This is a genomic window from Ruegeria sp. K7 (assembly GCF_056531785.1).
In genome coordinates, this window is record NZ_JBQFMJ010000004.1 from 55,162 (window position 1) to 275,347 (window position 220,186).

Sequence of the window (220,186 nt, forward strand, 5' to 3'; positions counted from 1 at the left end):
CGATCTCGATCTCGCAACCCAGATGGCCCAGCGTTTTCTTGATCAGTGCACCGTATTCCACTGGCAGTGGTGGTGCGTCATTCGAGCGGGTGTACGGAATACCGAGGCCACCGCCCAGATCGAGGCGACGAATATCGTGCCCTTCAGACCGCAGCTTTTCTGTCAGCTCCGCCACCTTGGTATATGCCAGCTCGAACGGCTCAAGCTCAGTCAGTTGCGAGCCGATATGAACGTCGATGCCGATCACCTCCAGCCCGGGTAGACTGGCAGCATGGGCGTAGACTTCGGAAGCGCGCGCAATCGGGATGCCGAACTTGTTCTCGGACTTGCCGGTCGCGATCTTGGCGTGGGTCTTGGCGTCTACGTCGGGGTTCACCCGCACTGTGATCGGCGCCACAACGTCCAGCTCCTGCGCGACGGCATTGATCACCTCCATCTCGGGCTCGGATTCCACGTTGAACTGGCGGATGCCACCGGTCAGTGCGGTGCGAATTTCATCCGCCGTCTTGCCAACGCCCGAAAACACGATCCTGTCGCCCGGCACACCGGCTGCCTTGGCGCGCATGTATTCCCCGCCCGAGACCACGTCCATTCCCGCACCGGCTTGCGCCAGCGTTTTCAGAATCGCCTGATTGCTGGCCGCCTTCATCGCGTAGCAGACAAGGTGATCGGTGCCCTCAAGCGCGTCATCGAACAACTGAAAGTGCCGCAGCAATGTCGCGGTGGAATAGACGTAGAACGGCGTTCCGACCGCGGCTGCAATCTCGGAAATAGGGACATCCTCGGCGTAGAGCGCGCCGTCGCGGTAGAGAAAGTGATCCATGACTGCGCGCTTAGACCAAAAAGGGCATTCGGAGCAAATGATTCCGGCGGAACCCTTATTTTGTCGTCGAAATTCCCACGCGGCCATACCCCGAGATGGAAATGCCCGAACCTCTGGGTTCCGACGCCGGTTCAGAGCGCGGTTTGTAGTTTGGGTCGCAAGCTGCAAGGGCGGCCAGCGAAAGGATCAGAAGAAAGGTTTTCATCAAGAGTTTTTCGTTCTTTCGTTCGGCCGGTCAGACACCAAAGAACACACCGACGGGTCCGCGCCAGAATCCGACGCCTGCGCCGACGTGAACGCCATTTGATCCGACACCGACACTGGCGCTCATGGTTGGGGTGGTCGGCTCGCCGTCCGCGCCGCACCCGGCCAGAGCAACTCCGACCGCGATCAGCATGAGGATGCGCATGACTTGTTTCACACCAGTCCCTTCCATCGCTCGGCCTGGGCGCGGACCTGATCCGGTGCCGTGCCGCCATAGGACTGACGTGAGTTTACCGAATTTTCGACGGTTAGGACAGAATAGACATCATTCGTGATATCGGCATGGACAGACTGCATATCCTCAAGGGTCAGATCGGGCAGGTCGCAGGCCTTGGCTTCGGCCATGGCCACCAGCGCGCCGGTGACGTGGTGGGCGTCGCGGAACGGCAGGCCCAGAACGCGCACCAGCCAGTCAGCCAGGTCGGTAGCGGTCGAAAAACCTGATCCGGCGGCGGCGGCAAGGCTGTCGCGGTTGGCGGTCATGTCTTTGACCATGCCTTCCATCGCCGCCAGCGCCAGCATCCAGTTGTCGGCGGCGTCAAAGACCTGTTCCTTGTCTTCCTGCATGTCCTTGGAATAGGCCAGCGGCAGGCCCTTCATCACCATCATCAGCGCGGTATTGGCGCCATAGATGCGCCCCACCTTGGCGCGGATCAGTTCCGCCGCATCCGGGTTCTTCTTTTGCGGCATGATCGACGATCCGGTCGAGAACCGGTCGGACAGCGTCACAAACCGGAACTGGGCCGAGGACCAGATCACCAGTTCCTCGGCGAAGCGCGACAGATGCACGGCACAGATCGAGGCGGTCGAAAGGAATTCCAGCGCGAAGTCGCGGTCGCTGACCGCATCCAGCGAGTTCGCCGCGGGGCGGTCAAAACCGAGCGCCTCGGCCGTCATGTGCCGGTCGATCGGGAAAGAAGTGCCCGCAAGCGCGGCGGCACCCAGCGGCGATTCGTTCATCCGGGCGCGGGCGTCGCGCACGCGGGACAGATCACGGCCAAACATCTCGACATAGGCCATCATGTGGTGACCCCACGTCACTGGCTGCGCGGTTTGCAGATGGGTAAAGCCCGGCATGACCCAGTCCGCCCCGGCCTCGGCCTGCGCCAAAAGCGCGCGGATCAGGGCCAGCAACCCGGTTTCCGCCGCGTCCAGCTGATCGCGGACCCAGAGTTTGAAATCGGTTGCCACCTGATCGTTACGGCTGCGGCCCGTGTGCAAACGGCCTGCGGGCTCTCCGATTACTTCCTTCAGGCGCGCTTCAACATTCATGTGGATGTCTTCCAGCGCGGTCGAGAACTGAAATTCTCCGTTCTGGATTTCTGACAAAACGGTGAGCAGCCCTTCCCGAATGGCCTGCGCGTCACTATCAGTTATAACGCCCGTGGCAGCCAGCATGGCGGCATGGGCGCGCGAGCCTGCGATGTCCTGGGCTGCCATCCGCTGATCGAACCCGATCGAGGCGTTGATCGCCTCCATGATCGCGTCTGGTCCGGCGGCAAAGCGGCCGCCCCACATCTGGTTCGAGGATTGATCGGTCATGTTGGAAAACCCGGAGTTGATATGCGCCTGTTACGTCTGATCCCCCTTTATATGGCCCTTGCGCTGGGTGCAAATGCGGCTTTGGCTAGTGATGCCGAAACTCTGGCGCCGCTGCGTGACGGCAGCCTGAAACGGCTGATCCTGCATAAAGAACCCAAACCGGCCAAGACCATCGAGTTCCAGTTGGAAGACGACGGCGGGGTCGGCACACTTGAAGATTACGCCGGCAAATATGTGCTGGTGAATTTCTGGGCCACCTGGTGTGCGCCCTGTCGCAAGGAAATGCCCCAGATTGCAGAGTTGCAGGAAGAATTCGGCGGCGACAAATTTCAGGTTCTCACCCTGGCCACCGGTCGAAACACCCCGGCTGGGATCAAGAAGTTCTTCGACGAGAACGGAATCGTCAACCTTCCGCGCCATCAGGACCCCAGCCAGGCCGCCGCGCGTGAATTCGGCGTCATCGCTTTGCCAATCACCGTCATCCTGAACCCCGAGGGGCAGGAAATCGCGCGTCTGATCGGGGATGCGGAATGGAATTCGGACAGCGCCAAGGCGATCATCGCGGCGCTGGTCGGCACAGAGGGTGAAAGCTGAAAAAGACCATCGGTACAATCCGGTAATGTAGGCCCGTCCATTTCAATCTCGTGATATACTGTCCCCGCCCCTCCTGTTGGGCGGGGCAGTTTGCGTTTTGGGAATGGAGGTGACGATGAGACCTGTGGTTTTGCTGATTGGACGCTTGCCGAATGTGATCGGGGATGTCGCGCAGCAACTGGATCACCTGCCGATTCAATGGCTGGGTGCACATGATCCTGATGAGGTGCGGCGGCAACTGGACGCCGAACCCCGGATCGCATGCGCCATCATGGGTGCGGGGCTGGATGACAAGGTACGGGGTGAAATGGTGGGCATTATCGCCTCCCGCCGTCCGGATATCTGCATTCACCTGAAAGACCGCACGTCTGGTCCCGAAGGTCTAGTTCCGTTCGTCCGGCGCGTGGTGCAGCATGAAATCCTGGAAAGTCTGGAAAAAGGCTGACGCGACGCCACCTTTGACAGTCCGTTATCCGCCTTGCAACTTGTCGGCGGGAGGACGGAATGCCGCTTGAAATCCTGCTGGTTCTGGTGGTCGGCGGTATCGCCGGAATTACCCTGTTGCTGCATGCGACGGGCAAGTCCCGTTTGCGCCTTCTGACACCGGACACGGCGCGGTCGGAATGGCTGCGACATGCCCCGGAGGACTACATCATTGATGTCATGATTGCCCATGACGGCCATGCGGCGCTGATCCGCACGGACGCTGGCAAGGGGCTGTTGTGGTCGTTCGGTGCGGATACCGTGGCGCGGCATTTGCTTGATTTCGACTGGATGGACCATCCCAAAGGCATCGAGGTTCAGTTTCATGATTTCAGCACCCCACGCGTAATCCTCAGCCTTGATGGCAGCGAACGCCAGCACTGGCGTCTGATGATGGACCCTTCATGACCGACCAAGTGAGCTTTCCCGACGCCGTGCAATGGGCCGTCCCGTTCTTCATCGCCGCCATTCTGGCCGAGTTTCTGTGGATCGCCATCAGGGGCCGCGGTGGGCGGTATGAGACGCGCGACGCAGTAACCTCGCTGGTCATGGGCGCGGGCAACATCGCCTCGGGCTTTATGCTGGGCTTCATCGCATACGCCTTTTTCATGTGGCTGTGGCGGATCACGCCGCTGGACCTTGGCACCTCGATCCCGGTGATAATCCTGTGCTTCTTGCTGGATGACCTGCGCTATTACTGGGTGCACCGGTTCGGCCACCGCATCCGCTGGGTCTGGGCCAGCCATGTGAACCATCACAGTTCGCAGCATTACAACCTGACCACGGCGCTGCGGCAGACCTGGACCTATACATTCACCTTCATGATGGTGGTGCGCGCGCCGCTGATCCTGCTGGGGTTTCACCCCGCGATGGTGCTTTTCGTCGGCGGGCTGAATCTTATCTATCAGTTCTGGATTCACACCGAAGCCATCAGCAAAATGCCGCGTTGGTTCGAGGCAGTGATGAACACGCCCAGCCATCACCGCGCGCATCATGGCCGCAATGCGCGTTACCTGGATTGCAACTATGCTGGTGTGTTCATCATCTGGGACAAGATGTTCGGTACTTTTGTACCGGAACAGGATGATGACCGTGTCGACTATGGGCTGGTGCATAATATCGGCACGTTCAACCCGCTGCGCGTGGCCTTTCACGAATGGGTCGGCATCTGGCGCGACGCGACGCAGCCCGGGCTGACATGGCGGCAGCGCCTGGCCTATTGCTTTGCGCCGCCGGGCTACAGCCATGACGGAAGCCGGAAGAATTCTGAGCAGATCAAGGCCAGCCATCTGGCCCGACATCCCGAAGATCGCGGAACGCCCGGATTTGAACATCTCGAGGAATTTTTGCCCGCAAAACAGGCGGAACAATCCTGAGCGCAACGACTATCTTACGCAGAATACTTGAAATTATTGGCCCCGGCTTCATATTAGAACGATGTTTTGATTTAGCGTGCCCGGAGGCCATTATGTCTCGTACAACGACCCTTTATACTGTTTTTGGCCTGACCGGCCTTGTCCTTGCCATGCTGACAGCCATTGGCGGAGGACCTTCGGTATTCCTGGGTTTGGGCTTTGCAATGATGACGCTGGGCCTTCTTGGGGCCCTGATCGGCGCAGCAACCACATTGCGCCAGACCAGCCGATCGGCCAAATGATCCCCGGCACATAGCAGCTTTTACGCTTCTGTCTCGATTAACGTCAGATTCACTTCTTTGCTCTGATATGGGCGCGGACCCCTATTGATCTTACGCAAGGATTGGGCGTGCCCATGCGGGACAGGAAACTGGCTGATCTGCCGGAAGGCGCGGACAATCCGCTGAACGCGGCGGTGGCTTCGCGCGATTTGTCGACGGTGCAAATGGCGACAGAGGCGGTGAAACACAAGCAATGCAAGCTGGCCTTTCAGCCGGTCATGCAGGCCAATGCCCCCCACCGTGTGGCGTTCTACGAAGGGTTCATCCGGGTGCTGGACGAAACCGGGCGGGTCATTCCCGCGCGCGAGTTCATGCCCGAGGTTGAAAACACGCCAATCGGGCGCGAGCTGGACTGTGTCGCGCTTGAAATGGGTTTGCGCACCCTGACGCGCAATCCGGGGATCCGTCTGTCGGTCAACATGTCGGCCCGCTCGATCGGTTACGCCCGCTGGTCGCGTATTCTTGAGCGGTTCATGAAAAATGACCCCGCTCTGGGTGAACGGCTGATCCTTGAAATCTCGGAAAGTTCGGCGATGCAGGTACCGGAACTGGTGGTCGATTTCATGGATCGTCTGCAGGCCCGCGGCATCGCCTTTGCGCTGGACGATTTTGGCGCCAGCAACTTCAGCTTTCGCCACTTTCGCGAGTTTCTGTTCGACGCGGCCAAGATCGACGGACAATTCGTGCGTGGTGTCAGCACGAACCCCGACAATCAGGCGCTGGTCAGAGCCCTGATCGCGGTTGCCCGCGAATTCGAGATCCTCGTGACTGCCGAATCGGTCGAAACCAAGCAGGATGCCGAGTTTCTGGTGGCCAGCGGTGTCGATTGCCTGCAGGGCTTTCTGTTCGGCGCGCCCTCGGTCAAACCGCCATGGAAAGCGGAAAAGACACAGGAGACAGGGACTTAACACCTGCCGCAACACACTTCAGCCTACGACCTGCCGCCCTGAGACAAGCTGCCCGTTGCTGCGCGTGCAGCATTGCGATATCCAAATGGTGCTGGAGCGGGGATCACGGGGCGCTCTTGATTGCAGGGGGATCCTCTACGATCTGCGCCGTCACATTTCCCACAGGACCATGACGGTAAAGGATTAATCGAATGACCAACGTAGTAATCGCATCCGCCGCACGTACCGGTGTCGGCAGCTTTGGCGGCTCGTTTGCCAACACCCCCGCCCACGATCTTGGGGCCGCTGTGCTTGAGGCCGTTGTCGAACGCGCGGGAATCGACAAAAGCGAGGTTAGCGAAACCATCATGGGCCAGGTTTTGACCGCCGCTCAGGGCCAGAACCCCGCGCGCCAGGCGCACATCAATGCCGGCCTGCCGCAGGAAAGCGCGGCCTGGGGCATCAACCAGGTCTGTGGCTCGGGCCTGCGTGCCGTTGCTCTGGGCGCACAGCACATCCAGCTGGGCGATGCCGAAATCGTCGCCGCCGGCGGCCAGGAAAACATGACCCTATCGCCCCATGCCGCCGCCCTGCGCGCCGGTCACAAGATGGGCGACATGAAATACATCGACACGATGATCCGCGATGGTCTGTGGGATGCCTTCAACGGTTATCACATGGGTCAGACCGCTGAAAACGTCGCCGAGAAGTGGCAGATCAGCCGCGACATGCAGGACGAATTCGCCGTTGCCTCGCAGAACAAGGCCGAAGCCGCGCAGAAGGCCGGCAAGTTCGCCGACGAGATCACGCCGTTCACCATCAAGACCCGCAAGGGCGACATCGTGATGGACAGCGACGAATACATCCGTCACGGCGCGACCATGGAAGCCATGGCCAAGCTGCGCCCTGCCTTCACCAAGGACGGTTCTGTCACCGCGGCAAACGCCTCGGGCCTGAACGACGGCGCGGCCGCAACCCTGCTGATGTCTGCTGAAAACGCCGAAAAGCGCGGGATCGAGCCGCTGGCCCGTATCGCATCCTACGCCACTGCCGGTCTGGACCCGTCGATCATGGGCGTGGGCCCGATCTACGCGTCGCGCAAGGCGCTGGAGAAAGCCGGCTGGTCGGTGGACGATCTGGATCTGGTCGAGGCGAACGAAGCCTTTGCCGCGCAGGCCTGCGCCGTGAACAAGGACATGGGCTGGGACCCGTCGATCGTGAACGTGAACGGCGGCGCGATTGCCATCGGCCACCCGATCGGTGCCTCGGGCTGCCGCGTTCTGAACACGCTGCTGTTCGAAATGAAGCGCCGCGACGCGAAGAAGGGTCTGGCGACCCTGTGCATCGGCGGCGGCATGGGTGTCGCCCTGTGCGTGGAGCGCGACTAAGTGCGTTGAGAACCAAATAGAAAAGGGCGTCCCACGGACGCCCTTTTTTGTTACAATCAAGCCTTACACCGTAGCTGCGACAATTTCGCTGAGCAGAAAAGCAAAGACCTGAACGAAACGATATTGCGCACCAATCTCTCTCAGAGTAACAGAATTACCAAGCCGACTAAATTTGGAGGATTCCTAAATGGCACGTACAGCACTCGTAACCGGCGGCTCCCGCGGCATCGGCGCAGCAATTTCCAAGGCGCTCAAGGCCGAAGGGTACAACGTTGCAGCCACCTATGCGGGGAATGACGAAGCCGCCGCGAAATTCACCGAGGAAACCGGTATCGCCACCTATAAGTGGAACGTCGCCGACTATGACGAGTCCAAGGCGGGTATCGAAAAGGTCGAGGCCGAAGTTGGCCCCATCGACATCGTTGTGGCAAATGCCGGTATCACCAAAGACGCCCCTTTCCACAAGATGACGCCCGAGCAGTGGCATCAGGTGATCGACACCAACCTGACCGGCGTGTTCAACACCGTACACCCGGTCTGGCCCGGCATGCGCGAGCGTAAGTTTGGCCGCGTGATCGTCATCAGCTCGATCAATGGACAGAAGGGCCAGTTCGCGCAGGTGAACTATGCCGCAACCAAAGCGGGCGATCTGGGCATTGTGAAATCGCTGGCGCAGGAAGGTGCACGTGCGGGCATCACCGCAAACGCGATCTGCCCCGGCTATATCGCTACGGAGATGGTCATGGCGGTTCCGGAAAAAGTCCGCGAATCGATCATCGGTCAGATCCCGGCCGGCCGGTTGGGTGAGCCCGAGGAAATCGCGCGCTGCGTGGCGTTCCTGGCATCGGACGATTCCCAGTTCATCAACGGCTCGACCATCTCGGCCAACGGTGCGCAGTTCTTCGTCTGATCAAGAGCGATTGCAATTTTGAACGGGCCGGTCCAAATGGGCCGGCCCTGTCAATTTCAGATTCCCGAAGAGGCTGCCCCATGACCAGAATGCGCGCAACGGCGATTGGTTTTATTGCTGTGCTGCTGTGGTCCCTGCTGGCCCTGTTCACTGTCGGCTCGACACCGACACCACCGTTGCTGCTGAACGCCGTCTGCTTTTCAATCGGCGGCACCCTGGGCCTGATCTGGACCTGGGCCACCGGCGGATTGCAACAACTTGGGCGCGTACCCTGGACAACTTATCTGTTCGGAACGCTGGGTCTGTTCGGCTATCACGCCCTATATTTCTCGGCACTGAGGATGGCCCCCGCGGCCGAGGCGGGTCTGATCGCCTATCTCTGGCCTTTGCTGATCGTTCTGCTGTCGGGGCTGTTGCCCGGCGAGCGGTTGCGCATCGGGCATCTGATTGGTGCCTGCTTCGGTTTCGCGGGCGCGGCGCTGATCATTGCCGGTGGCGGCAGCACCGGGTTTCAGGTGCAACACCTGCCCGGATATGCGCTGGCACTGATGTGCGCGTTGACCTGGTCGGGCTATTCCGTTCTGTCCCGGCGTCTGGGCGATACCCCCACCAGTTCGGTTGCCGTTTTCTGCATCGCCGCGGCAACTGCCTCGGGCGCGCTGCATCTTGCGGTGGAAGAAACGGTCTGGCCCTCGACCGCATTCGGCTGGGCATCGATCCTTGCCCTGGGTCTGGGACCGGTCGGGCTGGCGTTTTATGTTTGGGATATCGGGGTCAAGCGGGGCGACATTCAGATACTGGGCACCGCGTCCTATGCGGCACCGTTGCTGTCTACGCTTGCGCTGGTTCTGGCCGGGATCGCCGCCCCGTCCTGGGGTCTGGCGGTCGCGGCGCTGTTGATCACCGGCGGGGCCACAATTGCGGCGCGGGCCAGTCTGAAGTCCTAGTTCGCCCTGCCCTGAACTTGCATCGCCAATAACCTTTCGCGCCTTTGGTGCTTTCGGGACATTGGCGATACAGAGTGATTCAGGTCAGGTGCTGGACGCTTTAATTGGACAGGCGTTCGATCTCTTCTTTCAGCTTGAGCTTCTGCTTTTTGAGCTGCGCAATATGGAGATCATCAATTCCTGGCGAGCGTTGGGCTTTTTCCACTTCGAGACCGAGACTTTCGTGTTTTTTCTTCAGTTCCGTCAGATGTGCGCTCACGCTCATGGCGATCCTCCTTAGTTGGATGTCTGAGTATTACATGGGAAGTTGACCACATCGTTTCCAGCCTGTCACGCCGCAGACGCACAGAATCTGTCACAAATCCGACAAATTCGGCCGGTCACCGCCTATCAATCCGAAAATCCGGGCAGCGCGGCCCCGTTCCGCAGCACCGAAGTGACCTCGGGCGTGTAGCTCTCACCGTCCCTCTCGTGCCGTGCGCCTGCGTGCAGGATCAGCGGGGAATGGAGCTGGAAGGCGGCGCGCCCCTCTTTCCTTGCGCGCAGAATGACCAGTTCAGCGTTTCGGGTCGCGCGCGGCGTCAGCGGCAGGACTTCGACTGAACCCAGTCTGCCGGCACAGGCCGACAACATGTCCGGCAGGCGTTCGGCCTTTTGGATCATGTGCAGATAGCCGCGCGGGGCCAGTCGCCTGGCGGCCACGCCGATCCAGTCCGACAGCGGTGTCTGCTCGCCCAGCGCCACCTGCCGCCCTGAATCCTGCGCCGGGCTGTGTGCGCCGGGGCGGTAATAGGGCGGGTTGGCGATAATGTGATCGAACTGTCTTTGCCTCAGATCATTGGGCAGATCGGTCAGGTTTGCCTGTATCACTTCCAGCGGCACATCGTCCTCTGCGGCGTTGCGCCGCGCCAGATCGGCATATGCAGGTTGCAGCTCAACACCTGTCAGATGCAGGCCCGGCACGCGGGCGGCAAGGCACAAGATGGCGGCGCCTGCCCCGCAGCCAAGCTCCAGCACGGTTTGGCCTGCCGTGGCCGGAACCGAGGCCGCCAGCAGAACCGGGTCAACACCTGCGCGATAGCCGGACAAAGGCTGCCACAGCCGCACGCGTCCGCCGAGGAACTCGTTGCAGATCAGCTCGCTGTCGGAGAACCCGCTCATCGGCCCAAGGGGATGTCGTTGTCACGCATTACCCGTTCGGCGCGGATCAGGTCGTCGGCGCGCACCATCAGGCGGCGGGGGAAAATTCCTATGCCGCCTTCGAGGATGCTCATATTTACGTCCATCTGAAAGCAGTCTATATCCTCGCCTTCAAGGAGAGCGGATGCAAAGGCCAGGATTGTCGGATCGGTGCTGCGCAATAGTTCTTCCATGGGGATGGATGTAAGGGCAAGGAGCGGCGGAAGTCGAGCCTTGTATCAGGAGTGTGATGAACGTCAGCACAATCTCGAAACCACATGAACGGCTGGCCGACATTCTGGCCGGTGAAATGGATGCGGTAAACCATCTGATCCGCACGCGCATGGCGTCGGAACACGCCCCTCGTATCCCCGAAGTGACCGCTCATCTGGTTGAGGCGGGCGGCAAGCGTCTGCGCCCCATGCTGACTCTGGCCGCAGCCCGTCTGTTTGGCTATTCAGGCGACCACCATGTGCGTCTGGCCGCGACGGTCGAATTCATTCATACCGCCACGCTTCTGCATGACGACGTTGTGGACGAAAGCGCCCAGCGGCGCGGGCGGCCCACGGCAAACCTGCTGTGGGACAACAAATCCAGTGTTCTGGTTGGCGATTACCTGTTTTCCCGCAGTTTCCAGCTGATGGTGGAAACCGGGTCGTTGCGCGTTCTGGACATTCTGGCCAACGCTTCTGCCACGATTGCCGAGGGTGAAGTGTTGCAGATGACGGCAGCCACCGACCTGGGCACCCACGAGGGCATTTATCTGCAGGTGGTGCGCGGAAAGACGGCCGCGCTGTTTTCGGCTGCAACCGAGGTAGGCGGCGTGATTGCCGGTGCATCGGAAGAGCAGGTGAAAGCGCTGTTCGACTATGGCGACGCGCTTGGCATCGCCTTTCAGATCGCCGATGACCTGCTGGACTATCAGGGCGACAGCAAGGCAACCGGCAAGAATGTCGGCGATGATTTCCGCGAGCGCAAACTGACCCTGCCGGTGATCAAGGCCGTGGCGCAGGCCACGGCAGACGAACACGCCTTCTGGGAACGCACGATTGGCAAGGGCCGCCAGCAGGATGGCGATCTGGATCACGCGCTAAGCCTGATGAACAAATACGGCACGCTGGAGGCCACCCGTTCGGATGCCATCGGCTGGGCCGCCAAGGCCAAAACCGCGCTGGAGGTGCTGCCCGATCACGAGATCCGGTCGCTGCTGCGCGATCTGGCCGACTACGTGGTCGCGCGCCTCAATTAAGCTGCGTTGCGCGGCACCACCAGTCGGAATGGGCCGCGCCGATTTCATAGGCCGCGAAATGCGCGGCCTTCATGGACGGGTAAAGCCCGAAACAGGTCGAGCCCGAGCCGGACATCCGCGACAAAAGAACACCGCGAGAGGCGTCGAGCTCATCCAGAACCCGCCCGATCTGAGGCGCAATGCCCATGGCCGGTGCCTGCAGATCGTTGCGCTGGCCTTTCAGCCACGCGGCGCAGTCTTCCGCCGTTTCAAATTCAGGGATATCCTCGGGCATAGCCGGGTTGTGGCGCGTTTCCATCGCCTTGAAAACGGAACCGGTCGGAACCCCGATGCAAGGGTTGACCAGAACCGCATAAAGCTGTGGCAGGGAAACAGGCTTGATCTGTTCGCCTATGCCCCGCATTCGCGCGGCTTTCGCCATCAAACAGACCGGGATATCAGCACCCAGTGACACCGGGTTCGGCAGCTTTCCGTTGCCCGATCCCGCGAGCACACGCAATGTCGCGGCCGCATCCGAAGACCCGCCGCCGATACCGCCCCCATGGGGCAACGACTTGTTCAGGGTAATTCGGCCTGTCCAGCCAACTGAATCCGCCGCCTGCCAAACCAGATTACGCTGATCGGATGGTACACCCCGGGCATGTTCACCGGTGACGTCCATTGACAGGTCCGGGCCGGGCTCGAACGTCAGGTGATCACCGATATCTGCGAACACGACCAGAGAATCCAGCAGGTGATAGCCATCTTCGCGCTGGCCAGTCACATGCAGGGTCAGGTTGATCTTGGCGGGGGCAAATGCCTCAGCCTTCATTGGCAACTTGAAGCGGCTCTGCACCTTCTTCCGCCAGAACCGCGTCCAGCCCGATCTCGAGTTTTCGCCGGATACGATCGGGATCGGCCTCACCATCGGTGTCGTCGGGGTCGATGAAAGACAGGGCGCGTTTCCACTGGAACTCGGCCTCGCGGTCGCGCCCAACGGCCCAATAGACGTCGCCCAGATGATCATTGACCACCGGGTCGACCGGCATCAGTTCGATGGCGCGTTCCATATGCTCAACGGCTTCTTCATAGCGGCCGAGCCGGAACAGAACCCAGCCGAGGCTGTCCACGATGTAACCGCTGTCCGGGCGCGTGGCGACGGCGCGTTCGATCATTTCAAGCGCCTCGTCCAGCTTTTCGCGACGTTCGACCAACGAGTAGCCGAGGTAATTCAGCACTTGCGGCTGATCCGGGTTCAGTTCAAGCGCGCGGCGAAAATCCGCCTCGGCCTGATCCCAGTTCTTGAGACGCTCATGCGAAATTCCGCGAGCATAATGCAGAAACCAACTGCCGCCCGCCCCGGTTTCGGTCAGCTCAATCGCCCGGTCGTAGGACGGCACGGCGGCGGCATAGTTTTCGTCCCGACGCAACAAATCGGCCAGTGCCACATGAACGGACGGCAGGTTAGGGCGTTGTGCCGCAAGGTTCTGCAAAACTTCCGCTGCAGCGTCTTTCTTGCCTGCACGCCCCAGAACCTCGGCCCGGCCCAGTTCGGCAACGTGAAAATCGGCGCTGTCGGAAGGCACTGTCCGATAGGCCTCCACTGCAAGATCAAACTGTTCCAGATCGTCCAGCAGCTCTGCCCCCAGCAAAATCGCATCGACGTGATCGGGGCGCAGAAAGGTCGCCACACGTGTGTAAAGCAGGACATAGTTCTGTGCCGCTTCGCCATTCAGTGCTGCGCCAACCGAAAAGAAAACCTCGGCCATGCCGTCCCGAGCTGATCCGATATGTGTGAAAGGCAGGGTTTCGCCGTCGGTCAGGCGGGTCTCGTAGCCTTCGATGGTCGGGTCGCTGCCGATGGAAAACACTTCGTCCAGAAATGCCAGCGCGTCGGCATTGCGGTCCAGTTGCGACAGGACCTCGGCCCGGGCAAGTGCAGCGCGGCGGCTGAAGCGGGCAATGGTTCCGTTGTTTTCGGCAAAAATTGCCTCAGCCCCTTCGAAATCGCCCACGGACGCAAGGGCCATTGCCTTGTGATACAGCGAAAACTCCCTCAGACCGTCCTGCGTGGAAACCTTGTCAAACTGCTCCATCGCTTTGGTCATGGCGCCCTGCGCCATGTTGGTCCAGGCAATCATTAGCCCGTCAACCAGCGGCCCGACACCTTGCGTTTCAGGATCAAGGGCCAGAAACGCGTCATATTTTTCGTCTGCCACCAAAGCCGCCGACAGCACCATGCGCGCGGCCTGGCTTGGCAAGTCGTTGTCCACGATTTTCTGCGCGACGGGCAGGGCTCGCTGAATCTCGCCCAGCGCGAGACGGGCCACGACCACGCTTTCCAGCAGGTGCAGGTTTTCCGGATCAAAGCGAAGGGCCTGCGAATAATATTTCTCGGCCGCCGTATAGTCGCTTTCATAGATCGCCTGACGACCCGCAAGATACGCCCCGGCGCCGGTATCGGCCAAGACCGGAACGGCAATAGGGGAAGAAAGCATTGCAGCCAATGCCACGCGTCGAACCAGGGAAATCACCAGAATTCTGCCTCGCTATCGTTATCTGAACGATAAGCTAGGGCTTTGGCCCCTGAGAGGCAATGGCAGAGCCTTCACGACGCCGCCATTGCCCGGGTTTTCGCTTACATGTTTGGATAGTTCGGCCCGTCGCCGCCCTGCGGTGTGGTCCAGGTGATATTTTGGCTGGGATCCTTGATGTCGCAGGTCTTGCAGTGGACGCAGTTCTGGAAGTTGATCACGAATCGCGGACCGTTTTCATCCTCGACCATCTCGTAGACGCCCGCCGGGCAGTAGCGCTGCGCCGGTTCGTCGAACCTGGGCAGGTTGACCTTGACTGGAATCTCGGGGTCGGCCAGGCGCAGGTGGCAGGGCTGGCTTTCCTCGTGATTGGTGGCCGCGAAGGAAACGTTGGTCAAACGATCGAACGACAGCGTTCCGTCAGGTTTGGGATAGTCGATCGGCTTGTGCTTGCTGGCATCTTCGGTCGATTCCGCGTCGTTCTTGCCATGACCCAGAGTACCCAGCAACGAGAAGCCCAGCGTGTTGGTCCACATGTCCATGCCGCCCAGCACCAGCGAAGCAGTCAGGCCGTATTTCGACCACAGCGGCTTGACGTTGCGCACCTTCTTGAGGTCGCTGCCGATTGCGCCTTCGCGCACGTCGGCCTCGTAGGCGGTCAGTTCGTCGCCCGAGCGGTCGGCCTTGATGGCGTCATAAGCAGCCTCGGCTGCGGCCTTGCCCGACAGCATCGCGTTGTGGTTGCCCTTGATGCGCGGCACGTTGACCATGCCCGCAGAACAGCCCAACAGCGCCACGCCGGGTGCGACCAGTTTCGGCATCGACTGAAGGCCGCCTTCGGTGATCGCGCGGGCGCCGTAGGCCACGCGCTTGCCGCCTTTCAGCAGTTCGGCGACCATCGGGTGATGCTTGAAGCGCTGGAATTCCATGTAAGGATACAGGTGCGGGTTCTTGTAGTTCAGGTGCACCACGAAACCGACATAGACCTGATTGTTTTCAAGATGATAGATGAACGACCCGCCGCCCGCATTGCTGCCCAGCGGCCAGCCCATGGTGTGCGTGACCGAGCCTTCCTTGTGCTTGGCCGGGTCGATCTCCCAGATCTCTTTCATGCCGACGCCGTATTTCTGCGGTTCTTTACCGGCCGACAGGTCGTACTTGGCGATGACTTCCTTGGACAGTGAACCGCGGACACCTTCGGACAGGAAGACGTATTTGCCGTGCAGTTCCATGCCGGGTTCCGTGTTCGGACCGTAGGAACCATCCGCTTCCAGACCAAATACACCGGCCACCACGCCTTTGACTTCGCCATTGTCGCCATAAACCAGTTCGGAACAGGCCATGCCCGGGAAGATTTCGACGCCCAGTTCCTCGGCCTGTTCCGCCATCCAGCGACAGACATTGCCCATCGACACGATGTAGTTGCCGTGGTTGTTCATCAGCGGCGGCATCGGGAAGTTCGGGATGCGGATCTTGCCCGCCTCACCCAGCATATAGAAGTTGTCTTCGTGCACAGGCACGTTCAGCGGCGCGCCCTTTTCCTTCCAGTCCGGGATCAGCGCATCCAGACCGCACGGATCCAGTACCGCACCCGACAGGATATGCGCGCCCACTTCCGAGCCCTTTTCCAGAACAACGACGTTCAGGTCGGCATCCAGCTGTTTCAGACGAATGGCCGCCGACAGGCCCGCGGGGCCTGCGCCCACGATCACCACATCGTATTCCATCGCTTCGCGTTCAATCTCGGCCATCGCGGGCTCCTTAGCTAACTTTCCGAATTGGCGCTTTCACTGCGTGGTGTGCGCAATTTTGTTTCACGGCTGATTACCCGGTCGGCAAGACCTTGGTCAATCGAAACACGGCGTAAAACAGCAGCAATACGGCAGTTCAGCCGTCTGGTGTATCACCCATGAGATACCTGGGACCGCTACCATTGGATTTTGCCCGGTCATCGGGGTTGTAAAGGGCGCATTTCGGCAGGCTGAGGCAGCCGCACCCGATGCAGCCATCCAGATTGTCGCGCAATCGTGTCAGGGTATCGATTCGCTGATCCAGCCGGGCGCGCAGGGTGGTGCTGATCTGCTTCCAATCCTGCGGTGTGGGGGTGCGGTTTCCGGGCAGGCCCGATAACACCTCTCGGATCTCCGGCAGGGTCAGGCCAAATTGCTGGGCGATCATGACAAAACTCAGCCGCCGGATATCGGCACGCTGGTACCGCCGCTGTCCGCCCGCATTGCGCCAGGGCGCGATCAGCCCCTGCGCCTCGTAATACCGGATGGCTGAAACAGCCAGTCCGGTGCGCCGGGCCAGTGCGCCAATTGCCAGCCCTTCGGATGCAGCCATCGGAACCTCAAAAATCTCTTGACCTAAAGTTAGGTTTAGAAATTACGGTGAGTCGTGACAAGCCTGAATTCGCAAAGGAGATCCCATGATGGCGACGCTTGAACACACCAATTTCACTGTCAGCGACCCAAAGGCGTCGGCAGACTGGATGGAGAAGGTCTTTGGCTGGAAAACCCGGTGGGAAGGTCCGGCAATCGCTGGTGGCTATACGGTCCACGTGGGCAGCGCACACACCTATCTTGCGCTCTATGCGCCGGGCAAACCCATGCGCTCGGGCGAGAGCAGTTATGACTATGTCGGCGGGCTGAACCATGTCGGCGTGCTGGTCGAGGATATCGATGCCACTGAAAGCAAGGTGCGCAAAGCGGGATTCAAGCCGCACAATCATGCGGATTACGAACCCGGCAGGCGGTTCTATTTCGAGGATGACAACGGCATCGAATTCGAGGTGGTGCAGTATGATTGAGTTGCTGTGGCTGGGAACCGAAGCGCATCACTGGCGCAGGGGCGACCTTCTGGGGCATCGCCGCAGGCATGCCTTGCCCCATCCCGACGGCGCGAGTTCGCGAATAAAGCACCGGAACCACTGAGCCCCCTTGCATTTCACGCTGCATTTGGGTCAGGTATCTGACGACCCATCATTCGCCCCGACGCTTTGAGCGGCGGGGCGACTCAATTTATGCGTGGACGAAGACAAAATGGAAAAAATTCCCATGACGCCCGCGGGCAATGCCGCGCTTGAGGCGGAATTGAAGAACCTGAAGTCCGTCGAACGCCCGGCGATCATCGAGGCCATTGCGACGGCGCGGGAACTGGGCGACCTGAAGGAAAACGCCGAGTATCATTCGGCCCGTGAAAAACAGGGTTTTATCGAAGGGCGCATCAAAGAGCTGGAAGGCATCCTGTCGCTGGCTGACGTAATTGATCCGGCCAAACTGTCGGGCGCGATCAAGTTCGGCGCCAAGGTCAGGCTGGTCGATGAAGACACCGACGAAGAAAAGACCTGGAAAATCGTGGGTGAATATGAGGCCAATATCGAAAAAGGCCTGCTGAACATCAAATCCCCCCTTGCCCGCGCCCTGATTGGCAAGGAAGAGGGGGACAGTGTCGAAGTCCGTACCCCCGGCGGTGTGCGGTCTTATGAAATTCTGAGTATCGAGTACGCCTGATCGGAGCGTTGATCATGTCGGGGTCCAATCCTGACCGCGAAACCAAGCAACCGACATCTCTGGGCATCTACGATCGCCCCGGAGCGCCGTCGGTGAGCGGCATCGAGATCGCGGGTGTTGTTCTCAGCCTGATCTGGCTGGTTGTTTCGGTGGTTTTTCTGGTGCTGCCCGGCCGGGTCGAAACCAGCAGTTTCATCGTCACGCTGCTTGCAGTGTTCATGCCCGTGGCCATGATCTGGGTGGCGGCCATGGCCATGCGCGCCAGCCGCGTCATGCGCGAGGAAAGTGCCCGACTGCAGACAGCAATCGACGCGATCCGAAACGCCTATGTCACGCAGCAGCAGCGCGCCGCCAGTACGTATGAGCCCGCCGTCAGCAAGAAGCTGGATGAAATCGCGCAGACGGCGAAGAAGACGGAAAGCGCATTGGCTACGTTTTCTTCCAAGCGCCGCGAACCTGTGCGAAGGGCCGCACCATCACCGGGAGACCAGACCTCACTTGCGCTGGGCACGCCAGCGGAAGACATCGCGCGCCCTCTGCCGACCGGTATCTTTATCCGTGCCCTGAACTTTCCCGAAACACAGGACGATGCCGAAGGGTTCGACGCCCTGAGGCTGGCGCTGAAGGACAGAAAGACCGCACAACTGGTGCAGGCCTCGCAGGATGTACTGACCCTTCTCAGCCAGGAGGGGATCTATATGGACGACCTGCGTCCCGACATGGCCCGACCTGAAATCTGGCGCCAGTTCGCGCAGGGCGCACGCGGCCGTGCAGTGGCCGCTCTGGGCGGCATTCGGGACCGGTCCTCGCTGGCCTTGACGGCGGCGCGAATGAAGCAGGACCCGATTTTCCGCGACGCCGCGCACCATTTTCTGCGGCGGTTCGACAACATGATCGTGGAATTCGAGCCCATCGCCAGCGATGCTGAACTGACCGCGCTAGGTGAAACCCGAACCGCCCGCGCGTTCATGCTGCTGGGACGGGTTGCGGGTACCTTCGACTGACAGGCGCCGCTACAGCCCGAAACTGCCATAGGGAATGAACCGGACAGGGTCGCCGGGCCGGATATGGCGCGCGCCGTCTTCGATCTCGACCAGTCCCTCGGCCCAGCTGAGGCCGCTGATCCGGCCCGAACCTTCTGACGCGAATACTTCAGCACGACCGTCCCGGACCCGTGCACGCAGATATTCGCGGCGACCAGGTTTCTTGCGTTTTTCAAAGTCGGCGGGCAGGTCAAACGCTTGCGGTTCCTGCCAGCCTTCGCCGGCCATCAGCCCCAGGGCGGGGCGCGCAAAGATCAGCGTGCAGACCAGTGCCGCCACCGGATTGCCCGGCAAGCCGAAGACCGGAGTGCCCTTCCACATCCCCAGCGCCAGCGGACGGCCCGGTTTCAGCGCAATACGCCATTCATGCATCGCCCCGGCCTGCCGCAGCAGAGCGGAGACATGATCTTCGTCGCCCGCGGATGCGCCACCACTGGTCAGAATCACATCGGCCCGCTCGGACGCCTCGTCCAGCCGCGTCGCCAACGCGTCACGATCATCGGCCACACGGCCCAGATCAACCGCAGCGAATCCCATCCGGGCTGCCAGAGACAGCAACATCGGGCGGTTGGCATCGAATATCTGCCCGGGTCCGGCGGGCTCTCCGGCTTCGATCAGTTCGTCACCGGTGGACAGAACCGCCACGCGCAGGGTCTTGCGCACCGGAACCTCGGCAATTCCCACTGCTGACAGCAGCGCCAGATCCGGGGGTGTCAGGCGGCGACCTGCGGCCAAAGCCAGATCTCCGGCGGCCACATCCTCGCCTGCCTTTCGGGTATTCGCGCCCTTTTTTAGAGGGCCGTGAAAGGCAATGTGGCCGTCCTGAACGGTCACATCCTCTTCCAGAATGACGGTATCCACACCCGCAGGCAGAGCCGCCCCGGTCAGAACCCGAAGGGCCTGACCGGGGGGAACCGTGCCTTCAAACGGTATACCCGCCGCCGCGCGCCCTTGGATCAGGGGCAGAACCTGTGCGCCTTCTGCAAAAGGCCCTGCAAACCCATAGCCATCTACCGCCGTATTGGGTTGCGGCGGATTGGAGCGTTTCGCGATCTGATCCGCCGCCAGAATACGACCTGTCGCCTGACCCAGTGGCACGGTCTCAGCCCCCTTCACTACCGAAAGCCGGTCCTGCAGCAAGGCCAATGCCTCATCCACCGGGGTCCAGTCCACGCCTGCGGGCAGGGCAAAGCAGTCGTTTTGCAATGGCGGTGGTGTGATATTCGGTTTGTCCTGTGGCACGCCCAAAATCCATCCTTCTTCGGCGGCGCTGACGGTCAGCTGCCGGGTCAGTTCCGCCTCTGGCATCTGCGCCAGAGACATCGTGACCTGTTCGACCTGCCAGGCATCCCTGATCCGGTCATCGGGTTCCCTGCCCAGCGTCAATGAAGGCCAGATTTCGACAAAGGCGACCGGTTTGTCCAGCACTTCGAACGGCCAGACGGCCACCTGCCCGGCAAATCGGCGGCGCAGGCGGGACAGAACCGGCAGTCCGGTCATCACCTGCCCGCCAACCGCGCCGGATCCACCCATCTGCCAGCAGGTGAAGCTGCCCTTGGCCAGAATTTCCACCTGTCGACGATCCGGGAAGGGATTGTGATAGTCCGTTTTGGTCTTTGGCAGGCCCGGGATTTCCCGAGCCAGACCGTTGAACCAGAATGGCCCCTTGCCGCCGAAATCCCGATTGATCCGGCCGGCAAGGTCGAAACGGCTATTGGCCCTTGGCGCGTCTTCGATCCGGTGCTCGAACCAGTCCCACAAGACCAGCGGATCGCCCGAGCCGGTCAGCGCGCGGGCAAACCCCCGGGGATAGCCAAACGGGAAGTCGAACCCCAGACACAGACGACGGCCTGCGGTCAGTTCCGTTTCGATCAGCCCTTTCAGCCAGTCTTCCGCTACATGCCGGTTGCGCAGGTATTCCCCTTCGCCAGGGGCCCCATCGCGTACCACGCACCCCCAGATCGCATCCTTGCGGGGCGTTGGCCCGGTGTCATTTCCACCAGACCAATCGACCATCGCAAAGGTGTCGAATGTGGTCACAAACCAACCTCTTGCAGGATGAACGCAGCAATGCGCGCAGTGTCGTTTAGGTCAAAGACCGGGCGATCCAGATCCAGTGGCGTGTCGCTGGCCACCGCCCGGATCGTTTCATCCTTTAAAGCGATCAGCGGGTTGCCGGGTTCGGCCCGAAATGCCTCGACCTTGGGGTGGCTTTCACGTTTGTATCCTTCGATCAGGACCAGATCGACCGGTGATAGCCGGGCCAGCAGCGAGTCCAGAGACGGCTCGGGCGCGCCGCGCAGTTCCTGCATCAGGGCGACACGCTGCCCGGACGCCAGCAGAACCTCGGAGGCGCCGGCATCACGGTGACGGTGGCTGTCGGTGCCCGGCTGATCGACGTCAAAGGCATGATGCGCGTGTTTGACGGTTGAAACCGTGAACCCCCGTCCGGTGATCTCGGCCACCAGTCGCTCCATCAACCCGGTCTTGCCCGCGTTTTTCCAGCCGGTGACGCCGTAGACCCTCATGCCTGCTCCAGCAAGGTCTGCGCCCTTTCGAGGTCTTCGGGCGTGTTCACGTTGAAGAACGGATCGAAAGGGTCTACCGGAAACAACGCCTCGCGACCGTCATGTTTATCGGTCCACAAGACGACCTTGCGCAGCCCGTCCTGCAACGCGGCCCGCAGATCGTCGCGCAATGCGACTGGCCACAACCCGAATGTCGGGTGCCGGTTGACCCGCTTTCCACCGCCGGATTTCAGAGCTTCGTCACCCGTGCGCGGGGTCGTCGCCAATACAAGCGGATGCGCCTGTCCTTCAGCCGCCTGCATCAGCCGCGCCACCAGATCGCGGGGAAAGAACGGCGTGTCGGCAGCAGCGGTGACGATGCTATTGGCGCCCTGCTCCGCGGCCCAGTCGAGACCGGCCAGAACACCGGCCAGCGGACCGGCAAAACCTTCGATTGTGTCCGGCAGCACAGGCAGGTTCAGGGCACTGAACCGGGACGGATCGCCATTGGCGTTCAGCGCCAGACCATCGACCTGCGGCGCCAGCCTGTCAATTACCCGGGTCAGCAGGCTTTGCCCGCCCAGTTGCAGCAGGCCCTTGTCGCCTCCGCCCATCCGGGTGGCCAGACCGCCTGCAAGGATCACGCCCTTTGGTTTGGTCATCCTGCGCTTTTCCTGCGATGTTTTTTGTCCTCAACCGCCACGGACGAGGGGTCGATATCCCGAACAAGACGATCCTCGCCGGACAGGCATACGAACCGCTGGCCGCGCATCCGACCGATCAGGGTCAACCCGACCTCACGTGCAATTTCAACGCCCCATGCCGTGAATCCCGATCGCGAAGCCAGAACCGGAATGCCCATCATCGCGGTCTTGATCACCATCTCGGACGTCAGGCGGCCCGTGGTGTAGAGGATCTTGTCACCAGCCTCCTCCCTGGTCGAAAGCATCCAGCCAGCGATCTTGTCGACGGCGTTGTGGCGACCCACATCTTCCATATAGACCAGCGGGCGGTTTTCCCGGCACAGGACGGTGCCGTGAATCGCCCCGGCCTGAAGATACAGCGACGGGGTACGGTTGATCCGGGCCGCAAGTTCATAAAGCCATGAGGTGCGGACAGAAACCTGCGGCAGGCAGACATCCTCAAGCCCGTCCATCATGTCGCCAAAGACGGTACCGACCGCGCAACCGCTTGTGCGGGTCTTTTTCTTCAGCTTGTCCTCGTACGAGGTCTGGCGCGCTGTGCGAACAACCACGGTTTCCAGATCGTCGTCATAATCGACGCCGGTGATCTCATCATCCGCCAGCAGCATCCCCTGATTGCGCAGAAAACCCAGCGCCAGATATTCGGGGTAGTCGCCGATGGTCATCGCCGTCACGATCTCCTGCGCATTGAGGAAAACCGTCAGCGGGCGTTCCTCGACCACCGAGATCTGGCTGACCTCGCCGTTCTGGTCCACGCCTTCCACTGCGCGGGTCAGGCGCGCCGCGCCGGGATCGGGCGCGATGATGTAGTCCGACAGGTCCGTGTTCGTGGCCAATTGCAACCCTTTCCCAAGACCGCTAGTTGTGCTGGCGACACCATAGGATCTAGCCATGGCAGACACCACATCCAAGTCTTACTTCTGGAAGGGTTTTCGGGACGGCACGCCGTTTATCTTCGTGGCCATCCCCTTTGGCACGCTGTTTGGGGTTTTCGCGACCGAGGCCGGGCTGGATATCGTTCAGACCATCGCGTTTTCCGCAACGGTGTTTGCAGGTGCCGCGCAGTTCACCGCCCTGCAGTTGTTGCAGGACAACACGCCTACGGCGATTGTGTTGATCTCGGCGCTTGCGGTGAACCTGCGGGTGGCGATGTATTCCGCCTCGCTGACACCTTATCTGGGGGCCGCCCCGTTGTGGCAAAGGGCCATTGCGGCCTACCTGACGGTCGATCAATCCTATGCCTGCGGGATCGTCCAGTTTGAAAAAGAGCCGAAGATGACCGTGTCACAAAGGATGGCCTATTTCTTTGGCTCGGTCACACCGATCACCCCGCTTTGGATATTCGCCACCTATCTCGGGGCGGTGTTGGGCGCGCAAATCCCGGAAAGCTGGGCGCTGGATTTCGCCCTGCCGATCACGTTTCTGGCCATGATCGGGCCAATGATGCGGACGCTTGCGCATGTGATTGCGGCGCTCGTGGCGATCATTGTCGCCCTGCTGGCCGTTTCGGTGCCATTCAATCTGGGCCTGCTGATCGCTGGCGCGGCGGGCATGATGGCGGGCGCGCAGGCCGAACTGATGCTGGAACGCAGGCTGGAGCGGAAAGAGACATGACCCAGATTGACCCGACAACCATGTGGATCATCATCGTCGGGCTGGCCGTCGGCAGCTTTGCCCTGCGTTTTACCTTTATCGGTCTTGTCGGAGACCGCCCCATGCCGCCGTGGCTGCTGCGTCATCTGCGGTACACGGCGGTGGCGATCATTCCGGCGCTGATCGCACCACTAGTTGTCTGGCCCGCCGCAACCGAAGGTCAGCCGGACCTGCCCCGCATGGCTGCCGCCGTGGTGGCGCTGTCGGTCGGTTTGGTCACCAAGAACGTTCTGGCGGCAATCTTTTCGGGCGCCGCCACGCTGTACGGGTTGCTCTACCTACTGGGTTGAGGTCGCGTCCAGTTGATTGAGGCGCGCGTTGTTCGCAGCCAGACCCTTTTGCAGGTCCGCGTCGTCGTATTCACGGTATTCTTCTGTCACCACGCCCGGAATCTGGGCGAACTGTTCCGACAGTTTGACCGGGTAGAATGTGACGTCGATCTGTTCGAACCCCGGCACTTGCCTCAGGATACTGGCCGTCGAATGGGCGCAATACGCGCTGGCCACCGGGCCGGACTGCTTGGCCAGTTGATAGGCGATCTCGGCCTGTTGCGGCGTGACCTCGATGGTCTGGATGCGCGCAAAATGCGTCTCGCGCGCGTGCGAGCTGCGATAGGCGCGTTCTACGGCGGGCGTGATGCCGTAAAGGACATCATCCTTGTTCGGAACCACATCCGCGCGGAACGATCCCGCAGGGTCAAAGATCACCCGCTCGCTGGCGCTGATCATCAGCGACGTATGCGCGCCCGATCCGGTCCGGGTGTTGATCATCGTATAAAGCGTCAGCGTCGACGGGCCGGGGTCACGGTAGGACCGTGCAGCGACCTCGGCCAGGTCTGCCTGCGGACGATTCGATCCGGTGCAGCCAGCCACGGTCACTGCCAGCAGGCAGGCGACAATTATTCTGAGCACGGTTCGCCCCGTTCAGATCAAGACGCGAAAACCGCCAGGAACAATCCCAGGAAAGCAATGGCCACACAGCACCAGACTGTGGCTTTGACGAACCCTTCGAAGGTTTTGGTTTGAACTGTGATGTCCATCTCGCCGTGCTTGTGTTCGGCCATGTCGGAAGACTCCTGAATTCGCGTGTTTGGGCTTTGGATAAAGGAAAACGAAAGCGCTGTCACCACGTCATTCGCGCGCAGGTGACTGTGACCCGAATACCGAACAGCCCGGAAAACCAAAGCCCCATCGCCATGGCAGGCCGGAACAGGGGCCGCCACCAAATCGCACCGCCATATACATGGCATCCGCGGTGACCGAATGGGCGGTTCGGACCTGTTCGGGTGTCACCCCGTAACGATCCGCGTATTCTTCGGCATGCGCATCGCCGTGTTGTTCGACACAGGCGTGCAGTGCATCGTCCGCCGACAGGCGGGCGTCATAGCTGTCTTCGGCCCGCGTTGCGCCGCCGGCGTTGTGATAGGCGCTGTCATGGGTAACGCAGCAATATTCCCACGGAGGGTTGTTTTCATAGCGTGCGGCGAAGCTTGGGATGATGTCAGCCACCAATCGCCAGCTGGCCGACAGCCCGCCCGAGCAGCCATCGGTTTCAAATGGCGTCACTTCGGCCCCGGCCGATTGTGTCATCAGGGCCTGATGGCCGGGCATCTCGATGCCGCGCATCAGATCTTGCGCGGCGGTGGATGTGCCAAGGGCGATCAGGATAAGCGCCGTTTTAAGGGCTCGCATCACGCATCGCCTCTGTGTCCACGGTCATCCCGAACTCGGTGGCCAACCACAGCAGCAAACGTTCCGCCGGACCCATCTCGGCTCGGACGCGCAGAACCTCTCGGGCCATGGCAGGCCGGTCGGTGATCAGACCATCGACGCCCATCGACGCCAAAGCCGACATCTGCAACGGATCGTTCACCGTCCACACATACAAATCCTTGCCGGCAGCATGGACAGACCGGACCAGCCCGGGTGTCGCCATCGCCGCGTTCACCGCCAGAAAATCGCCATCCAACCCCGACAGATTGCCGACTGCGGTCGCAGCCAGTACACCGGCGCGCCAGTCCGGGCGCAGGGCCTTCATCTTCTGCACCGCCGGATATTTCAAGGACATTGTGGCGATATCGTCCTGCATCCCCATTTCTTCGACAGTTGTGGCAACCCGGTTTTCCAGATCGACGTCATGGCCGTAATATTTCAGTTCGATGATCACCTTCGACCGGCCTTTTGCGGCTTCCAGCACCTCACGCAGGGTCGGCGTGCGTTCCGAGGCGTATTCGGGTCCGAACCAACTGCCGATATCGATGTCCGCGACGTCGTCCATTGTGGCATCCCAGACCTTGAGGTTGACGCCCGCCAGTTTCATGAAATCGCTGTCATGGGCGACGATGACCTCACCATCGGCCGTTTCCTGCACGTCGATCTCAACCCAGTCCGCGCCATCCTCGATGGCCTTAAGAACGGCCGCCATGGTGTTTTCGGGCCGCAAGGCCGCGGCCCCGCGGTGGCCGATGACATCCGCGTGGTCGGGGGCCTGCACCTGTTCAAGCAGCCGCTGCCCGAACCAGCCACCGGCCAGCACTGCAAGGACGGCAGCCCCCAAAACACCAAATAGCGGCAACCTCAAGTTGCCCGGTTCGGGGTGGGGGATGTCTGACGTTTTTGCCTCGAAGAAACCGTCCAGTAGCACCGCCAAAGCGCCCAGCGCGACGGCCGCCAGAACAAGACCGGCCAGCGACCAGAGCGCGGCGATGACCAGTGTGTAGGTCAGTGCCAGTTGCAGACGACCACCCGGTTGCAGGGGTACGAGATCGAACAGAAACCCGGCCACAGCCGCAATTCCGGCTGCGATCACGATGCGTATGCCCAGCCACTGCGCCAGTTCGATCTTTAGGCGTCCGCGTTTGCCCTCCATCCGCCCGGTGCTGGTTTCAAACGCTTCTGCCGGATTGCAGCTTTCAAACAGAACCAGATGCAGCGACAGGGCCCAGGCCGACAGCCTTCGGATCAAAACCCAGGCCAATGCCAGAACGATTAACCCGATCAGAACGACCGCCACCCAGAACGAGGGTGGCTGGAAGGTCAGGTAATAGTTGATGTCGTATTCCGTCAGTGTCCACCACGCGACAACGGCGGCAATGGCTGCAAAGGGCAGAACCAGCAGCAACACGCGCATGACAAACCGGACCGCAAAGCCGAACAAAGCGGGCAGTCGGGACAGGATCAGTTGGATGGCGGAGCTGCCGGCGCGCCAGGGATCGGCCTCGCCCATGCGCAGAGAACCCGCCATGACGGAGAAGACAAACACTTCGGCCAGCAGAAACAGGCTGAGCGCAAGGATCGCCGCGATAAAGCCCACCGGGGACAGGATGAACCCGGCAATGGCCTGATCGGTCAGGGCACTTTGATTGGACAGGGACACCGCCAGTTGCACGGCTATCGCCACGCCCGGCGCAATCAGCGCCACCAGCAAAAGTCGCACCGCAACATAGATCGGTACGAACACCCGACGGCGCGCCCAAGCCCCCCGCCAGGCCTCTGTAACGGTTGAGAAATGTGTCACGCGGCGCTCTCCTGAATGATACGCTCATTCAAGGCTGCGATTGCGTGAATTGCAAGCGGGACTGTCAGCTTTCTTCCAGATCCGCAGCCAGCCGAAAACCGATGCGGTTGGCAGGCTTGTCCTCGACCGATTTGGGCAGCGCGCGCAGCATCACGTTCAACTGGCTGACATGCTGTACCAGTTGGGTGCGCGCACCGGTGGCGTCCGAGCCGAAAAAGGTGATCACGTCAGGGTCGAAATAACCCATCCCCTCGATCCGCATCACCCCGGCATCGCCGCCGGTGAAGCCCATGGCAACCTCCTGATCGCCGTCCAGCGTCTTTTCAAAATTCTGGATATACAGGATCAGGCGTTCATAGGCCCACTGGGCCGGGCTTTTGGTTTCGACCGGCTTTTTCAGGCGGCCGGGAAGATCCTTGTTGCCCGATTGCGCACTGGAGTTGGCGTGGACCTCGTAACAGCGTGGCAATGCGGCGGATTCTGCGGCCTCGGCCGAGGTTTCGATCTGATCCTGCATGGCTTACCCTTTGCGCTGAAACTCCCACGCCCCGTCCGCGCGGCGCGACCGGGTTACAGCATCAATGTGGTAGAGATGGTTCAGATGTGCAACCGCCTCGACCAGCGCGAGACCGTATTCACCATCGCCAATCGGACGCTTGAACAGGGGGGCAAAGCACTCGGCGGCAGATTTGGGCCGGTCCAGATGATCCAGCAGCCGCCGGAGCGCGCCGTGATGATTGTCGACCAGTTGCCGCATGCGAACCGGCAATCCGGTGAAGGGCAGCTTGTGGCCGGCCAGCACCAGATGATCGGGACGCGCCAGCGCCGACAGCCGCTCGCAGGCTTCCAGCCACTCGGCCACCGGATCCGCCATGGGTTCGGTGACATAGACACCCAGATTGGGGCTGATCGAGCTGATGATCTGATCGCCGGACAGGACAAGATTGTCATCGCGGCTCCAGAACGTGGCGTGTTCGGGCGCGTGGCCATTGCCCATGTGAACGTCCCAGTCACGCCCGCCCATGCGGATCACGTCGCCCTGTTTGATCCGGCTATAGCCCAACGGCATCGGAAAAACGGTGTCGGCAAAGTTGAAGGGCCGGTCCGACATGCGCTTTGCCAGAATTTCATGCGCCATGCCCGCGCTGCGGTAGTAGTCCAACGTTTCCTGCGGCCAGGTTTCCTGCACGTCCAGTGTCAGCATCCGCGAAAACAGCCATGCGGTGCGGCTGGCCACCAGTTCAGCGCCGTGTTCGGTCTGGAACCACCCTGCATTGCCAACATGGTCGGGGTGATGATGCGTAACGACAACACGGGTCACCGGCTTGCCTGCCAGTGGCCCGTCCATCAGAGTTTGCCAGATGCCACGCGACTTTCTGGACGAAATACCGGTGTCGATCACCGTCCAGCCGTCGCCATCATCCAGCGCATAGACATTGACATGATCCAGCGCCATGGGCAGCGGCAGGCGCAGCCAAAGGACGCCTTCGGCAATCTCCATCGCCTCACCGGGGGCCGGAGGGTCCGGCCAGGGGTAGTGTGTCGTCAATCGTTGCTCACCATCCTTCATGCCAGCAACTCATCCGGGTTGAGCGCAAAGATATCGTCCGCCCCGTTTTGCGCCTGTGCCAGCAGGCCCGCATATTCGGGCAACAAAGCGTTGATGTAGAACCGTGCCAGCTTGAACCGCGGCCCATCGGGTTCCGCCAGCGCCGCCGCCAGATGGTAATGCGCGCCCAGAACCCGCGCAAAAGCTTGCAGATATGGGACGGCCCCGGCAAAGCGGTTGTTCATTTCCGACTGGGAAACCAGCCATTCGGTGGCCTCTCGCAGACTTTCGGTGGCTTCCCAGACCGGGCCGGCCAGTTCCGGCATGGTGGCCCGCGCCTGTTCTGCGTGATCTTCGATTTCATCCAGCAGCCGTGCCGCAACCTCACCGCCGTCCATCATTTTGCGGGCGACCAGATCCATCGCCTGAATACCATTGGTGCCTTCGTAAATCGCGGTCACGCGGACGTCGCGGTAATACTGGGCCGCTCCGGTTTCCTCGATAAAACCCATGCCGCCGTGAACCTGCACGCCGGTTTCGGCGACACGCATGCCGGTCTGGGTGCCAAAAGCCTTGCCAATCGGCGTCAGCAGCGCAGCGCGGGCCGACCAGTTCGCATCGCCGGTCGCGTTGGCCATGTCGATGGCCACTGCATTGGCCAGCAGGATGGCCCGTGCCGCGAACACATCCGCGCGCATTTCCATCAGCATGCGGCGCACATCGGCATGGTCGATGATCGCACCCGAGGGCGTCTTGCCCTGCCTGCGCTCAAGCGCGTAGGCCAGCGCATGCTGATAGGCGCCTTCCGCAACGCCGACGCCCTGCCCGCCAACACCCAGACGGGCATTGTTCATCATCGTAAACATCGCGGCCATGCCGCCATGTTCCTTGCCAACCAGCCAGCCCCTGGCCCCGTCATATTGCATGACGCAGGTCGGTGAGCCGTGCAGGCCCATCTTGTGCTCAAGCGACACAACCTTCAGATCGTTCGCCACGCCTGGATTGCCGTTCTCATCCGGGATGAACTTGGGCACCAGAAACAGGGAAATTCCCTTGGTCCCGGGAACGCCGTCCGGCAGGCGCGCCAGCACCAGGTGGCAGACGTTTTCCGCGAAATCGTTGTCGCCCCACGAGATGAAGATCTTCTGACCCGTCACCGCGTAGGTGCCATCCCCGTTCGGTTCCGCCTTTGAGGCCAGGGCACCCACGTCCGACCCGGCCTGCGCCTCGGTCAGGTTCATCGTGCCGGACCATTCGCCCGACATCAGTTTGGGCAGGTAAAGCTCTTTCAGCTCGGCACTGGCGTGATACTCCAGCGCCTCGATCTGGCCCTGGCTCATCAGCGGGGCCAGTTGCAGCGAAAGGCAGGCCGCGCTCATCATCTCGTTCACTGCGCTGGTCAAGGTCATCGGCAGGCCCATGCCGCCATATTCAGGATCGCCGCTTATCCCGATCCAGCCCCCTTCGGAAATCGCCTTCCAGCCATCGGCATACCCCGGAGAAGAGCGCAGAACCCCGTTTTCCAGCCGCGCCGGTTCCAGATCACCGGGGCGTTGCAGCGGGGCCATCACCTCTTCGCACATCCTGCCTGCTTCGGTCAGAATGGCGCTGACCACATCCGTACTGGCCTCTGAAAACATCTTGGTGGCTGCGATCTGGTCGAAGCCGATCACATTGCGGAACAGGAATTCATAATCTGGGACTGGGGCGCGATACGTCATGGCTTCCCTCGGGGCTGTCAGTTCGGTTTGCGCAGGCGGGCTTGGAATCATCCGCGCACGGCACTATGCATCTGGGCTCGAAGGCATTACCTACTCTTCCCCATGTTACAAGCAATCAAAACGCGGCGTCACCAGTCATGATCCCCCACGGCACACTCGACCTGAGCGCAGATCCGGCCGGCATTTCGCGTGCGGCGGATCTGCTGCGGCAGGGTCTTCTGGTCGCGTTTGCGACCGAGACGGTCTATGGCCTGGGCGGTGATGCCCGTAATGGCGAAGCGGTCGCCGGGATTTATGAAGCAAAGGGGCGGCCCAGCTTCAATCCGCTGATCGCGCATGTCGCATCCGTTCAGGCGGCGCAGCGGTTCGTCCGCTGGTCCGATCAGGCCGAGCAACTGGCCGCCGCGTTCTGGCCCGGGCCTTTGACGCTGGTCCTGCCGCTGCGCGACGGGCATGGCATTTCATCGCTGGTCACAGCCGGGCTGGACACGCTGGCCGTCCGGGTGCCTGCGCATCCCAGCGCACGGGCATTGCTGGCCGAATTCGATGGTCCGGTGGCCGCACCATCCGCCAACCCGTCAGGACAGATCAGCCCGACCACCGCCGAGCATGTGCGCGCCGGCTTGGGTGGGCGTATCGCAGCCATTCTGGATGACGGCCCCTGCGGTGTCGGGCTGGAATCGACCATCGTCGGCCTGGCCGGAGAACCGGCGCTGCTGCGTCCGGGGGGCGTGGCGCTGGAACAGATCGAGGAGGTTCTGAACACACGACTGCATCATCACCAGCCCGGGGACCTTTTGACGGCGCCGGGACAATTACAGTCTCATTATGCTCCGGACGCGCCGGTTCGGCTGAATGCGCTGTCCCGACAGGGCGATGAAGTCCTGCTGGGTTTTGGGCCGGTCGACTGCGATTTGAACTTGTCGGCTGATGGTGTTCTGACCGAAGCCGCGGCCAACCTGTTTTCTGCCCTTCATGCGCTGAACACAACAGGTCTCCCGATTGCGGTCTCGCCGATCCCCGACCATGGCCTTGGGGCGGCAATCAACGACCGGCTGCGCCGCGCGGCGGCCCCGCGCGACAGCTGATCAGGCGCGTCCTGCGCTGGCCGACAAGGTCAGGGGATCAACACCCAGGGTTGCCAGCGCGGCCTCCCACTTGTCGTCATCAGCGACGTCGAACACCAGTTTCGAGGTTGCATCGGTCGTCAGCCAGCCATTCATGGCAATCTCGTCCTCAAGCTGGCCCGGGCCCCATCCGGAGTATCCCAGCGTCAGCATCGAGTTCAAAGGCCCCCGCCCCGAAGCCAGATCTTCCAGCACGTCCAGCGTGGCCGTCATGCTGAAATCGGTCGAAATCTGCATCGAGTGGAGGTTAGCTTCGTAATCAGCGCTGTGCAGGACGAAGCCGCGCGACATCTCGACCGGACCGCCGAAATGGACCAGACGCTCACCTATGACGGGAATGTTGCAGGCAATATTGAGCTGCCCCAGCAATGTCTTGATGCGCAGGTCCGACGGTTTGTTGACAATCAGCCCCATGGCGCCGTCTTCACCATGGCTGCAGATATAGACAACCGAGTGGTCAAAGCGCGGATCGCCCATTCCCGGCATCGCAATCAACAGTTTTCCGGTAAGATCCATAAGCCGCCGTTTCTGACTGAGTCCTGTCTCAACAATGAACCCGTGGGACTACAATTGGCAAGGGATCGTCCGACATTTAGCGGTATTTCACCCCAGTGACCGGAACGTGACTTGGATTCGCGCGCCAGAGCGCGCATTTATGTAGTATGCGATCACTTCTCAGACCCGCCGCAGTTGCGCTGACCGCCTGTTTTGCCCTTGCCTCGCCTGCCCTGTCGCAGAGCGTGGGCAAACCTGTGCAACTGGATATTCTGGATGGCGGGCGCACTGCCAACGGTACCTATCTGGGTGCGTTGCGCCTGACCCTGAAAGACGGGTGGAAAACTTACTGGCGCGCGCCGGGCGATGCGGGCATCCCGCCACAGTTCGACTGGAAAGGGTCGCGCAACGTTGGCGACATTTCGATCACCTGGCCTGCGCCGGATGTTTTTGACCAGAACGGGTTGCGCTCGATCGGGTATCAGGATCAGCTGGTCCTTCCGGTCGAGATCACGCCAAAGAACCCTGCCAAACCAGTACGTCTGCGCGGTGAGATGGATCTGGGCGTGTGCAAGGATGTCTGCATCCCCGAGCGGCTGGGTTTCGATCATACCCTGGACAAGAACGCAGGACGCAACCCGGCCATTGCCGCCGCATTGGCACAACGCCCCTATTCCGCCAACGAGGCCCGTGTGGCCAGCGCCAAGTGCCACCTGTCGCCCACAAAAGACGGCATGCAAATCGAGGCCCGCATCACCATGCCGTCGGCCGGAGGGACCGAAGTCGCCGTGATCGAGCCGGGCAATCCGGCGTTGTGGGCCGCACATCCCGAAACCCGCCGGCAGGGCGACACGCTGATCGCCCGGACCGAGGTGGTCAATGCATCGGGCAGCCCCTTTGCGCTGGACCGGTCAGCCGTCAGGATCACCGTGCTGGGCAGCAGCCACGCGGTTGACATTCAGGGATGCAGCGCGGGCTGATCCGGTGATGCAATACCCAAAAATCGGCGCTCTGGCCGTTGTTGTCCATCAGGATCAGGTGTTGCTTGTAAAGCGCTCCAAGCAACCGGATGCCGGACTTTGGGGATTTCCCGGCGGTCGTGTCGAATGGGGCGAGACCGTGATGCAGGCCGCGCAGCGTGAATTGCACGAGGAAACATCGGTGATGGCTGAACCTCTGCAGTATCTGGACAATCTGGATCTGCTGCGTCGTGATCCTAACGGGCAGGTTCTGTCGCATTACCTGCTGGTCGGCGTAGCTTGCCGATATCAGGCCGGCGATCCGGTTGCCGGCGATGACGCGATGGACGCGCGCTGGTTTCCCATCGATCAGATCACGCGCAGCGAATTGAATATGAGCGCACGTGTCGCCGACCTGCTGGAGACCGCATTGGACGGGGTCAGGCCCCGATCCGGCTTCTGAGCCGCGCGTAAATCAGACCGGAAAGCGCGACGCTCAGCACCAGGATCAGCGCCGCACCAGCAGCGAACACACCCAGTCCCATACGCAGAACCGCAGAACCATCCTCGCCGGGGTAAAAGTCGGCCAGAGCGGTCAGCGGCGTGCCCGCGACAGCGGGCCACACCATCGTCACCGCAAACCAGGCCAGCAATGCCAGACCGGTTATGACAATCATCCCTTGCACCACTCGGTCCGGCGCGCGCAGGGCGCGACGCATTGAGGTCATCGGACGTGTCACGTCATTCAGAATGGCCAGCAGCGCAGGTACAAGCAACAGAACCAGAAGCATTCCGAACCCAAGACCGTAGACCAGCGTGATCACTGTGGGCTTGAGGAACTGCGCCTGCTGCGAGCCTTCGTACAGCAGCGGAGTGAGACCCAGAACCGTGGTCAAAGTGGTCAGCATCACCGGCCGCAACCTGTCGGCTGTGCCTTCGACAATGGACGGAATCAACCCCCTGTCCTGTTGATAGGCGTCGATGGTCGTCACCAGCACGATGGAGTCGTTGATGATTATCCCTGTCATCCCCAGCAGGCCCACGACCGTGAACATGCTAAGCGGTACAGCCCAGATGTAGTGGCCCCAGATGGCGCCCACGAGGCCGAACGGAATGATCGCCATGACCAACAACGGCCGTGTCCAGCTTGCAAAGACCCAGGCCAGAACCAGATAGATGCCCGTCAGGCACAGGATCAGGCCGGTGCGCGCCTGCGACAGAAAATCGTCCTCCTGCTCACTCAGCCCCGACATGCGCCATTCGACCTGTCGCTCAGAGGCGATTTTGGGCAGGATTTCCTGACTGAGTGCGCGTTCAATTTCAGCGGCGCGATCGGGGTCATCTTCGGAGATGTCGCCATTTACCGAGACCACCCGCAAGCCATTCTCGCGCCGGATCGTGGAAAAGCCTGACTTTCGCTGGACCGAAACGATATCGGCCAGCGGTACGTATATCCCCTCGGGCGACCGCATCAGTGTGCGTTCCAGAAAATCGGCCGTCAGTTCGCTTTCGGGCAGTTCAACCCGTATTTCGGCGCTGCGCGGGCCGTCGGGGAAAGTTGCGGCCTCGATCCCGTTCAGGCGGCTGCGCAGAACCCGTCCCAGCGTTTCAATCCGGAATCCCAGGGCCTGACCCTGTGCTGTGAGTTCCAGAATGAAGTCTTCCTTGTCATAGGCCAGATCGTCCTGCAGCGCGGAAACCTCGGGGTATTTCGACAGTTCGGTCTGCAAATCCTCGGACGCCGATTTGAGCGTGTCGATCTCAGCCCCATAAAACTGGACATCGATCGCATCGCCGCCCGGGCCGGACCGCCAGCCACGAAACGTGACAAGCTCGACCTTGGGGTGGCGCGGAACATATTCCTGCAATTCGCCGACAAACTCGAAACTGGAATAGGGGCGCTGATCGGCATCGATCAGTTCGATGGAAATACCCCCCAGCAGCGACCCGTCCTTGCCGTCTGCCGCCGCAAGCCCATAGCCCGGCGTGTCGCCGATCTGGGCCAGCGCATATTCGATGGGATTGCGCCCATGGCGCTCCGCATAGATCTGACCCATCTCTTCGGCGGCCTGCTGCAACATGCGCATCATTTCCAGCGTGTCATCCCGCGTCGCCCCTTCGCGCATGATGAAGCTGCCTGTGACCGAACCACGCTCGGGCGCGTTGAAAAAGCGCCAGTTCACATCTCCACGGATAAACAGAGCGACCTGACTGGCCAGAATCACCACCATCACCGCGACAACCACATAGCGGGCCCAGACCACCCAGGCGATCAGTGGTCGGAACAGGTGGTCGCGCACCCAGCGAAAACCCTTGTTCACCACCCGGTTGGGCAGGTCATACCAGTGTTCCTTGGCCGAGTGTTTTATGGCATGGGCCATATGGTTCGGCAGGATCAGGAAACACTCGATCAGTGAGGCGATCAGGACGGCAATCACGGTAAACGGGACATCGCGGATCAACACCCCGAAGCGCCCGCCAACCAGGGTCAGGCCAAAAAAGGCGATAACCGTCGTGACTGTTGCAGCAAAAACCGGCATCGCCATGCGCCGGGCGGCCCGTTCTGCTGCAACCATCGGTGCCTCGCCCAATCGACGTGCACGGAAATCGGCATGTTCACCGACCACGATGGCGTCATCGACCACAATACCCAGTGTGATGATCAGGCCGAACAGTGAAACCATGTTGATGGACAGCCCGCCGATATACATGAACGCGATCGCGGCGGACATGGCGACGGGAATACCGGCTGCAACCCAGAACGCAATACGCGCATTGAGAAAGAGAAACAGCAGGCAGACCACAAGACCCAGGCCGAGCAGACCATTGTCGACAAGAATGTTCAGCCTGTCGGTGATGGCCTGCGCCCGGGTCCGGATCAGTTCGATCGTGACACCATCGGGCAGACTGGCTTGCATCTCGGCGACGACATCCTCGACCCGATGCTGGATGTCGATCGCATCCCCAAGATTCGAGCGATCGACGCGGATCGACATGGCCGGGTCGTCATCGACGAAATAGCTGCGATGCCGGGTGACGCCTTCGACGAAAATCCGCGCCACATCGCCGACCACCAGCTTCGCGCCGTCCTCGAACGTGCGCAGCGCAATGCCTTCGATTTCTTCGGGCGTACGTTTTTCTGTGCCGGCTTTGATGCGTGCATTTGCCCCAGTTACCAGCCCCGCAGGGCTTGCATTGACCTCGGCCGCAATGGCCGAGGCGATTTCGGACAGGGTGATGTCATTGGCAATCAGCTGCGCGGTCGGCACCTCGACCACCACACGCGGCGCGGCAATGCCGCGGATCGATGTGCGGGTCACACCGGCTGCGAACAGGCGGCTGATCAGCTCATCGGTGAAGTTCGCAAGCTGTTCGGTCCCGACCGGTCCGGTCAGTACAACGTCCGTGACGCGGTCCCGCCAGGCGCCGCGCCGGATAATGGGCTCGTCAGCGTCGTCCGGCAGATCGGTCACAGCGTCAACGGCGGTGCGCACCTCCTCGACGGCCCTGGCCATGTCCCAGTCCGGTTCGAACTCCATCCGGATGCGCGAATGTCCGGGATGCGAACTGGATTCGGTGCTGGTCACGCCCTCGACAGCCAGCAGGGCAGGTTCCAGAACCCTGACGATGGCACTGTCCATATCCTCGGGGCCGGCCTGATCCCAATTGACGGTGACGTCCACCCGTTCCAGCACCACATCGGGAAAGAACTGCGCCCGCATGTTCGGAATCGCGGCGGCGCCCAGAACCAACATCACCAGCAGCAAAAGATTGGCCACGGTCCGGTGCCGGATGAAGTAGCTCAGGATACCGCCTGCCGCACCGGGGATTTCGCGCATCATGACGCTTATCCCCCTGTCGGGCTTTCAAGACGGCGCACCAGCGATGCAGGCACTTTCGCCTCGCTCAACTGGCCCAGCACGCGGGCCTTGGCGTCCTGCGACATGCCTGCACTGGCTTCGACCTGCGCTACAAGCTGCGCGCGTTGTTCATCCGACAACTCGACCATATCCGTGTCCGGCTGCGCCCGGGCTTCGGCCCGCAAGGGACGAACACGTACGCCCGCGCCCAGCAACGGGGTGCGTCCGATCACCACCTCGCGCCCTTCCAGCCCCTGCCCGCGCAGCAGCACCTCATCGCCCTGTCGGCGGATCAATTGCACAGGCAGCGCCTCAAGCCGGTCGCCATCACCCAGCACCAGTACGGTGCCAAACGCATCAAGAGCCGTCGACGGCATGCGAACAACATTCTCGACGGGTTGTTCCTCGACCGAGACCGTTACGAAGTCACCGGGTTTGAAACCAAACGCATCATTCAGGCGGGCATAGATCAACCGGCCCGTCTGCCCTTCCCCCGCCGATCCGCTGTCGCGGCTGATCCGGCCAAGGGCGACCAGGTCGGTGCCGGTCACTTCCAGCGACACGGAAACGGGGGCTTTGATCAGCTCGCCCCGCGCGTCCAGCAGGCGCACATACTGTGCGGTCGACACCCGAAACGCCACTTCCAGCGCGTCCGGATCGACCAGTTCGGCCAGTTTTTCATTGGCCGTCACCAATCGGCCCTCGACCAGTGTGACATCGGTCAGCGTGCCGCCAAACCGGGCGCGAATCGTCATGTCGTCCAGATCCCGCTCGGCCGCTTCCAAGGCGATCCGCGCGCGGGCCAGCAACGTGGTGGCCTGATCGACACGGGATTCGGCCTGCGCCAGTGCGATCCGCCGGGCCAGAACCGATTGCTGAGCCGACGCTGCGGCCAGTTCAGCCTCTTCCACGCTGGCGGCGGCACCAACGCCACGGCTTTGCAGATCCTTCTGGCGCTGCAGGGCGCGTCCGCGCAACTCGGCCTGAGCTTCGGCCGAGTTCAACTCGTCCTGCGCCAGCAGCAGCGACCGTTCGGCATCGCGCTCTTCGAACTGGGCATCCAGCAGATCGGACTTGGCACGGTCCAGCGCCGATTGCGCATCGGCGGGGTCCAGTTCAACCAGCACCTCGCCAGCGGACACAACGCCGCCATCTTCAAATTCCTCGGCCAGGGACACAACCCGCCCACCCAGAGCCGCGCGCAACTCAAGCCTGCGGCGGCTTTGCACTTCGCCAAACGCATCCAGATAGGGGATTACCGTTTCCACCAGCGCGGGCTTGACGCTGACCGCAAATACCCTCTCCTGCGCTGGCGGGCGGGTTTCGTCCCGGGTCAGCACATCCTGCAGCGCATTTGCAATCATCTGTGCAGCCACAAACAACAGGGCCAGCGTCATGGACGCCAGAAAGACACCGACAAGGCTTTGCCTCAGAAATCGCATCAATCATTCACCCAAGTTGCAACAGGCTGCCATACGCGAAATGTAGCTGGACCGGAAAATAAGCCAAGCCACAAGGCGGTTATAAGGACTTGAACGTATGACCAGTCTACTTCCGTCGCAGATGTTCGTCCAATCGGGGCATTATTTCCACAAAATTGCAGGGGCGATGCCGATAATCGAACTGTTTTTCCAAAATCCCGTCCCAGGCGTCCTTGCACGCGCCGGGACTACCGGGGAGGGCAAACAGATAGGTCCCGCCCGCCACGCCGCCTGTTGCGCGCGACTGAACAGCCGAAGTGCCGATCTTTTCCATCGAGATGATGGTGAAGACGGTTCCAAACGCCTCGATTTCCTTTTCATAGACGTCGCGATGCGCCTCGACCGTGACATCGCGCCCCGTCAGGCCGGTCCCCCCGGTCGACAGGACAACGTCAATATTGGGCTCGGCGATCCAGGCGCGCAGCTGATCTGCGATCTGGCTGCGCTCATCCGGCAGGATTTTGCGGTCGGCAAGGGTGTGGCCGGCCCGTTCAATCCGGTCGACCAGGGTCTGGCCTGAACGGTCTTCCTCGATCGAGCGCGTATCTGACACGGTCAGAACGGCGATACGAACCGGGATGAACTCCATGGTTTCATCAATGCGTGACATTTGGCGTCAGGCCCTTTCCATGATGGCAAGCCGGATCGCCAGAGCGGTGAAGATGCCGCCACTGACCCAGCCCAGAATTCTGGACGCGCGGGGGCTGTTGATCAGCATTTGACCCGCGCCCCCGGCAAACACGCCCACCAGCCCGTTGATAACGAACCCGCCGATGGAAATAATCGCCCCGAAGATCAGGAATTGCAGCAGAACGGACCCCGAGGCGGGGTTTACGAATTGCGGAATAAAGGCAAGGACAAACAGAATGACCTTCGGGTTGGTCAGGTTAACCAAAAACCCGTCGCGAAAGGCATAGCGTGTTGGTTTTGCCGGACCTTCGGCCGAAATCGCGCCGTGCCGTATCGCACCCCATGCCAGATACAGCAGATAGGCGACACCCAGCCAGCGGATCGCGTCGAACACCCACGGAACAGCGGCAACAACCGCGCCCAATCCCAGCCCGGCCAGCGAAACATGGATCATCGAACCCATCGAAATTCCGGCGCTGGCGGCAATCGCGGGTTTTGTGCCGGATCGCAGCCCCTGCCCGAAACAGAACATCATATCCGCACCCGGGGTCAGGTTCAGTGCGATGGCCGCGGGCACAAAGGCCAGCAGCGTCACGGTCTCGATCATGCGCGGACCTCGAACCAGTTGACTTGCGGACCGAGATTGGCGACCTGCGACCGGCCGATCGAACCGCGATACCCCCAGCTGTCATGGATATGGCCACCAAGCACCAACGCGGGCTGAATCCGTTCTATTGCATTCCGGATGGCCGTTGACCCGACAGAAAGCCCCTGAGATGTCTTATCGCCGTACCCTTTCGGCGGTGAATGCGCGATCAGGATGTCTGTCCCGACGCATCGTGCCAGCATTTCGGTCGCATCGCCTTCGGTCATGTCACAGGACCAGTCGCCAAAAGGCGTAACCGGCACGCCGTAGCCCAGACCGAACAGCCGCAGCCCGTCGACGGTCATCCCGGACCCGTGCAGCACATGCACCCCGTCGGGGACGGCATCTGCCAGCTCCTCCGCGCTTTCGGCATTGCCCGGCACCAGAACCATCGGTGCCGCGATACCGGACAGCATGGCCATCGCTTCGTCCAGACCCTGACGCATGTTGCAGTAATCCCCGGCCCCGATCACCAGATCGGCCTCTGCACTGGCCGCAACCAGATCGGCGGCGCGGTTGCGCGCCATATGCAGGTCCGAGAACGCCAGTATTTTCATCGCTTCGCCTCCAGCCACGCCCTGAGTTCCAGCAGATCGGCCCAGGCCTGCCGCTTCATCTGCGGCTGCCGCAGCAGATAGGCGGGGTGAAACATTGGTATGACCGGCAGATCCAGCGCCTGTTCCCAATTCCCGCGCAGCCGCGTGATGCCGCGTTTTCCCAGCACGGCCTGACAGCTGATATTGCCCATCACCACAAGAACCTCAGGGTTTGCCAATGCGATATGACGCTGCAGAAACGGGTTCATCATGCCGATTTCCTCGGGCTTCGGATCACGGTTCTGCGGCGGGCGCCATGGCAGGACGTTCGTGATATAGACATTCTCGGCCCGGTTCAGATCAATGGCAGCCAGCATCCGGTCCAGCAATTGCCCGGCGCGACCCACGAACGGCTTGCCTTCGCGATCCTCATCCCGGCCCGGGGCCTCGCCTATGATCATCACCCGCGCGCCGGGGGTGCCATCCGCAAACACCAGCTGCCGTGCGCCCCGCTTCAGGTCGCACAGATCGAACGCATCCATCGTTGCGCGCAATTCCGGCAGCGACCCTGCCCCGCGCGCGGCCTTTTCGGCAGCCGCAATTGGGTCCGCCTGTCGCGGCTTTTCTTGCGACGAATGTTCAACAACCTGTGTCCGGGCCTTCGGCGCGGTATCCGGCAAGGCATAGCGGTCAACCGGCGCGTCACCGATAGCGTCGGTGACGCCCAGTTCAACCTGCCATTCCAGCAGGGCGCGCGCGGTATGATGGTCCATTGCCGATTCCATGCCTCATAATCTAACCAGCTTTGGCCCGAGGGAAAGCGAATAGACCTTGCCATGGCACCCGGTCGCACCGACGATGGCCATGCACATGCTGATTGCTCTGAGATATCTCCTGCTCCTGCTGCTGTTCAACGTCTTTGGCAGCGGACCGGCCATGGCGACCTTTCACGACAAGCACGGGCAGTGCCGCGCAGGGCAGTTCCAATGCGGCAGCACCTGCTGCAGCGGAGGACAGCGGTGCAGCTTTGACGGCCACTGCATCCGCGCAGGCGGAACCTATTGCGGCGGGGGCCGGTCTTGCGGGCCATTTGAACGCTGCGTGGCAGGCGGCACCCGCTGTGCGCCTGCAGGGGCAAACAAATGCACGTCGCGCCTGGATTGTCCAAGCAACAGTTTCTGCAACGGGCGCGGAGAATGCGAACGGATCACGCCTGAGTTCAACCCCGGGCTGCCAAGCGCCTGCGACGACGGAAATGTCTGCTCTGCGGGATCGTCCTGTCTGCCGGCTGGCGGTTGCTCCCGTCCGGGCTGGTTTTTGTGCGAAAAAACCGGATCGCAGTGCCGTCCCGGTTTCAAATGCTCCAGAAATCAAGGCTGTGTGCCGGTCCGGGCCATCGATTGCGGTTATGGCAAATGGTGCAAACCCGGCGAGCAGTGCCTGCCGAAAGGCGGGTGCGAGAAACTGCCCGAGAGCACTGATCCTTAGGTTGCCTTGCGCTGCGTGGCTTCTTATAAGCGGCCCGATTGTCAGACAGGAGCCCGCCCATGCGTTTCGCCCATCGTCACCTTCTTGGCATCGAGCATCTGTCGCAATCCGATATCACCGCCATTCTGGATCTGGCCGAGAAATACGTCGATATGAATCGCCAGTCGTCGAAACACTCGGATGTGCTGGCGGGGCTGACCCAGATCAACATGTTCTTCGAGAACTCGACCCGCACGCAGGCAAGCTTCGAGATTGCGGGCAAGCGGCTGGGCGCGGATGTGATGAACATGGCGATGCAGGCCAGTTCGATCAAAAAGGGCGAGACGCTGATTGATACAGCTATGACACTGAACGCGATGCATCCCGATCTGCTGGTGGTGCGGCACCCGCATTCCGGCGCGGTCGATCTGCTGGCGCAGAAGGTGAACTGCGCCGTGCTGAACGCGGGCGACGGGCGGCACGAGCACCCGACGCAGGCGCTGCTGGACGCGCTGACCATTCGGCGCGCCAAGGGCCGGCTACACCGTCTGAACATCGCCATTTGCGGAGACGTGGCCCATTCCCGTGTGGCCCGCTCGAATCTGATCCTGCTGGGCAAGATGGAGAACCGCATCCGCCTGATCGGCCCGCCGACGCTGGTGCCTGCGCAATTCGCCGAGTTCGGAGCTGAAATCTACGACGACATGAACGACGGCCTGAAAGATGTCGACGTGGTCATGATGCTGCGCCTTCAGAAAGAGCGGATGGATGGCGGGTTTATCCCCTCGGAAAGGGAATACTACCATCGCTATGGTCTGGACGCCGCCAAGCTGGCACTGGCAAAACCCGACGCGATCGTCATGCACCCCGGCCCGATGAACCGCGGGGTCGAGATCGACGGCACACTGGCCGATGACATCAACCGGTCCGTCATTCAGGAACAGGTCGAGATGGGCGTCGCAGTGCGGATGGCCGCGATGGAACTGCTGGCCCGCAACCTGCGCGAGGCCGCATGAGCGATCTGACTGTCGCCCCCCACGAACGCGGCGTGCTCCGCCTGTTTGCGCTGGATATGCGCCCGGAAGAGGCTAAGTTCCTGCGCGAACCGGGCGCTGCCGATCAGGTCTTGGGCGTGACGGGGCTGGATACGGATCAGATCGACGTTTTTCCGGTCTCGGACCTCGAAGACCTCGGGCTTTGCGGCTATCTGAACGAGGGCTGCGGCGTCTCTGCCGACCAACTGGACCGCGCCGCGTTGGACGCCATCGAAGGCTGGGTGATGGTCGTGCGCAGTGCCGCCTTTGACGACCGCCCGGTAACACTGACGCCGGACCCGAGGCTGCACCTGACCGGTCTTTATACCGAAGAGGCCACCAACTGGACCGGTGGCCCGATTGAAACCGAAAGCGCCAAACCGTTCTCGGCGCCGCAGACCGCCCCTGTTGATAACAAACCGCGCCGTATGGGGTCGGCCATTCTGGCTCTGGTGATCTTTCTGGTTATCGGAGGTGCTCTGTGGCTGATCCTGTAAGTTTCGCACCGGACAAAGGCGCCTATATCCGCACCAACGCCTGGCTCGCTGCCGGGGCCATGGCGTGTGCGATGCTGGTTCTCTGGCTGACCGGCAACCCCTACGTCTGGACCGGCGCACCCGCCGGGCTTGCCGCCATCGGTATCCGCGCCTGGTATCTGGCCTCCGAAGAACTGGTTGCCACATGGCAGATGACGGATACCACCCTGACCGGCCCCGGCCCCCGCAATGTGCCACTGAACCAGATCGATGCGGTCAACATCCTAGGCAGCTTCGTCCAGATCTTCACCAAAAGTGGTGACAAACATCTGATCAAATACCAGGCAGACCCTGCCGCCACCAAAGCCGCAATCGAAAGGGCCATTTCATGAGCACCGTTCTCTTCTCAAACGCCCGCCTGATCGACCCCGAGGCCGGAACCGATGCAACCGGGTGGCTGCAGGTCGCCGAGGGCCGGATTGTGGCGCGCGGAGAGGGGCAGGCACCGGTTTGCGACTCCCAAATCATCGACTGCGGCAGCCAATGTCTGGCACCGGGTATCGTCGATATCGGCGTAAAGGTCTGCGAACCGGGTGAGCGTCACAAGGAAAGCTATAAATCCGCGGGTCTGGCCGCCGCAGCCGGTGGCGTGACCACCATGGTCACTCGGCCCGACACCAGCCCCGCCATCGACACGCCGGAAACGTTGGAATTCGTCACCCGCCGGGCACAGGCCGATACACCGGTTAACGTGCTGCCGATGGCCGCCCTGACCAAGGGCCGCGAGGGCCGCGAAATGACCGAGATCGGTTTCCTGCAAGACGCAGGAGCCGTTGCGTTCACCGATTGCGATCACGTTATCGCCAATACCAAAGTGTTCTCTCGCGCGTTGACCTACGCGAAATCCTGCGGCGCACTGGTCATCGCGCATCCGCAGGAACCAGGCTTGAGCGCCGGGGCCGCCGCGACCAGCGGCAAGTTCGCTGCCCTGCGCGGCCTGCCCGCCGTATCGCCAATGGCCGAGCGGATGGGGCTGGACCGCGACATCGCCCTGCTGGAAATGACCGGTGCAAAATACCACGCCGACCAGATCACCACCGCCCGCGCCCTACCCGCGCTGGAACGCGCCAAGCGCAATGGGCTGGACGTCACTGCGGGCACTTCGATCCATCATCTGACGCTGAACGAACTGGACGTGGCCGACTACCGTACCTTCTTCAAGGTCAAACCCCCGCTGCGGTCCGAAGACGACCGGCTGGCGGTGATCGAGGCGCTGCGCACCGGGTTGATCGACACGATCAGCTCGATGCACACGCCGCAGGACGAAGAAAGCAAGCGTCTGCCGTTTGAAGAAGCCGCCTCGGGCGCGGTGGCGCTGGAAACACTGCTGCCCGCCGCGCTGCGCCTTTATCATGCCGAGCAGCTGGACCTGCCGACGCTGTTTCGCGCCATGGCCCTGAACCCGGCGAAACGGTTGGGCCTGGAGTGCGGTCGCCTGTCCGAAGGCGCACCGGCCGATCTGGTGCTGTTCGATCCCGATGTCCCCTTTGTGCTGGACCGGTTCGCCCTGAAGTCCAAGTCGCAGAACACACCGTTTGACGGCCAGCGGATGCAGGGTAAGGTCACTGCGACTTTTGTCGCTGGCAAAGAAGTTTACCGGAGAACCTGATGCCCCTGATCGACAGCACCATGACCCAACTGATCCTGTGGGCCGTGATCGGTTACCTTATGGGGTCCGTTCCCTTCGGCATGATCATCGCCAGGGTCATGGGGCTGGGCAACTTGCGCAGTATCGGGTCCGGCAATATCGGCGCCACCAATGTTCTGCGCACCGGCAACAAGGCCGCCGCCGCGCTGACCCTGATTTTCGATGCGGCCAAAGGGGCGGTGGCTGTTCTGCTGGCACGTTCACTGGCCGGAGAAGACGCAGCCCAGATTGCCGCCCTGACCGCTTTTCTGGGACATTGCTTTCCGGTCTGGCTGGGCTTCAAGGGCGGCAAGGGTGTCGCGACCTTTCTGGGCCTGTGGCTGGCACTGGACTGGCGGGTCGGGGTTGCCTGCTGTCTGAGCTGGCTTGTGGCGGCGGCGATCTGGAGGATCTCCTCGGTTGGCGCGCTTGCGGCGGCGGCCCTGCTGACGGTCTGGATCGTTGTTCTGACGGATGGCGCGAGTTTCATTCTGGGGATAATCCTGACCCTGCTGGTCTATTGGCGGCACAGTGCCAACGTCGCGCGTATCAAGGCCGGGACCGAGCCGAAAATCGGCAAATCGTGACCCCGCCAGACGAATTTCTGAACGCATTCTTTGCCCTGCCCATAGGCACTTTCACCGGGACAAGCCGCGACGGGCGTTATGTCGTGTACCGCCAGACCGTGGCGAAAGGTAAGTCGCACAAGCTGGTGGCGCATCAGCTGGGCGGCACAGATTACATCAGCCTGAACCTGTATCAGACCAAGAACAGCGGTGCGCTGCTCCGGCCCTGCGAGATGTCTGCAGCCAAGGTGATCGCGTTCACGATGGCGCTGGTGCCCGATCCGCAACCGGTCGGCTGAAACCTTCGTTCCCGCACATCACCTATTCATAACCGCACAATCACAATTGATTGCTTTGAACGTGAACAGCCCGCTTCCCAACTGGGATGTTGTGACGGCCAATTACCGACCGCACAGGACAAAATCACGAGGGAAACCAAGGTGCAATTCCAACGCCATCTGGTGACCCGGTTCACGAAAGGTGAAGCAATGAACAAGATCAAATCCCTTATCGGCGGCGTCGCGCTGTCTGTTGCAATTGCAAGCTCGGCCATGGCGGCGGGTGTTGAACTGAACGCAAGTTCGACCGGCCTCGCCCTGCAGGGCTACGACCCGGTGGCCTATTTCACCGCAGGTGAAGCGACCAAAGGCGACTACCGCATCACCGCACTGCACAACGAAGCGCTGTACCGCTTCTCCTCGGAAGAAAACAAAGCCGCATTCGAAGAGAACCCAGAGGCTTACCTGCCGGCATATGGCGGCTACTGCGCCTTCGGCACGGCCATGGGCTTCAAGTTCGACGGTGATCCGAACTACTGGAAAATCGTTGACAACAAGCTGTACCTGAACCTGTCGGCGGACATCCAGGAACGCTGGGAAGGCGACATCCCGGGCTTCAACGAAAAAGCGGACGCGAACTGGGAAACCATCGCTCATAAAACCCCTGCTGAATTGCAGCAGCAGTAATTTTCTGATCCTTTCAGAACAAACGGCGGCGGAGATTTCCGCCGCCATTTGCGTTCAGGGTTCAAGAACCGTGCTGCCGGTCGTCTGGCGCGCCTCCAGCGCCCGATGCGCATCGGCGACTTGTGACAGGGCAAAGCGCTGATCGATGTGCAGCCTGACTTCCCGGCCTTCGACCTTGCCGAACAGACGCCGGGCCATGGCCTGGCATACCGAATGATCCGCGATGTGGGTGAACAAGGTCGGGCGGGTGATCTTCAGCGAGCCTTTGCGGCCGAGTATGCCGATATCCACCGGCGGCACCGGTCCGGACGCATTGCCGAACGAGATCATCATGCCCAATGGTTTCAGGCAATCCAGAGAACCTTCGAACGTATCCGCGCCGATTGAATCCATGACCGCGTCCACCCCCTTGCCGTGGGTGATCTCGGCCACGCGTTCGGCAAAATTTTCGGTCCGGTAATTGATGCATTCGGCGGCCCCGTTGAACCTGGCCAACTGGCATTTTTCATCCGTGCCCGCCGTGCCGATCAGGGTGATGCCCTCGGACTTGGCCCACTGGCACGCGATCAGTCCCACCCCGCCGGCAGCGGCGTGAAACAACACCGTGTCGCCGCGTTTCAGGGGCGTCGTCCGGTGAAACAGATATTCGACCGTCATCCCTTTCAGCATCATAGCAGCGGCGGCATCGAACGGAATGCTATCGGGCAGCGGGCAGACCTGCGCCGCCGGCATTACGCGTGCCTCGCAATAGGCACCTGGGGGAGCCGCGGCGTAGGCGGCACGCTGACCGGGTTGAAGGTGGCTCACACCCTCGCCGACGGCCTCAACGACCCCTGCGGCCTCCATGCCAAGGGCGTGCGGAAGTTCCAGCGGATAAAGGCCGGTCCGCTGATAGACATCGATGAAATTCAACCCACAGGCGTGATGCCGAATGCGAATCTCTCCCGGACCGGGATCGCCCACGGGCCTGTCTTCGATTCGCAGAACCTCGGGGCCGCCGGTTTCATGAATGACCACGGTACGTGCTGTTTGCTGCATGCTCACCTCCTTGCGCCTGTAACCAAGCTAACATGACTGAGGCACAGGGCAATTGACCTGTCTCAGAATTATGGCGGCGCAAAAGAAGATACTGTGCTATAGTGATTTCACACGTTGTCGGCTGATCCGGCCACGACCCCCTGCGCCGGACATGATCCGAGACGCAACCTCGTTAGGGGAGGGGATGAGTATGGCAAAAACAATCGGTAATCCAATCAGCTGGGCCGCCAGAAACATCAGTGCGTCCGGCGATCATATATCGGAAAGCGTATCGCGGATCGGAAGCGCCGACACCAAGCACCTGCCGGTGGTTCAAACGCTGACACTTCAGGACCTGCGTTCCTGCCTGAAAGCCGGATATCAGGACTTTCTGGAAACGCGCGCCGACGCGATCTTCGTGGTGCTGATCTACCCGATTGCCGGGCTTCTGATGGTCGGCTTCGGGCTGAACATGAACATGGTGCCACTGCTGGCGCCCCTGATCGCGGGCTTTGCCCTGATCGGCCCGGTCGCAGCCGTGGGTCTGTACGAAATCAGCCGCAAGCGCGAACAGGGCGAAGTGGTTCAATGGCTGGACGCGTTCGGTGTTTTCCGGTCGCCGTCCTTCGGTGCCATATTGGCGCTTGGCTTCTACCTGGTCATGTTGCTGCTGATCTGGCTGATGGCCGCACAAGCTATCTATGCACAGACGCTGGGGCCGGAACCGCCCGCCTCTCTGAGTGTGTTTGCAACGCAGGTGTTCACAACCGGCGCAGGCTGGACCATGATCGTTGTCGGAACCGCCGTCGGTTTCCTGTTTGCGCTTGTCGCCCTGGCGATCAGTGTTGTCAGCTTTCCGCTTCTCCTGGACAATCAGGTCGGGCTGCCGGTGGCTGTGGTAACATCCTTCCGCGTGACGCGCCAAAACCCGGGTGTGGTGTTGACCTGGGGCTTCATCGTCGCGGCCCTTCTTATTCTGGGGGCCATCCCGATGCTGCTGGGCCTGATCGTGGTGATGCCCGTTCTTGGCCATTCGACCTGGCACCTGTATCGTCGGGCCATCGCCTGACGCGGTCGCGCGCGGGGCACCCCCGCGCGCTGTTCCCTTAGCCTGCGACGTTCAGAACGATCTTGCCGATATGGCCCGAGCTTTCCATGCGCGCATGCGCTGCCGCCGCTTCGGCCAAGGCAAACTCGCTGTCCATCACAGGTGAGATCTTTCCGGCATCCAGAAGCGGCCAGACCGCCTCGCGCAAGTCCTGCGCGATCTTTGCCTTGGCCAGATCGCTTTGCGGGCGCAGGGTGCTTCCGGTCAGGGTCAGGCGTTTCACCATCATCATGGCAAAGTTCAACTCGACCTTCGGACCCTGCAGGAACGCGATCTGCACCAGACGTCCATCCTCGGCCAACGCCTTGACGTTGCGCGGGATGTAATCGCCGCCCACCATATCGAGGATCAGATTCGCCCCGCCTTCGACCCGCATCGCCGCCACGAAATCTTCGTCCCGGTAGTTGATCGCCTTTTCTGCTCCCAGCCGGACACAGGCTTCGCATTTCTCGGCAGATCCGGCTGTTGCAAAGACCCGTGCGCCAAAGGCATTGGCCAGCTGGATCGCCGTTGTGCCAATTCCGCTGGATCCGCCATGGACCAAAAACCGCTCACCTGCTTTCAGCCCGCCGCGCATGAAGACGTTGGACCAGACGGTGAAGAAGGTTTCGGGCAGGCATGCGGCTTCTTTCATGCCCATACCATTTGGCACAGGCAGACAATGGGCGGCGGGCGTGGCGACATATTCGGCGTAACCACCGCCTGGCAGAAGCGCGCAGACCTGATCGCCGAGTGACAGCCCTTCAACCCCTGATCCGATGGAAACCACTTCGCCGGAAGCTTCCAGGCCCGGCAGATCACTGGCGCCCGGAGGGGGATCATATGCACCTGCGCGCTGCAGCGCGTCGGGGCGGTTCACCCCGGCATAGGCGACCTTCAGGATTACCTGACCATTGGCCGGTTTCGGAATCGGGCGTTCGGTCAATCGCAGAACATCCGGGCCGCCAGGCTCGGATATTTCTACGGCGCGCATCGTCTGGGTCATGGGCAAATCTCCTTTGCCCAATGCCTAGCAGGCAATTTCTGGAAGGCCCAGACGCTTACTCGCGCGGATTCAGCATCCCGGGCAGATCGGTCCGCATTTTCATCGGCGGCTTCACCTGCCCGGCCAGCCAGTTCGGAACCGCAAGGAACGGCTTGAACAGTGGATTGTTGTTCACCTGTGCCTTGAGCTTCTCGAACTGCATGACATTGTCGATGCGCCGGTCCAGAAACTCCCACGTCTTCTGATGCGCGGGGGACTCATCACCCAGCCAGAACAGCAGGGTCGAAGAATACACCCCCGACAGGGTGGCGCGTTTGGTGTACCAGTTCACATCATCGGAAGTGTCGCCAAGCGTATCCCAGATCAGGTCGCAGGTCTGCCACAGGGCCTTGGCCCCGTCTGCCGCATGAATGGGCAGCGCAAAAAGGGTCATACCCTTGCGGACCAACTCTTTATCCTCGACGGCCTGCAACCGAAAGCGCACAGCGGCAGCGACCCGATCGCGGAATTTCAGATCACCCAGATCTTCGGATTTCAGACGTTCGACCATGACTGCATCGCCGCGTGCGTGGAAAGCCAGCGCCAGATCGACCGCGCCACGCGGACAGATCGCACGTGCCAGACCTTCATCCATGTCACAGTCCGCAACAGCCGCGCGAAAGCCCACCTCGGACCAGCCGTCAAACGGAACGTGGGTCAGCATCGCGTCCAAAAGCTGTTGCTTTGCATCTTCATAAGTGGTGGTCATAGCGGTTCTCCGGTTCTCAGAGCCAGTACTAGACAAGATATAACGGCTTTGCTATACGGCCAACTCCTGCAATTTCCTTGCAACTCTATCTAGAAAGGTGGTGACAACCACATGCAGGTTAGTGTTCGCGACAATAACGTCGATCAGGCGCTTCGGGCCCTGAAGAAAAAGCTGCAGCGCGAAGGCGTGTTCCGTGAAATGAAGCTGAAGCAACATTTCGAGAAACCGTCCGAGAAAAAAGCGCGCGAGAAAGCTGAAGCGATCCGCCGTGCCCGTAAACTGGCACGTAAGAAAGCACAGCGCGAAGGTTTGCTCTAAGCACCTTGCTCGTCCAGCTTTGGATGACACTATTTGACGACCCCCGAGGCCCTGCCCGGGGGTTTGTCGTTTTCAGGGGGCATCGCCCGTTTGCCGGTTACATTCCGCCGACCCGTGGGACAGACCGCGCGGCAAGCTGCCATTTTCCCATCAGCAGCATTTTGCCCGGCATTTTGCAGCGCAGCGAATCTTGTCCGGAAAGCGCTACGTCGCCGTAAACCACCGATCTTTCGACAGTCTCTATCGCTGTCGCGCCTTGCACCTCTAAGTGGCGTTGTCCGCAAGGACTCAACCATAAACGGAGGCAAAAATGTCGACTGCAAACACGTTCGAACGCGAAATGCTGGCGCTGATCAATCAGGAGCGCACATCCCGCGGGCTGAACCAGCTGAAACTTGAAACCCAGTTGAACGACTCGTCGGAAAACCACAGCAGCTGGATGCTGAACACGGATACCTTCAGCCACACCGGATCAGGCGGATCGAGCGCGACTCAGCGGATGGAAAATGCCGGGTTCGACCTGGAAGGCAGTTGGCGCACCGGCGAAAACATCGCCTGGCAATCCGAACGGGGCGCCCCCAGCATCAGCGACGATGTTGCCCAGCTACATCAGGGTCTGATGAACAGCCCGGGCCACCGCGCCAATATCCTGAACCCTGAATTCGAGTATATCGGTATTGGCATTGAAACCGGGGACATGCAGGGATTTGACGCGGTCATGGTCACCCAGAACTTTGCCGCAACCGATGCCGCTGTTCTGCCGGACACCGGAGAACCCTCGGCACCCGCCACGCCGGTCACACCGGTCGAGGAAACACCCGCCCCGGAGGAAACAGATACCGAGACGACGGGAACAGATGTAACTGAGCCCGAGGAGCCGGATGGCGAAACGACCGACACAGAGGTGACGGAAACGGAAAATCCGGAGACCGAAACAACCGACACCGAAGATACCGAAACGGAAGAGCCGGGGACTGAAACAACGGACACGGACGAAACCGAGACCGAAGAACCGGAGACCGAAACAACTGACGCGGATGATAGCGAGACGGAAAATCCGGAAACCGAAACGCCAGATACCGAAGTGATCGATTCAGGCGAACCGGAGTCCGATTGTTTTGACGTACAGGCCTTTCTGGATGAGATCGCTTCATTCCTGGAAAACCTGCAGGCCCAGTTCGATCAGTTTGATTGGGATGGCATCGAAACCGCAGGCGACGAAACCGGTGACATGGATGACTTCGATCTTGTGACGGGCGAAGACAGCGAACAGATGGAAGACCCTGCTGATACCGGCACAGTCGCCGACGATGGTTGCGACTTCGTGATGTTCAATATCTTCAACGTGGACTGCATGATGGACGCCGCCTGATCCGGCGTTCCGGTGCGAGGCTGGACAACCAGCCTCGCACAACTTCATCAATAGATCTTTGGAACGTAAAGCTCATCCGGCAGGATGCGCCGTTCGTATTCGGGATTATATCGGCGGTCGGGCAGATTGACCTTGTCCTGCGGCACGTCCTCGTAGGGGATTTTGGTCAAAAGGTGCTCGATACAGTTCAGACGTTCGCGCTTTTTGTCATTGCCTTCCACAATGTACCAAGGTGCCTCGGGGATATTGGTGCGGAAGAACATGTCCTCCTTGGCCTTGGTGTACGCCTCCCAGCGGATGCGGGATTCCAGATCCATGGGTGACAGTTTCCACTGTTTCATCGGGTCGTGAATCCGCATGAGGAATCGCAGTTGCTGTTCTTCATCGGTGATCGAGAACCAATATTTTAGAAGAATGATCCCCGACCGCACCAGCATCCGTTCAAATTCGGGAACGTCCTGAAAGAACTGCTCGACCTGGTTTTCATTGGCGAAGCCCATGACGCGTTCGACACCGGCCCGGTTGTACCACGAGCGGTCGAAGAACACGATTTCGCCCGCCGCAGGCAGATGCGGAACGTATCGCTGAAAATACCATTGGCTCTGCTCCCGGCGGCTGGGCGCGGGCAAGGCCACAACTCGGGCGACGCGCGGGTTCAGGCGTTGAGTTATGCGTTTGATCACCCCCCCTTTGCCGGCGCTGTCACGGCCTTCGAACAGAATGCAGACCTTGGCGCCGGTGTGAACCACCCAATCCTGCACCTTGATCAGCTCGGCCTGCAGCCGCAGCAGGTTCTGAAAATAAACCTTGCGGTCCAGCATGTCGGGATGCTGGTCCTTGTAGATCTTGCGGACCTCCATCGAAAGCATTGGTTCGCTGAACTCGATTTCGAAATCTTCGTCCAGCGTGTCTTCCAGTTCCGCCTCAAGCCAATCTTTGGGGGTACTGTTGTTTTCGTAGGTCAAGGTCTGCTCCTTATCGTTCGTCGGGTCTGGACCGTACCGGGCAAGTGTAACTGCCGGATGTCACCGAAAATGCGGTGGAATCGCCAAATCCCCGGGCAAGTGGCGCTGACCTGACAGGTGCAGACCACGAAAACGGGGCCGTTGTGCGGTCTTTGTCCTGAATGTGGACCCATGGTGCCGGGGATACAAGCGTTAGAATTGACGCAATGCCAACAGGTTGAAACCAACAGGCCAGAGCGATATTGCCATTTCCCGCAATCAGGCGGCAACAATGCCGACATCGAATGCATGAGGCTTTTGTGGACCACTTTGTTTCTCTGTTGCCCGTGATCTGGCCATGGACGATCCTGATAACCGCTCAGGTAAGCACCTTGGCCGGGCACCTGCGGCTGGGTCTTGCGTTGCTTTCGGTTTTCGCGGTCGCCGCGCTGCTGACCGGGCTTCTGGCGCCGCTGGCAACCGGACTTGCCGTGTCGGGCTTGATAGGGGCCTGGATTCTGCATCGACTTCAGGGCCGGTGGGTCCTGATCGGGCATCTGGCGTTGATTGTCTGGTGCATCGCACTTGGCGCACATCTGCTGCCCGGATTTCGTAATCTTCTGGTCCTGGATCAGGTTCGCGCGGGTCCAGACAGCGCGCTGTTCTCAATGCACCTGAATCTGGACAAACCGCTGGTGTTCTTCGCGGTCGTGCTTGCTTGCCCTGCGATGTTGAGCCGAAAATCTCCGGTACGCTGGGTGCCCCTTGCGCTTGGTGTCGTAACTTTGCCGCTGCTCTTTGCAACAGGACTACTGACTGGGGCCGTGCATCTGGAAGTCGGCCTGCCTGAATGGTGGCTGACCTTTGCCCTTTCCAACCTGTTCCTGACCTGCCTCGCGGAAGAGGCCTTCTTTCGCGGCTATCTGCAAACGGTCCTTGTGTCCCGGTTCGGCCCTCCCGCCGGAATTGCGGTCGCAAGCCTTCTGTTTGGCGTGGCCCATGCGGGCGGTGGCGTCCCTCTGGTCCTGTTCGCATCGCTGCTTGGGCTGGGCTGCGGTCTGGGTTATTTCGCGACGGGACGAATTTGGGTTCCTGTTGTGATGCATTTCGCCTTCAACGCCCTGCATCTGGCCCTGTTCACCTATCCCGGCCCGGCCTGAAGATCACACGGGCAATGCGGTGGTCTTGAACACGGTCCGCAGCGCAAAGGAACTTTGCATCTGTGCCACGCCGGGCAAACGTGACAGGTATTGCCGGTGGATACGGGCAAAGTCCTCGGTGTTTTCCGCGACGACCTTCAGGATGTAATCCGCAGTACCCGCCATAAGATGGCATTCCAGAACATCCGGTATCCGCGATACTGCCTTCTCGAACGCATCCAGAACCTCTTCGGCCTGACCCTGTAACGTGATCTCGACAAACACGGTTGTCGGAACGTTCATCTTGCGCGCATCCAGCAGCGCCACGTAGTTGCGGATATAGCCTTCGACCTCGAGCCGCTGTACACGTCTGTGGCAGGCGGAGGGCGACAGATTCACCTGCTCTGAAAGCTCAGCATTCGACATTCTGCCATTGCGCTGCAGGGCGGCCAGAATCTTTCGATCAGTCGAATCTATGCTCATTCACGCAAATCCTTTGCAAGATTCTGACAGTATATCGAAGAATCCACCGAAACAAACTTAGTTTCCGGGCAAAGTTTCACAGAAATTGCGGCTGTGAGTGCCCATAATTTAGGCAGTTTATGGATGGAGAGCCCAAAATGAAAATCGGTTGCCCAAAGGAAATCAAACCTCAGGAATTCCGTGTCGGTATGACGCCCAACGCCGCACAGGAAGCTGTCGCGCGCGGCCATGAGGTCATCATCGAAACCGGAGCCGGCCTGGGATCCGGCTTTGACAATGACGCCTATACCGCTGCCGGTGCCAGCATCGTCGACACCGCGGCCGAGGTCTTCGCGACGGCGGACATGATCGTGAAAGTCAAGGAACCGCAGGCGGTCGAGCGCAAGATGCTGCGCGAAGGCCAGCTGCTGTTCACCTACCTTCACCTGGCCCCCGATCCGGATCAGACCCGCGACCTGCTGGACTCCGGCTGCACCGCCATTGCCTATGAAACCGTGACCGACGCCAATGGCGGCCTGCCGTTGCTGGCCCCGATGTCCGAAGTCGCTGGCCGTCTGGCCCCTCAGGTCGGCTCGTGGACGCTGCAAAAGGCCAATGGTGGCCGTGGAGTTCTGATGGGCGGTGTTCCCGGTGTTGGCCCGGCAAAGGTCGTCGTGATCGGCGGTGGTGTTGTTGGTACCCACGCTGCCAAGATCGCAGCCGGCATGGGCGCGGACGTCACCGTTCTGGACCGTTCGCTGCCACGTCTGCGGTATCTGGACGACGTCTATGGCGGCACGTTCAAGAACCAGTACTCGACCGCTGGCGCAACGGCCGAACTGATCCAGACTGCAGACATGGTGATCGGCGCCGTTCTGATCCCCGGTGCAGAAGCCCCCAAGCTGGTCTCGCGCGCGCAATTGTCCACAATGAAGCCGGGTGCGGTGCTGGTGGACGTGGCCATCGACCAGGGCGGCTGCTTTGAAACCTCGAAAGCCACCACCCATGCGGAACCGATCTACGAGGTCGATGGCATCATGCACTATTGCGTGGCCAACATGCCGGGCGCTGTTGCGCGTACCTCGACCATTGCATTGGGCAACGCGACCATGCCGTTCATGCTGGCACTTGCGGACAAGGGTTGGAAACAGGCCTGTCAGGATGACCCGCACCTGCTGAACGGTCTGAACGTTCACGCCGGGCAGCTGACCTATTTCGCGGTCGGCAAAGCATTGGGCATCGATGTCGTCTCTCCCAACGTTATTGTTAAATCCTAAGCCCTCCCGCCGTTGAAAGCGCCCGCTGATGCGGGTGCTTTACAGCCTTAGGCATAGCGCCGCGCCTTCGGGCGCGGCGCTGTCGTCTCCAGCACCCGCGTAACCGCAAAAAAAGCGCCGCGCGTTTTAGCGCGGCGCCGGGCCCAACAGGAGAAGGGCATTTCCAATGCCCGCCCGACGGGCGGGAGCCATCAGCCCTGTTTCTGAATCTCCACTGAATGCGGATAGGGGATCGATACGCCTTTGGCGTCAAAGGCTTCCTTGATCGTCTTGGTGAGTTCGAACCTGACGTCCCAGTAATCCGCCGCCGCACACCACAGGCGTGCCGTCAGATCGACCGAGCTGTCACCCAGGTTGGTCACACGCACCCATGGCTCCGGATCGCTGTGAATACGTTCATCCGCCTTGGCCACATCCAGAATAATATTCATCGCCTCATCTGCGCTGTCGCCATAGTCAATGCCAAACACCAGGTCGACGCGGCGCGTATCATGTGCCGAGTAGTTGGTGATGATCGATCCCCAGGACTGGCCATTCGGAACGATGATCTGCACGTTGTCCGGCGTCACCAGTTCCGTCGTGAACAGATTGAGGTCTTTTACGGTCCCCGCCGTCCCGCCGATATCGACATACTGGCCCAGCTTGTAGGGGCGGAACACGACCAGCATGACACCTGCCGCCAGATCGCTCAGCGTTCCCTGCAGGGCCAGGCCGATAGCCAGCGATGCGGCACCCAGAATGGCCACGATACTGGTCGCCTGGATCCCGAAAATCCCGAGTACGGCGACGACAACCATCGCGAGAATGACCCATTTGATGATGCTGGCGGCAAAGTTGCCCAATGTTGGATCGATCTGAGGTGTTCTGTTGATCCGGCGACGGACCATTCCGCTGATTGCGCCCGCTGCGATCCAACCCAAAATCAGGACAATCAGCGCCTTGCCTGCATTTAGCGCAACCGGCAGATAGCCGTTTGTCATTTCTACAATCTGGTCCATTTCCATTCCCGATCACTCCCTAAGCCGCAGTTTTCGTTATTACTAAAACAGATACCTATGCATCTGCGCAGATCCCAAACAATTGATGCAGCAGCAGTCACTTTTTCAGCACGCCGCGAGCCTCCTTACGTTTATCCGGTTCGCTCTGGCCTGCCCGCGCTTCTTCGGTCTGTTCTTTCCGCCTTTTTCGCGCGTTTCTTCGCACGATTCACCAGTTTTTTCAGCAGGGGCAAACCCCAAGTGTTGAGATTTCGTATAGGATGATTGCGCCATTCTCACAAACGCGCGATCATTTTCATGGGAAAGGCAGCGTGTTTTTCCCCAGTGATGCCAGTGGTTGGGATCCGATCCGTCACGCCGAAGGCACCAGTCGGCAGCAATCAGACCGGACCGGGGCCGTTCGCAAGGACGCCTGCATTCAGACGGTAAATCCGAGGAAAATGACCTGCGTTCGGTCCGCAGATCACTTCGGCAGCGCGCCGGTCAACACATAGCGCAGGACGCCGACAACCTGTTCCGGTGTTTCGGTCACGGCCAGTGCGGCAGCGTCCACCTCTTTCAACGCGTGCTGATGATCTGGCCCGTGCATCACGATCAGAGACTTACCCAAAGCCGCCGCATAACCGGCATCAAAGGCAGCGTTCCATTGCTTGTATTTGTCGCCAAACCGAACCACGACCACATCCGCATCGGCGATCCCCTTGCGCGTTCTGATTGCGTTGACCATCGCGCCCTTGTGGTCATGCCAGTATTTGTCCGGCTCGGCGCCCAGAATAACAACGCCGCAATCGTCACTGGCCGCATGATCCGTCACCGGGCTGTTGAACGCGATGCTCAGCCCCTTGGCACCTTCGATGATCTGTTCACGCCAGTCCGTATGGATTTCCCCGGACAGATAAACGTTCAGCATGGCTTTCTCCTCTCCAGACAACAAAGGGGCGCAACCGCCCCTTTATCTTTTTGAAAATACTCCCGCCGGGGGCGGACTCCATCAGCCCCGCAGCGTACCGCCCGTGGCCTTGGCGACCTTTTCAACGATCTTGGCGCTGACGGCTTCGATGTCTTTTTCCTTCAGTGTCTTGTCCGTCGGCTGAAGTCGCACGGTAATGGCCAGGGACTTTTTGCCTTCACCCACACTTCCACCGATAAACTCGTCGAACACACGCACATCCTCAATCAGCGCCTTGTCGGCACCTGCTGCAGCATTGACCAGTGTCAGGGCCTCGACCGCGGCATCGACAACAAAGGCAAAATCGCGCTCGACAGCCTGTAGGTCACGCAGTTCCAGCGCCGCGCGGGTGGCGCCGGATTTTCGGGGCAAAGGCACCTCGTCCGGCCAGATCGTGAAGGCCATTGCCGGGCCCTTGATATCCATCGCCTGCAGGACGCGCGGGTGCAGTTCGCCAAATACACCCAGCACCTTCTTCGGGCCCAGACAAATCCTACCGTGACGACCCGGATGCCACCAGGTGTCACCGTCACGCAGAACCTGAACCTTGGCAGGTGCGCCGATCGCGGCCAGAACGGCTTCGGCATCCGCCTTGGCGTCGAACACGTCGACCGGGCGCGACGCGCCATGCACATCCTTGGGGCCATTTCGACCGACCAGCAGGCCGGTAATTTGGGTCTTCTGATCGCCGGGTTCGCCATCATGAAAAACCGGACCGACCTCGAACAAAGCCACGTCCGCGTACCCACGCGCCTGATTGCGGGCCGCAGCCTGCAGCAGCCCCGGCAAAAGGTCCGGGCGCATATGGCTCATCTCGGACGAGATCGGATTTTCCAGCTTCGTCGCATCATCGCCCCCGCCAAACAGCGCGGCCGAGGCCTGATCGATAAACGTGTAGCTGACGCATTCGTTGTACCCAAGCGCCGCACAGGTGCGTCGCGCCATCGACTGCCGCCGCTGCGCCGGGGTCATCACCGGCTTCGGAATGCCGTCTGTGACCCGCGGCAATGGCTTTCCCTGCAGCTTGGTCAGGGACGCAATCCGCGCGACTTCTTCAACCAGATCGGCCTCACCCATGACATCGGGGCGCCAGCTGGGAACATGAGCCATCTCGCCTTCCAAACGAAAGCCCAGTCGGGTCAGGGTCTGGCGCTGCTCGCTTTCGGGGATGTCCATGCCGACCAGGGACCGAACCCGCGCCGCGTCCAGCTTGTAGGCGCGCGCGTGGTTCGGCGCCTTGCCTGCCTCGACCACGTTCGAAACTTCACCGCCACAGATATCAAGGATCATCTGCGTCGCATGCTCAAGCCCTTCACGGGTGTATTCCGGATCGACGCCACGTTCAAAACGGTAACGGGCATCGGAATTGATCCTGAGCGCCCGGCCCGTCAAGGCAATCTGAACATGATCCCAGAACGCGCTTTCGAGGAAAACGTTAACGGTCTCTTCGGTGCAGCCGGTTTCCTGCCCGCCCATGATGCCCGCAATCGATTCCGGGCCCTTGTCATCCGAAATCACCATCATGCCGGGCTGAATCGTGTATTCCTTCTCGTCCAGTGCCACCAGCTTTTCGCCGCCTTTGGCGCGGTGAACGCGCAGGTTGCCCTGCACCTTGTCCGCGTCGAAAACGTGCAGAGGGCGGTTGTGGTCAAAAGTCATGTAGTTGGTGATGTCCACCAAGGCAGAAATCGGGCGCAGACCGATTGCCTTCAGCTGATCCTGCAACCATTGAGGGCTGGGACCGTTCTTGACACCCCGGATCAAACGACCGGTGAAATGCGGACAGCCGTCCAACGTGTCCTCGTCAATCGTCACCTTGATCGGGCTTTCGTAGTCTCCCGGGACCGGCACGTAGTCACGTTGTTTCAGGGTGCCAATGCCACGCGCGGCCAGATCGCGGGCAATCCCTTCGACGCCCAGCGCGTCCGGACGGTTCGGAGTGATCGCAATCTCGATCATCGGATCGACTTTCGAGGGGTCATTCTCAGCCAGCCAATCGACGAACCTGTCGCCGACTTCGCCTGAAGGCAGTTCGATGATGCCGTCATGTTCATCCGACAACTCAAGCTCGCGTTCAGACGCCATCATGCCGAAGCTTTCGACGCCACGGATCTTGCCCACGCTGATCGTCAGGTCCAGACCGGGGATATACATGCCGGGTTTGCAAACAACGACCGTGATACCCTCACGCGCATTCGGGGCACCGCAGATGATCTGCAACTCACCCTCATCTGTTTCGACCTTGCAGACGCGCAGCTTGTCCGCGTCAGGGTGTTTCTCGGCATGTTTCACATAGCCGAGCCTAAAGTCCTTCAGCCGGTCCGCCGGGTTCACGATCTCTTCGACCTCAAGCCCGAGATCGGTCAGCGCCTCGGCGATCTCATCAACCGAAGCGTCAGTGTCGAGGTGGTCTTTCAGCCAGGACAGAGTGAATTTCATTGCACGGGGCCTTTTTGGCAAACATCCAGTCGGCAAAGGCAATGGCAAAGATTGCGCCGGGGTGCAAGCGCCGCGCGTCACGGATAGGCTGGGGTGCGGCCCAAAAGCTCATCCAGTTGCCAGCCGATCCAGCCATGAGGGATGAAATGTCCGCCAGGATGGGTGTCCAGCACCACCTTTCCCCGCGCGCAATCGGTCCATTCCACCCGGCTGAGCGTCAGGAAAGGCTCGACACTCCAGTCGCCGCGTGGGGTTGCGGTTGCACAGCCGAATTTTTCCCGCCACAGCGCCACCGGATAGGTCGTATCGCCGCCCGGACCAAAGGGGAAGCTCATTACTGTGTCATCGGTCCCGTGAACATGGCGCGCCTGGCGCGGGGCTTCTGGGCAATCCTCGGTCTGCGGGATACTGCCCGCCACGGCCAACAAAGCGGTCACGTCATTGCCGGACTGGCAGACAAAGCGCCACGCCATCGCGCCGCCATAGGAATAGCCCGAGACATAGATACGTTCGGGATCAATGGGATACCGACTGGCGACATCCTCAAGCACTCGATTGGCGAAAGCCACGTCGCCAGTGTCCGGTGTCCAGAAATCCCAGCTTTTGCCCAGGCCGTTCGGCGCGACCAACAACACGCCCCGCAGCTTCGTGGCCCCGGCGATACGCTCGTGGTTCACCACAACCGTCCCCTGCCGCGCCCAGCCGTGAAAATGCAGCAACACCGGCAGAGGCGTCACCCCGTCCCAGCCATCGGGTTCCAGCACATGATACGAGCGGTCGCCGACCTGACAGGCGGTATCCCCGTGGCAGGTATCCACGGCGGCGGCCGGGGTGGCGGTCAGCAGAAGCAGGCATAGCAGTCGATAGATCATAGGCCGGAGCCTAGTCAGACTCACGGCACTGTCACGTAACATATTGGTGTAGGCCAGGCTCCAGCCCGGCACCCGGGGCATGGTGGGCTGAAGCCCGCCCGACATCCAACCAAACCACCAAGCCGCGCCATCGCCAGACCGCGGGATGGCGATCCTCGGGTTGTGTTGGGCACTTTATGGCAGCCAAACCCGTGTGACGTTCAAACGGAACGCTGGCGGAGACAAATCGCCAGCCCGTCCGGGCGGTCTGGCGATGGCGCGGCGGCCTATCGGCCTTTGCTCCGCGCCGCTATTTCGACTGCTTTTTCGCGAATTCATTAATGAGCTTCTTGGCCATGGCTTTTTGATCTTCCACCTCTTTCAGAGGATTCACTTTCTTTAAAAATCCGTTACGGGTCGCCAAAAGAGCCACCCACACTCCCGGAGATACAGCGATAACCGCAACCAACAAAACCCAAGCAAAGGACGATCCGAACAAGCGTTCTACTGAAAACTGAAGAAAGCCTAACGCTACAACTAGCCCGACCAGCCATAGAAATGGAACCTTGGCTACTCTACGGCGCCACCAATCATAATAGCTCGCCAGATATACACCCAGCGGATACACTTACCGGCTCAAACCACCATGCAGGTTCGGCATATCCAGCGCTGCGAAACCGTAATGGCGCAGCCAGCGCAGGTCGCTATCAAAGAAGGCTCGCAAATCCGGAATGCCGTATTTCAGCATCGCCAGACGGTCGATCCCGATGCCAAAAGCGAAACCCTGATAGACCTCGGGGTCGATGCCACCAGCGGCGATCACCTTGGGGTGGACCATGCCGGAGCCCAAGATCTCCATCCAGTCGTCGCCTTCGCCGATCTTCAGCTGGCCGTTATCCCAGGAACAGCGGATATCGACCTCGGCCGATGGCTCGGTGAAGGGGAAGTGCGAGGCGCGGAAGCGCAGTTCGACGTCGTCGACTTCGAAGAAGGCTTTTACGAATTCTTCCAGAACCCATTTCAGGTTCGCCATCGAGATGTCCTTGTCGATGGCGAGCCCCTCGACCTGATGGAACATCGGCGTGTGGGTCTGGTCATAATCGGCGCGGTACACGCCGCCCGGGCAGATCACACGGATCGGCGCGCCCTGTAGCTCCATCGAACGTATTTGCACCGGCGAGGTATGAGTACGCAGCACATGCGGCGGGCGGTTGTCGCCTGCGGCGCGGTGCATGTAGAACGTATCCATCTCGGCCCGCGCGGGGTGGTGGCCGGGGATGTTCAGCGCGTCAAAGTTATGCCAGTCGGTCTCGATCCGCGGCCCTTCGGCCACCGAGAAACCCAGTTCGGCAAAAATAGCAGTCAGTTCCTCGGTCGCCTGGCTGACCGGGTGGATCGAGCCCTGACGGCGCGCGCGGGTCGGCAGCGTAACGTCCAGCCATTCGGTGCGCAGACGCTCATCCAGCGCGGCGTCGGCCAGAGCGGCTTTTTTGGCGGATAGCGCCGAGTTGATCTCATCCTTCAGGGCGTTCAGCGCCGGGCCTGCAACCTGGCGTTCCTCGGGTGTCATTTTGCCCAGCTCGCGCATCTTCAGCGCGACTTCGCCCTTTTTGCCCACGGCGGCCAGGCGGATCGCTTCGAGTGCGTTCTCGTCGCCCGCGTCTGCGATCTGACCCAGATATTTTGCCTTAAGATCGTCCATGACGCTTCCTGACTTTGGCCCCTGAATGCTGTTGCGGACCTGCTATCACAGCAGCCCGCGAAAGCAAGAGGGCGCGCACATTCAGGCGAAACGAAGCAGCGCTGTGGTTCTGTCCTGCCGCACCGGGCGCGCTGCAAGGCCATATGCCTCGGGGTGATTGCGCAGCTGGGGAAACAACGCCAGCAACTCGTCCTGAGTGTCCGTTCCCAACCCCGCAAGCCCCTCCTGCCCCGGAAAAAAGCTCTCGGAGATCAAGCCAGAGGTGGTGACAAGCTGATGGCGGTCAAACAGCAGGTGGATGTACCTGACAATGTCGCAAGGGTCTTGTGTCACGGTGGTGCCGTTGACCAGAGATATCGCGGGAACCAGTACCTCATCTTCGCCAAACAGCAATTCGGCCTGCCAACCGGTGATCAGGATACGATGCTGGGGAGAGACCAGAATATCGGCCTCGGCCCCAAGTGTACCTGAGTGGATCCGGATCGGCGCAAAGCGGCCACGACCTGAGACCGTGCGCCCGCCAACCCAGCGAACCGGCAGCGGCCCGGCGTCGATTGTGTGCACCAGATCACCCAGCCGCAGATTTTCGACAGCGCGACGTCCGTCGGGCGTCTCCACCATCGTGTCCGCCGTGAAACAGGCCGCACCACTGTCGCCGGGGGCCACTGACCCGTAGGTCAGGGTATCCGGATCGGGCTGATTGAATTGCAACGTTGTCGTGGTCTGGTTCGGCCCGACCAGAACCGGCAGGTTGACCGAAGTCTGCCCCGCCGCAAGCCCGTTTTGCGCCACGATGTTCGTTGTGCCGCCACCGATATCGTAAAAATCGATGACCTGACCGGTGTTCGTATTGGTCAGTGCATAGGCTTCGTAGTTGGTCGGCCCGCCCCCGTTGGGGTCTGTCAAAAGGATCGGGAAGTCATCCGCCGATATGACAAAAACAAGCTCGTTGTTGTCGGCATCGACCGACATCTGAACTGAGGGATGATCCAGCGGAATTTCGATCCCGACCTGCCCGTTTGCCTGATAGAACGAGACCGTGAAATCTGCTGGAATCTCATCCGGGCGCAGTGCGACTTCAAGAAATTCGTTTACACCCGAGGTTGCGGCGTAGGCGTTGGAATAATGAAGTTCGCTGATACGGGCCATGGATCACTCGCGCGACGGAATGCGTGCTAGTATCTGACGGCCCGCAAGAAGTGCAAGACATTAGGCCCGTTTTGGCAAATCATGCCTTAACGCGCCCGATGGTCTCAGTAGCTGTATTCAGGATAGATCCGGGTCAGATCGCCGTTCCAGTCTCCATAGAAGTGATCCAGCAACTCGTCTGCCGGAATCTTACCGGTCTCGATACTGTCCTTCAGCGCATTCAGGAAATGGGTCTCATCGGGGACCAGACCTCCGGCGCCGGGGCGCGCACGGGATTTCAGGCCGGCCTCGGAAATGGCCACCACTTCGCGTGCCAGATCATGCATGCTGATGTTGCCAACCCGCGCCTGCAGCCCGTCTTTGGCGGCCTCAACCCGCAGCGCCTCGCGGGTTTCCGCGTCCCAGCCTTTGACCAGATCCCACGCCGCATCCAGCGCGCCCTGATCGTAGGTCAGCCCGACCCAGAAGGCAGGCAGCGCGCACAGGCGGCGCCACGGGCCGCCATCGGCACCGCGCATTTCCATGAACTTCTTGATCCGCGCTTCGGGGAAGGCGGTGGTCAGGTGGTCGGCCCAGTCGGACAGGGTCGGGGTTTCCCCCGGCAGCGCCGGAAGTTTGCCCTGCAGGAAATCACGGAAGGACATGCCCAGCGCGTTGATATACTGTCCGTCGCGGTAGACGAAATACATCGGCACATCGAGCGCATACTGAACGTAACGCTCGAACCCGAATCCGTCCTCGAACACGAAGGGCAACATCCCGGTGCGGGCATCGTCCAGATGTCGCCAGATGTGGCTGCGCCAGCTTTTCTGTCCGTTGACCTTGCCTTCGAAGAACGGAGAGTTTGCAAACAGCGCCGTTGCCACCGGCTGCAACGCCAGTGCCACGCGCAGTTTCTGAACCATGTCGGCCTCGGAGCCGAAGTCGATATTGACCTGTACCGTGCATGTGCGCCGCATCATGGCGCGGCCCATGGTGCCGACTTCTTCCATATAGTCGTTCATCAGCCGATAACGGCCCTTGGGCATCAGCGGCATCTGGTCATGGGTCCAGATCGGAGCCGCCCCCAAACCAATGAAACCGACACCAATCGCGTCGGCGATATCCTTCACCTCGCGCAGGTGAGTGTTCACCTCGTCACAGGTTTCGTGGATGGTCTCCAGCGGGGCACCCGACAATTCCAGCGCGCCGCCCGGTTCAAGGCTGACATTCGCGCCGTCCTTTTCCAGACCGATCAGATGCCCGGCTTCACGTACCTCGCTCCAGCCGTGACGGTCGCGCAAGCCTTCAAGCACCGCAACGATGGACCGGGTGCCTTCAAACGGCAGCGGTTTCAGCGTGTCCTTGCAATACCCGAACTTCTCATGCTCGGTACCGATACGCCAATCGGCCTTGGGCTTGCAGCCCGATTCCAGATATTCGGCCAGTTGCTCGTGGCGTTCGATCGGCCCGCCGCCGGACTGGGGAATTGACATGAACCGCGCTCCGCTCCTGAAGTGTCTGTTGCTGGGTCAGTCGTGGTCGCAAACGCGGCCAGTGTCAATGCAGGCGCATATGCGACGGGCGCGAGGGCGTGCGTTCCCAGATTACCACCGGATGCGGCGATCCGCCGTTGAGTTCCGACAACATCCGTTCGGTTTTCAGCCCCGGCAGGGCCGAGAACACATCAAACAGCGCCTCGGCGCCTTCGGCGTTCACAGGAATGTGAAGTGCGGGCTGTCCCGGCTGGTCCAGCACCCAATGCGCCGGGTCCGAGGTCGGGTCCAGCGCCAGCCTCTCGATTTCGCGCGCCGCGACAATGCCGCCATCCAGAGGCCCGAGATAGGCGATCTGCCCCTCATCTATTGTCACGACACCGGGACCACCCGCACCCATGCGGAATCGCACCCGCTGCACCCCGATCACCGCCAGCGCCACCGCCACGGCGACCAGAATCCATCCCATCCAGCCCAGCAGCCCGCCGGGCCCGCTAATCCAACTCAGGCCTACCAGAAAAACGGCGACGGCCACCAGCACTTCGCGCCAGCGCCACAGAGCCAGTTTCGCTTCCGGGCGGATGAAACTCATGCGGCGGCCTCCTTTTCCGTCTTGAACAGGTTCACCGAGAACTGACCTGTCCGAACAAATCCTACTTCGATATAGGCCCGCGCCGCAAAATCTGAAGCGGCAAAAAGTACGGCACGTGACACACCGGTTGCGCACGTCTCGGCCAGATGCAGCGCGACGGCGGTTCGGGCATAGCCGCGGCGGCGCAGTTCGGGCGGCGTATAAACCCCGCCGATCTGAACCACTTCAGGCAAAACGGCGTTGAAACCGGTCATGCAGACAGGTTGGTTGTTCAACAACAACGCCCGGTGGCTGTCCCGGCTCAGATACCCGTCAATGTCGCGCTCGGCTTGATGTTGCGCCTGATCCGAGTCCTTTCCCAAGGATTCCAGATGGTAGCTGTGCCGCCAGTGAACGGCTAGCGCCCGGTCAATTGCCGACAAGGGGACAAGGCGCGCTCCCGGCAGGTCTGGAATAATCAGCTGTTCCAGTTCCAGCGAAAAGGCAGGCTCATCCCGGCTGAGGATAGCGGGTCTGTTTTGCCAGCCAGCCAGTTGCAAAATGCGCCGGGCTTGGGCGGCCTCACCGATCACACCGATGACCGGGCGGCTTTTCAACATCTTTAGTACCGCTTCAAGCTCGGCATCGGTGCAATCCCGGCACTGCGGCAACAGCATTCCTTCGTTCGTGATGGCCAGAACGGCGCGCGGCGGCTCGCCCAGCATCCAGACCTTTAGGGACCGGGGTTCCGATCCGTTCAGTCCGAAGTCCCGCAAGTTGGCCAGCGGAAACATTGAAGATTGCAGGTGACGGCGCAGGAATTCCTCGATCGCGGGCAGGTCGGCGGCTTGCGCCAAACACCAGGTCACGACCAATCCCCCAGCGCCTGCTGCCACATGGTCAGGGCCGCCACAGTCGCGGTATCCGCGCGCAGAATGCGCGGGCCCAGACTGACCACATGCGCATAAGGCAATGCGGTCAGGCGGTTGCGCTCACGCTCGGAAAACCCGCCTTCGGGACCGATCAGAATGGCCCACGGCCCGCCCTTTTCCTGTTCGGCCAGACGCAGAGCCGAGCCTACTTCCGCCTCGTTGCAGAACATCAGTTGCCGCCCATCGGGCCAAGCATCCAGCACACGGTCCAGGCGCTGCAGCTCACAAACTTCGGGTAAGAAGGTTCCGCCGCACTGTTCGGCGGCCTCAACCGCATGGGCCTGCAAACGGTCCTGCCGGATGCGTTCGGAATTGGTGAATTCGGTCTGCACCGGCATGATCCGAGCGGCACCCATTTCCGCCGCCTTTTCAACGATGAAGTCGGTGCGTGCCTTTTTAATCGGCGCGAACAGAAACCAAAGGTCGGGCGGCATCTGCAACGGTCTGGTCTGTTCGACACAGGCCAGCGTGCCGCCGCGTTTGCCTGCCTCGGCCACCTCGGCCAGCCACTCTCCGTCCCGGCTGTTGAACAAGGCAACGTGTGCCCCGACAGCCAGACGCATGACGCCGAACAGGTAGTGTGCCTGCTCGCGCGTCAATTCAACGGATTGCCCCCGACCCAGAGGGTGCTCTACATACAGTCTGATTTTTGCACTCATGAGACCTTACATATGCAAGGCAATGTCCCAACACCAGATGGTCAGGTCGCCGATGCCGTCAGCGGCAACTGGGTCGACACCCATGCGCCCGCTTTTGCGCGGCCCTACCTGCGCCTCAGCCGCGCGGACCGGCCCATCGGCACGTGGCTGCTGCTGATTCCCTGCTGGTGGGGCCTTGCGCTGGCAATTCTCAGCGACGGAAACCCACGCTGGGAGGATCTGTGGATCGCGATCGGCTGCGCCATCGGAGCCTTTCTTATGCGTGGTGCAGGCTGTACCTGGAACGATATCACCGACCGCGAATTTGACGGGCAGGTGGAGCGCACACGGTCCCGGCCGATCCCGTCCGGACAGGTTAGCGTTCGGCAGGCGGTTGTCTGGATGGGCCTGCAATGCCTGCTGGCGCTGGGGATTCTTCTGACTTTCAATCAGGCGGCCATCGCCATGGGCGTTCTGTCCCTGTTGCCCGTGACCATCTACCCTTACGCAAAGCGGTTCACTTGGTGGCCTCAGGTCTTTCTGGGCCTGGCCTTCAATTGGGGGGCGCTGCTGGCCTGGGCCGCCCATAGCGGCACAGTAGGCTGGCCCGCAGTTACCCTGTACCTGTCGGGCATCGCCTGGACGCTGTTTTACGATACCATCTATGCCCATCAGGATGCCGAGGATGACGAACTGATCGGCATCAAATCCACCGCGCGGCTGTTCGGGACAGATACGGTGAAATGGCTCAAGTATTTTCTGGTCGCAACCGTCGCGCTTATGGGACTTGCCATCATCGATGGTGCGGCCCAGCAGGCGTCCATCATGGCACTGGTCGTTGCCCTGACCGGGCCATGGGCGATGGGCTGGCACATGGCCTGGCAATTGCGCGGGCTGGATATCGAAGACAACGCCAAACTGTTGCAACTGTTCCGGGCCAACCGCGACACCGGCTTGATTCCGCTGATCTTCCTCTGCGTCGCGCTTCTGCTCTGATTGCACCCCAGGCCACGCCTCTGTAAGAGTCCCGACCAATCGCCCGAGGAGTCCCGAAACCGCACATGCGTTTGCCTTTTTCCATCGCTGTTGTCCTGATCTTTCTCGTGTCGGGCGGTTTGTCGCTGCTGGCGGCCAGTTATGCCGTGACAAAGGTCGAAGAAGCTTCGGAATTTGCCGTGCGCCGGGCGCTGGATCTCAAGGGGCACGACTGGGCCGAAGTGCATTCAGACGGGCTGCGCGTGGTTCTGACCGGCACCGCTTCGGACGAGGCAACGCGTTTCAACGCGCTGACCGCTGCCGGAACCGAAGTCGATACATCGCGTGTCATCGATGAGATGGAAGTTGCGCCCACCACAACGTTGGCGGCACCGCGGTTTTCGACCGAAATCCTGCGCAACGACAGTGGCATCTCGGTCATCGGTCTGATCCCGGCCAGCGTGGATCGTGACGCCATGATCAGACAGTTGGAAAAACTGGTTCCAAACACCCCCGTGTCAGATCTGCTGGAAACGGCTGACTATCCCAAGCCGAAGGGCTGGGACGACGCATTTACTTACGCGCTAAGCGCGCTGGCGAAGCTGCCAAGGGCCAAGATCTCGGCCAGCCCCGGGCTGGTGCGGATCACGGCCATCACCGACAGCCAGAAGGAAAAAGAGATGCTGGAGCGCGACCTGACGCGCGCTGCACCGCCAAGCCTTCGGATCGGCCTGTCGATTTCAGCACCGCGCCCGGTGATCACACCTTTTACGTTGCGCTACCTGATCACCGAAGAAGGGGGGCGTTTCGACGCCTGTTCGGCGCAGGATGACGAGGCCCGTCAGACAATCGTGGCCGCCGCGCAAGCAGCAGGATTGTCCGGTCCTTACCATTGCACCATCGGGCTGGGTGTCCCCTCGCCTCGCTGGGCCCGCGCTGCCGAGCTCAGCATCGGGGCGCTGGCCGATATCGGGCAGGGTTCGGTGACCATGTCCGATGCCGACATCACGCTGATCGCGGCGCAAGGCGCGGACCCCGCCACATTCGACCGGGTCGTGGGTGAATTGGAAAACGCATTGCCGGAAGTGTTTGCCCTGCACGCCGTTTTGCCCGAACCAGATACACAAGACCAGGCCGGCCCGCCCGAGTTTTCCGCAACCCGCAGCCCGGAAGGCCTGGTGCAACTGCGTGGGCGTGTCGGGGATGAAACCTTGCGGGACATGGTCGACAGCTTTGCCCGCGCGGCCTTCGGCTCGGAACAGGTGCACGTGGCAACCCGCATTGTTCCCGATCTGCCCGCCGACTGGCCGCTGCGGGTGCTGGCCGGGCTTGAGGCGTTGTCGGAACTGCACAATGGTGTTCTGACCGTCACGCCCGAGGTGGTGGAACTGTCCGGTGTCAGCCATGAGGAAGATGCAAAGGCCCGCATAGCCGGGCATCTGTCAGACAAACTGGGCGAAGCGCAAGATTTCACCCTGTCGATCACCTATCAGGAACCGCCCGAACCCGAAGATGCCCTGCCCGATCCGGAACTTTGCGAGTCCCAGATTGCCGAGATTCAGGCGGCAGGCAAGATCGCGTTCGAACCCGGCTCGGCCACCGTTGCCACCGAATCGCGGGATACGCTGAACCAGATCGCAGAGATCCTGCGGGAATGTGGCCCCATCCGGCTTGAAATTCAGGGCCACACGGACAGCCAGGGCCGCGAAGAGATGAACCAGCAGCTGAGCCAGTCCCGCGCCCAGTCCGTTCTGAGTGAGCTGCGCGCGCGCCGGATACCAACGGCAAGCTACTCGGCCGTCGGCTATGGTGAAACGCAACCCATCGCGGACAATGACAGCGAAGAAGGCCGGGAAGAAAACCGCCGCATCGAGTTTCGCCTGATCCGACCCGAACCGCTTGCGGACAGGGAAACCGGGCTTGATGCGCTGGAAGCCACGCCATCCGAGCCTGAAGAACCGGAAAACAGCGCATCTGATACGGATGCAGGGGATCAGTAAAGTGAACAGAACCGAATTCATCATCGCCACTGCCGTCATCCTGTTTGCGGCATTCTGCATGGGCTGGTTCGCCAACTGGCTGGCCCATCGTCTGTCCCGCGTCCGCCAAAGCGACGTCGCTGATCTGGACCGTATGAGCCAGGAGTTGCATGAAGCCGAAGAAACCCGCGATCAGGCGATTACCTACCTGCAACAACGCGAGGCCGAACTGTCCAACCAGCTGACCCAGACCGAAGCCGAACTTGCCGCCGCGATGGACGGCCTGCGCGCGGCGCGGCAAGAGGCGGAAGAACTGCGCGGGCGGATAAACAACGCCGACTGAACCTTGGCGTCGACTGCACAACCTGAGCTTGCCTCAGGACAACAGTAAACAAGATCGGCGTGTTTTGGCCGGTCTGTTTCTTTCGCCTTCAATATTGGCGACAAATTCAATACTACGAATTGGTGTGTTTTTGCCTACACACATCACTGTCCACTATCCAGAAAATTGGAGTGTACTATGAATTTCCAAGATACTTTGAAAACCGCCACAGTGCTTTGCGCATTTTCCGCAACCTCAGCCCTGGCTTCCGGCGATGTCATCCCCTCGGAAAACGATACGTTTTCAAATTGGGGGGAAGAATCCGGATGGACCATATTTGTAGATGATACGCGCGGGTCCTGCCTGATCGAGCGCATGGACGAAAACCAGAACGTCGTTCAAATGGGCCTGACCAAAGACCATGAGATGGGCTATCTGGGGGTTTTCACGAAGAATGACATCGGCCTGAAAGGTAAGAAGGAAAAGATCTTCCTGTCACTGGACGGCAACGTTTATGAGGCCGAAGCGCACAAGAAAACCAAGCACCTGGCCGATGGATATACCGGCGGGTACATCCTGGCGAACAACTCTCAGTTCGTTGACGACGTCATCAACAAAAACGAAATGATCGTGTTCCCGGAAAAGGAATTCGCATTCACCGTCAACCTGGATGGCACAAAGAAAGCCATTGAGGCAGCACGGACCTGCAACGCGGAACAATCCGGCTGATCTGCCCTGACACGCGCCGGCATCCGCCCGACGGGTGCCGGTTCGCGTATTACCAGCGGGTCAACGCGTCTTCGTCTTCATCTTTCGCGGCCACCCACTCCGCCCCGCCCGAGGTGATCTCTCTCTTCCAGAAGGGTGCGCGGGATTTCAGATAGTCCATCAAGTACTCTGCCGCCTCGAATGCATCCTTGCGATGCCGCGCAGCCGTGGCAACCATCATGATCCGGTCCCCCGGGGCCAGCCGCCCGTGGCGGTGGATTACCAGAACATCCCCCAAAGACCAGCGTTCCTGAGCCTCTTCGGCGATCCTGGTCAGCGCGCGCTCGGTCATGCCCGGGTAATGCTCGATCTCCATCACATCCAGATCACCTGTGGCCAGATCGCGCACGATACCGGTAAAGGTCACGATGGCGCCGTTGGCTGCATCCCCTGACGCAAAAGCGTTGGCTTCGGCGCCAAGGTCAAACGCTTCTTCCTGAACGGCAATACGCATCGCGTCAGCCGCCGGTCATGGGCGGAAAGAACGCCACTTCACGCACACCGGCCAGCGAGGCGTCAAAGTCCGAAAGTTCCTGATCCAGCGCTACCCGCAATGCGGACAGGTCCGCAAAGGCTGCGGCATAGCGGTCTTCTCGCGCGCTCAGCTCGGCCACAAGTTCGGATACCGTTGCGGCCTCGGTCTCGACCCTTTCTTTCGGCAGGCCGATGCGTTCGCGCACCCATGCGAAATACAGCACATCCATCACTCAGCTCTCCTTCAGATGCGGCATGGCTTTACGTAGGTAGTCGTAGCCCGTGATCAATGTCAGAGTGGCCGCGATCCACAACAGCCAAAGCCCGATCCGCCCGGACCAGAACATCCCCTCAAGATGCCAGCGCAGGCCGTTCAGGTCCTCGATCTCACCCAGCAGGACCCGATCGAGAGTTTCGGCATCCATGCCAAAGGACCCCATCACAAAATGGTGCTCGAATATCCCTTGCGAAAACAGGATGGCAATCGCCACCATCTGCGCAGTGGTTTTCCATTTGGCCAGCTTCGTGACTTTCAGCGTCCCGGCCACGTCACCCAGATATTCACGCAAGCCCGAGACGAAAACCTCGCGAAACAGGATGACGGTCGCGGGCAGTACCAGCCAGGGCGTCCAGTGCTCGGCGGAATAGCCGACCAGAATCATCAGGGCGATCACAACCATCGCCTTGTCGGCAATCGGGTCCAGCATGGCCCCGATCTTGGTTTCCTGTTTCCACGCACGCGCCAGATATCCATCGAACCAGTCGGTGATGGCGGCCGTCAGAAACAGGATCAAAGCGAACCAGTCCGCCCAGGGGCGGGTGAAATACAGAAACATCACGGCCAGACCGGGTGCCGCCAACAGGCGCAGGACGGTCAGGATATTGGGCAGGTTCCACTTCATGGATCGACACTACATCGCCGCTTCGGGACAGAAAAGACGGCCATGCAAAAAACTGACCCGATCACAGGCGGTTGCGGCACTGGTGGTCAAAGGGTCGCAAGCCGGACATCTCAACCAGATACAGCTTGGCGCGCGCGCGCTTTGCCGTCAGATTGGCGTGCGGACCGGTTGGGGAACGACAGCAGCATGACACCGCATATTCAAAGGGACCCCCGGTCAAACCTGATCGGCAGTTTATGGATGATCTCGGCAATGGCGCTGTTTGCGCTCGAGGACGCGCTGCTGAAAAGCGCCTCGGCCGCGTTGCCGATCTGGCAGGTCCTGATTCTGTTCGGCGCGGGCGGTGCGCTTGTGTTTGGAATTGCCGCCTTGCTGCGTGGCACGCGGCTGTTTCAGCCTGACGTGCTATCGCGCCCGATGAAGGTGCGCGTGGTCTTCGAAATCCTTGGGCGTTTGTTCTACGTGCTGGCCATTGCGCTGACACCGCTGTCTTCGGCCACGGTAATTCTGCAGGCCACGCCCCTTGTCGTGGTCGCCGGAGCGGCCCTGTTCTTTGGTGAAACCGTCGGCTGGCGGCGGTGGAGCGCAATCCTGATCGGGCTGATCGGCGTCGTGATCATCATCCAGCCGACCGGGGACAGTTTCTCGGCCCTCTCCATCCTCGCCGTGTTGGGAATGCTGGGCTTTGCCGGACGCGATCTGGCCAGCCGTGCCGCACGCGCGTCGCTGGGAACCGAAGTGCTGGGGTTCTATGGCTTTCTTTGCATCGTCGTGGCCGGTTTGGCCTATCGGTTCTGGGAAAATGTGCCGATGGCCGCTGTGACCCTGCACACGAGCCTGCACCTGGTTGGTGCCACACTGATGGGCACAATCGCCTATGCGTCGCTGATGAAGGCGATGCGCACGGGCGAGGTCTCGGCGGTCACGCCCTTCCGCTATTCCCGGTTGTTGTTCGGTATCGGACTGGGGGTCGTCATATTTGGCGAGCAATTGGACCGGACCATGTGGACCGGCAGCGCGCTGATCGTTGCCTCGGGGCTGTACATCCTGTGGCGTGGGCGGAAGGTCTAGCCCTTGTCGTGGAAGTAATCGTAAACTTTCTGGGCCAGCCCGGCTGAGATCCCCTCGACCGCCTTCAAGTCCGCCAGATTGGCTCGGCTGACGGCCTTGGCACTGCCGAAGTGCGCCAGCAACGCCCTTTTGCGCGCGGCACCCACCCCCGGGATTTCGTCCAGAGGTGTCGCGCCCACCGCTTTGGCCCGTTTCGCGCGATGTGTTCCAATGGCAAACCGATGCGCCTCGTCCCTTAGGCGCTGAATGAAATACAGCACCGGGTCGTTGCGTTTCAGCGCAAAGGGGAGCTGACCGATCCGGTGAAATTCTTCTTTGCCGTGATCGCGATCAACGCCTTTGGCGACACCGACCATCGGGATGTCTTCGACACCATGTTCGACCATAATTTCATGCACGGCACTCACCTGACCGGCACCGCCATCAATCAACAGCAAATCGGGCCAAAGCCCCTTGTCCCGGTCTGGGTCCTCCTTTTGCAGACGGGTGAACCGACGGGTCAGAACCTCTTTCATCATGCCGAAATCGTCACCCGGTGTCAGATCGTCGCCCCGGATGTTGAACTTACGATAGGCGTTTTTCATGAACCCTTCCGGGCCCGCAACAATCATGCCGCCCACAGCGTTGGTGCCCTGAATGTGGCTGTTGTCGTAAACCTCGATCCGGTTCGGCTGACTGTCCAGATCAAACGCCTCGGCCACGCCGCGCAACAGCTTGGCCTGCGTTGCGCTTTCCGACATGCGCCGGGCCAGAGATTCACGTGCATTGCGCAAGGCCCCAGCCACCAGTTCCTGCTTTTCACCGCGCTGGGGCACAAGGATTTCGACCCTTCGGCCAGCCTTCTCAGACAGTGCCTCCTGCATCAGATCGGCGTTTTCGATCCCGTCTGACAGGATCAATTGCCGGGGCGGTTCCTTGTTGTCGTAAAACTGACCCAGAAAAGCTTCCATGACCTCGGCCGCCAAGACGTCTGGCCCCACGCGCGGATAAAAATCCTTGTTGCCCCAATTCTGGTTGGCGCGGATGAAAAACACCTGAACGCAGGCCTGCCCGCTGTCCATGTAAAGACCGATGATATCTGCCTCGGCCACCCCGCGCGGATTGATGCCCTGCGAGGTCTGCACCTGCGTCAGCGCCCGGATGCGATCACGCAGACCGGCGGCGCGTTCGAACTCCATCGCCTCGGAGGCGACCATCATCTGTTCGGCCAATTCTTCCTGCACCCGAGTGGACCGCCCGGACAGGAACCGTTCCGCATCCTTGACGCTTGCGCCATAGTCAGCCTCGGAGATCAGGCCGACGCACGGTCCGGAACAGCGCTTGATCTGATAAAGCAGACAAGGTCGTGTGCGGCTGTCGAACATGGAATCCGAGCAGTTGCGCAGCAGGAACGCCTTTTGCAGCTGGTTCAGGGTCCGGTTTACCGCACCCGCACTGGCAAATGGGCCGAAATAGGCCCCCTTTTCCTTTTTCGCCCCGCGATGTTTCTTGATCTGCGGAAAAGAATGATCCTTTGCGACAAGAATATTCGGAAAGCTTTTGTCATCGCGCAGCAGCACGTTGTATTTCGGCTTGAGCTGCTTGATCAGGTTCTGTTCCAGCAGCAGCGCTTCGGTCTCGGTCCGGGTGGTCAGGAACATCATCGACGACGTCGCAGCAATCATCCGCTCGATCCGCCCCGAATGCCCCGGACGCGCATAGTTCGACACTCGCGCCCTGAGGTTCCGCGCCTTTCCCACATAAAGAACGCGGCTGTCGCTATCCAGCATGCGATAAACACCGGGTGAGCTGTCCAACGTTTTCACGTAACGCTGAATGCAGGCATAGCCGGTGGGCTGCGTGTCTGATGAAGGGTCGTCCTGGGTGGTCATTGGCCTGAGATATGATTCTCTGACCATGGCTGCAATCTTGTCGACCTCAGATCAAGAGTAAACAAGTCCACGGTTTTTGTGGATAACTGTGCAGATAACTTTTGTATCGCCTCGTTTTTCCCTTGTTTCATTGCCTATTTCCCTGTTTGCCTAATAATTAGGCGATCATATAACCACATGTTATTTATAGAGATTTTTTCTCACACGTGACAAGTGTATGAAAAAAAAGACATTTTTGTAACGTGCCGGTAACACAAATGAGAGCGGTGCAAAACTTACAGCAAAATTGCCTATTCCAGTCCCAGCACGTCAGGCGTCCGCCAGCCAAGGTGCTGGCCGCCGTCGACGCAAAGCAACTGCCCGGTTACGGCATGGGCATCCAGAAAATACCCCAGCGCCGCGGTGATATCGGAGGGGTTCGCGCCGCGTTCCAGAACAGTATTGGCGCGTTGCGCTTTGAAGTGCCCTTCGCTTTGCCGGTGGCCCTGCATGGTCGGACCCGGCCCGATCGCATTGACGCGGATCGCGGGCGTCAGCGCCTGCGCCGCGGTGCGTGTCAGCGCCCAAAGACCCATCTTGGCAATGGTGTAGGACATGAATTCCGGCGTCAGCTTGCGCACCCGCATGTCGACCATGTTGACGATCAGACCGGTGGCAACGGGCTCGCCCGCGTCGTCCGTTTCAGGCTCCAGGCCCTGCGCAGCCATTGCCTGCGTCAGCACAAACGGCGCGCGCAGATTGCTGTCGAGATGGCGGTCCCAGCTTTGCCGAGTGGCCGTCCGGATATTGTCGTACTCGAAGACCGAAGCATTGTTGACCAGACAGGTGATCGGCCCGCCCAGCGCCTCGACCGCGCGAGGCAGCAGCGCCTGAACCTGGGCTTCGTCCAGCAGGTCGGCCTGTAGTGCAACGGATTTGCGCCCCTTCGCCTGAACCTCGGCCACGGTCTCCTCTGCCGGGGCCCGCGAACTGGCGTAGTGAACCGCGACGTCATATCCCCGCCGCGCAAGAAAAAGCGCCATGGCCCGGCCAAGACGAATGCCTGAACCGGTAACTAGAGCTCGGGTCATGGATCACCTTTCTTCGTCAGATCACGCCAGCAGGATGATGACATAAATCACGTAAAGGATGGACAGGACAAAACCCCAGGTCCGTGTGATGTCTTGCTTGAGGAAAACAAAAGGGATCAGCAGAAGCGATGCGCCCAGCATGACCCACAGATCAAAATGCAGGAATTCGGGATCAACCGGAATCGGTCCGACCAGCGTCGCAATCCCCACAATCGCCAGCAGATTGAACATGTTCGAACCGATGACGTTCCCCAGCGCCACATCCGCCTGCCGGCGCAGTGCCGCCATGACCGTTGTCGCCAACTCGGGCAAAGATGTTCCGACGGCCACCAGCGTCAGTCCGATCACGGTTTCACTGACACCGTAATGCCGCGCAATTACTGTTGCGTTCTCGACCAGCAAATGCGCACCCATCGGCAGGCCGACCAGACCCAGAACCAAAAAGATCGACACTTTCCAATAGGGCATTTCGGGATCGGCTTCTTCCAATCCTTCCAGCTCCTCATCGTCGGCGCAGGCTTCGCCACAGGCCTTGCGATGGGCGCGGGCTTCCCGGAACGCGTGCCACAGCATCAGGGCCAACGCAGCCAGCAATATGAGGCCACTGATCACGGTGAACGTGCCGCAGAAGGCCAGCCCAATGAACAGAACCGAGGCCAGCAACATGAAAACATAGTTCTTGCGGCTGTCGCATTCACTGGTGTGAAGCGTGGCAAGCAGCGCGGGAAGGCCCAGCACCAACAGGATATTCGCCGTGTTCGACCCGACGACGTTCCCGAGTGCGATACCGGGCGCGTTTTCCAGTATGGCACTGATGGAGATCAGCAGTTCCGGTGCCGATGTGCCAAAGGCAACAATCGTAAGGCTGACAATCAAAGCAGGCACGCCCAGACGCAGACTCAGGTTCACCGCCCCCCGAACCAGCGCGTCACCGGCCAGCAAAAGGATCAGCAATCCGAGGCCGGATAGCAGCCATGCCGTCATGACCGCCCTCCTTTTTCGCAGGCGCAGGGGCCTTTACCGATCCTGAACCGCCCGCAGCGGGGACATCTTGAGGACTGCAGCCGCTTCTGCCCCGGAAAGCGCAGCTTTCCGAACATCGCCAATACACCCATGGCGATCAGAAAAAGAGTGACGGCCTTGATGATCACGTTACAAACCGAAGCGCGCGTAAGCCGCCCGCTCCTCCAGCCCGGCAATGGCATCCTGCGCCACGGCGGCCCCAAAGCGGGACCAGATCGGTTTTCGGACGCCATAGCGGCGGAATTTCACCTTATCGCCAAACCGCTCCTGCATCTTCGGTTTTAGATGGGCAATACCATCGATCAACCCCAGCTCCTGCGCGCGTTTGGCCAGCCAGATTTCGCCACTGAAAAGGTCCGCCGCGTCATCCAGCTTGTCACCGCGTCGTGTGACGACATGGGTGATGAAGTTATCGTGGATATCACCCAGCAACCCCTGCAGTCGTGCCACATCCTCTTTCTTTTCCGGCGCGAAAGGATCCAGCATGGATTTCGACTGACCCGCTGTGTGTACGCGCCGTTCGAGCCCCTGGCGTTTCAGGAACACATGCGCACCAAAGCCCGAAGAAATCACGCCAATCGAACCCAGCACGGAACTGTCATCGGCAAAGATCTCATCCGCAGACGCCGCCAGCCAGTAGCCGCCCGAGGCCGCGACATCCTCGACAAAGGCGAAAACAGGGATTTTAAGCTCCTCCGCCAGCCGCCGGATACGTGCGCCGATCAAGGAACTTTGCACCGGGGAACCGCCGGGCGAGTTGATCTCAAGCGCGACGGCAGCAGGCTTGCCCTTGCGAAATGCCTTTTCCAGAATCGGGGCCAACGTGGTGTCGTTCAGCGACCCACGACCGGCCATCCCAATCGCGCCGGACAAACGCACAACGGCCACAAGCGGCTGCTTTTTGACAAACGGAAGGCTGAGTTTCATGGATGCCGATGTAGAGTGCTGCCTGACGGTAAACAAGAGACGGACGCGGCCATAAACGCGACGTGAACCAAATAAACACATCCGATGGGCAAAAATGCAACGCCCTAGCTGCGAATGCGCCAGCCGGTTTTGAAGATCCAGCCGATGATGCCCAGACAGATCCCGGTAAAGGCCAGAATGGCTAGCAGGCTAAACACGATGGGCACATCCGCAAGCCCGTAGAAGGACCACCGGAACCCCGAAATCAGATAGACGACCGGATTGAACAGGGTGATTGTCTGCCACACCGGCGGCAGCATCGAGATCGAGTAGAATGTCCCGCCCAAAAAGATCAATGGCGTGACCACAAGTTGCGGCACCAGCGACATCTGCTCGAAATTGCTGGCCCAGATACCAATGATGAAGCCCAGCAACGAAAAACTGAGGCAAGTCAGCACCAGAAAGGCCATCATCGCCAATGGGTGTTCAATCCTGAGATCCACAAAGAAGGTAGCGGTAATCAAAATCACCACGCCCACGAACAACGCTTTTGTCGCTGCCGCGCCGACGTAACCGATCACGATTTCGATGAAATTGACTGGGGCCGACAGCAGCTCGTAGATCGTACCCAGGAATTTCGGGAAATAGATGCCAAAAGATGCGTTCGAGATCGAAAGCATCACCACCGACAGCATGATCAGCCCCGGCACGATGAAGGCGCCATACGATACGCCCTCAACCTCCTGAATGCGGCTGCCGATGGCCGTGCCGAAGACCACGAAATACAAAGAGGTCGACAACACCGGCGACAGAAAGCTTTGCGCCAGAGTGCGGAAAAAGCGCTGCATCTCGAACCGATAGATGGCGGCAATGGCAGACCAGTTCATGCGGGTTCTCCCGACACCAGATTGACGAAAATTTCCTCAAGGCTCGACTGCCGGGTCTGCACGTCACGCAACACCAGACCGGCCTGTGCAACATCGTTCAGCAACGTGGTGATACCCGTCCTGTCGGCATGCGTGTCGTAGTTGTAGACCAAGGTATCCCCGCTTCCGTTCAGAACCAGATTGTGCGCGGCCAGACTGTCTGGGATGGTCGGGATCGGCTCGGTCAGCATGACCTCGATCTGCTTTTTCCCCATCTGCGCCATCAGGGTGTCCTTTTCCTGCACCAGCAACAGCTCACCCTTGTCGATGACACCTACGCGGTCGGCGATGGCCTCGGCCTCTTCGATGTAATGGGTGGTCAGGATGATGGTGACACCGGCCCGCTTCAACTCGGCCACGATCTCCCACATGTCCTTGCGCAATTCGACATCAACACCGGCGGTGGGTTCATCCAGAAACAGCACGCGTGGCTCATGAGCCAGCGCCTTGGCAATCAGCACCCGCCGCTTCATGCCGCCCGACAATTCCCGGATGGCGTTTCTGCGCTTTTCCCACAGCGAGAGCTTGCGCAGAATCTTCTCAAGCCGGGCGTTGTCTCGGCCCAGCCCGAACAGACCCCGCGAAAATCGCACCGTGTTCCAGACCTTCTCGAACGGTTCCAGCGCAATCTCCTGCGGCACCAGACCGATCATCCTGCGGGCGGCGCGAAACTCTGTCTGAATATCGTGACCACCCACCGTGACAGACCCGGAACTGGGCGTGGTTATCCCGCAAATCGTTGAAATCAGAGTTGTCTTTCCGGCCCCGTTTGGCCCCAGCAGTGCCAGTATTTCACCTTGCTCGATATCCAGAGACACGCCCTTCAGTGCCTCAAAGCCATCCGCATACGATTTGCGCAGATCCCTGATGGACAGAATGGTGGTCATACATATTCCCTGTGGTGGCAGCGACCCATCCGTGCCGCGCCGTTACCGAACAGACCATTTACAAACGGATCAGTCCCGGCCCGTCAAGCGCCCTAGCCACCCTTTGCCGCTTTCACCATCCCCGTCTTTCGCTGTTTCTTCTGCCGGGCCTTCGAAATGCGCTTGCAGGTTTACGAAGAACTGATCTGCCATTTTCTTGGCAAACCCGTCGATCAGACGGCTGCCCAGTTGCGCAAGTTTGCCACCGACACTGGCATCGACGTCATAGCTCAGAACTGTGCCGCCCTCGGCGTTTGGCTGAAATGTCACCGTGGCGCGGCCTTTGGCGAAACCCGCCGCGCCACCCTTTCCCTCACCGGCAATGGTCAACCGCTCGGCCTCGACCATGTCCGACATTGTAATGACGCCTTTGAACGTCGCCTTTACCGGGCCAACCTTCTGCACAACCGTGGCCTCGTAACCGTTCTGCGGATTGCCCGAAACCTCTTGCGCGCCACTGACACAGGCTTTCAGAACCTCCGGGTCAAGCAACGCGGCGTACAACTCTGCCGGCGATGCCTTGATTTCACGGGTATCACTCATCTGCATGGTCGCGGACCCTTTGTCGTTTCTCTGACGGTTCTCACAGACCTAGCGCTGAATAGTGGTGGCAGGCAAGCACGCCGGATTCGAAACGCGCCCGCCCGGCTACTCCGACCTTGCATTTTTTCGGCCTTCCCGGAATTTTGCGCGACAACGGAGGACAGTCATGCTGCACGGAATACGCGTCATCGAAATCGAAGCGCTTGGCCCTGGCCCTTTCGCGGCCATGCTGCTGGCGGACCTTGGGGCGGACGTCATTACCATTCACCGCAAGGGTGGGGCTGTGACACCCGGAATGCCGGAACGTTCGCTGCTAGATCGTGGAAAGCGCTCTATCGATCTGGACCTCAAAAATCCCGATGACCTTGAAACGGCCAAACGCCTGATCGCCTCGGCCGATGCGCTGATCGAAGGATTTCGCCCAGGTGTCATGGAAAAACTGGGCCTCAGCCCGCAGATCTGCCAGGCCCGGAACCCCAGGCTGGTTTACGGCCGCATGACCGGATGGGGTCAGGACAGCCCGCTGTCGGGCGACGCTGGCCACGATCTGAACTATATCGCCCTCTCGGGCGCGCTCTGGTACGGCTCTGCTCCGGATCACCCGCCGCAAACACCGGCAACGCTGGTCGGCGATATTGGCGGCGGGGCGATGTATCTGGTCGCCGGTGTTCTGGCCGGACTGATCAATGCGCAACGAACCGGACGAGGCACCGTTGTCGATGCGGCGATCTACGACGGATCCGCCCATATGATGAACCTGCTGATGAGCCTAAGCCAGACCGGCAACCTGTCAGACACCCGCGGTCAAAGCCTGCTGGACGGTCCGCATTGGAGCCGCACCTATCGCTGCGCCGATGGTGGCTTTGTCTCGGTTCAATGCCTCGAACCGAAATTCTACGCTATTTTCCTGAGCGTTTTGAATCTGTCCGGGGATCCGGCTTTCAAGGAACAATTCAAGCCACAGCTCTGGCCCGACCAGACGCGGCGGCTGAGCGCCATATTTGCCGACAAACCCCGCGATCACTGGGCAGACCTGTTCAATGGCACCGACGCCTGCGTTGCCCCGGTCCTCAGCCCGCAAGAGGCACAGAACCACGAGATGAACCTCGCCCGCCAAACCTGGCAGGAGGTTGACGGAACCCTACAGGCTGCTGCGGCGCCGCGGTTTTCAAACGCCAATTGGCAACCCGGCCCCAGCCCTGCTCGCGGTGAGCACACTGGGGAAATCCTGGCCGAACTCGACAACCTGCGCTGATCCGCCCCTTCATCTGGCCGGAAATATCCCGGGGGATGAATTGGCCGAAGGCCAAGAAGGGGGCAGGCCCCCTTGGCCGTCGTTACCGACCGCGCACCGTGTCGATCATCAGTTGCACGTTGTCCGGGATTGCGTCCGGCGTGATCCCATGCCCAAGATTGAAAATGTGCGGCCCATTCGAGAAGGCCTCGACAATCCGCCGCGTCTCATCGACCAGCGCCTGCCCACCTGTCACCATATGCGACGACGCCAGATTTCCCTGAACGCATCCATCGGCCTGCACATATTCTGCTGCCCATTCGGGCGACACGGAATTATCCAACGCGACACAATCCACACCGGTGGCCTTGGCAAAACCGACATAACCGTCCCCTGCCTCACGCGGAAAACCGATGATAGGGATGCCCGGGTGACGTTTCTTGATGGCCTTCGTGATAACCCGACAGGGCTCAAGGGCGTATTTGCGGAACGCTTCACCCTTCAGCGACCCGGCCCAGCTATCGAAAATCTTGACCACCTCGGCCCCGGCTTCGATCTGGGCGGAGAGGTATTCGATCGTGGCCAGAGTGATCCGATCCAGCAGCACTTCGAACAAGGCAGTGTCACCTTCACGCAGCGCATGGGCTGGGCCCTGATCCGGTGTCCCGCGCCCGGCAATCATGTAAGTTGCCACGGTCCAGGGCGCGCCAGCAAATCCGATCAGCGTGGTTTCGGAGGGCAGTTCCCGCGCCAGAATCCGAACCGTTTCGTAGACCGGAGACAGGGTTTTGTGGATGTCCTCTACCGGCTTCAGAGCGTCAAAATCGGACTGCCGCGTGATGGTCGACAGGCGCGGCCCTTCACCCGTGACGAACCACAGGTCGGCACCCAGCGCCTGTGGCACCAGCAGGATATCGGCAAACAGAATGGCTGCGTCGAACCCGTAGCGGCGGATCGGCTGCAAAGTGACCTCGGCGGCCAGTTCGGGGTTGTAGCACAAGGACAGGAAATCCCCTGCCTGCGCCCGTGTCGCGCGATACTCCGGCAGATACCGCCCTGCCTGACGCATCATCCAGATCGGCGGCACGTCCTGTACCTCGCCCGACAGCGCCCGCAGCAGTTTCTTTGTCTCGGCCATATTTGTCCCCAATCGTCCGGTTTGCCGCAACGGGTCTGCCTTCGGCGGCAATTTGTCAAGCTCTGCCCCCATTGTCAGGGCAATGTGACGCGACTAAAGCTGTGCGCATGACATTGACTCTGCCGACCCCCGCATCGCCGCTGAAGATTGGAACCCGTGGCTCGCCACTGGCGCTGGCGCAGGCCTACGAAACCCGTCAAAGACTGCGCGATGCGTTTGATCTACCCGAAGAGGCGTTCGAGATCGTGGTCATCAAGACCACCGGCGACAATCGCGCCATGATCGACGCGGACCGCCCGCTGAAGGAGATCGGCAACAAGGGCCTGTTCACCAAGGAAATCGAAGAGGCGATGCTGCGCAGCGATATCGACATCGCCGTGCATTCGACCAAGGATATGCCGGTCGAACAGCCCGCGGGACTGGTACTGGACACGTTCCTGCCGCGCGAGGATGTTCGCGACGCTTTCATCTCGCCGGACCTGAGTTCCATCCATGACCTGCCCGATGGCGCCGTGGTCGGCACGTCGTCGCTGCGCCGCAAGGCGCAATTGCTGAACCGGCGGCCTGACCTGAAGGTTGTCGAGTTCCGGGGCAACGTTCAGACCCGGCTGAAAAAGCTGGGCGACGGGGTGGCGGACTGCACCTTTCTGGCCATGGCCGGACTGCGCCGACTGCAGATGGACGACGTCCCCGCCACGGCCATTGCGCCCGAGGACATGCTGCCCGCCATCGCGCAGGGCACCATCAGCATCGAACGCCGGGCGTCCGACACCCGTTCGGCTGAAATGCTCGAAGCCATCCACCATGCCGAGACAGGACAGCGCATGTCGGCGGAACGCACGCTGCTGGCGGCGCTTGACGGTTCCTGCGAGACACCGATCGCCAGCCTGGCCGAAATTCTGAATGGGCAACTTCGGCTGCGCGGAGAAGTCCTGCGCCCAGACGGGTCAGAATCAATCGCCGAGGATGTGACCGGAGATGTTGCAGACGGTGCGGAAATGGGTCGCCAGATGGCAGCGAGACTGCTGCAACAGGCCGGACCGGGCTTCTTCGACTGGAAAAAATGAAAAAAGTTTTAACAATGTGAACTGCTTCACTGTGAGCCTCGAAGTTTATCGGCATTACAGTGACATACCGATCAGCAAGGCGGGTCAGTTTCGAAAGTATCGAAAGATTTTCTGGTTGCTGGTGTTTTAAGTGGTTTTCGAGGGGGCGAAACCGATCCCCGAACTCTGATCGGTAAGGGCCGCTGTCATAGCCTGACAGCGGCCCATTTTGTTTTACGATCCTCACCAGCTAATACGATCAGAAAAAGTCAGCTCAACGACTGGCAGTCTGACAGAGTGAACGACTTCGAAATCGCGCCGGGCAACCTGCGGTATTCGGTGAAGCCCATTGCACCATAGTAGGACAACCCCCCAACATTGGTTTCCCCAATGGTGGCATCTATCGCAGGCAAGCCGACTTCCTGCGCAGCCCGCAAAGTGGATCTGAACAAGGCCCGTCCGATTCCCTGCCGGGCCGATGACGGGTTGATATGCGTGCCAATAATGCCCCACCCCTCAGCGACCTTGTACGGATTGCCTGCAGTTGCAAGCTTCAAAGACTGGAACCCCAATACTGTTCCCCGGGGGTCGATGGCGACCGAACACCGGATCTGCTGAGGGTGGCAAAGATAATGCGACAGCGCAAAGGCCGCATCCGATGGTTTGCTGCGTTCTCCGGCAAGAACAAGGGCCTTCAGAACGACGGCCAACCCCTCGGCATCGTCCGCAACGGCGGGGCGAATGGAATAGCTGCTCAATCTATGCCTGCAAGTTTTCCGTCATACACCGTGTGCATGCCGCTCTTCCAATTCACGGGCAAATTCGCTCAGGCGAATCTGAAACTGTCGGCGGAACCGCGATTGTCCCAGCTTCAGGGACTGAAGCAACAGGCGGGCCGGTAGCGACTTCGCAGCAAGCGACATTTCGACACTCAGCCGGGTTTTGCGTTGGGACAGGGCAAGAAAGTCAACCGATGTCACCCCTTTCATACCCTTGCTGGACATCTCAAAGCACATGCGGGACGGGGTATCGCAATCGGTCATCTGTATTTCGACCCGACGCGGTTTTCCCCGCAGATTGAAATCCGTCAGCCAAGTGGCACCAGTGGTTATCGGCGCCCGTTCGTTCAGTCGTCGTACTTCGACACCCCGGCGCATGGCCATCCGCTCGAACCGCTCAAAATCCGCGACCATGTCGAAAACCGCGTCAATCGGGGCCTCGATATCTTCGCGCGCTGAAAACTGCATGTCCGCCCTCGGTGCCTTTGCCTTCGTTCAGTGTCTCGTCAGTCCAGAGTGTCTGCAAGCCAGTTTTGCAGCAGGAAATGCGCAATGGCGCCTTTTCGGGCCGGCAACAAGACCGGATGCTCTCCGGAAAAAGCGCGCATCATTTCCGATTTGCTGACCCACATCGCGTCTTCGATCTCGACCGGATCAATCCTGAGTTCGCGGGACAGGGCCTCACCCGCACAGCCGAACATCAACGAGGCCGGAAACGGCCACGGCTGGCTGGCCAGATAGTGAACGGCACCAACTGGCACGCCTGCCTCTTCCATTACTTCGCGCCGCACGGCGGCTTCCAGCGTTTCACCCGGTTCGACAAATCCCGCAAGCAGCGAGTACATGCCTTCGGGCCAACCCGGAGACCGGCCCATCAGGACCGAGTTTCCATGGGTAATCAGCATGATCACCACAGGGTCGGTACGCGGAAAATGCTGCCCGCCACAGGTGGGGCAGCTGCGCTGCCACCCCGCCTGTGCAATTTTACTGGTAGCCCCGCAACGCGCACAGAACCGGTGCGTTTCATGCCAGCCAATAACGGCCTTGGCCGCTGCTGCAAGCTCGGCATCGCGGGCGCTCAGCCGCGTCATGATCCGGCGCAATTCGGCAAACACGTACCCGTCCGGCAGGTCCGGATGCTGCTGCTCGGACCGGTCTACAAAAGCACCGATATCCGACAAATCCTGCCCATCCGCCGACCAGTCCGATATATCCGCCGCAAAAATCGGTGCATCGTCTTCACGAAGGCCCAGAAATACCGGGGCTTCCACAACCCCTCCGGGACCTTCACGCATCAGGCTATGTGCCATCGCAACCAATCCAAGCCGGTCCAGACCTTCGCCCTGCACCAATATCTTGCCACGCCAGACCAGCAGGCATTCGGCGCGTGGATCAGTTTTCATCAGTTCCAGCCTGTCCGAATCTCCCCGGAGATGCGCTGCGCGATCCAGGCCCGAGCCGCCAAATGTCACTGTTTCCGCGTTTTTCATTGAATATCCTCAGGGTGTTGCGCACAGGGCTGCCACGACTGCCGAGTTGTTGCAATGCCAATTCATGAACACCGGGACGTGGCAATGCCGCTGAATGGTCCCACCGGCGCCAAGTTATTTGCACTTACTCATTCTTTTGGTGAACATGGCTTAGATTGAATTGCCCAAAGTAGAAAATTGTACCCGACCACCGTTTCATCTCAGAGCCAACAAATTTCAGCCGGTCGCATTCGGATTTTGGCCACGACCGATCTGCATATGAATCTGGCAGGGTTCGACTATCACGCGGATGAACCGGATCCGGCGCGGGGCTTCACCCGAACGGCCAGTCTGATCCGCGTTGCCAGAGAAGAAGCGCAGAAGGACGGAGCACTGGTTTTCCTGTTCGACAACGGAGATGCCCTTCAGGGAACGCCATTTGGTGATTGGGCGGCAGAGCAGACTGATGACAACCACGTGTTGATGCAGGCCTTCCGGGAACTTGGCTATGACGCAATCGGACTGGGCAACCATGATTTCGACTTTGGCCTGCAAACGCTGAATCGCGTTCTGGACGGCGCACCGTGCCCGGTGATTTGCAGCAATGCCCGGCAATTGACCACCGGGGCCAAATGGAATGACCGCGCTATACTAAAACGCTCTCTTCTGGTTGACGGCGTCGAAACGCCGTTTCGTCTGGGTCTTTTGTCGATCCTGCCGCCGCAGACGGCGCAATGGAATGCGCACCGGGTTCAGGATGTGGTGGTGTTCGAAGATATTCTGGAGGCCGCGCAAAAGACGGTCGAGGCCCTGCGCACGGACGGCAGCGATGTGATTATCGCCCTGGCGCATTCGGGCCTTGAACCTTCGGAACCCGCGCGCGGATTGGAGAACGCCGTCATACCGCTGGCCGCGATCGACGGGATCGACGCCATTGTTGCAGGCCATACGCATCTCACACTTCCCGGCAAGGATCACGAAGGGCTAGATCATACGGACGCAACCCGGGGGCATGTGCATGGCAAACCGGTTGTCATGCCTGGCGTCGCCGGGACGCATCTTGGCATCATCGACCTGCATGTGCAGAAAACCTCTGCCGGGCGATGGACGGTTGTCGGGCAGCAGGTCAAGCTTCCGCCTGTTCTCTCCCGGCACGGGAACGAAGCGGTTTCCGAAGACCCCGGAATGCAGCATCTGTTCAGTTACGGCCACGAAGAAACCCGTGCACTGGCCTCAAGACCCGTGGGCCACACCGGTCAAAGCCTGCACAGCTATTTCAGCTTTTGCGCACCAGATCGGGGCCTCGCGCTGGTCGCCAGCGCCCAGGCAGCGGCATTGAACCTCCATCTGGACGAAGACCTACGGGGGCTTCCACTGTTGTCCGCTGTTTCGCCCTGCAAGTTCGGAGGCCGCGCGGGACCGCGTTCCTACACGGATGTACCGCCCGGAAAGGTTCGGTTACGCAATGTTTCGGATCTTCATTCTTTCCCGAATGACCTGCGCGCCGTGCTTGTCACCGGCGATATGGTCCGTGACTGGCTTGAAATGTCGGCGGGCATTTTCAATCAGGTGGATGAAGGAACTGTCCGCACTCTGACCGATGAAACACGGGCCGGGCATAACTTCGATGTGCTGTTCGGCCTGACCTATCGGATCGATCTTTCCCAGCCGGCGCGTTTTGATTCTCACGGAATGCTGGTCAATCCCGCTGCAAACCGTGTCCGCGAGATTTGCTGCGGTGGAATCCCTGTTGAACCCACCCAGAAATTCGTTGTGGCCCTGAACAGTTACCGGGCCAGCGGCGGCGGACACTTCCCAGTTGCGCATCAGGCCCGGCAGATCGATCTGCCGACCTTACCCATCAGGGACGTCCTGCGCGACTATCTTTCGGGGGGATTACCGGGCGACCCGATGCAATCTGCGCCCTTCCCCTTCAGCCTTGTCCGGCTTCCCGGCCACGCTTCGATTCTGAAAACCGGGCCGGGAGCAAGGGAGCATCTTTCTGAACTGGACGCATACGATCCGCATGTGCTGGGGCATGACCCGGAAGGCTTTCTACGGATCAGACTGTCACTCTGACGGGTTGTCTTCCTGGCGCAACTTCCCTATATCGACGATTGAGAGGTTGGCGCGGGCGAGCGCCTCGCCAACCTGGTCAGGTCCGGAAGGAAGCAGCCACAACGAGCCCCGCTTGGGTCGATGTCCAACCTCTCACTTCATCCCGCAATCGTCACATCTTTCCGGTCGGAACGGACTTGCTGCTCCGCAGACTCGATCAACCTCGGCCAGACCGCTTTGTTTTTGCGCGTAAAAACACCAATGTGGCCCATGGATTTCAGCCCGAAGTCCTTTGGTTCAAGCACATGACGGTTGGCGTCCGGGCCGTATAGTTCGGCCAGCCTCCAGACCGCATTTTCAGGCACCATCTGGTCGTCCGAAATCGCAAACAGGTCAACCGGACCACCGGCCCGCGGCCAGGTCGCTGCGGGCAGGCTTTGGCCAATTTCAGGCTGATAGCTGTTCGGCGAGGTGCACCATTTTCGCCATTGCCAGTAGACCTTTGACGGCAGGTCCGAACCAAACCCAATGGCCTTGCCGGGCAGATACCCCAGCACATGAACCGCAAAAGGCGCATGCCCGTACCAGAAGATTCCGGCCAGCCCCCGGTAGGGCCAGGGATGATCCGACAACGTAACCAGGCCGGAACACACACAAATCATCCGGTCGATCTGATCCACATCCGATTGCAATGGCCCAAGCATACCCCCCAGCGAATGACCAATGGTCCACTGCCGCGCACTTGGGAATCGCCGTCGCATCTCGGCCCGGGCCGCGGGAATATCGATCAGCGCCCAATCGGACATGGTGACACGCGAATCCTTCAGACGCCCCGATAACGATTTTCCGAAATCGCGGTAATCATAGGTCAGACAGGCAATGCCCTGCTCTTCCGCCAGCCACCGGGCAAAATGCTGATAATAGTCCTGGGGAACGCCGGTCGCGCTGTTCAGAACAACTACGATATCAGGCGCTGCAACAGGCAGGTACAGGCGACCCGACAGCATAGCCGTCCCGGAGGGAAATCGTATGTCTTCGGTCAAGACCTGTTCCTGTATGTCCAACATATCATGCTCCGCTCTCAACTGAACAGTTCAGTTCACCTATCTGTCAGGCCAGTCGCCCGCTCAAGTCAACCCGGTGCAAACATGACCAAACGTCCGCTTTCCCGACCACGCATCGGACCAAATGCCTCGGCCCGCGCAATGCGCTTGACTCGGGGGCCCGGCAACCGCTAGCGATGAGGAGATGGTTTCCGCGCCCTTTAAGGGGCCGGGATGAAAAGGGAACACGGTGCGGTTCTGTCTGGCATTGCCGGAAGGAACCAAGGCCGAGACTGCCCCCGCAACTGTAAGCGGTGAGCAATGCCGAAACACCACTGGCCGAAAGGCTGGGAAGGTCGGCAAAGCGATGACCCGCAAGTCAGGAGACCTGCCATCGATACTGAAACCGAAACTCGGGCGGGGTGTCCGGGCAGGTCCTGATGGCATAGCCCCGTCACACCTGATCCTTGCCCCGCGCCGCGCGCGGAGGGCGCATTATGATCTGGAAGACAAGGACACACGAATTTTCTGCCACTGTGTGCCAGCGCACCGGCAAACCCTGTCCGGCACTGGCGCAAATGGCGCGGGCTCTGACGCGCGCCGTGGCAAGCGCCGGCCCGGCCGCAACCCCGCAATTCGCCATTGAAGGCAGCAGCGAGCTTGCCCATTGCCCCGAAGGGTGCATGGCCCGGTTCCACGCGCGGCCAGACAAAATCCGGGTGTTTTGCGGAACGAATGAGGAAACTCCGGGCGACAGGTTGGAGGATTATGCAGACATGATGTTCTGCGCAGAGTTCCGTGCGCTGCCGTCCGCAATTCTGTCGGACCCGCCCTGCGCCATGCTTGAAGCTTCGGCCCTGGCAGGTCGCCAAGTGGCGGCCCAGGCCGGACATTTGTCGGCCTAAGCTACGGGTCCGCGCTGGCCGGAATCAATTGCGTGGCCCATGCCAGTTGTGCATCTGTTTCAACCGCACAGGGCCGCACCGCCCTCAACCGTTTCAGGGCTGCACCCGGTTGCTCGCCGCATTCGACCATCAGGCGCAACACCACCATTCCGGACCGGCCACAGCCGCCCCGGCAATGCACCAGAATGCGCCCGCCCCCTGACAGGGCATGGCGGACGGCCGCGCTTACATCGGGCCAGCGCGCGGTCACGGCGTCGGGGGGTGCACCGAAATCTTCGACCGGCAGATGGACCCAGCGGCAGGCGCGCGCCTGAATGTCGGTTCCGAAGTCACGCGCGCCGTCCTGCAGCATCTCGACTTCGGTCGTCATTGAAATGACAAGACCGGGCTTCCAGTCGGAAATCGCATTCAGGTCCTGGGCATATTTACCCCCACGCCCCGGCATTGATGTCAGGGCCAGAGTACCTCCTCCGACCTGCAGCGCATGAATAATCATCTGAGACATGCAACGCGCCCTCCTTAATCGTTACGCACAAGAATCCGGTCAAAAATGCTTTCGCCTTCATTTTTACGCGCATCCCGAAGCATTCCCAAATGAATTTCGCGAACCGGCTGTGGACGCAGGCGGCGGCGCACTCTACGCTGCACTTCTGATACGAATCCGACAGAGCAGAAATGACCGACACGCCAAGCCCCGCTTATCAGGTTCTTGCCCGCAAATACCGCCCGGAAACCTTTGCCGACCTGGTTGGTCAGGATGCCATGGTGCGCACCCTGAAAAACGCGTTCGAGGCAGACCGGATCGCGCAGGCCTTCATCATGACCGGCATCCGCGGCACCGGCAAAACGACAACGGCGCGGATCATCGCCAAGGGCATGAACTGCATCGGCCCCGATGGCGACGGCAAACCGACGACCGAACCCTGCGGCCAATGCGAACATTGCGTGGCGATCATGGAAGGCCGCCATGTCGACGTGATGGAGATGGACGCCGCCAGCCGCACCGGCGTGAACGATATTCGCGAAATCATAGACAGCGTCCGCTATCGTGCTGCCAGCGCGCGCTACAAGATCTATATCATCGACGAGGTTCACATGCTCTCGACCAGCGCGTTCAACGCGCTGCTCAAGACACTTGAGGAACCGCCCGAGCATGTGAAGTTCATCTTCGCGACTACCGAAATCCGCAAGGTTCCGGTGACGGTCCTGTCGCGCTGCCAACGCTTCGACCTGCGCCGGATCGAACCCGAGGACATGATCGGGCTTCTGAACAAGATCGCTGCCGCCGAGGGCGCCCAGATCGCAGAGGACGCACTGGCGCTGATCACCCGGGCGGCCGAGGGTTCGGCGCGTGATGCAACTTCGCTGCTGGATCAGGCGATCTCGCACGGGGCGGGTGAAACCAGTGCCGATCAGGTCCGGGCGATGTTGGGTCTGGCGGATCGGGGCCGCGTCCTGGACCTGATGGACATGATCCTACGGGGCGACGCGGCGGGGGCTCTGACAGAGCTAAGCGCTCAGTACGCCGAGGGCGCCGATCCGCTTGCCGTGCTGCGCGACCTGGCCGAAATCACCCATTGGGTGTCCGTGGTCAAAATCACGCCAGACGCCGCCGAGGACCCGACCGTTTCGCCCGACGAACGCGCACGCGGTCAGCAAATGGCCGAAGCCCTGCCGATGCGTGTCCTGACCCGCATGTGGCAAATGCTGCTGAAAGCGCTCGAAGAGGTCTCAGCTGCGCCAAACGCCATGATGGCAGCGGAAATGGCCGTCATTCGGTTGACCCATGTGGCCGACCTGCCAAGCCCGGAAGAACTGATCAAACGTTTGCAGGACGCACCTCCACCCACGCCGAACGGAGGCCCCGGTGGCGGCATGGCCGTACCCTCGCACGCCCCGGTACAACCTCAGGCATCGGCAAGGTCTTCCTACGTTTCCGCACCGAATGGCCCTGCCGGCGCGCCGACTGCGGCCCTGGCACAGGACGTCCAAACCGCTCTGGCGCGCTATCCGACCTTCGAACATGTGGTCGAACTGATCCGGACAAACCGAGACGTAAAGCTGCTGGTCGAGGTCGAAAACGGTGTGCGGCTGATGTCCTACTCACCGGGCCGGATCGAATTTACGCCGACCGATCATGCCCCGACAGACCTTGCCCAACGGCTGGGTTCGGCGCTGCAGCGATGGACAGGCAATCGGTGGGCCGTATCCATCGTGGCAGACGGCGAAGCCGCCACGATCGCCGAAATCCGCGACGCGGCCGACCTCGCTCTAAGGGCCCAGGCCGAGCAACACCCGCTGGTTCAGGCGGTACTCATGCAGTTTCCCAAGGCGCGCATCAAACGGATCGAAACCCCGGAACAGCGCGCCGCCAAGGTCGAAACCGAGGCTCTGCCCGAGGTCGAAGACGAATGGGACCCGTTCGAAGAGGACTGAACATCTGCCTGGAATACAGGAGGATGCCCATGCCCCTTGTGTCACGCATTCACCCTTCGTATTCAGGCGTCAAATCGATTTACAGGAGAAACCCGATGCTCAAAGGTTTAGGCGGTCTGGGCGATATGGCCAAGATGATGAAATCCGCGCAGGACCTGCAGACCAAAATGACCGAAATGCAGGAAGAACTGAACAACCTCATGGTTGTCGGCGAATCCGGCGCCGGTCTGGTCAAGGCCACTGCCACCGCCAAGGGCGAACTCAAAGGTCTGGACATCGACCCGTCGATCTTCAACGGAGACGACAAGGAAGTGGTCGAGGACCTGATCCTGGCCGCCATCAAGGACGCGCAGACCAAGGCCGCCGAGCGCTCTCAGGCGGAAATGGCCAAGCTGACTGAAAGCATGGGGCTGCCGGCAGACATCAAACTGCCGTTCTGATCTTCATCTTTTCCAAAATACTCCCGCCGGAGGCTCCCTCCGGTGCCAAACAGGACAGGCCGTGAGTTCGAACAGCGACATCGACAACCTGATCGACCTGATGGCCAAGCTGCCGGGCCTTGGCCCGCGCTCGGCCCGTCGCGCGGTTCTGCACCTGATCCGAAAACGCGCCCTGCTGCTGACACCGCTGTCGGACGCAATGCAGCAGGTCGCCGCCACCGCCCGCGAATGCCTGAATTGCGGCAATGTCTGTACCGCTGACATCTGTGACATCTGCGACAGCGAGGCCCGCGCCACCGGAGAGCTTTGTGTCGTCGAGGATGTCGCTGATCTTTGGGCGATGGAACGTGCCGGTGTCTTCAAAGGCCGCTATCACGTTCTGGGCGGTACACTTTCGGCCTTGGACGGTGTCGGCCCGGACGAGTTGCGCATTCCCCGCCTCAAAGACCGCGTGACGGCCGAGGGCATCACTGAGATCATCCTTGCCTTGAACGCCACAGTCGACGGACAGACCACCGCCCACTACATTGCCGACCAGTTGGAGGGACAGGTCCGCCTGACCTCACTTGCGCAGGGTGTGCCAATTGGGGGTGAGCTGGATTATTTGGACGACGGGACGATCACGGCGGCGCTGAGGGCGCGGAAAGAACTGTAAGGTCACAGAACCTGCCCCGAGAACATTTTTGAATCATCCTTTGATTTTCCAGAGTAGTGCGTAACTTATGAGCAGATATCCCGATCTATTCGTACTGCGACACGGCGAAACCGAGTGGAATACTCTTGGGAAATTTCAAGGCCGCAAGGACTCTCCGCTGACCGAAACGGGCAAGGCGCAGGCGCGCACTCAAAACCAAATTCTGAGCGGCATTCCGAACACACCGTCTCGGGTCGTCGTCAGCCCGCAGGAGCGCGCGCAGCACACGGCTCGGCTCGCGATTGCACCCCATCTGCAACAGGAAACTGACCACCGCCTGCAGGAAATCGCATTTGGCCAATGGGAAGGTGTAACCAAGAACGTCATCAGGTCGCAGATCGACTACGCTTACGAAAGCTATTTGTGGTTTTTTCGCAGCCCTGGCGGTGAGAGCTTTGAGGAGATATCGGCGAGAGTTAGATCCTTTCTGGATGAGCAAGAGGAGCCCTCAATCATTGTGACCCACGGTGTAACTTCTTTGGTGCTAAGGGGGATCTGGCTGGGCCTGGATCAGGAAGGCCTGCTTAAGCTGCCTCGCACACAAGGGTGTGTCTTCCATCTTTCCAACGGTACGGAAACGATACTTCTGTAGAGGCGGCCGCATTATTATCCGACACGTGCCTGCTGCACGCTTTCGGATCACAGCCTTTGGTTATGCGCAAAACTGCGCTAAGGATATCCAAACACTACCATTTTAGCTGGAGCATTCCTCGATGACCCGCCTTCTCGCCTTCACCTTTGCAGCCTTCACCGCAATCTCCGCTATGGCACAACAACTTGTCGACAAAGGCTTTGTCGAGGGCTGGAACATCATGATGGACCCCGCACTTGGCAACGGGTGCCTGATCCAGACGATCTATCAGGATCTGTCGGTCGTGCGGCTGGGCTATGACGCGTTGGGCGATCGCGGATACTTCACCGTTTATAACAAGGCATGGGGCGATATCGAACCGGGGAAAAACTATCCGATCCGGTTCGATCTGGACGGCAAGAGCTTTGACGCCACCGCCATCGGGTTCAGGCAGGATCGCGTGCCAGGGGGGACGGTGTTTTTCACCGACCGCAACTTTGTAAACGCGATTGCGCAGAACAGAACCATGACTGTCTACAACCCGGCAGGTGAGCGTGTGATGGCAATCGACCTCAAAGGCACGGCCAAGGCGCTGGAGTATGCGCGGGACTGCCAGAACAAGAAGCTCTAACGAATCGGATCGAACAAGGCGTCCTTGGCGGTGCAATCGCGGATCACATCCCGTCCGCAGGGCACCGGTTTCAGGTCGCGCGACAGACACAGGCGGACCTCTTCGATGTAACCCTGTTTGCAGGTCACGGTGATCATATCGCGTTTAAGACCGGGGTTTGCTTTCACAAACGCGTCCTCAACGACCGAGGCGGGCAGTTTCACCGACGCATCCAGTTTACGAAACACCGGTGGGCGTTCAACGCGCTCATAGGCTTGGCGGGACAATGCGAAATAGTCAGTCGCGCTGAGGCCCGTACAGGTGCCGTGCTTTTTCCACTGATGCCACGCCAGACCGGAACTGCCCTGAATGTCTTCCATTTCCCGGGTCATGCGGCGCGTTGGCGGTGACTCTGGCGTGCGGCAGTAGGCTGGCCAACCCTGATGGTATTGCGGCCAGAGACCATGCAAAATCCAGCCGTGATCATGCCGCGCATCGCATTGGTCCGATCCGCGCGCATCGCCTTCGCGGGCGCACCAGTTGGGCGACCAGCTGAGCGCCAGTACGTAATAGTCGAACTCACCCGCCTTTTCGCCATCGGCCAGCGCCGCCATTGAACCGAACACCCACAAAACCAGCCCCGCAATTCCTTGGCGCATTCGCCTCTTCCCTTCTTGCCTTCCCGCGACTATATACGGGCCAAGTTCCCCGACAACGGAAACCTGCCCCAACACCAAGGGGCCGCCGAATTCCGGCGACGGGAAAGATGTATTTATAGGAGATGGGCTGATGGCAAAACCGCTTATGGCCAAGGCAACAGCCGTATGGCTGGTGGACAACACCACGATCAGCTTCAAGCAGATCGCTGATTTCGTAGGAATGCACGAGCTTGAAGTGCAGGGCATCGCGGATGGCGATGTTGCTGCTGGCGTCAAAGGGTTCGACCCCATCGCCAACAACCAGCTTACCCAGGAAGAAATCGACTCGGCGCAGAACAATCCGCTGCACAAGCTGAAGCTCAAGTTCAATCCCGCCGCCTCGGGCGAGGAAAAGCGCCGTGGTCCGCGCTATACCCCGCTGTCGAAGCGTCAGGACCGCCCGAACTCGATCCTGTGGCTGGTCAAATTCCACCCAGAACTCAGCGATGGTCAGATCGCCAAGCTGGTCGGCACCACCAAGCCGACCATCCAGTCGATCCGCGAGCGTACCCACTGGAACATCGCCAACATGCAGCCGATCGACCCGGTTGCGCTGGGCCTGTGCAAACAGTCCGAGCTGGACGCGATCGTTCAGAAGGCCGCCGCCAAGAAAGCCGCCGAAGGCGGCGTCATGAGCGACGACGAACGCCGCAGGCTGGTGTCGACCGAGCAGTCTCTGGAAATGGACGCCGCGCCCAAGATCCCGACTGCCATCGAGGGTCTCGAGACCTTCTCGCTGTCCGATGACAGCGATGACAAGGAAGAGAACGAACCGATCGTGGACGCCGACAGCTTCTTCAACCTGCCCAAGGGTGGTGGCGAGGAAGAGGATGAAGACGATCTTCGCCCATAATTGACGTGTGACCCCGGCCCGACTGGCCGGGGTTTTGCTTTTTTGGAAGAACCATGCTGAACGTACTGTCAGCCATTTTTGGCCCGCATCGCGCTGTATCCATCTATGCTTTTGTCCAGACGAAGGGTCTGGCCATCGCCGGTGTGCTGGCCCTCATCGCCGTAACGGCAGGTTTGCTGATCCTGAATGACGACGGCGTGCACGAACACGACTCGTTTTTTGTCGCCGATGTTCTGTCCGCTTCGCCGATCAATGGCGATCTGAAGAACGGCGTCGTGGCGTCGGTGCGCCTGCCGGATGGTTCAGCGGCATCGATAACGTCGACCGAAGCTCCGATTGCACAATCAGTTGGCACCAGCGCTTGCGTCGAAAAGCGGGTTTATGTGGAAAGCGGCGAGGCGCGGTACCGGTTCAAATTACCACGATATTGCGAGGCTGGCTGAGCCGCCACGATCTAATTGAAACCGCCCGGCCTGAACGCCGGGCGGTTTTTCATTTTCAGATCATCTCGAACAGTATTCCGGCGATGATTGCACCGCTGATCCCCAGACCCAGATAGGTAGCAAAGACACGGGGTTTGACCAGCGACCAGACCGCGGCCATTGCCGGGATCGAGCTGACTGCGCCTGCGACCATGAAGGACATGGCGGCACCCGCGCTCATCCCCTGCTCGGTCAGGCCGGCCAGTAGCGGCGGTGCGACGTAGGAATTCAGATAGGCAGGCATGCCAACCAGCGCCGCGATCACGATCGGCAGGACACCGTCACCACCGACAACCCGGGCGATCATGTCAGCCGGTACATAGCTAACCAGAAGCGCCTCGAGCACATAGGCCAGCGCCAGCCATTTGAGCAGGAACACACCATTGTGCACAAACTCGGACCGGAAGCGCACGCGGCGATCCGGGTCCTGCCAGAAACGCCAGACCGGTTTGTCGTCCTTCTTCGGGCCGCAGCCGCAGCAACCGGCGGGTTTGTATTCACGCAGAGGCTGCGAGAAGGCGCCGTTGCGCATCAGGGCGCGCACCACGAACCCGCCGAACAGCCCTAGCGCCACTGCCGCAACGGCTTTGCCTACGGCAAACGGCCACCCCAGTGCCGCGGCCGTGATCAACAGCGTTGGCGGATCGATCAGGGGTGAGCTGAGCCAGAAGGCCATAACGGCCGACAAAGGCGCGCCCAGGGCCAGAAGTCCGGCGATAAACGGGATGACCTCGCACGAGCAGAACGGAGCCAGGCCACCAAACAAGGCGGCCAGAAAGATCATTCGTGTCTCGCGCCCCTCGAAGGCCCGTGCCACCATGACCTCGGCCCCTGTTGCCTTGAGATAGGACAGCAGCAACACGGCAAACAGGATGTATTGACCGGTATGGGCCAGCGCCTTGCCGGCAAACGTTACCACCTCGGTCCAGTTTCCGGAATCCAGAACAGCGACGGTTGCAAGAAGCGCCACGATCACTGCCCAGGGCGTTTTAATCAGATCGGCGACGGATCTGGCCGGTACCTTCGGATTTTGTGTCAGTTCAGCCATCGTTCGCGGCCTTTCCCACTTCGTCCATGCAGCACTCACTCAGAATGAACTGGGCAAGATCCCGAAGCTCATCGAAACAGGCGCGGTTAATCGTGGTGCGCCCGATCTTTTCCTGTTCCACGACACCACCAGCGGCAAGGAACCGCAGATGATGGGCCAACGTCGATGGCGCAATGCCCGTGCGACTTTGGATTTCGCCCACGGTCAGGCCCGCCTGCCCGGCGCGGACCAGGGTCTTAAGAACTTTCAGCCGGGCCTCGGACCCCATGGCTGAAAACCCTGCAGCAGCGGTTTCCCACATTTTCATCACCTCTATTAAACTAATTTTCTAGTTATTTAGGTTTATGGTTTCATCGTGTCAACAGATTTTTGCCAAATCGTGCCACAAGATGTTAAGTCCAGATTGCCCCGCGATTAAGTCCACTCTATAAGGCCCTATGGGGATATCGGTCGACACATTCTTTCTTGAGCTGAACGGACAGGGCACGCTGCAGGCGCAAATCCAGCAGATGATTGCCGAAGGCATCTTGTCAGGGCGGTTCCACGTTGGCGAAAAACTGCCCTCGTCCCGCAAACTTGCCGCGCATCTGGGCGTCAGCCGGATCACGGTGACTCTGGCCTACACCGAGCTTCTGGCAAATGACTACCTGACTGCAAAAGGGCGGTCCGGGTATTACGTCTCAAACAACGCACCGGTGCCGCCAAAATACACTCCGGTTCAGCGTGGGGCTGAAAATGTTGACTGGAATACCGCGCTGGCGCGCCGGTTCTCCGAAGGCGATGTCCTTCCCAAGCCCAGCGACTGGCGCGATTACCGGTATCCTTTCATCTACGGCCAGGCAGACCGAACCCTGTTCGATCACGCAAACTGGCGTCTGTGCGCCGTGCGGGCGCTGGGTCACAAGGATTTTGCCTCGCTGACCGGCGACTATGTGGATCAGGATGATCCCCTTCTGATCGAGTTTATTGCCCGTCATACCTTGCCGCGCCGGGGAATCGCGGCGCGCCCAGAAGAGATTCTGATCACGCTGGGCGCCCAGAACGCGCTTTGGCTGGCCTCGCGTATACTGCTGAACAAAACACGCAAGGCGGCGATCGAGGACCCCTGCTATTACGCCCTCCGCGAACTGTTGAGCCACTCCGAGTGTCAGCTCACACCGCTGAAGGTCGACCGGGACGGCCTTTCGCCGGACATCATCCCCGACGATACGGACGTCATCTTCACCACGCCAAGTCACCAAAGCCCGACCACCGCGACCATGCCGGTGTCTCGAAGGGGCGAACTGCTGAACAGGGCGCGCCAACTGAACGCGATGATCGTCGAAGACGATTACGAATTCGAGATGTCCTTTCTGGGCGCGCCCTCACCCGCTTTGAAATCCATGGACCGGGACGGGCGCGTAATCTACGTCGGCAGCTTCTCGAAATCTTTGTTTCCCGGTTTGCGCCTGGGCTACATGGTCGGGTCCGAGCCCTTCATTCGCGAAGCCCGCGCCCTGAGATCGCTGGTTCTGCGCCACCCACCCGGCCACATCCAGCGCACGGCCGCCTATTTCTTGTCGCTCGGGCACTATGACGCGCAGATCCGACGCATGTCGAACGCGCTTTCCCAAAGGCGGGACGCCCTTGAGAAAGCCGTAGAACAATACGGCCTGACGGTTGCCGGTCGCGGTATGTTGGGCGGATCATCGATATGGATGTCGGCACCCGACCATGTGGATGCGACACAGCTTGCGCGCAACCTGCAAAGCCAAAGCGTACATATCGAACCGGGCGAGCCATTCTTTTCCGGACCGGACCGCCCGCAGAACTTTTACCGCCTCGGATATTCGTCAATCACTTCGGATCGCATATCCCCGGGTATCAAGCTGATTGCCGACGCAATCCGCGCGTATTAAGACGACTGGCTTTCAAACAGAATCCCCCTGTATCTCCAACGCCCCAAGGACGCCAACGGTGCGACAGGGTACCGGCGGTACCTATTTTTGGCGAGTGATCCGGCCCGACTCTGGACATATTCCGCCGCGCGTTCTGGCCCTAACGCAGCTGCCACCCTTGCGCCAAAACCATATGCAAAGGCAAGGCAAGGTGCCTGGCCCGTTCCACCTTTGCTTGGAGAGCGCACACATGAAAATGACCACGGAAGAGGCCTTTGTTAAGGTCCTGCAAATGCACGGAATCGAACACGCGTTCGGGATCATCGGGTCGGCTATGATGCCGATCTCCGACATTTTTGGAAAAGCTGGCATCACTTTCTGGGATTGCGCACACGAAGGCTCGGGCGGCATGATGGCCGACGGCTACACCCGCGCCACCGGCAAGATGTCGATGATGATCGCGCAGAACGGCCCCGGCATCACCAACTTTGTCACCGCCGTCAAAACCGCCTACTGGAACCACACCCCGCTGCTGCTGGTCACCCCGCAGGCCGCGAACAAGACCATGGGTCAGGGCGGCTTCCAGGAAATGGAACAGATGCGCATGTTCGCGGACTGCGTCTGCTATCAGGAAGAAGTGCGCGACCCCTCGCGGATGGCCGAAGTTCTGAGCCGCGTGATCACCAAGGCCAAGCGCGCCTCGGCACCGGCACAGATCAACGTACCGCGCGACTTCTTCACCCAGGTTGTTGATATCGACCTGCCTGCCGTCGTCGAATTTGAACTTCCCTCGGGCGGCTCATCCGCCGTCACCGAAGCCGCCGCGCTGCTGTCGGAAGCCAAGAACCCGGTCATCCTGAACGGCGCCGGTACTGTTCTGTCCAAGGGCGGAATCGAGGCATCCAAGGCGTTGGCCGAGCGTCTGGACGCGCCGGTTTGCGTTGGATACCAGCACAACGACGCTTTCCCCGGCTCCCATCCGCTGTTTGCCGGCCCGCTGGGCTACAACGGTTCGAAAGCGGGTATGGAGCTGATCAAGGAAGCCGACGTTGTTCTTTGCCTTGGCACCCGTCTGAACCCGTTCTCGACCCTGCCCGGCTATGGAATGGAGTACTGGCCCACAAACGCCAAGATCATCCAGGTTGACATCAACCCCGACCGTATTGGCCTGACCAAGAAGGTCTCGGTTGGCATCGTGGGCGATGCGGCCACCGTTGCAACCAATATTCTGGCGCAGCTTTCGGACACAGCAGGCGACGAAGGACGCGACGCGCGCAAGGCGAAAATCGCGGAAACCAAGTCGCGCTGGGCGCAGGAACTGACCTCGATGGATCACGAGCAGGACGATCCGGGCACCACCTGGAACGAACGCGCCCGTGCTGCCAAGCCCGACTGGATGAGCCCGCGCATGGCGTGGCGCGCCATTCAGGCCGCACTGCCGAAAGAGGCGATCATCTCGTCCGACATCGGCAACAACTGCGCCATCGGCAACGCCTACCCGTCGTTTGAGGCAGGCCGCAAATACCTGGCCCCCGGCCTGTTCGGCCCCTGCGGCTATGGCCTGCCATCGGTGATTGGCGCCAAAATCGGCTGCCCGGACACTCCGGTCGTTGGCTTCTCGGGCGACGGTGCCTTCGGCATTGCCGTGACCGAACTGACCGCCATCGGTCGTGACGAATGGCCCGCCGTGACCCAGATCGTCTTCCGCAACTACCAGTGGGGTGCGGAAAAGCGGAACTCGACCCTGTGGTTCGACGACAACTTCGTCGGCACCGAACTGGACACCAAGGTCTCCTACGCCGGAATCGCGCAGGCCTGTGGTCTGAAAGGCGTCGTTGCCCGTACCCAGGACGAGCTGACCGCAGCACTGAACCAGGCGATCGAAGATCAGAAGAACGGCATCACCACCCTGATCGAAGCCTTGATCAACCAGGAACTGGGCGAACCGTTCCGCCGTGACGCGATGAAGAAACCCGTCGCCGTTGCCGGTGTGTCCGCGGACGACATGCGCGAACAGATCGTGTAATTGCAGGACGGAGCCGGAGCGCATGACCCTGACACCCATCGAGCTGTTGCGTCAGCGCGCCCCGGCAACCCGACCTGTAATTTCCTTATGCGAAGGCAGTGATCCCCGCATTGTTGCGGGGGCGCTTGCCGCCCATGCGGCTGAACTGGCCGATGTCATTCTGGTCGGCGTACACGCCGACATCGAGGCCACTCTGAAAGACCTGGGCGCGTCCGAATCAGATGGTGTGACTATACACGACCCTGCAACTTCGGATCTGACCGAAGAGTTTGCCCAAACCTATTTCGAACTGCGCCAGCACAAGGGCGTGGATCAGGCCAAAGCCCGAAAAGCCGCCGAATCTCCTCTGGTTTATGCCGCCATGCTGGTTCGCAGCGGGCGCGCCACCGGAACGGTCGGCGGCGCCGTCCATACCACCGGTGATATCGTGCGGACGGCCATTCAGGTGATCGGCATGGCGCCGGACGCGGGAATGGTGTCCTCATTCTTCCTGATGTACCCGCCAGAAAACGCAATGCCGGGCGCACGGGCGATGCTGTATTCCGATTGCGGCCTTGTGATCGACCCCAGCGCTTCAGAGCTGAGTAGGATCGCACTCGCATCATCCAACTCCGCACGGGCATTGCTGTGTGTTGATCCCAAAATCGCCATGCTCAGCTTTTCAACCAAGGGCAGTGCGAAACACGCCGCTGTGGACAAGGTCATCGAAGCCACCGAAACCCTGCGGCAGACGGCACCAGATCTTGAGGTCGACGGCGAATTACAGTTCGATGCGGCCTTCGTACCATCAGTCGGAGATCGCAAATCCCCCGGATCGTCTGTGGCCGGTCAGGCCAACGTCATGATCTTCCCCAATCTCGACGCGGGCAATATCAGCTACAAGATCACTCAGCGCCTTGGCGGGTATTCTGCCATCGGCCCGGTTTTGCAGGGGCTGGCCCAACCGGCCAATGACCTGTCACGCGGCTGCAGCGCCGAGGATGTGACCCAGATGATCGCCGTGACCGCTCTGCAGGCCAACAGAACATAGAACTTATATTTGCGCCGTTCACAGAACGGTGTTCTCAATTCGGAATGAAAGTGACAAGTTCATCCCGACACAACCGACAGGACCCGCCAATGACGCATCAGCAGCCGATCCTAGACACTTCTCCCAAGGTCTCGGACGAGATCAGGCGGACCACCTGCTATATGTGCGCCTGCCGTTGCGGCATCAATGTGCACATGAAAGACGGCAAGGTCGCCTATATCGAAGGCAACCGCGATCACCCGGTGAACAAGGGCGTTCTGTGCGCCAAGGGCAGTGCCGGGATCATGCAAGTCAACGCGCCGTCACGGCTGCGCGCACCGTTGAAACGGGTTGGGCCGCGCGGCTCTGGCGAATTCGAAGAAATCAGCTGGGACGAAGCGCTGGACATCGCCGTCGGCTGGCTGAAGCCCCTGCGCGAAGACAACCCCGAGAAGCTGGCCTTTTTCACAGGCCGCGACCAGTCTCAATCCTTCACCAGCTTCTGGGCGCAGAATTTCGGCACCTGTAACTATGCAGCCCATGGCGGGTTCTGCTCGGTCAACATGGCGGCTGGCGGCATCTACACGATGGGCGGCGCATTCTGGGAATTCGGACAGCCCGACTGGGATCACACCAAGCTGTTCATGCTGTTCGGCGTGGCCGAAGACCATGACAGCAACCCGATCAAGATGGGCATCGGCAAAATCAAGGCGCGCGGCGCGCGGGTGATCGGCGTGAACCCGATCCGGTCGGGCTATAACGCTGTTGCTGACGACTGGGTTGGCATCACACCCGGCACAGACGGATTGTTCATCCTGTCGATGATCCATGTGCTCATGAAGGCCGGCAAGATTGATCTGGACTATCTCAGCCGCTACACCAACGCGCCTGTGCTGGTAAACGCCTCGGACGGGCCGGAACAGGGCCTGTTCCTGCGCGATTCAGACGGCAAACCGCTGGTCATTGATCGTGCAACCGGCGAACTGACCGCCTTTGACAAACCCGGCGTGCGCCCAGACCTGTCGGCCACCTACGAAAAAGACGGCGTCACCCACCGCCCGGTCTTCCACCTGATGGCCGAGAAATACCTCAGCGAGGAATACGCCCCCGAAGCCATCGCCGAAAAGTGCGGCATCCCCGCCAAGCGCATCCGCGCCATTGCAGCGGAACTCGCCCGCGTCGCCTTTGACGAGGCCTTCCAGATCGATCAGGAATGGACCGATTTCCGGGGCGAGAAACATGACAAGATGATCGGCCGCCCCGTCGCCATGCACTCGATGCGCGGCGTCTCGGCCCATGCCAACGGATTCCAGACCTGCCGGGCGCTGCATGTGCTGCAGATCATTCTGGGCACGGTCGAGGTGCCCGGCGGCTTCCGGTTCAAACCGCCCTACCCCAAACCGGTCGAGGCACACCCGACGCCACACTGCAAGGTCACACCGAACTCACCGCTGGACGGCCCGCATCTGGGCTTTGTACGCGGTCCGGATGATCTGGCGCTGAAGGCCGACGGCAGCGCAGCGCGGATCGACAAGGCGTTCACCTGGGAAAACCCGATGTCCAGCCATGGTCTGATGCATATGGTGATCTCGAACGCACATGCCGGCGATCCCTACAAGATCGACACGCTGTTCATGTACATGGCCAACATGTCCTGGAACTCGACCATGAACACCAAGGGTGTCATGGACATGCTGACGGACAAGAATGAAAACGGCGAATATGTGATCCCGCATATCATCTATTCCGACGCCTATTCCTCGGAAATGGTCGCCTATGCCGACCTTATCCTGCCCGACACCACCTATCTGGAGCGGCACGATTGCATTTCGCTGCTTGACCGCCCGATCTGCGAGGCGGACGGCGCCGCAGACGCCATCCGCTGGCCGGTGATCGAGCCTGACAGGGATGTGCGCGGGTTCCAGACGGTTCTGATCCAGCTTGCCAACAAGCTGGGCCTGCCCGGCTTTACGAACGAAGTCGGCGCCGCCAAGTACACCGATTACGCCGACTATATGGTCAACCATCAGCGCAAGCCGGGCATTGGCCCACTGGCCGGCTTCCGCGGCGAGAACGGCGATCAGGCCGGGCGCGGCGAGGTGAACCCGGATCAGTTGGACCGTTACATTGAAAACGGCGGGTTCTACGTCGAACATGTGCCGGATGAGGCGCTGTACTACAAACCCTGGAACAGCGCCTATCAGAACTGGGCCGTCAACCTGGGCCTCTATGACAGTCCACAACCATACCTGTTCCAGCTCTACTCCGAGCCGATGCGAAAATTCCAACTGGCAGCCGAAGGGCATGGCGAGCGCCAACCGCCCGATCATCTACGCCAGCGCATCAAGGACACGATGGATCCTTTGCCGATCTGGTACGAAACCGATCAGACCGGGAACGAGGGGTTCACCGTCAACGCCCTGACCCAGCGGCCCATGGCAATGTATCACAGCTGGGGCACCCAGAATGCGTGGCTGCGCCAGTTGCACGGACGCAACCCGCTCTATGTGCCGACCAAACTGATGCGAGAACACAACCTGTCGGACGGCGACTGGGCCAAAGTCACGTCTCCGCATGGTGAAATCACCGTGCCAGTGATGGAAATGGCGGCGCTGAACGACAATACTGTCTGGACCTGGAACGCCATTGGCAAACGCAAAGGCGCGTGGGCCCTGCAGGAGGACGCCCCCGAGGCCACCAAGGGATTCCTTCTGAACCATCTGATCCACGAGCTTTTGCCCCCGAAAGGTGACGGGCTGCGTTGGGCAAACTCCGATCCAATCACCGGGCAGGCCGCATGGTTCGATCTGAAAGTCAAAATCGAAAAAGCAGCCGCGCTGCAGGAAATGAAGGAAAGCCAGCCGGCCTTCCCACCGATCAAATCACCTGTCGGAACCGGTCCGACCGATCTGGCATGGAAGGTGGGCAAATGACCGAGGTCCAAACTTCATCTGGCCAGAAATATCCCGGGGGTGAATTGAGCCGGAGGCTCAAGAGGGGGCTGGCCCCCTCCCCGGCAGCGGAGATCCAATGACATGACCCAACTCCCTCAGTCAACCGAGCGCAAGATGGGTCTGGTGATCGACCTGGACACCTGTGTCGGCTGCCACGCCTGCGTGATTTCCTGCAAAGGCTGGAACACCGAAAACTATGGCGCGCCTTTGTCGGATCAGGATGCCTATGGCGGCAACCCGTCGGGGACTTTCCTGAACCGCGTGCATTCCTACGAGGTGCAGCCTGCCGAAGGGCACGCCCAGCTGATCCACTTCCCCAAATCCTGCCTGCACTGCGAAGACGCGCCTTGTGTCACCGTCTGCCCGACCGGAGCCAGCTACAAACGGGTCGAGGATGGAATCGTACTGGTCAATGAAAGCGACTGCATCGGTTGCGGCCTGTGTGCATGGTCCTGCCCTTACGGCGCCCGCGAACTGGATCAGGCCGAAGGGGTGATGAAAAAATGCACTCTCTGCGTCGACCGGATTTACAACGACAACCTGCCCGAGGTGGATCGCATCCCGTCATGTGTGCGTACCTGCCCCGCCGGGGCCCGGCATTTCGGCGATCTGGGCGACCCGAATAGCGATGTATCAAAACTGGTCGCCGAACGGGATGGCATGGATCTGATGCCGGAAATGGGCACCAAGCCCGTCAACAAATACCTGCCGCCGCGCCCGAAGGACACCGTCGAAGAACAGATCGACATCCTGGCACCGCTTCTGGCACCCGTCGCCGAAGAACCTAAGGGCTTTCTGGGCTGGCTCGACAAAACCCTGGAGAAGCTCTGATGCATCCGGCACCTTCCGTTATCATCTTCACCACGCTGTCCGGCCTTGGTTTTGGCCTGCTGTTCTTTCTTGGCCTTGGCAGCCCGGACGTCACCGGCTGGGTGGCTTTTGTTTTCTACGCTATCGCTTATGGTCTGGCCGTTGGCGGCCTGATGGCGTCGACCTTCCATCTGGGCCACCCCGAACGCGCGCTCAAAGCCTTTTCGCAGTGGCGATCAAGCTGGCTGTCGCGTGAGGGCTGGTGCGCGGTCATCGCATTGGTTCTTATGGGCCTCTATGCCTTTGGCGCGGTCTTTCTGGGCCAGAGCTGGAGCGTTCTGGGCGCATTGGGGGCGCTGTTTTCACTGGCGACCGTGTTTACCACCTCGATGATCTATACCCAGCTGAAAACCATTCCACGCTGGAACATGAAACTGACCCCGCTCATGTTTATTACCTTCAGCCTGGCCGGCGGCGCCTTGCTGTCCGGACAGACGGGACTGGCCCGTCCCCTGCTGATGATTGCCGGGTTGGTTCAGATTCTGTACTGGGTGCGAGGCGACAAAGCCCTTGCGGCTTCGGGAACGGATCTGGGCACCGCAACCGGGCTTGGGTCGAGGGGGACCGTCCGGGCATTTGAACCGCCGCATACCGGGACAAACTACCTGTTGCGCGAATTCGTGCATGTGGTCGGACGCAAACACGCCGAAAAGCTGCGGATCATTTCGTTCACGCTGGCCTTCCTTGTCCCCGTTGTGTTGCTGGTATTGCCGTTCAGCCATTTCTTTGTGCTGTTGGCCGTGCTGTCGCACCTGGCTGGCGTTGCCGTATCACGCTGGCTGTTCTTCGCTCAGGCAGAGCATGTGGTCGGACTGTATTACGGCAAGCGCTGAAGCGAGGGGGTCAGCCCCTCCTGAACCATAGGCTCAGTCCACCACCGGGGGAATTTCGAACAAAAGAAGTCCGGATACCGAAAAGAAACAGGGCGGCTTCACCCGGTGAATGCCGCCCTTTTTTCGTGTCGAGCGCGTTCAGAGAAGTCCGGCGTGGGCCATTGCCGCGTCGATGGCAGATTTTGTGCTGCTGTCCAGCCCGGTCAGGGGCGAGCGCACGTCTTCACTGCAACGGTTCAGTTTGCTGAGCGCGTATTTGGCGCCGACAAGGCCGGGTTCGATGAAGATCGCTTCGTGCAGGGGCATCAGACGGTCCTGATAGGCCAGCGCCTTGGCGTAATCACCTGCAAGGGTCGCCTGCTGGAATTCGGCGCACAGGCGCGGTGCCACGTTTGCCGTCACCGAGATGCATCCGACCCCGCCATGCGCGTTGAAGCCCAAAGCGGTCGCATCTTCCCCGGACAGTTGGCAGAAGTCGGTACCGCAGCTTGCCCGCTGCTGGCTGACCCGCGCCAGATCGCCGGTTGCATCCTTCACCCCGACAATGCGCGGCAGCTGTGCCAGTTCGCCCATTGTCGCCGGTGTCATGTCGATCACCGAGCGGCCCGGGATGTTGTAAATGACAATCGGAATACCCGCGCAATCATGCAACGCCCTGAAATGGGCAATCAGACCCTTTTGGGTCGGCTTGTTGTAATACGGCGTGACAACCAGAGCCGCAGCCGCGCCGACCTTCTCGGCGAACTGTACGAACCGGATCGCTTCGACGGTGTTGTTGGATCCGGCACCCGCGATGACCGGTACGCGGCCGGCAGCGGCCTTGACGACCTCTTCCACCACCACTTCGTGTTCTTCATGGCTGAGCGTTGGGCTTTCGCCCGTGGTTCCCACCGGCACCAGCCCGGTCGAACCTTCCTGGATCTGCCATTCCACCAGATGTTTGAGCGTGTCCAGGTCCAACTCACCGTTTCGGAACGGGGTGACGAGTGCTGGCATCGAGCCTTTGAACATGGAACGCTCCTTAGCGTACAGTTTGCTGTGAACGCGCCACCCTTTATCACAATCTTCGGTTTGTGAGTTGATCCCGGCGGCGCAAGGTTTATCCTGAATGGCTGTATCCTTGGTTGGTTGGGAAATGCAAGGGATGACACGTTTTCTGGCGGTATTGATCACCGTGATTCTTTGTTCGACGGCTCAGGCGCGCGCGGATGCCGCTGCGGACCTGCGCGCCGCGCTGAACGAGATGCGCAAAGGCGACTGGAACGAGGCCCTGCGCGTCGCAGGAACGCGCGGGTCGGTGTCTCGTGACATCATCGTCTGGCACTGGTTGCGCAGCGGCTTTGGCAGTTCGGGCGATGTACTTGTGTTTCTCGACCGCCGGTCGGACTGGCCCGGACTGGGGTGGCTGCGCCGCAAAAGCGAACCTTCGTTCACCGGGGTCGACCCGGACCGGGTTTTGAAGTTCTACGACGGCTCACCGCCGCAAACCGCCGAGGGTGCCTTGAATTTCGCGGTTGCCCTAATGGCCAAGGGTCGCAGGGGCGATGCCGAGGCGGATATCGTGATGGCCTGGCGCACGATGCCCATGGGGTCGGGTTTGCAGAAGGACTATCTGGAAAACTTCGACAAATTGCTGAAACCGCATCACGCGGCCCGGCTGGACCGTATGCTCTGGGACGGGCATCTGGTCAGCGCTGATCAGATGTTGCCGCTGGTCAGTGCGGATGAACGGAAATTGGCCGAAGCCAGAATCGCGCTGCAAAAACGTCAGCCCGGTGTGGATGCCAAGATTTCGGCAGTGCCGGACTCGCTGGCGTCGTCAGCCGGGTTGGCCTTCGACCGATTCGTATGGCGGGACCGCAAGGAACTTGACGACAGCGCCATCGATTTGATGCTGGAACGCTCGACCAGCCCACAGGCGTTGGGCGAGCCGGACAAATGGGCCGAAGGTCGGCGCAGGCTGGCGCGGCTGGAGATGCGCAACGGAAATATCGCACGCGCTTATGACGTTGCGGCCAACCATCACATGACACCCGAAATGGGCTATGGTTACGCTGATCTGGAATGGCTCGCCGGGTTCCTCGCGCTGCGCAAACTGAACGATCCGGACACGGCCGTGCGCCATTTCCAGAATTTCTCGGCCGCAGTTCAGTCGCCAATTTCCAAAGGGCGCGGCGGCTATTGGCTGGGCCGGGCTCATGCGGCGCAGGGCGATGCGGACAAGGCCTATGACGCCTACGCAATCGGCGCGGATTACCAGACTTCCTTCTATGGCCTGCTGGCTGCCGAGCGCATCGGGCGCCCGTTTGACAGCGAGCTTGCCAACCCGCGCCGTGCACCGCATTGGAAACAGGCCGGGTTTGCGAATTCCAGTGTATTGGAAGCTGGGCTTCTGCTGCTGCGAGCCGGCGAAGATAATCTGACAGAACAGTTTCTGACCCATCTGGTGGAAGGTCTCGATCCGGTTGAGGCCGGTCAACTGGGTGATCTGGTGCTGGAACTCAAGGAGCCACATCTGGCAGTCATGATCGCCAAGCGCGCCGCCAGAACAGGATCGGTTCTGCCTGCGGCCTACTACCCTGTCCATCCGGTGGCCGATATGGGCCTGCCCATGGCGAAAGAAATGACCCTGGCCATTGCCCGCAGGGAAAGCGAGTTTGACCCGGTCGTGGTCAGCGGAGCCGGCGCACGTGGTTTGATGCAGGTCATGCCAGCCACCGCCAAGCTGGTCGCGCAGGAGATGGGTATCCTCAGCGGCCATCAGACCGGACGCCTCACATCGGACTGGCAATACAACGCCAAGTTGGGGGCGAACTACCTGTCCGGGCTGGCCGCCGAGTTCAAAGGCAACGTGGTCATGATGGCGGCCGGGTACAACGCGGGACCCAAGCGTCCGATTTCGTGGATGGAACGCTTTGGCGATCCCCGCGCCGGAGAGGTCGACGTCATCGACTGGATCGAAACCATCCCGTTCAGCGAAACGCGCAACTATGTCATGCGCGTCGCGGAAAGCATGCCCGTCTATCGCGCGCGTCTGGGCAAGCCGGCCCTGCCCATTCCGTTTTCGCAGGAACTTACCGGCTCAACCCTGGCGTCTTTCGCGCCATAGGGTGAACAGACCTGCCGCCACGACAAGCGCCGCGCCCACGACAACAGCTGGGCGCAGCGTTTCGCCAAATATCGAAATGCCCAACAGTGCGCTCCAGACCAGATGGAAATAGGCAAAGGGCTGAACTGCGCTGGCTTCCGCCATTTCATAGCATTTGATCAGCAACCAATGCCCTGTCACGCCGCTGACGCACAATAGTGCCATCCACAACCAGTCCGCCTGGGCCATCGGTTCCCAGAACCACATGCCAACCAGCGTCATGGCCACCGCCCCGACGACACCCGTCCAGAAAAAGCTGGTGGCCGTGCTGTCGCGACGGGCAACGTATCGGGTCAGCAATCCATAGACCGCAAACATCAGGGCCGAAATCAAAGGAATGACCGCCCAGGGGTTGAAGACGCCAACACCCGGTTCGAGAATGATCAGGACCCCGATGCAACCGACCCCGATCGCGGACCAGCGCCGCCAGCCCACCTTTTCACCCAGAACCGGCCCGCTGAGCGCGGCCACTAACAGGGGATAACAGATGAAAACGGCCATGCTGTCGATCAGACCCAGAACCGTGAACCCGAAAACGGCCACACAGATCTCGGCCGCCAGCAACACACCCCGGATGACCTGAAGCCCAAGCTGGCTGGTTTGTGTTGCCGCCTTCAGCCCGCCGGGTGCACGGGCCGCGATGGTGATGACAAATGCCGCGAAGAACCAATACCGGATCATCACGACCATGTAGGTGTTGTAGGTTCCGGCCAGATGACGCGAAATCCCGTCCTGCAACGCAAAGACGATTGTGGCCGCGACCATCAGGGCGATCCCGGCCCGCACGTTGTTCTGCTGACTCATTCTTTGATCGCCCGTGTCATGTGCCGTTTGCGCCCGTATCCGGGCGAACGCGTGACTGAAAACCCGGCCTCGGTCAACGCACGCCGCACGAAACCGGCGGCGGTATATGTCGCGACTGTTCCGCCAGCCACAGTGTGACCGGCGACCTGCTTTAACAGGTCCGCCTGCCACAACTCCGGGTTCTTGGCCGGGGAAAACCCATCCAGAAACCAGGCGTCCGCAATGTCCGACCAAGCGGGCAGGGTTTCACGCGCGTCGCCTTCGATCACTTTCAGGTGCAGCGTGCCAAGATCGCATTCGCCACCTTGCCAATGCGCCAGAAACCGGCTGCTCCAGGGTTGAAGCTCTGGGAAACATGCCAGTGCGCGTGCCATGTCTGCAGGATCCATCGGAAAGGCTTCGAAACTGGTGAAGGTCAGTGGTGTTGTCTGACCGGATGCCTCCCACGCGGACCAGACCGTCAGCATGTTCAGGCCGGTTCCGAATCCAAGCTCGGCGATTCGAAAACCCGGCGCGAAGCGACCGGGCAGATCGTTGCCCGCCAGAAACACATGCCGTGTCTCTTCCAGCCCGTTCTGGAGCGAGTAATATGGATCGTCGAACCGGTCCGAAATCGGGATCTGCTCGTCCGTCCAGGTCAGTTCGGCGCGCTGGTCTGCCATCGGGGAATCCTGTAGCTAGGCGGCGCGACACTGAACAAGGAAAAGGGGATTGGCAATGGTCGATGTGACAGTGCGTGGCGCGGGTATTTTCGGCCTGTCCATTGCCTGGACCTGCGCGCGGCGCGGCGCAAAGGTGCAGGTAGTCGATCCTTTTGGTCCCGGCTCGGGCTCCAGCGGTGGTCTGGTCGGCGCACTGGCGCCTCATGTGCCGGAAAACTGGAATGCCAAAAAGGCATTTCAGTTCGACAGCCTGATCATGGCCCAAGCGTTCTGGAACCAGGTCGAAGCGACAGGTGGCGTGTCACCCGGTTATGCGCGTCTGGGTCGCCTGCAGCCCATCGCTGACCAGCGCAATCTGGATCTTGCGCATCAGCGCGCTAAAACGGCCATCGAACTGTGGCAGGGACAGGCAGAATGGCGCGTTGTTGAAACCGCCAAGGCCGGCGCCTGGTGCCCGCCCAGCCCGACGGGATACGTCATCCACGACACATTGAGTGCGCGCATGCATCCCAGACGGGCCTGTGCCGCGCTGGTTGCGGCCCTGTCCGTGATGGGGGTCGAAATTGCCACAGACGCGCCCGACCGGGGTCGGGTCGTACACGCCACCGGATTGGCGGGCCTACTGGAACTGAACCGCCACTATGGCAAAACTGTTGGCAATGGGGTCAAGGGCCAGGCTGCCCTGCTTAGGTTCGATGCAGGGTCGGTGCCTCAGCTTTTTGTTGATGCAATTCACATCGTGCCCCATGCGGACGGCACTCTGGCCATCGGATCGACATCCGAGCGGGACTATGAAGACCCTTCCAGCACCGACAGCGCCCTGGAAGACGTGATCGACCGCGCCACGCGCGCCGTTCCCGTTCTGCACGGCACCGAAGTGATTGAACGCTGGGCCGGGGTCCGCCCCCGCAGCAAAAGCCGCGCACCAATGCTGGGCGAACATCCTATGCACCGGGGTCAGTACATTGCCAATGGCGGCTTCAAGATCGGTTTCGGTATGGCCCCCAAAGTGGCCGATGTCATGGCCGATCTGATACTGGAAAAACGCGATCAGATACCGGAGGGATTCAGACCCGAAGCCTCACTCTGACACCGGAGTGGCAACCGCCTGCATACATTTCCGGCCGTCCGGCCCCGCGACCCACAGCTCGCGACCGTTCCGGCACAGGGCCGCCGTTTCGAAGTGCATGAGTGGGGAGGACGCGCGGAACGAAAACTCGGACAGCGGCCCCATCAGATCGGTTGCAAACAACATCAGATGCTGCGCCAGCAACGGTCCATGAACGACAAGCCCGTCATAGCCTTCGACGTCGCGCGCATAGTCCAGATCATAGTGGATCCGGTGGCCATTGAATGTCAGTGCCGAATACCGAAACAACAAAGTTGAGGAAAACCCAACCTCTCGGCGATCCGTTTGGTCGGTTCTGGCCGTTGGCGGCTTCGGCTTGATTGCATCAGCCGAAGGGTCTTCACGGTAAACAAGATCCTGCAATTCCGTCAGACATAGATCTTCCCCCTGCCAGATCTCGTGCCGCAAGGTGACAAAACCCAGCGGCCCGGTCCGGCCAGTTTTTGACGTGGCGCTTTCCAGAAAGGACCGGCGCCGGGCTGGCTTGCCCGCGACCAGGGGCGCGCGGAACCGCAACCGGCCTCCGGCCCACATGCGACGTGGCAGGCCCAGATCCGGGATCAGGCCGCCGCCCACCCTGGGGTGCCCATCCCGGCCAAGCTGATCGGGTGGAAGCGGTGACCAGAAATACAACTGGTGAAAAAACGGCGGAAGCGGTGCGCCCGCCGCAACGGAAACTGGTTGTCCCAGCGCCACCTGCAAGGCAGCGGCGCGCGCGGGATCCATAATGTCCTGCTGTGTTTCAGCCGGAGTTTCATCTGACATACCCGCACGTTACGCGCCAGGGCATTGCGGAACAAGTACCGCGCCTTGACCTCAGAAGCCGGCCTCGGCTTTCAGCTTCTGCATCAGCGTCCGCAGCGGGTTCTCATAGCGCTCGCTACTCAGCCGCCCCTGATCGTCAAATGCGTTCGAGCTGTCGGCAAGATGGATTTCAGGACCTTGCAGGATGCGCGTCTGAAACGGCACCATATAGGCGCGCAACATCATCTGCGCGCGTTCGCCGCCGGCCCGACCAGCAGCGGCGGACATCACCGCAACGGGCTTGTCCGCCCATGGCTTGCCACTGGTTCGGCTGACCCAGTCCAGCGCGTTTTTCAGCACACCGGACGGCCCCTTGTTGTATTCCGGGGTCGAAATGATCACCGCATGGGCCTGCGCAATCTGGTCAGCCAGCACCTGAACCGACGCGGGAATGCCCTCACCCGCCTCCAGATCACCGTCATATAGAGACAGGTTGAGGTCGGCCTCGATGAAAGTGCCGGGCTCGAACAACCGCGCGGCCTCGCGCAGCAACTTTCGGTTTGTCGCGTTCTGGCGCAACGAACCGGACAGGCCCAGAAGGGTCGGTTCGGACATTATCGGGAACTCCGCTTTGTTGTTTTCGGGAACTTATACGGGGATGGACCGGGACCATAGCCCTGTTGACGCACAGTCAGTGCGCATGGACAGGGCAAGAGAATGTGCCCTGTCCACGGTTGTTGGATCCGATCAGGCGTTGCCGCTGGGCACGACGACAATCTCGACCCGACGGTTCTGCGCCTTGCCATCCGGCGTCAGGTTCGAAGCGACCGGATTGTTTTCACCCTGACCGATTGTAGTGATGCGCGAATAGCTGACGCCATTGGCTTGCAGGACATCGGCCACGGCATTGGCCCGCCGCTCGGACAGGCCCTGATTATAGGTGGCGTCGCCGTCGCTGTCGGTGTGTCCGATGATCTGAACGTTCGAATTCGGGTAGTTGACCAGATTCTGCCCCACCTTCACCAGATCGGACCGCAGCCCCGGACGCACGGTCGAGCTGTCGGTGTCAAAGGTGATGTCATTGGGGACGGTCACAATCAGGCGGTCGCCTGTATTGACGATGGTGATCCCGTCATTGGCCAGTTGCTGACGCAGTTCCGCCGCCTGGCGATCAAGCTGATTGCCGATGACGCCGCCACCTGCGGCACCAATGGCACCACCGGCCAGCGCACCCAAAAGCGGATCCGAGTCATTTGCAATAGCGCCGACGCCTGCACCGATCAAACCGCCCAGCAAGGCACCCTGCTTTGCATTCTGATTGGGGTCACTTTGCACTGAAAGCGTACCTGGGTCGGTACATGCGCCAAGAACAAGTGCCGAACACAGCCCGGCAGAAATAACAAACTTGGAAATCGTCATGGATTTACCCTCTGCTCATGAACCCGTTCATCGGGTTTGATTTGTTTGGGCCAGTATATCACGGCAGGCCGTTGAAGCCTCAAGCAACATTCCGGTGAAATCGGCAATTACCTGCCGGTCAAGCAGGGGCTGATGACGCATCCCAATTGTTGTTCTCCTGCCAGATGGCGCGCAGCGGCGGGCCCTGACCGCAGAAATGCGCGTCCAGAACGTCACACGCCCAGATACGGTCCGTGCGAAAGTGTCGAAACCCGTTTCGCAACTCGCACCATGCCGCCAGCATCGTGCATTCGATGTGATAGATCAGCGCAACCGGGCGCACGACGCGTTCCGTACGCTCGTCTTCGGAATTGACGTAAACCAGCTTGAGTTTCTGTTCCGCCCGGATTGCCTCGCGGTAGTTGGCAACCGGAACACACCCTTTGTCAGGATCGTCCCGAGGCGCCCCCCACGGCGCCACCTGCAACCAGTCTGCTGGCACCTGCAGCGCTTCGATTTTCCGGCAAACGCGATCTGCGGCCTGTTGCAGCGTGCTGTCACCCGTGCGGGCCAGCATTGACAGTCCAACCCACAGCGCCTCAATCTCTTCCGCATCAAAGTTCAGCGGCGGCAGATCATACCCCCGGCGCATCACGTAGCCCACGCCCGCCTCTCCTTCGATCGGCGTCCGCTGCGCCTGCAGAGCCGCGATATCGCGGTACACGGTGCGAACAGATACTTCCAGTTGCTCTGCCAGCGCATCCGCTGTCACCGGCGCATCGGACATGCGCAGGATCTGGATAATTTCAAACAGACGGGTAGATCGGCCCATCGCATCCTCCTGACGGTCTGCTGACACAATAGCACACCCCACTGACAGGGTAGTGTCAGGAGAGGGCTGCAATGCTTGGCACATCACGAACAAATGGAGAGCAATAATGCCAAGCCGCGACAACCACGTCATGATGACGCTGAAACTCGGAAGATGGTCTCAGGATCACACCTTGCGCGGGTTTGAGATTGAACGCCAGATCATGGCCGAACGCCACTGTCGGTCCATGCAACAGCGAAGGCGTGTCAGACGATTTTCTCTGGGCAATCTCAAGATGATATGGGGCTGGGTGCTTTAGCTTCAGAAATCGGGCTTGGCCCTGAATTTCATCGCAACCCCGCCTTCGGGGTTCTTCAGGCGCAGCTCTTCAGAATGCAGCATCAGGCGCGGGTAATCCCCCGCCGCACCCGTCGCATAGAACGGATCACCCAGGATCGGGTGCCCCAATGCCTGCATGTGAACCCGAAGCTGATGCGACCGGCCCGTTTTGGGAAACAACCTAATGCGCGTGCTGCGGTCCTCATGTCGGACGACCCGCCAGTCCGTCACCGCAGGTTTGCCCGTCTCGTGACACACCATCTGGCGCGGCCGGTTTGGCCAGTCGACGATCAGAGGCAGATCAACCGTTCCGGATTTGGGTTCCACCTGGCCCCACACACGCGCAACATAGGTTTTGCGCGTCTGGCGCTGTTCGAACTGCTGACCCAGATGGCGTTGCGCATGCGGTGTTTGTGCAAACACCATCACACCTGACGTGTCCCGGTCCAACCGGTGAACAAGCAGGGCCTGAGGAAAAGCCGCCTGCACCCGGGTCAGAAGGCAATCCGACAGATGCTCCCCCCGGCCGGGTACCGAAAGCAGGCCCGGCGGCTTGTTCACCACGATCAGCTGCGCGTCTTCATGCAGCACATCCAGTGGCGTGTTCGGGGGGGTGTAGGTCTCGCTCATGCGGGCTTGCCTATCGCAGCGCGCGACCTCCCGCAACGTCGTCCTTGCCAGCGACCCATCGTTCGGCAACTCTCGGACCCAGTTGAGGAGGAACAGAGATGCATCCGACAATCGAGCGCATGCAGGACGCGGTTGCAAAAGGTGACGAGGCCCGGATACCGGATCTGCTGGCCGAGAATGTGCAGTTCCTGCCGCCGACTTATTACAGCACATGGACCGGGCGTGCACCGGTTGCGGCGGTGCTTGGGCATGTCAGCCAGGTGTTTTCCGAGTTTCGCTATCGCCGCGTTATGGGCGAAGGTTGCGACTGGGCTCTGGAGTTCCAATGCAAGGTCGGTGAACTGGATGCCGTGGGTGTGGATTTGATCACGCTGAATGACGATGGCCTGATCCAGAAATTCGAAGTGGTCATGCGCCCGCACAAAACCGTCGGCGCCCTGCGTGAGGCGATGATGGCGCGGGTGATGAGCGACGCCCGCTTTCTGGAATTTCGCAAGGCGCTGAGCTGACCATGCGTGCTCCTGTCGCCCCTGATCAGCTTCTGCGCCTTCCGCTGCTGCCGGTTCTGGCGATGCAGGGCCTGTCTGTCCGGCGCAATGCCCAGATGCTGCCCGAGCCATCAGGGCCGCGCGAAGGCCGAGATGGCCGCGGGCCCCGGCTGCGGTTGCTGATCACGGGTGACAGTTCGGCTGCCGGCGTAGGCGCAGGCACGCAGAAACAAGCCTTGTCCGGGCAACTCGTCCAGCGGCTGGCGCGGCACTATTGTGTTGAATGGCGGCTGGAGGCTACGACCGGCCATACAACGCAGGATACTATAGACCGTCTTGGGGCACTGAATACTCAGTTCGATGCCGTGGTGACGGCGCTGGGTGTGAATGACGTCACCCGCGCCGTGACGCAACGCCGGTTTGCCGAACGACAAACCCGCCTGATGTCTCTGCTGACAGGCACCATGGGCGCGCGGCGCGTGATTGTTACTGCAGTCCCGCAAATGGGCCGTTTCCCGGCGCTACCCCAACCTTTGGCCTGGGTTCTGGACCGTCAGGCGCGACGGCTGGATCAGGCGCTGCAGAAGGTGGTCGCAGAGCGCCCTCAGTGCCGGCACCTCGTGCTGGATTTGCCGGATGACCCGGCGCTTGCCGCGCCAGACGGGTATCACCCCAGTCCGAAAACCTACGCGATCTGGGCGGATGAAGTTGCCCGCGCGCTGCGTCAGGACTGAGCCCGAATCTGCCGGATCATCGGAACCGAATAGACAATCAAAGCCGCCCAGATCAGCGGAAAGGCGATCATGCGACCACGATCGATTTGTTCTCCAAACAAGGTAATCGCGGTGATGAAGATCATGGTCGGGGCGATGTATTGCAGAATGCCCATGGTGGACAACCGCACCAACTTGGCGCCGTTGGCATAAACCAGCAAAGGCACCGCCGTCACCACACCGGCACCCGCCAGCAGCATCGTATCCGCCCCAGCCATCCCAAAATGCCCTCTGCCTTGCGCGCCCAGCCAGGTCACATAGGCCAAAGCCGGGATCAGAAGAACCAGAACCTCGAGAAGGAATCCCTGGTTTGGTCCGATAGGAAGGGAGCGTTTGAAGAACGCGTAAAAGCCCCAAGTAAACATCATACCCAGTGCGGCCCAGGGCAGTGCTCCGGCTTCTAGCACAAGTATGATGACGCCCAGCGCTGCCAGCCCAACCGCTACTATCTGCGTTCGGTTCAAAGGTTCGCGCAGCAAAACCGCGCCCAGCGCAATGCTGAACAAGGGGTTGATATAGTACCCCAAGGCCGCGTCCAGCGCCCGCCCGGTGGCAATAGCCCAGACATAGATCGCCCAGTTCACTGAAATCAAAGCGGCCGTCAGGCAGGCCATGCCCAGCATTTTTGGGTTTCGCAGGGCCGCCTTCAGATCACCTGTACGTCCAAGCGCGACCAGCAACAGACCGGCGACCGGCACGGACCAGATCACCCGATGGGCCACAACCTCGACCGGACCGATATGCGCCATCGCCTTCATGTACAGCGGCAGAAACCCCCACAGTACATAGGCGGTTACAGCCAGCGCCAGACCGCGCGGCGTATCGACGTTCTGAGTTGGAGCAGCGATGTCCGCCATGTCAGGTCTCCGGCTGATACCGTTCGTCTTTACGGCAGTTCAGGCCGGGTTGGGAACTGTGATTTCTGTGAACGCACGTATCAAGAACCTTGATAGGATCGCGTTGGGCTTTCAGCTGGCTTTTCACCGCTTGCGAGGCTCTGCCTCGCGCTCCGGGATATTTTTGGCCAGATGAACAAGGGATCCTTCATTCATCTGGCTGCAAATATCCCGGGGGAGGCGCAGCTTGCTGCGGCGGGGGCAGCGCCCCCAACGCACCGGTTCAGACTTTGACGCGCTCGGATTTAGGGTCATACATCGGCTTCAGCGATGCCTCTGCCCTAACCTTCACACCGCACACGTCGATCTCATAGCTCGATGCCAATACATCAGCCGCCTTCTCGCCCTCACATGGCACGTATCCCATACCAACGGCGCCGCCCAGCGTGTGGCCATAGTTGCCTGAGCTGAGATAGCCGACATACTCACCATCGCGAATGATCGGTTCATTGTGGAACAGCAGCGGCTCTGCATCGGTCAGCTTGAACTGCACCAGGCGACTCTTTGGCCCGCTTTCCTTGCGCGCGATTACCGCCTCGCGGCCGATGAAGTCACTGCCCTTGTCGACCTTGACAGCGAACCCGAGTCCGGCGTCGACAACATGGTCTTCGCAAGTGATATCGTGGCCGAAATGGCGGAAGCCCTTTTCGATCCGGCAGCTGTCCATCATGTGCATCCCACACAACTTCAGCCCCATGTCCTGACCAGCCTCGTGCAGTGTTTCGAACACATGACCCGCCATGTCAGACGAGACATAGATTTCCCAACCAAGTTCACCCACATAGGTCACGCGATGCGCGCGGGCGAGCCCCATGCCGATCTCGATCTGCTGTGCGGTACCAAATGGATTGGTTGCGTTGGTGAAGTCGTTGGGCGAGACCTTTTCAAGCAGCGCGCGGGCGTTCGGACCCATCACGGCCAGCACCCCTTCGCCCGCGGTGACGTCAGTGATGACCACGTTGAAATTGCCGGCATGGCGTTGCATCCAGGTCTGATCCGCCAGACGGGTCGCCGCCGGAGTGACCACCAGATAGGACGTTTCAGTCAGGCGGGTGACCGTCACATCCGCTTCAATCCCGCCGCTGCGGTTCAGGAACTGGGTATAGACGATTTTGCCATTGGGCACCGAGTAGTCGCCGCCGCCGATATAGTTCATGAACGCCTCGGCATCGGGACCTTCCACCCGGATCTTGCCGAACGACGACATGTCGTACATGCCGACATTCTCACGCACGGCGCGGTGCTCGGCGGCCGAATTTTCGAACCAGTTCTGGCGCTTCCAACTGTACTGATACTCGCGCTCCTGCCCTTCACTGGCGTACCAGTTGGCGCGTTCCCATCCGGCCAGTTCACCAAATACCGCGCCATGTTCCTTCAGGTGGTGGTGGAACGGCGTCCGCCGCACACCGCGCGCGGTCGCCTTTTGACGATAGGGGTAGTGATCGGCATAGAGCAGGCCCAGCGTCTCTTTCGAGCGTTCGAACAGGTACTGTTTGTTGCCCTGGAACGGCTGCATCCGGCTGATATCCACATCGCCAAGGTCAAACGGTTTCTCACCCGTATCCATCCATTCGGCCAGTGCCATCCCCGCGCCACCGGCGGACTGAATGCCGATCGAGTTGAACCCGGCAGCGACCCAGAAATTGTCCATCTCGGGCGCAAGGCCAAGGTGGTAGGCATCGTCGGGGGTAAAGCTCTCGGGGCCGTTGAAGAAGGTATGGATTCCGGCCTCGGCCAGCATGGGCATCCGGTTGCAGGCATCTTCGAGGATCGGTTCGAAATGGTCGAAATCCTCGGGCAACTGGTCGAATTCGAAGGTATCCGGGATACCGTCCATGGCCCATGGCTTGGCGTTCGGCTCGAACGCGCCCAGCAGGATTTTACCCGCGTCTTCCTTGTAATAGGCGCATTCATCCGGCACCCGCAGCACGGGCAGCTGCGTCAGACCATCGATGTTCTCGGTAACGATGTAGAAATGCTCGCAGGCGTGCAGCGGGACGTTGACGCCCGCCATCCGGCCAACCTCGTGCCCCCACATGCCTGCACAGTTCACCACCATGTCGCATTCGATGTGGCCCGAGGCGCTGCCGTCATCGGCAACCCAGTCCACACCTGTCACCTTGCGGCCCTGTTTGACGATCTCGGTGACTTTCACGCGTTCTTTGACAATGCCGCCGCGCTGCCGTGCGCCCTTGGCAAGCGCCAGCGCGATATTGGCAGGATCGCCCTGTCCGTCCAGCGGCAGGTAAACCGCACCCTTGACGTCTTCGAGGTTCAGATGCGGATAAAGCTCCGCCACGCGCTCGTTCGTGATTTCTTCGACTTCGACCCCGAATGCCCGCGCCATGGCGGCCTGGCGATAAATTTCTTCCTTGCGCTCTTCGGTCAGGGCCACGGTGATCGATCCGCAGCGCTTGAACCCGGTCGCGACGCCGGTTTCCTCCTCAAGCGAGCCATAGAGTTCCTGACTGTACTTCGCCAGTTTGGTCATGTTGGCGGTCGCGCGCAGCTGCGCGATCAGACCCGCGGCGTGCCAGGTGGTGCCGCTGGTCAGTTGCTTGCGTTCCAGCAGCACGACATCTGTCCAACCCTTCTTGGTCAGATGATACGCGACCGAGCATCCGATAACGCCGCCGCCGATGATGACCACTCGGGCCTTGGTGGGAAGATCAACCATCCTGATGTCTCCGCTGTGTCAGGTTTGGGATAAAATGCCATGGATGTGCGACAACAAATGCATCAAAATCGTCAGGACCTCTGCAAAAATCACCTTTGCGAAGACGCCCGCTTTTCCCGCCGCAGAACAAACGGCGTGATTCCGTAAAAGCTTTTGTAGATCGACGAGAATCCGTTGGGGAAACCGCAAGCCAGGCCGATCTCACGCACGCTCATGGTGGTGTTCAGAAGCAGATTATTCGCGCGCGCCAGCCGCATTTCGCGGTAAAAACCGTTTGGTGTGGTTCCAAAGATCGACCGGAACTTGCGTTCGAGCGACCGATTCGACAGCCCTAGCAGATTGACGATGTCCTGGATCGGCAAAGGGTCTTCGATATTGGCCTGCATCAGCTTGATGCACTGGTCCAGTTTTGCATCCCCGGTCGCCGTGGTCCGAACCCCGGAAAACGGCTGCTGCGAGGAAAAGTCCCGGATGTTTTCGTGCAGCATGATGTCGGCGACCGTCATCCTGGCAGGGCCCGAAACATGGCGCCCGATAACGGCCAGGGCGACATCGGTGGTCGCCTCCATTCCGGCGCAGGTGACGACCGAACCCTGCTGGGTTGCGATGGACATCTTGGCTTCGAACCGGGCGCCCCTTTCGCGCAGGAAAGATGCGTTTTCCCAGTGGGTGGCCATGTCATCCGTGCCCTGCTCGTCAATATAGCGGCTGGCGGCCTCGGCCAGCAAAAACACCTGTGCGCCGCGGTAGGTATAGTCCGAAACCACCCGCCCAAGTGACAGGTCCGGCAGGTCCGGGTCGGAATTGCCGATCACGAACAGATAGTCGGCGTCAGGTTGTGCAGAAACCGGTTCGGTTGAAACGGTCGCACCGCTGCTGCTTTCGACAGGGCCGCCTTTCAACGACCGATAGGTGTACCGGAACGGAGGATTCGGGCAGACGCGGTTGGCAATCCGTAGGACATCGACCAATGACGCGAGCTCCAGCAAAACGTATCCCGGCGCAACCATGATATCGAACTGATGCTGTTTGCCGGATCCCTGCGGTTCGGGTCCTGTCCGCTTTTGCATTCTCGTGCCCTCAGACAATCCTGTGCCCGGCTGCGCGCAACTGTTCGGCCAGTGCCTCGATATGGTCCGGACCGACCTCGCAACAACCGCCTACGATCGTGGCCCCCTGTTCCACCCAGCGCATGGCGTGTTCGGCGTAGACCTGAGGCCCCAGATCGCTGCGCTGTTCAAGCGCGTCGACGGTCGGGGCGTCCTTCAGAAATCCCTCGGAAATTTCGGTGAATCCATTCGCATAGGCGCCAAACGGTCTTCCCATGTTCGCGATGATTTGCAAAGCCGCAGGCATGGCCTCGGGTGGCGAGCAATTGACGAGCACGGCCTCTGGCGCAAAGCGGTCGATCAAAGGTGTGATTTCCGACAGGTGTTCACCAGACCGCAAACGTGTGCCGTCTGTGTCATCGACGGTCAGGGCCAGCCAGACGGGACGCCCGCCATCGACTGTGCCGCGCAACGCACCTTCTGCTTCCTGTACCGACGAAACGGTTTCAATCAGGAACAGGTCGACCCTGTCAGCCATCAGTTCGACAAGTTCGGCGTATTTCGAAGCGGCGTCCTCAGGATCGGGCCGCAGGTCGGGCCTGTAGGTGGCCAGCAGCGGACCCAGCGACCCTGCAATGCGCCCTTTGGTTCCCACGCGTGCGCGTTCTGCCTGAGACAGGGCGGTGTCCGTCAGCGCTCCGATCTGGTCTTCCAATCCCACACGTTCCAGGCGCGAACGGTGAACGGCATAGGTATTGGTGGTCGCGATCGTAGCGCCGCGGCGGAAATAATCTGCGTGAACGTCGCCCACCAGTTCCGGGTGATCCATCATCACCCGCGTTGACCAAAGCGGCGTTGCCCGGTCGCCACTGCGTTTGACCAGTTCCTGCCCGATGGAGCCGTCCAGAAGGGTGATGTCTGCCATGTCTTACCTCGTTACGGAATCAGGACCAGTTTCCCCGGAAACGCTTTGGATTGGAAATCTTCCTGCGCCCGGGCAATGTCTTTCAGAGGATACGTCTTCGAAACAAGCGGCCTGATCCGCCCTGCATTGATAAGTTCGACAAGCCGTCCGAAAACGTCGAATGCCTGGTGTGTACAGCCATGAATGGTGATGTCCCTCAAATAGATATCGCGCAGATCCGCTTGTACAATCGGGCCTGCTATGGCGCCGGAAACGGCGTATTGCCCGCCCGGCTTCAGCGCCAGAATCAACCCCGGAAATGCCGGTCCGCCGACGACGTCGACCACCACATCGAACATGTCTTGCGGCAAGGCCGCGTCGCGATCAAAGGTATCTATCGCACCCTGTCCCTTGACCACGTCTGCTTTGGAGGCGCTGGTTACACCCCAGACCGAAGCCCCCCGCAATGTTGCAAGTTGGACGGCAGCCAGCCCGACCCCACCGGATGCCCCGGTTATCAGAACCTTTTGTCCGGCCGTTACACCTGCGCGGGTCAGCAGGTTTTCGGCCGTGCCGAAAGCGCAGGGTATTGCCGCAATCTCGGTGTCCGACAGGGGTGACACTGACACGTCGTAGAGGTCGCTTGCCTCGACCAGGCAGTATTGCGCGAAGGCGCCGTCAATCTCAGAACCCAATGCAATGAAACCGCTGGGTTGACCGGGGCGCGGGCGCGGCAAGTTGATCGGACAGGTGACACGTTGACCTGGCTGGAAACCGGTGCCGGACCCTGTCCGCTCAACGATGCCGCACAAATCACCGCCCTGTATTCTGGGAAACTGCAGAGCGCCGCCCCAACCGCCGGCATCGACATCCTGATCGACCGCGTCCGTTGCACCCGTGACATCCGGTGAATACCAGCCAACACGCGTGTTGATGTCGGTATTGTTGACGCCTGCCGCAGCCACCCGGACCAGAACCTGCCCGTGTCCGGGGGTGGGTAGGGGAATATCCTGACGCCATTCCAGTGCCTCCGGCCCGCCATGGCGTGTCAGGTAAACACCGGACATTGTCTCCGGATGGGTCATTGCCATCTCTCCCCGTTACAGGTTTTGCGGATGCATTATGCCCGACAGCGGTGTTGCATCAAATTGCGGGTCCGCCTGACTTTTGGCCGACCCGCAGTTTTCCCTGATGGATCAGGCACGCAACCGCGCGTTTTCCGGATCCCAGAGCGGCTGGTCCTGCTGCACGACGGCTCGGCATTTCCGACCGTAGATTTCGACCTCCAGTTCGGTGCCCGGAGCAGCCAGATCAGGACGCACCATGCCCAGTGCGACCGACGCATTTATGCGATACCCCCATGCACCGGATGTGGTTTCACCCACGATCTGACCTTCATGCCAGAGGCATGACATGTACGGTGCGTCGCAATCTCCGGCCTCGACCAGCATGGTGACGAACTGCTTTTTCACGCCCTGCTGCTTTTCATTCTGGATCGCAGCCTTGCCGGGGAAGTCCTGTGGTTTGTCCAGTTTCACGAACCGCTCCAAACCGCCTTCCAGAAGCGAGTAGTCGGTCGACAGGTCGCCTTTCCACGCACGATAACCCTTTTCGACACGCAGGGAATTGAGCGCATACATCCCGAAGGGCTTGGCACCCGCGTCAATGATGGCGCCATAGATCGCTGGCATGTGTTCGTTCAGGGCATGAACCTCCCAACCCAGCTCACCTGCGAAGGAAACACGGATCAGGTAAGCGGGTTGCCCGGCGACGGTTGCCGACTGGTGGGTCAGCCATCCGGTCGACAGGTCCGCATCGGTCATGCCCGACAGGATCTCTCGCGACTTCGGCCCCGTGACGATCAGTGTATCGCGGGTGGTGGTCACATCCTCGACCGAAACGCCTTCGGGCATAGCGTTCAGCAGAATGTCGCGGTCATGCCACTGGGCAGTTGCGGCCGTGATCATGACGAACTCGTCCTCGCCCATCCGGATACAGGACATCTCGGTCAGGATGCGACCACGATCATCAGAGATATAGACAAGGTTCATGCGACCCGTCTTGGGCAGGCCACCCGTGACCAGACCACGCAGCGCCTCGGCAGCACCTTCGCCCTTGACCATGAAGCGCGAGAACCCCGGCAGATCCAGTACACCACAATGGTCGCGCACGGCCTCGCATTCCTCCTTTACGCGCTGCTCCCACGGGCCCGAGCGGCCCCATGTGTGGGTGGCTTCAAGCGACGTGTCGTCGCCGGGCTGCGCAAACCAGTTGGCCCGTTCCCAGCCGTTATAGGCGCCCATGACACCGCCCAGCTCTTTCACCTTGGCATGAACCGGCGACAGTTTCTTGTCGCGCGCGGCGGGCCATTCGTGCTGGGGGAAGTGCATGGCGTACTCGTTGCCATAAACTTCCAGACCCTTCTGGTTGCAATAGTCCTGATCGGTGTAATCGGTGTAACGGCGCGGATCGACAGCCCACATATCCCACTCGGTCGCGCCATCGACGATCCATTCGGCCAGCACCTTGCCCGCGCCACCGCCTTGCGCGATGCCAAAGGTGAATGTGTGCGCCTCGAACGCGTTTTTCACACCCGGCATTGGACCGATCAGCGGCAGACCGTCCGGTGCATAAGGGATCGGGCCATTGATCACGCGGCCCACGCCCGAGGTTGCCATCAGCGGCACCCGTTCCATCGCGTCGGTCACGATGTCCTCAATCCGGTCCAGATCATCATTCCACAGCTGGAAGCTGAAGTCCTCGGGCATCGGGTCATCTTCTGTCATCCAGTGGCTCTTACAATTGGGCTCATACGGGCCAAGGTTGAAGCCGTTCTTCTCCTGACGCAGGTAGTACGAGACATCCACGTCGCGCAGCAGCGGCAGCTTCTTGCCCCCGTTTTCCTTGGACCACGCTTGGACTTCGGGGATTTCGTCGGTCAGCAGATACTGGTGGCTCATGACCATCGCGGGAACGGTTCGGCCGCCATAAGGTTTGAACCACTCTCCCACACGCTGCGCGTAGTAACCGGCGGCGTTGACCACATAATCACAGGCGATATCGCCCTTGTCCGTGTGTACGGTCCAGGTGCCGTCGTCATGCTGGGTCACGCCGGTTGCCGGGCAGAAACGGATGATCTTCTGGCCCATGTCGCGGGCCCCCTTGGCCAGCGCCTGCGTCAGTTGCGCGGGGTCGATGTCGCCATCGGTCGGATCATACAGCACGCCCTCAAGATCATGCGTTTCAAGGAAAGGATAGCGTTCCTTTGCCTCTTCCGGGGTCCACATCTCCATCGGGATGCCCTGGTAACGACCCATCGACATCGCCCGCTCAAATTCCTGCATCCGCTCCTTGCTGTGCGCCAGACGGATCGAGCCGGACTGGTGGTAGTTCATCGGATAGTCGACTTCTTCGCCCAGCCGCGCATACAGCTCGGTCGAGTAGCGCTGCATGTTCATGATCGCCCACGAGGTCGAAAACGTCGGCACGTTGCCCGCCGCGTGCCAGGTTGAACCTGCGGTCAGCTCGTTCTTTTCCAGAAGAACGCAGTCGGTCCAGCCCTTCTTGGCCAGATGGTACAGCGAGGAAGCCCCCACCACACCGCCACCGATAACAACCACGCGGGCTTTTGTCGGAAAATCACTCATGTTGTTTGATCCCTGTTACTGTGCCTCTTGAGGCAGATCGTCCGTGATGTCGTAGTAATCGCCCTTGTCGGCCACGAAGATGTGGCGGGCGAGCGTGAGGCCCGTGGGTTCGTCAAGCGCCCCCATGGAAATCGAAATCGTGTCTTCGTCATTGTGTTGCCAGAAAAGGAACGAGCCGCAGGCGCTGCAGAAGCCGCGTCGGGCGATATCCGAGGCACGAAACCAGCTGAGCGTGTCACTGGCGGAAAAACTGAGATTGTCCTGATGCGTCGAGGCGGACGCCCAGATATGACCCGACTGCCTGCGGCATTGACCGCAATGGCAGGCCGATGGCGGTGAAAGCTCACCGTCGACCGCGAAGGCAACCGAGCCGCACAAACAAGAACCTGTCTGCATTCTATTACCCCCTTGCTGTCGGCGTGGTGCTGGTTCCCAGCAGCACACCGTAAATGATGAAACATGCAGCCATGATCCGGCGCACCCAGATGTTGAACACCGCGCCCAGTGCCGCCTTGCCCATGAGCGCGCCCAGAAGTGTGAAGCCGGTATAGCTGAGTGTCGTAATGACCAGCGCTGTTGGCATGATGACCGACATTTGCTGCCAGATCGGCACATCGGGCTGCACGAATTGCGAAAACGCGGCCAGGTATCCTGCGACGCTTTTGGGATTGATCGTGGCGATGGCCAGTGCATGCAGATAGACATGCCGCGCTGGACGTTCCGTGGCAGGTGCCGGCTTTGCCGCGTTCATCCAGCCGCGCACACCCATCCAGATCAGGAACCCTGCCCCGATCAGTTTGGCGATGAAAAACCCGGTTGGGGACGCCGCGATCAATGCGGTCACGCCCAGTGCCGACAGGATCAGAAACGCGCTGGCCTGAGTCACAATGGCCAGAACACCCAGCATCGCCTTGGCAAATGGCAGGTTCATCCCGTTCGAGATACAATTGACCGCGTTCGGCCCCGGTGTGGTAACGAATACCACCCAGAAAAGCGCGAATATGGTCCAGGCCTCAAAGCTCATCAGTATACCGGCGGGGCGATGACCCAGACCGCAACCGCGGGCTCGTCATAGGGGTTGGACCATTGATAGGGCTCGTGCTTGATCCGAAAACTGTCACCCGGACCCACCGTGTATTCATGATCGCCAATTTTGAGGTCAAGCCGCCCGGAGACCATGTAACCGACCTCTTGCGTCGGGCGATTTGCAGGGGTTTGCATCCGGGACTGGGGTTGAAAGGTAGAATGCACCATCTCGAAATCGTCGGTCAGATCAGGAGACAGCAGTTCCTCGATCAGCCCTTCTTCGCCGGACCCCATCGGTCGCCGTGATCCGGCCCGGACGACATAGCCCTGTTCGGCGGCAGGCGCCGCGGAATGCGCAAACAGCATCGACATCGGAACACCAAGACACTGGGCAATCTGGCGCAGATCCGAGATCGATGGTTCGGATTTGTCGCGCTCAACCTGGCTGAGCCAGCCGACGGACCGGTCCAGACGAGTCGCGATATCGGTCAGCGTCAGCCCGCGCGCCTTGCGCAGGGCGCGGATGTCCGCTCCGAGTGTCGCGCTTTGCGGGGCCTGGCTGTTCACGGGGGCCACTCCGATTCTCGTGAAATTTTCTCCTCGTTTTTCACGATGGCGCGATTCCGTGAAAATTCCAAGCGTTTTTTCACTTGGGTCGACATGCCCGATTGGCTATGTCCCACTCATGTGGATTGCAGTGATCTATCTTTGGGCGGTTAACGGTCTGACCCTGCTGTGTTTCGGTTGGGACAAGGTCCGGGCTCAGCGGCGCAAGCGAAGAATTCCAGAACGCCGGTTGTTGTGGCTTGCGGCCCTCGGCGGCAGCCCCGGCGCGTTGCTTGGACGTTGGCTGTTTCGGCACAAATCCCGAAAACGCGGATTCTCGGCCTGGCTGTTCGGGGTGGCCATGTTACAGGTCTTGGCCCTGTATCTTGCCATGGCCAACGGCCTGCCGACCCTTATGCAGTGACAAGACCTGACGGCACCGTCAATCAGCCGACGTCGCAGACATACATCTCGGTGGTGGCGGAAGAGCGTTCCGTCCAAAGTTCAAAGCCCGCTTTCTGAAGCACGCGGGCAGAGGCTGGATTGTCGCGATCGACACCAGCAACGAGTCGCATGGCAGGGCCTGACAGCACTGCGGTCTGAAGCCCCTTTAACAGTTCGGAGGCGTAGCCGTTTCCCCAAGAACTTTCTGCAATCAGATAACCGATATGGACACTCGGAGGCGCATCACCGTCGGAATCCACGGCCAGCACCATCAATCCGATCAGCTTATTGTCGCTGCCTTGACGCACCAGCAGAATGTCACTTTCGGCGCGACGGGTATCAATCCAGTTCGACATGCCCTGATCCTGCAGCTGCATTGAAGGCGGCAGGTTTTTCAGGACCGCAGGGGTCAGTAGCGCGGCAAGATCGTCAGCTAGCTTGCGCCGCAAGTGCGGTTGGGCAAGATGGTCTTTCCAGTGGCTGACCGAAAGCAGTTGAGTAGAGAATTGGTGTGGAATCATGCCGGACCCGCCAGGTTTCGAGGCCTTCAGAGTTTAGCGGGTCTTTGCGTGAAGCAAAATGTCGAAGTCCGAGAGTGGGCCTTTCGCCCCCCGCGTTTCCATCAGGCTCGCGCGAAAGTTTTGAACAATATCTCCGTCAGGTATTCGGTGTCATCCTCTGAAAACGCATCGGGCTGATCGCTGTCGATGTCGAAAACCGCGATTACCTCACCAGCGGCATTGTGAACAGGCAGGACCAGTTCGGATCGGGTTGAGGACGCGCAGGCGATATGCCCCGGGAACGCGTCGACATCCGGAACAAGCTGCACCTGCCCCGTGCGCGCCGCCGCGCCACAGACACCCCGGTCGAAGGGAATGACCAGACAGCCATGGCCCCCCTGATAAGGGCCGATTTTCAGCAACCCCGGTTCGGTCACCCGATAAAACCCGGTCCAGTTGAACCGGTCGTCGGAATGATGCACCTCGCAGGCGACGGTGGCCATCAGTGCAACCTCGTCACTTTCGCCTTCGGTCAGAGCGGCAATGGTTCTGGCCAGCATGGTGTAGTCTGCAGTCATGGTGGAATTCCCGTCTGTGGTGGGTAAGGGGGCGCTGCCCCCTCTTGAGCCGTTGGCTCAATTCACCCCCGGAGTATTTGGAAAAAGATGAAGGGTCAAACCCGTTCGATTGCAATTGCGGTGCCTTCGCCGCCACCGATGCAGATGGCTGCCACACCCCGCTTGAGGTTTCGTTTTTCCAGAGCATTGAGCAGCGTCACCATGATGCGGGCACCTGATGCGCCGATCGGATGGCCCAGGGCGCAGGCGCCGCCATTCACATTCACTTTTTCACGCGGCAAACCCATTTCGCGCATGAACGCCATGGGAACGACGGCGAAGGCTTCGTTCACTTCCCACAGATCAACGTCATCCTTGCTCCATCCGATGCGGGACAGCAGCTTTTGCGCCGCCGGAACCGGAGCGGTCGTAAAGAGGCCCGGAGCCTGCGCGTGGCTGGCATGCCCGAGGATGCGCGCACGAACGGTCAGGCCCTGCGCCTCGGCCAGCTCGGCGGAGGCAAGAACCAGCGCCGCCGCACCATCGGAGATCGATGAGGAGTTGGCGGCCGTTACGGTCCCGTCCTTGCGAAACGCGGGTTTCAGGGTCGGGATCTTTTCCGGTCGCGCCGATTTTGGCTGTTCGTCAATATCTTGTGTGACTTCACCTCTGCGGGTCCGCACGACGTGCGGCGCAATTTCGCCGTCAAACGCCCCGTTTTCCTGAGCGGCCAGCGCGTTGGACAGAGACTGCAGCGCGTATTCGTCCTGCGCTTCACGCGTGAATTGATAGGCCTCGGCGCAGTCTTCGGCGAAGGTGCCCATCAGTCGGCCCTTGTCATACGCGTCCTCAAGCCCGTCCAGAAACATGTGGTCCACCACCTGACCGTGACCGATTCGCGCCCCGCCGCGCATTTTGGGCAGCAAGTAGGGGGCGTTTGTCATGCTTTCCATACCGCCCGCGACCATGGTGTCGGCATGACCCAGCGCAATCTGGTCAAACGCCATCATCGCCGCTTTCATTCCGGACCCGCACATCTTGTTCAGGGTCGTTGCGGGCACGTCTTCGCCCAAACCGGCGGCGAAACCGGCCTGGCGCGCCGGAGCCTGCCCCTGACCAGCGGGCAGAACGCAGCCCATTAGAACCTCGTCCACGGTCTGTACTCCGGCCCCCTGCATGGCCGCTCGAATGGCCGTGCCACCCAGATCGGCCGCCGCAACCCCATCGAACATGCCCTGAAACCCGCCCATTGGTGTGCGGGCTGCACCCGCGATCACGACCTGCTTCATCCGGATTCTCCTTCTCGTTTTCCGGGTTCTGAATACCGAATGGTAAGAATTGCCGTCTAGCGTATTTCTACGAGGATTTTTCATTCTGGAGGGCAATTGGACATGGGTCTGATCAGTACGGCAACCGGTGAGACGCAGGTGATCAAGGTTCAGGCAGACCGGATCGACGCCGCCATTGCGATACAGTTCAAGGAAGATATGCGCAATCAGACCGACGGCTGCGCGGGCCGGGTGGTGCTGGACCTGTCGGATGTCGAATTCATCGATTCCAGCGGACTGGGTGCCATCGTCGCATCCATGAAACAGCTTGGCGATGACCGCAGCCTGAATCTGGCGGGTCTGCATCCGTTTGTCGAGAAAGTATTTCGGCTGACCCGCATGGATACAGTTTTTCGATTATTTGCGACGCTGGAAGACGCCCTGACGCCGACTGCGGATTAAAGTTGCAAAGGAAACCATTCGCGTGGCTTCTGTTCATGATCATGACTTTCTGGAACTGAGCTTTGCCGCAACCGAAGCTGAGGCGAGCATGGGTATCGCCCGTCTTAGCGCCGGCCTCGCCGAGCGCGGATTGCCCGCGCCAAAGGCAAGCGACGTCAAAATCGCGCTGGCCGAGGCGATAAACAACCTGGTTGAACATGCCTATGCAGGCATCGCCCAGCCCGTGTTCTTGTCAGGTGCCGCCGGCACAGGGATCGGCTTGTTATTATCATTACGGATACCGGCAACCCTTTGCCGGGGCGTCGAGTGCCCGATGTTATTCCGGCGGACGTCAACGCAACCAGACAGAGTCTGCCCGAAGGGGGATTCGGATGGTTCCTGATTCACCAATTGACCAGCGCCATCCATTATGAACGGCGCGAAGGGTGCAATAGGTTGTCTTTGCGCTTCGATTTCCCGGATGAGGCGAATTGACCCGAAATGGCCACAATAAGGCCCAGATCGAAACATTGTCGCGCCGCAAATAATTGGCAAAAGGGTCTTGTAGCTCAGATAGCTTCCCTCGGCGCCTAGCATCACAGCCCCCACCCAGTGACCGGCGCCGAGGAACCTCCCCTCAAGTTGACTGGACATTCCTCTGCCGCGCGATACGGTCTGCGCGTTCAATGAGGAGAGCCCCGTCATGCGCGATTTGCACAAACCCGGACGTTCCGAAGTACTGGCGACCGAAGGCATGTGTGCGACGTCACACCCTTTGGCGGCCAAGGTGGCGCTGGACATACTGGCGCAGGGCGGAAACGCGATGGACGCCGCCATCGCCGGTGCGGTTTTGCTGGGTATTTGCGAACCACAAATGACCGGTCTGGGTGGCGATTGTTTTGTCCTGTTCAATCGCGCAGGCGAGAACGAAATTCGCGCGCTGAACGGTTCAGGCCGCGCGCCCCAAGCAGCAGATGCAGAGGCGTTGCGCGCAAAGGACCTGAAGACCGTGCCCCTGAACACTCCGGATGCGGTGACAGTTCCGGGTGCTGTTGATGCGTTTTGCCACCTGGCGGAAACGGAAGGACGGCTGGGGCTTGAGGCGATTTTGCAACCGTCCATCGACTACGCGGAGACCGGTGTTCCGGTGGCCGCACGAGTGGCCTTCGACTGGAAATCCGGCGCGGCTGTATTGCAGGGTACGGCCCGCGACCACTATCTGATCGATGGCAAGGCCCCGGAAACAGGTCAGGTCTTTCGCGCTCCGGGTCAGGCGGAGATTCTGCGCCAAATTGCTCGTCACGGGCGCGAAGCATTCTACACCGGTGACATCGCGCAAGACATGATTTCCGCCTTGAACACACTGGGTGGGGTCCACACATCAGACGACTTTCAAGCCACCAGATGGACGCAAACCAACCCAATGAGCGGGCACTACAAAGGCACGGACCTTGTCGAACACCCGCCCAATGGGCAAGGGGCGACTGCGATCCTGTTGCTCAATATTCTGAAGAACTTTGATCTGGCCGGGATGGACCCTTTTGGTGCGCAAAGGGTTCATATCGAGGCCGAGGCCACCAAATTGGCCTACGATGCCCGCAACCGATTCATTGCGGACCCCGATCATACGGCCAGGGCCGAACGTTTCACCGATCAGGATACTGCAGACAGGCTGGCAGCGCTTATCGATCCCAAAAGCGCAATGGCGGCCGCCGCACGGCTGACCGAGTCCGTTCACAAGGATACCGTCTATATCACGGTGGTCGACCGGGACCGGATGTCCGTATCTCTCATCTACTCGATCTTCCACAGCTTCGGATCAGGGATCGCGTCTGAAAAATATGGCATTCTGCTGCAGAACCGCGGGGCGGGCTTTACGCTGCAAGGCGGGCACCCCAATGAGCTGGGCGGTGGAAAACGCCCGATGCACACGATCATTCCCGGGATGCTGAAACAGGACGGCCGGGTAGTGATGCCATTCGGTGTCATGGGCGGGGCCTACCAGCCGACCGGACACGCCAGATTCCTGTCCAATCTTGTCGATTTTGATTTGAGTCTTCAGGGCTGCATCGATGCGCCGCGCGCCTTTGCCGATGGTGGGGTACTGAAACTGGAACGCGGATATCCGCAAGCAGTAGCGCAACAATTGTCTGACATTGGCCACACTGTTTCAATTCCTGACACACCCCTCGGCGGTGCACAGGCGATCCGAATCTGTGAAAGCGGTGTACTTGAGGGGGCTAGTGACCCCAGAAAAGACGGATGTGCGCTTGGGTATTGAGTTTCGGCGACCGGAAGGCGGCAGCTATGCGGTTATCAGTTCAGATGAAAGTGCAGCGGATACGCGCCATCCTCGAACGGGCCGAACATGTTGGGAATGTCGGGGTGCTCAACCGGCTCTCCGGACTGGTCGGCAACCAGATTTTGTTCTGAAACATAAGCAACATAGAAGGATTGGTCGTTTTCAGCCAGCAGGTGATAAAACGGCTGATCCTTTATCGGCCGACTGTCTTCAGGAATCGCCTGATACCATTCTTCCGTATTCGAGAACTCCGGATCCACGTCAAAAATCACCCCTCGAAAGGGATGTTTCTTATGGCGGACCACCTGGCCCAAGCCGTATTTGGCATTTGTCTTCAGCATTGTTTCAGCCCCCGGAGGTCTTACTACCTCTTTCCGGGCCAAAATGCCAATCATTGATCTGAAATTCAGGGAAACAGTCTGTGAACCTACTACTGACAGTGTTCGAAATTGTCGCTCCGGTATTTTTGCTTTCAGGGATTGGGTTTACCTGGGTCAGGCTGGGATTCGAGTACCGTTTGCAGTTCGTGACACGGTTTGCGATGACACTGGCCGTGCCAAGTCTGATCTTCGTCGCCCTGATGCAGACCGAAATTCCGGGCGGGGATCTGTCACGGTTCACGCTGGCCACCATTGCCGGGAATCTGGCACTTGCCGTGGTCTTCAAAGTGACCGTTCATCTTTTGAAACTGGAGCAGCGCACGTATCTGTCGCCGCTCATTTTCGGGAATACCGGAAATCTTGGGCTGCCTCTGTGTATTTTTGCATTCGGGCAGGCCGGACTGGGCTATGCGGTGATCTTTCTTGCGGTCACGGCCCTGTTTTCATTCACTTACGGAATCTATCTGGTGGCCGGAAAAGGCGCGTTTGGCAAAGTCATACGCGAGCCGATGGTCTGGGCAACGCTGTTTGGCGCCCTGTTTTTGTGGCAAGGCTGGGAAACGCCCTTGTTTCTGACCAATACGCTTGAGCTGCTGGGGCAGATGGCGGTGCCCATGATGCTGATCACGCTCGGCGTCGCGATTGCACGGCTGACCACCGACAGGCTGGGGCAGGCAATCTGGCTGTCAGTTTTGAAGCTTGGCGTTTGCTTTGTTTTGGGCTGGACCGTTGCAGTGACGTTCGATCTTGGGGCTGTGGCATTCGGTGTGCTGGTCTTACAGATGTGCACCCCGGTGGCAGTCACATCGTACCTTCTGGCCGAGCGGTTCAAGGCCGATTCAGACGCGGTTGCCGGAATGGTCATGGTCTCGACTCTTCTTTCCGTGGGGGCATTACCTGTCATTCTGGCTATTGTTCTGTAACGAAAGTGATTTCCTCAAACTACAATCTGCGCTAGAATGAACAAAAAAGGCACGAGGCACATGAGCAGAATTCTAGTTGTACTCCTTGGGGTGCTGCTTTTGGCATCCTGTGGGGGTGGTTCCAAGCAACCGCCCAGCAGATTGAATGACGCGTGCAGTATTGCGCGCGAAAGGCCGGACTATATCAAGGCGTTCAAATCCACCGAACGGAAATGGGGGGTGCCCATTCACGTTCAGATGGCGACAATCTATCAGGAAAGCCGCTATCGCCACGATGCACGAACCCCGCACAAATACGCACTGGGAGTGATCCCGCTAGGCCGTCAGAGCAGCGCCTACGGCTTCAGCCAGGCCCTTGATGGCACGTGGGAGCAATATCAGCGCGAAACCGGAAAACGGCGCGCCAAGCGGGATCGCATTCGCGACGCGTCGGACTTCATCGGCTGGTACATGAACAAAAGCTACGAACGCAACGGCATCCACCCCAGCGACACCCGCAACCAGTACCTGGCCTATCACGAAGGTCACGCCGGCTTTGCGCGTGGCACCTACAACGGTAAATCCTGGTTGCTGAACGTGGCGGATGATGTCGATGCGCGTGCGCGTCTTTATCAGGCCCAGCTGGCGTCCTGCCGAGTCTGACACCATTGCGCAGGCCGGCAGTTACCCGGCCTGTCCTAATTCGGGCGTGAGAACAGGCTCTGGTTCAAGCGTCCGTCTGTTTCCAATGCGCCCAGCAGGACCGTGGTCTGCCCCCCGGCATTGTCGTGAATCACCCATTTACGCAGCTCAATGGGATCGCCTGTAAACATCAGCTCGATCCGGCCTGCGTCGGGGTTTTTGGGGTCCTGCGCCGTAACGATTGTGGCGGTCCCGTCAAACTCGTGCCCCACCACCATATTCGCCTCACCCAGATTTACATTTCGCTTCAGCACCAGTGACAACGGTGTCCGGTTCAGCGGGTATTGCTCGGGCGGCTGGTTTGATTTCGGATCAAAGATCATCACGGATCCGGAGCGCGCCAGAACGACGGCATCATTGGGGGGGTCATATTCGAACCGCATCTTGCCGGGGCGTTGAATCCAAAGCTTTCCGGTACTTAGCGATCCGTCATCGTTGACCTGAGTGAACGACGTCTGAACGGTTTTCATATCGTTCAGGTATTTTGAAATCTGCGACAATGGCAGTTTGTCTGCCGCCCAGGCCGCAGGCGCGGCCAGTGTCAAAGCAAGGGCAAAGGCTATCTGTTTCATGAGACACCAGATAAGCGCTTTGCCCTTGTTATTAAATATCCTACTGCTCGGGGACGAGGATTTCGCGTTTGCCGACGTGATTTGCTGACGAAACAACGCCTTCGTCTTCCATCTGCTCAACAAGCCGCGCGGCCTTGTTGTAGCCAATGGCAAGTTTCCGCTGAATGTACGAGGTCGAGCATTTGCGATCCTTGATTACAATCCCGACTGCCTGATCGTACAGGGCATCCTCACCGTTGGTGTTTCCACCGGTATTCAGGCCCAGAACAGCGTCGATATTGTCAGCCGTTTCCTCTGCCGGGCCATCGACCACCCCACTCATGTAGTCCGGTGGGCCGAAATGTTTCAGGTGGTTGACGATTTCCTCGACTTCTTCGTCCGAAACGAATGGCCCATGGCAGCGGGTGATCTTGGCCCCACCCGCCATGTAGAGCATGTCGCCCTGCCCCAACAGTTGCTCAGCCCCCATTTCACCAAGGATGGTACGGCTGTCGACTTTCGAGGTCACCTGGAACGAAATCCGCGTCGGGAAGTTCGCCTTGATCGTACCGGTGATCACGTCGACCGACGGACGTTGCGTGGCCATGATCAGGTGAATACCCGAAGCCCGCGCCATCTGTGCAAGTCGCTGAATGCAGGCTTCGATTTCCTTGCCCGCGACCATCATCAGGTCGGCCATCTCGTCGACGATGACGACGATGTAGGGCATCGCCTCGGGCGCGAATTCTTCGGTCTCGAATGTGGGTTCGCCGGTGTCATCGTCAAACCCGGTCTGGACCGTGCGGCTGAACAGTTCGCCCTTGGCCAGCGCGTCCTTCACGCGGCCGTTGTAGCCCGCGATATTGCGCACGCCCATTTTGGACATCTTGCGATAGCGGTCCTCCATCTCGCCCACGACCCATTTCAGAGCCACAACCGCCTTTTTCGGGTCGGTCACAACCGGGGACAGCAGATGCGGGATGCCGTCATAAACGGACAGCTCCAGCATCTTTGGGTCGATCATGATAAGGCGGCATTCATCCGGCGTCAGCTTATACAGCAGCGACAGGATCATGGTGTTGATCGCCACCGACTTACCGGAGCCCGTGGTACCCGCGATCAGCAGGTGAGGCATCTTGGCCAGGTTCGCCACGACGGATTCCCCGCCAATATCCTTGCCCAATGCCAGAGGCAGCGCGTGGTTGCCATCGCCAAAGTCCCGGCTGGCGAGGATTTCGCGCAGCACCACCATCTCGCGATTTTCGTTGGGCAGTTCGATACCGATCACGGAACGCCCCGGCAATGTCGAAACCCGCGCCGACAAGGCGGACATGGACCGCGCGATATCGTCCGCCAGACCGATCACACGGCTGGCTTTCAGGCCCGGAGCCGGTTCAAGTTCGTACATGGTCACTACAGGGCCAGGGCGGACGCTGACGATCTCACCCTTGACGCCATAATCGTCCAGAACGTTTTCCAACATCCGCGCGTTTTCCTCCAGCGCCTCATCGCTCAGATGATGGCGCTGAATGCTGGCCGGATTGGACAGCAGACCCAGCGGCGGCAATTCGAAATCCGAATGCCGTTCCTCGAACGACAAGGTCGGCTGCGCTTCGGCCTGAGCACGACGCGACGGAGGCGGGCTGCGGCGCACAGGCTGTGCCACGACCGGTTTGCGAGGCTCGGCCACCGGGATTTTCATTGCCGTGCGCGGCTCTGGCGCGGGTTCGGGCGCGTCCTCAAAAACGTCGTCGTCGTCAAAATCGGGTTCCGGCTGAAAGCCCTGCATGTGATCGGGTTCAGGCACGTACGCGTTCGGCTCAGGCGCCTGCCATTCGGGCGCCGCCCCTGAAGTCAACAGCGGTTCGGGTGGCAACCCGGCCGCAGTAATGGGTGGCTCGGGCGGCAATTCTCCGGCCCGCGCTGTGTTCAGGATCAGTGGGTCGGGCCCTCTGCCGCGGCCCTTGGTCAGCGGAAGGTTCGGATCGGGTTCGGGCGTCATCTCACCGGTGGCGACCCGGCGGCTGCGGACGGCTGCCGAAATTTTCGAACGGATACGATCCTCTCCCGGCATTTCGTCGAAACCTGCAACCGGTTCAGGGTCGACAAGCTCGGGTTCCGGCATCGGTTCCGGTCGCCGGATCAACGCGGGCATCCGCGCCAGCAGCCCGGTTTTCTGCGGCCCGGGCCCGAATTCAGGCTCTTCGAATACAGGATCGGCAAAATCCATATCGTCCTGGAACACGAGGTCATCAGCCTCGATCCGGGCGGCCTTGCGATCTTCCCACCGCGCGCGGCGGTCACGCGCGGCCTGGGCCGTGGCAGATGCGCTGCGGCCAAGACCCTTCATCAGCATGTCGTAGGACAGAACAAGACCAAGCAGGAAAGCCCGGAACCCGCGCCGGACGTCGTCTTTGGTAAACCCAAGCACAAAAACGCCCAGCGCCAGCATCCCCACCGCCATCGCCAGCGACATCAGCTTGACCATGAAATGCGAGGAAATCGGCAACAATGTCAGCAACGCACCCATCACGGTATCGCCAAACAAACCGCCCAGACCATAGCTGTGGGTGGCGCGCCATGCGTCGCCCGGCACCAAAGTCGCTGCATAAACCGATACAACCGCGATCCAGATCGGCGCAAAGATCAGGCGCGCAACGGCGCGATCTTCGCCGAAGTGACCGGCAAAGCGGATGCCCCAGCCAATCAACACCAAAGCGATGCTCCAGCTTCCCCAGCCCACGATCATGAACAGAGGCGCAGCGATCGAGGCCCCGATACGGCCCATCCAGTTCTGCACCGGCGCGTCTGTCGATACCATCCAGTTCGGATCATCCGGCGTGTAGGACCAGATCATTGCCGCTGCCGCAAAACCAAGCAGGATCAGGGCGATCCCGATCAATTCCTTGCTGCGCCGCTCAATCGCGGCCTGCGTTGTGCTGTCCAGTAAAGGATCGCGGTTGCGCGCGTTCAATGATGCCATTTTGCCCTCGTACCTCACGAATAGATGCAGTCGCGAAGCGTGATCAGCCCGCGCTGCAACTCTGTTTTTGGGGCCACCATGGCGACCCGGATAAATTGCTCGCCCGGGTTCTGGCCCGGATCACCTTGTGAAAGATATGCGCCTGGCAGGACACGCACCCCGGTCTCCTGCCACAGCTTCAACGCTGTTTCCTCGCCGTTTTCGACTGGCAGCCACAGAAAAAACCCGGCCTCGGGGGGCATATAGCCCTGCACGCCAGCGAACACCTCGTCCGCAATGGCGTATTTATCCCGATAAAGCGCGCGGTTTTCCCTTACATGCGCCTCATCCGCCCAGACCTTGGCGGCAGCGGCCTGCAAAGGCGCTGGCAGAGGCGCGCCAGAATAGGCCCGCAGCTGTTTGACCCTTTTGATCGTCTCGGGTCCACCAGCAATCAGACCCGAACGCAGCCCGGCCAGATTGGATCGTTTGGACAGCGAATTGAACAGGACGATCCGCTCAGGATCCGATCCCAGTTCCTGCGCCACGGTCAGAATACCTGTCGGAGCTTCGTCGCGGTAAATCTCGGAATAACATTCGTCGGCGAAGATGCGGAAATCGTATCTCTCGGCCAGACGGATCAGTTCAGCCCAATAGTCCCGCGACGCAACCGCGCCCTGCGGGTTGGCGGGTGAGCAGATATAGGCCACCGCAGTTCGGTTCAGCACGTCCTCGGGCAGACCGGCATAGTCCGGCAAGTGCCCTGTGGCGGCCGTGGCAGAAACAAAAACCGGCTGCGCCCCGACCGAGATCGAGGCGACCATGTAGACCTGATAAAACGGGTTCGGGCACAGCACGATCGGCTGCTGGCCGTTTTTCCGCTCCGGGCACAGCGCCATAGCTGCGTTATACAGGCCCTCGCGTGTGCCATTCAGGGCCATAACGTTGGTTTCGGGATCAAGCGAAACACCATAACGACGTTCGATCCAATCGGTGATCGCGCCCCGCAGCGCGGGCGAACCTTCGTTCGGCGGGTATCCCTGAAAATCAGCAGCGTTTTCGGCGATGATATCCGTCACCCACGCCGGGAAATCATGCATTGGCGTGCCGATAGTCATATGAATGACCTCACCGCCCGGCTGATGGTGATCCAACAGGGCGCGCAGACGCGGGAATGCATATGCCGGTAGGTCCGAAAACCGCTCGGGGAAATTCATAACAACTGCCTCAATGCCGGGATCGTTTTTGTCCCGATTTTTTGGCAGATTACAGGGCGCACCCCGCCTCGTCCAGACAAAGAGGTGCCGAATCAGGGGATTGTGGCATTCAGGCCAACGCGGATTCGGCCGCAGATCCCAGCCGTAACAGCGCTTCTTCCGAACCGGGATAGCCTAGCATCATCAATCCGCAACCGGGTGTTCCGGTGGGCAAAGTCAGAGAAGCCAAACCCATCAGATTGCCGATGCGCGTGTTGCGCAGGGCCAGCAGATTTTCGGTGACGTAGTAGTCATGGTCGGTCATCAGACGGTCCAGATTCGGCGGCACAATGGGTGCCGTCGGGGCCAGAACCGCGTCAAACCCGGCGGTTGCGGCGTCCCATGCGCTGCGGCAGGCCTTGAGCCTGGACCAGGCCGCTACGTAGTCCGGGCCGGAATGCGCCTTGCCGATGCGGAATCGTTCCAGAATTTCCGGATACATGGCATCGGGGTTCGCTTCGATCACGTCACGCCACAGCCCATACGCTTCTGTCGTATAGACTACACTGGTCAGACCCATGGCGTCGTTCAGTTCAGGAACATCCAGCGGTACGATTTGCGCGCCGGCCTCCCGCAGTCGGTTCAGGGCTTCCTCATGCGCCTTGCGCGGGCCGTCCCGCAAATCATCCCTGGCAACATTCTGCAGATCGGCAAACCGCCGCCCTTTCAGGCTGGCCCCCCGCAAGTCGGCGGGAGTGCCACCTTCCAACAACGCCAGCACGTGCGCAGCATCCTCGACCGAACGGGCCAGCGGCCCAACCGTGTCAAACCGCAGGCACAATGGCACAGTGCCCTCAAGACTGACGCGTCCGGCTGTTGTTTTCAGGCCCACCAGATTGTTCCAGGCCGACGGGATGCGTACCGACCCGCCGGTATCCGATCCGATCCCGCAAGCCGCCAGCCCCCATGCTACCGAAGCCGCCGCGCCCGAGGATGAGCCGCCGGGCACCGCCTCTTCATCGTCAATACAGGGCGGCGTACCGGTGATGGGATTCAGTCCTAGGCCGGAAAAGGCCAGCTCGCTCATATGTGTCTTGCCCAGACACACCGTTCCCATGGCGGTGGCGTTGCGCACGACCACGGCATCGGCATCCGGAACGCGACCTTTCAGCAGGGCCGTGCCTGCCTCGGTTGCGATGCCTGCCGTGTCAAACAGGTCTTTCCAGCTGATTGGCACACCGTCCAGCAAGGATCGGCGCAGCCCCAAGCCAGCTCGTTCCTTTGCGGCCTTGGCTTCGGCCCGGGCGCGGTCATGGGTAACGCGGGCATAAATACGATCACGATGCGGATGCGCGTCGATGGCCGCCAGATAGGTTTCGGTCAGATCCACAGGGTCGATCTGCCCCATTCCGATGCCGCGCCCCAGATCGCACGCGGTCATGGTCAGCCACTCCTGCATCCCTCACCTCCATTTATCTACGATGAGGGGACGGTAGCGACACGACCGCACATGGACAATCCCGAAAGGGCGCGCATATTGCGGGGCATGACTAAGGCTTCGGATATCCTGATCGTTGGCGGCGGCCTGAACGGCCCCGCACTCGCACTGGCACTGGCGCAGACCGGGCATTCTGTAACGGTAATCGACGCGCTGGCCGAGACCGTGCGAAAGGACGCCGCATTTGACGGCCGGGCCTACGCACTTGCGCTTGCTTCGCAAAGATTACTGGCGGCGACCGGCGTCTGGAGCAGGGTTGCCGGGCATGCGCAACCGATGCTCGAGATCAAGGTCACCGACGGGCATGCCGGGGCCGGCCCGTCGCCCTTCTTGATGCATTTCGACCATGCCGAGATCGAAGAAGGCCCGATGGGCTACATGGTCGAAGACCGCCATCTGCGTCGCGCTTTTCTGGAGGCGATGGCCGTGGAAAAGGGCATCACGCAGCTGAGCGGGAAGACAGTCGTAGCGCAGGAATGCGATGCAACGGGCGTGTCACTGACACTTGACGATGGCTCTGTTCTGACCGGCGGCCTGCTTGTCGGATGCGACGGGCGCCGAAGCGGCACTGCCGCGCGGGCGGGCATCAGGCGCACCGGCTGGGATTATGGGCAGACGGCGCTGGTCTGCGCCATCGAACATGACCTGCCCCATCACGGCATTGCCCACCAGTTCTTCATGCCACCAGGTCCGCTGGCTATTCTGCCGCTGACCGGCAATCGCAGCTCCATTGTCTGGAGTGAACGGACCGACACGGCCCGGCACATAAACGCCCTGTCAGAAGCCGACTATCTGCAGGTCCTGCGCCCCCGGTTCGGGGATTTCCTGGGCGACATCCGTTTGCAGGGCGACCGGTTCACCTACCCGCTGAACCTGACCATCGCCAATTCCTTCATCGGCGAGCGGTTGGCACTCGTTGGGGATGCCGCGCACGGCATGCACCCGATTGCGGGGCAAGGATTAAACGCCGGATTGCGCGACGTGGGCGCGCTGGCCGAGGTGCTGACGCTGGCCGGACGGCGGGGCGAGGATTTCAGCTCGGCTCTGGTGCTGGAACGCTATCAGGAGTGGCGGCGGTTCGATACAGCCGCATTGGCCATGGCGACGGATGTGTTCAACAAGCTGTTTTCCAACGACAACCCGCTGCTACGGATCGGTCGCGACATCGGCATGGGCATCGTCGGCTCTATGCCCGGGTTGCGCCGGGGCTTTGTGCGCGAGGCCGCCGGGCTGACCGGAGACCTGCCAAAACTGCTGCAGGGGCGCGCGATCTAAAACGCCGCCGGGCACCCTGAGACGATCAGTCGAGTTCTCGTGCTTCATCCACGAGCATCACCGGGATGCCGTTGCGGATCGGAAAGGCGAGATTTGCGGCTTTCGACACAAGCTCCTGCTTTTCGGCATCAAAATGCAGCGTCGTATGGGTTTGCGGGCAGATCAGCGCCTCGAGCATGCGGCGATCAAAAGTGGTGTCGGGTTCGCTCATTGCAGTTTTTCCTCGTTAGAGCCGCCGCGTAGGGCGAATTCGATCAGCGTCACAAGCGTTTCACGCCGGGTGCGCAGACAGGGCGCCTCGAGCAGAGCCTGTTTGTCCTCGGGGTCGAAATCCAGCAGCATCGACAGAGAGTTGACCAGCAACTCATCATCTGCATCCTTCAAAGTGTCCCAATCCGTCGACAGATGTCGTGAGGAAAAGAATCGCTCCAGCAGGTTCAGAAACCTTGTGCGATTGAACCCGTCATCCTGTTCCGCCTTGCCCAGATCGCGGTCAAACCCATCCCACGAGACCGAGCACCGTCGATAGGGCGTAAATGCATCCAGTTCGGATTTGACCCGAAACCGCGAAATCCCGGTCAGTGTGATCAGATATCGGCCATCTTCCGTTTCGGAAAACTGTGTCACCCGCCCGGCACATCCGATCTGGTGCAGCTTGCTTTCGTCGCTTTGGCATGGATTCGGCTGAACCATGGCTATCAGCCGTTCCTGAGTCTTGAGCGCGTCGTCCAGCATCTGAAGATAACGCGGCTCAAAAATGTGCAGCGGCAGGCGCGAACGGGGCAACAGCAGCGCCCCGGGCAATGGAAAAACGGATACCGTTTCCGGCAGATCGGCGGGATGCATCATGTAGCCGAGTGTAGCCCTGATCCGGAATTAGGCAAATATCATCGAGCTGAGCTTGCGCCGCCCGTTCAGAACCACAGGGTCATTTGGCTTGAGCGCGTCGAAAATCGTGAACAGCTGGGTTTTGGCGGCTCCGTCGTTCCATTCGCGGTCCCGGCGGAACAGTTCCAGCAATTGCGCCACCGCGTCCTCGACGTCGCCATTGGCATGCAGGGCCTGCGCCAGATCGAACCGGGCCTGATGGTTGCCGGGTTCGGCTTCGACGGCGGCGCTCAGATCGGCCACCGGGCCTGCATCTGCTGCCTGTTTGGCCAGTTCCAGCTGGGCATGCGCGGCCTCGATCTCGGCTGTGCCGGAGATTTCGACCGGTGCCCCGTTCAGGATGGCTTCGGCCTGTTCCAGATCGCCAGACGCGATATGCGCACGCACCAAACCACCATAGGCGCCGGCATGGTTCGGATCTTCGCCCAGAATGGCGGCAAAGGTCTGCGCTGCATCGACGGCAGCCCCTTCGGCCAGCATTTCTTCGGCGGCCTGAACGGCATCATCCAACTGTCCGCCCGGGCTTTGGCCGCCGGCCGCTTCGATCACGCGGTCCACAAACGCCTTGACCTCGGAACCCGGCACCGCGCCCTGAAACCCGTCAACGGGCTGGCCCTGGAAAAACGCATAGACGGTCGGGATCGACTGAACGCGCATCTGCGAGGCGATCATCTGGGCCTCGTCCACATTGATCTTGACCATCTTCACCGCACCCTTGGCAGCGGTCACGGCCTCTTCCAACTGGGGTCCAAGCGTCTTGCACGGCCCGCACCACGGCGCCCAGAAATCGACGATGACCGGAGTTTCCTGCGACGCTTCAACAACATCGGCCATGAACGTGGCCTCGGTTCCGTCCTTGATCAGATCGGTGACATCAGCGCCGGCTGCGGCGTTCAGAAGTTCCATGGCTTACACTCTCTCGTTCGAACTTGGCCTCTATATGCAACCACAAAGGGCAGAAACCAATAGTAGAGTTGCGGGTTCAAAGGTCGAATGTCGCAAAGACGGGCGCATGGTCGCTGGGTTTCTCCCAACCGCGCGCTTCGCGCAGAACGCGGCTGGAATGGCCCGCGTTCGAAATATCGGGCGTTGCCCAGACATGATCCAGCCGCCGCCCCTTGTCCGCAGCATCCCAATCCCGTGCCCGATAAGACCACCAACTGAAAAGCTGGCCTTCTGGGATGTCCTTGCGTGTGACATCAATCCAACCGCCCGCATCCTGCGTTTCGGCCAGTTGCTCGACCTCGATGGGTGTGTGCGACACCACCTTGAGCAGTTGTTTGTGCGACCAGACATCATCTTCGCGCGGGGCGATGTTCAGATCACCGACCAGGATAGATTTTTCGGGTTTCTCCGAATGAAACCAGTCCCGCATATCCGTCAGGTAATCCAGTTTCTGACCGAATTTCTCGTTCACCTCACGGTCCGGCACATCGCCGCCTGCCGGGACATAGAAGTTGTGAATCACCACGCCGTTTTCCAGCCGCCCGGCGATATGGCGGGCATGACCCAGCCCGGCGAAATCCTTATCGCCCACCTCCTCTAGCGGAAGACGCGACAGGATGGCCACGCCGTTATACCCTTTCTGACCCCGCGCGATCAGATTGGTATAGCCCAACTCGGCAAACCCTTCGGTCGGGATTTTTTCAACCGGTGACTTGCACTCTTGCAGACACAGAACGTCGGGGGCCTCTTCCCGTAGCAATTTCAACACGATAGGTTCGCGCAGCCGGACCGAGTTGATGTTCCATGTGGCAATTGTGAAGGGCATGCAGAAGGTCTCCTGTATCGCGGTTGGTGCAACCTAACGCCCCGGTGGTCAGGGTGCCATGAGAAAAAGAACCCGCATGTAATTTGATATGAGGCGCTCGTTTACTTCATTGCTTTATCGCGTTTGCCAATTTCTTGTGACTTCCTGCCAACAGGCTTGCCCGCTGTATGTCGCGGCCACAGGTGTGCATCGGATGAATGAGGCAACACCATGATTGAACACGAACCGCAGCCGGCAGCGTACTACGATCAGAACGGCATCTGGACGCTGGACCCGACGATCGCGGACCACCAGGTGTGCGATGCCTTTGCCGAAGGTGTGAGCGATCTCGTGCAGTTGCTGGACGACAACAAACCGATGTTGTCACGGGACGTTTACGCCCGGCTTTTCGCATCACTGCTGACAATGTCCAGATTGCTCGGAGAGTATGAAGACCGCTGGAAAGACAACTGACTTACATAATGCCAGCGCGCAACCACACGGCCGGAGCGCCGAAATTCACACGTAAACCTTCGGTTGCAATAAAAAAAGCCGGGCCCGGAGGCCCGGCAGTCCAACAGGGAGGTACATGTCATGACCCGGACATGCGCGGGATACGATCACCTTAAATATGCTTACAGAGTATCACTTTGATCCACCTCAATCCACACCCAGTTACGAAACGAGCCTATAGCCACCCGATTCTGTGACCAAAAGGCGCGCATTGGACGGGTCGGGCTCGATCTTCTGGCGCAGGCGATAGATATGAGTTTCCAGCGTGTGGGTTGTGACACCTGCATTGTAGCCCCAGACCTCGTGCAGCAGGACATCGCGGGCAACAACGCCGTCGGTGGACCGGTACAGGAACTTGAGAATATTGGTTTCTTTCTCGGTCAGGCGAATTTTGCGATCCTCTTCGGTGATCAGCACCTTCATCGCCGGTTTGAAAGTGTAAGGGCCCAGGACGAACACCGCATCTTCAGATTGCTCGTGCTGGCGCAGCTGGGCACGGATGCGAGCCAGAAGAACCGGAAATTTGAACGGTTTCGAGACGTAATCATTTGCGCCGGCGTCCAGACCCAGGATGGTGTCGGCGTCGCTGTCATGGCCAGTCAGCATCAGAATCGGGCTTTTTACACCTTGTTTACGCATCAGGCGGCATAGTTCGCGCCCGTCGGTGTCAGGAAGGCCAACATCAAGAATCACCAGATCGTAGATCGCCTCGCGGGCGCGCTCCATGGCTGACGACCCGTCGGATGCTTCGAAGACATCAAAATCCTCGGTCATCACAAGCTGCTCACTCAGAGCTTCGCGCAGATCCTCGTCATCATCCACAAGCAGAATTTTCTTGAGCTGAGCCATGTTCCCGTCCTCCTATGCCTTTTGCATCACTTGCGTGTGGAATATGCAATCAACAAGATTTGCTGCAACTGTCTCACGACCTCGTGTCTGACGTATAGGAAATGTTTCACATTTTCCGCAGATCAGGCTACCTCATGGACGAAACGTTATAGGATAACACGGATGAGTCTCATTCCAGACATCTCGGAATTGCTGGCACGGGCGCGGGCAGATCTGCGCATGGGCCTGCCTGTGGTCCTGACAGATGACGGCGGACTTAGCGTGTTGGCCGTGGCGTCGGAAACACTCAGCGCGCAAAGGCTTGCCGATCTTAGGGGTCTTGGCAGCGACCCGGTTGTCACGATCACCGGACGGCGGGCGGAAACGCTCAAGGCCCGGGCCTATGACGGCGATCTGGCGCGCGTGATCCTTCCGGCGGATGCGGATATTGGATGGGTGCAGGCCGTCGCCGATCCGTCAGACGATCTGAACGCACCGATGAAAGGCCCCCTGATGTCCGAGCGTCAGGGACATGCCAATCTGCATCGGATCGCGATAGCGCTGACGAAATCCGCCCGCCTGTTGCCTTCCGCTGTTGTCACCGCTATCGAAGACGGCCGCGCCTTTGCGGCAGCGCATGGACTGACCTGCATTGATCATACGCGCGCGGCACCTCATCTGGCCGACCGCAGCGCCTTGCACGAAGTCGTTGCAGCGCGCCTGCCAATGGAAGTGTCCGAGGCAGGCCGGTTGCACATTTTTCGCCCCGAAGACGGCGGAGAAGAGCATTATGCCATCGAGATCGGACGCCCGGATCGGAGCAAGCCGGTTCTGGCCAGATTGCACTCGGCCTGTTTTACAGGCGATCTGTTGGGCAGCCTGAAATGCGACTGCGGCCCGCAGCTTCGCGGGGCCCTGGCCCAGATGGGCACGGAAGGTGCCGGCGTCCTGCTGTATCTCAATCAGGAGGGTCGCGGCATCGGGCTGGCCAACAAGATGCGCGCATATTTCCTGCAGGATCAAGGGTTTGACACGGTCGAGGCCAATCACCGCCTCGGGTTTGAAGATGACGAGAGGGATTTTCGCCTGGGGTCGGATATCCTGAAATCCCTTGGTTTCAATGCAGTCCGCCTGCTGACCAACAACCCGGCAAAGATTGCGATGATGGAGAAAACAGGAATCGCCGTAACAGAACGGGTACCGCTGCAGGTTGGTGAAACGGCGCATAATCGGGGGTATCTGGCGACCAAGGCGGCAAAATCGGGCCATCTGCTGTGACACCAAATGATCTTGTGCTGACGCCGCGCGGTGTCCGGTTTTTGGGCCGGGTCTTCCCCTGCGCCATCGGCAAAGGCGGGATCAGCGCGGACAAGCGCGAAGGCGACGGCGCAACGCCGGTTGGAACGCACCGGATTGTGGCCATGCTGTACCGGCCGGACCGCATCTGTCGGCCCGTGCCATGGGCGCGTCCGATCGGTCCGGGGGATCTATGGTCTGACGACATGCAGGATGCGGGTTATAACAATCTGGTACGGGCGCCCTACGCCCACAGCCACGAAAAACTGCGCAGATCAGACCCTTTGTACGATCTTGTGCTCGTCGTTGACTGGAACTGGCCCGACGCGATTCCAGGGCGCGGCTCGGCCATCTTTATTCATCAATGGCGGCGACAGGGGTTTCCCACCGAAGGCTGCGTGGCCTTTCGCCGGGACCATCTGAAATGGATTGCCAGGCGTGTCGCCCAAGGCACGCGATTGATTATCCCTGCGGCCTGACCCGCTCGCCAAAAATTGCCGAACCGACGCGAACATGCGTTGCACCCAGCGCGATGGCTTTCTCGAAATCCCCACTCATGCCCATGGACAACCCGGACAAGCCGTTTCGTGCTGCGATCTTTGCCAGCAAGGCGAAGTGCAGCGAAGGCTCCTCCTCTATCGGAGGAATGCACATCAATCCCTGTACCGGCAGGTCGAGATCCCGGCACTCGGCAACAAACGCATCCGCATCTGAAGGCATGATTCCGGCCTTCTGCTCCTCTTCCCCGGTATTCACCTGAATGAAAAGGTCAGGGCAGTGGCCCAGTTCCTGCGCCAGACGCGCCAGTGTCTTGGCAAGTTTGGGGCGGTCAACCGAGTGGATCGCGTTGCACAGTTCCATCGCCTGACGTGCTTTGTTGGTTTGCAGCGGGCCGATCAGATGCAGGTCAATGCCGTCGTACCGCTCTTTGAAGGCGGGCCATTTTCCTGCTGCTTCCTGCACCCGGTTTTCACCGAAACACCGATGGCCCTGATCCAGCACCGCCTGAACCCGTTCATCGGGCTGAACCTTGGAAACGGCGATCAGCTTTACCGCGCCGGCGGGCCGTCCATTGGCAATTTCTGCCCTGGCGATACGGTCGGTGATTTCCTGCAGCGACATGGCGTTCCTTAATCTGCCTACCTGCGCAGACAAACACCAAGTCGGCACAAAAGAAAAGGGCAGGTCTTTCGACCTGCCCTCAAACCTTGCGGTTTCAGATCAACTTAGAAGTTGAACTGAGCACCGAAGTCAGCACGGATGGTGCTGCTTCCGCCGCCCGGCTTCGAGCTGCCTACACCACCGCGCAGCGATGCACCGCCGCCCAGATCGTAGATAGCGCCGATACCATACTGACGGGTGTCGTTGCTTGCCGAACCGTCACCGTACGCTGCGGTCAGGGTGGTTGCTGCGCCAACGTTGAACGCCAGCGACAGACCGTATGCGGTGCCGTCGGTGCCGCTTACGCGGGTTTTATCGTCAGCAACAAACAGGGTGCCCGAGAAGTCGCCCCATTCGCCACCCAGGGTCAGAACAGCCAGGCTAGGCTTGCTGCCACCGCCCGAAACGTCGGTCTGACCGTAAGCAACAGCGGCAGTGATGTTGCCGAAGCTGTAGGTCGCGCTGACGTCCCAACGGTCGCCGGAACCGGAAACGGTTGTCAGAGCCGGGCCACCTGCGACGGTACCGATTGTGGTGGTCACAGTGTCAACCTGGTCGTACGACGCGCCGAAGGCGAAATCACCAACTGCGTACTGGAAGAACACAGCGTTTGCGCCCGAACCGGTCGAGGAGTACGACAGGAAGCTGTAGTCAACGCCCGAGTACTGACCGATGAACGATTCCAGGCCAGGCTCGTTACCGTAGTAGTTTGCCAAGTTGTCGAACGAACCCGATACGTTGCCGGCGTCAACTCGCAGACCACCGTAGATGACCGAGAAACGTGCGCCGTTCAGGCCAGCCGAGTTGGCTTCGCCGGTTGCCGCGTTTTCGTCAGCCTGCAGACGAACACGACCCGAGAACTCAACGCCACCGTCGGTTTCAACGTTTGCGTCGATGTTCAGACGGAAGCGCGATACCAGGATGGTGTCCGAGCCCTGAACCGATGCAGTCAGGGTTGTGGTGGTGACAGCACCACCGGTTGTCACGGAGCGGACAACGGCGGAGGTCGAGAAGCTACGGTCTTCCTGGTAGCCGATACCAAAACGGCCGTAACCGCTGAAGCGAACATCAGCCGCTGCAACGCTTGCGGTTGCAATCAGAGCGGTCGATGCGAAGAGAACTTTTTTCATCTTGTTTCCCTCGGTTTCAAAAGTTTTTCTACTCGACATATGCCTCAGCACATGTCTCAGCACGGACACCGTTTCGCTCTTTTTGCCCCCTTCGCGCAAGCTTACCTTAATTGCGTCGCCTGCATTGGCCCCGGATTGGTGCAAGGATGCCACAGTCGATTTCCACCCTCGGAACCCGCATTCTGCGCCAATATAAGAAAAGAATAGGCTTGTTGCTGCACTGCGCCTTGTCTAGGAGTATCAACCAACAATGCAAAACCAATGAAGCAGGACCTGTCGACGATGCGCCTGAAAACGATTCTGGGTTTGATAATACTGACCGCCGCTGTCGCCGCCTGCGGGCGCAGCCAGCCATTGCCGGGGGATGCACGCTCGTTGACTGTCGATGGCTCTTCGACAGATGAACGCGAACTCAGCGATCCGGGCCGTACAACGATCTGGGATGTCTTCGGACCGAACAATTCCGAGCAGGTCACAAATGTGAACCGCTATTTGTGGCGCGCTTCGCTGGATGTGCTGAATTTCCTTCCAGTACAGGAAGTTGATCCGTTTACCGGTGTGATCGTGACCGGCTATGGCAAGCCGCCGGGTGGCGGGCGCTCGTACCGGGCGACGGTCCATATCAGTGATCCGGCGCTGGCGGCACGCTCGTTGACAGTCTCGCTGCAGACCAGTGGCGGTGCTCCGGTCAGTGCCGCAACAACCCGCGCGGTCGAGGATGCGATCCTGTCCCGTGCACGTCAGCTACGCATTGCGGACAACAAGTTCTAGCCACCCGCCGCAAATCGCAATATTACCACGCCGGGTTCATGCCCGGCGTTTTCATTCACGAAGGACCGCACCATGTCGCGCTACTCGGCCAACGAAATCGAAGCAAAATGGCAGGAGGCCTGGGACAGGGCCGGGATCTTCACCGCCGACCACAAGGCGGACAAGCCGAAATATTACGTGCTTGAGATGTTCCCCTACCCGTCCGGCCGAATCCATATGGGGCATGTGCGCAACTACACGATGGGCGACGTGATCGCGCGGCATAAACTGGCGACCGGCCACAACGTGCTGCACCCGATGGGCTGGGATGCGTTCGGGATGCCGGCGGAAAACGCCGCGATGGCGATTGGTGGCCACCCGAAGGACTGGACCTACGGCAACATTGCAGACATGCGCGGGCAGATGAAGCCTTTGGGCCTGTCGATCGACTGGTCTCGTGAGTTCGCAACCTGTGACCCCGAATATTACGGCCAGCAGCAGGCCTTGTTCCTGGACATGCTCGAAGCCGGGCTGGTGTATCGCAAAAACGCCGTGGTGAACTGGGATCCGGTCGACATGACCGTGCTGGCCAACGAACAGGTGGAAAACGGGCGCGGTTGGCGATCCGGAGCGCTGGTGGAACGTCGCGAACTGACCCAGTGGTTCTTCAAGATATCGGACTATTCCGAGGAACTGCTCGACGCGCTGGACACGCTGGAGAACTGGCCCGCCAAGGTGCGCCTGATGCAGGAAAACTGGATTGGCAAGTCGCGCGGCCTGCAATTCGGCTTTGAACGCACAGATGGCGGCGAGCCGATCACCGTCTACACGACCCGGCCCGACACGCTGCTGGGCGCGTCCTTCGTTGGTATCTCGCCGGATCACCCGATTGCCAAGGAGCTTGAGGCAGAAAGTCCCGAAGTTGCTGAATTTGTTGCCGAATGCCGCAAGGGTGGCACCACGGAAGAGGCGATCGAGACCGCTGAGAAACTGGGCTATGATACCGGTATCCGCGTAAAACACCCGCTGGACCCGAATTGGGAACTCCCTGTCTGGATCGCCAACTTCATCCTGATGGATTACGGCACTGGCGCGATCTTTGCCTGCCCGGCGCATGACCAGCGCGACCTCGATTTCTGCCGCAAATATGGCCTGCCCGTGGTGGACACCTTCTTTGCGCTGGATGACGACACGCCGGTCGACAAGATCGCTTTTGTCCCGCCCAAATCCGAAAAGGTTCGCTGGGTGAATCACTTCGCTGGCCTGACCGAGGCGACGGGTGACGAGGCGATCGACGCCACCGTCGACTTTGCCGAAAAGGCCGGCTGGGGCGAAGGCGTCACCAAATACCGCCTGCGCGACTGGGGTTTGAGCCGCCAGCGCTATTGGGGCTGCCCGATTCCCGTTGTTCATTGTGACAGCTGCGGCGTGGTGCCCGAGAAAAAGGAAAACCTGCCGATCCGCCTGCCCGACGATGTCACGTTCGACAAACCCGGCAACCCGCTGGATCGTCACCCGACCTGGCGTGACTGCGCCTGCCCGAAATGCGGAGCCCCGGCAAAGCGCGAGACCGACACGATGGACACCTTTGTCGATTCGTCGTGGTATTTCGCCCGTTTCACCGCCCCGCGTGCAGAAACGCCAACGGATATGGCGGAAGCCGAATACTGGATGAATGTTGATCAGTATATCGGCGGCATCGAGCATGCGATTCTGCACCTGCTCTATTCCCGATTCTTCGCACGGGCGATGAACATCACGGGCCACTTGCCGAAAAAAGCCATCGAGCCGTTTGATGCCCTATTCACCCAAGGCATGGTGACGCACGAAATCTACCAGACCCGCGACTCCAATGGCCGCCCAGTCTATCACCTGCCCGAGGACGTGACCGACGGCAAACTGGCGGACGGTGCTGAAGTTGAGATCATCCCTTCGGCCAAGATGTCCAAATCCAAGAAAAACGTGGTGGATCCGGTCAGCATCATCTCGGCGTTTGGTGCCGACACCGCGCGTTGGTTCGTGCTGTCCGATTCGCCGCCCGAACGGGATGTGGAATGGACCGCGGCCGGGGCCGAAGCGGCCTACAAGCATCTCAATCGCGTGTGGAACCTTTGCGACAAGATCGGTGCGATGGACCCGGACGCAAAAGGCGAAGGTGATGAGGACCTGCTGCGCGAGATGCATAAAACCATCCGCGATGTGTCGGTGGGTGTCGAAAGCTTCGGCTTCAACGCGGCCATCGCCAAGCTTTATGCGTTCACAAACACGCTGGCCAAATCCAAGGCAGGGGCTTCGGCCCAGAAGCAGGCAATCAAAACGCTGGCACAGCTCATGTCGCCGATGACACCGCATCTGGCCGAAGATATCTGGGCGCATCAGGGCGGAGAAGGTCTGGTGGCGGTCGCCCCATGGCCCGTCGCAGATGAGACGATGCTGATCGACGACACGGTCACGTTGCCGATTCAGATCAACGGCAAGCGCCGCGCGGAAATCAGCGTGTCCAAGGATTTGGCCAAGGACGAGGTTGAAAAAGTCGCGCTCAGCACCGAAGCTGTGCAAAAGGCGCTGAACGGTGCAGCGCCGAAGAAAGTGATCATAGTGCCGGGCCGGATCGTGAATGTCGTTGTTTGATCGCAAATCGTGGCGGATACTGCCGCTTGCAGCTGCTCTGTTTGTTGCCGCTTGCGGTTTCCAGCCGGTTTATGCCCCCGGCGGTTCAGGCGAAGCGCTCTACGGGAAGGTTGTCGTGTCTGCCCCGAATGACGTCGACAGCTATCTTTTGGTTCAGAACCTAGAACAGCGTCTGGGGCGCAGCGCGGAACAGGTTGAGGATTACGACCTGAATGTTCAGGTCGCGACCACGACTCTGGCAGCGGCCATCACTACGACCAACGAAATCAACCGCCTGACCATTAATGGCCGGGCCAACTTTACGCTTGTGTCAAAAGCCACAGGGCAGGTGGTTGCATCAGGTTCAGAGACCAATTTCGTGGCCTATTCGGCTGCCGGTTCAACCGTCTCGACCCTGGCCGGGGAACGCGCGGCCAAGGAACGTCTGATGGTGATGCTTTCGGATCAGATCGTCAATCGCCTGTACGCCACCACAGGTCCGGCCACATGAAGCTCAGCCCGCGCGAGGTCGAGGGGTATTTTACCAGACCCGACGCGGACAAGGCCGGGCTGCTGATCTATGGCGCGGATGCGATGCGTGTTGCGCTGAAACGGCAGCAGGTTCTGGCGGCCCTTCTGGGCCCCGCCGCCGAGGAAGAGATGCGGCTGACCCGGATCCCGGGATCGGAATTGCGCGGCGATCCGGCGTTGCTGCTGGATGCCATCAAGGCGGTTGGGTTTTTTCCCGGCCCCCGGGCCGCCTTTGTCGAGGATGCGACGGAGACCGCAGCGCCTGCGATTCTGGCAGCGCTGGAAGACTGGGCGCTTGGCGACGCGCAAATCGTTGTGACCGCCGGCCAGCTCAAACCAAGTTCGAAAATCCGCAAGGCGTTCGAAACCCATCCGGCGGCTTATGCCGTGGGTATCTACGACGATCCGCCTTCCCGGGCCGAGGTCGAACGGATTCTGTCCGAAGCAGGTCTTCAGAACATTCCCCGCGACACCATGTCGGCGCTGGCCGAACTGGCGGTTGCGCTCAGCCCTGGGGATTTCACCCAGACCGTTGAAAAGATTTCATTATACAAGCGCGGCGACCCTTCTGAGCTGACCATCGAAGATGTCGAATCTTGCGCGCCGCGCTCGACCGAAGCGGCGTTGGACGATGTCCTGAATGTGGTTGCCGAAGGACGAACGGCCGAAATCGGGCCATTGCTTCGCCGTTTGCAGGCGCAGGGCACAAACGCAGTCACCTTGTGCATCGGGGCAACCCGGCATTTTCGCACGCTTTATGCCTGCGCTTCAGATCCGGGCGGTGCAGCGCAGGGTATCGGCAAGCTGCGTCCGCCTGTTTACGGCAAGCGCCGCGACCGGATTTTGCGGCAGGCACAGGGTTGGGGTGCGCAAAAACTGCAAACCGCGCTGACGGTGCTGACCGATACGGACCTTTCCCTGCGATCAGCCGGTCAGACCGCACCCGCGCTGGCACTGGTCGAACGGGCAATGATCCGTCTGGCAATGCTGGCACGGTCGCGCTAGTTCACCCTGCCCGTTCCAGCCATTCCGCCGCCGATCTGCCTGCCCATCGCCCGGTCGCCAGACATGCAGTCAACAGATACCCGCCGGTCGGAGCCTCCCAGTCCAGCATCTCGCCCGCACAGAACACGCCGGGCATGGCGCTGAGCATAAACCCGTCGTCCAAAGCCGCGCGGACAACACCACCTGCGGTCGAGATCGCCTCGTCCATCGGGCGCAATTCCGCGCCACGCACGGGCAAAGCCTTGAGCATTTTGATCGTCTGTTTTGGCGTAAGTGACTGCCCCGCCGTCATTTCGTGAAACAATGCGACTTTCTGCGGCGGCAATCGCAAACTCTTTTTCAACCACTGAGACAGCGTCGTCTTGGTTTTTTTGTCCGAGAACCGGCGGTGCAGCACATCCTCTGCCAGATCGGGCAAGAGATCGACCTGCAATTCCGCGCCGTCGCGCAACGCCGGGGTCAAGGCATACAACCCGCCCCCTTCCAGCCCCGTCGCCGAAAGGGTCGCCTCCCCACGAGACCGCAGCTCACCGGCGCGCCATTCAACTGATTTGAGCGGCGCGCCGAAATGGGCCTGCATATGCGGGCTCCAGGAAACAGAAAGGGCCGAGTTCGATGGGGCGAACGGGGCCAGAGGAACACCTTTCTGCGCAAGATGCGTCACCCAGGCACCGTCCGATCCCAGTCGCGCCCAACTGGCCCCGCCCAGTGCCAGCACCGTTGCGTCACTGGACAGGCTTTGACGACCACTGGGTGTCTCAAACAGCAGTTTCTGTCCTTCCCAACCCAGCCAGCGCCAGCGCGTTCTGATCTGCACCCCGGACGTATCCAGTCGCCTTAGCCAGGACCGCAACAAAGGCGATGCTTTCATCGCCTTCGGAAACACGCGGCCAGTCGAGCCGGTAAACACTTCTTGCCCAAGATCGCGCGCCCATTCCTGCGCGGCGTGCGCATCGAACTCCGCGATCATCGGGCGCAGCCAGTCAGCCGCGCTGCCGTAGGACCGGATCAGTGTATCAAAGGGCTCATCCTTGGTCAGGTTCAATCCGGACTTGCCTGCCATCAGGAATTTGCGCGCAACGGATGGTTTGGCCTCAAGCACCAGCACGTCATGGCCGGCACGGGCCAGTTGCTCTGCCGCCATCAGACCCGCCGGACCTGCTCCGATCACCACAGCCTGTGCCATCATTGCCCTCTTGTCATGTGCTTCAGACGGCGCGACTCTGCCATACCATGTTGACAACCGATCCGATCTGCCCGCTTTGCGACCGCCCGATCCCGGAAAGGAGCGGCAGCGTGCACCATCTGATCCCAAAACTCAAAGGTGGCAAGGGCGGACCCACCGTTTTGCTGCACCAGATCTGCCACAAAGAAGTTCACGCCACGCTGACCGAAGCCGAACTCGCGCGCAGTTACAGTACGGTCGAAGCCCTGCGCGCCCATCCCCGGCTTGAGAAGTTTCTGATCTGGGTGCGGAAGCGACCGCCCGGCTTCCGTTCCAGGGTTCCGGGCAAGCGGCGCGGGCGCTGACTATGCGGGCAACCATCGATCCCCGGCGGCATCGCTGACCGCAGCACTCAGCCCTTCTATTTCCAGCCCCCGGTAATCCGGAACCGGCGAGAATTGCGCATCCGGGGCATGCTGAAACTCCAACGTTGTATAGGGGCGTTTCCAAAGCCATTCGCGGTTCTGGACGGCCCAAAGATCACCACTTGGCGGCACGTCTTTCGTAAAAGCGTAAAAGTGCAGATCAAATCCATAAAGCGCGACATCCTGCATCGACAACAACCGCATGCCCTGACCCCGGCAGAACTGGTCTTCGGACGCAATGTCACCCGTGCGCAGCGTTACCTGTCCGATACGGGCCCGCGCAAAGGGGTTCTCTGGATCGGCGGCCCCGTCCGTGCGGTTGCCGTCAAAATCATGCTGCAGCAATTCGATGACAAAGCCGTCCGGATCGCTCAGATGCGCCATATATCCGATATCCAGGAACTGCCTTGGCGCGCTGACATCGACGCCCATTCGGCGCAGATGGGCGGCAGCCAGATCAACGTCGGGCACAGTGATCCCGATCTTCCAGTATCGCTGACCCCGGTCGTGCCGATAGCCACCACCTCCGGGCATAAGCAACAGATCCGCATCCTGACCTGCATAACCAACCCGCCGGTTCGGACCTTCCCGCCGCACGGACATTCCAAACGCATCGCGGTAAAACCCCGCAAGAGCATCCGGGTCGTCAACGCGCAGGCGCAGGGCGGACAATCTCATCGGCACATCCTTGCGATCCCGGCCGCGATTTCGGGATTGGCCGCAAGGCTGTCGGCTGCCAGATCACGGGCAGTGGTCATCAGATGATCCGGCTCGACGATCCTGTCGACCAGACCAAAAGCATAAGCCTCTTGCGCGGAAATTTTCTGACCACACATCAGGATCAGCCTTGTCCGCGCAGGTCCGATCAACGCCGTCATGCGTTTGGCATCGGATGGCTGTGGCAGAAAGCCCAGCTTCATGACCGGATAAAAGACCTTCGCCGTCGGCACTGCAATGCGGATATCGCAAGCCAGGGCCATGCCGTTCGCGCCCCCTGCCAGAGTTCCGTTCAGCGCGGCGATGGTCAGGCAGGGCAATGCGGCAATGGCGCCCGAAAGGCGTTCCCACACGTCCGAAATTGCCAGGCCGGCCCGGGCCTCGTCCAGATCCGCGCCCGCGCTGAACACCTTGCCGGCACCGGTCAGGATCAACGCGCGGGCCTGTGTTGCACTTTCGGCGATCTCGGCCATACGCGCCAGCATGTCCCCGGTCAGCGCGTTGGCCTTTCCGGGGTTGTTGATGGTGACGGTCCACAACCCGTCGGCCTTATCCATTTCAATCACGTCAGCCCGACCCTTTTGCGGATGTCTTCCTGCCTGAGCGAGATTTCCGTCCCAAGAAACTCATCCGCGTCCGGCGTGCACATCCACAACAGGGCCCGTGCAGGCCAGTCGGCCGGAATATGGTCGCTCCAGTCCAGCTGACTGACGGCGTTGATACCACTGGCCTTGATCACCCGCTGCATGTCCGTCGCAACCGTTCCCGGCGACAGCCCCATCGCGCGAATACCGTGATGGGCCTCTTCCAGATGCAGGCACTCGGTCATCATCTTGGCTCCGGCCTTGGACGCGCAGTAATGGCTCCAGGCTTCGACCGGGTTGGAGGCCGCGCCCGAGGATATTGTCAGAACCGTACCACCGCCCGCCGCACGCATGACGGGCAGCGCCGCACGCATCCCGTAGAACACACCCTTGAGGTTGATATCGATCGCCTGGCTCCAGGCCTCGGGATCGGCATTGGACAGATGAAAGATCGGCTCAATGACACCGGCATTGCCGATCAGAACATCCAGGCCGCCAAACCGGTCCACGCAATCGGCCACGACCTGTTCCACCTGCGCAAAGTCGCTGACATCGCAGCTAAGCGCGATGGCGTTGTCACCCAGCGCCGAGGCCAAAGCCTCGATCTGGTCGCGACTGCGCGCCACCAATGCAACATTGGCGCCGGCTGCGGCAAATACGCGCCCCGCTTCGGCGCCGATACCCCGGCTGGCGCCGGTTATCAGTACAGTTTTCCCTTGCATCGGAATACTCTGCCCCCATTGAAATCATATCTGGGGACTCTGTAACGCGCGCAAGGGGAATTGGTCCAGCCCTGCCCCCTTGACGCCCGCCGCCGCAGGCACGACGATGTGCGCAAAAATTCATCGAGAAGGGTAATCCTATGTCGCATTTCCTTCGCCGCAGTTGCGGCGCTGTTCTGGCTTATGCCGTTGTCAGCCAGGGGGCGCTGGCCGACGTAACAGCCAGCGACGTCTGGGCCGACTGGCAGGCTTACTTCACGCAAATGGGTTATACCGTAAACGGCGAACAGTCGGTGTCCGGTGCCGTAACCACCATCTCGGACATGACGCTTGCAATGGCCTTGCCCGAAGAAGAAGGGCAGTTCGTGATCAAGGTCCCGGAAATGACGCTGGGCGACAACGGCGATGGGACCGTCAGCATTGGCTTTCCCGACTCCTTTCCCATGAGCGTCACCGGCAATGCCGAAGGCGAGGAATTCTCTGCCGATGTTGTCTACGCCCTGGATGGGTTGGATATGGTTGTTTCCGGCACCCCGGACGACATGACCTATACCTACACGGCCAATTCCATGGCGGTTTCGCTGGACAACATTCAGGTTGACGGCCAGCCAGTACCCCGGGAAATTCTGGACGCCAGCATGACGATGACAGGCCTGACCGGCAGTTCGCAGATGCGAATCCGCGACGGGCGCGACATCAAACAATCCTTTGCAGTGACCGCCCTGACGTACGGGCTTGCCTTTGACGATCCCGAAAGCGGTGAAACCGGCAAAATCGACGGAAAGCTGGACCAGCTTGTCATGGACAGCGACAGCGTGATACCGGCCGACTTCAACATGTCGGACCCGGCGGCGCTGTACGAGGCCGGTTTCGCCTTTTCGGGCAGGTTCACCTATGCATCTGGCCAGACCAATATCGCCGGTACAAGCAAGGGCGAAGCCTTTTCCATGAGCAGCCAGTCCGAAGGCGGCCAGTTCGGCGCCAGCCTCGACGCACAGCGGATTGCCTACGACATCAACCAAAACAGCACCAGGCTGGCCGTCACCACCGCCGATTTGCCGTTCCCGATCGAAATCGCGATGACCAATGCCGGGCTGAAATTCGAGCTGCCAGTTCAGCAATCGGAAGAGATCCAGCCCTTTGCCTTTGGGTTGAACCTGACCGACTTCACCATGTCCGATGTTTTGTGGGGAATCTTCGACCCTGCAGGCGCGCTGCCCCGCGACCCGGCGACCATCGCGCTGAATAGCACCGGAACGGCCAAGGTGCTGATGAATATCTTCGATCCCGAAGTGGCAGAAGATCTGACCGGCGAAGCACCGGGCGAGTTGCACTCGCTGAAAATCACCGAGCTTTTGGTTTCACTGGTGGGTGCCCGCCTGACCGGTGACGGTGACTTCACGTTCGACAATACCAACACCCAGCAACCTGGCGGCATGCCGGTTCCCGCTGGCGAAGCGAATCTGCAGCTTGTCGGGGCGAACGCCCTGATCGACAAGCTGATCGGCATGGGAGTGATTTCGGACAACGACGCCTTGGGTGCCCGGATGATGATGGGGCTGATGGCCGTACCGGGTGACGCGCCGGACACGCTGAACTCGACCATCAAGTTCACCGAAGACGGTCAGATTCTGGCGAACGGCCAGCGCATCAAATAAGCCAGCCACTGGCACCACGAGTCTGAACGGCCTGTGGTGCCAGCCTCGCACTTCAGCAAATACCGTGACCCCCGGCAGCTCGGGTAAAGCGAACACAACAATGCCGTCCCACCCTGCCGAACCGGACACACATCCCACCAATACCCCAAACTCAGACTGATCCGGCGCTTCGTCACGCTCAATCCGGCCGCAGGACTTGCGGGGCGCGCAGTCCAAGGCTAGGTCCAGTAAAAATCAGAGCGGAGGCGTCATGACCCGAACACCCGAAGAGATCAGCCATCACCTGCTTGATGCTGCGCGCAAGGCCGGGGCAGAATCCGCAGATGCGATCGTGATTGACGGCTCCTCGGTGTCGGTCGAAGTGCGTGAGGGTGCTCTGGAACATGCCGAACGCTCGGAAGGAACCGATCTGGGTCTGCGCGTGTTTCTTGGCAAACGTCAGGCGATTGTCTCAAGCTCTGACAGCCGCCCCGAAACGCTGAGCGCGATGGCCGAACGCGCCGTGGCGATGGCGCGTGAAGCCCCCGAAGACCCGTTCACCGGTTTGGCCGATCCCGACCAGCTGGCCACCGAACGGGACATGCCTTCGCTTGAAATGTTCGACCCAACCCCCGAGCCCGCGGCCGAAGACCTGCTGCAGGACGCACTGGCGGCCGAAGCTGCTGCACTGGCCGTGACCGGCGTCTCACAAGTGTCAGACGCCGCTGCTGCGTATGGCACACACAGGGTGCATCTTGCGGCCACGAACGGATTTTCCGGGGGGTATCTGCGCAGCAGCCGATCGACATCCTGTGTCGCAATATCGGGCGAAGGCACCGGGATGGAACGTGACTACGACGGCGACAGCCGCACCTTCCAAAGCGATCTTCGCAGCCCGGAAGAGATCGGGTGCACTGCGGGTGAACGCGCCGTCCAGCAGGTTGGAGCCCGCAAACCGGCAACCGGAAGTTTCCCGGTCCTGTTTGACGAACGTATTTCATCCTCGCTGATCGGCCATCTTCTGGCGGCCGCCAACGGGTCTGCCATCGCGCGCGGGGCGTCATGGTTGACCGATTGTTTGGGCCGGCAGGTCCTGCCCGATCATCTGTCGCTGATTGAAGACCCGCATCGCCCGCGCATTTCGGGTTCCCGCGCGTTTGACGCCGAGGGTCTGCCGACCAGCCGCCGGGCGATAGTCGAAAACGGTGTTCTGACCGGCTGGACCCTCGATCTGTCCAGTGCCCGAAAACTAGAAATGCTGTCCACCGGCAACGCTGCACGCGGCGTGTCCGGACCACCCTCGCCCAGCAACTGGAACCTGAGCCTGACGCAGGGCGACCAAAGCCGCGAGGACCTGTTGCGCGACATGGGCACCGGGCTGCTTGTGACATCGATGATCGGGTCGACCATCAACCCCAACACCGGCGACTATTCCCGTGGCGCATCCGGCTTTTGGGTCGAGAACGGGCAGATTACCCACCCGGTCAACGAATGCACGATTGCGGGCAATCTGCGCGACATGCTGAAACGGATCGTCCCGGCAAATGACGCCCGCCCCTATCTGTCACGGGTTGTCCCATCGCTGCTGATTGAGGGAATGACACTTGCCGGCAACTGACCTGCCCCTGCTGATCGAGGCCGCCCGGGAGGCTGGCAAGATCGCCACCCGATACTCGGGGGCAGATGCGCAGCGCTGGGACAAACCCGATGGCACCGGCCCCGTAACCGAGGCGGATCTGGCCGTCAACGCAATGCTCGAACAGATGTTGCCTTCGGCCCGCCCCGGTTATGGCTGGCTGAGCGAAGAGACCGAAGATTCACCCGACCGGCTGTCACGCCGCAGGACATTCATCATCGATCCGATCGACGGAACCCGCAGCTTTGCCGAAGGGTCGCGAACCTGGGCACATTCCCTGGCGGTCGCGGATCAGGGCAAGGTGACGGCGGCGGTGATCTATCTGCCGATGCGAAACCTCCTGTATGCGGCAGCGGCTGAACAGGGCGCAACACTGAACGGTGAGCGGATTCGTACCACGCAGACAAACCGCCTGCATGACGCCGAAATTCTGGCTGCCAAACCTAACCTGAAGCCCGTTCACTGGAAGCACGGGCAGGTGCCCGATTTCAAACGCAACTACCGCCCATCCCTGGCCTATCGCATGGCCGCAGTGGCGCAAGGGCGGTTTGACGGGATGCTGACCTTAAGACCCAGTTGGGAATGGGATATTGCAGCCGGTGATCTGATCATCCGCGAAGCCGGTGGCATCTGCTCGAACCGGCAAGGACAACCGTTGCGCTTCAACAACCCCCAACCGCGCCTGAACGGTGTGATCGCGGCGGGTGCCGAAACCTATAGGTTGCTGTGTGAACAGCTTGACCCGGACGGGCACGGGCTGCCGGTATGAGCAAGCCCAGGTCCTTCAGCCTTGCGGCCTATCGGGTACTATCCTGGGGCGTGCCCAAAACCGGAGGGCAAAAGCAGCAGGCGCGCCCGGACGGCGAATTGCTTTGGGTTCACGTCAACAGCCACCTGCGCTTGCGCGTCGTTGATGAGTTTTGCCACAGGCTGACGCGGTCCCGTCCTGACCTGTCGGTGCTGATTACCGCCCCTTACGGCGCCGACCTAGCGCTTTGGGCGGATAGCACCTTTCCGGTTGTTTCCCTTCCGGCCGAGCAAACCGGCGCGGTTCGCGGTTTTCTGGAGCACTGGCGACCGGACATTGGTGTTTGGGTTGGCGGCGGGCTTGTTCCCAACCTGATCACCCAGGCGGAAGAAAACGGCATTCCGCTGATCCTGGTCGAAGCTCAGGTCGATGTCGTGATTCCGCGGGGGGCCAGATGGCTGCCCGACCTTGCCCGATACACGTTCGACTGTTTTCACACGATTCTCACGACCACGCCTGAAGCCGCCCGTCAGATCCGGCGGCTGGGCATACATTCGGCCAAGGTCACGGAATCTCCGCCGCTGCATATCAGCCCCAACCCGCGCCCATGGCCCGAAGACGAGTTGATCGAGACCAATCACGTGCTGGCCGGTCGTCCTGTCTGGCTTGCCTCATGCGTGCAGGACAAGGAGTTCATCTCGGTGCTCAGCGCGCACCGGCAGGCGTTGCGGATGCTGCCCAGGCTCGCGCTGGTTTTGCATGTGGCGGACGCGTCCGAAGCGGCCCCCCTGCACCGGCGGCTTGCGGCCATGGACCTGCGCTGTGTCAACTGGGACAACGGCGAACCGATCGAAGACACAACACAGGTGATCCTGTCCGCCGAGCGCGAGGATCTGGGCCTGTGGCAACGGGTTTCCGCCGTGACATTCGCAGGCAGTTCGCTGGAGAGTGGCATGGGCGGTCATGATCCGCTTGAAGCGGTGGCACTTGGATCGGCCGTTATCCATGGACCGTTCGTCCACCGCCATCAGGAGCTCTATGACCGTCTGGACATGGTGGATGCCGCCCGCACGGTCAGAACCGCAACCGAACTTGGCGACGCGGTCGAGGAATTGCTGGCACCGGACCGCGCGGCCGATATGGCCCTGGCCGGATGGCAGATCGTGACCGAGGGCGCCCCACAGGCAGATCGGCTGATCGACATGGTTCAGGACCTGCTGGACCTCCGGAGGACACAGCATGCGGGCACCTGAGTTCTGGAATTCCCCGCCCGACCGTCCCGCATTGCGTGCCCGGTTGCTGGCGCCGCTGGGGTGGCTCTATGCGGCGGCGACTGCCCGGCGAGTCGCCTCGGAACCGGGGATCAGGCCGGGCGTTCCGGTCATCTGTATCGGCAACCTGAATGCGGGCGGCACCGGCAAGACACCCACCGTGATCTGGATGATCGAACAACTGCGCAACGCCTGGCACGAAGCGCATGTGGTTTCGCGCGGCCATGGCGGCTCGCTGGACGGGCCCGTGCGCGTTGATCCGGGCAAACACACTGCCGCACAGGTCGGAGACGAGCCTTTGTTGCTGGCGGCCTTTGCCGAAGTTTGGGTGGCCAAGGACCGGGCAGCAGGTGCACAAGCTGCGGCCGATGCAGGCGCCACCGCGATCATTCTGGATGATGGTTTTCAGAATCCGTCCGTTGCCAAGGATTTCTCGGTCATCGTGGTGGATGCTGCACGCGGGTTCGGAAACGGTTTGTGCCTGCCGGCCGGCCCCCTGCGCGAACCCGTCGACGCCGGTCTGCAGCGTGCGAACCTGGTTCTGTCACTTGGCGATTCCGACGCACAGAACACATTTACCGCGCAGTGGGGCAAACGTCTGAACGTGCCGCATGCCACCGGCGCGGTGGAACGGCTGCAAACTGGCATGGAGTGGGACAACGCCCCGGTTCTGGCATTCGCAGGCATCGGGCATCCGGAGAAGTTTTTTCGGACCCTGCGCCAGCAGGGCGCGCGCCTGCTTCGGGCCGAGGCGCTGGATGATCACCAGCCTCTGACACCCGCCCTGATGACCCGTCTGGAAAACGAAGCCCGCCTGCTGGGCGCACAGATGGTCACAACCGAAAAAGACGCCGTGCGCCTGCCGCCCGCGTTCCGCAGCAAGGTGATCACCCTGCCTGTTCGTCTCCAGGTGGACCAATCCGATCTGGTCCGGGACATGGTGCTGAAAGCGGTTCCGCCGCCCTGATCAGTTATCCTCGCCCAACTTCGGCGAAGGGCGGGTCAGGGCAAGCTCGGCATCGGAAAACACAAACGGCGTGCGCACACCGGGCACACCGTCCAGTTCAATCTGCATTCCACGCGCAATGACCTGTGGGTCCGCCATCACCTCGTCCATCGTATTGATTGGACCGGCGGGAACGCCCCCGGCTTCGCAGGCTGCCAGCAGTTCAGCCTTGTTGCGCTGCGCCGTTTCGCCATTCAGACGGGCGATCAGCACCCGGCGGTTGGCCAGCCTGTCCTTGTTGTGCAGAAAATCCGGCGCGGTGGCCAGTTCTGCCAGCCCCAGGATTTGGCACAGGCTTTGGTACTGACGGTCATTGCCGGTGGCGATGACAATATGGCCGTCGGCACAGTCGAACACCTGGTACGGAACCAGGTTGGGGTGCGCGTTGCCCATCCGCAAAGGCGCAACACCGGTTGTCAGGTAGTTCAGCGCCTGATTGGCGGTGACAGCCACGGCGACATCCAGCAGCGCCATGTCCACATGTTGCCCACGGCCTGTTGTCTGGCGCTGATACAGAGCGGCCAGTACGCCCGCGACTGCATATACCCCTGTGAACACGTCCGTTGTCGCAACGCCCGCCTTTTGCGGCTGCCCGTCCGCCTCACCGGTAATGGACATCAGTCCGGACATGCCCTGAATGATGAAATCGTACCCGGCCCGGTTGGCGTAGGGACCGGTTTGACCGAACCCGGTGATCGAGCAATAGACCAGACGCGGATTGATCTGTTTCACGCTGTCATAGTCCAGCCCGTATTTCTTCAGGCCGCCGACTTTGAAGTTTTCGATCAGGACGTCTGCATCCGCTATCAGCGCGCGCACCTTTTCCTGACCCTCGGGGGTTCTGAAATCCGCCGTGACAGACGCCTTGCCCCGATTGGTCGCGTGAAAATACGCCGCCGATACATCGTCATCCCGCGTTACAAAGGGTGGTCCCCAGGCGCGGGTATCATCCCCGTCCGGAGATTCGACCTTGATGACCTCGGCCCCAAGGTCCGCAAAGGTCTGACCGGCCCAGGGGCCAGCCAGAACTCGTGCCAGTTCGACAACCTTCAGACCGGCCAGCGGGGCCGCCATCAGTTGCCCAACTCGTCTTCGATCAGTTGTTTGAACTCTTCGTAAGACTGGTTCGAGACCTTTTTGCCGTTAACGACAAATGACGGTGTCGCGGTGATGCCGTCGCGCTCGGCGTTTTCCTGATACCAGGCCACCAGCGTCTGTGCGCGCGTTCCGTCCTGCAGGCAGGCCTCAAGCTCATCGTTGCCGATACCGGCCAGACGACCGATCTTGCGCAGCTCGTCAACGATTTCGGCGGGACCACCCGCGCGGGACCACTCGGACTGGCCTTCATAGATCAGATCCGTGATGCCAAAGAACTTTTCCGGTCCGCCGCAACGGGACACCAGCGACGCCCACAGACCGTAGCGATCAAAATAAACCTCGCGGTAGATGAACTTCACCTTGCCTGTGTCGATGAATTCCTTTTTGAGCTGCTTGTACGGCCCGGTGTGAAAATTCGCGCAATGCGGACAGGTGTAGGATGCATATTCGATGATCTCGACCGGAGCATCTGCGGCCCCCTGCACCATTTCTTTAATGGTCGAGGTGTCCAGGTCGGCTTCCTGCGCCTCGGCGCTGCTGATCAGCGGGTTGGCGGGGGTGGAATTTGACAGCGACAGCCAATAGCCGCCAGCGGCAACGGCGACCGCCGCGCAGATTACGGTTGCAATACGGCTCATTCTCAGCCCTTTCTCAGCGTTTTTGTCTGGATAAAACGTTGCGGCCCAGGCGTTCAAGGGCCGCGCGCAAATCACCATCGTTTACGTCACGCGACACTTTGTCTGCCTCGGCAGCGATTTCGGGTTTGATTTCGGGTTTCGCCGGTTTCGGCTTGTGGTCGAAACTGGCCTGCCCCTCGGCAAATCCTGTCGGAGCGGTCTGCGTGATGTGCACGCGACTGATCGCGTTATAGCCATAAACCGCATTCACCTTGCCGCGCAGCTGTTCTTTCTGCATTTCCAGCATCGGCGCCTGCGGGCCGGTGGTCAGCAGGGTCAGCGTCGCCCCTATCCCACCTTTGCCGTACCCAACCTTGACGGGCCGCGCGATGGCCGCAATGTCCTGCCCCACGATCTCGGCCCAGTGGGTCAGCAGACGCGATACGGCAAACCCCCGGCTTTCACCGGCCTGACGGATCTGATTGTTCAGCAATGTTGCGGTCCGTTTGAACCCGCGGGTGGTCGAACGTCTCGGTCGCATCTGGTTTCCAACTCCTGCGCGGCTATTGTAATGGGCAGAACAACGGGCGCCAGCGAAACCCGACAGGGAGAGGCATAAAACTTGCGTGACATCACTGAATTTAACGTCAGCACGACGTTGCTGGACTGGTACGACCGTCACGCACGCAAAATGCCGTGGCGTGTCGGCCCCGCGGACCGGGCTGCCGGGGTCCGCCCCGACCCCTACCATGTCTGGCTGTCCGAGGTGATGTTGCAACAGACCACCGTTGCCGCCGTGCGGGACTATTTCCTGCGCTTCACCGCGCGGTGGCCGTCCGTTGACGCCTTGGCAGCGGCACCTGACGATCAGGTCATGGGGGAATGGGCCGGTCTGGGTTACTACGCCCGCGCCCGCAACCTGCTGAAATGCGCGCGCATCGTGACTGATGTGCATGCGGGCCAGTTCCCCGACACATATGACGGCTTGTTGAAACTGCCGGGTATCGGTCCCTATACCGCTGCCGCCATTTCCACCATCGCCTTCGACCGCCCTGAAACGGTTCTCGACGGCAACGTCGAACGGGTCATGTCCCGGCTTTACGACATTCACGATCCCCTGCCTGGTTCGAAACCACAGTTGAAGGACAAGGCGGCCGGCCTGACCCCGCTGGAACGGCCCGGCGATTATGCTCAGGCGGTCATGGATCTTGGCGCGACGATCTGCACCCCGAAATCTCCGGCCTGTGGCATTTGCCCCCTGCGCGCGCCCTGCCAGTCCCGCCTAGCGGGCACGCAGGCGGAATTGCCCCGGAAGACGGCCAAAATGCCGAAACCCACACGATACGGGCATGTCTATATTGCCCAGCGCGGGGATGGTGCGATGCTGCTGGAACGCAGACCGGACAAGGGATTGCTGGGGGGGATGCTGGGCTGGCCAGGTTCGGACTGGTCCGACACGCCGATCGAATCGCCACCTTTTGCGGGAAACTGGCAGGTCCTGCCAGCGGAAGTGCGCCACACGTTCACCCATTTCCATCTGGTGCTGCGCATCTGGGCGGCGCCCCTGCCTGAAAACTCGGCCCCGGCGGGCTTGACCATCATTGAAAAACACGCGTTCCGACCCGGTGACCTGCCGACCGTTATGCGCAAGGCTTACGATCTGTGGCGCGACCATTGAGCCGTTGAATCACAGCTCAATGCCCGGCTAGTGTCGGGCCACACTTGCGGAGCCCGACCATGATCGCACAAGACACCCTGTCACGCTGGCAATCGGCCCTGCCCTTTTGGCTTTCTATCCTTCTGATCCCCGTGATCTGGGTATCGGCCGTTCTGGGCGGCGCATGGGTTCTGCTGATTCCGTTGTCGACATGGTGGACCTTTGCCCTGCTCGACCGTTTGACGGGGATGGAGCTTGAAAATGGCGACCCGGATACGCCCGATGCCATGCTTGGCTGGTATATCTGGCTGACCAAAATCTGGGTCCCGCTGCAGTTCCTGACATTATTCGGCCTGATCTGGTACGCCACGCACACGGACCACCTGAGCGTGGCTGCGAAGATCGGCCTTTTCTTCGGCATGGGTGTGCTCTCGGGCACAATCGGGATCAATTACAGCCATGAACTGATGCATCAGAAAAGCCGGCTTGAGCGCTGGCTGGGAGACATCCTGCTGTCCATGGTTCTGTATTCCCACTTCCGCTCTGAACATCTGCTGGTGCATCACCGCTACGTGGGCACGCCGCGCGATCCGGTCACGGCGCGTTACAACGAAGGATTTCACCGGTTTTATCCCCGTGTCCTGCGCGAATGTCTTGTCTCGGCGTTCCGTGCGGAAAAGGCCAAACTCGGCCGCAAGGACCGGCCCTGGACCGATCAGTCAAATCCGTTCTGGCGGTATTGGGCCCTGCAAGGAGGGATGCTGCTGCTGGCGGTTGCACTGGGCGGTTGGTCCGGACTGGGCCTGTTCCTGCTGCAGGCCGGAGTCGCGGTCTGGCAGCTTGAACTGGTGAACTACGTGGAACATTACGGTCTGACCCGGAAACATCTGGGCGACGGAAAATACGAACACGTCCACCCGCACCATTCGTGGAACGCGTCGCAAAAGGCATCGAACTGGCTGCTGATCAACCTGCAACGCCATTCGGACCATCATTACAAGCCGAACCGCCGCTTCCCACTTCTGCAACACCATTCCGAGGACACCGCCCCCCAACTGCCACACGGCTATCCGGTCATGACCATTGCCGCGATGATCCCGCCTTTCTGGCGGCAAGTGATGAACCCGCGGGTTCGCGCATGGCGGCGTCAATATTACCCCGATATCACGGACTGGGGGCCCTACAACAAGGCGCAGAACCCGATGCCCAAAGCCTGACCGCAGCACGCCTCGGCGTGCTGCCCGGCCCAACGATTTAGATTGCATCTGCGATGCAGGATAAATCGGCGGGAGCGCTTGCTGCTCAAAGTGCCCAGACATCCACGGGCGTCTCAACACCGCGCACGGCCTGGTTTTCCCGTTTTGTGAACCCATCCAGAGATGAGAGCTGGTTTTCCTGCTTCGCCTGCCTGAACACTGCGTCACTCAGGACAACCCGCGCGCCCAGGGTTCGGGTCGTCGCCTCAAGTTTCGCCGCCACATTGACTGCGTCTCCGATCACCGCGAATTCCAGCCGGTTGGCCCCAATATCTCCCAACACCACCGAACCATAGTGAACGCCGATCCCCACATGGATCTCGGGCTCACCCGCGCGCCGCCGTTCCAGATTCCATCTATCAATCACACCCACCATGTCGCGGGCGCAGGCCACCGCGTTGCTGGCGTCCAATGATGTGGGCACCGGGGTACCAAACGTGGCCATCAACCCGTCCCCAAGGTACTTGTCCAGCGTTCCGTGATGCCGAAACACCTCGGTCTCCATGCGCGCGTGAAACCCGCGCAGAACTTCGATCACCTCGTAAGGATCACGACCGGCCGCAAACTTGGTGAACCCGACAATGTCGATGAACAGGACAGCGATGTTTTCCTTACGGATTTGCTTGAGCGGTTCGTCATTCTGGCTCAACTCGTCGACTACATTTGGCGAGAAATACCGCGACAGATTGGCCCGCTCGCGCACAAGCCCCGCATTGCTCAGCAGCAGCCGGTTGAGACGCCGCATCGATACGCCAAGGGTCACTGCGACCATCAGAAAGACAATCACCTCCTGTACGCGCTGCGACACCATGAAGCTGTTGGGATCAAGCAGTTCGGCCACATCCGGATACCCTTTCAGGGCTTCTGCCACCCGCTCGCTGATGCCTGGAATGGGCGTTGCCACCCACCAGGCGATGATCCAGCCGACTGTCCACATGGCCGCCGTCCAGGTGCCCAGCGCAACAACGGTACGCCAGGAATAGGCAAGCGTACCCGCAGCCAGAATAATGAAGAAATACTGGAAGTTATCGAACCGGTACTGCATGGCCAATGGTCGGACATCGTCGCTGAACGGGTTTGGGATGATCATCCCCAGGGTCATAATCATCAGATCAACAAAGATCAGCAGCAGTTCGATTCGCGATTGCCCCACTCGTCCAGCACGCCGGATCAGCCAGCCATTTGCGCAAATCAGCAGCAGGATGAAATGGTAATACAAAACCTCAGGGTGCGGGTTCAGAAAGATCAGCAGAACTCCCGTCAATCCCATCGCGATCCACCGCGCGCGTACAGCCAGTTCCAGCCCCTCGCGCTTGTGCTGTTCCATCGCTGCCAGAGTATACTTGTTGTCCAGATCGTAACTGTCCGGCTTCGTAAAGAAAAAACGGTCAAATCGGGATGTGCTGGCCGTGGTGTCCGTCATGGTTGCTGCTCCGTTGTTGCACGGCTGGGAACCGGAATTGTAGCTATCCAAGCATCGTGCGGCGCAAAACAAAAGACCCCGCCGAAAACGGCGGGGCAAGGCTTAGTGCCTTGTGTCAGGCCACAGGCACCGGCGGTATTGGTAAATTCAGTTGTGCATCTCGGCCCGGATCTGCTGGCGCAGCACGTCGATCGGCACTGTCTTGCCATCGCGCTTGAAGCACCAGTAGGTCCAGCCGTTGCAGGACGGCGCATTTTCCAGATGTGCACCGACCTGATGAATCGAGCCTTTGACGTTCTGGCCCACCAGCGTTCCGTCCGCTCGAACCTTGGCCTTGTGGCGCTGGTTCATCGAATACAGCTCCTCGCCCGGGCGCAGCATCCCACGTTCGACCAGCTGGCCGAACGGCACACGCGGCTCTGCGCGCTTGCTGGCGCTGACCTCCAACGCTTCACGGTCAAACTTGCGCACTTTGGTAATGCGTTTCTCGGCAACCTTGCGATAGCTTTCCTCGCGCTCGATCCCGATGAACTCACGTCCCAGCATCTTGGCGACAGCTCCGGTCGTACCGGTGCCAAAGAACGGGTCCAGAATGACATCACCGGGATTGGTCGAGCCGATCAGAACGCGGTGCAGCAGTGATTCCGGCTTTTGCGTCGGGTGTGCCTTGTCACCGTTTTCATCCTTCAGACGCTCGTGCCCGGTGCAGATCGGCAGCACCCAGTCACTGCGCATCTGCACGCCTTCGTTCAGGGCCTTCAGAGCTTCGTAGTTGAACGTGTACTTCGCGCCTTCGCGCTTGGATGCCCAGATCATCGTCTCGTGTGCGTTGGTGAACCGCTTGCCCCGGAAATTCGGCATCGGGTTGGACTTACGCCACACGACGTCATTCAGAATCCAGTACCCGGCATCCTGAAGGGCGGATCCCACGCGGAAGATGTTGTGGTAAGAGCCGATCACCCAGATCGCGCCATTCGGCTTCAGTAGGCGATGCGCCGCCTTCAGCCAGTCCCGCGTGAACTGGTCATAGGCACCAAAGCTGGAGAACTGATCCCAATGATCGTCGACAGCATCCACCTGGCTGTTGTCAGGGCGGTGAAGCTGGCCTTTCAGTTGCAGGTTATATGGCGGGTCTGCAAAGATCAGGTCCACCGACGCCTCAGGCAGACTGTTCATCACATCGATGCAGTCGCCGGATAGAATCGTGTTAATAGGGAGCGCCGCCGCGCCCTTTGTCTTGATTGTGGTCATTTCACTGCCTCGGTTCCACGGCGCTTTTGCGCTCATTTGGTTGAGACAAGGATGAGTCAAAGACGATTCGCCGTCAATTTCTTTTTTGAATCAGCGACTTAAGATTTACTCTTGATACAAGATATTGTGGACCGGTTTAAACGAACGTCTATGATGTGGGGTGACACCAAGATTTTGCAGCGCGTCGCGATGCTGTTTTGTCGGATATCCGGCGTTTGCCTCCCACCCATAGCCGGGATGCTGTTGCGCCAAATCCACCATCACCCGATCGCGCCAGTTTTTCGCGATGATCGAGGCCGCCGCAATCGACAGCGATCGGGCGTCCCCCTTGACCACCGCCTGGGACGGCAGTTTCAGCCCGCGCGGAATCATGTTGCCGTCGATCAGCAGAAAATCCGGGGCCGGGTCCAAAGCCTGAACCGCGCGCGTCATGGCCAGATGCGAGGCACGCAATATGTTGAGTTCATCTATTTCCGGCACCGAAGCCTCGCCCAACGCGATTTCGGCCCGTTCGCGCAGCGCAACGTCCAGCGCTTGGCGGCGCTTTGCGGTCAGTTTTTTGGAATCGTTCAGACCTTCGGGGATATCATCGGGGTTCAAGATGACCGCAGCGGCAACCACAGGTCCGGCCAGCGGGCCGCGCCCGACTTCGTCAACGCCGGCAACCCTGATATGCCCCCGCGCCAGAAGCGCCTGTTCCAGATCGAAATTCGGTTGTGTCATACTTCCGGCAAAGCGCTTTTCGGCCAATACCGCAAGAAAAAAGAGAGGGCAGCCTGCGCCACCCTCTCCTGCACGGCGCTTCTGTGGCGCCGCTCCTGCTCGAAACCCGTTACTGGTGAACCACACGGTATCCTTGCTGGCGCAGGCATGCGGGTTCGTATGCCCGCTTGACCTTTTTGCCATCCCAGAAACCAACTTCGCACTGGCGGGGCAGGCTATCGGAATATCGGTAATGCTTGCCGAGGCATTTCGGCGTCAGCAGGGGGCGCTTGTTCGAATACGACTTGAAGGTGCGCAGGCACCGCTGCGGCAGGTCATATCGCGCCAGCCGCTGCGGCCGCGGGCGCACCGGGTAGTGATCGACGACAGGGGGTTGGTAGACCGGCGCGTGCTGCCGTGTTGCCTGATCCGCGCGCCTTTCCTTGTTGTAGTAGTGAACACCCGCCCCAATTAGGGCCAGCGCCGCCAATCCGCCCAGCAGATCCCTGGTGTCGGCTGCGCGCGCCTGTGACACGGAAATGCCGGTTATCGTGATGGCGGTCGCAACGATCAGCGCAATGAATTTCCTGTGCATTATGCCTGTCCTTTGTCTTTTTGCGGGCGGCCTGCTCACGGCCGGGAACTTGATGACCAGAACCTGGGGCCGACCATGCCGGACAAGCAATAACGGGCGGTTGTTATCCGATATCAGCGTTGCAAACCCCTTGAGATATTGAATTTCCGGCCACCTCATGCGCAGGATGCGGCCTATGAAACAGATCCTCACTTCTCTGGCCTTCATGGCCCTGATATCGCTGGGACCCACTGCGGCGGCGGCCCAGTGTTATGCGGATTACAAGGCCAAACAGGACAACCCCCTGCGGCTGCATTATGGCGTCATGCAGGTTGCAGCCTGCGACAAGGGACAGGCCAAATCCGAGGTCGCCCAACGCCTCGGCGCTTCGGGCTGGACCTTGTTGAACGTCATATCCGTATTCGGACCCGAAGGATTGGATCAAAGGAAGGCAAATGCCGGAAAATTCTTTCTCCGTTTCTGAGGCCCGGCGATCCGGTGCGCGGCTAGTTGGCGCGGGCATTGCCGCGATTGTCCTGATTCTGGTTACGGCAGCCGTCTTCCTGTTCTGGACCCTGCCAGATGCAAACGCCTTCAACGCCCGTGTCGAACGCCTGTTCATCGAGTCCGACCTGACTTCGCAAACCGAGATTCGCCTGTTGGAGATTCTGGCCCAATCCGGCACGGCATTTGCCGACACGCTGTCCAGCTACCGGATGGTGATCTTTGTCCTTTTGGTCTTTGCCAGCGCGATGCTGATCTCGGCCCTGGTGTTTCTGGTGATGCTCGTTCTGCTGAACCGGCGCATGGCGCAGATCGAACGGACCGGCATTCAGGTGACGTCGCTGCTGATCAGCCGCGAGGAAAACACCGTCTATCTCAACAACATGGATTTCAAACTGACCCCGGCGGCGATGGAAACCCTGTCGGTTCTGGCCGAGTCCCGGCTTGATGACGAGGTTCTGTCCGGCGCTCAGATCGAAGCGATGATTTCGGGCAGGGATGCCGCCGACTGCGACGAGGCCGCTGGTGCCACCCGGATCAAGCGGCTGCGTGATGCATTGGGCAATCAGATGGTCAGCGAATTGCTGGTCAAGAATATTGCCAAAAAGGGCTATATGCTTTCGATCGAAAAAGACGTCATTCAGATGGTCTGATCCGCAGGCATTGCCGCGCACAATTCTGCAAATCATCGTTAACGCCCTTGGAAAGCCGGCGGTGAAGGCCCATCCTATAAAGACCTGCGCCAGCGGAGGTTGATGATGAACATCCACGCCAAACCTGAAACCAAAGGATATGGAATCTCGGTCGAACGGCTGAAGGGGCGGATTGCGATATACCGCGATCAGATCCTTCTGGCGGAAAGCGCAAACGCCAAGGTCATGTATGAAACACGCCTTGCGCCGACGATCTACATACCCCGCGAGGATGTCTGTGTTGATCTGAGCGATGAAACCGAATTGCAGACCTTCTGCCCGTTCAAAGGAACCGCGACCTATCATGATGTGATTCTGGCTGGCGAGCGCCTGGGAAACTCCGTCTGGGCGTATGAGGACGCCCTGCCCGAAAGCGCCGCCATACATGGTCACATCGGGTTCATGCGCAATGCGTATACCGATCTGGACCTAGGGGAAAACACGCTTCGCGAACCGCAGGATGGCAACATCAGCGGCCCTCTGATCGATTGGCTGATGCGCGGCGCATCAGAGAACGAAACACCCGAAGCCTTTACCAAAGCCCTTGCGGAAAAGATGCTGGACCATGGTATTCACATTCAGCGCCTCAGCATTCTGGCCTGGTCCCTGCACCCGCTGATCGCGGGAAAACACTACATCTGGGAAAAGGGCGCGGCCGAGATTTCGACCAACGTCCCGACCTATGAAATTCACGATCACCCCGCCTATATCAACAGCCCGTTGCGCCACGTCTCAAACGGGCTGGGCGGGGTACGTCAGCGGCTGAACGACGATAACCCCCATAACAGCTTTCCGATCATGGAAGACCTGCGCGCAAAAGGCGCCACCGATTATGTTGCCATGCCGCTGCGCTTTTCGGACGGGCGCACCAATGTGCTGACCCTGACCTGCGATCACCCGGATGGGTTCACCACCGAAAACCTTGGGCTGGTCTTTGAATGCTCAGCCGTAATCGCGCGGTTTTACGAGGTGTTCATGCAGCGCGAAAACGCGCAGGTTCTGCTGGAAACCTATGTCGGCAAACGCACGGGCGCACGGGTTCTGGGCGGCGAGATCCGACGCGGCGACGGCGACGAAATCGATGCCGCCATCATGTTCTGCGACCTTCGCAATTCGACCAGCCTTGAAGAGAATCTGGGCCGATCAGCCTATATCAACCTGCTCAACGATTTCTTCGAAACGGTTTCGGGGATCGTGCACGAAAACGGTGGCGAGGTTCTGAAATTCATCGGTGACGCGGTTCTTGCGGTGTTTCCGGCAGGCGACGATGCCGCCGCCGCCCGCACCAATGCGCAGCGTTCGGCCATCGGGATCGTGGAAAAACTGGCCACCCTGCGCGGGGAGGGCTCGGATGCGCATTGCGACTGCTCGATCGGGTTGGCCTATGGCCGGGTGACGTATGGCAATGTCGGCTCTCGCGAGCGGCTGGATTTCACCGTCATCGGTCAGGCCGCCAATATAGCGGCCCGGCTTGGTGAATACGGGAAGTCGGCAAACCACAGGATCGTCGTGTCAAAGGACATTGAACCCGCCTGTTCGAACGCCGTTCCCCTGGGAGATGTCAGGCTGCACAATGTATCGCAGCCCATAATCTCATTTGCTCTCAAAACGGCTGCGGACGCGGTGCTGGACGGCTGACATACGATGAACTTGAGGGCGCGCCAGACTTACGCGTTTTTTGGGCATGACACGCCGCCTGCTTCAAGGGGCTGACCCCTTCATCTGCGCCATTGCAACCGCCGCATTGCAACCGATTGCAAGTTTCGTGCAAAGGTGCATAGTGCTACTATGAAATTGCTTCCTAGCCTCCCCCCAATCCACAGACACCAATCATGAGTGTCACGCTTAAAGATGTTGCAGCCCTTGCCGGCGTCTCGCGCTCGGCGGTCTCGCGCACGTTTACCGAGGGCGCGTCGGTTTCGGCCAAGACCCGCAGCAAGGTCGAAAAAGCCGCACAGGAACTGGGGTACAGCCCCAACGCGCTTGCATCCTCTCTGACGACGGGGCGAACCAAGCTGATCGGGCTGATTTCCAACAACTTTCACAACCCGATTTTCCTTGAGGTGTTCGACCAGTTCACCCGCGCCCTGCAGGAACGCGGGCTGCGCCCGCTGATTGTCAATCTGACGGACGAAACGGAGCCCGCGAATTCGGTCAGGATGCTGCGGCAGTATTCGGTAGATGCGGTGATTGTCGCTTCGTCCACTCTGCCGCCGAGCTTTGCCAAGGCGTTTCACGACGCAGGCGTCCCCGTTGTGCACACGTTCGGTCGGTCTGCCACCTCGCCCGAAGTTCACGTCGTGGGGATCGACAACGTGGAATGCGGGCGCATGGCCGCGCGTGAGTTGATGGCACGCGGCTACAAGCGTGTCGGATATCTGGGTGGCCCAAGGGATGCGACTTCGGCCATGGACCGGTATCGCGGGTTTATGGAAGAAGTCGAAAAATACAACGACCTGGAAGTGTCCCATTCTTTCGCCGACAACTATTCGTTTGAAGCCGGGCGCGCCGAGATGCTGCGACTCCTGGAAGGGGCTCCGGCTGATGGGTATTTCTGCGGCGATGACATCCTTTCGATCGGGGCGTTGTCCGCCCTGTCGGATCACGGGCTGAAACCGGGCATCGATATCGGCATCATCGGTCTGAACGATATGGAAATGTCGCGCTGGGAAAGCGTGAATCTGACGACCATTCACCAGCCGATCAAGCAGATCATCACCTCGTCCGTCGATCTTGTCGAGGAGATGTTGAAGGACCCCGCCCGGTATCCCGAAGCACGTATCTTCCCCTGCCGGGTGATTGAGCGGGGCACGTTGCGGCCCCGCTCATAATCAGCGGAACATCGGCGGACGGGCGTCTTTCCAGACGCCATCTTCTTTCGACGAAGCGACCGCGGCATGAACCGCCGCGATCGAGCGGACGCCGTCCGACGGCGTAGGCAGACCGTCGCGCAGCTCACCCCGGATGGCATCGGCCAGATCGCAATAGATGTTGGCCACAGCCAGTGGGAAACCTTCGGGGTGGGCGATGGCAACGCGTGACAGACGCTGAGTCTCTTCATGCAGACCGCCCTCGCCTTTTTCGATGATCTGGGTTCTGCCGCCCACGGGTGTATAAATCAGCTGGTTGGGCTGTTCCGAGGTCCAGCGCAACCCACCGGTTTCGCCAAAAACCTGAATGTCGAACCCGTGCTGACGCCCGATGGCCACGGACGATGTCCAGAGCCGTCCAACCGTGCCTTTCCGGGTGCGGAAATTGATCATCGCATCGTCTTCAAGCACGCGGCTCGTAATGGTCGAGGCCAGATCGGCCGAGAGCTTTTCGACCTCGTCGTCGCAGATGAAGCTGGCCATGTGCAGGGCGTGAATGCCGCAATCAGCGAACTGGCCCGAAACGCCAGCCATCGCCGGGTCATAACGCCAGCGCACACGGGGGTTGTCGGCATCCGTGGCGTCGCCGTGATGTCCGTGGCTGAAATTGGTCACCACCAGCCGCACATTGCCGATCTCGCCCGCCCGCACCATGGCGCGGGCTTGGCGCACCATAGGATAGGCGGAATAACAATAGTTCACGGCGCAGATCTTGCCCGACGCCTGCGCTATGCGGACGATCTCTTCGCCTTCTTCGACGGTCATGGTCATGGGCTTTTCGCACAGCACGTTGAACCCGGCCTCAAGAAAGGCTTTCGCGATCTCGAAATGCGTCGCATTCGGGGTGGCGATCGTCACCAGATCGATGCGGTCGGGGCGCTCCTTTTCGCCCGCCAGCATGTCCTGCCAGCCGCCATAGGCGCGATCGGCAGCAATGCCCAGTCGCTGCGCATATTCGCGGCCCACATCGGGGCGGTGATCCAGCGCACCTGCCGCAAATTCAAACTGCCCGTCCGCCAAAGCGCCCAGACGGTGCGCGGGTCCGATCTGGCTGCCTTCGCCACCGCCAATCATGCCCCATTTCAGCTTTGCCATGGTTTTTTCTCTCTGTAGAAATTTGGTGTTTTTGCGATCAGAAATCGCAGATCTCTGTCCATTGCCGCTGCTCCGACGATGCCAGTGCAGCCGCCAGCACGCGGTTGACCTCATGCCCGTCGCGGAAAGTTGGCCAGATCGGCTCGCCAGTGTCGATGGCCTGCAGGAAGTCCTTGGCCTCGATGATGATCTGGTCCTGATAACCAGTGCCGTGACCCGGGCCCTGACAAAAGGGTTCATAGTCGGGGTGCGCGGGGCCTGTCAGGATTTTGGTAAATCCGCGATGCGCCTCGGAACCTTCGCGGCGATAGAACCAAAGGGCGTTTTGGTCTTCCTGATCGAACCGAAGCGCGCCCTTGGTGCCCGAAATCTCATATGCGTAGCCCATCTTACGCCCGGTTGAGATGCGGCTGACATAGATATTGCCCATCGCGCCATTTGCGAACCGGCACATGATCTGGGCATGGTCGTCATTGGTGACTTTGCCGCCTGGGCGGTTTTCGTGGACGGTTTCAACCTCGGCCATCACCTCGGCAATCGGTCCCATCAAGGCAAGCGCGCCATTGACCATATGGGGCGCAAGATCGCCAATGGTTCCGTTGGCCATGCCCGTCGTGCGCCACGTGGCCGGAGCGTCGGGATCGGCATAAAAGTCCTCGGTATGTTCGCCCCGGAACCAGGTGACATCACCCAATTCTCCGTCAGCAATCAGTTTCCGTGCAAATTGAGTCGCGGGCGTGCGGACATAGTTGAACCCGACCATGTTCGCGACACCGGCCGCTTCGGCTGCGGCAACCATTGCCTCGCCATCCTCCATCGATGCGCCCAGAGGTTTTTCGCACAGTACCGGCTTGCCCAGGGCAAAGGCCGCCTCGGCAATCTGGCGGTGGGTTTCCTGCGGCGAGGCGATGACCACGGCCTCGACCTCCGGATAGTTGACCAGCGCCCGCCAATCACCGGTCGCGCGCTTGAATCCATAGGCCGTCCGATACCGTTCTGCGCTTTCGAGGCTAGAGGCACAGATCATCTCGAGACGCGGACGCAACGCGGTGTTGAACACCGCGCCCACCGCCGCCATGGCAACGGAATGGGCCTTGCCCATATAGCCGCCACCAACAATTCCAATTCCGATTTCAGGCATCTGTCACGGCTCCGAACATATCATTTGCAACCGGTTGCAAAATCAGTATCGTGTGAATCGATTCAACGCAAGGTCCAAACTTTGCCGACCCCATTTTGCCGGAGGACATGAATTGAGCGCTTTGATAGATGGTATCAAAGGAAACCGGTTTGCCGTTTTCGGGCGCGCAGGCATGGATTTGTTCGCGACCCCGATCGGTGTCAAAAGCGAGGATGCCGATACCTTCCACGCCGATCTGGGTGGCTCGTCCGCCAACATATGTGCCGGTCTGGTCAAGCTGGGCAGCCGGGCATCGCTGGTCACGTCGGTTTCGGACGACGCCGTTGCGCGGTTTTGCCTGAACCGGTTGCGGCACTACGGCGTGGATACATCCTACATCCGCGTGGTCGGCGGTGAATACCGCATGTCCATGGCGATCTATGAAAGCACGACCGAGAACTTCCAGAACGTGATCTATCGCAACGGCGCGGTCGATTTCCAGGTCACGGAAGAGGATGTGGACAAGGTCGACTACGGCGCCTTCTCAGCCGTCCTTTCTGCCGGAACGGTATTTGCTTCGGAACCCTCACGCAGCGCCACGTTCCGCGCCTTCGAGAACGCGCGCAACGCAGGTCTGCCGGTGATTTTCGACATCGACTATCGCCCCTATAGCTGGCCTTCGCCCGAGGTTGCCGCCGACGTTCTGTCCCGGGCAGGCGAAGCGAGCGACCTGATCGTGGGCAATGACGAAGAATTCGGGTTCATGGCGGGTGGCATCGACAAGGGGTTTGCCAAGGCCCGTGAACTGGCCGCAAAACCGGGCCGCGTCGTGATTTACAAGATGGGCGAAAAAGGTGCCGTGACCCTTGCTGACGGTCAGGAGATCACGACCGGAATCTACCCTGTCGATGCGATCAAGCCCGTCGGCGCCGGCGACAGTTTCATGGCCGGTCTGCTGGCCTCAATTGCGGCGGGGTATTCGCTGGAAGATGCCGTGATGCGTGGCTCGGCCTGTGCCTCGATTGTGGTGTCGCAACCCGGTTGCGCCCCCGCTATGCCGACGACGCCGGAACTGAACGCTTTTTTGGCCGCGCATCCCGGCCCCACCTCATAGGAGTTTGATATGCATATCGCGCCTTATGACAACCGGAACAACCCGATCGTCGACGCGGACGATCCGACCGTTCCGCTGAACTATTTCAACATCGTCAAGCTGAAGAAGGGCGAGGCGTTCGAATATCAGGTGCCCGGCTATGAGACCTGCATCGTGCCCGCCACCGGCAGTGTCGATGTCGATGTCGAAGGGGTTCAGTTCCCCCGGTTGGGCAACCGGGGCGACGATGTCTGGGACGGCGAGCCGGAAGGTGTCTATGTGCCGGTGGGCGCAAAGGCGCAGATGGTCTGCGTGTCGGACGAGACCGAGGTGTTTGTTGCGGGTGCAAAATACGACAAGGTTCTGGATCCGTTCGATGTGCGCCAGCATGACCTTGTGCAATACGGCAGCGACGACACCAAAACGCACCGCAAGATCAAGCACATCCTCGGCCAGAAACAGCATGACAAGGTTGGTCGCCTGTTGGTCAGCGAGTTGTTCACAGTCGGTCAGGGCGGATGGTCGGGTTTCCCCAGCCACAAACACGACACCAATCGCTTGCCGGACGAATCCCGGCATGACGAGACCTACAATTTCCGTTTCAAACCCAACTGGGGGTCTGGCCTGCAAATGCTGCAGCGCGAGGACAACGAACCCGGCGATGCCTATCATATTGTCGACGGATCCACGATCTGCATCGACAACGGCTATCATCCCTGCTGCGTACTGCCGGGGTATGAGATGTACTATTTCACCATCCTCGGCGGCCTCAGCCAGCGCTCGCTGGTGCAGTATTTCCAGCCGACACATGCCTACCAGATTGAGACGATTCCAGGCATCAAAGACATGATCGCGAAATTCAAATGACCCTTGTTACGCTTTCCGAAGTTCTGAGGCCCGCCTATGAACAGGGCTATGCCGTGGGGGGCCTTGTCACGCTGGGGTGGGAAGACATGCGCGCCTATGTAGCCGCGGCCGAGGCGGAAAACGCGCCGGTGATCCTGCAGGCGGGCCCCAGCTGCCGCGAGCACACGCCGTTGCCGATTCTTGGCAAGATGTTCCGGCATCTGGCCGAAAACGCCTCGGTTCCTGTCGTCGCGCATCTGGACCATGGCTACACGTTCGAGGAATGCAAAATAGCGCAGGACAGCGGCTTTACCTCGTTGATGTTCGATGGGTCGCGCAAGCCACTGCAGCAAAATATCGATGAAACGGCGGCGATTGCCGAAATGGCCCATGCGGCAGGGATTTCCTGCGAGGGCGAGATCGGTTTTGTCGGCTATTCGGGGGGCGAGGGATCAAACGGAACCGATCCGGAAGAAGCTGCAAAATTCGCCCGCGAAAGCGGTGTGGATGCGATGGCGATCTCGGTCGGAAATGTCCATTTGCAGGAAAACAAGGAAGGCGGTCTGGACGAGGACCGCATCGCGCGGATCGACGCGATGACAGACGTGCCATTGGTGATTCATGGCGGCTCCGGTGTGCCGGTGGAACAGCGCAGCCGGCTGGCGCGTGACAGCTCGATCTGCAAATTCAACATCGGAACCGAGCTGCGCATGGCCTTTGGCGCCGCATTGCGCGACGCGGTCAACCGCGACCCCGACCGGTTCGATCGTGTCACCATTTTGAAAGAGACGCACGATCCGGTCGAAGCCGCCGCCCGAACGGTGATCCGCGCATTCGGCGCCCCACTACAGCGATAATCGTCAGACCGTGAATGCCGCTCGGAACGCGGCCAGCGCAGTTTCGGGATCCTCCAGCGCGTAGGCTTCCATGCCCACCGGCCCCCGATACTCAAGATCAAAAAGCGCACGCGCGACCGAGGCGTAGTTGACCTCGCCCGTTCCGGGCTCACATCGGCCGGGATTGTCAGCCACCTGAATCTCACCGATCCAGGGCAGGCATTTGTCGCACCAGCGGATCAGGTCGCCTTCGCCGATTTGCGTGTGATAGAGATCCAGATTGATGCGCAGCTGAGGGCGGTCAACAGACGACACCAGGGCCAGAACGTCTTCGGTCGATCCGAACGGACAACCGGGATGGTCCAGTTGGTTGAGATTTTCCAGCGTGAAGACCACGCCTTCCTCCTCGGCCAGATCACAAATGCGGTTCAGCGTATCGCGCGCTTTCAGCCACATCTGGCCGGTCACGACATCATGCTGCCAGATTGGTATTCCGTTTTCGCCCAGACCCGTTCCGTGCAAATTCAGGCGTTGTACACCCAGCCGCTTGCCGACCTGTGCCGACTCGCGTGCGGTTTTCAGCAGCATCTCGGCGCCTTCATCATCGGCCAGTCGTCCTTCCACATAGCCGTCCATGATGGTGAATTCCGCGCCGGTGGCTTCAAGCTTTGGTAGGTCCAGATCAGGCCAGCTCCAAAGCCCCACGCCGAACCCCATTTCCTTCAGCCGCGCCGCCCGCCAGTGCAGAGGTTTATCCAGCCAGAGCATCTCGGCGCAGGCCGCAAGTTGAAACGGATGGGACATGCCAGCTCTCCTAGAAAGTGCAGATCAGATCGAGCCGCCTTCGACCATGAAATTGCCAGCGCTGCACATCGCGGCATCATCAGAGGCCAGAAACAGAACCATGCGGGCCACGTAGACGGGATCGATGGGGTCGGGCAGACATTGCCGGTCAACCTGTTTTGCCAGCGCTTCGGGCGTCACCCACAGGTCTTTCTGTCGGTCCGTCATGATCCAGCCGGGCACAACGGTGTTGATGCGAATCCGGTGGTCTCCAAGCTCGCGCGCCATGGTTCGGGTCAGGCCGTGAACGGCGGATTTTGCCGTGGCGTAGGCGGGGAAACCGGCCCCGGCCTCCCACCAGGAATTCGAACCGAGATTGATGATTGAGCCGCCGCCTTTTGCAATCATGCCCGGAGCAACAGACTGAATGGCAAAGAACATGTGGCGCAGGTTGATCGCCATACGTTCATCCCAATACTCGGCCGTCACTTCGCGCCAGTCGTGGCGGTCGTCATGGGCGGCATTGTTGACCAGTACATCGGCAGCACCCAATTCGTCGGCCAGTTCTCCGATTGCCGTCTGCAGGGCTTCGATATCGCGCAGATCGCATTGGGCAAAGGCGTGCTCGCCGTCCAGATCGGCCAGCAAGGCGAGCCCGGCATCCGCGTTGATGTCCAGAAACCCTACCTTCGCACCCTGTGCGGCAAAGGCCCGCACGGTTTCGGCCCCGATGCCGCCAGCGCCGCCTGTGACGAAGACGGTTTGGCCTGCAAGGCTGGGGTAACTGGCAAAGCTATCGGTCAACCGTCCCGCTCCAGGATCCATTCAACTTCGTGGGCCGGAACAAAGCGCCACTTTCGCAGCGGGCCGGCCATGACATTCAGGTAATACATCTCAAAACCATATGGCGCACCGCAAGGGTGATGTCCGCGCGGGACGGTCACAACATCGCCATCCGAAACGGCCATCGTCTCATCCAGCTGCCCGTCATCGGTATAGACCCTTTGAATGCCAAATCCATTGGCGGGGTTCAGGCGGTGGTAATAGGTTTCCTCAAGATAGGTGATGCGCGGATAGTCATCCTCGTCATGGCGGTGGCTGGGATAGCTGGACCAGTGCCCGTTCGGCGTGAACACTTCAGTCACCAGCAGGCTGTCGGCGTAGTCTTCATTCTCCATCGCGATGTTGTTGATGTAGCGCGTGTTCACACCCTTGCCCCGTTCGGTCAGGGTAATCCCATCGGGGCCGATGCGGCGGGCCTGATGTCCGCCCCTGCTCGGGGCCGAGCATACGGCGATGACGCAATCGGTTTCGGCCACAGCCTCCCACTCGGTTCCGTTTGGCAGATAGAGGCAATGGGGCGGGGTTTTCTCAAAAACACTCATCCTGTCACCAAGAACGCCCCAGTCCTGCTCCGCTCCGCTGATCTGTGCCTTGCCTTCAACCATCACCAGAATGACCTCGCGGTCGCCGGTTGCCTCGGCTGCCCGGTCGCCCGCTTTCAGATGGTAAAGCCCGAAACCGACATAGCGCCACCCGGCACTTGCGGGCGTGATATCGTGCACCTTGCCCCGGGTTCCGAACGGCTTTTTCAGCAGGTCTGCCATGTGTTTTCTCCTTATTGGGCGGGCCTTGACGGCCCGCCAGTGTCTTGAATTCAGGCAGCTTGCCTTGTTTGCAGGGCTGCGTAGGCCTCGGACAGTTGCGCTTCGGTCCATCCCTCAGACACAGCCCGGCGCAGGATGTCGGCCTGACTTTCGGGCGCGTTGCCACCGATGGGTGGGTCGGTGTCCAGATTGGTTGGAAACGGATAACCCTCGGCCGTTGCGGCAATAGCTGCATCCAACTCTGCCGTGCTGAGTTCACCGCGTTGTCTCAGTGCAATCAGCGCCGGAAACACAGCCTGAGACATGGAACGCCGGTCAATCGCCTCCATCGCGCGGCCAAAGGCGGATGAAATCTGCAGCAGGTTCGCCATCCGGTGAATATCCGCGCTGCTGTTTTCCCCTGCGGCATGAAACAGGGCCGGGTTGAAGAACACCGCATCCCCTTTTTCCAAAGGCAACTGAATACAGTTTTGTTCGAAATGCGCCCGATGCGCCGCGTCATGAAAGGCCAGATAGCCCGGCGGATAAAGCTGCGAGAACGGCAGCAGCTTGGTCGGGCCGCTTTCGATCGGCATGTCGCAATGGGCAACCGCCCCCTGCAAGGTCAAAGATGCGGTAACCAGATGGGCGTGCGCCGGATAGCGCGCGGCCGTGTCGGCGCTCTGGAACCCCAGATGGTAATCGCGGTGCGCCTGCTGGGCCTTGCCTCCGGGACGTACCTGATTGATCTGGGCCGTGACCTGATAGTTCGGCCCCAACCACGCCTCACAAGCGGCGGAGATGACCGTATTTCCGAAATAAAGCGCAAAGCCTTCAGGGTCACGTAGGCACTGCTTTTGCAGCGCGTTCCAGACCCGGTCATTGGCGCCCGATGCGGCAAAGTGATCGCCCTCACCCGCGCCGCTTTGGCGTTCTTCCGCGATGATCCGATGGAAGACATCGCTGGCCCGGTCGATCACGGACGTGTCCGCGAAGGCACCTTTCAGGGCAATCACACCCGCGGATTTGCCCAGAACGCGGCCCCATTCTGCCAACAGCGCCTTGCGCTGATCCGCCTGTTCCAGCGTCGGGCGCAGGGCCTGCATGTCGTAGATCGGAACGTTCTTTTCGACCGACGCGGCATGAGGCACCGCGTCGGCGTCGAGATTCTGAGAGGTCAGCACCTTGAATTCATCCAGATCACAGGATTCCCGGTCGAAATAACCGACAAAACCAAGGTCCCGATCTACCATGACGTTCTCCTTTCTCATGGCCAAGGTGTTGCCCAATTGGGCGGATGTTACGCGACGATCTCCAATCCGGCCTGACCACAGACCTCGACGATGTGGTCGTAGCCTTTCTTGGAGTATTCATAGGGTGGCGCTTTGGCAGGGTCCTGCTCGGCCTCGACCACGATCCAGCCGTCGTAATCCATCGCTTTCAGCGCATTGGACACGGCCTGAAAGTCGATGCAGCCATCGCCCGGAACCGTGAACGCGCCGGCAATCACCGCATCCAGAAAGCTGCGGTTGTTCTCGCGCACGTCCTGCACGACCGCCGGACGGATGTCCTTGAAATGGACATGGTGCACCCGGTCGCCCCAGCGGCTCAGGGTGGCCAGAACATCCCCACCGCCAAACAGCAGGTGGCCGGTGTCGAAACATAGATTTACCTCTGGGCCCGACCCTTCCATCAGCCAGTTCACGTCATCTTCGGTTTCGATGATCGTGCCCATGTGGTGGTGGTAGGCCATCGGCATACCCTGATCCGCCATCCATTTCGCCAGCTCGGTGATCTTGGCGGCATAGGCCAAGACCTCGTCCCTGGACATTTTCGGGCGGTTGTTGACCGGGGTGCCGATCTGACCCTGCACGGTGTTCGAGCATTCGGCATAAACGATGCACGGACTGTTCAGAGCCACGAATTGCTCAACCTGCTCGCGCACGGCCTCGCGCTCCGTCGCGAAATCGTTGACCAGCGACGCGCCCGAGCACCAGCCACCGCATAGCGCGATATCATTGCCTTCCAGATAGGCACGCAGCCGGTCAGTGTCGCCGGGCATCCGCTGGCCGCGTTCGACACCGGTGTAACCGATCTCACGCGACTCCTTCAGCGCCTGCTCCATTGTATAGGCCGCGGTCAGGTCCGGCAGGTCATCATTTTGCCAGGCGATCGGAGAGATCCCGATTTTCACGCTCATTTCGTGTTTCTTTCCTTGATGGCGACTTCATAGGCCGCGCGCTTTTCATTCACTTCAGGGCGGATGCTGACCTCGGGAACCGCAACTTCCCACCATGTGCCGCCATATTCGGTCGAGGGGTACGGATCGGTGTCGATTACCACCACGTAAGGCCCTGTGACCTCGCCACGTTTGGCAAGCGCATCTTCCAGGTCGGCAATGCTGCTGACCTTGACCGATGTCGCCCCCATCGCCGCCGCATGGGCTGCAAAATCAATGGCCGAGGGGTTCTCATGCACCGCATGATCCAGCAGGTTGTTAAACTCGGCCCCACCCGTACCCATCTGAAGACGGTTGATGCAGCCAAAGCCGCGGTTGTCGGTAATGACCACGGTGAAAGAGACACCCATCATCGCCGCCGTCGCCATTTCCGAGTTCGCCATCATATAGGTGCCGTCGCCTGTAAAGCAGATCACGTCCCGATCGGGCTGGGCCATCTTGATGCCCATCGCCCCCGCGATCTCGTACCCCATGCAGCTAAAGCCGTATTCCATGTGGTAGGCACCGGGGCGCGGCGCTTTCCACAGCTTGTGCAACTCACCCGGCATGGTGCCCGCCGCGCACATGACCACTGTATCGTCATGCGCGGCGCGCTGAACCGCGCCCACCACCTGCATGTCCGTGGGCAGGGCATTGCCGTCGCCGGGCGCGTCTGTCAGTTTGTCGACCTTGCCGAACCATTCCGCCTTCAGCGTGTCAGCCACGGGATCAGCGCGGTAGCCCTGAAGAGCGACGCCCAACTCCTCCAACCCGACACGCGCATCAGATTGCAGGGGCATCGCGCCATGTTTCTCGGCGTCATAGGTAGCAGTGTTCAGGCAGACCATCTCGCGTTCGGGGTTCGAGAACAGACCCCACGAGCCGGTAGTGAAATCCTGCAAACGCGTACCGATGCCCAAGACCAGATCGGCTTCGGCGCAGATATCATTGGCGGGTTGCCCGCCGGTCACACCAATGGGGCCCAGATTCAGCGGATGATCCCAGGCCAGCGCGGATTTGCCCGCCTGCGTCTCGGCAATCGGAATGTTGTGCGTTTCAACAAAGCTTTGCAGCGCATCGGTCGCGCCTGAATAGTGCACCCCGCCGCCGGCAACGATAACCGGGCGTTTTGCTGCCCTGATCGCGGCCACGGCGCGGGCCAGTTCGCCCTCGTCCGGGCGGATGCGGCGTTGATACCAGACACGGGGTTCAAAGAAACTTTCGGGGTAGTCGTAGGCCTCGGCCTGCACGTCCTGACAGAAGGCCAGCGTTACCGGCCCGCAATCGGCGGGGTCGGTCATGGTGCGGAAGGCGCGCGGCAGCGCCGTGAGCAGGTGCTCGGGGCGGGAAATACGGTCGAAATAACGGCTGACCGGTTTGAAGCAGTCATTGGCGCTGACGGTACCGTCTCCGAAATCCTCGATCTGCTGCAGAACCGGATCGGGACCGCGCGTGGCGAACACGTCGCCGGGCAGCAGCAGAACCGGCAGCCGGTTCACATGGGCCAGCGCCGCTGCCGTCACCATGTTGGTGGCGCCGGGACCAATTGACGAGGTCACGGCCATGGCACGCGTGCGGCGCATCTGTTTGGAATATGCAATGGCCGCATGCGCCATGGTCTGCTCGTTATGACCGCGATAGGTTGGCAGGCTGTCCCTTACACCATGCAAGGCCTCGCCCAGACCGGCCACGTTGCCGTGACCGAAAATCGCCCAGACACCGGCGATGAAAGGCTCTCCGCCCTCGTTCATCTGTGCCCCCAGATAGCGCACCAGAGCTTGCGCGGCGGTCAGTCGGATTGTCTTGCTCATCTTGATCCCTTTCAACACATGCCGCTGCGGGCAATCTGTCGGGTTTCGCATTTTTGAAGGTTTCAGGCGCATGAACCGGCCTGATCAGGGTGCGGCCGTCTGGTGCCACGGGGTTTGGATGGCCCACCTGTTGCGGCGGAACATCCTGTAGTTCGTCGCTCAGACGGTCCCGCCGAGCGATCCTTCGAGCTGGGCCATCTCCTGACCGCCTGCCATCAGGTCCTGCAACTCTTCCGGCGTAATCTCGCCACGCCTTGCAGTGCCCAGAGTCTTGCCGCGGTTCAGCACGGTAAAGCGGTCGCCCACCGCCAGCGCGTGGCGCACGTTGTGGCTGATGAAGACAACGCCAACACCCTGGCTGCGCACCTTGTCGATGGTGGCCAGCACGTTCGAAGTCTGGCGCACACCAAGCGCCGAAGTCGGTTCGTCCAGGATCAGGATCTTGGCACCGAAATAGACCGCACGGGCGATGGCGACGGTTTGACGCTCCCCCCCGGACAGGGTGCCCACGGCCTGATCCGGCCCACGCAGGTTGATGCCCATCTTGCGCATCTCTTCCATGCAGACATCGTTTGCCTGATCGACGTCGAACCGCTTGAGCAGACCTTTGCCCTTGGTAGGCTCGCGGCCCATGAAGAAATTGCGCGTCACGCTCATCAGCGGGATCATTGCCAAATCCTGGAACACGGTCGCAATGCCCGCCTCCATCGCATCGCGCGGCGTGTCGAAATGCAGGGGCCGACCTTCGAAAAAGATCTCGCCCTTGGTGGGTTTGTGCACGCCGGACATGGTCTTGATGAAAGTGGATTTACCCGCACCGTTGTCGCCCAGCAGACAGTGGCATTCCCCGGGCTTGACGTCAAAGCTGACGCCAGCAAGGGCGATGATATTGCCAAAGTGCTTTTCGATATTTTTCATTTCCACAATCGGGGCGGCATCGGTCGCGTCGCCGTGGTGAAACTTGGTGTCTTCGGTCATATCAGCGCTCCCCGGTTACGCGTTTACGGATCGCGTTGTTGAACAGAACGGCGATCAGCAGCATGGCGCCCAGGAAGACCTGAAACCAGTCCTGATCGAAGTCGGTATAGGTCAGGCCGATGACAACCATGCCGAAGATGATCGAGCCAAAGAACGCCCCGATGGCCGAGCCATATCCGCCGGTCAGCAGACAGCCGCCGATAACCGCGGCGATAATCGCCTCGAATTCTTTCTGGAAGCCCCGGCGCGCATCGGTCGAACCAGCGTCCATCACCGTGATGATCGCAACCAATGCGGCGCAGCAGGCGGTCAGCATGAACAGCGAAACCTTGACGCGGTTGACCGGAACACCCGAGTTCGAAGCCGCAACCCTATCCCCGCCCGAGGCGAAGATCCAGTTTCCGACCGGAGTGCGCAGCAGCACATAAGTCGCCGCCAGCGTGATGACGATGAACCACAGGATTTCGACCGGGATACCCGGCACCTTGGGCGCACCGCTTTTGAACGTGTCGATCATGCCGTTGGCCGCCAGCCAGGCGAACAGGCCGCCGAACGCTTCGCCCGAAAAGAATGGTGCCAGCCAGTCGTTTTCGACCGCATCGCGCACACCGCGCAACTGGGTCGAGCCGCCTGTCGCCATTTTCAAACCAACCAGGGACAGGCCGCGCAGAATGAACAGAAACGCCAGCGTCACGATGAACGATGGCAGGCCCGAGCGGATCACGATATTGCCGTTGATCGCACCGACACAGGCCGCGAACAGGAATGTCATTGGGATGGCGAAGATCAGCGGCAATTGCCAGGTCACGACGCAGACGCCGAAAAACAGCCCCGAGAACGCGACCATCGACCCGATCGACAAGTCGAACTCTCCGCCGATCATCAGCAGCGCGGCCCCGATGGCCAGAATCCCCAGCTGCGCGGCGGGGGTCATGAAGTTCATGACGCCGGCAAGGGTAAACATCGACTCATCCGCAGTGATCGCAAAGAACACGAAAACCAGGACGGCACCTGCCATGGCGCCCAACTCAGGCCGTTTCATGAGTTTGGTTAGGAACGGTTCTTTCTTGACCCTTTCGTCCGATACGACGGGCGCTGACTCACTCATGGTTTCCTCCCAATTCGGTGAGATCGGCGCTCTGGCGCCGATCCTGTTGTTTGCCGGAACTTTCCGGGACTAGCGGATGCCCTGCGCGGACAGGTCGATCACCTGCGCCGCCTTTTCCTGCGTGATCAGGTTCGGACCCGAAGGCACGTTGCCGCCGGGCATCAGGCCATATTTGGCGTGCAGACCCATAAAGTTCACCGACAAGTAGCCCTGCAGATACTGCTGCTGGTCGATGGCAAAGGCCGCGTCGCCATCCGCGATCGACTGCAGGAAGTTTGCCGACAGGTCGAACGAGGCGACGTTCACGTCGCGGCCAGACCCTTTGACGGCTGCAACCGCAGGCTCACCGGCCGAGCTGGCACCCAGCGCCATGACGGTGTCGATGGCTTCGTTAGCGGCCAGCGCAGCAGCCACCTTCGATTCGATTTCCGACGGATCGTTCGAGGTCGGCAGAACTTCGACATTGCCGCCAAAACCTTCGGTGAAGCCCGCGCAACGCAAGTCAAGCGCGACGTTGCCCACCTCGTGGTTGACGCAAATCGCCGTGCTGCCGCCCATCGACGCCAGTTTTTCGCCAGCAGCCTTGCCCGCGTCGAACTCGTCCTGACCGACATGCAGCAGGGCGCCCAATTCCTTGGAAACATCAGAACCCGAGTTGATCGAGATCACCGGGATACCGGCTGCAACTGCGCGTTCGATTGACGGGCCAAGCGCATCCGCATCCGGGATCGAAACGATCAGACCATCGGGTTCCTGGTTCACGGCTGCGTCGATCAGCTGCGACATGGCCACCATGTCGAAAGTTTCAGGCGCGCGGTATTCGACGTTCACGCCCACGTCTTTGCCGGCCTGTTCGACACCGTTCTTGACGACGTTCCAGAAGGCATCATTGGCCTGGCCGTGCGAAACGACAACAATCTCCTGCGCGAATGCAGGTGTCGCCAGCGCCAGAGCCCCTGCTGCCAGTGCGCCCTTTACGAACTTATTCATTCTGTTTCCTCCCATTAGAACAGTCTATTTTCGTGTCGGGGTGTCAGCCCCAATCATTCGGCAGTGCCGAATCTCTGCGACTCCGATCTGATACGGAGCTGATGTCAGTTTGAAGCATTCCGGTCATTTTGCAACCGGTTTCAAAATTTCAGACATGTCAACCGGCCTTCCGGACTGCGCCGACCGCGTCGCGGCCTCGGCCATTGCAAGCGCGGCAACCCCGTCTTCCAGCGTCACCGGCAGCGCGGCACCCGTCAGGGCCGCCTGTACAAACGCATCCCATTCCGCCTGATAGGCCGGCATGTAACGCTCCAGGAAGAAATAGGTTGGTTTCGCCCCGACAACGCCTTTGTCGGTGGATTTGACCACCGTGTTTTCCAGCATATTGTGAGCCTGCAACAACCCCTCAGAACCCAGCAGTTCGACGCGCTGATCATATCCGTAGGCCGCCCGGCGGGAGTTCTTGATGACGGCTATCCGACCATCACCATAAGTCATTGTAACAACAGCGGTATCCACGTCTCCGGCCTTGCCGATTTCGGGGTCCACAACCGATGTCCCCACGGCGGAGATGGTTTTTGGCAGCTGACCCATCAGATAATTCGCCATGTCGAAATCGTGGATCATCATGTCCCGGAACAAGCCGCCGGACACCTTGATATAACCGACCGGCGGTGGAGCGGGGTCGAATGAGGTGATCGACAACATTTCGGATTTGCCGATTTCCCCTGCGTCCAACGCAGCCTTAAGCGCGGAAAAATTGGGGTCGAACCGGCGGTTGAACCCGATCATGACAGGTTGGCCACTGTCCGCCGTGGCCTTTTGACAGGCGATGGCGCGTTCGAGGTTCAGATCAACAGGTTTTTCACACAGAACCGCCTTTCCGGCACGGGTTGCCGCTTCGATCAGGCCGGAATGAGTGTCCGTTGGCGTGGCGATCAGCACCGCATCGATTGCCGGGTCCGCGATGATGTCGTCAGAACTGCGGGCCTCGGCCCCGGTGTCCGAGGCAAGGCTTTCAGCCGCCTCTGCCACCGCGTCGGACACAGCACATAGCTGGCTTTTGGGGTGGGCGGTGATCGCCTGCGCATGCACGCGGCCGATACGTCCGGCCCCCAGCAATCCGATCCTCAGCATTCAATTCTCCCGAATCCTTTATTCGCGTGACAGAATGTTTCGCTTTGCAACCGGTTGCAAGATGTTTTTGCGCAGTGCTGAAAATTGGTGCAGAATCCGGTCGCATGAGCCTGTCAGACCCGATGTGGCAGGCCCGGCTTTGCCGTGTTCTTCGTTGCCGGATCTGCTGCCTGACTGCACTTGAAGCGTGCCTACGACACGCCGTTTGCAAAAACAGCTTCGGCGATTTTGGGGTCAACGACGACCACGTCGACAGTGGCGATATCCTCAAAAATCTCTGCATGCAGGGTGTCACCCAGAACGTCCTGCATCTGCGCCTTGTGGCCATTGATGGATGCGTTCAGCACATCCGCGTATTCCGTTGGCGTCAGCTTTCCGGCAGCAAGCTTCGTGTAGGCATCCAGCAGGTCATGACGCAACTGGACGATCATTTCCTGATGCAAATCCACGTGCGATTGCATCAGTCCCGGATGTTCGTTTGGAGATACCAAAAACTCTGTTTCTTCCGAACACCGCGGGTAGCGCTTAGTCAGGCAGCCGTCGCAGATGCTTTTCCACTTTTTGACACCCAGACCGTCAATGGCCAACAGACCCAACCGCCCGTAAAGCGTGTGCGTCAGATTTGTCCAGCCCTTTGATTTATAACCTTTTGCGTCGTTCACTTCGAGCCCGGCCGTACACATGATCCTGTTGGTCGCCTGATGGCAGACACCGTCGAGACCGTACCGGATTCCGGCCAGACCCTTTGTCAGCGGGTCGGTTCGCATTTGCGACAGGCAATCACATTCGGGTTGAAAGGCCATTCCATGACCAATGGACCGCTGATTTTCGTCGTGATCGCCCCCGCAAGGCCACAGGTAGTTCCGCTTACCGGCATCATCGTATCCAACCGCATATGTATGGTCGGCATTCGATTTGATCGGATCGATAAAAGCGCCCTGCGCGAACATCTCGACCTTGCGCTCTTTGTAAGGGTCATAGATGTCGAACTCATCGTGCCATAACCGGTGGCGCTTCCCCTTGACCGGGTGAAAGACTTCGGCGTTGACAAATCTCGGCCTGATTGGATCGATACTCAGCCGAACGACCACCTCGTAGTTTGCAAGCGTCCATTTGTGGCTGTCCTGACCGTCCCAATGACCTTTGGCGGGGTCCAGAGTGATGCGGTAGGTGTGGTCCTTGCAGCCTGTTACGCTTGTTGGAACCTCAATCCTGGCTTTAGGGAAATCCACATAGACTTTTCCGTGAAACTTCACCGTGATTCCGGGCGCAACGCTCAGCTTTTGTGTCGGGATTTTGTATGTTCGCATAACAATGACCTTTCTAAAAATATTCGAAAGGTACATTGATCGGGCCAATCCGTCTGTGACGTATTCACGAAGCGCACAGAACACAGCCCGAGTTCGGGCCGCGTGTCCCCAGCCTAACCCCCGACGTAAACGCCGCTTTTTGGCCGGTAGAATATCTTCTGGTCGTGAAGCCGCCCCAACAATTCCTGAATGTCGCGAAGCGTTTCCTCGCGCTTCGATTTCTCGTCTTCATCCTCTTGCGCAGATGCGTGAGACTGCGATGCCAAAGCGATCCGGAGAGAGCTTTCGATCAGGTCGATGTCCTTGACCGACAGTTCGAACATGTCGTTGTAGCGGGGCATTTCGAAACCTCCTGGCTGGGCGCAGGTTTCCAGACTGCCCCACGTCGCGTTTTATTACCACTTTTTCGTTACGGTGCGGGAAATCGTTGGGCCTAAGAGATGGCAGAGTATGGCCATTCGCCAAATTTCGAACAGGCCTTTTAAAAAGATCCGTTGAAAATCTTCGCCCAAACGAAAATAAAACCACGCGTTTGCAAGCTCGGGGTGTTAACCTGTTGTTGTAAAATGGCGATCCCTGAAGGACTCGAACCCTCAACCTGCTGATTAGAAGTCAGCTGCTCTATCCAGTTGAGCTAAGGGACCGCTGCGCCCTTCTTGCGGTTTTTACGGGCGGGGTTCAAGGGCCAAGCGCATGAAGGCGCTGTTGAGGTCGTCTTCATAACCGTAGATCGGCCCGCAATAGGCATATCCCAGCGCCTCATACAGCTTTCGGGCCGCGTCATATTCGGGCAGGTGATCGGCACCGGTTTCCAGAACCAGGGCGGAAATCCCTTCGCTCTGCGCCAGAATTGCCAGGTGGTTCATCATGGTGCGCGCCAGCCCGCGCCCGCGCACTTCTGAGATCATATGCACGGATTTCACCTCGGCCGTGCCGTCCGGCAGGGTCTTGAGCGCGCCGCACCCGACCGGCTTGCCGGCCTCATACATCGCCCAGAACCGAATGCCCGGCCCTGCCAGAGACTCGGCGTCCATGGTGTGGTTGCTTTCTGCAGGCCCTGCCGTTTCGCTATGGGCAAAATGCGCCTCGACCACCGGGCGCAATGCGTCCGAGGTTGGGTCCGCCTCGCGGATTTCGATCATTCAATGAGTCCAGGGACCGCGCCGGTCGGTGGCGAAATTCTCGCCATAGCCACGGGCGCGCAGGTTCGGTTTGCGCTTGTGCGGTTCGCTGACAACCGCATCAATCCTATTGCTCTTGGCATAGTCCAGCGCTTCTTCCTTGGTGTCGAACTTGAGACGCACCTGGGTCTGTGTGTCACTGGATGAGGTCCAGCCCATCAACGGATCAACCTCACGCGCGGATGCAGGGGCATATTCCAGAACCCACTTGCGGGTCTTGGCCATCCCCGAGGTCATCGCATTCCTTGCAGGCTGGTAAATCCGTGCGCGCATGTCGCCTCTCCGTACTCACTTGGCTTTGGATGTTATGCGTCAGAGCGCACACGGGGACAAGTCCGCAATTGTCGCGGCGCGCCCGCAGGCTTTCGGCATCGCACGGCTCTGCTGATGCCAGAAACTGTCATCATGGTCATCTAAATATTGTTGAACCCCATGACGAGGATAGACAGATGATCCATCACGAAAGAACCCTGGAAATCGATGCCCGGCCCGAGGCCATCTGGTCTGTACTGAGCCGGTTCATGAATATCGACGAATTCGCTCCTCAGGTAAAATCCGTGGATGCCTTGACACGAGGCCAGAATGGCGTGGGATCAAAACGGCGCTGCCACTTTGAAAACGGCAGCTCATTGGTGGAAGAAGTCACGGACTGGCAAATCAACCGGGGCTATCGTGTTCAACTGTCGGACATGTCTGCCATGCCTTTGGCCCAAGCGCACGCAGCGATTGCTATCGAACCACTTGCGAACAACCGCTCAAGGGTGGTCTGGAGCATGGAGTTTCAAATGAAATATGGGCCTCTGGGTTGGCTGTTGGGGCAGATGCTGCTGAAGCCGATGATCGGGCGGGTTTTGGACCGCAACCTGAAAGCGCTCGCTGAGAAAGTGCAGTCGGACCACATTCCTTACCTGCAGTTTGCCTATTATTAGAACTGCGCACTCCAATCCGGATCAGCCCTTGCAGTTGGACAAAATAAGAACAAATGTAGGGGTCTGACCCGGAGCCTGCCTATGCCCTATGCCCATTCCGACAAGACCCAACTGACCGCAGAGGACGTGCGCGCGCGCCTGAAACTCGAGGGCGGCAAGCAGTTTGTCATGCACACCGAGTTTGCGCCGGCGGGTGACCAACCCACGGCCATCAAGGAACTGGCCGGGGGTGTTCTGGACGGCGAACGCGATCAGGTGTTGTTGGGCGCGACCGGGACGGGCAAGACCTTCACCATGGCCAAGGTCATCGAGGAAACCCAACGCCCTGCCATCATTCTTGCGCCGAACAAGACGCTGGCGGCGCAGCTTTATGGAGAGTTCAAAGGGTTCTTTCCCGATAACTCGGTTGAATACTTCGTTTCGTACTACGACTATTACCAGCCCGAGGCCTATGTGCCGCGGTCGGACACCTATATTGAGAAAGAATCGCAGATCAACGAACAAATCGACCGGATGCGCCACTCGGCCACCAGGGCCTTGCTGGAACGCGATGACGTGATCATCGTCGCCTCGGTCTCCTGCATCTACGGTATCGGCTCGGTCGAAACCTATGGGGCAATGACGCAGGACCTGAAGGTGGGCCACGAATACGACCAACGGCAGGTGATGGCCGATCTGGTGGCCCAGCAATACCGGCGCAACGATCAGGCGTTTCAACGCGGCTCGTTCCGGGTGCGCGGTGACAGTCTGGAAATCTGGCCTGCCCACCTTGAGGATCGCGCGTGGAAGCTCTCGTTCTTCGGTGAGGAACTGGAACAGATCACCGAATTCGACCCCCTGACCGGTGAACGCGCCGCGACGATGGAACAGGTGCGCGTCTATGCGAACTCGCATTACGTGACGCCGAAACCGACGATGCAGCAGGCGATTATTGGGATTAAGAAAGAACTCCGCATCCGGCTGGACCAACTCGTCGGCGAAGGCAAACTGCTCGAGGCGCAGCGACTGGAACAACGCACCAACTTCGATCTGGAGATGCTTGAGGCCACCGGCGTCTGCAACGGGATCGAGAACTACTCGCGCTATCTGACCGGCCGCGCACCGGGTGAACCGCCCCCGACCTTGTTCGAGTTTATCCCCGACAATGCCATCGTGTTTGCCGACGAATCCCACGTCTCGGTCCCGCAGATCGGCGGCATGTACCGGGGCGACTATCGGCGCAAGTTCACATTGGCCGAACACGGGTTCCGCCTGCCATCGTGCATGGACAACCGCCCGCTGAAGTTCGAGGAATGGGACGCCATGCGCCCGCAATCCGTCTTTGTCTCGGCCACCCCGGCCAAGTGGGAGATCGAACAGACCGGCGGCGTCTTCACCGAACAGGTGATCCGCCCCACCGGCCTGCTGGACCCCGAGGTCGAAATCCGTCCCGTCTCCATGCAGGTGGACGATCTGCTGGACGAGGTGCGCAAAGTGGCCGCTGATGGCTATCGCACGCTGGTCACCACGCTCACCAAACGCATGGCCGAGGATCTGACCGAATACCTGCATGAACAGGGCATCAAGGTCCGCTACATGCACTCGGACATCGACACGCTGGAACGCATCGAAATCCTTCGCGACCTGCGACTGGGGGCGTTTGACGTACTGGTCGGCATCAACCTGCTGCGCGAAGGGCTCGACATCCCCGAATGCGGGCTGGTCGCCATTCTGGATGCAGACAAAGAGGGGTTCCTGCGCTCGGAAACCTCGCTGATCCAGACCATCGGCCGCGCCGCGCGGAACGCCGATGGCCGCGTGATCATGTATGCCGACAAGATCACCGGTTCCATGGAGCGCGCCTTGGGCGAGACCAACCGCCGTCGCGCCAAACAGCTCGCCTATAATCAGGAACACGGCATCACGCCGGAGACGGTGAAGAAGAATGTCGAGGACGTTCTGGCCGGTCTCTACGAAGGCGACGTGGATATGAACCGCGTCACCGCCACCATCGACAAACCGATGCACGGCGCGAACCTCGAGGCCCATCTGGACGGACTGCGCGAGCAAATGCGCAAAGCCGCCGAGAACCTGGAATTCGAAGAGGCCGCCAACATCCGGGATGAGATCAAACGTCTGGAAGCAGTCGATCTGGCCGTCGCCGACGACCCAATGGCGCGCCAATGGGCGGTCGAGAAAGCCTCAGAAGACGCGGTGAAATCACGCGGACGGTCAACGGCTGGCAGGCCGGGGCAGCGGGGCGGAAATGTGAAGCGGAGGAAGCGGTAGAAATCTACTTGAATTGAACTTGATTGTTTCGGATCTGGCCTCGCAAAAACAAGTCTTGATGAGTTATGTGAGGGAAGTGCTCTTCCCAATCTCTGAAACGATCATTTGTCACTATGCGCGCATTCAATTGTTCCGCGTCGGTGATCAACAAAGGATCTGCAGGCGTCCTTTTTGGGGCCACTGAAATTCGTCGTGCTGGATATCGAAGAGCTTTGGAAAGGTTAGTGGGGTTCATGTACCGGCCTGAAACCAAATAACCAATGTTAGCATCAAACCAGACTATGGGTTCAAACCCGTCCGAAACCAACTTTTCAATGACTAATTTGACCGAATGCAAAGCTGGTTTATCGTTTTCCCAATAAAGCACGTTCGACCCATCGATAACGACCCACTCTATTCGTTTTCGATGCCAGTGCCTGGCCAGCAGGACAACAGCGAGAACGGTTCCTACCGCTCCAGCCAACAGCGGCAAAGTTATTATTGGGCCGAAGATCACGACCGACAAAAATGCGAAAAAAATAGAAACAATTAGGAGAAGCAGTAATCCTATCATACGAGGATTGATAGTGAATTTATAAAGCTATGCAATATAGAGATTTTCCAGCCTCACTGCCAAAAGAATGGCCGACTTCGTTGCTGAGAAGTCTTACTATAGCACTTCAGCAAGCGATCAATGTTATGCCGCCAAAAGCGCCGCGCGCTACCAGATTACCGCCCAGCGCGATGTGCGCGCGTCGCAGTTCTCCGCGTTGGTGCGGGAAACGCTTGCACATCCCACTAGGACTTAGAAAATGAGGGCGGGTAACCCCGCCCAAACCTTTACCCCTTGTCCCAATGCGCAATCACATCGTATCCCACCGGTGAGGGCGGGCCTTCCATGAATTCGGCGAAATGGCCCCACAGTTCGGCCACTTTGGGCGCGTTTGCGTTCGAGGTCGCCTCGCTTTCCACGACCGAGATCACATAGCCCGAACCATCCTCGTTCATCACATTGGTAAAGCAATGCATCCCCGGCATCCCCATGATTTCCGCTTTCATCGCATTCATCTTCGCCGTCGCCGCCTCCCGCGTGCCGGGCTTCATTTTGTATTGAGTAATTCGCGCAAACATCACTTTCCTCCCTCGTCTGGCGAAATTGCCATGTAGCGGGGCCGGAGCGACCTCGCCGGGCGCACCCTAGCACGACAGCGCGAAATCTCGCATTGATACGAGGGATTTGTGGGCGTTTTCAACTATACGCCTGACCGTATCCGGACGGCTAACACTTCAAGGTTGCAGCCCAGCGCCCGCTGCTTCACGTTTGAAATCACAAATTGTGATTCCAAACGGTTGCCATGACGAGCCCAAACGCTCTGCCCTCAACGCATGAAGTCCAAAGCGCCATTCACCGGGTGCGCGGCACTCGCGTCGTGCTGGCCGAGGATCTGGCGCAGTTCTACGGAAAGTCCGTCAGCGCCTTCAATCAGGCCGTGTCGCGCAACAAGGACCTGTTCGAGGGCTACCGCTTTCAGCTGACCGATGCCGAGGTCGCCGATTTGCAATCACAGAATGTGATCTCAAAACCCAAGGGCCGCGGCGGGCGGAGGGTCAATCCGTGGGTCTATACCGATTACGGCGTGGCCATCGCCTCGGCCCTGTTCAAGGACCCGCGCGCAATCAGGATCACCCGGATGATTACTGAGGCTTTTGTCGACGGCGCAAACGCTTTGGCCGAAACCCCGCGCAGCGCGCCGGAAATCCTGCCGCCCAAAGGCACCCCCGCCCCGCTGCTGCCGAATGGCGATCAGTTGAGGGCTCTGGCCGAAAACATCCTAGATTCCGGTCAGCAAAGCCTCGTCGATTATATCGCCAACCCCACCACCAAGCGGCAACAGGCAGTAGCGATGATCATGAAGACGCTGGCCGAAACCGCTGGCGAAGAGGTACGCACCCAGCGGGAACGTTTGCGCCTGAGCATCGCGGAACGTCTGGCCACCGGTGACTATGCGGATGACGATGATCGGAAACGGTTGCTGGACCTGCTGAACGCGATGAAGGGATAGCCGCACTTGCCTCAACGCCGCCAGCGGCTAGTTACCAAAGGATGCGCTTTGTTTTTTTGTCTCTTATCCTAGCCACGCCAGCCTCCGCATGGGAGGCCACGGTCGGGTCGATTTGCACCTTGTCGCATGACACAAGCACGGCCGAAATCTTTCTGACCTATGACCCGGCGCAACCGCTTTATACGCTGACCATCACCCGCAAGACCGAGGGTTGGACGCAGGCGCCGTGGTTCGCCATGCGCTTTGACGGCCCGAACCCCATCGAAATCGCGACACCGCGCCATGTTCTGTCCGAAAACGCCGAATCTCTGACCGTCACGGATACCGGGTTTGGCAATGTTCTGGATGGGTTGGAATACAATCAGACCGCCTATGCCTTTACGCAGGACAAGCTGACCGAGTTTCCATTGGACGGCGCGGCACCGCAAGTTCGTATCTTTCGAGACTGCGCTGGGGCTCAGCTGTCCTGATCGGTCGGCGGGCGGAATGGGTCATCGACCCTGCAGCCCCAACTCCACCCTTACCTTCTTGGTCAGCTTGGACACGACCATTTCGTATGAGGTGACGATATGCTCGCGCAGCGAGGCATCGCTCATCCCGCGCGGCTCATAGACCTGCAGCCATTTCATCCCGCGCGACGCCAAATAGGGCGCGGGGCGGATGCCGGGTTCGTCGCCCAGCACCTCGAAAGCCAGATCGGTAGCCTTGAAGGTGAACGCATCGCGCCCTTCGTTCCAGCCGCAGATCGCAAACACCTTGCCGCCCACTTTCCACACATCCGCGTTGCCCCACTGCACCACATGTCTGGTGGCTGTGAGCGAGGCGCAGAAGGTGTTGAATTCATCGCGGGTCATCCCGATGACAGTGCCGGTCCGGGTGAGACGTGGCAATATGCGGCGCGTGTTAATTTTGAAATAACCCTGACCGGCCGCTCTGGTTTAGGCATGCCCGAAATTCTCAGCTTTCCTGAAAGAAAACGACCCCGAAATCCTGTCAGGATTTCGGGGCCCAATCACGCGGCGCGGCGCAATGGCGTCAGGATGCCGCCTTCATCAGCCCCTGCTTGATGATCTCGGCCTGCGCCTCATCCAGTGACTTGTAGATGCGCACGAACATCTCATCGATGTCCGTCGGGGTCAGGGTCAGCGGCGGCGAAATGATCATGCGGTCACCCACGTGGCGCATAATCAAATTGTTGGCAAAGCAGCGGTCGCGGCAGATATACCCGATCGTGCCCGGTTCGGAAGCGAACTTGGCACGGCTGGCCTTGTCCGGGGTCAGCGCGATCGATGCCATCATGCCGACGATCTTCGCCTCACCCACCAATGGGTGATCGGCCAGAGCCTCCCACTTTTCCTTCAGATAAGGCGCGGCCACATCGCGGACATGTTCGACGATCTTTTCCTCTTCGAGGATACGCAGGTTTTCCAGCGCGACGGCTGCGGCGACCGGATGACCAGAGTAGGTGTAGCCGTGGTTGAATTCAGTGCCGCCGATGACCTCGGCAATCTCATCGTTCACAATCGAGCCGCCGATTGGCGCATAGCCCGAGCTGAGGCCCTTGGCGATGGTCATGATATGCGGTTTGATGCCAACGGTTTGCGATCCGAACCAGTTTCCGGTTCTGCCAAAACCGCAGATCACCTCATCGGCGATGAGCAGGATATCGTATTTGTCGCAGATCCTCTGGATCTCGGGCCAGTATGTGTCGGGCGCGACGATGACCCCGCCTGCACCCTGAACCGGTTCGGCAATAAAGGCCGCGACCCGGTCTTCGCCCAGTTCCTGAATGGCTTCTTCCAGCTCTCGCGCGCGGGCCAGGCCAAACTCCTCCGGCGACATGTCGCCGCCTTCGGCCCACCAGTTGGGTTGGTTGATGTGGTGGATGTTCGGGATCGGGATGCCGCCCTGCGCATGCATGCCTGCCATACCGCCCAGCGAAGCCGAACCCACAGACGAGCCGTGATAGGCGTTGTGGCGGCTGATTATGATGTTCTTGTCGGGCTGGCCTTTTTCGGCCCAATAGGTCCGCACGAGGCGGATATTGGTGTCGTTGGCCTCGGACCCGCCGGCGGCGAAGAAGACGTGGTTCAGGTCGCCCGGGGCCAGTTCGGCGATCTTGGCGGCCAGTGCAATGGCGGGCACGTGGGTCGTTTTGAAGAAGGTGTTGTAATAGGGCAGTTCACGCATCTGACGCGCGGCCACGTCGGCCAGTTCATCACGGCCATAGCCGATATTGACGCACCACAGTCCGGCCATGGCGTCAAGAATCTCTTCGCCTTCGCTGTCGGTCAGGTAAACGCCGCTGGCGCGGGTGATGACGCGGGCCCCTTCCTTTCCGAGTGAGCCGTTTGCGGAAAACGGGTGTATGTGATGGGCCGCATCCAGGGCCTGAAGTTCGGCGGTGGGCATGTGATTGGTTATGATGGACATCCGAGAATCCCCTGCAACGATGGTTGCGTCACACAATATGATCAAATTCTACGCTGTCAATCGAATCACTTCACATTATGCGTCAGTCAGCGTGTCAGCCATCAGTGCCATGCCTTGCTCGATGTCCTGCGCGGCCGCCTTTCCGGCACTTTCCGCATCCCCACGGCGAAGCGCGTCAATAATGTCTTTGTGCCGGTCGGGCAGGCTCTGTGTGCCGAACCGACCGCAGACAACCCGCAGGGACGGACCGAATCGCAACCACAGACGCTCGGCCAGATCGCTGAGAATCGGGGCGTCTGCGTGTGAATAAAGCGTCTCGTGAAATTCATGGTTCAGACGCAGGTAACCACTGACATCACCATCCGCGATGGTGCGGTCCAGCCGCTGATCGATCTCTTCCAGCCGATCAATGTCCGCAGGGTTAATACGCGCCGCAGCACGGCGGGAAAGCTCTGATTCTATTGATATTCTGGCGAATATCACCTGCTCGACATCCTCGTTTGACAAGAGAGGCACACTGACACGGCGGTTGCCCTGAAACACCAGCGCACCGTCCGAGATCAGCCGGCGGATTGCCTCGCGCACCGGGGTCATGCCGACACCGAGAGATTCGGTCAGACCCTGGATCGTCACCGGTTGACCGGGGACCAGTTCACCGAACAGGATCTGCGACTTCAGCCTGTGGTAGACCTGCGCGTGTGCCGGACTTTTTTCATTGTCCGCCGAAGTTCCGGATGGCTTATTTTTGATCAAATCCAATTGCTTCACCCTGTTTGTCTGGATCAGAACCAGCAGCTTTTGGTTCGGGGTGAACCTTAGTCGGTCTTGCAAGAAAACACAAAACTTGATCAAATCTCAAAAAAAGTGAAAATACGCGTGAATAAGCAGGGAGAAGAAAATGAACATCAAAACGCTGACACTGACAGCGGTGGTCGCACTGGGGACTTCGGCAGCATTTGCCGAAGAGGTGCGTGTCTACAACTGGTCAGACTATATCGACGAAGAACTGTTGAATAAGTTCGAGGAAGAAACGGGCCTGACCCTGATCTACGACGTGTTCGACAGCAACGAGGTTCTGGAAACCAAAATGCTGGCGGGCGGCTCGGGCTATGATGTGGTGGTGCCATCCGGCACATTCCTTCAGCGTCAGATCCAGGCCGGCGCGTTCCAGAAGCTGGATACTTCAAAGCTGTCCAACGCGGGCAACCTTTGGGATGTCATTCAGAACCGTACCGCAGGGTATGACCCGGACAATGCCTATTCGATCAACTATATGTGGGGCACCACAGGTATCGGCGTGAATGTCGGCAAGGTCAAAGAAGTGCTGGGCGAGGACGTTGCCCTGAACAGCATGGATCTGGTTCTCAAGCCGGAGAACATGGAGAAGCTGGCCTCATGCGGCGTGCACTTCCTGGATGCACCTGCCGAAATCATCCCGATGGCGCTGCAGTATATAGGTGAGGACCCGGACAGCCACGACAAGGATGTAATCGGCAAGACCGAGGAAGTTCTGATGGGTGTACGTCCGTATATTCAGAAATTCCACAGCTCCGAGTACATCAACGCGCTGGCAAACGGTGACATCTGTGTGGCCGTTGGATGGTCCGGCGACATCCTGCAGGCGCGGGATCGCGCGGCCGAGGCCGAAAACCGTGTGGAAATCGAATACCACCCATTTGCCGAAGGTTCGCTGATGTGGTTCGACCAGATGGCGGTTCCTGCGGATGCTCCGAACCCGGAAGGCGCGCACAAGTTCCTGAACTTCATTCTGGATGCCAACAACATGGCCGCCGCCTCGAACTATGTCTACTACGCCAACGGCAACAAGGCGTCGCAGGAGTTCCTCGAGGAAGACGTGATCGGTGATCCGGCGATCTATCCGGATGAGGCGACGATGCAGAACCTGTACATCACGACACCCTATCCGTCGAAGACCCAGCGGGTTGTGACTCGTCTTTGGACCAAGATCAAATCGGGCACCTGACCGATTTATCGGCGCAGGGCGGCCTTGGCTGCCCTGCGCCTGTTTCCAGTCCGGCAACACGGGGGCCACAGTGACTTCTGACGTCTTTGCGCCATGGGATGACCCACAGGCGAAACCGCTGATCCAGTTTCAGAACGTGACCAAACGTTTTGGGGCCTTTACCGCCATCGACAATCTGTCTCTGGATATCTTCGAAAAGGAGTTCTTTGCTCTGCTCGGGCCGTCCGGATGTGGCAAGACCACCATGATGCGGATGCTGGCGGGGTTCGAAACCCCGACCGAAGGGCACATCATGCTTGGCGGTCAGGACATCGATCCGATCCCGCCCAACAAAAGGGCGGTAAACATGATGTTCCAGTCCTATGCCCTGTTTCCTCACCTGAGCATCTGGGACAACATCGCCTTTGGCCTGCGTCGGGACAACATGCCAAAGCGTGATCTAGAAAACCGGGTCGAAGAAATGTTGCGTCTGACCCGGCTGGAGCAGTTTGCCCGCCGCAAGCCGCATCAGATCTCGGGTGGTCAGCGGCAGCGGGTCGCGCTTGCACGCTCGCTGGCAAAAGCGCCCAAACTGTTGCTGCTGGACGAGCCGTTGGGCGCGCTGGACAAGAAACTGCGGCAGGACACGCAGTTCGAACTGATGGATATTCAGGAAAAGACGGGCACCACTTTCGTAATCGTGACACACGATCAGGAAGAAGCCATGACCGTCGCCAGCCGCGTCGCCGTCATGGATCAGGGGCAGCTCAAGCAGGTGGCCACCCCCGACCGGATATACGAGACGCCAAACTCGGTCTACGTGGCAGACTTCATCGGGGATGTGAACATCATCGAGGGCCGGGCGACCGCAAATGGCGAAGAGACGTACAAGATCGACTGGGCCGAAGGGCAGGCACCGCTGACGGCACAGTCAAGAAGCGGATTTTCAAACGGTCAGACCTGTCATCTGGCGATCCGCCCCGAAAAAGTGACAATTTCGGCCGAACGCCCCGCCGACGCGATCAACGCGGTGCAGGGCAAGGTGCATGACATTGCCTATCTGGGCAATCTGTCCACCTATCACGTGGAACTGCCGAACGGCACGATCATCAAGGCGCAAACGGCCAATACGCGCCGCATCTCGCGCCGATCCTTCACATGGGAAGACCCGGTCTGGCTGTCCTGGACAGCGACCGCCGCGGTTCTGCTGGATCGCTGATGCGCCGGGCCCTGCTGATCGCACTTCCCTATGTCTGGCTGCTGGCGCTGTTCATGGTGCCATTCTTCATTGTCCTGAAGATTTCGCTGTCGGACACAGCCCTTGCCATCCCGCCCTATACGCCGACGCTGGACCTGTCCGAAGGGAGGGCCGGCATCAAGGCCTTCTTCAGTGAACTGGATCTGGAGAATTTCGTCTGGCTGACCGAGGATGACCTTTACTGGAAGGCTTACCTGTCCAGCGTCAAAATCGCCCTGATCTCGACCGTTCTGACGCTGATCGTAGGCTACCCCATTGCCTACGGCATGGCCCGCGCGCCCGAGGAATGGCGCCCGACGCTGATGATGCTGGTGATCCTGCCGTTCTGGACCTCGTTCCTGATCCGGGTCTACGCCTGGATGGGCATCCTGAGCAACGAAGGCTATCTGAACCAGTTTCTGCTGTGGACCGGGATCATTTCGACCCCGCTGACCATCCTGAACACCAACACGGCGGTCTATATCGGCATCGTCTATACCTATCTGCCCTTCATGATCCTGCCGGTCTATTCGGCGCTGGAACGGATGGACGGATCGCTGATCGAAGCCGCCGAAGATCTGGGATGTTCACGTCTGCAGGCGTTCTGGCTGGTGACAATCCCGCTGTCGCGGCCCGGCATCATCGCCGGATGCTTCCTTGTGATGATCCCCGTGATTGGTGAGTTCGTGATCCCGTCGCTTCTGGGCGGATCCGGGACACTGATGATCGGCAAGGTGTTGTGGGAAGAGTTCTTCTCGAACCGCGACTGGCCTGTGGCAAGCGCCGTGGCGGTGGTTCTGCTGCTGATCCTGATCATTCCGATCGTGCTGTTCCAGCGCAATCAGCAGAAACAGACGGAGGCCGAGAAATGAACAGGCTAAGCTGGTTCAACGCGGTTTCCCTGACACTGGGCTTCGCTTTCCTTTACATTCCGATGATCATCCTGATCATCTTCAGCTTCAACGAAAGCAAACTGGTCACGGTCTGGGCCGGGTTCTCGACCAAATGGTATGGGGAACTGGTCCAGAACGAAGCATTTCTGGATGCCGCCTGGGTCACGATCCGGGTTGCGGTGTTCTCATCAACGCTGGCCACCATTCTGGGCACGGCGGCGGCTTATGTGCTGGTGCGCGGCGGGCGGTTCTTTGGCCGTACGCTGTTCTCCGGCATGATCTACGCGCCGCTGGTCATGCCCGAAGTGATCACCGGCCTGTCCCTGCTGCTGCTGTTCATCGGCATCGGTCTGGACCGGGGCATCCTGACCATCGTTCTGGCCCACACAACCTTTTCGATGTGCTTCGTTTCGGTCGTGGTCTCCTCGCGGCTGGTGACGTTCGATCAGTCTCTGGAAGAGGCAGCGCTTGATCTGGGCTGCTCTCCGGCGCAGGCGTTCCGGCTGGTCACGTTGCCGATCATCGCACCTGCGGTTATCTCCGGCTGGCTGCTGGCTTTCACCCTGTCACTGGACGATCTGGTGATCGCATCTTTCACCTCGGGGCCGTCGGCCACGACCTTGCCGATCAAGATATTCTCGGCCGTCAGGCTGGGCGTCAGCCCTGAGATCAATGCGCTGTCCACGCTCATGATTGCGGCGGTGACGGTCGGGGTAATCACCGCGTCACTGGTGACAAAGCGGGCCATGGTACGGCAACGTCAGGACGAGACGGCGGCGGCGCGCACTGAATGAAGCGCCTGTTTCCTGATTATACCTACGGCCCCGCCCCCCGGCAGGGGTGCTGGTGGGACGAAACCATCGCAGCACCGGACTGGCCCACGTTTCCTGGCGGGTCGCAGGTTGACGTCGCCATCATTGGGGGCGGCTTCACAGGCGTTTCCGCCGCCTTGCACCTGGCCCGGAACGGCGTTTCGGTCGCCGTGCTCGAAGCGGCAACGCCCGGTTGGGGCGCCTCGGGGCGCAATGGTGGGTTCTGCTGTCTGGGGGGATCGAAACTGAGCCACACCGGATTGGCCCGCCGTTTCGGGGAATCCGCAGCCAAGCGTTATGAACAGGCCGAACAGGACGCCGTGGCGCTTGTTGCCGACCTGCTCTCGGCCCACGGCATTGATGCCGATACCCATTCGGGCGGTGAGACACAACTTGCCCATTCAAAACGCGCGATGGATGCACTGCGCAAAAAGGCGGACGCGTCCGGTGTCTTGCACGAGCGGGAAGAATTGTTGCACTTGGGGTTCGGCGGTCCGTTTTACGGCGGTTACACAACTCCCGTTGGTTTTGCCCTGAATCCCCGGAAATACCTGTTCGGTCTGGCAGCAGCCGCCGGATCGTCCGGTGCACAGTTCTTTCAGTCCAGTCCGGTTTCAAGCATAGAAAAGACCCGCGGCGGCTTCGAACTCAAAACACCGAACGGCAACTTGCGTGCGGATAACGTGCTGATCTGCACCAACGGCTATTCCAGTGAAAATATCCCGCCTTGGATGGCGGGCCGGTACATGCCCGCCCAGTCGACGGTTCTGGTCACCCGGCCCATGTCCGAAGCCGAATTGCAGGCGCAGGGCTGGACCACGGATCAGATGTCATACGATAGCCGGAACCTGTTGCACTATTTCCGGCTGATGCCCGACCGGCGGTTTTTGTTCGGAATGCGCGGCGGGTTGCTGTCCTCGGCCCGCGCCGAGGCGGCCATTCGCCGGAAAGTGAAACAGGATTTCAGGCGCATGTTCCCGGGCTGGGCCGATGTGGACGTAACGCACACATGGTCCGGAATGGTGTGCCTGGCCCGCGATCTGGTTCCATTTGTCGGGGCTGTTCCCGGGCAGACCGGGATGTTCGCCGGCTTTGCCTACCATGGCAACGGGGTCGCCATGGGGACCTATTGCGGCCGCGCCTTGGCCCGGCTTGTCCTGGGACAGCCTGACGATCTTCCGCCGCCAATGACCCGCTTGCCGCGTCGTTTCCCACTAGGGCCCTGGCGGCGTGCCCTGATGCCCCCCGCCTATGCGCTGCTCGCGCTGGACGATCTCTGAGCACGGATCAAAGCGCCGCCAGTTCCAGTTCGAACCCTTTTGCGTAATCCGGTGCGCCATTTTCCTTGCGCCACAGGCAATAGGCCGCCGTGCGCCACGTGTACCAGCGGCGCAGGCTCCGGTACCGATCCGTAACCGCTGCGTTTTGGTAGGCTGACAGGAACCGGTCTTCTTCATCCCGCGTCAAAGCTGCTCCGCGATACAGAACCTGCATTGCGGGCGACAGAAACAGGGCAAGGTCTTCGCACGGATCCCCCAAAGCCGGGCATTGCCAGTCGATCAGGGTCAAGCCCGATGATGCAACAAGGATATTGCCCGGAACCGGGTCCCCGTGGATCAGGCAGCGATGGGGCAAAGCAGCGACCTGCCCGACCGGCTTCAAACCCTCAAGCCGGGACCGGTCTGCGGACGTGCAGGCTTCAAGGATTTGCTGGCCATGACGGGCCAGATCGGCGCTGCCGTTGCAACCGTCCGGGGCCTCGACCGCCGGAGGCAGGGAATGCAGCCTGTTCAGCAGCGACGCGACCTCTTCCGGCCCGGATTGCCAGGGCGATCCGGGGGCGTGGTCATAAAAAACCCATCGATCCATTCCGTACTGCCCCGAACCACGCAGGCGCGGTACGAACCCGGTATGCGCCAGCGCTTGCAGACAACCGGCTTCCAGACCCGCGTCGTTGCGGAACAGAGGGTTTCGTAGTGCCGTGCGATATAGCTTAAGCACCCTGTCGTACTCCTCGCCCAGCACCTTCCACACCTGATTGGTGCGACCACCATAAAGCGTCTCAAACTGTGCATCGGTCGCGATCAGCTTCTGACGGCAGAGGTGATCGACAAGGTCGGTCGGAGGAAGAAGCGGACGGGACAGGGGCTTTACCGGGATTAATAACGAGTCGGGCTTTGCCAACCTTTGGCCTGTACGGCCCGGCAGATCAAGCGCCGGTTCGGATACCGGTGACATCGCCGGCGGGAACCGCCGCACCGCTTTCCAGAATCAAAAGAACCGTTCCTTCCGCGACCTGAGCCTCGACAACGCGCGTGTAGGCCGAGGCCAGCTTGCGCGATATCAACTCGCCGCTTTTGTAGCTTTCCAGTGTAGCGGAATAGCTGCCCGAAGGCAGAGGATTGCCGGACGGTTCCACCCCGGCCCAGTCCAGTTCGGTTTCGGTAACGGGCAGAGTTTTCCGCTGCAGAACAGCGCCTTCGGCATTCTGGATGACCAGCAAGGTTTGGTCTGCAGCCGGCTCCGGTTCGACAAACAGGGTGACAGGCTGGCCATCGAACTGAAACGCCGAAGCAGACCGGACGTCCATTCCGACCCAGTTGGCAAGTTGCTCGGGATTGGCTCCTGTCATCGCCTTGGCAAGGCTGGTCAGCAAATCATTGGTCTGGACCTGTTGCTCAACCATTGAAAACTGCGCCAGCTGGGATGCGTATTCGGACGAATCCAGGGGTTCCAAAGGATCCTGATTGCGGGCCTGTGCTGTCAGCATCAAAAGGAAGGTTTCAAAATCCGATGTCAGGGCAGATGCCCGGGATTTTGCCGCAGTAGGCGGCTGAGCCGTAGACTGCGTGACGGATTGGGCGGGTGTGATCATGCGTCAAAGCCTTATGTCGATGCCCCTTGAAGGGCCTGTTTTTGGAACGGACGGGTCAAGGATCTGGTCGACCTCGGCCAATCCGTTGTCCACGCTTGCAGGGCGATGGGCGTCCGACCCGCCGTGTCCTGCATCGGGGGATGTACCGAACTCGAAGGACAGCCCCCCAAAACCGAGTTTCTGAAACTCGCTTTCCAGAACCGAGATATGCCGGCGCATCAGGTCCAGCGTTTCCGGACGCTCAGCGGTAATGCTCATGTGCAAACCGTCCTCGCGTCCGTTCAACACAATCAAGACCCGTCCCAATTCTTCTGGGTTCAGGGCGACCTCAACGGCTCCGGTGCCGGGCCTTGACGAGAGGACGGCGGCCATCTGTCCTGCGATGGCTCGCGCGATATCTGCGCGGGGCGTGGGCGGTGGACTGCTCATAAGTGATGCTTCGCGCGTCGCGACAGGTGAACGGGTGTCACCCGGCGATTGTGAAATGTCGAGTTCCTGAACCGCTGACTGCTCGGTCTTGGAATCCGATTTGGCTGACGCGAGCAATTGCATCTGAGCAAAGCCCGGTGCAGCTGCCGCGCCGTTGGTACGGGCGGGTGCGGGCCTGAATTCTGAAGCGACCGAACTATCCCCCTGAGGTATCTCCGCAAGGTTGGCACTGACCCCCTGCTGTTTCGGTTCAGACCCGGTAGTGGTAGTCACCACCACGTGCTTGTCTATCAGGGAAGACATAGCCGCTTGGATCGGCGCAGCTTCAGGGTTTGCGGGCATGGGAGAGTATGACGGTTTGCGCCCGACCTGATCAGCCATTTCCACCCTCTGCACGGGGTGACTCAAAGCCTGAGCGGTTTCCGCCCGAGGTTCTACTGATGCGTTGAAGTCTGTCCCCCCGTCCGGCGGCACGGAAATCCCCGTCCAGTCATCCGGTCCCCCACCAACTTCTGGAGCGTCGGCCGCCAGCACATCCGAAGGTGCCGGGCGAGCGGGCTGTTCCGGCGTCGCTTGCGGTTCGGCCTGTTCCCTCGGCAATTGATTTTCGAGCTCTGGCACCGCGTCAGTCACCTCAGGGGCTTCGGGATCAACCCCGGTCTCGGTCGTGTCGATCTCCCCTTCCAGAATGTCCTGGAAGGTCGCCTCCTTTTTGACGTCACCACGCGGGTGCGGGTTCGCGTTCGCTTTGGCGGGCACAGGTTTTGACGGGGTGGACATCAGAATCGGGTTGGGCATTTTGCTCCGGGCTCCGTTTGCGTATCCGGAAACCTGCCTTGCGGAAGTTAGGTTTATTTTAACCGCTTTCCCCTTTGATCAGGAAAGTTCGATCGAATTTTCGGAGAAAGCCATGAAGATCGCCGCCCCTTCCGCCTCACCTCAGCCGTCTTCGCCTCTGACCAGGTTGCAGGCCGCCGCGGTCGAGCTCGAGGCCACGTTTCTGGCCGAGATGTTGAAATCCGCCGGGTTGGGCGAAACACGAAAGACCTTTGGTGGCGGAGCAGGGGAAGATCAGTTTTCGACCTTTCTGGTCCAACATCAGGCAAAGCAACTGGCCCTGTCGGGCGGTGTGGGCCTTTCCGAGATCCTGTTGAAAGCCATGATGGAGAACACCGATGCCGACTGAACGAAACGTTGACCTGCTGAAATCACTGGAAAACGTCCTGGAGCTTGAGCGCAACGCGCTTACCGAAGGTGATCTGAATCGCGTGGCGCATCTGGAGCCCGAGAAAGAGAAACTGATTAACGCGATCAATGACCTGCAGGTATTTCGCCGGGATGAACTGATGCGGGTTCAAGGCAAGGTTTCGCGGAATCAGGATCTGCTGAAAAGCGCGGCCGAATGTATCCGGTCGGTGGCTGACCGCATCGCCGAGCTGCGCCGTGTTCAGCAGGAGTTCAGCGCCTATGGGGCAGACGGGCAACGCAGCGGCTTTTCCGTTCGGCGCAGTGCAAAGCTGGAAAAACGGGCATAGCCGCAGGTTTGATTCAAATCGGAATTTTAGCGGCATTTCGCTTTAGCACTCCGTTAGGGGATCGGCACCAATAGTGAGCCTGCATCTGGAAACAGCAGGTGGCGCGAACGACCGAACGGCGCATCGCATCCGTCAGAAAGACATCAAAGCCCGCCCAATTTGGCGGGACAGCATGGGCCCGAAATGCCCGAACGGAGAAGGATGAATGACATGTCCAGTATTCTGACAAACAACGGCGCAATGGTGGCGCTGCAAACCTTGAAGTCGGTCAACAAGAACCTAGCACAGACCCAGAACGCGATCTCGACAGGCAAAGACGTTGCGACTGCCAAGGACAACTCTGCCGTCTGGGCAATTTCCAAGGTGATGGAGTCGGACGTCAAGGGGTTCAACGCCATCAAGGACAGCCTCGCACTGGGTGAATCGACGGTCGCCGTGGCGCGCAATGCGTCCGAGACGGTGACGGATCTGCTGACCCAAATGAAGGCCAAGATCGTTGCCGCGCAGGAAGACAACGTTGATCGCAGCAAGATCAATGACGACGTGACCGCATTGAAGGACCAGATCGCGTCTGTGGTCAGCGCGGCCCAGTTCAACGGCCTGAATCTGGTGAACGGATCAGCCGGGTCGGCGTCAATCCTGGCCTCTCTGGATCGCGACAATACCGGTGCGGTAACGGCGTCGTCCATCACGGTTGCAGGCCAGAACCTTTCAACGGGCGGCTATGTGGCGGCGCAGGTGTTCGATGGCTCGACCGGCGCGTCGACCGGCAACGACCGCGTGGGGGCCACAATTGACAATGGCGCCACGTCCGCCACCGCCCTGGTGACGGATGAATCCAGCGGCGCCTTCGCCGCCGGTGACAAGGTTGTCGTCGCGATTGACGATCAGATTGTATCCTACACGGTGTCGGCAGCGGATGCCGCTGCGACCACTACCGGCGATCTGGTCGCCGTAGGCCTGAAAGCAAAGATTGAGGAATTGGGCATTACCGGCCTGACCGTCGATTACGATTCAGGCACTGCGGGGACACTGTCCGTGACCAATGGCACCGGCGAGGATATCTCGTTCTCGGCCCAGTACGTGAACGCCGGATCCGGCGGCCTGGGCGCGCTGGCGGGGATCGATGTCTCCACCGGAGCAGGAGCGACCGCCGCCCTGGCAGCAGTCGAATCGCTGATCGACACTTCGATTGACGCATCTGCGGCATTTGGCTCATCGCAGGGTCGAATCGAAACCCAAAAAGCGTTCTTTTCGAACCTTGCGGACTCGTTCAAATCTGGGATCGGCTCGCTGGTCGACGCCGACATGGAAGAGACCTCGGCGCGCCTGCAGGCGCTGCAGGTACAGCAGCAGTTGGCCACCCAGTCGCTTTCGATCGCCAACCAGGCACCGCAGTCGATCCTGTCGCTGTTCCGGTAATATCCAAACCTTGTCGGGGCGGGCCCGATCCGCCCCGGCAAAGACAGCCTGAAGACGACCTGCTGGAAGGATTTCATGTGACCCCTCTCACTCTAGCCCAACGCGCTTATGCTCAAACCGCTGCACCGACACGAACGCCGCGCAACACGGAATACGAGGCGATTTCCAAGATCACTCACAGGCTGAAGGCCGCATCCGCGCGCCGTAATGCGGATTATGGCGGGTTTGTTCATGCGCTGCACGAAAACCGGCGGTTGTGGTCGGTGCTTGCCAGCGGTGTTTCAGATTCAGAAAACGCGTTGCCCGCCGAACTGCGTGCCCGGATATTCTATCTGGCCGAGTTCACGGAACAGCACAGCAGCAAAGTGCTAAGCAACGACGCAATGGTGGACCCTTTGCTTGAGATCAACATGGCCGTCCTGCGCGGTCTTCGCCAAAACGGAGACCCAAGATGAGCGGGCTGGTTCTGAAGCTTGCCCCAAAGGAACGGGTGCTGATCAACGGGGTGGTGATCGAAAACGGAGACCGGCGCAGCCGGTTCTCGATCATGACGCCGGAGGCAAATGTATTGCGGTTGCGGGACGCCATTCATCCGGACGAGGTCAATACACCTGTCCGACGGGTATGCTACGCGGCTCAGCTTGTTTTGTCCGGAGATATGGATCCGGATCAGGCCCGCCAACAATTGCTGCGCCGGGTCGAGGAGTTGAGCCAGGTGTTCACCGACGCCGACAGCCGACGGGTTCTGGCCGAGGCAACGCAGGCCCTTGTCGCCGGACAGCACTATAAATGCCTGAAAGCGCTCAGATCCCTGCTGCCGCGGGAAGCGCGGCTGATGGCGTATCAGTGATGAGCTTTCAGCCGGTCATACCATCGGGCGGACTGGTCGGTTGGCGCTTCCTGCAGCGTACCTATGACGCGCAGATGCAAAGCTTCGGCACGTCCAACGTCAATGACCGCGAGGCCCGGTATTTTCTGGACAACATCGGCAAAGTGAAAGCGGCAGAAGATTTGGTGTCTGACCGCCGCCTGTTACAGGTTGCGCTGGGGGCGTTTGGGCTGGAGAACGACCTGAACAATCGGTTTTTCATTCAGAAGATCCTGTCAGACGGCACCCAGGCCGATGATGCGCTGTCCAATCGCTTGTCCGACAAAAGGTATCGCGCGTTCTCCGAAGCCTTTGGCCTGGGGCCAGGAGAAATCAGAAAAACCGGCCTAATCGCGAAGATGGAAGAAATAGCACGCAACAACGTGGTTTCCCGGTTCGAGATTGCGGTGGGCGAAAGCGACGAAACGTTGCGAATCTCGCTTTATGCGCAGCACGCGCTGGCCGATCTGGCGGCAAGCGGCGGGAGCGCGGACACCAAGTGGTTTGATCTGATGAGCCTGCCGCCCCTGCGCAAGATGATGGAAACGGCGCTGGGCCTGCCAGCAAGTTTCGCACAGCTTGATATCGACAAACAGCTTCAGGTTTTCAAAGACAAGTTGTCCCGCCTGACCGGTTCCGACGATCTGTCTCAATTCTCAGATCCGGATGCCGTTGGCCTTTTGACCGACAGGTATCTGGCCCGCAGTCAAATCGCACAAATACAAAGTTCAATTTCTCCGGCGCAAACAGCTTTGGTCCTGTTGGGGGGCGGTTTCTGACGGGATAGCGAGCAGAACTCGAGACCTCACAACCCTAAGATGCCTTCTGAGAGAATGTGTTACGAATTCTTGTCGGCTTTTGACGGACATGCCTATGAAAGGCCGCGAACCGCCAGTCCGGACTTTTGCGCTTCAGCCAGATCCAAGCCGGAATTTGGTTGGTGTCACTCCAGTCTGGCTTCGAAAAAACCGCGTGAAATGGGACTTGTCCGAGTAACCCAGCATCAGACCAATCTCTGCGATTGTCTTTTTGTCGTCCTTCAGGTGTTCCTTTGCTACATTGATGCGCAGCCGTTTGATTTCGCGCGGCAGCGTTGTGCTTTGTTGCTGAAGTGCCTTCAGAAACCGATCCGGCTGTATGCCAAGCAACCCGGCCACCACCTCTGGTCCCAAATCCGTTTCATCCAGTTTGTCGCGCAAGACGGATCGCAATGCGGCCACCACGGTCACTTCTTCCTCTTGTCGTGCCGAGATTTTGGGGGCGACATAACCCACTGAAACATGGTGCAAAAACAACCATTCAACAGGGAAACTTAGCTGCATTCCGGGGTCGGCCCCAAGACCAACCTCGATCCCTTTGTAGGCGATCGGCAAGCCATTGATGTATCGGCTTTCCCATCGCACGACAGTTGGATCCCACGAGTTGCCAACAACGGTTTGCAGAAGCCTCACATAGATTGCGGCGCCGAAACCGGTGACTTGGATCGGTGGAACCGCGGGCTCTTGTTGCCGCTCGACCCGATAGGTCGCTTTGTCCGCATCCACGATCAGCCTGTGCCGAACCGAGCTGGATTCCTGCGGCACGAGCCGCACGAAATGGGCGAAAAACTCGAAAAGCGTCTTTGAGGATTGCTGCGCCTGCGCAAAAGGCGGCCAGCCCTGCAGATCGAAGGTTTCGCCGACATGAAGCCCGAGATACCGATCGCCCGCCAATTCCGAAAACGCATTCAGAAGTCCGAAAACCAGCTCGGAATGCACATAGACGGATGGATCGGACAATAATTCGGCCTTGAGGCCCACCTGATCCAGGGCCGGCCGCGGGTCGATCCTGCGGTCGGTGAGGTGCCGTAGAAACGGCGCGGCCAATGCCAGCCGAATAAAGCCCTCGCTATGGTCCCCTGCGGTAGAATTGACTGGCACGATCGTCCCCTTCGGCTCAAGCAGCAAGTTTGGGCGAGTAGCCACTTTTCCTGCCACATTCGAACATCCTACTGAAAAAGTGGCAACCGGTCCAAACCCTTTCGGGCTAGTCTAAAAGGATCTGAATATGACGAGGTTTCTCATGTCCGGCTTACAAAACTTCCTTCTTTCAGCGGCCGTTGTCACGGTAACGTTTTCCTCTTCTCTGGCCGCACAGGCGCAAGACGAAAAAGCGCCCCAGACGCTGTTTACCAATGTCCATGTCTTCGACGGTGTGAATGAGCAGCGCAT

235 protein-coding genes, 1 tRNA gene, 1 other RNA gene, 1 pseudogene and 1 riboswitch (2 of these 239 running past the window's edge) are annotated in these 220,186 nt (G+C 60.1%); of the genes and pseudogenes, 105 read left to right on the forward strand and 133 right to left on the reverse strand.

Annotation, left to right across the window (positions count from 1 at the left end):
• The 4 genes in view from lysA to argH are tightly spaced (at most 55 nt apart) and all read right to left on the reverse strand, a layout consistent with a single transcriptional unit that may run on beyond the window.
• Positions 1 to 823 carry the 5' portion of a diaminopimelate decarboxylase gene (lysA, locus tag ACR0FE_RS09040; RefSeq protein ID WP_480912525.1) on the reverse strand. Its footprint begins 443 nt before the window's first position, so only the first 823 of its 1,266 coding nucleotides appear in the window; its start codon is at positions 821 to 823; the stop codon falls past the left edge of the window.
• 55 nt (positions 824 to 878) lie between these two features.
• Positions 879 to 1,028, reverse strand: coding sequence for a hypothetical protein (locus ACR0FE_RS09045; protein ID WP_321249298.1), 150 nt, complete (start codon positions 1,026 to 1,028; stop codon positions 879 to 881).
• Positions 1,029 to 1,058: 30 nt separating this feature from the next.
• Entirely contained in the window at positions 1,059 to 1,232 is a 174-nt protein-coding gene (locus tag ACR0FE_RS09050; RefSeq protein ID WP_170614388.1) for an argininosuccinate lyase, read from the reverse strand.
• 8 nt (positions 1,233 to 1,240) lie between these two features.
• Complete coding sequence (gene argH / locus ACR0FE_RS09055) at positions 1,241 to 2,629, reverse strand: argininosuccinate lyase (RefSeq protein WP_480912527.1); 1,389 nt, start codon at positions 2,627 to 2,629, stop codon at positions 1,241 to 1,243.
• A 21-nt stretch (positions 2,630 to 2,650) separates the two neighbouring features.
• Between argH and ACR0FE_RS09060 the strand changes: the two genes are divergently transcribed.
• The 9 genes from ACR0FE_RS09060 (at position 2,651) to yddG (ending at position 9,534) form a co-directional block, all read left to right on the forward strand.
• A complete protein-coding gene (locus tag ACR0FE_RS09060) occupies positions 2,651 to 3,223 on the forward strand; it encodes a TlpA disulfide reductase family protein (RefSeq protein ID WP_170614386.1) in 573 nt (190 codons plus the stop codon).
• A 115-nt stretch (positions 3,224 to 3,338) separates the two neighbouring features.
• Positions 3,339 to 3,668 carry a hypothetical protein gene (locus tag ACR0FE_RS09065; RefSeq protein WP_170614385.1) on the forward strand — a complete coding sequence of 110 codons (330 nt, stop codon included), beginning with the start codon at positions 3,339 to 3,341 and terminating at the stop codon, positions 3,666 to 3,668.
• Positions 3,669 to 3,727: 59 nt separating this feature from the next.
• On the forward strand, positions 3,728 to 4,114 hold the full coding sequence (locus ACR0FE_RS09070; protein ID WP_480912530.1) for a hypothetical protein: 387 nt from the start codon (positions 3,728 to 3,730) through the stop codon (positions 4,112 to 4,114).
• A complete protein-coding gene (locus ACR0FE_RS09075; protein WP_480912532.1) occupies positions 4,111 to 5,082 on the forward strand; it encodes a sterol desaturase family protein in 972 nt (323 codons plus the stop codon). Before ACR0FE_RS09070 ends, ACR0FE_RS09075 begins: the two co-directional genes overlap by 4 nt.
• A gap of 92 nt (positions 5,083 to 5,174) precedes the next feature.
• Entirely contained in the window at positions 5,175 to 5,363 is a 189-nt protein-coding gene (locus ACR0FE_RS09080; protein ID WP_170614382.1) for a hypothetical protein, read from the forward strand.
• Between the two features lie 113 nt (positions 5,364 to 5,476).
• On the forward strand, positions 5,477 to 6,310 hold the full coding sequence (locus ACR0FE_RS09085) for an EAL domain-containing protein (RefSeq protein ID WP_480912534.1): 834 nt from the start codon (positions 5,477 to 5,479) through the stop codon (positions 6,308 to 6,310).
• A 191-nt stretch (positions 6,311 to 6,501) separates the two neighbouring features.
• Positions 6,502 to 7,677, forward strand: a complete 1,176-nt coding sequence (locus ACR0FE_RS09090) for an acetyl-CoA C-acetyltransferase (protein WP_170614380.1) — start codon at positions 6,502 to 6,504, stop codon at positions 7,675 to 7,677.
• A gap of 187 nt (positions 7,678 to 7,864) precedes the next feature.
• Positions 7,865 to 8,587, forward strand: coding sequence for an acetoacetyl-CoA reductase (gene phbB, locus ACR0FE_RS09095; RefSeq protein WP_170614379.1), 723 nt, complete (start codon positions 7,865 to 7,867; stop codon positions 8,585 to 8,587).
• An 80-nt stretch (positions 8,588 to 8,667) separates the two neighbouring features.
• Entirely contained in the window at positions 8,668 to 9,534 is an 867-nt protein-coding gene (yddG, locus tag ACR0FE_RS09100) for an aromatic amino acid exporter YddG (protein WP_480912535.1), read from the forward strand.
• A gap of 100 nt (positions 9,535 to 9,634) precedes the next feature.
• Here yddG and ACR0FE_RS09105 read toward each other — a convergent pair whose 3' ends face one another.
• The 3 genes from ACR0FE_RS09105 to ACR0FE_RS09115 all read right to left on the reverse strand — a co-directional run bounded on the left by ACR0FE_RS09105 (position 9,635) and on the right by ACR0FE_RS09115 (position 10,907).
• Positions 9,635 to 9,799, reverse strand: coding sequence for a YdcH family protein (locus ACR0FE_RS09105; RefSeq protein WP_170614377.1), 165 nt, complete (start codon positions 9,797 to 9,799; stop codon positions 9,635 to 9,637).
• A 125-nt stretch (positions 9,800 to 9,924) separates the two neighbouring features.
• A complete protein-coding gene (locus ACR0FE_RS09110; protein ID WP_480912537.1) occupies positions 9,925 to 10,695 on the reverse strand; it encodes a tRNA1(Val) (adenine(37)-N6)-methyltransferase in 771 nt (256 codons plus the stop codon).
• Complete coding sequence (locus tag ACR0FE_RS09115; RefSeq protein ID WP_170614375.1) at positions 10,692 to 10,907, reverse strand: putative signal transducing protein; 216 nt, start codon at positions 10,905 to 10,907, stop codon at positions 10,692 to 10,694. Before ACR0FE_RS09115 ends, ACR0FE_RS09110 begins: the two co-directional genes overlap by 4 nt.
• A 56-nt stretch (positions 10,908 to 10,963) precedes the next feature.
• On the opposite strand from ACR0FE_RS09115, the gene ACR0FE_RS09120 reads away from it, so the two are divergent.
• Positions 10,964 to 11,962, forward strand: a complete 999-nt coding sequence (locus tag ACR0FE_RS09120) for a polyprenyl synthetase family protein (protein ID WP_480904707.1) — start codon at positions 10,964 to 10,966, stop codon at positions 11,960 to 11,962.
• Here the strand turns inward: ACR0FE_RS09120 and ACR0FE_RS09125 are convergent.
• From ACR0FE_RS09125 to soxR, 4 genes are all read right to left on the reverse strand, one after another.
• Positions 11,955 to 12,773 (reverse strand): 4-(cytidine 5'-diphospho)-2-C-methyl-D-erythritol kinase, encoded by an 819-nt coding sequence (locus tag ACR0FE_RS09125; protein ID WP_480912539.1) that lies wholly within the window; start codon positions 12,771 to 12,773, stop codon positions 11,955 to 11,957. The two genes, ACR0FE_RS09120 and ACR0FE_RS09125, sit on opposite strands and share 8 nt — an antisense overlap.
• Complete coding sequence (locus tag ACR0FE_RS09130) at positions 12,763 to 14,439, reverse strand: tetratricopeptide repeat protein (RefSeq protein WP_480912540.1); 1,677 nt, start codon at positions 14,437 to 14,439, stop codon at positions 12,763 to 12,765. The genes ACR0FE_RS09125 and ACR0FE_RS09130 overlap by 11 nt, the downstream gene beginning before the upstream one ends.
• Positions 14,440 to 14,579: 140 nt before the next feature.
• The gene (locus ACR0FE_RS09135) at positions 14,580 to 16,226 is read right to left on the reverse strand and encodes an electron transfer flavoprotein-ubiquinone oxidoreductase (protein WP_170614371.1); all 1,647 of its coding nucleotides are present in this window, start codon (positions 16,224 to 16,226) and stop codon (positions 14,580 to 14,582) included.
• A 136-nt stretch (positions 16,227 to 16,362) separates the two neighbouring features.
• Positions 16,363 to 16,818: a redox-sensitive transcriptional activator SoxR gene (gene soxR, locus ACR0FE_RS09140; protein WP_480522857.1), complete on the reverse strand. Its 456-nt coding sequence runs from the start codon at positions 16,816 to 16,818 to the stop codon at positions 16,363 to 16,365.
• 85 nt (positions 16,819 to 16,903) lie between these two features.
• Between soxR and ACR0FE_RS09145 the strand changes: the two genes are divergently transcribed.
• The 3 genes from ACR0FE_RS09145 (at position 16,904) to ACR0FE_RS09155 (ending at position 18,991) form a co-directional block, all read left to right on the forward strand.
• Positions 16,904 to 17,284 carry a VOC family protein gene (locus tag ACR0FE_RS09145; RefSeq protein ID WP_480912543.1) on the forward strand — a complete coding sequence of 127 codons (381 nt, stop codon included), beginning with the start codon at positions 16,904 to 16,906 and terminating at the stop codon, positions 17,282 to 17,284.
• Between the two features lie 232 nt (positions 17,285 to 17,516).
• Positions 17,517 to 17,987, forward strand: a complete 471-nt coding sequence (greA, locus tag ACR0FE_RS09150) for a transcription elongation factor GreA (protein ID WP_170614368.1) — start codon at positions 17,517 to 17,519, stop codon at positions 17,985 to 17,987.
• 14 nt (positions 17,988 to 18,001) lie between these two features.
• On the forward strand, positions 18,002 to 18,991 hold the full coding sequence (locus tag ACR0FE_RS09155; RefSeq protein WP_170614367.1) for a hypothetical protein: 990 nt from the start codon (positions 18,002 to 18,004) through the stop codon (positions 18,989 to 18,991).
• A 9-nt stretch (positions 18,992 to 19,000) separates the two neighbouring features.
• Here the strand turns inward: ACR0FE_RS09155 and ACR0FE_RS09160 are convergent, their stop codons facing one another.
• Genes ACR0FE_RS09160 through ACR0FE_RS09175 form a run of 4 tightly spaced genes read right to left on the reverse strand, consistent with a single transcriptional unit; the run spans position 19,001 to position 23,134 of the window.
• Positions 19,001 to 21,070 carry a molybdenum cofactor synthesis domain-containing protein gene (locus ACR0FE_RS09160; RefSeq protein ID WP_480912545.1) on the reverse strand — a complete coding sequence of 690 codons (2,070 nt, stop codon included), beginning with the start codon at positions 21,068 to 21,070 and terminating at the stop codon, positions 19,001 to 19,003.
• Positions 21,067 to 21,558 carry a molybdopterin-guanine dinucleotide biosynthesis protein B gene (mobB, locus tag ACR0FE_RS09165; RefSeq protein WP_480912546.1) on the reverse strand — a complete coding sequence of 164 codons (492 nt, stop codon included), beginning with the start codon at positions 21,556 to 21,558 and terminating at the stop codon, positions 21,067 to 21,069. The genes ACR0FE_RS09160 and mobB overlap by 4 nt, the downstream gene beginning before the upstream one ends.
• On the reverse strand, positions 21,555 to 22,199 hold the full coding sequence (gene mobA / locus ACR0FE_RS09170) for a molybdenum cofactor guanylyltransferase MobA (protein ID WP_480491279.1): 645 nt from the start codon (positions 22,197 to 22,199) through the stop codon (positions 21,555 to 21,557). The genes mobB and mobA overlap by 4 nt, the downstream gene beginning before the upstream one ends.
• Entirely contained in the window at positions 22,196 to 23,134 is a 939-nt protein-coding gene (locus tag ACR0FE_RS09175) for a formate dehydrogenase accessory sulfurtransferase FdhD (protein WP_480912547.1), read from the reverse strand. Before ACR0FE_RS09175 ends, mobA begins: the two co-directional genes overlap by 4 nt.
• On the opposite strand from ACR0FE_RS09175, the gene ACR0FE_RS09180 reads away from it, so the two are divergent.
• The gene (locus tag ACR0FE_RS09180) at positions 23,133 to 23,855 is read left to right on the forward strand and encodes an AzlC family ABC transporter permease (protein WP_170807388.1); all 723 of its coding nucleotides are present in this window, start codon (positions 23,133 to 23,135) and stop codon (positions 23,853 to 23,855) included. The two genes, ACR0FE_RS09175 and ACR0FE_RS09180, sit on opposite strands and share 2 nt — an antisense overlap.
• Positions 23,852 to 24,184 (forward strand): AzlD domain-containing protein, encoded by a 333-nt coding sequence (locus tag ACR0FE_RS09185; protein ID WP_170614363.1) that lies wholly within the window; start codon positions 23,852 to 23,854, stop codon positions 24,182 to 24,184. The genes ACR0FE_RS09180 and ACR0FE_RS09185 overlap by 4 nt, the downstream gene beginning before the upstream one ends.
• Here ACR0FE_RS09185 and ACR0FE_RS09190 read toward each other — a convergent pair.
• From ACR0FE_RS09190 to ACR0FE_RS09220, 7 genes are all read right to left on the reverse strand, one after another.
• A complete protein-coding gene (locus tag ACR0FE_RS09190) occupies positions 24,173 to 24,805 on the reverse strand; it encodes a hypothetical protein (protein ID WP_480491275.1) in 633 nt (210 codons plus the stop codon). The two genes, ACR0FE_RS09185 and ACR0FE_RS09190, sit on opposite strands and share 12 nt — an antisense overlap.
• Positions 24,806 to 24,822: 17 nt before the next feature.
• A complete protein-coding gene (locus ACR0FE_RS09195; protein ID WP_170614361.1) occupies positions 24,823 to 24,957 on the reverse strand; it encodes an aa3-type cytochrome c oxidase subunit IV in 135 nt (44 codons plus the stop codon).
• 67 nt (positions 24,958 to 25,024) lie between these two features.
• On the reverse strand, positions 25,025 to 25,585 hold the full coding sequence (locus tag ACR0FE_RS09200; protein WP_170816942.1) for a hypothetical protein: 561 nt from the start codon (positions 25,583 to 25,585) through the stop codon (positions 25,025 to 25,027).
• Positions 25,572 to 27,410, reverse strand: a complete 1,839-nt coding sequence (locus tag ACR0FE_RS09205; protein ID WP_480912548.1) for a glycerophosphodiester phosphodiesterase — start codon at positions 27,408 to 27,410, stop codon at positions 25,572 to 25,574. The genes ACR0FE_RS09200 and ACR0FE_RS09205 overlap by 14 nt, the downstream gene beginning before the upstream one ends.
• Positions 27,411 to 27,474: 64 nt before the next feature.
• Positions 27,475 to 27,927, reverse strand: a complete 453-nt coding sequence (locus ACR0FE_RS09210; protein WP_170614358.1) for a DUF6173 family protein — start codon at positions 27,925 to 27,927, stop codon at positions 27,475 to 27,477.
• 3 nt (positions 27,928 to 27,930) lie between these two features.
• On the reverse strand, positions 27,931 to 28,980 hold the full coding sequence (locus ACR0FE_RS09215) for an MBL fold metallo-hydrolase (RefSeq protein ID WP_480912550.1): 1,050 nt from the start codon (positions 28,978 to 28,980) through the stop codon (positions 27,931 to 27,933).
• Positions 28,977 to 30,680: an acyl-CoA dehydrogenase family protein gene (locus tag ACR0FE_RS09220; protein ID WP_480912551.1), complete on the reverse strand. Its 1,704-nt coding sequence runs from the start codon at positions 30,678 to 30,680 to the stop codon at positions 28,977 to 28,979. The genes ACR0FE_RS09215 and ACR0FE_RS09220 overlap by 4 nt, the downstream gene beginning before the upstream one ends.
• Before the next feature lie 137 nt (positions 30,681 to 30,817).
• Here ACR0FE_RS09220 and ACR0FE_RS09225 point away from each other — a divergent pair, with 137 nt between their 5' ends.
• Complete coding sequence (locus tag ACR0FE_RS09225; protein WP_480912553.1) at positions 30,818 to 31,768, forward strand: L-threonylcarbamoyladenylate synthase; 951 nt, start codon at positions 30,818 to 30,820, stop codon at positions 31,766 to 31,768.
• Here ACR0FE_RS09225 and ACR0FE_RS09230 read toward each other — a convergent pair whose 3' ends face one another.
• On the reverse strand, positions 31,769 to 32,323 hold the full coding sequence (locus ACR0FE_RS09230; RefSeq protein ID WP_480813072.1) for a YqgE/AlgH family protein: 555 nt from the start codon (positions 32,321 to 32,323) through the stop codon (positions 31,769 to 31,771).
• Between the two features lie 146 nt (positions 32,324 to 32,469).
• Between ACR0FE_RS09230 and ACR0FE_RS09235 the strand changes: the two genes are divergently transcribed.
• A complete protein-coding gene (locus ACR0FE_RS09235) occupies positions 32,470 to 33,282 on the forward strand; it encodes a protein-disulfide reductase DsbD domain-containing protein (protein ID WP_480904662.1) in 813 nt (270 codons plus the stop codon).
• 7 nt (positions 33,283 to 33,289) lie between these two features.
• Entirely contained in the window at positions 33,290 to 33,724 is a 435-nt protein-coding gene (locus tag ACR0FE_RS09240; RefSeq protein ID WP_480912555.1) for an NUDIX hydrolase, read from the forward strand.
• On the opposite strand, the gene ACR0FE_RS09245 is transcribed toward ACR0FE_RS09240, so the two are convergent.
• From ACR0FE_RS09245 to ACR0FE_RS09270, 6 genes are all read right to left on the reverse strand, one after another.
• Positions 33,702 to 37,103: an efflux RND transporter permease subunit gene (locus ACR0FE_RS09245; protein ID WP_480912557.1), complete on the reverse strand. Its 3,402-nt coding sequence runs from the start codon at positions 37,101 to 37,103 to the stop codon at positions 33,702 to 33,704. The two genes, ACR0FE_RS09240 and ACR0FE_RS09245, sit on opposite strands and share 23 nt — an antisense overlap.
• A 5-nt stretch (positions 37,104 to 37,108) precedes the next feature.
• The gene (locus ACR0FE_RS09250) at positions 37,109 to 38,563 is read right to left on the reverse strand and encodes an efflux RND transporter periplasmic adaptor subunit (protein WP_480912558.1); all 1,455 of its coding nucleotides are present in this window, start codon (positions 38,561 to 38,563) and stop codon (positions 37,109 to 37,111) included.
• A gap of 106 nt (positions 38,564 to 38,669) precedes the next feature.
• A complete protein-coding gene (moaB, locus tag ACR0FE_RS09255; RefSeq protein WP_480912560.1) occupies positions 38,670 to 39,212 on the reverse strand; it encodes a molybdenum cofactor biosynthesis protein B in 543 nt (180 codons plus the stop codon).
• Between the two features lie 6 nt (positions 39,213 to 39,218).
• Positions 39,219 to 39,839, reverse strand: a complete 621-nt coding sequence (locus ACR0FE_RS09260) for a LysE family translocator (protein ID WP_480912562.1) — start codon at positions 39,837 to 39,839, stop codon at positions 39,219 to 39,221.
• Complete coding sequence (locus ACR0FE_RS09265; protein ID WP_170679613.1) at positions 39,836 to 40,435, reverse strand: metallophosphoesterase family protein; 600 nt, start codon at positions 40,433 to 40,435, stop codon at positions 39,836 to 39,838. Before ACR0FE_RS09265 ends, ACR0FE_RS09260 begins: the two co-directional genes overlap by 4 nt.
• Positions 40,432 to 41,199 carry a uracil-DNA glycosylase gene (locus ACR0FE_RS09270; RefSeq protein WP_170614347.1) on the reverse strand — a complete coding sequence of 256 codons (768 nt, stop codon included), beginning with the start codon at positions 41,197 to 41,199 and terminating at the stop codon, positions 40,432 to 40,434. Before ACR0FE_RS09270 ends, ACR0FE_RS09265 begins: the two co-directional genes overlap by 4 nt.
• A 762-nt stretch (positions 41,200 to 41,961) precedes the next feature.
• Between ACR0FE_RS09270 and ACR0FE_RS09275 the strand changes: the two genes are divergently transcribed.
• The 7 genes from ACR0FE_RS09275 to ACR0FE_RS09305 all read left to right on the forward strand — a co-directional run bounded on the left by ACR0FE_RS09275 (position 41,962) and on the right by ACR0FE_RS09305 (position 46,609).
• Positions 41,962 to 42,897, forward strand: coding sequence for an aspartate carbamoyltransferase catalytic subunit (locus ACR0FE_RS09275; protein ID WP_480912565.1), 936 nt, complete (start codon positions 41,962 to 41,964; stop codon positions 42,895 to 42,897).
• On the forward strand, positions 42,894 to 43,412 hold the full coding sequence (locus tag ACR0FE_RS09280) for a hypothetical protein (protein ID WP_480912567.1): 519 nt from the start codon (positions 42,894 to 42,896) through the stop codon (positions 43,410 to 43,412). The genes ACR0FE_RS09275 and ACR0FE_RS09280 overlap by 4 nt, the downstream gene beginning before the upstream one ends.
• Positions 43,397 to 43,783 (forward strand): hypothetical protein, encoded by a 387-nt coding sequence (locus ACR0FE_RS09285; RefSeq protein ID WP_480912568.1) that lies wholly within the window; start codon positions 43,397 to 43,399, stop codon positions 43,781 to 43,783. The genes ACR0FE_RS09280 and ACR0FE_RS09285 overlap by 16 nt, the downstream gene beginning before the upstream one ends.
• Positions 43,780 to 45,060 (forward strand): dihydroorotase, encoded by a 1,281-nt coding sequence (pyrC, locus tag ACR0FE_RS09290; protein ID WP_480912570.1) that lies wholly within the window; start codon positions 43,780 to 43,782, stop codon positions 45,058 to 45,060. The genes ACR0FE_RS09285 and pyrC overlap by 4 nt, the downstream gene beginning before the upstream one ends.
• Complete coding sequence (gene plsY / locus ACR0FE_RS09295) at positions 45,060 to 45,665, forward strand: glycerol-3-phosphate 1-O-acyltransferase PlsY (RefSeq protein WP_170679600.1); 606 nt, start codon at positions 45,060 to 45,062, stop codon at positions 45,663 to 45,665. The genes pyrC and plsY overlap by 1 nt, the downstream gene beginning before the upstream one ends.
• Positions 45,662 to 45,943, forward strand: a complete 282-nt coding sequence (locus ACR0FE_RS09300) for a hypothetical protein (RefSeq protein ID WP_480912572.1) — start codon at positions 45,662 to 45,664, stop codon at positions 45,941 to 45,943. Before plsY ends, ACR0FE_RS09300 begins: the two co-directional genes overlap by 4 nt.
• A 189-nt stretch (positions 45,944 to 46,132) precedes the next feature.
• A complete protein-coding gene (locus tag ACR0FE_RS09305) occupies positions 46,133 to 46,609 on the forward strand; it encodes a YHS domain-containing (seleno)protein (RefSeq protein ID WP_170679775.1) in 477 nt (158 codons plus the stop codon).
• A 54-nt stretch (positions 46,610 to 46,663) separates the two neighbouring features.
• Here ACR0FE_RS09305 and ACR0FE_RS09310 read toward each other — a convergent pair whose 3' ends face one another.
• Positions 46,664 to 47,647 (reverse strand): quinone oxidoreductase family protein, encoded by a 984-nt coding sequence (locus ACR0FE_RS09310; protein WP_170614341.1) that lies wholly within the window; start codon positions 47,645 to 47,647, stop codon positions 46,664 to 46,666.
• A 190-nt stretch (positions 47,648 to 47,837) separates the two neighbouring features.
• Between ACR0FE_RS09310 and ACR0FE_RS09315 the strand changes: the two genes are divergently transcribed.
• Positions 47,838 to 48,695, forward strand: a complete 858-nt coding sequence (locus ACR0FE_RS09315; protein WP_480912574.1) for a DUF2189 domain-containing protein — start codon at positions 47,838 to 47,840, stop codon at positions 48,693 to 48,695.
• Between the two features lie 37 nt (positions 48,696 to 48,732).
• Here the strand turns inward: ACR0FE_RS09315 and ACR0FE_RS09320 are convergent, their stop codons facing one another.
• Positions 48,733 to 49,719 (reverse strand): NAD(P)H-quinone oxidoreductase, encoded by a 987-nt coding sequence (locus ACR0FE_RS09320; RefSeq protein ID WP_480912576.1) that lies wholly within the window; start codon positions 49,717 to 49,719, stop codon positions 48,733 to 48,735.
• Between the two features lie 55 nt (positions 49,720 to 49,774).
• Entirely contained in the window at positions 49,775 to 50,467 is a 693-nt protein-coding gene (locus tag ACR0FE_RS09325; RefSeq protein ID WP_480912578.1) for a COQ9 family protein, read from the reverse strand.
• A 111-nt stretch (positions 50,468 to 50,578) separates the two neighbouring features.
• Here ACR0FE_RS09325 and rpsU point away from each other — a divergent pair, with 111 nt between their 5' ends.
• Together rpsU and ACR0FE_RS09335 are read left to right on the forward strand one after the other, a co-directional pair.
• The gene (gene rpsU, locus ACR0FE_RS09330) at positions 50,579 to 50,785 is read left to right on the forward strand and encodes a 30S ribosomal protein S21 (protein WP_005614280.1); all 207 of its coding nucleotides are present in this window, start codon (positions 50,579 to 50,581) and stop codon (positions 50,783 to 50,785) included.
• A 310-nt stretch (positions 50,786 to 51,095) separates the two neighbouring features.
• Entirely contained in the window at positions 51,096 to 52,157 is a 1,062-nt protein-coding gene (locus ACR0FE_RS09335; RefSeq protein ID WP_480912580.1) for a CAP domain-containing protein, read from the forward strand.
• A 47-nt stretch (positions 52,158 to 52,204) separates the two neighbouring features.
• Here the strand turns inward: ACR0FE_RS09335 and ppk2 are convergent, their stop codons facing one another.
• Positions 52,205 to 53,122, reverse strand: a complete 918-nt coding sequence (gene ppk2 / locus ACR0FE_RS09340; RefSeq protein WP_170614336.1) for a polyphosphate kinase 2 — start codon at positions 53,120 to 53,122, stop codon at positions 52,205 to 52,207.
• A 299-nt stretch (positions 53,123 to 53,421) separates the two neighbouring features.
• On the opposite strand from ppk2, the gene ACR0FE_RS09345 reads away from it, so the two are divergent.
• On the forward strand, positions 53,422 to 54,261 hold the full coding sequence (locus ACR0FE_RS09345) for a CPBP family intramembrane glutamic endopeptidase (RefSeq protein ID WP_480912582.1): 840 nt from the start codon (positions 53,422 to 53,424) through the stop codon (positions 54,259 to 54,261).
• A 3-nt stretch (positions 54,262 to 54,264) separates the two neighbouring features.
• Here ACR0FE_RS09345 and ACR0FE_RS09350 read toward each other — a convergent pair whose 3' ends face one another.
• Entirely contained in the window at positions 54,265 to 54,723 is a 459-nt protein-coding gene (locus ACR0FE_RS09350) for an Lrp/AsnC family transcriptional regulator (protein WP_170614335.1), read from the reverse strand.
• A 137-nt stretch (positions 54,724 to 54,860) separates the two neighbouring features.
• Here ACR0FE_RS09350 and ald point away from each other — a divergent pair, with 137 nt between their 5' ends.
• Complete coding sequence (gene ald / locus ACR0FE_RS09355) at positions 54,861 to 55,979, forward strand: alanine dehydrogenase (RefSeq protein WP_170614334.1); 1,119 nt, start codon at positions 54,861 to 54,863, stop codon at positions 55,977 to 55,979.
• Positions 55,980 to 56,170: 191 nt separating this feature from the next.
• Here the strand turns inward: ald and ACR0FE_RS09360 are convergent, their stop codons facing one another.
• From ACR0FE_RS09360 to ACR0FE_RS09410, 11 genes are all read right to left on the reverse strand, one after another.
• Positions 56,171 to 56,977 (reverse strand): mechanosensitive ion channel family protein, encoded by an 807-nt coding sequence (locus ACR0FE_RS09360; RefSeq protein ID WP_480912584.1) that lies wholly within the window; start codon positions 56,975 to 56,977, stop codon positions 56,171 to 56,173.
• Between the two features lie 463 nt (positions 56,978 to 57,440).
• Positions 57,441 to 57,887, reverse strand: a complete 447-nt coding sequence (locus ACR0FE_RS09365) for a YtoQ family protein (RefSeq protein ID WP_170614332.1) — start codon at positions 57,885 to 57,887, stop codon at positions 57,441 to 57,443.
• 81 nt (positions 57,888 to 57,968) lie between these two features.
• A complete protein-coding gene (gene pheT, locus ACR0FE_RS09370; protein WP_480912586.1) occupies positions 57,969 to 60,365 on the reverse strand; it encodes a phenylalanine--tRNA ligase subunit beta in 2,397 nt (798 codons plus the stop codon).
• Between the two features lie 77 nt (positions 60,366 to 60,442).
• Complete coding sequence (locus ACR0FE_RS09375; RefSeq protein WP_480912588.1) at positions 60,443 to 61,237, reverse strand: CE1 family esterase; 795 nt, start codon at positions 61,235 to 61,237, stop codon at positions 60,443 to 60,445.
• 289 nt (positions 61,238 to 61,526) lie between these two features.
• Positions 61,527 to 61,844: a hypothetical protein gene (locus tag ACR0FE_RS09380; protein WP_170614329.1), complete on the reverse strand. Its 318-nt coding sequence runs from the start codon at positions 61,842 to 61,844 to the stop codon at positions 61,527 to 61,529.
• Positions 61,845 to 62,918 (reverse strand): phenylalanine--tRNA ligase subunit alpha, encoded by a 1,074-nt coding sequence (gene pheS, locus ACR0FE_RS09385; protein WP_170614328.1) that lies wholly within the window; start codon positions 62,916 to 62,918, stop codon positions 61,845 to 61,847.
• Positions 62,919 to 62,999: 81 nt separating this feature from the next.
• Entirely contained in the window at positions 63,000 to 64,067 is a 1,068-nt protein-coding gene (locus ACR0FE_RS09390; protein ID WP_480912591.1) for a Hint domain-containing protein, read from the reverse strand.
• 104 nt (positions 64,068 to 64,171) lie between these two features.
• The gene (locus ACR0FE_RS09395) at positions 64,172 to 65,542 is read right to left on the reverse strand and encodes a glutamate--cysteine ligase (protein ID WP_170614326.1); all 1,371 of its coding nucleotides are present in this window, start codon (positions 65,540 to 65,542) and stop codon (positions 64,172 to 64,174) included.
• A 64-nt stretch (positions 65,543 to 65,606) separates the two neighbouring features.
• Positions 65,607 to 66,134, reverse strand: a complete 528-nt coding sequence (locus ACR0FE_RS09400; protein ID WP_170614325.1) for a hypothetical protein — start codon at positions 66,132 to 66,134, stop codon at positions 65,607 to 65,609.
• Positions 66,131 to 66,982 (reverse strand): GNAT family N-acetyltransferase, encoded by an 852-nt coding sequence (locus tag ACR0FE_RS09405; protein WP_480912594.1) that lies wholly within the window; start codon positions 66,980 to 66,982, stop codon positions 66,131 to 66,133. The genes ACR0FE_RS09400 and ACR0FE_RS09405 overlap by 4 nt, the downstream gene beginning before the upstream one ends.
• Positions 66,979 to 67,704, reverse strand: a complete 726-nt coding sequence (locus ACR0FE_RS09410) for a 16S rRNA (uracil(1498)-N(3))-methyltransferase (RefSeq protein ID WP_480912596.1) — start codon at positions 67,702 to 67,704, stop codon at positions 66,979 to 66,981. The genes ACR0FE_RS09405 and ACR0FE_RS09410 overlap by 4 nt, the downstream gene beginning before the upstream one ends.
• A gap of 12 nt (positions 67,705 to 67,716) precedes the next feature.
• Between ACR0FE_RS09410 and ubiA the strand changes: the two genes are divergently transcribed.
• From ubiA to ACR0FE_RS09430, 4 genes are all read left to right on the forward strand, one after another.
• On the forward strand, positions 67,717 to 68,679 hold the full coding sequence (ubiA, locus tag ACR0FE_RS09415) for a 4-hydroxybenzoate octaprenyltransferase (RefSeq protein WP_480813046.1): 963 nt from the start codon (positions 67,717 to 67,719) through the stop codon (positions 68,677 to 68,679).
• A 65-nt stretch (positions 68,680 to 68,744) separates the two neighbouring features.
• Complete coding sequence (locus ACR0FE_RS09420; protein ID WP_480912598.1) at positions 68,745 to 70,658, forward strand: OmpA family protein; 1,914 nt, start codon at positions 68,745 to 68,747, stop codon at positions 70,656 to 70,658.
• A gap of 1 nt (position 70,659) precedes the next feature.
• Positions 70,660 to 70,980: a hypothetical protein gene (locus ACR0FE_RS09425; RefSeq protein WP_170614320.1), complete on the forward strand. Its 321-nt coding sequence runs from the start codon at positions 70,660 to 70,662 to the stop codon at positions 70,978 to 70,980.
• 177 nt (positions 70,981 to 71,157) lie between these two features.
• Complete coding sequence (locus ACR0FE_RS09430; protein ID WP_480912600.1) at positions 71,158 to 71,688, forward strand: hypothetical protein; 531 nt, start codon at positions 71,158 to 71,160, stop codon at positions 71,686 to 71,688.
• 49 nt (positions 71,689 to 71,737) lie between these two features.
• Here the strand turns inward: ACR0FE_RS09430 and ACR0FE_RS09435 are convergent, their stop codons facing one another.
• From ACR0FE_RS09435 to pgsA, 3 genes are read right to left on the reverse strand one after another with little or no spacing between them, the layout of a single operon-like run.
• A complete protein-coding gene (locus tag ACR0FE_RS09435; protein ID WP_480912602.1) occupies positions 71,738 to 72,181 on the reverse strand; it encodes a molybdenum cofactor biosynthesis protein MoaE in 444 nt (147 codons plus the stop codon).
• Between the two features lie 4 nt (positions 72,182 to 72,185).
• Positions 72,186 to 72,431 carry a molybdopterin converting factor subunit 1 gene (gene moaD / locus ACR0FE_RS09440; protein WP_480904836.1) on the reverse strand — a complete coding sequence of 82 codons (246 nt, stop codon included), beginning with the start codon at positions 72,429 to 72,431 and terminating at the stop codon, positions 72,186 to 72,188.
• Positions 72,432 to 72,434: 3 nt separating this feature from the next.
• Positions 72,435 to 73,103: a CDP-diacylglycerol--glycerol-3-phosphate 3-phosphatidyltransferase gene (pgsA, locus tag ACR0FE_RS09445; RefSeq protein ID WP_480912604.1), complete on the reverse strand. Its 669-nt coding sequence runs from the start codon at positions 73,101 to 73,103 to the stop codon at positions 72,435 to 72,437.
• Here pgsA and ACR0FE_RS09450 point away from each other — a divergent pair.
• Positions 73,102 to 73,293 (forward strand): hypothetical protein, encoded by a 192-nt coding sequence (locus ACR0FE_RS09450; protein ID WP_480912605.1) that lies wholly within the window; start codon positions 73,102 to 73,104, stop codon positions 73,291 to 73,293. The two genes, pgsA and ACR0FE_RS09450, sit on opposite strands and share 2 nt — an antisense overlap.
• Entirely contained in the window at positions 73,290 to 74,174 is an 885-nt protein-coding gene (locus ACR0FE_RS09455; protein ID WP_480912607.1) for a DMT family transporter, read from the forward strand. Before ACR0FE_RS09450 ends, ACR0FE_RS09455 begins: the two co-directional genes overlap by 4 nt.
• Here ACR0FE_RS09455 and uvrC read toward each other — a convergent pair.
• From uvrC to ACR0FE_RS09490, 7 genes are all read right to left on the reverse strand, one after another.
• On the reverse strand, positions 74,171 to 76,045 hold the full coding sequence (gene uvrC / locus ACR0FE_RS09460; RefSeq protein WP_480912609.1) for an excinuclease ABC subunit UvrC: 1,875 nt from the start codon (positions 76,043 to 76,045) through the stop codon (positions 74,171 to 74,173). The two genes, ACR0FE_RS09455 and uvrC, sit on opposite strands and share 4 nt — an antisense overlap.
• Before the next feature lie 290 nt (positions 76,046 to 76,335).
• A complete protein-coding gene (locus ACR0FE_RS09465) occupies positions 76,336 to 77,115 on the reverse strand; it encodes an SDR family oxidoreductase (protein WP_480912610.1) in 780 nt (259 codons plus the stop codon).
• Between the two features lie 21 nt (positions 77,116 to 77,136).
• On the reverse strand, positions 77,137 to 78,099 hold the full coding sequence (locus tag ACR0FE_RS09470; protein WP_170807353.1) for a calcium/sodium antiporter: 963 nt from the start codon (positions 78,097 to 78,099) through the stop codon (positions 77,137 to 77,139).
• Between the two features lie 168 nt (positions 78,100 to 78,267).
• The gene (locus ACR0FE_RS09475) at positions 78,268 to 79,065 is read right to left on the reverse strand and encodes a S49 family peptidase (RefSeq protein ID WP_170679545.1); all 798 of its coding nucleotides are present in this window, start codon (positions 79,063 to 79,065) and stop codon (positions 78,268 to 78,270) included.
• A gap of 104 nt (positions 79,066 to 79,169) precedes the next feature.
• On the reverse strand, positions 79,170 to 79,931 hold the full coding sequence (locus ACR0FE_RS09480; protein WP_170614311.1) for an ABC transporter permease: 762 nt from the start codon (positions 79,929 to 79,931) through the stop codon (positions 79,170 to 79,172).
• On the reverse strand, positions 79,928 to 80,857 hold the full coding sequence (locus ACR0FE_RS09485) for an ABC transporter ATP-binding protein (protein WP_170614310.1): 930 nt from the start codon (positions 80,855 to 80,857) through the stop codon (positions 79,928 to 79,930). The genes ACR0FE_RS09480 and ACR0FE_RS09485 overlap by 4 nt, the downstream gene beginning before the upstream one ends.
• Positions 80,858 to 80,926: 69 nt before the next feature.
• The gene (locus ACR0FE_RS09490) at positions 80,927 to 81,445 is read right to left on the reverse strand and encodes an SRPBCC family protein (RefSeq protein ID WP_480912614.1); all 519 of its coding nucleotides are present in this window, start codon (positions 81,443 to 81,445) and stop codon (positions 80,927 to 80,929) included.
• A 160-nt stretch (positions 81,446 to 81,605) separates the two neighbouring features.
• Here ACR0FE_RS09490 and ACR0FE_RS09495 point away from each other — a divergent pair, with 160 nt between their 5' ends.
• The gene (locus tag ACR0FE_RS09495; RefSeq protein ID WP_480912615.1) at positions 81,606 to 82,694 is read left to right on the forward strand and encodes a CaiB/BaiF CoA transferase family protein; all 1,089 of its coding nucleotides are present in this window, start codon (positions 81,606 to 81,608) and stop codon (positions 82,692 to 82,694) included.
• A gap of 82 nt (positions 82,695 to 82,776) precedes the next feature.
• Here ACR0FE_RS09495 and hemE read toward each other — a convergent pair whose 3' ends face one another.
• Positions 82,777 to 83,811: a uroporphyrinogen decarboxylase gene (hemE, locus tag ACR0FE_RS09500; RefSeq protein WP_170614307.1), complete on the reverse strand. Its 1,035-nt coding sequence runs from the start codon at positions 83,809 to 83,811 to the stop codon at positions 82,777 to 82,779.
• Between the two features lie 107 nt (positions 83,812 to 83,918).
• Here hemE and hemC point away from each other — a divergent pair, with 107 nt between their 5' ends.
• A complete protein-coding gene (hemC, locus tag ACR0FE_RS09505) occupies positions 83,919 to 84,878 on the forward strand; it encodes a hydroxymethylbilane synthase (RefSeq protein WP_480912616.1) in 960 nt (319 codons plus the stop codon).
• A 248-nt stretch (positions 84,879 to 85,126) separates the two neighbouring features.
• Here hemC and ACR0FE_RS09510 read toward each other — a convergent pair whose 3' ends face one another.
• The 3 genes from ACR0FE_RS09510 to nudC are packed head-to-tail and all read right to left on the reverse strand — an operon-like array spanning position 85,127 to position 87,126.
• On the reverse strand, positions 85,127 to 85,615 hold the full coding sequence (locus ACR0FE_RS09510; protein WP_480912617.1) for an N-acetyltransferase family protein: 489 nt from the start codon (positions 85,613 to 85,615) through the stop codon (positions 85,127 to 85,129).
• Positions 85,616 to 85,636: 21 nt separating this feature from the next.
• Positions 85,637 to 86,104 carry an SRPBCC family protein gene (locus ACR0FE_RS09515; RefSeq protein ID WP_480912618.1) on the reverse strand — a complete coding sequence of 156 codons (468 nt, stop codon included), beginning with the start codon at positions 86,102 to 86,104 and terminating at the stop codon, positions 85,637 to 85,639.
• A 38-nt stretch (positions 86,105 to 86,142) separates the two neighbouring features.
• Entirely contained in the window at positions 86,143 to 87,126 is a 984-nt protein-coding gene (nudC, locus tag ACR0FE_RS09520; RefSeq protein ID WP_480912619.1) for an NAD(+) diphosphatase, read from the reverse strand.
• Between the two features lie 177 nt (positions 87,127 to 87,303).
• On the opposite strand from nudC, the gene ACR0FE_RS09525 reads away from it, so the two are divergent.
• Both ACR0FE_RS09525 and ffs read left to right on the forward strand, forming a co-directional pair.
• On the forward strand, positions 87,304 to 89,184 hold the full coding sequence (locus tag ACR0FE_RS09525; protein ID WP_480912620.1) for a bifunctional 2',3'-cyclic-nucleotide 2'-phosphodiesterase/3'-nucleotidase: 1,881 nt from the start codon (positions 87,304 to 87,306) through the stop codon (positions 89,182 to 89,184).
• Positions 89,185 to 89,223: 39 nt separating this feature from the next.
• An RNA gene (ffs, locus tag ACR0FE_RS09530) (signal recognition particle sRNA small type) lies at positions 89,224 to 89,322 on the forward strand.
• On the opposite strand, the gene ACR0FE_RS09535 is transcribed toward ffs, so the two are convergent.
• Positions 89,322 to 90,230 (reverse strand): alpha/beta hydrolase family protein, encoded by a 909-nt coding sequence (locus ACR0FE_RS09535; RefSeq protein ID WP_480912621.1) that lies wholly within the window; start codon positions 90,228 to 90,230, stop codon positions 89,322 to 89,324. The genes ffs and ACR0FE_RS09535 overlap by 1 nt on opposite strands.
• Positions 90,231 to 90,395: 165 nt before the next feature.
• Positions 90,396 to 90,616: riboswitch (cobalamin riboswitch) on the forward strand.
• Positions 90,617 to 90,703: 87 nt separating this feature from the next.
• Between ACR0FE_RS09535 and ACR0FE_RS09540 the strand changes: the two genes are divergently transcribed.
• The gene (locus ACR0FE_RS09540) at positions 90,704 to 91,111 is read left to right on the forward strand and encodes a hypothetical protein (protein ID WP_170679526.1); all 408 of its coding nucleotides are present in this window, start codon (positions 90,704 to 90,706) and stop codon (positions 91,109 to 91,111) included.
• Position 91,112: 1 nt separating this feature from the next.
• On the opposite strand, the gene ACR0FE_RS09545 is transcribed toward ACR0FE_RS09540, so the two are convergent.
• A complete protein-coding gene (locus ACR0FE_RS09545; RefSeq protein ID WP_480522807.1) occupies positions 91,113 to 91,616 on the reverse strand; it encodes a protein-tyrosine phosphatase family protein in 504 nt (167 codons plus the stop codon).
• Positions 91,617 to 91,786: 170 nt separating this feature from the next.
• Between ACR0FE_RS09545 and ACR0FE_RS09550 the strand changes: the two genes are divergently transcribed.
• The 5 genes from ACR0FE_RS09550 (at position 91,787) to ACR0FE_RS09570 (ending at position 95,883) form a co-directional block, all read left to right on the forward strand.
• A complete protein-coding gene (locus tag ACR0FE_RS09550; RefSeq protein ID WP_480912622.1) occupies positions 91,787 to 93,547 on the forward strand; it encodes a DNA polymerase III subunit gamma/tau in 1,761 nt (586 codons plus the stop codon).
• 95 nt (positions 93,548 to 93,642) lie between these two features.
• Positions 93,643 to 93,987 carry a YbaB/EbfC family nucleoid-associated protein gene (locus ACR0FE_RS09555; RefSeq protein WP_170328851.1) on the forward strand — a complete coding sequence of 115 codons (345 nt, stop codon included), beginning with the start codon at positions 93,643 to 93,645 and terminating at the stop codon, positions 93,985 to 93,987.
• Between the two features lie 61 nt (positions 93,988 to 94,048).
• Positions 94,049 to 94,642, forward strand: coding sequence for a recombination mediator RecR (recR, locus tag ACR0FE_RS09560; RefSeq protein WP_170614298.1), 594 nt, complete (start codon positions 94,049 to 94,051; stop codon positions 94,640 to 94,642).
• A 67-nt stretch (positions 94,643 to 94,709) separates the two neighbouring features.
• On the forward strand, positions 94,710 to 95,273 hold the full coding sequence (locus ACR0FE_RS09565) for a histidine phosphatase family protein (protein ID WP_480912623.1): 564 nt from the start codon (positions 94,710 to 94,712) through the stop codon (positions 95,271 to 95,273).
• Positions 95,274 to 95,394: 121 nt separating this feature from the next.
• Positions 95,395 to 95,883, forward strand: coding sequence for a hypothetical protein (locus ACR0FE_RS09570; RefSeq protein WP_480912624.1), 489 nt, complete (start codon positions 95,395 to 95,397; stop codon positions 95,881 to 95,883).
• Here ACR0FE_RS09570 and ACR0FE_RS09575 read toward each other — a convergent pair.
• Complete coding sequence (locus tag ACR0FE_RS09575) at positions 95,880 to 96,521, reverse strand: ribonuclease T2 family protein (RefSeq protein WP_480912625.1); 642 nt, start codon at positions 96,519 to 96,521, stop codon at positions 95,880 to 95,882. The genes ACR0FE_RS09570 and ACR0FE_RS09575 overlap by 4 nt on opposite strands.
• Positions 96,522 to 96,651: 130 nt before the next feature.
• Between ACR0FE_RS09575 and ACR0FE_RS09580 the strand changes: the two genes are divergently transcribed.
• Together ACR0FE_RS09580 and ACR0FE_RS09585 are read left to right on the forward strand one after the other, a co-directional pair.
• Positions 96,652 to 97,413, forward strand: a complete 762-nt coding sequence (locus ACR0FE_RS09580) for a DUF1013 domain-containing protein (protein ID WP_170807341.1) — start codon at positions 96,652 to 96,654, stop codon at positions 97,411 to 97,413.
• Between the two features lie 53 nt (positions 97,414 to 97,466).
• Positions 97,467 to 97,856, forward strand: a complete 390-nt coding sequence (locus tag ACR0FE_RS09585; protein ID WP_170614293.1) for a hypothetical protein — start codon at positions 97,467 to 97,469, stop codon at positions 97,854 to 97,856.
• Between the two features lie 55 nt (positions 97,857 to 97,911).
• Here ACR0FE_RS09585 and ACR0FE_RS09590 read toward each other — a convergent pair whose 3' ends face one another.
• Both ACR0FE_RS09590 and ACR0FE_RS09595 read right to left on the reverse strand, forming a co-directional pair.
• Positions 97,912 to 98,943 (reverse strand): permease, encoded by a 1,032-nt coding sequence (locus tag ACR0FE_RS09590; protein ID WP_480912626.1) that lies wholly within the window; start codon positions 98,941 to 98,943, stop codon positions 97,912 to 97,914.
• Complete coding sequence (locus tag ACR0FE_RS09595) at positions 98,936 to 99,244, reverse strand: ArsR/SmtB family transcription factor (RefSeq protein WP_170807456.1); 309 nt, start codon at positions 99,242 to 99,244, stop codon at positions 98,936 to 98,938. Before ACR0FE_RS09595 ends, ACR0FE_RS09590 begins: the two co-directional genes overlap by 8 nt.
• A 136-nt stretch (positions 99,245 to 99,380) precedes the next feature.
• Between ACR0FE_RS09595 and pdxR the strand changes: the two genes are divergently transcribed.
• From pdxR to ACR0FE_RS09625, 6 genes are all read left to right on the forward strand, one after another.
• On the forward strand, positions 99,381 to 100,841 hold the full coding sequence (gene pdxR / locus ACR0FE_RS09600) for a MocR-like pyridoxine biosynthesis transcription factor PdxR (RefSeq protein ID WP_480912627.1): 1,461 nt from the start codon (positions 99,381 to 99,383) through the stop codon (positions 100,839 to 100,841).
• 229 nt (positions 100,842 to 101,070) lie between these two features.
• Positions 101,071 to 102,846, forward strand: a complete 1,776-nt coding sequence (gene xsc, locus ACR0FE_RS09605; protein WP_480912628.1) for a sulfoacetaldehyde acetyltransferase — start codon at positions 101,071 to 101,073, stop codon at positions 102,844 to 102,846.
• Positions 102,847 to 102,868: 22 nt separating this feature from the next.
• Positions 102,869 to 103,876, forward strand: a complete 1,008-nt coding sequence (gene pta, locus ACR0FE_RS09610; protein ID WP_480912629.1) for a phosphate acetyltransferase — start codon at positions 102,869 to 102,871, stop codon at positions 103,874 to 103,876.
• Positions 103,877 to 103,965: 89 nt separating this feature from the next.
• Complete coding sequence (locus ACR0FE_RS09615) at positions 103,966 to 106,788, forward strand: molybdopterin oxidoreductase family protein (protein WP_480912630.1); 2,823 nt, start codon at positions 103,966 to 103,968, stop codon at positions 106,786 to 106,788.
• Between the two features lie 102 nt (positions 106,789 to 106,890).
• Entirely contained in the window at positions 106,891 to 107,640 is a 750-nt protein-coding gene (locus tag ACR0FE_RS09620; RefSeq protein WP_170614286.1) for a 4Fe-4S dicluster domain-containing protein, read from the forward strand.
• Positions 107,640 to 108,512, forward strand: a complete 873-nt coding sequence (locus ACR0FE_RS09625) for a dimethyl sulfoxide reductase anchor subunit family protein (protein ID WP_480904526.1) — start codon at positions 107,640 to 107,642, stop codon at positions 108,510 to 108,512. The genes ACR0FE_RS09620 and ACR0FE_RS09625 overlap by 1 nt, the downstream gene beginning before the upstream one ends.
• A gap of 138 nt (positions 108,513 to 108,650) precedes the next feature.
• On the opposite strand, the gene dapA is transcribed toward ACR0FE_RS09625, so the two are convergent.
• A complete protein-coding gene (dapA, locus tag ACR0FE_RS09630; protein ID WP_170816952.1) occupies positions 108,651 to 109,523 on the reverse strand; it encodes a 4-hydroxy-tetrahydrodipicolinate synthase in 873 nt (290 codons plus the stop codon).
• Positions 109,524 to 109,656: 133 nt separating this feature from the next.
• Here dapA and ACR0FE_RS09635 point away from each other — a divergent pair, with 133 nt between their 5' ends.
• On the forward strand, positions 109,657 to 111,621 hold the full coding sequence (locus tag ACR0FE_RS09635) for a lytic transglycosylase domain-containing protein (RefSeq protein ID WP_480912631.1): 1,965 nt from the start codon (positions 109,657 to 109,659) through the stop codon (positions 111,619 to 111,621).
• Here ACR0FE_RS09635 and ACR0FE_RS09640 read toward each other — a convergent pair.
• Positions 111,595 to 112,464 (reverse strand): DMT family transporter, encoded by an 870-nt coding sequence (locus ACR0FE_RS09640; protein WP_170614282.1) that lies wholly within the window; start codon positions 112,462 to 112,464, stop codon positions 111,595 to 111,597. The genes ACR0FE_RS09635 and ACR0FE_RS09640 overlap by 27 nt on opposite strands.
• The gene (gene mnmC2 / locus ACR0FE_RS09645) at positions 112,461 to 113,126 is read right to left on the reverse strand and encodes a tRNA (5-methylaminomethyl-2-thiouridine)(34)-methyltransferase MnmC2 (RefSeq protein ID WP_480912632.1); all 666 of its coding nucleotides are present in this window, start codon (positions 113,124 to 113,126) and stop codon (positions 112,461 to 112,463) included. Before mnmC2 ends, ACR0FE_RS09640 begins: the two co-directional genes overlap by 4 nt.
• A gap of 55 nt (positions 113,127 to 113,181) precedes the next feature.
• Between mnmC2 and ACR0FE_RS09650 the strand changes: the two genes are divergently transcribed.
• Complete coding sequence (locus ACR0FE_RS09650; RefSeq protein ID WP_480912633.1) at positions 113,182 to 114,216, forward strand: NAD(P)/FAD-dependent oxidoreductase; 1,035 nt, start codon at positions 113,182 to 113,184, stop codon at positions 114,214 to 114,216.
• Here ACR0FE_RS09650 and ACR0FE_RS09655 read toward each other — a convergent pair.
• The 4 genes from ACR0FE_RS09655 to ACR0FE_RS09670 form a co-directional block, all read right to left on the reverse strand.
• Complete coding sequence (locus tag ACR0FE_RS09655; protein WP_480912634.1) at positions 114,208 to 115,020, reverse strand: HTD2 family dehydratase; 813 nt, start codon at positions 115,018 to 115,020, stop codon at positions 114,208 to 114,210. The genes ACR0FE_RS09650 and ACR0FE_RS09655 overlap by 9 nt on opposite strands.
• A 51-nt stretch (positions 115,021 to 115,071) precedes the next feature.
• The gene (locus tag ACR0FE_RS09660) at positions 115,072 to 115,614 is read right to left on the reverse strand and encodes an NADPH-dependent FMN reductase (RefSeq protein ID WP_480912635.1); all 543 of its coding nucleotides are present in this window, start codon (positions 115,612 to 115,614) and stop codon (positions 115,072 to 115,074) included.
• A 132-nt stretch (positions 115,615 to 115,746) separates the two neighbouring features.
• Entirely contained in the window at positions 115,747 to 116,418 is a 672-nt protein-coding gene (locus ACR0FE_RS09665) for a YiaD family glycine zipper/OmpA-like lipoprotein (protein WP_480912636.1), read from the reverse strand.
• A 118-nt stretch (positions 116,419 to 116,536) separates the two neighbouring features.
• Positions 116,537 to 117,229: a helix-turn-helix transcriptional regulator gene (locus ACR0FE_RS09670; RefSeq protein ID WP_480912637.1), complete on the reverse strand. Its 693-nt coding sequence runs from the start codon at positions 117,227 to 117,229 to the stop codon at positions 116,537 to 116,539.
• 106 nt (positions 117,230 to 117,335) lie between these two features.
• On the opposite strand from ACR0FE_RS09670, the gene ACR0FE_RS09675 reads away from it, so the two are divergent.
• Positions 117,336 to 117,527 (forward strand): hypothetical protein, encoded by a 192-nt coding sequence (locus ACR0FE_RS09675; RefSeq protein ID WP_170679485.1) that lies wholly within the window; start codon positions 117,336 to 117,338, stop codon positions 117,525 to 117,527.
• 2 nt (positions 117,528 to 117,529) lie between these two features.
• On the opposite strand, the gene ACR0FE_RS09680 is transcribed toward ACR0FE_RS09675, so the two are convergent.
• On the reverse strand, positions 117,530 to 118,177 hold the full coding sequence (locus ACR0FE_RS09680; RefSeq protein ID WP_480912638.1) for an RluA family pseudouridine synthase: 648 nt from the start codon (positions 118,175 to 118,177) through the stop codon (positions 117,530 to 117,532).
• A 98-nt stretch (positions 118,178 to 118,275) separates the two neighbouring features.
• On the opposite strand from ACR0FE_RS09680, the gene ACR0FE_RS09685 reads away from it, so the two are divergent.
• Complete coding sequence (locus tag ACR0FE_RS09685) at positions 118,276 to 118,686, forward strand: nuclear transport factor 2 family protein (RefSeq protein ID WP_480813017.1); 411 nt, start codon at positions 118,276 to 118,278, stop codon at positions 118,684 to 118,686.
• 2 nt (positions 118,687 to 118,688) lie between these two features.
• Positions 118,689 to 119,399, forward strand: coding sequence for an SGNH/GDSL hydrolase family protein (locus ACR0FE_RS09690; protein ID WP_170614272.1), 711 nt, complete (start codon positions 118,689 to 118,691; stop codon positions 119,397 to 119,399).
• Here the strand turns inward: ACR0FE_RS09690 and rarD are convergent.
• From rarD to ACR0FE_RS09735, 9 genes are all read right to left on the reverse strand, one after another.
• The gene (gene rarD, locus ACR0FE_RS09695; protein WP_170614271.1) at positions 119,390 to 120,295 is read right to left on the reverse strand and encodes an EamA family transporter RarD; all 906 of its coding nucleotides are present in this window, start codon (positions 120,293 to 120,295) and stop codon (positions 119,390 to 119,392) included. The genes ACR0FE_RS09690 and rarD overlap by 10 nt on opposite strands.
• Positions 120,296 to 120,557: 262 nt before the next feature.
• Entirely contained in the window at positions 120,558 to 123,011 is a 2,454-nt protein-coding gene (locus ACR0FE_RS09700) for a GcvT family protein (RefSeq protein ID WP_480912639.1), read from the reverse strand.
• An 89-nt stretch (positions 123,012 to 123,100) separates the two neighbouring features.
• The gene (locus tag ACR0FE_RS09705; protein ID WP_170614269.1) at positions 123,101 to 124,081 is read right to left on the reverse strand and encodes a helix-turn-helix domain-containing protein; all 981 of its coding nucleotides are present in this window, start codon (positions 124,079 to 124,081) and stop codon (positions 123,101 to 123,103) included.
• 10 nt (positions 124,082 to 124,091) lie between these two features.
• Positions 124,092 to 124,985 carry a homocysteine S-methyltransferase family protein gene (locus tag ACR0FE_RS09710; protein ID WP_480912640.1) on the reverse strand — a complete coding sequence of 298 codons (894 nt, stop codon included), beginning with the start codon at positions 124,983 to 124,985 and terminating at the stop codon, positions 124,092 to 124,094.
• An 11-nt stretch (positions 124,986 to 124,996) separates the two neighbouring features.
• Positions 124,997 to 126,049 carry a zinc-binding dehydrogenase gene (locus ACR0FE_RS09715; protein ID WP_480912641.1) on the reverse strand — a complete coding sequence of 351 codons (1,053 nt, stop codon included), beginning with the start codon at positions 126,047 to 126,049 and terminating at the stop codon, positions 124,997 to 124,999.
• 111 nt (positions 126,050 to 126,160) lie between these two features.
• Entirely contained in the window at positions 126,161 to 128,611 is a 2,451-nt protein-coding gene (locus tag ACR0FE_RS09720) for a GcvT family protein (RefSeq protein ID WP_480912642.1), read from the reverse strand.
• 15 nt (positions 128,612 to 128,626) lie between these two features.
• Complete coding sequence (locus ACR0FE_RS09725) at positions 128,627 to 129,007, reverse strand: GFA family protein (protein WP_170679464.1); 381 nt, start codon at positions 129,005 to 129,007, stop codon at positions 128,627 to 128,629.
• Between the two features lie 4 nt (positions 129,008 to 129,011).
• A complete protein-coding gene (locus ACR0FE_RS09730) occupies positions 129,012 to 129,635 on the reverse strand; it encodes a LysE family translocator (protein WP_480813008.1) in 624 nt (207 codons plus the stop codon).
• Entirely contained in the window at positions 129,635 to 130,204 is a 570-nt protein-coding gene (locus ACR0FE_RS09735) for a helix-turn-helix domain-containing protein (RefSeq protein ID WP_480912643.1), read from the reverse strand. The genes ACR0FE_RS09730 and ACR0FE_RS09735 overlap by 1 nt, the downstream gene beginning before the upstream one ends.
• Before the next feature lie 118 nt (positions 130,205 to 130,322).
• Between ACR0FE_RS09735 and ACR0FE_RS09740 the strand changes: the two genes are divergently transcribed.
• Positions 130,323 to 130,607: a DUF1294 domain-containing protein gene (locus tag ACR0FE_RS09740; RefSeq protein WP_480912644.1), complete on the forward strand. Its 285-nt coding sequence runs from the start codon at positions 130,323 to 130,325 to the stop codon at positions 130,605 to 130,607.
• Between the two features lie 22 nt (positions 130,608 to 130,629).
• On the opposite strand, the gene ACR0FE_RS09745 is transcribed toward ACR0FE_RS09740, so the two are convergent.
• From ACR0FE_RS09745 to ACR0FE_RS09755, 3 genes are all read right to left on the reverse strand, one after another.
• The gene (locus ACR0FE_RS09745; protein ID WP_480912645.1) at positions 130,630 to 131,076 is read right to left on the reverse strand and encodes a GNAT family N-acetyltransferase; all 447 of its coding nucleotides are present in this window, start codon (positions 131,074 to 131,076) and stop codon (positions 130,630 to 130,632) included.
• 173 nt (positions 131,077 to 131,249) lie between these two features.
• A complete protein-coding gene (locus ACR0FE_RS09750; protein ID WP_480912646.1) occupies positions 131,250 to 131,705 on the reverse strand; it encodes a GAF domain-containing protein in 456 nt (151 codons plus the stop codon).
• A gap of 95 nt (positions 131,706 to 131,800) precedes the next feature.
• On the reverse strand, positions 131,801 to 132,973 hold the full coding sequence (locus ACR0FE_RS09755; RefSeq protein WP_480912647.1) for a thiolase family protein: 1,173 nt from the start codon (positions 132,971 to 132,973) through the stop codon (positions 131,801 to 131,803).
• A gap of 102 nt (positions 132,974 to 133,075) precedes the next feature.
• On the opposite strand from ACR0FE_RS09755, the gene ACR0FE_RS09760 reads away from it, so the two are divergent.
• The 4 genes and pseudogenes from ACR0FE_RS09760 to ACR0FE_RS09775 all read left to right on the forward strand — a co-directional run bounded on the left by ACR0FE_RS09760 (position 133,076) and on the right by ACR0FE_RS09775 (position 135,674).
• Positions 133,076 to 133,414, forward strand: a complete 339-nt coding sequence (locus ACR0FE_RS09760) for an STAS domain-containing protein (RefSeq protein WP_480912648.1) — start codon at positions 133,076 to 133,078, stop codon at positions 133,412 to 133,414.
• A gap of 88 nt (positions 133,415 to 133,502) precedes the next feature.
• Positions 133,503 to 133,565: pseudogene (locus ACR0FE_RS09765) on the forward strand (hypothetical protein); the annotation flags it as partial.
• 113 nt (positions 133,566 to 133,678) lie between these two features.
• Complete coding sequence (locus tag ACR0FE_RS09770) at positions 133,679 to 133,888, forward strand: ATP-binding protein (RefSeq protein WP_480535766.1); 210 nt, start codon at positions 133,679 to 133,681, stop codon at positions 133,886 to 133,888.
• A 208-nt stretch (positions 133,889 to 134,096) separates the two neighbouring features.
• The gene (locus ACR0FE_RS09775) at positions 134,097 to 135,674 is read left to right on the forward strand and encodes a gamma-glutamyltransferase family protein (RefSeq protein ID WP_480912649.1); all 1,578 of its coding nucleotides are present in this window, start codon (positions 134,097 to 134,099) and stop codon (positions 135,672 to 135,674) included.
• Between the two features lie 35 nt (positions 135,675 to 135,709).
• Here ACR0FE_RS09775 and hspQ read toward each other — a convergent pair whose 3' ends face one another.
• On the reverse strand, positions 135,710 to 136,036 hold the full coding sequence (gene hspQ, locus ACR0FE_RS09780; protein ID WP_170614257.1) for a heat shock protein HspQ: 327 nt from the start codon (positions 136,034 to 136,036) through the stop codon (positions 135,710 to 135,712).
• A gap of 80 nt (positions 136,037 to 136,116) precedes the next feature.
• Between hspQ and ACR0FE_RS09785 the strand changes: the two genes are divergently transcribed.
• Both ACR0FE_RS09785 and ACR0FE_RS09790 read left to right on the forward strand, forming a co-directional pair.
• A complete protein-coding gene (locus tag ACR0FE_RS09785; protein ID WP_170614256.1) occupies positions 136,117 to 136,998 on the forward strand; it encodes an AEC family transporter in 882 nt (293 codons plus the stop codon).
• Positions 136,999 to 137,058: 60 nt separating this feature from the next.
• Positions 137,059 to 137,640 carry a transglycosylase SLT domain-containing protein gene (locus ACR0FE_RS09790; RefSeq protein ID WP_170614255.1) on the forward strand — a complete coding sequence of 194 codons (582 nt, stop codon included), beginning with the start codon at positions 137,059 to 137,061 and terminating at the stop codon, positions 137,638 to 137,640.
• A 35-nt stretch (positions 137,641 to 137,675) separates the two neighbouring features.
• On the opposite strand, the gene ACR0FE_RS09795 is transcribed toward ACR0FE_RS09790, so the two are convergent.
• From ACR0FE_RS09795 to ACR0FE_RS09810, 4 genes are all read right to left on the reverse strand, one after another.
• A complete protein-coding gene (locus tag ACR0FE_RS09795) occupies positions 137,676 to 138,251 on the reverse strand; it encodes a LolA family protein (protein WP_170614254.1) in 576 nt (191 codons plus the stop codon).
• A gap of 40 nt (positions 138,252 to 138,291) precedes the next feature.
• A complete protein-coding gene (locus tag ACR0FE_RS09800) occupies positions 138,292 to 141,213 on the reverse strand; it encodes a DNA translocase FtsK (protein WP_480912650.1) in 2,922 nt (973 codons plus the stop codon).
• A gap of 14 nt (positions 141,214 to 141,227) precedes the next feature.
• Positions 141,228 to 142,409, reverse strand: a complete 1,182-nt coding sequence (locus ACR0FE_RS09805) for an aminotransferase class I/II-fold pyridoxal phosphate-dependent enzyme (protein ID WP_480912651.1) — start codon at positions 142,407 to 142,409, stop codon at positions 141,228 to 141,230.
• Between the two features lie 109 nt (positions 142,410 to 142,518).
• Positions 142,519 to 143,847, reverse strand: coding sequence for an amidase (locus ACR0FE_RS09810; RefSeq protein ID WP_480912652.1), 1,329 nt, complete (start codon positions 143,845 to 143,847; stop codon positions 142,519 to 142,521).
• A gap of 87 nt (positions 143,848 to 143,934) precedes the next feature.
• Here ACR0FE_RS09810 and ACR0FE_RS09815 point away from each other — a divergent pair, with 87 nt between their 5' ends.
• Positions 143,935 to 145,161, forward strand: coding sequence for an FAD-dependent monooxygenase (locus ACR0FE_RS09815; RefSeq protein WP_480912653.1), 1,227 nt, complete (start codon positions 143,935 to 143,937; stop codon positions 145,159 to 145,161).
• Positions 145,162 to 145,186: 25 nt separating this feature from the next.
• Here ACR0FE_RS09815 and ACR0FE_RS09820 read toward each other — a convergent pair whose 3' ends face one another.
• From ACR0FE_RS09820 to ACR0FE_RS09835, 4 genes are all read right to left on the reverse strand, one after another.
• The gene (locus ACR0FE_RS09820) at positions 145,187 to 145,372 is read right to left on the reverse strand and encodes a Trm112 family protein (RefSeq protein WP_170614250.1); all 186 of its coding nucleotides are present in this window, start codon (positions 145,370 to 145,372) and stop codon (positions 145,187 to 145,189) included.
• Positions 145,369 to 146,010: an LON peptidase substrate-binding domain-containing protein gene (locus ACR0FE_RS09825; RefSeq protein ID WP_170619278.1), complete on the reverse strand. Its 642-nt coding sequence runs from the start codon at positions 146,008 to 146,010 to the stop codon at positions 145,369 to 145,371. Before ACR0FE_RS09825 ends, ACR0FE_RS09820 begins: the two co-directional genes overlap by 4 nt.
• Positions 146,011 to 146,037: 27 nt before the next feature.
• On the reverse strand, positions 146,038 to 146,955 hold the full coding sequence (gene trxA, locus ACR0FE_RS09830) for a thioredoxin (protein ID WP_480912654.1): 918 nt from the start codon (positions 146,953 to 146,955) through the stop codon (positions 146,038 to 146,040).
• A 76-nt stretch (positions 146,956 to 147,031) separates the two neighbouring features.
• Positions 147,032 to 147,820 (reverse strand): exodeoxyribonuclease III, encoded by a 789-nt coding sequence (locus ACR0FE_RS09835; protein WP_480912655.1) that lies wholly within the window; start codon positions 147,818 to 147,820, stop codon positions 147,032 to 147,034.
• A gap of 210 nt (positions 147,821 to 148,030) precedes the next feature.
• Here ACR0FE_RS09835 and ACR0FE_RS09840 point away from each other — a divergent pair, with 210 nt between their 5' ends.
• Positions 148,031 to 148,273: a hypothetical protein gene (locus ACR0FE_RS09840; protein WP_170679434.1), complete on the forward strand. Its 243-nt coding sequence runs from the start codon at positions 148,031 to 148,033 to the stop codon at positions 148,271 to 148,273.
• 201 nt (positions 148,274 to 148,474) lie between these two features.
• On the opposite strand, the gene ACR0FE_RS09845 is transcribed toward ACR0FE_RS09840, so the two are convergent.
• Complete coding sequence (locus ACR0FE_RS09845; protein ID WP_170614245.1) at positions 148,475 to 149,161, reverse strand: response regulator transcription factor; 687 nt, start codon at positions 149,159 to 149,161, stop codon at positions 148,475 to 148,477.
• A gap of 162 nt (positions 149,162 to 149,323) precedes the next feature.
• Here ACR0FE_RS09845 and ribA point away from each other — a divergent pair, with 162 nt between their 5' ends.
• Both ribA and ACR0FE_RS09855 read left to right on the forward strand, forming a co-directional pair.
• Positions 149,324 to 150,418, forward strand: coding sequence for a GTP cyclohydrolase II (gene ribA / locus ACR0FE_RS09850; RefSeq protein WP_480912656.1), 1,095 nt, complete (start codon positions 149,324 to 149,326; stop codon positions 150,416 to 150,418).
• A complete protein-coding gene (locus ACR0FE_RS09855; protein ID WP_480912657.1) occupies positions 150,415 to 150,915 on the forward strand; it encodes a L,D-transpeptidase family protein in 501 nt (166 codons plus the stop codon). The genes ribA and ACR0FE_RS09855 overlap by 4 nt, the downstream gene beginning before the upstream one ends.
• Here the strand turns inward: ACR0FE_RS09855 and ACR0FE_RS09860 are convergent.
• Positions 150,899 to 151,558 carry a YggS family pyridoxal phosphate-dependent enzyme gene (locus ACR0FE_RS09860; protein WP_480912658.1) on the reverse strand — a complete coding sequence of 220 codons (660 nt, stop codon included), beginning with the start codon at positions 151,556 to 151,558 and terminating at the stop codon, positions 150,899 to 150,901. The two genes, ACR0FE_RS09855 and ACR0FE_RS09860, sit on opposite strands and share 17 nt — an antisense overlap.
• A 104-nt stretch (positions 151,559 to 151,662) precedes the next feature.
• Positions 151,663 to 152,727, reverse strand: coding sequence for a porin (locus ACR0FE_RS09865; protein WP_480522756.1), 1,065 nt, complete (start codon positions 152,725 to 152,727; stop codon positions 151,663 to 151,665).
• Positions 152,728 to 153,009: 282 nt separating this feature from the next.
• Here ACR0FE_RS09865 and ACR0FE_RS09870 point away from each other — a divergent pair, with 282 nt between their 5' ends.
• The 4 genes from ACR0FE_RS09870 to holA all read left to right on the forward strand — a co-directional run bounded on the left by ACR0FE_RS09870 (position 153,010) and on the right by holA (position 157,623).
• The gene (locus ACR0FE_RS09870) at positions 153,010 to 153,498 is read left to right on the forward strand and encodes a DUF3576 domain-containing protein (RefSeq protein ID WP_170614449.1); all 489 of its coding nucleotides are present in this window, start codon (positions 153,010 to 153,012) and stop codon (positions 153,496 to 153,498) included.
• 72 nt (positions 153,499 to 153,570) lie between these two features.
• Complete coding sequence (gene leuS / locus ACR0FE_RS09875) at positions 153,571 to 156,108, forward strand: leucine--tRNA ligase (RefSeq protein WP_480912659.1); 2,538 nt, start codon at positions 153,571 to 153,573, stop codon at positions 156,106 to 156,108.
• Positions 156,095 to 156,598: an LPS assembly lipoprotein LptE gene (lptE, locus tag ACR0FE_RS09880; protein WP_170614239.1), complete on the forward strand. Its 504-nt coding sequence runs from the start codon at positions 156,095 to 156,097 to the stop codon at positions 156,596 to 156,598. Before leuS ends, lptE begins: the two co-directional genes overlap by 14 nt.
• A complete protein-coding gene (gene holA / locus ACR0FE_RS09885; RefSeq protein WP_480912660.1) occupies positions 156,595 to 157,623 on the forward strand; it encodes a DNA polymerase III subunit delta in 1,029 nt (342 codons plus the stop codon). Before lptE ends, holA begins: the two co-directional genes overlap by 4 nt.
• Position 157,624: 1 nt before the next feature.
• Here holA and ACR0FE_RS09890 read toward each other — a convergent pair whose 3' ends face one another.
• The gene (locus ACR0FE_RS09890; protein ID WP_480912720.1) at positions 157,625 to 158,809 is read right to left on the reverse strand and encodes a TIGR03862 family flavoprotein; all 1,185 of its coding nucleotides are present in this window, start codon (positions 158,807 to 158,809) and stop codon (positions 157,625 to 157,627) included.
• 47 nt (positions 158,810 to 158,856) lie between these two features.
• On the opposite strand from ACR0FE_RS09890, the gene ACR0FE_RS09895 reads away from it, so the two are divergent.
• Complete coding sequence (locus tag ACR0FE_RS09895; RefSeq protein WP_480912661.1) at positions 158,857 to 159,153, forward strand: HNH endonuclease; 297 nt, start codon at positions 158,857 to 158,859, stop codon at positions 159,151 to 159,153.
• Here ACR0FE_RS09895 and ACR0FE_RS09900 read toward each other — a convergent pair whose 3' ends face one another.
• From ACR0FE_RS09900 to ACR0FE_RS09910, 3 genes are read right to left on the reverse strand one after another with little or no spacing between them, the layout of a single operon-like run.
• On the reverse strand, positions 159,154 to 159,891 hold the full coding sequence (locus ACR0FE_RS09900) for a VOC family protein (RefSeq protein ID WP_480912662.1): 738 nt from the start codon (positions 159,889 to 159,891) through the stop codon (positions 159,154 to 159,156).
• Positions 159,888 to 160,487, reverse strand: coding sequence for an enoyl-CoA hydratase/isomerase family protein (locus tag ACR0FE_RS09905; protein ID WP_480440920.1), 600 nt, complete (start codon positions 160,485 to 160,487; stop codon positions 159,888 to 159,890). Before ACR0FE_RS09905 ends, ACR0FE_RS09900 begins: the two co-directional genes overlap by 4 nt.
• A gap of 5 nt (positions 160,488 to 160,492) precedes the next feature.
• Positions 160,493 to 161,242 (reverse strand): SDR family oxidoreductase, encoded by a 750-nt coding sequence (locus tag ACR0FE_RS09910; RefSeq protein WP_170614448.1) that lies wholly within the window; start codon positions 161,240 to 161,242, stop codon positions 160,493 to 160,495.
• Positions 161,243 to 161,376: 134 nt separating this feature from the next.
• Here ACR0FE_RS09910 and ACR0FE_RS09915 point away from each other — a divergent pair, with 134 nt between their 5' ends.
• The 5 genes from ACR0FE_RS09915 (at position 161,377) to lpxK (ending at position 167,495) form a co-directional block, all read left to right on the forward strand.
• Positions 161,377 to 162,894 carry a DUF2125 domain-containing protein gene (locus ACR0FE_RS09915; RefSeq protein ID WP_170614233.1) on the forward strand — a complete coding sequence of 506 codons (1,518 nt, stop codon included), beginning with the start codon at positions 161,377 to 161,379 and terminating at the stop codon, positions 162,892 to 162,894.
• A 250-nt stretch (positions 162,895 to 163,144) separates the two neighbouring features.
• Complete coding sequence (locus ACR0FE_RS09920) at positions 163,145 to 164,491, forward strand: TldD/PmbA family protein (RefSeq protein ID WP_480912663.1); 1,347 nt, start codon at positions 163,145 to 163,147, stop codon at positions 164,489 to 164,491.
• The gene (locus ACR0FE_RS09925; protein WP_170614231.1) at positions 164,478 to 165,278 is read left to right on the forward strand and encodes a 3'(2'),5'-bisphosphate nucleotidase CysQ; all 801 of its coding nucleotides are present in this window, start codon (positions 164,478 to 164,480) and stop codon (positions 165,276 to 165,278) included. Before ACR0FE_RS09920 ends, ACR0FE_RS09925 begins: the two co-directional genes overlap by 14 nt.
• Positions 165,275 to 166,510, forward strand: a complete 1,236-nt coding sequence (locus tag ACR0FE_RS09930; RefSeq protein ID WP_480912664.1) for a 3-deoxy-D-manno-octulosonic acid transferase — start codon at positions 165,275 to 165,277, stop codon at positions 166,508 to 166,510. Before ACR0FE_RS09925 ends, ACR0FE_RS09930 begins: the two co-directional genes overlap by 4 nt.
• Positions 166,497 to 167,495: a tetraacyldisaccharide 4'-kinase gene (gene lpxK, locus ACR0FE_RS09935; RefSeq protein WP_170614229.1), complete on the forward strand. Its 999-nt coding sequence runs from the start codon at positions 166,497 to 166,499 to the stop codon at positions 167,493 to 167,495. Before ACR0FE_RS09930 ends, lpxK begins: the two co-directional genes overlap by 14 nt.
• Here lpxK and ACR0FE_RS09940 read toward each other — a convergent pair whose 3' ends face one another.
• The 3 genes from ACR0FE_RS09940 to ACR0FE_RS09950 are packed head-to-tail and all read right to left on the reverse strand — an operon-like array spanning position 167,496 to position 169,790.
• Positions 167,496 to 168,608 (reverse strand): CaiB/BaiF CoA transferase family protein, encoded by a 1,113-nt coding sequence (locus tag ACR0FE_RS09940; RefSeq protein WP_480912665.1) that lies wholly within the window; start codon positions 168,606 to 168,608, stop codon positions 167,496 to 167,498.
• Positions 168,608 to 169,270 (reverse strand): DsbA family protein, encoded by a 663-nt coding sequence (locus tag ACR0FE_RS09945; RefSeq protein WP_170614227.1) that lies wholly within the window; start codon positions 169,268 to 169,270, stop codon positions 168,608 to 168,610. The genes ACR0FE_RS09940 and ACR0FE_RS09945 overlap by 1 nt, the downstream gene beginning before the upstream one ends.
• A 13-nt stretch (positions 169,271 to 169,283) precedes the next feature.
• Positions 169,284 to 169,790 (reverse strand): DciA family protein, encoded by a 507-nt coding sequence (locus ACR0FE_RS09950; protein ID WP_170614226.1) that lies wholly within the window; start codon positions 169,788 to 169,790, stop codon positions 169,284 to 169,286.
• 81 nt (positions 169,791 to 169,871) lie between these two features.
• Here ACR0FE_RS09950 and mutY point away from each other — a divergent pair, with 81 nt between their 5' ends.
• Complete coding sequence (gene mutY / locus ACR0FE_RS09955) at positions 169,872 to 170,927, forward strand: A/G-specific adenine glycosylase (protein WP_480912666.1); 1,056 nt, start codon at positions 169,872 to 169,874, stop codon at positions 170,925 to 170,927.
• Positions 170,928 to 170,986: 59 nt separating this feature from the next.
• Positions 170,987 to 172,123, forward strand: a complete 1,137-nt coding sequence (locus tag ACR0FE_RS09960) for an alkane 1-monooxygenase (RefSeq protein WP_480912667.1) — start codon at positions 170,987 to 170,989, stop codon at positions 172,121 to 172,123.
• 85 nt (positions 172,124 to 172,208) lie between these two features.
• Here ACR0FE_RS09960 and ACR0FE_RS09965 read toward each other — a convergent pair whose 3' ends face one another.
• The 4 genes from ACR0FE_RS09965 to ACR0FE_RS09980 all read right to left on the reverse strand — a co-directional run bounded on the left by ACR0FE_RS09965 (position 172,209) and on the right by ACR0FE_RS09980 (position 176,133).
• The gene (locus ACR0FE_RS09965; RefSeq protein ID WP_480912668.1) at positions 172,209 to 173,585 is read right to left on the reverse strand and encodes an adenylate/guanylate cyclase domain-containing protein; all 1,377 of its coding nucleotides are present in this window, start codon (positions 173,583 to 173,585) and stop codon (positions 172,209 to 172,211) included.
• Positions 173,586 to 173,732: 147 nt separating this feature from the next.
• A complete protein-coding gene (locus tag ACR0FE_RS09970) occupies positions 173,733 to 174,836 on the reverse strand; it encodes a DNA methyltransferase (RefSeq protein ID WP_480912669.1) in 1,104 nt (367 codons plus the stop codon).
• A 105-nt stretch (positions 174,837 to 174,941) separates the two neighbouring features.
• Positions 174,942 to 175,559 carry a ribonuclease HII gene (locus ACR0FE_RS09975; RefSeq protein WP_170614221.1) on the reverse strand — a complete coding sequence of 206 codons (618 nt, stop codon included), beginning with the start codon at positions 175,557 to 175,559 and terminating at the stop codon, positions 174,942 to 174,944.
• A 109-nt stretch (positions 175,560 to 175,668) separates the two neighbouring features.
• Complete coding sequence (locus ACR0FE_RS09980) at positions 175,669 to 176,133, reverse strand: hypothetical protein (protein ID WP_321249627.1); 465 nt, start codon at positions 176,131 to 176,133, stop codon at positions 175,669 to 175,671.
• Positions 176,134 to 176,308: 175 nt separating this feature from the next.
• Between ACR0FE_RS09980 and ACR0FE_RS09985 the strand changes: the two genes are divergently transcribed.
• From ACR0FE_RS09985 to ACR0FE_RS10000, 4 genes are all read left to right on the forward strand, one after another.
• On the forward strand, positions 176,309 to 176,596 hold the full coding sequence (locus ACR0FE_RS09985; protein ID WP_480812979.1) for a hypothetical protein: 288 nt from the start codon (positions 176,309 to 176,311) through the stop codon (positions 176,594 to 176,596).
• Positions 176,568 to 177,269: a winged helix-turn-helix domain-containing protein gene (locus tag ACR0FE_RS09990; RefSeq protein ID WP_480812978.1), complete on the forward strand. Its 702-nt coding sequence runs from the start codon at positions 176,568 to 176,570 to the stop codon at positions 177,267 to 177,269. The genes ACR0FE_RS09985 and ACR0FE_RS09990 overlap by 29 nt, the downstream gene beginning before the upstream one ends.
• Before the next feature lie 105 nt (positions 177,270 to 177,374).
• Complete coding sequence (locus tag ACR0FE_RS09995; protein ID WP_480912670.1) at positions 177,375 to 178,946, forward strand: DUF427 domain-containing protein; 1,572 nt, start codon at positions 177,375 to 177,377, stop codon at positions 178,944 to 178,946.
• A gap of 194 nt (positions 178,947 to 179,140) precedes the next feature.
• Entirely contained in the window at positions 179,141 to 180,139 is a 999-nt protein-coding gene (locus ACR0FE_RS10000) for a LacI family DNA-binding transcriptional regulator (protein ID WP_170614216.1), read from the forward strand.
• On the opposite strand, the gene ACR0FE_RS10005 is transcribed toward ACR0FE_RS10000, so the two are convergent.
• Both ACR0FE_RS10005 and ACR0FE_RS10010 read right to left on the reverse strand, forming a co-directional pair.
• Positions 180,140 to 181,273, reverse strand: a complete 1,134-nt coding sequence (locus tag ACR0FE_RS10005; RefSeq protein WP_170614215.1) for a Gfo/Idh/MocA family protein — start codon at positions 181,271 to 181,273, stop codon at positions 180,140 to 180,142.
• Between the two features lie 37 nt (positions 181,274 to 181,310).
• Positions 181,311 to 182,414 (reverse strand): Gfo/Idh/MocA family protein, encoded by a 1,104-nt coding sequence (locus tag ACR0FE_RS10010; protein ID WP_480912671.1) that lies wholly within the window; start codon positions 182,412 to 182,414, stop codon positions 181,311 to 181,313.
• Between the two features lie 112 nt (positions 182,415 to 182,526).
• Between ACR0FE_RS10010 and iolC the strand changes: the two genes are divergently transcribed.
• The 3 genes from iolC to ACR0FE_RS10025 are packed head-to-tail and all read left to right on the forward strand — an operon-like array spanning position 182,527 to position 185,189.
• Complete coding sequence (iolC, locus tag ACR0FE_RS10015) at positions 182,527 to 183,507, forward strand: 5-dehydro-2-deoxygluconokinase (RefSeq protein WP_170614213.1); 981 nt, start codon at positions 182,527 to 182,529, stop codon at positions 183,505 to 183,507.
• A 9-nt stretch (positions 183,508 to 183,516) separates the two neighbouring features.
• Positions 183,517 to 184,353: a 5-deoxy-glucuronate isomerase gene (locus ACR0FE_RS10020; protein WP_170614212.1), complete on the forward strand. Its 837-nt coding sequence runs from the start codon at positions 183,517 to 183,519 to the stop codon at positions 184,351 to 184,353.
• Positions 184,350 to 185,189 carry a class II fructose-bisphosphate aldolase gene (locus ACR0FE_RS10025; RefSeq protein WP_170614211.1) on the forward strand — a complete coding sequence of 280 codons (840 nt, stop codon included), beginning with the start codon at positions 184,350 to 184,352 and terminating at the stop codon, positions 185,187 to 185,189. Before ACR0FE_RS10020 ends, ACR0FE_RS10025 begins: the two co-directional genes overlap by 4 nt.
• Before the next feature lie 3 nt (positions 185,190 to 185,192).
• Here the strand turns inward: ACR0FE_RS10025 and ACR0FE_RS10030 are convergent, their stop codons facing one another.
• The 15 genes from ACR0FE_RS10030 to ACR0FE_RS10100 form a co-directional block, all read right to left on the reverse strand.
• On the reverse strand, positions 185,193 to 185,972 hold the full coding sequence (locus ACR0FE_RS10030) for a TIM barrel protein (protein WP_170614210.1): 780 nt from the start codon (positions 185,970 to 185,972) through the stop codon (positions 185,193 to 185,195).
• A 24-nt stretch (positions 185,973 to 185,996) separates the two neighbouring features.
• Entirely contained in the window at positions 185,997 to 186,755 is a 759-nt protein-coding gene (locus ACR0FE_RS10035) for an SDR family NAD(P)-dependent oxidoreductase (protein ID WP_480593939.1), read from the reverse strand.
• Complete coding sequence (gene iolB / locus ACR0FE_RS10040) at positions 186,752 to 187,558, reverse strand: 5-deoxy-glucuronate isomerase (protein WP_480912672.1); 807 nt, start codon at positions 187,556 to 187,558, stop codon at positions 186,752 to 186,754. The genes ACR0FE_RS10035 and iolB overlap by 4 nt, the downstream gene beginning before the upstream one ends.
• Before the next feature lie 50 nt (positions 187,559 to 187,608).
• Positions 187,609 to 188,790 (reverse strand): phytanoyl-CoA dioxygenase family protein, encoded by a 1,182-nt coding sequence (locus ACR0FE_RS10045; protein WP_480812970.1) that lies wholly within the window; start codon positions 188,788 to 188,790, stop codon positions 187,609 to 187,611.
• A gap of 47 nt (positions 188,791 to 188,837) precedes the next feature.
• Positions 188,838 to 189,737 carry a myo-inosose-2 dehydratase gene (gene iolE / locus ACR0FE_RS10050; protein ID WP_480912673.1) on the reverse strand — a complete coding sequence of 300 codons (900 nt, stop codon included), beginning with the start codon at positions 189,735 to 189,737 and terminating at the stop codon, positions 188,838 to 188,840.
• Positions 189,734 to 191,566, reverse strand: a complete 1,833-nt coding sequence (gene iolD, locus ACR0FE_RS10055; protein WP_170679363.1) for a 3D-(3,5/4)-trihydroxycyclohexane-1,2-dione acylhydrolase (decyclizing) — start codon at positions 191,564 to 191,566, stop codon at positions 189,734 to 189,736. Before iolD ends, iolE begins: the two co-directional genes overlap by 4 nt.
• A gap of 159 nt (positions 191,567 to 191,725) precedes the next feature.
• On the reverse strand, positions 191,726 to 192,544 hold the full coding sequence (locus tag ACR0FE_RS10060; RefSeq protein ID WP_170614204.1) for an ATP-binding cassette domain-containing protein: 819 nt from the start codon (positions 192,542 to 192,544) through the stop codon (positions 191,726 to 191,728).
• 1 nt (position 192,545) lies between these two features.
• Complete coding sequence (locus tag ACR0FE_RS10065; RefSeq protein WP_170614203.1) at positions 192,546 to 193,652, reverse strand: ABC transporter permease; 1,107 nt, start codon at positions 193,650 to 193,652, stop codon at positions 192,546 to 192,548.
• Positions 193,653 to 193,721: 69 nt separating this feature from the next.
• On the reverse strand, positions 193,722 to 194,642 hold the full coding sequence (locus ACR0FE_RS10070; RefSeq protein ID WP_170614202.1) for a sugar ABC transporter substrate-binding protein: 921 nt from the start codon (positions 194,640 to 194,642) through the stop codon (positions 193,722 to 193,724).
• Positions 194,643 to 194,765: 123 nt separating this feature from the next.
• A complete protein-coding gene (gene iolG, locus ACR0FE_RS10075; protein ID WP_480912674.1) occupies positions 194,766 to 195,779 on the reverse strand; it encodes an inositol 2-dehydrogenase in 1,014 nt (337 codons plus the stop codon).
• A gap of 191 nt (positions 195,780 to 195,970) precedes the next feature.
• Positions 195,971 to 197,089 (reverse strand): hypothetical protein, encoded by a 1,119-nt coding sequence (locus ACR0FE_RS10080; protein WP_480912675.1) that lies wholly within the window; start codon positions 197,087 to 197,089, stop codon positions 195,971 to 195,973.
• A 113-nt stretch (positions 197,090 to 197,202) separates the two neighbouring features.
• Positions 197,203 to 197,430: a hypothetical protein gene (locus ACR0FE_RS10085; RefSeq protein ID WP_170614199.1), complete on the reverse strand. Its 228-nt coding sequence runs from the start codon at positions 197,428 to 197,430 to the stop codon at positions 197,203 to 197,205.
• A 226-nt stretch (positions 197,431 to 197,656) separates the two neighbouring features.
• Positions 197,657 to 197,733: transfer RNA gene (locus ACR0FE_RS10090), tRNA-Arg, on the reverse strand.
• A 21-nt stretch (positions 197,734 to 197,754) separates the two neighbouring features.
• A complete protein-coding gene (locus ACR0FE_RS10095; protein WP_480912676.1) occupies positions 197,755 to 198,231 on the reverse strand; it encodes a GNAT family N-acetyltransferase in 477 nt (158 codons plus the stop codon).
• Complete coding sequence (locus ACR0FE_RS10100) at positions 198,232 to 198,543, reverse strand: ETC complex I subunit (protein WP_480912677.1); 312 nt, start codon at positions 198,541 to 198,543, stop codon at positions 198,232 to 198,234.
• A 176-nt stretch (positions 198,544 to 198,719) separates the two neighbouring features.
• On the opposite strand from ACR0FE_RS10100, the gene ACR0FE_RS10105 reads away from it, so the two are divergent.
• On the forward strand, positions 198,720 to 199,199 hold the full coding sequence (locus tag ACR0FE_RS10105) for an SRPBCC family protein (RefSeq protein ID WP_480912678.1): 480 nt from the start codon (positions 198,720 to 198,722) through the stop codon (positions 199,197 to 199,199).
• 81 nt (positions 199,200 to 199,280) lie between these two features.
• A complete protein-coding gene (uvrB, locus tag ACR0FE_RS10110; RefSeq protein ID WP_480912679.1) occupies positions 199,281 to 201,467 on the forward strand; it encodes an excinuclease ABC subunit UvrB in 2,187 nt (728 codons plus the stop codon).
• Positions 201,468 to 201,471: 4 nt separating this feature from the next.
• On the opposite strand, the gene ACR0FE_RS10115 is transcribed toward uvrB, so the two are convergent.
• Positions 201,472 to 202,020, reverse strand: a complete 549-nt coding sequence (locus tag ACR0FE_RS10115) for an NYN domain-containing protein (RefSeq protein WP_170614194.1) — start codon at positions 202,018 to 202,020, stop codon at positions 201,472 to 201,474.
• Between the two features lie 266 nt (positions 202,021 to 202,286).
• On the reverse strand, positions 202,287 to 202,577 hold the full coding sequence (locus ACR0FE_RS10120; RefSeq protein ID WP_170614193.1) for a hypothetical protein: 291 nt from the start codon (positions 202,575 to 202,577) through the stop codon (positions 202,287 to 202,289).
• A gap of 224 nt (positions 202,578 to 202,801) precedes the next feature.
• Between ACR0FE_RS10120 and ACR0FE_RS10125 the strand changes: the two genes are divergently transcribed.
• On the forward strand, positions 202,802 to 203,509 hold the full coding sequence (locus tag ACR0FE_RS10125) for an ORF6N domain-containing protein (RefSeq protein ID WP_480912680.1): 708 nt from the start codon (positions 202,802 to 202,804) through the stop codon (positions 203,507 to 203,509).
• A gap of 41 nt (positions 203,510 to 203,550) precedes the next feature.
• Positions 203,551 to 203,979, forward strand: coding sequence for a hypothetical protein (locus ACR0FE_RS10130; RefSeq protein ID WP_480912681.1), 429 nt, complete (start codon positions 203,551 to 203,553; stop codon positions 203,977 to 203,979).
• A 21-nt stretch (positions 203,980 to 204,000) separates the two neighbouring features.
• Here ACR0FE_RS10130 and ACR0FE_RS10135 read toward each other — a convergent pair whose 3' ends face one another.
• The 3 genes from ACR0FE_RS10135 to ACR0FE_RS10145 all read right to left on the reverse strand — a co-directional run bounded on the left by ACR0FE_RS10135 (position 204,001) and on the right by ACR0FE_RS10145 (position 206,701).
• A complete protein-coding gene (locus ACR0FE_RS10135; RefSeq protein ID WP_170614447.1) occupies positions 204,001 to 204,363 on the reverse strand; it encodes an MmcQ/YjbR family DNA-binding protein in 363 nt (120 codons plus the stop codon).
• A 181-nt stretch (positions 204,364 to 204,544) separates the two neighbouring features.
• Positions 204,545 to 205,942: an aspartate aminotransferase family protein gene (locus ACR0FE_RS10140; RefSeq protein ID WP_480912682.1), complete on the reverse strand. Its 1,398-nt coding sequence runs from the start codon at positions 205,940 to 205,942 to the stop codon at positions 204,545 to 204,547.
• Positions 205,943 to 206,017: 75 nt separating this feature from the next.
• The gene (locus ACR0FE_RS10145) at positions 206,018 to 206,701 is read right to left on the reverse strand and encodes a GntR family transcriptional regulator (protein WP_170614190.1); all 684 of its coding nucleotides are present in this window, start codon (positions 206,699 to 206,701) and stop codon (positions 206,018 to 206,020) included.
• A 139-nt stretch (positions 206,702 to 206,840) separates the two neighbouring features.
• Here ACR0FE_RS10145 and ACR0FE_RS10150 point away from each other — a divergent pair, with 139 nt between their 5' ends.
• From ACR0FE_RS10150 to ACR0FE_RS10170, 5 genes are all read left to right on the forward strand, one after another.
• Positions 206,841 to 207,926, forward strand: coding sequence for a polyamine ABC transporter substrate-binding protein (locus ACR0FE_RS10150; RefSeq protein WP_480912683.1), 1,086 nt, complete (start codon positions 206,841 to 206,843; stop codon positions 207,924 to 207,926).
• Positions 207,927 to 207,996: 70 nt separating this feature from the next.
• Positions 207,997 to 209,124 carry an ABC transporter ATP-binding protein gene (locus tag ACR0FE_RS10155; protein WP_170614188.1) on the forward strand — a complete coding sequence of 376 codons (1,128 nt, stop codon included), beginning with the start codon at positions 207,997 to 207,999 and terminating at the stop codon, positions 209,122 to 209,124.
• Complete coding sequence (locus tag ACR0FE_RS10160) at positions 209,124 to 210,014, forward strand: ABC transporter permease subunit (RefSeq protein WP_480912684.1); 891 nt, start codon at positions 209,124 to 209,126, stop codon at positions 210,012 to 210,014. The genes ACR0FE_RS10155 and ACR0FE_RS10160 overlap by 1 nt, the downstream gene beginning before the upstream one ends.
• A complete protein-coding gene (locus ACR0FE_RS10165) occupies positions 210,011 to 210,829 on the forward strand; it encodes an ABC transporter permease (RefSeq protein WP_170614186.1) in 819 nt (272 codons plus the stop codon). The genes ACR0FE_RS10160 and ACR0FE_RS10165 overlap by 4 nt, the downstream gene beginning before the upstream one ends.
• On the forward strand, positions 210,826 to 212,127 hold the full coding sequence (locus ACR0FE_RS10170) for an NAD(P)/FAD-dependent oxidoreductase (protein ID WP_480912685.1): 1,302 nt from the start codon (positions 210,826 to 210,828) through the stop codon (positions 212,125 to 212,127). The genes ACR0FE_RS10165 and ACR0FE_RS10170 overlap by 4 nt, the downstream gene beginning before the upstream one ends.
• Before the next feature lie 7 nt (positions 212,128 to 212,134).
• Here the strand turns inward: ACR0FE_RS10170 and ACR0FE_RS10175 are convergent, their stop codons facing one another.
• From ACR0FE_RS10175 to ACR0FE_RS10185, 3 genes are read right to left on the reverse strand one after another with little or no spacing between them, the layout of a single operon-like run.
• Positions 212,135 to 213,085, reverse strand: coding sequence for an aminoglycoside phosphotransferase family protein (locus ACR0FE_RS10175; RefSeq protein WP_170614184.1), 951 nt, complete (start codon positions 213,083 to 213,085; stop codon positions 212,135 to 212,137).
• Positions 213,057 to 213,722: a flagellar hook capping FlgD N-terminal domain-containing protein gene (locus ACR0FE_RS10180; RefSeq protein WP_480912686.1), complete on the reverse strand. Its 666-nt coding sequence runs from the start codon at positions 213,720 to 213,722 to the stop codon at positions 213,057 to 213,059. The genes ACR0FE_RS10175 and ACR0FE_RS10180 overlap by 29 nt, the downstream gene beginning before the upstream one ends.
• A gap of 3 nt (positions 213,723 to 213,725) precedes the next feature.
• The gene (locus ACR0FE_RS10185; RefSeq protein WP_480912687.1) at positions 213,726 to 214,949 is read right to left on the reverse strand and encodes a flagellar hook-length control protein FliK; all 1,224 of its coding nucleotides are present in this window, start codon (positions 214,947 to 214,949) and stop codon (positions 213,726 to 213,728) included.
• A 112-nt stretch (positions 214,950 to 215,061) separates the two neighbouring features.
• Between ACR0FE_RS10185 and ACR0FE_RS10190 the strand changes: the two genes are divergently transcribed.
• The 6 genes from ACR0FE_RS10190 to ACR0FE_RS10215 all read left to right on the forward strand — a co-directional run bounded on the left by ACR0FE_RS10190 (position 215,062) and on the right by ACR0FE_RS10215 (position 218,755).
• A complete protein-coding gene (locus ACR0FE_RS10190) occupies positions 215,062 to 215,337 on the forward strand; it encodes a rod-binding protein (protein ID WP_170614182.1) in 276 nt (91 codons plus the stop codon).
• Entirely contained in the window at positions 215,327 to 215,686 is a 360-nt protein-coding gene (locus ACR0FE_RS10195) for a flagellar biosynthesis protein FlgN (RefSeq protein WP_480912688.1), read from the forward strand. Before ACR0FE_RS10190 ends, ACR0FE_RS10195 begins: the two co-directional genes overlap by 11 nt.
• 210 nt (positions 215,687 to 215,896) lie before the next feature.
• Entirely contained in the window at positions 215,897 to 217,108 is a 1,212-nt protein-coding gene (locus tag ACR0FE_RS10200) for a flagellin N-terminal helical domain-containing protein (RefSeq protein ID WP_480912689.1), read from the forward strand.
• Between the two features lie 77 nt (positions 217,109 to 217,185).
• Positions 217,186 to 217,563: a flagellar biosynthesis regulator FlaF gene (gene flaF, locus ACR0FE_RS10205; RefSeq protein ID WP_480912690.1), complete on the forward strand. Its 378-nt coding sequence runs from the start codon at positions 217,186 to 217,188 to the stop codon at positions 217,561 to 217,563.
• A complete protein-coding gene (flbT, locus tag ACR0FE_RS10210; protein ID WP_170614178.1) occupies positions 217,560 to 217,958 on the forward strand; it encodes a flagellar biosynthesis repressor FlbT in 399 nt (132 codons plus the stop codon). Before flaF ends, flbT begins: the two co-directional genes overlap by 4 nt.
• On the forward strand, positions 217,958 to 218,755 hold the full coding sequence (locus tag ACR0FE_RS10215; RefSeq protein ID WP_170614177.1) for a DUF1217 domain-containing protein: 798 nt from the start codon (positions 217,958 to 217,960) through the stop codon (positions 218,753 to 218,755). The genes flbT and ACR0FE_RS10215 overlap by 1 nt, the downstream gene beginning before the upstream one ends.
• A gap of 132 nt (positions 218,756 to 218,887) precedes the next feature.
• On the opposite strand, the gene ACR0FE_RS10220 is transcribed toward ACR0FE_RS10215, so the two are convergent.
• Positions 218,888 to 219,895, reverse strand: coding sequence for a helix-turn-helix transcriptional regulator (locus tag ACR0FE_RS10220; RefSeq protein WP_480912691.1), 1,008 nt, complete (start codon positions 219,893 to 219,895; stop codon positions 218,888 to 218,890).
• Between the two features lie 142 nt (positions 219,896 to 220,037).
• Here ACR0FE_RS10220 and ACR0FE_RS10225 point away from each other — a divergent pair, with 142 nt between their 5' ends.
• Positions 220,038 to 220,186, forward strand: partial view of an amidohydrolase family protein gene (locus ACR0FE_RS10225; protein ID WP_170619305.1) — the 5' portion only. 1,249 nt of this gene lie beyond the right edge of the window; 149 of the gene's 1,398 nt are visible here — the first part of the coding sequence; it begins with the start codon at positions 220,038 to 220,040; its stop codon lies off the right edge, out of view.

Excerpts from the sequence above, each read along its gene's own strand:
- ACR0FE_RS09045 (WP_321249298.1), bottom strand. The coding sequence starts at position 1,028 with ATGAAAACCTTTCTTCTGATCCTTTCGCTGGCCGCCCTTGCAGCTTGC.
- ACR0FE_RS09050 (WP_170614388.1), bottom strand. The coding sequence starts at position 1,232 with ATGCGCATCCTCATGCTGATCGCGGTCGGAGTTGCTCTGGCCGGGTGC.
- argH (WP_480912527.1), bottom strand. The coding sequence starts at position 2,629 with ATGACCGATCAATCCTCGAACCAGATGTGGGGCGGCCGCTTTGCCGCC.
- ACR0FE_RS09060 (WP_170614386.1), top strand. The coding sequence starts at position 2,651 with ATGCGCCTGTTACGTCTGATCCCCCTTTATATGGCCCTTGCGCTGGGT.
- ACR0FE_RS09065 (WP_170614385.1), top strand. The coding sequence starts at position 3,339 with ATGAGACCTGTGGTTTTGCTGATTGGACGCTTGCCGAATGTGATCGGG.
- ACR0FE_RS09070 (WP_480912530.1), top strand. The coding sequence starts at position 3,728 with ATGCCGCTTGAAATCCTGCTGGTTCTGGTGGTCGGCGGTATCGCCGGA.
- ACR0FE_RS09075 (WP_480912532.1), top strand. The coding sequence starts at position 4,111 with ATGACCGACCAAGTGAGCTTTCCCGACGCCGTGCAATGGGCCGTCCCG.
- ACR0FE_RS09080 (WP_170614382.1), top strand. The coding sequence starts at position 5,175 with ATGTCTCGTACAACGACCCTTTATACTGTTTTTGGCCTGACCGGCCTT.
- ACR0FE_RS09085 (WP_480912534.1), top strand. The coding sequence starts at position 5,477 with ATGCGGGACAGGAAACTGGCTGATCTGCCGGAAGGCGCGGACAATCCG.
- ACR0FE_RS09090 (WP_170614380.1), top strand. The coding sequence starts at position 6,502 with ATGACCAACGTAGTAATCGCATCCGCCGCACGTACCGGTGTCGGCAGC.
- phbB (WP_170614379.1), top strand. The coding sequence starts at position 7,865 with ATGGCACGTACAGCACTCGTAACCGGCGGCTCCCGCGGCATCGGCGCA.
- yddG (WP_480912535.1), top strand. The coding sequence starts at position 8,668 with ATGACCAGAATGCGCGCAACGGCGATTGGTTTTATTGCTGTGCTGCTG.
- ACR0FE_RS09105 (WP_170614377.1), bottom strand. The coding sequence starts at position 9,799 with ATGAGCGTGAGCGCACATCTGACGGAACTGAAGAAAAAACACGAAAGT.
- ACR0FE_RS09110 (WP_480912537.1), bottom strand. The coding sequence starts at position 10,695 with ATGAGCGGGTTCTCCGACAGCGAGCTGATCTGCAACGAGTTCCTCGGC.
- ACR0FE_RS09115 (WP_170614375.1), bottom strand. The coding sequence starts at position 10,907 with ATGGAAGAACTATTGCGCAGCACCGATCCGACAATCCTGGCCTTTGCA.
- ACR0FE_RS09120 (WP_480904707.1), top strand. The coding sequence starts at position 10,964 with ATGAACGTCAGCACAATCTCGAAACCACATGAACGGCTGGCCGACATT.
- ACR0FE_RS09125 (WP_480912539.1), bottom strand. The coding sequence starts at position 12,773 with ATGAAGGCTGAGGCATTTGCCCCCGCCAAGATCAACCTGACCCTGCAT.
- ACR0FE_RS09130 (WP_480912540.1), bottom strand. The coding sequence starts at position 14,439 with ATGCTTTCTTCCCCTATTGCCGTTCCGGTCTTGGCCGATACCGGCGCC.
- ACR0FE_RS09135 (WP_170614371.1), bottom strand. The coding sequence starts at position 16,226 with ATGGCCGAGATTGAACGCGAAGCGATGGAATACGATGTGGTGATCGTG.
- soxR (WP_480522857.1), bottom strand. The coding sequence starts at position 16,818 with ATGGCTGCATCCGAAGGGCTGGCAATTGGCGCACTGGCCCGGCGCACC.
- ACR0FE_RS09145 (WP_480912543.1), top strand. The coding sequence starts at position 16,904 with ATGATGGCGACGCTTGAACACACCAATTTCACTGTCAGCGACCCAAAG.
- greA (WP_170614368.1), top strand. The coding sequence starts at position 17,517 with ATGGAAAAAATTCCCATGACGCCCGCGGGCAATGCCGCGCTTGAGGCG.
- ACR0FE_RS09155 (WP_170614367.1), top strand. The coding sequence starts at position 18,002 with ATGTCGGGGTCCAATCCTGACCGCGAAACCAAGCAACCGACATCTCTG.
- mobB (WP_480912546.1), bottom strand. The coding sequence starts at position 21,558 with ATGAGGGTCTACGGCGTCACCGGCTGGAAAAACGCGGGCAAGACCGGG.
- mobA (WP_480491279.1), bottom strand. The coding sequence starts at position 22,199 with ATGACCAAACCAAAGGGCGTGATCCTTGCAGGCGGTCTGGCCACCCGG.
- ACR0FE_RS09180 (WP_170807388.1), top strand. The coding sequence starts at position 23,133 with ATGGCAGACACCACATCCAAGTCTTACTTCTGGAAGGGTTTTCGGGAC.
- ACR0FE_RS09175 (WP_480912547.1), bottom strand. The coding sequence starts at position 23,134 with ATGGCTAGATCCTATGGTGTCGCCAGCACAACTAGCGGTCTTGGGAAA.
- ACR0FE_RS09185 (WP_170614363.1), top strand. The coding sequence starts at position 23,852 with ATGACCCAGATTGACCCGACAACCATGTGGATCATCATCGTCGGGCTG.
- ACR0FE_RS09195 (WP_170614361.1), bottom strand. The coding sequence starts at position 24,957 with ATGGCCGAACACAAGCACGGCGAGATGGACATCACAGTTCAAACCAAA.
- ACR0FE_RS09200 (WP_170816942.1), bottom strand. The coding sequence starts at position 25,585 with ATGCGAGCCCTTAAAACGGCGCTTATCCTGATCGCCCTTGGCACATCC.
- ACR0FE_RS09210 (WP_170614358.1), bottom strand. The coding sequence starts at position 27,927 with ATGCAGGATCAGATCGAAACCTCGGCCGAGGCCGCAGAATCCGCCGCA.
- ACR0FE_RS09215 (WP_480912550.1), bottom strand. The coding sequence starts at position 28,980 with ATGAAGGATGGTGAGCAACGATTGACGACACACTACCCCTGGCCGGAC.
- ACR0FE_RS09220 (WP_480912551.1), bottom strand. The coding sequence starts at position 30,680 with ATGACGTATCGCGCCCCAGTCCCAGATTATGAATTCCTGTTCCGCAAT.
- ACR0FE_RS09225 (WP_480912553.1), top strand. The coding sequence starts at position 30,818 with ATGATCCCCCACGGCACACTCGACCTGAGCGCAGATCCGGCCGGCATT.
- ACR0FE_RS09230 (WP_480813072.1), bottom strand. The coding sequence starts at position 32,323 with ATGGATCTTACCGGAAAACTGTTGATTGCGATGCCGGGAATGGGCGAT.
- ACR0FE_RS09235 (WP_480904662.1), top strand. The coding sequence starts at position 32,470 with ATGCGATCACTTCTCAGACCCGCCGCAGTTGCGCTGACCGCCTGTTTT.
- ACR0FE_RS09240 (WP_480912555.1), top strand. The coding sequence starts at position 33,290 with ATGCAATACCCAAAAATCGGCGCTCTGGCCGTTGTTGTCCATCAGGAT.
- ACR0FE_RS09245 (WP_480912557.1), bottom strand. The coding sequence starts at position 37,103 with ATGATGCGCGAAATCCCCGGTGCGGCAGGCGGTATCCTGAGCTACTTC.
- ACR0FE_RS09250 (WP_480912558.1), bottom strand. The coding sequence starts at position 38,563 with ATGCGATTTCTGAGGCAAAGCCTTGTCGGTGTCTTTCTGGCGTCCATG.
- moaB (WP_480912560.1), bottom strand. The coding sequence starts at position 39,212 with ATGTCACGCATTGATGAAACCATGGAGTTCATCCCGGTTCGTATCGCC.
- ACR0FE_RS09260 (WP_480912562.1), bottom strand. The coding sequence starts at position 39,839 with ATGATCGAGACCGTGACGCTGCTGGCCTTTGTGCCCGCGGCCATCGCA.
- ACR0FE_RS09265 (WP_170679613.1), bottom strand. The coding sequence starts at position 40,435 with ATGAAAATACTGGCGTTCTCGGACCTGCATATGGCGCGCAACCGCGCC.
- ACR0FE_RS09270 (WP_170614347.1), bottom strand. The coding sequence starts at position 41,199 with ATGGAATCGGCAATGGACCATCATACCGCGCGCGCCCTGCTGGAATGG.
- ACR0FE_RS09275 (WP_480912565.1), top strand. The coding sequence starts at position 41,962 with ATGCGTTTCGCCCATCGTCACCTTCTTGGCATCGAGCATCTGTCGCAA.
- ACR0FE_RS09280 (WP_480912567.1), top strand. The coding sequence starts at position 42,894 with ATGAGCGATCTGACTGTCGCCCCCCACGAACGCGGCGTGCTCCGCCTG.
- pyrC (WP_480912570.1), top strand. The coding sequence starts at position 43,780 with ATGAGCACCGTTCTCTTCTCAAACGCCCGCCTGATCGACCCCGAGGCC.
- plsY (WP_170679600.1), top strand. The coding sequence starts at position 45,060 with ATGCCCCTGATCGACAGCACCATGACCCAACTGATCCTGTGGGCCGTG.
- ACR0FE_RS09305 (WP_170679775.1), top strand. The coding sequence starts at position 46,133 with ATGAACAAGATCAAATCCCTTATCGGCGGCGTCGCGCTGTCTGTTGCA.
- ACR0FE_RS09310 (WP_170614341.1), bottom strand. The coding sequence starts at position 47,647 with ATGCAGCAAACAGCACGTACCGTGGTCATTCATGAAACCGGCGGCCCC.
- ACR0FE_RS09315 (WP_480912574.1), top strand. The coding sequence starts at position 47,838 with ATGGCAAAAACAATCGGTAATCCAATCAGCTGGGCCGCCAGAAACATC.
- ACR0FE_RS09320 (WP_480912576.1), bottom strand. The coding sequence starts at position 49,719 with ATGACCCAGACGATGCGCGCCGTAGAAATATCCGAGCCTGGCGGCCCG.
- ACR0FE_RS09325 (WP_480912578.1), bottom strand. The coding sequence starts at position 50,467 with ATGACCACCACTTATGAAGATGCAAAGCAACAGCTTTTGGACGCGATG.
- rpsU (WP_005614280.1), top strand. The coding sequence starts at position 50,579 with ATGCAGGTTAGTGTTCGCGACAATAACGTCGATCAGGCGCTTCGGGCC.
- ACR0FE_RS09335 (WP_480912580.1), top strand. The coding sequence starts at position 51,096 with ATGTCGACTGCAAACACGTTCGAACGCGAAATGCTGGCGCTGATCAAT.
- ACR0FE_RS09350 (WP_170614335.1), bottom strand. The coding sequence starts at position 54,723 with ATGAGCATAGATTCGACTGATCGAAAGATTCTGGCCGCCCTGCAGCGC.
- ald (WP_170614334.1), top strand. The coding sequence starts at position 54,861 with ATGAAAATCGGTTGCCCAAAGGAAATCAAACCTCAGGAATTCCGTGTC.
- ACR0FE_RS09360 (WP_480912584.1), bottom strand. The coding sequence starts at position 56,977 with ATGGACCAGATTGTAGAAATGACAAACGGCTATCTGCCGGTTGCGCTA.
- ACR0FE_RS09365 (WP_170614332.1), bottom strand. The coding sequence starts at position 57,887 with ATGCTGAACGTTTATCTGTCCGGGGAAATCCATACGGACTGGCGTGAA.
- pheT (WP_480912586.1), bottom strand. The coding sequence starts at position 60,365 with ATGAAATTCACTCTGTCCTGGCTGAAAGACCACCTCGACACTGACGCT.
- ACR0FE_RS09375 (WP_480912588.1), bottom strand. The coding sequence starts at position 61,237 with ATGATCTATCGACTGCTATGCCTGCTTCTGCTGACCGCCACCCCGGCC.
- pheS (WP_170614328.1), bottom strand. The coding sequence starts at position 62,918 with ATGGACGATCTTAAGGCAAAATATCTGGGTCAGATCGCAGACGCGGGC.
- ACR0FE_RS09390 (WP_480912591.1), bottom strand. The coding sequence starts at position 64,067 with ATGGCCCGTATCAGCGAACTTCATTATTCCAACGCCTACGCCGCAACC.
- ACR0FE_RS09395 (WP_170614326.1), bottom strand. The coding sequence starts at position 65,542 with ATGTCAATTCCCCAGTCCGGCGGCGGGCCGATCGAACGCCACGAGCAA.
- ACR0FE_RS09400 (WP_170614325.1), bottom strand. The coding sequence starts at position 66,134 with ATGAGTTTCATCCGCCCGGAAGCGAAACTGGCTCTGTGGCGCTGGCGC.
- ACR0FE_RS09410 (WP_480912596.1), bottom strand. The coding sequence starts at position 67,704 with ATGAGTGCAAAAATCAGACTGTATGTAGAGCACCCTCTGGGTCGGGGG.
- ubiA (WP_480813046.1), top strand. The coding sequence starts at position 67,717 with ATGCAAGGCAATGTCCCAACACCAGATGGTCAGGTCGCCGATGCCGTC.
- ACR0FE_RS09420 (WP_480912598.1), top strand. The coding sequence starts at position 68,745 with ATGCGTTTGCCTTTTTCCATCGCTGTTGTCCTGATCTTTCTCGTGTCG.
- ACR0FE_RS09430 (WP_480912600.1), top strand. The coding sequence starts at position 71,158 with ATGAATTTCCAAGATACTTTGAAAACCGCCACAGTGCTTTGCGCATTT.
- ACR0FE_RS09435 (WP_480912602.1), bottom strand. The coding sequence starts at position 72,181 with ATGCGTATTGCCGTTCAGGAAGAAGCGTTTGACCTTGGCGCCGAAGCC.
- moaD (WP_480904836.1), bottom strand. The coding sequence starts at position 72,431 with ATGGATGTGCTGTATTTCGCATGGGTGCGCGAACGCATCGGCCTGCCG.
- ACR0FE_RS09450 (WP_480912605.1), top strand. The coding sequence starts at position 73,102 with ATGGATCGACACTACATCGCCGCTTCGGGACAGAAAAGACGGCCATGC.
- pgsA (WP_480912604.1), bottom strand. The coding sequence starts at position 73,103 with ATGAAGTGGAACCTGCCCAATATCCTGACCGTCCTGCGCCTGTTGGCG.
- ACR0FE_RS09455 (WP_480912607.1), top strand. The coding sequence starts at position 73,290 with ATGACACCGCATATTCAAAGGGACCCCCGGTCAAACCTGATCGGCAGT.
- uvrC (WP_480912609.1), bottom strand. The coding sequence starts at position 76,045 with ATGACCACCCAGGACGACCCTTCATCAGACACGCAGCCCACCGGCTAT.
- ACR0FE_RS09465 (WP_480912610.1), bottom strand. The coding sequence starts at position 77,115 with ATGACCCGAGCTCTAGTTACCGGTTCAGGCATTCGTCTTGGCCGGGCC.
- ACR0FE_RS09470 (WP_170807353.1), bottom strand. The coding sequence starts at position 78,099 with ATGACGGCATGGCTGCTATCCGGCCTCGGATTGCTGATCCTTTTGCTG.
- ACR0FE_RS09475 (WP_170679545.1), bottom strand. The coding sequence starts at position 79,065 with ATGAAACTCAGCCTTCCGTTTGTCAAAAAGCAGCCGCTTGTGGCCGTT.
- ACR0FE_RS09480 (WP_170614311.1), bottom strand. The coding sequence starts at position 79,931 with ATGAACTGGTCTGCCATTGCCGCCATCTATCGGTTCGAGATGCAGCGC.
- ACR0FE_RS09485 (WP_170614310.1), bottom strand. The coding sequence starts at position 80,857 with ATGACCACCATTCTGTCCATCAGGGATCTGCGCAAATCGTATGCGGAT.
- ACR0FE_RS09490 (WP_480912614.1), bottom strand. The coding sequence starts at position 81,445 with ATGCAGATGAGTGATACCCGTGAAATCAAGGCATCGCCGGCAGAGTTG.
- ACR0FE_RS09495 (WP_480912615.1), top strand. The coding sequence starts at position 81,606 with ATGCTGCACGGAATACGCGTCATCGAAATCGAAGCGCTTGGCCCTGGC.
- hemE (WP_170614307.1), bottom strand. The coding sequence starts at position 83,811 with ATGGCCGAGACAAAGAAACTGCTGCGGGCGCTGTCGGGCGAGGTACAG.
- hemC (WP_480912616.1), top strand. The coding sequence starts at position 83,919 with ATGACATTGACTCTGCCGACCCCCGCATCGCCGCTGAAGATTGGAACC.
- ACR0FE_RS09515 (WP_480912618.1), bottom strand. The coding sequence starts at position 86,104 with ATGCAGTTTTCAGCGCGCGAAGATATCGAGGCCCCGATTGACGCGGTT.
- nudC (WP_480912619.1), bottom strand. The coding sequence starts at position 87,126 with ATGAAAAACGCGGAAACAGTGACATTTGGCGGCTCGGGCCTGGATCGC.
- ACR0FE_RS09535 (WP_480912621.1), bottom strand. The coding sequence starts at position 90,230 with ATGTTGGACATACAGGAACAGGTCTTGACCGAAGACATACGATTTCCC.
- ACR0FE_RS09540 (WP_170679526.1), top strand. The coding sequence starts at position 90,704 with ATGATCTGGAAGACAAGGACACACGAATTTTCTGCCACTGTGTGCCAG.
- ACR0FE_RS09545 (WP_480522807.1), bottom strand. The coding sequence starts at position 91,616 with ATGTCTCAGATGATTATTCATGCGCTGCAGGTCGGAGGAGGTACTCTG.
- ACR0FE_RS09550 (WP_480912622.1), top strand. The coding sequence starts at position 91,787 with ATGACCGACACGCCAAGCCCCGCTTATCAGGTTCTTGCCCGCAAATAC.
- ACR0FE_RS09555 (WP_170328851.1), top strand. The coding sequence starts at position 93,643 with ATGCTCAAAGGTTTAGGCGGTCTGGGCGATATGGCCAAGATGATGAAA.
- ACR0FE_RS09565 (WP_480912623.1), top strand. The coding sequence starts at position 94,710 with ATGAGCAGATATCCCGATCTATTCGTACTGCGACACGGCGAAACCGAG.
- ACR0FE_RS09570 (WP_480912624.1), top strand. The coding sequence starts at position 95,395 with ATGACCCGCCTTCTCGCCTTCACCTTTGCAGCCTTCACCGCAATCTCC.
- ACR0FE_RS09575 (WP_480912625.1), bottom strand. The coding sequence starts at position 96,521 with ATGCGCCAAGGAATTGCGGGGCTGGTTTTGTGGGTGTTCGGTTCAATG.
- ACR0FE_RS09580 (WP_170807341.1), top strand. The coding sequence starts at position 96,652 with ATGGCAAAACCGCTTATGGCCAAGGCAACAGCCGTATGGCTGGTGGAC.
- ACR0FE_RS09585 (WP_170614293.1), top strand. The coding sequence starts at position 97,467 with ATGCTGAACGTACTGTCAGCCATTTTTGGCCCGCATCGCGCTGTATCC.
- ACR0FE_RS09590 (WP_480912626.1), bottom strand. The coding sequence starts at position 98,943 with ATGGCTGAACTGACACAAAATCCGAAGGTACCGGCCAGATCCGTCGCC.
- ACR0FE_RS09595 (WP_170807456.1), bottom strand. The coding sequence starts at position 99,244 with ATGTGGGAAACCGCTGCTGCAGGGTTTTCAGCCATGGGGTCCGAGGCC.
- pdxR (WP_480912627.1), top strand. The coding sequence starts at position 99,381 with ATGGGGATATCGGTCGACACATTCTTTCTTGAGCTGAACGGACAGGGC.
- xsc (WP_480912628.1), top strand. The coding sequence starts at position 101,071 with ATGAAAATGACCACGGAAGAGGCCTTTGTTAAGGTCCTGCAAATGCAC.
- pta (WP_480912629.1), top strand. The coding sequence starts at position 102,869 with ATGACCCTGACACCCATCGAGCTGTTGCGTCAGCGCGCCCCGGCAACC.
- ACR0FE_RS09615 (WP_480912630.1), top strand. The coding sequence starts at position 103,966 with ATGACGCATCAGCAGCCGATCCTAGACACTTCTCCCAAGGTCTCGGAC.
- ACR0FE_RS09620 (WP_170614286.1), top strand. The coding sequence starts at position 106,891 with ATGACCCAACTCCCTCAGTCAACCGAGCGCAAGATGGGTCTGGTGATC.
- ACR0FE_RS09625 (WP_480904526.1), top strand. The coding sequence starts at position 107,640 with ATGCATCCGGCACCTTCCGTTATCATCTTCACCACGCTGTCCGGCCTT.
- dapA (WP_170816952.1), bottom strand. The coding sequence starts at position 109,523 with ATGTTCAAAGGCTCGATGCCAGCACTCGTCACCCCGTTCCGAAACGGT.
- ACR0FE_RS09635 (WP_480912631.1), top strand. The coding sequence starts at position 109,657 with ATGACACGTTTTCTGGCGGTATTGATCACCGTGATTCTTTGTTCGACG.
- ACR0FE_RS09640 (WP_170614282.1), bottom strand. The coding sequence starts at position 112,464 with ATGAGTCAGCAGAACAACGTGCGGGCCGGGATCGCCCTGATGGTCGCG.
- mnmC2 (WP_480912632.1), bottom strand. The coding sequence starts at position 113,126 with ATGGCAGACCAGCGCGCCGAACTGACCTGGACGGACGAGCAGATCCCG.
- ACR0FE_RS09650 (WP_480912633.1), top strand. The coding sequence starts at position 113,182 with ATGGTCGATGTGACAGTGCGTGGCGCGGGTATTTTCGGCCTGTCCATT.
- ACR0FE_RS09655 (WP_480912634.1), bottom strand. The coding sequence starts at position 115,020 with ATGTCAGATGAAACTCCGGCTGAAACACAGCAGGACATTATGGATCCC.
- ACR0FE_RS09660 (WP_480912635.1), bottom strand. The coding sequence starts at position 115,614 with ATGTCCGAACCGACCCTTCTGGGCCTGTCCGGTTCGTTGCGCCAGAAC.
- ACR0FE_RS09665 (WP_480912636.1), bottom strand. The coding sequence starts at position 116,418 with ATGACGATTTCCAAGTTTGTTATTTCTGCCGGGCTGTGTTCGGCACTT.
- ACR0FE_RS09670 (WP_480912637.1), bottom strand. The coding sequence starts at position 117,229 with ATGGGCCGATCTACCCGTCTGTTTGAAATTATCCAGATCCTGCGCATG.
- ACR0FE_RS09675 (WP_170679485.1), top strand. The coding sequence starts at position 117,336 with ATGCCAAGCCGCGACAACCACGTCATGATGACGCTGAAACTCGGAAGA.
- ACR0FE_RS09680 (WP_480912638.1), bottom strand. The coding sequence starts at position 118,177 with ATGAGCGAGACCTACACCCCCCCGAACACGCCACTGGATGTGCTGCAT.
- ACR0FE_RS09685 (WP_480813017.1), top strand. The coding sequence starts at position 118,276 with ATGCATCCGACAATCGAGCGCATGCAGGACGCGGTTGCAAAAGGTGAC.
- ACR0FE_RS09690 (WP_170614272.1), top strand. The coding sequence starts at position 118,689 with ATGCGTGCTCCTGTCGCCCCTGATCAGCTTCTGCGCCTTCCGCTGCTG.
- rarD (WP_170614271.1), bottom strand. The coding sequence starts at position 120,295 with ATGGCGGACATCGCTGCTCCAACTCAGAACGTCGATACGCCGCGCGGT.
- ACR0FE_RS09700 (WP_480912639.1), bottom strand. The coding sequence starts at position 123,011 with ATGGTTGATCTTCCCACCAAGGCCCGAGTGGTCATCATCGGCGGCGGC.
- ACR0FE_RS09705 (WP_170614269.1), bottom strand. The coding sequence starts at position 124,081 with ATGCAAAAGCGGACAGGACCCGAACCGCAGGGATCCGGCAAACAGCAT.
- ACR0FE_RS09710 (WP_480912640.1), bottom strand. The coding sequence starts at position 124,985 with ATGGCAGACATCACCCTTCTGGACGGCTCCATCGGGCAGGAACTGGTC.
- ACR0FE_RS09715 (WP_480912641.1), bottom strand. The coding sequence starts at position 126,049 with ATGACCCATCCGGAGACAATGTCCGGTGTTTACCTGACACGCCATGGC.
- ACR0FE_RS09720 (WP_480912642.1), bottom strand. The coding sequence starts at position 128,611 with ATGAGTGATTTTCCGACAAAAGCCCGCGTGGTTGTTATCGGTGGCGGT.
- ACR0FE_RS09725 (WP_170679464.1), bottom strand. The coding sequence starts at position 129,007 with ATGCAGACAGGTTCTTGTTTGTGCGGCTCGGTTGCCTTCGCGGTCGAC.
- ACR0FE_RS09730 (WP_480813008.1), bottom strand. The coding sequence starts at position 129,635 with ATGAGCTTTGAGGCCTGGACCATATTCGCGCTTTTCTGGGTGGTATTC.
- ACR0FE_RS09740 (WP_480912644.1), top strand. The coding sequence starts at position 130,323 with ATGTGGATTGCAGTGATCTATCTTTGGGCGGTTAACGGTCTGACCCTG.
- ACR0FE_RS09750 (WP_480912646.1), bottom strand. The coding sequence starts at position 131,705 with ATGACTGCAGACTACACCATGCTGGCCAGAACCATTGCCGCTCTGACC.
- ACR0FE_RS09755 (WP_480912647.1), bottom strand. The coding sequence starts at position 132,973 with ATGAAGCAGGTCGTGATCGCGGGTGCAGCCCGCACACCAATGGGCGGG.
- ACR0FE_RS09760 (WP_480912648.1), top strand. The coding sequence starts at position 133,076 with ATGGGTCTGATCAGTACGGCAACCGGTGAGACGCAGGTGATCAAGGTT.
- ACR0FE_RS09775 (WP_480912649.1), top strand. The coding sequence starts at position 134,097 with ATGCGCGATTTGCACAAACCCGGACGTTCCGAAGTACTGGCGACCGAA.
- hspQ (WP_170614257.1), bottom strand. The coding sequence starts at position 136,036 with ATGCTGAAGACAAATGCCAAATACGGCTTGGGCCAGGTGGTCCGCCAT.
- ACR0FE_RS09790 (WP_170614255.1), top strand. The coding sequence starts at position 137,059 with ATGAGCAGAATTCTAGTTGTACTCCTTGGGGTGCTGCTTTTGGCATCC.
- ACR0FE_RS09795 (WP_170614254.1), bottom strand. The coding sequence starts at position 138,251 with ATGAAACAGATAGCCTTTGCCCTTGCTTTGACACTGGCCGCGCCTGCG.
- ACR0FE_RS09800 (WP_480912650.1), bottom strand. The coding sequence starts at position 141,213 with ATGGCATCATTGAACGCGCGCAACCGCGATCCTTTACTGGACAGCACA.
- ACR0FE_RS09805 (WP_480912651.1), bottom strand. The coding sequence starts at position 142,409 with ATGAATTTCCCCGAGCGGTTTTCGGACCTACCGGCATATGCATTCCCG.
- ACR0FE_RS09810 (WP_480912652.1), bottom strand. The coding sequence starts at position 143,847 with ATGCAGGAGTGGCTGACCATGACCGCGTGCGATCTGGGGCGCGGCATC.
- ACR0FE_RS09815 (WP_480912653.1), top strand. The coding sequence starts at position 143,935 with ATGACTAAGGCTTCGGATATCCTGATCGTTGGCGGCGGCCTGAACGGC.
- ACR0FE_RS09820 (WP_170614250.1), bottom strand. The coding sequence starts at position 145,372 with ATGAGCGAACCCGACACCACTTTTGATCGCCGCATGCTCGAGGCGCTG.
- ACR0FE_RS09825 (WP_170619278.1), bottom strand. The coding sequence starts at position 146,010 with ATGATGCATCCCGCCGATCTGCCGGAAACGGTATCCGTTTTTCCATTG.
- trxA (WP_480912654.1), bottom strand. The coding sequence starts at position 146,955 with ATGGAACTTCTGAACGCCGCAGCCGGCGCTGATGTCACCGATCTGATC.
- ACR0FE_RS09835 (WP_480912655.1), bottom strand. The coding sequence starts at position 147,820 with ATGCCCTTCACAATTGCCACATGGAACATCAACTCGGTCCGGCTGCGC.
- ACR0FE_RS09840 (WP_170679434.1), top strand. The coding sequence starts at position 148,031 with ATGATTGAACACGAACCGCAGCCGGCAGCGTACTACGATCAGAACGGC.
- ACR0FE_RS09845 (WP_170614245.1), bottom strand. The coding sequence starts at position 149,161 with ATGGCTCAGCTCAAGAAAATTCTGCTTGTGGATGATGACGAGGATCTG.
- ribA (WP_480912656.1), top strand. The coding sequence starts at position 149,324 with ATGAGTCTCATTCCAGACATCTCGGAATTGCTGGCACGGGCGCGGGCA.
- ACR0FE_RS09860 (WP_480912658.1), bottom strand. The coding sequence starts at position 151,558 with ATGTCGCTGCAGGAAATCACCGACCGTATCGCCAGGGCAGAAATTGCC.
- ACR0FE_RS09865 (WP_480522756.1), bottom strand. The coding sequence starts at position 152,727 with ATGAAAAAAGTTCTCTTCGCATCGACCGCTCTGATTGCAACCGCAAGC.
- ACR0FE_RS09870 (WP_170614449.1), top strand. The coding sequence starts at position 153,010 with ATGCGCCTGAAAACGATTCTGGGTTTGATAATACTGACCGCCGCTGTC.
- leuS (WP_480912659.1), top strand. The coding sequence starts at position 153,571 with ATGTCGCGCTACTCGGCCAACGAAATCGAAGCAAAATGGCAGGAGGCC.
- lptE (WP_170614239.1), top strand. The coding sequence starts at position 156,095 with ATGTCGTTGTTTGATCGCAAATCGTGGCGGATACTGCCGCTTGCAGCT.
- holA (WP_480912660.1), top strand. The coding sequence starts at position 156,595 with ATGAAGCTCAGCCCGCGCGAGGTCGAGGGGTATTTTACCAGACCCGAC.
- ACR0FE_RS09890 (WP_480912720.1), bottom strand. The coding sequence starts at position 158,809 with ATGGCACAGGCTGTGGTGATCGGAGCAGGTCCGGCGGGTCTGATGGCG.
- ACR0FE_RS09895 (WP_480912661.1), top strand. The coding sequence starts at position 158,857 with ATGTTGACAACCGATCCGATCTGCCCGCTTTGCGACCGCCCGATCCCG.
- ACR0FE_RS09900 (WP_480912662.1), bottom strand. The coding sequence starts at position 159,891 with ATGAGATTGTCCGCCCTGCGCCTGCGCGTTGACGACCCGGATGCTCTT.
- ACR0FE_RS09905 (WP_480440920.1), bottom strand. The coding sequence starts at position 160,487 with ATGGATAAGGCCGACGGGTTGTGGACCGTCACCATCAACAACCCCGGA.
- ACR0FE_RS09915 (WP_170614233.1), top strand. The coding sequence starts at position 161,377 with ATGTCGCATTTCCTTCGCCGCAGTTGCGGCGCTGTTCTGGCTTATGCC.
- ACR0FE_RS09920 (WP_480912663.1), top strand. The coding sequence starts at position 163,145 with ATGACCCGAACACCCGAAGAGATCAGCCATCACCTGCTTGATGCTGCG.
- ACR0FE_RS09930 (WP_480912664.1), top strand. The coding sequence starts at position 165,275 with ATGAGCAAGCCCAGGTCCTTCAGCCTTGCGGCCTATCGGGTACTATCC.
- lpxK (WP_170614229.1), top strand. The coding sequence starts at position 166,497 with ATGCGGGCACCTGAGTTCTGGAATTCCCCGCCCGACCGTCCCGCATTG.
- ACR0FE_RS09940 (WP_480912665.1), bottom strand. The coding sequence starts at position 168,608 with ATGGCGGCCCCGCTGGCCGGTCTGAAGGTTGTCGAACTGGCACGAGTT.
- ACR0FE_RS09945 (WP_170614227.1), bottom strand. The coding sequence starts at position 169,270 with ATGAGCCGTATTGCAACCGTAATCTGCGCGGCGGTCGCCGTTGCCGCT.
- ACR0FE_RS09950 (WP_170614226.1), bottom strand. The coding sequence starts at position 169,790 with ATGCGACCGAGACGTTCGACCACCCGCGGGTTCAAACGGACCGCAACA.
- ACR0FE_RS09960 (WP_480912667.1), top strand. The coding sequence starts at position 170,987 with ATGATCGCACAAGACACCCTGTCACGCTGGCAATCGGCCCTGCCCTTT.
- ACR0FE_RS09965 (WP_480912668.1), bottom strand. The coding sequence starts at position 173,585 with ATGACGGACACCACGGCCAGCACATCCCGATTTGACCGTTTTTTCTTT.
- ACR0FE_RS09970 (WP_480912669.1), bottom strand. The coding sequence starts at position 174,836 with ATGACCACAATCAAGACAAAGGGCGCGGCGGCGCTCCCTATTAACACG.
- ACR0FE_RS09975 (WP_170614221.1), bottom strand. The coding sequence starts at position 175,559 with ATGACACAACCGAATTTCGATCTGGAACAGGCGCTTCTGGCGCGGGGG.
- ACR0FE_RS09980 (WP_321249627.1), bottom strand. The coding sequence starts at position 176,133 with ATGCACAGGAAATTCATTGCGCTGATCGTTGCGACCGCCATCACGATA.
- ACR0FE_RS09985 (WP_480812979.1), top strand. The coding sequence starts at position 176,309 with ATGAAACAGATCCTCACTTCTCTGGCCTTCATGGCCCTGATATCGCTG.
- ACR0FE_RS09990 (WP_480812978.1), top strand. The coding sequence starts at position 176,568 with ATGCCGGAAAATTCTTTCTCCGTTTCTGAGGCCCGGCGATCCGGTGCG.
- ACR0FE_RS09995 (WP_480912670.1), top strand. The coding sequence starts at position 177,375 with ATGAACATCCACGCCAAACCTGAAACCAAAGGATATGGAATCTCGGTC.
- ACR0FE_RS10000 (WP_170614216.1), top strand. The coding sequence starts at position 179,141 with ATGAGTGTCACGCTTAAAGATGTTGCAGCCCTTGCCGGCGTCTCGCGC.
- ACR0FE_RS10005 (WP_170614215.1), bottom strand. The coding sequence starts at position 181,273 with ATGGCAAAGCTGAAATGGGGCATGATTGGCGGTGGCGAAGGCAGCCAG.
- ACR0FE_RS10010 (WP_480912671.1), bottom strand. The coding sequence starts at position 182,414 with ATGCCTGAAATCGGAATTGGAATTGTTGGTGGCGGCTATATGGGCAAG.
- ACR0FE_RS10020 (WP_170614212.1), top strand. The coding sequence starts at position 183,517 with ATGCATATCGCGCCTTATGACAACCGGAACAACCCGATCGTCGACGCG.
- ACR0FE_RS10025 (WP_170614211.1), top strand. The coding sequence starts at position 184,350 with ATGACCCTTGTTACGCTTTCCGAAGTTCTGAGGCCCGCCTATGAACAG.
- ACR0FE_RS10030 (WP_170614210.1), bottom strand. The coding sequence starts at position 185,972 with ATGTCCCATCCGTTTCAACTTGCGGCCTGCGCCGAGATGCTCTGGCTG.
- iolB (WP_480912672.1), bottom strand. The coding sequence starts at position 187,558 with ATGGCAGACCTGCTGAAAAAGCCGTTCGGAACCCGGGGCAAGGTGCAC.
- ACR0FE_RS10045 (WP_480812970.1), bottom strand. The coding sequence starts at position 188,790 with ATGGTAGATCGGGACCTTGGTTTTGTCGGTTATTTCGACCGGGAATCC.
- iolE (WP_480912673.1), bottom strand. The coding sequence starts at position 189,737 with ATGAGCGTGAAAATCGGGATCTCTCCGATCGCCTGGCAAAATGATGAC.
- iolD (WP_170679363.1), bottom strand. The coding sequence starts at position 191,566 with ATGAGCAAGACAATCCGACTGACCGCCGCGCAAGCTCTGGTGCGCTAT.
- ACR0FE_RS10060 (WP_170614204.1), bottom strand. The coding sequence starts at position 192,544 with ATGACCGAAGACACCAAGTTTCACCACGGCGACGCGACCGATGCCGCC.
- ACR0FE_RS10065 (WP_170614203.1), bottom strand. The coding sequence starts at position 193,652 with ATGAGTGAGTCAGCGCCCGTCGTATCGGACGAAAGGGTCAAGAAAGAA.
- ACR0FE_RS10070 (WP_170614202.1), bottom strand. The coding sequence starts at position 194,642 with ATGAATAAGTTCGTAAAGGGCGCACTGGCAGCAGGGGCTCTGGCGCTG.
- iolG (WP_480912674.1), bottom strand. The coding sequence starts at position 195,779 with ATGCTGAGGATCGGATTGCTGGGGGCCGGACGTATCGGCCGCGTGCAT.
- ACR0FE_RS10080 (WP_480912675.1), bottom strand. The coding sequence starts at position 197,089 with ATGCGAACATACAAAATCCCGACACAAAAGCTGAGCGTTGCGCCCGGA.
- ACR0FE_RS10085 (WP_170614199.1), bottom strand. The coding sequence starts at position 197,430 with ATGCCCCGCTACAACGACATGTTCGAACTGTCGGTCAAGGACATCGAC.
- ACR0FE_RS10095 (WP_480912676.1), bottom strand. The coding sequence starts at position 198,231 with ATGATCGAAATCCGCGAGGCGGACCCAACCTCGGACGCATTGCGCCCG.
- ACR0FE_RS10100 (WP_480912677.1), bottom strand. The coding sequence starts at position 198,543 with ATGCGCGCACGGATTTACCAGCCTGCAAGGAATGCGATGACCTCGGGG.
- ACR0FE_RS10105 (WP_480912678.1), top strand. The coding sequence starts at position 198,720 with ATGATCCATCACGAAAGAACCCTGGAAATCGATGCCCGGCCCGAGGCC.
- uvrB (WP_480912679.1), top strand. The coding sequence starts at position 199,281 with ATGCCCTATGCCCATTCCGACAAGACCCAACTGACCGCAGAGGACGTG.
- ACR0FE_RS10115 (WP_170614194.1), bottom strand. The coding sequence starts at position 202,020 with ATGATAGGATTACTGCTTCTCCTAATTGTTTCTATTTTTTTCGCATTT.
- ACR0FE_RS10120 (WP_170614193.1), bottom strand. The coding sequence starts at position 202,577 with ATGTTTGCGCGAATTACTCAATACAAAATGAAGCCCGGCACGCGGGAG.
- ACR0FE_RS10125 (WP_480912680.1), top strand. The coding sequence starts at position 202,802 with ATGACGAGCCCAAACGCTCTGCCCTCAACGCATGAAGTCCAAAGCGCC.
- ACR0FE_RS10130 (WP_480912681.1), top strand. The coding sequence starts at position 203,551 with ATGCGCTTTGTTTTTTTGTCTCTTATCCTAGCCACGCCAGCCTCCGCA.
- ACR0FE_RS10135 (WP_170614447.1), bottom strand. The coding sequence starts at position 204,363 with ATGACCCGCGATGAATTCAACACCTTCTGCGCCTCGCTCACAGCCACC.
- ACR0FE_RS10140 (WP_480912682.1), bottom strand. The coding sequence starts at position 205,942 with ATGTCCATCATAACCAATCACATGCCCACCGCCGAACTTCAGGCCCTG.
- ACR0FE_RS10150 (WP_480912683.1), top strand. The coding sequence starts at position 206,841 with ATGAACATCAAAACGCTGACACTGACAGCGGTGGTCGCACTGGGGACT.
- ACR0FE_RS10160 (WP_480912684.1), top strand. The coding sequence starts at position 209,124 with ATGCGCCGGGCCCTGCTGATCGCACTTCCCTATGTCTGGCTGCTGGCG.
- ACR0FE_RS10165 (WP_170614186.1), top strand. The coding sequence starts at position 210,011 with ATGAACAGGCTAAGCTGGTTCAACGCGGTTTCCCTGACACTGGGCTTC.
- ACR0FE_RS10170 (WP_480912685.1), top strand. The coding sequence starts at position 210,826 with ATGAAGCGCCTGTTTCCTGATTATACCTACGGCCCCGCCCCCCGGCAG.
- ACR0FE_RS10175 (WP_170614184.1), bottom strand. The coding sequence starts at position 213,085 with ATGTCACCGGTATCCGAACCGGCGCTTGATCTGCCGGGCCGTACAGGC.
- ACR0FE_RS10180 (WP_480912686.1), bottom strand. The coding sequence starts at position 213,722 with ATGATCACACCCGCCCAATCCGTCACGCAGTCTACGGCTCAGCCGCCT.
- ACR0FE_RS10185 (WP_480912687.1), bottom strand. The coding sequence starts at position 214,949 with ATGCCCAACCCGATTCTGATGTCCACCCCGTCAAAACCTGTGCCCGCC.
- ACR0FE_RS10190 (WP_170614182.1), top strand. The coding sequence starts at position 215,062 with ATGAAGATCGCCGCCCCTTCCGCCTCACCTCAGCCGTCTTCGCCTCTG.
- ACR0FE_RS10195 (WP_480912688.1), top strand. The coding sequence starts at position 215,327 with ATGCCGACTGAACGAAACGTTGACCTGCTGAAATCACTGGAAAACGTC.
- ACR0FE_RS10200 (WP_480912689.1), top strand. The coding sequence starts at position 215,897 with ATGTCCAGTATTCTGACAAACAACGGCGCAATGGTGGCGCTGCAAACC.
- flbT (WP_170614178.1), top strand. The coding sequence starts at position 217,560 with ATGAGCGGGCTGGTTCTGAAGCTTGCCCCAAAGGAACGGGTGCTGATC.
- ACR0FE_RS10215 (WP_170614177.1), top strand. The coding sequence starts at position 217,958 with ATGAGCTTTCAGCCGGTCATACCATCGGGCGGACTGGTCGGTTGGCGC.